Annotated in this window: 211 protein-coding genes, 1 rRNA gene, 3 pseudogenes and 1 riboswitch (1 of these 216 cut by a window edge); of the genes and pseudogenes, 101 read left to right on the top strand and 114 right to left on the bottom strand. The window is 73.9% G+C overall.

Annotated features, from left to right (window positions below; genetic code table 11):
* The 5 genes from AB1207_RS10515 to AB1207_RS10495 all read left to right on the top strand — a co-directional run.
* On the top strand, positions 1-396 hold the end of the coding sequence (locus AB1207_RS10515) for an MDR family MFS transporter (protein ID WP_367638128.1). The gene continues 1617 nt to the left of window position 1, outside the view; the window shows 396 of its 2013 coding nt (coding positions 1618-2013); the start codon falls outside the window, past its left edge; the stop codon is at positions 394-396.
* A 155-nt stretch (positions 397-551) separates the two neighbouring features.
* On the top strand, positions 552-1028 hold the full coding sequence (locus AB1207_RS10510; protein WP_367638127.1) for a Fur family transcriptional regulator: 477 nt from the start codon (positions 552-554) through the stop codon (positions 1026-1028).
* Positions 1013-1540: a Dps family protein gene (locus AB1207_RS10505; RefSeq protein WP_367638125.1), complete on the top strand. Its 528-nt coding sequence runs from the start codon at positions 1013-1015 to the stop codon at positions 1538-1540. The genes AB1207_RS10510 and AB1207_RS10505 overlap by 16 nt, the downstream gene beginning before the upstream one ends.
* 43 nt (positions 1541-1583) lie before the next feature.
* Positions 1584-2939, top strand: coding sequence for an 8-oxoguanine deaminase (locus AB1207_RS10500; protein WP_367638123.1), 1356 nt, complete (start codon positions 1584-1586; stop codon positions 2937-2939).
* 80 nt (positions 2940-3019) lie between these two features.
* Positions 3020-3871: an HpcH/HpaI aldolase/citrate lyase family protein gene (locus AB1207_RS10495; RefSeq protein WP_367638121.1), complete on the top strand. Its 852-nt coding sequence runs from the start codon at positions 3020-3022 to the stop codon at positions 3869-3871.
* Positions 3872-3915: 44 nt separating this feature from the next.
* Here AB1207_RS10495 and AB1207_RS10490 read toward each other — a convergent pair whose 3' ends face one another.
* The 4 genes from AB1207_RS10490 to pdhA all read right to left on the bottom strand — a co-directional run bounded on the left by AB1207_RS10490 (position 3916) and on the right by pdhA (position 8618).
* Complete coding sequence (locus AB1207_RS10490) at positions 3916-5004, bottom strand: ScyD/ScyE family protein (protein ID WP_367638119.1); 1089 nt, start codon at positions 5002-5004, stop codon at positions 3916-3918.
* 118 nt (positions 5005-5122) lie between these two features.
* Entirely contained in the window at positions 5123-6388 is a 1266-nt protein-coding gene (locus AB1207_RS10485) for a dihydrolipoamide acetyltransferase family protein (RefSeq protein ID WP_367638118.1), read from the bottom strand.
* 50 nt (positions 6389-6438) lie between these two features.
* Entirely contained in the window at positions 6439-7422 is a 984-nt protein-coding gene (locus AB1207_RS10480; RefSeq protein ID WP_367638117.1) for an alpha-ketoacid dehydrogenase subunit beta, read from the bottom strand.
* A complete protein-coding gene (gene pdhA / locus AB1207_RS10475) occupies positions 7422-8618 on the bottom strand; it encodes a pyruvate dehydrogenase (acetyl-transferring) E1 component subunit alpha (RefSeq protein ID WP_437178908.1) in 1197 nt (398 codons plus the stop codon). The genes AB1207_RS10480 and pdhA overlap by 1 nt, the downstream gene beginning before the upstream one ends.
* A gap of 260 nt (positions 8619-8878) precedes the next feature.
* On the opposite strand from pdhA, the gene AB1207_RS10470 reads away from it, so the two are divergent.
* Together AB1207_RS10470 and AB1207_RS10465 are read left to right on the top strand one after the other, a co-directional pair.
* Positions 8879-9715 carry an NmrA family NAD(P)-binding protein gene (locus AB1207_RS10470; RefSeq protein WP_367638116.1) on the top strand — a complete coding sequence of 279 codons (837 nt, stop codon included), beginning with the start codon at positions 8879-8881 and terminating at the stop codon, positions 9713-9715.
* 4 nt (positions 9716-9719) lie between these two features.
* Positions 9720-10700: a helix-turn-helix transcriptional regulator gene (locus AB1207_RS10465; protein WP_367638114.1), complete on the top strand. Its 981-nt coding sequence runs from the start codon at positions 9720-9722 to the stop codon at positions 10698-10700.
* Here AB1207_RS10465 and hisC read toward each other — a convergent pair.
* Complete coding sequence (hisC, locus tag AB1207_RS10460; protein WP_367638113.1) at positions 10627-11730, bottom strand: histidinol-phosphate transaminase; 1104 nt, start codon at positions 11728-11730, stop codon at positions 10627-10629. The two genes, AB1207_RS10465 and hisC, sit on opposite strands and share 74 nt — an antisense overlap.
* Positions 11731-11893: 163 nt before the next feature.
* Here hisC and AB1207_RS10455 point away from each other — a divergent pair, with 163 nt between their 5' ends.
* Both AB1207_RS10455 and AB1207_RS10450 read left to right on the top strand, forming a co-directional pair.
* Positions 11894-12382 (top strand): flavin reductase family protein, encoded by a 489-nt coding sequence (locus AB1207_RS10455; protein ID WP_367638258.1) that lies wholly within the window; start codon positions 11894-11896, stop codon positions 12380-12382.
* Between the two features lie 5 nt (positions 12383-12387).
* The gene (locus AB1207_RS10450; protein ID WP_367638256.1) at positions 12388-12915 is read left to right on the top strand and encodes an NADPH-dependent FMN reductase; all 528 of its coding nucleotides are present in this window, start codon (positions 12388-12390) and stop codon (positions 12913-12915) included.
* Here AB1207_RS10450 and AB1207_RS10445 read toward each other — a convergent pair.
* From AB1207_RS10445 to AB1207_RS10430, 4 genes are read right to left on the bottom strand one after another with little or no spacing between them, the layout of a single operon-like run.
* A complete protein-coding gene (locus AB1207_RS10445; protein WP_367638111.1) occupies positions 12912-13286 on the bottom strand; it encodes a type II toxin-antitoxin system VapC family toxin in 375 nt (124 codons plus the stop codon). The two genes, AB1207_RS10450 and AB1207_RS10445, sit on opposite strands and share 4 nt — an antisense overlap.
* Positions 13283-13528 carry a type II toxin-antitoxin system Phd/YefM family antitoxin gene (locus AB1207_RS10440; protein ID WP_367638110.1) on the bottom strand — a complete coding sequence of 82 codons (246 nt, stop codon included), beginning with the start codon at positions 13526-13528 and terminating at the stop codon, positions 13283-13285. The genes AB1207_RS10445 and AB1207_RS10440 overlap by 4 nt, the downstream gene beginning before the upstream one ends.
* Positions 13529-13572: 44 nt before the next feature.
* On the bottom strand, positions 13573-15108 hold the full coding sequence (locus AB1207_RS10435; RefSeq protein WP_367638109.1) for a hypothetical protein: 1536 nt from the start codon (positions 15106-15108) through the stop codon (positions 13573-13575).
* Complete coding sequence (locus AB1207_RS10430; RefSeq protein WP_367638107.1) at positions 15105-15350, bottom strand: WXG100 family type VII secretion target; 246 nt, start codon at positions 15348-15350, stop codon at positions 15105-15107. The genes AB1207_RS10435 and AB1207_RS10430 overlap by 4 nt, the downstream gene beginning before the upstream one ends.
* A gap of 173 nt (positions 15351-15523) precedes the next feature.
* Between AB1207_RS10430 and AB1207_RS10425 the strand changes: the two genes are divergently transcribed.
* The 8 genes from AB1207_RS10425 to AB1207_RS10390 all read left to right on the top strand — a co-directional run bounded on the left by AB1207_RS10425 (position 15524) and on the right by AB1207_RS10390 (position 23717).
* A complete protein-coding gene (locus tag AB1207_RS10425; RefSeq protein WP_367638105.1) occupies positions 15524-16285 on the top strand; it encodes a fructosamine kinase family protein in 762 nt (253 codons plus the stop codon).
* Positions 16282-16848: a molybdenum cofactor biosysynthesis protein gene (locus AB1207_RS10420; protein WP_367638104.1), complete on the top strand. Its 567-nt coding sequence runs from the start codon at positions 16282-16284 to the stop codon at positions 16846-16848. The genes AB1207_RS10425 and AB1207_RS10420 overlap by 4 nt, the downstream gene beginning before the upstream one ends.
* Before the next feature lie 49 nt (positions 16849-16897).
* On the top strand, positions 16898-17098 hold the full coding sequence (locus AB1207_RS10415; RefSeq protein ID WP_367638102.1) for a hypervirulence associated TUDOR domain-containing protein: 201 nt from the start codon (positions 16898-16900) through the stop codon (positions 17096-17098).
* 118 nt (positions 17099-17216) lie between these two features.
* Positions 17217-18581 (top strand): adenylosuccinate lyase, encoded by a 1365-nt coding sequence (purB, locus tag AB1207_RS10410; RefSeq protein ID WP_367638254.1) that lies wholly within the window; start codon positions 17217-17219, stop codon positions 18579-18581.
* A gap of 3 nt (positions 18582-18584) precedes the next feature.
* Positions 18585-19613, top strand: coding sequence for a zinc-binding dehydrogenase (locus tag AB1207_RS10405; protein WP_367638101.1), 1029 nt, complete (start codon positions 18585-18587; stop codon positions 19611-19613).
* Positions 19614-19656: 43 nt separating this feature from the next.
* The gene (locus AB1207_RS10400) at positions 19657-21120 is read left to right on the top strand and encodes an aldehyde dehydrogenase family protein (RefSeq protein ID WP_367638100.1); all 1464 of its coding nucleotides are present in this window, start codon (positions 19657-19659) and stop codon (positions 21118-21120) included.
* 67 nt (positions 21121-21187) lie between these two features.
* On the top strand, positions 21188-23071 hold the full coding sequence (locus tag AB1207_RS10395; RefSeq protein ID WP_367638099.1) for a cation:proton antiporter domain-containing protein: 1884 nt from the start codon (positions 21188-21190) through the stop codon (positions 23069-23071).
* Positions 23072-23099: 28 nt separating this feature from the next.
* Positions 23100-23717, top strand: a complete 618-nt coding sequence (locus AB1207_RS10390) for a hypothetical protein (protein ID WP_367638097.1) — start codon at positions 23100-23102, stop codon at positions 23715-23717.
* Here the strand turns inward: AB1207_RS10390 and cls are convergent.
* From cls to AB1207_RS10365, 5 genes are read right to left on the bottom strand one after another with little or no spacing between them, the layout of a single operon-like run.
* Positions 23698-25170 (bottom strand): cardiolipin synthase, encoded by a 1473-nt coding sequence (cls, locus tag AB1207_RS10385; protein WP_367638095.1) that lies wholly within the window; start codon positions 25168-25170, stop codon positions 23698-23700. The two genes, AB1207_RS10390 and cls, sit on opposite strands and share 20 nt — an antisense overlap.
* Before the next feature lie 12 nt (positions 25171-25182).
* Positions 25183-25833 carry a VOC family protein gene (locus tag AB1207_RS10380; protein WP_367638094.1) on the bottom strand — a complete coding sequence of 217 codons (651 nt, stop codon included), beginning with the start codon at positions 25831-25833 and terminating at the stop codon, positions 25183-25185.
* 13 nt (positions 25834-25846) lie between these two features.
* The gene (locus tag AB1207_RS10375) at positions 25847-26908 is read right to left on the bottom strand and encodes a ketopantoate reductase family protein (protein WP_367638093.1); all 1062 of its coding nucleotides are present in this window, start codon (positions 26906-26908) and stop codon (positions 25847-25849) included.
* 8 nt (positions 26909-26916) lie between these two features.
* Entirely contained in the window at positions 26917-28278 is a 1362-nt protein-coding gene (locus AB1207_RS10370) for a hypothetical protein (protein WP_367638092.1), read from the bottom strand.
* A 50-nt stretch (positions 28279-28328) separates the two neighbouring features.
* Entirely contained in the window at positions 28329-28712 is a 384-nt protein-coding gene (locus tag AB1207_RS10365) for a pyridoxamine 5'-phosphate oxidase family protein (RefSeq protein WP_367638091.1), read from the bottom strand.
* A gap of 54 nt (positions 28713-28766) precedes the next feature.
* Here AB1207_RS10365 and AB1207_RS10360 point away from each other — a divergent pair, with 54 nt between their 5' ends.
* Positions 28767-30914 carry a RecQ family ATP-dependent DNA helicase gene (locus tag AB1207_RS10360; protein ID WP_437178907.1) on the top strand — a complete coding sequence of 716 codons (2148 nt, stop codon included), beginning with the start codon at positions 28767-28769 and terminating at the stop codon, positions 30912-30914.
* Between the two features lie 13 nt (positions 30915-30927).
* Here the strand turns inward: AB1207_RS10360 and AB1207_RS10355 are convergent, their stop codons facing one another.
* The 3 genes from AB1207_RS10355 to AB1207_RS10345 are packed head-to-tail and all read right to left on the bottom strand — an operon-like array spanning position 30928 to position 33396.
* Complete coding sequence (locus AB1207_RS10355) at positions 30928-32091, bottom strand: alpha/beta fold hydrolase (protein WP_367638087.1); 1164 nt, start codon at positions 32089-32091, stop codon at positions 30928-30930.
* Positions 32092-32131: 40 nt separating this feature from the next.
* Positions 32132-32494 (bottom strand): DUF2382 domain-containing protein, encoded by a 363-nt coding sequence (locus AB1207_RS10350; RefSeq protein WP_367638085.1) that lies wholly within the window; start codon positions 32492-32494, stop codon positions 32132-32134.
* Between the two features lie 44 nt (positions 32495-32538).
* Positions 32539-33396: a DUF2382 domain-containing protein gene (locus tag AB1207_RS10345; RefSeq protein WP_367638084.1), complete on the bottom strand. Its 858-nt coding sequence runs from the start codon at positions 33394-33396 to the stop codon at positions 32539-32541.
* A 194-nt stretch (positions 33397-33590) separates the two neighbouring features.
* Between AB1207_RS10345 and AB1207_RS10340 the strand changes: the two genes are divergently transcribed.
* Positions 33591-34139 (top strand): hypothetical protein, encoded by a 549-nt coding sequence (locus AB1207_RS10340; RefSeq protein ID WP_367638082.1) that lies wholly within the window; start codon positions 33591-33593, stop codon positions 34137-34139.
* Between the two features lie 64 nt (positions 34140-34203).
* Here the strand turns inward: AB1207_RS10340 and AB1207_RS10335 are convergent, their stop codons facing one another.
* Together AB1207_RS10335 and AB1207_RS10330 are read right to left on the bottom strand one after the other, a co-directional pair.
* Positions 34204-34668, bottom strand: coding sequence for a hypothetical protein (locus AB1207_RS10335; protein WP_367638081.1), 465 nt, complete (start codon positions 34666-34668; stop codon positions 34204-34206).
* Positions 34665-35234, bottom strand: coding sequence for an RNA polymerase sigma factor (locus AB1207_RS10330; protein ID WP_367638080.1), 570 nt, complete (start codon positions 35232-35234; stop codon positions 34665-34667). Before AB1207_RS10330 ends, AB1207_RS10335 begins: the two co-directional genes overlap by 4 nt.
* A 290-nt stretch (positions 35235-35524) precedes the next feature.
* Here AB1207_RS10330 and AB1207_RS10325 point away from each other — a divergent pair, with 290 nt between their 5' ends.
* The 4 genes from AB1207_RS10325 (at position 35525) to AB1207_RS10310 (ending at position 37264) form a co-directional block, all read left to right on the top strand.
* Complete coding sequence (locus tag AB1207_RS10325; RefSeq protein ID WP_437178906.1) at positions 35525-35998, top strand: Asp23/Gls24 family envelope stress response protein; 474 nt, start codon at positions 35525-35527, stop codon at positions 35996-35998.
* 104 nt (positions 35999-36102) lie between these two features.
* Complete coding sequence (locus AB1207_RS10320; RefSeq protein WP_367638078.1) at positions 36103-36351, top strand: hypothetical protein; 249 nt, start codon at positions 36103-36105, stop codon at positions 36349-36351.
* Between the two features lie 4 nt (positions 36352-36355).
* A complete protein-coding gene (locus AB1207_RS10315; protein ID WP_367638077.1) occupies positions 36356-36877 on the top strand; it encodes an ATP-binding protein in 522 nt (173 codons plus the stop codon).
* Positions 36878-36919: 42 nt separating this feature from the next.
* Positions 36920-37264 carry an STAS domain-containing protein gene (locus tag AB1207_RS10310; RefSeq protein WP_367638075.1) on the top strand — a complete coding sequence of 115 codons (345 nt, stop codon included), beginning with the start codon at positions 36920-36922 and terminating at the stop codon, positions 37262-37264.
* A 14-nt stretch (positions 37265-37278) separates the two neighbouring features.
* On the opposite strand, the gene AB1207_RS10305 is transcribed toward AB1207_RS10310, so the two are convergent.
* The 5 genes from AB1207_RS10305 to AB1207_RS10285 form a co-directional block, all read right to left on the bottom strand.
* Positions 37279-38073 (bottom strand): TIM barrel protein, encoded by a 795-nt coding sequence (locus AB1207_RS10305; protein ID WP_367638073.1) that lies wholly within the window; start codon positions 38071-38073, stop codon positions 37279-37281.
* Between the two features lie 43 nt (positions 38074-38116).
* Positions 38117-38509, bottom strand: coding sequence for a C-glycoside deglycosidase beta subunit domain-containing protein (locus AB1207_RS10300; RefSeq protein WP_367638072.1), 393 nt, complete (start codon positions 38507-38509; stop codon positions 38117-38119).
* Between the two features lie 6 nt (positions 38510-38515).
* Positions 38516-39541: a sugar phosphate isomerase/epimerase family protein gene (locus tag AB1207_RS10295; RefSeq protein ID WP_367638070.1), complete on the bottom strand. Its 1026-nt coding sequence runs from the start codon at positions 39539-39541 to the stop codon at positions 38516-38518.
* The gene (locus tag AB1207_RS10290) at positions 39538-40938 is read right to left on the bottom strand and encodes an MFS transporter (protein ID WP_367638068.1); all 1401 of its coding nucleotides are present in this window, start codon (positions 40936-40938) and stop codon (positions 39538-39540) included. Before AB1207_RS10290 ends, AB1207_RS10295 begins: the two co-directional genes overlap by 4 nt.
* A 110-nt stretch (positions 40939-41048) precedes the next feature.
* Positions 41049-41735 carry a TetR/AcrR family transcriptional regulator gene (locus tag AB1207_RS10285; protein WP_367638066.1) on the bottom strand — a complete coding sequence of 229 codons (687 nt, stop codon included), beginning with the start codon at positions 41733-41735 and terminating at the stop codon, positions 41049-41051.
* Between the two features lie 128 nt (positions 41736-41863).
* On the opposite strand from AB1207_RS10285, the gene AB1207_RS10280 reads away from it, so the two are divergent.
* The 18 genes from AB1207_RS10280 (at position 41864) to AB1207_RS10195 (ending at position 60981) form a co-directional block, all read left to right on the top strand.
* Positions 41864-42394 (top strand): flavin reductase family protein, encoded by a 531-nt coding sequence (locus AB1207_RS10280; protein ID WP_367638065.1) that lies wholly within the window; start codon positions 41864-41866, stop codon positions 42392-42394.
* Between the two features lie 14 nt (positions 42395-42408).
* Entirely contained in the window at positions 42409-43515 is a 1107-nt protein-coding gene (locus AB1207_RS10275) for an LLM class flavin-dependent oxidoreductase (protein ID WP_367638064.1), read from the top strand.
* Positions 43512-45917 (top strand): glycoside hydrolase family 3 protein, encoded by a 2406-nt coding sequence (locus tag AB1207_RS10270; protein WP_367638062.1) that lies wholly within the window; start codon positions 43512-43514, stop codon positions 45915-45917. The genes AB1207_RS10275 and AB1207_RS10270 overlap by 4 nt, the downstream gene beginning before the upstream one ends.
* Entirely contained in the window at positions 45914-47458 is a 1545-nt protein-coding gene (locus AB1207_RS10265; protein ID WP_367638060.1) for a GMC oxidoreductase, read from the top strand. Before AB1207_RS10270 ends, AB1207_RS10265 begins: the two co-directional genes overlap by 4 nt.
* On the top strand, positions 47455-48390 hold the full coding sequence (locus AB1207_RS10260) for a sugar phosphate isomerase/epimerase family protein (RefSeq protein WP_367638059.1): 936 nt from the start codon (positions 47455-47457) through the stop codon (positions 48388-48390). Before AB1207_RS10265 ends, AB1207_RS10260 begins: the two co-directional genes overlap by 4 nt.
* On the top strand, positions 48387-49343 hold the full coding sequence (locus AB1207_RS10255) for a sugar phosphate isomerase/epimerase family protein (RefSeq protein WP_367638058.1): 957 nt from the start codon (positions 48387-48389) through the stop codon (positions 49341-49343). The genes AB1207_RS10260 and AB1207_RS10255 overlap by 4 nt, the downstream gene beginning before the upstream one ends.
* Positions 49344-49484: 141 nt before the next feature.
* Positions 49485-50306: an amidohydrolase family protein gene (locus tag AB1207_RS10250; RefSeq protein ID WP_367638057.1), complete on the top strand. Its 822-nt coding sequence runs from the start codon at positions 49485-49487 to the stop codon at positions 50304-50306.
* Positions 50307-50322: 16 nt separating this feature from the next.
* The gene (locus tag AB1207_RS10245) at positions 50323-50886 is read left to right on the top strand and encodes an MSMEG_0572/Sll0783 family nitrogen starvation response protein (protein ID WP_367638056.1); all 564 of its coding nucleotides are present in this window, start codon (positions 50323-50325) and stop codon (positions 50884-50886) included.
* A gap of 7 nt (positions 50887-50893) precedes the next feature.
* Positions 50894-51985: an MSMEG_0568 family radical SAM protein gene (locus tag AB1207_RS10240; protein ID WP_367638054.1), complete on the top strand. Its 1092-nt coding sequence runs from the start codon at positions 50894-50896 to the stop codon at positions 51983-51985.
* Positions 51982-53406, top strand: coding sequence for an MSMEG_0567/sll0787 family protein (locus tag AB1207_RS10235; RefSeq protein WP_437178911.1), 1425 nt, complete (start codon positions 51982-51984; stop codon positions 53404-53406). The genes AB1207_RS10240 and AB1207_RS10235 overlap by 4 nt, the downstream gene beginning before the upstream one ends.
* On the top strand, positions 53403-54302 hold the full coding sequence (locus AB1207_RS10230) for a carbon-nitrogen hydrolase family protein (RefSeq protein WP_367638053.1): 900 nt from the start codon (positions 53403-53405) through the stop codon (positions 54300-54302). The genes AB1207_RS10235 and AB1207_RS10230 overlap by 4 nt, the downstream gene beginning before the upstream one ends.
* Complete coding sequence (locus AB1207_RS10225) at positions 54295-54606, top strand: MSMEG_0570 family nitrogen starvation response protein (RefSeq protein ID WP_367638052.1); 312 nt, start codon at positions 54295-54297, stop codon at positions 54604-54606. Before AB1207_RS10230 ends, AB1207_RS10225 begins: the two co-directional genes overlap by 8 nt.
* On the top strand, positions 54603-55940 hold the full coding sequence (locus AB1207_RS10220) for an MSMEG_0569 family flavin-dependent oxidoreductase (RefSeq protein ID WP_367638051.1): 1338 nt from the start codon (positions 54603-54605) through the stop codon (positions 55938-55940). Before AB1207_RS10225 ends, AB1207_RS10220 begins: the two co-directional genes overlap by 4 nt.
* A 1-nt stretch (position 55941) precedes the next feature.
* Positions 55942-57054 (top strand): MSMEG_0565 family glycosyltransferase, encoded by a 1113-nt coding sequence (locus tag AB1207_RS10215; protein WP_367638050.1) that lies wholly within the window; start codon positions 55942-55944, stop codon positions 57052-57054.
* Complete coding sequence (locus tag AB1207_RS10210; RefSeq protein WP_367638048.1) at positions 57051-58502, top strand: AMP-binding protein; 1452 nt, start codon at positions 57051-57053, stop codon at positions 58500-58502. Before AB1207_RS10215 ends, AB1207_RS10210 begins: the two co-directional genes overlap by 4 nt.
* Entirely contained in the window at positions 58486-59352 is an 867-nt protein-coding gene (locus tag AB1207_RS10205) for a carbon-nitrogen hydrolase family protein (protein ID WP_367638046.1), read from the top strand. The genes AB1207_RS10210 and AB1207_RS10205 overlap by 17 nt, the downstream gene beginning before the upstream one ends.
* A 65-nt stretch (positions 59353-59417) precedes the next feature.
* A complete protein-coding gene (locus AB1207_RS10200) occupies positions 59418-60083 on the top strand; it encodes a SigE family RNA polymerase sigma factor (RefSeq protein WP_367638044.1) in 666 nt (221 codons plus the stop codon).
* Positions 60076-60981 (top strand): hypothetical protein, encoded by a 906-nt coding sequence (locus AB1207_RS10195; RefSeq protein WP_367638042.1) that lies wholly within the window; start codon positions 60076-60078, stop codon positions 60979-60981. The genes AB1207_RS10200 and AB1207_RS10195 overlap by 8 nt, the downstream gene beginning before the upstream one ends.
* A gap of 49 nt (positions 60982-61030) precedes the next feature.
* Here the strand turns inward: AB1207_RS10195 and AB1207_RS10190 are convergent, their stop codons facing one another.
* The 5 genes from AB1207_RS10190 to AB1207_RS10170 form a co-directional block, all read right to left on the bottom strand.
* Positions 61031-62326 carry an ABC transporter substrate-binding protein gene (locus tag AB1207_RS10190; protein WP_367638040.1) on the bottom strand — a complete coding sequence of 432 codons (1296 nt, stop codon included), beginning with the start codon at positions 62324-62326 and terminating at the stop codon, positions 61031-61033.
* 163 nt (positions 62327-62489) lie between these two features.
* Positions 62490-63455, bottom strand: a complete 966-nt coding sequence (locus AB1207_RS10185) for a LysR family transcriptional regulator (RefSeq protein WP_367638038.1) — start codon at positions 63453-63455, stop codon at positions 62490-62492.
* Positions 63456-63523: 68 nt separating this feature from the next.
* Complete coding sequence (locus AB1207_RS10180) at positions 63524-64195, bottom strand: VOC family protein (RefSeq protein ID WP_367638037.1); 672 nt, start codon at positions 64193-64195, stop codon at positions 63524-63526.
* The gene (locus AB1207_RS10175) at positions 64192-65028 is read right to left on the bottom strand and encodes a carbohydrate ABC transporter permease (RefSeq protein WP_367638036.1); all 837 of its coding nucleotides are present in this window, start codon (positions 65026-65028) and stop codon (positions 64192-64194) included. The genes AB1207_RS10180 and AB1207_RS10175 overlap by 4 nt, the downstream gene beginning before the upstream one ends.
* Before the next feature lie 3 nt (positions 65029-65031).
* The gene (locus tag AB1207_RS10170; RefSeq protein WP_367638035.1) at positions 65032-65979 is read right to left on the bottom strand and encodes a carbohydrate ABC transporter permease; all 948 of its coding nucleotides are present in this window, start codon (positions 65977-65979) and stop codon (positions 65032-65034) included.
* A gap of 259 nt (positions 65980-66238) precedes the next feature.
* Between AB1207_RS10170 and AB1207_RS10165 the strand changes: the two genes are divergently transcribed.
* Complete coding sequence (locus tag AB1207_RS10165) at positions 66239-67636, top strand: MFS transporter (RefSeq protein WP_367638033.1); 1398 nt, start codon at positions 66239-66241, stop codon at positions 67634-67636.
* A 5-nt stretch (positions 67637-67641) separates the two neighbouring features.
* Here the strand turns inward: AB1207_RS10165 and AB1207_RS10160 are convergent, their stop codons facing one another.
* The 3 genes from AB1207_RS10160 to AB1207_RS10150 all read right to left on the bottom strand — a co-directional run bounded on the left by AB1207_RS10160 (position 67642) and on the right by AB1207_RS10150 (position 69450).
* Complete coding sequence (locus AB1207_RS10160) at positions 67642-68334, bottom strand: YoaK family protein (RefSeq protein WP_367638032.1); 693 nt, start codon at positions 68332-68334, stop codon at positions 67642-67644.
* A gap of 156 nt (positions 68335-68490) precedes the next feature.
* Positions 68491-68649, bottom strand: coding sequence for a YqaE/Pmp3 family membrane protein (locus tag AB1207_RS10155; RefSeq protein WP_367638031.1), 159 nt, complete (start codon positions 68647-68649; stop codon positions 68491-68493).
* Between the two features lie 78 nt (positions 68650-68727).
* The gene (locus AB1207_RS10150) at positions 68728-69450 is read right to left on the bottom strand and encodes a TetR/AcrR family transcriptional regulator C-terminal domain-containing protein (protein WP_367638250.1); all 723 of its coding nucleotides are present in this window, start codon (positions 69448-69450) and stop codon (positions 68728-68730) included.
* A 227-nt stretch (positions 69451-69677) separates the two neighbouring features.
* Here AB1207_RS10150 and AB1207_RS10145 point away from each other — a divergent pair, with 227 nt between their 5' ends.
* Positions 69678-70013, top strand: a complete 336-nt coding sequence (locus AB1207_RS10145; protein ID WP_367638030.1) for an Asp23/Gls24 family envelope stress response protein — start codon at positions 69678-69680, stop codon at positions 70011-70013.
* A 17-nt stretch (positions 70014-70030) separates the two neighbouring features.
* Here the strand turns inward: AB1207_RS10145 and AB1207_RS10140 are convergent, their stop codons facing one another.
* Positions 70031-70714 (bottom strand): GAF and ANTAR domain-containing protein, encoded by a 684-nt coding sequence (locus AB1207_RS10140; RefSeq protein WP_367638029.1) that lies wholly within the window; start codon positions 70712-70714, stop codon positions 70031-70033.
* A 113-nt stretch (positions 70715-70827) separates the two neighbouring features.
* Here AB1207_RS10140 and AB1207_RS10135 point away from each other — a divergent pair, with 113 nt between their 5' ends.
* Positions 70828-71376 (top strand): TetR/AcrR family transcriptional regulator, encoded by a 549-nt coding sequence (locus AB1207_RS10135; protein ID WP_367638027.1) that lies wholly within the window; start codon positions 70828-70830, stop codon positions 71374-71376.
* A 68-nt stretch (positions 71377-71444) separates the two neighbouring features.
* Positions 71445-72463, top strand: a pseudogene (locus AB1207_RS10130) (medium chain dehydrogenase/reductase family protein).
* 9 nt (positions 72464-72472) lie between these two features.
* Here the strand turns inward: AB1207_RS10130 and AB1207_RS10125 are convergent.
* The 3 genes from AB1207_RS10125 to AB1207_RS10115 are packed head-to-tail and all read right to left on the bottom strand — an operon-like array spanning position 72473 to position 74613.
* A complete protein-coding gene (locus tag AB1207_RS10125; RefSeq protein WP_367638025.1) occupies positions 72473-73294 on the bottom strand; it encodes an alpha/beta hydrolase fold domain-containing protein in 822 nt (273 codons plus the stop codon).
* Between the two features lie 10 nt (positions 73295-73304).
* On the bottom strand, positions 73305-74117 hold the full coding sequence (locus tag AB1207_RS10120) for a MerR family transcriptional regulator (RefSeq protein ID WP_367638023.1): 813 nt from the start codon (positions 74115-74117) through the stop codon (positions 73305-73307).
* A 13-nt stretch (positions 74118-74130) separates the two neighbouring features.
* Positions 74131-74613: a VOC family protein gene (locus AB1207_RS10115; RefSeq protein WP_367638248.1), complete on the bottom strand. Its 483-nt coding sequence runs from the start codon at positions 74611-74613 to the stop codon at positions 74131-74133.
* A 73-nt stretch (positions 74614-74686) separates the two neighbouring features.
* On the opposite strand from AB1207_RS10115, the gene AB1207_RS10110 reads away from it, so the two are divergent.
* The 4 genes from AB1207_RS10110 (at position 74687) to AB1207_RS10095 (ending at position 77191) form a co-directional block, all read left to right on the top strand.
* Positions 74687-75034: an ArsR/SmtB family transcription factor gene (locus tag AB1207_RS10110; protein WP_437178905.1), complete on the top strand. Its 348-nt coding sequence runs from the start codon at positions 74687-74689 to the stop codon at positions 75032-75034.
* Complete coding sequence (locus tag AB1207_RS10105; RefSeq protein WP_367638022.1) at positions 75031-75960, top strand: cation diffusion facilitator family transporter; 930 nt, start codon at positions 75031-75033, stop codon at positions 75958-75960. Before AB1207_RS10110 ends, AB1207_RS10105 begins: the two co-directional genes overlap by 4 nt.
* Positions 75961-75969: 9 nt before the next feature.
* Positions 75970-76839 (top strand): TolB family protein, encoded by an 870-nt coding sequence (locus AB1207_RS10100; protein WP_367638021.1) that lies wholly within the window; start codon positions 75970-75972, stop codon positions 76837-76839.
* Between the two features lie 163 nt (positions 76840-77002).
* On the top strand, positions 77003-77191 hold the full coding sequence (locus AB1207_RS10095) for a hypothetical protein (RefSeq protein ID WP_367638020.1): 189 nt from the start codon (positions 77003-77005) through the stop codon (positions 77189-77191).
* A 39-nt stretch (positions 77192-77230) separates the two neighbouring features.
* Here the strand turns inward: AB1207_RS10095 and AB1207_RS10090 are convergent, their stop codons facing one another.
* Positions 77231-78085, bottom strand: coding sequence for an LLM class F420-dependent oxidoreductase (locus AB1207_RS10090; protein WP_367638019.1), 855 nt, complete (start codon positions 78083-78085; stop codon positions 77231-77233).
* Positions 78086-78227: 142 nt separating this feature from the next.
* Between AB1207_RS10090 and AB1207_RS10085 the strand changes: the two genes are divergently transcribed.
* Entirely contained in the window at positions 78228-80450 is a 2223-nt protein-coding gene (locus tag AB1207_RS10085) for a putative bifunctional diguanylate cyclase/phosphodiesterase (RefSeq protein ID WP_367638017.1), read from the top strand.
* A 122-nt stretch (positions 80451-80572) separates the two neighbouring features.
* Positions 80573-80929, top strand: coding sequence for a DUF3817 domain-containing protein (locus tag AB1207_RS10080; RefSeq protein ID WP_367638015.1), 357 nt, complete (start codon positions 80573-80575; stop codon positions 80927-80929).
* On the opposite strand, the gene AB1207_RS10075 is transcribed toward AB1207_RS10080, so the two are convergent.
* Entirely contained in the window at positions 80874-82208 is a 1335-nt protein-coding gene (locus AB1207_RS10075) for a reverse transcriptase family protein (protein ID WP_367638013.1), read from the bottom strand. The two genes, AB1207_RS10080 and AB1207_RS10075, sit on opposite strands and share 56 nt — an antisense overlap.
* A gap of 213 nt (positions 82209-82421) precedes the next feature.
* Here AB1207_RS10075 and AB1207_RS10070 point away from each other — a divergent pair, with 213 nt between their 5' ends.
* Positions 82422-83975: an ATP-dependent DNA ligase gene (locus AB1207_RS10070; RefSeq protein WP_367638012.1), complete on the top strand. Its 1554-nt coding sequence runs from the start codon at positions 82422-82424 to the stop codon at positions 83973-83975.
* On the opposite strand, the gene AB1207_RS10065 is transcribed toward AB1207_RS10070, so the two are convergent.
* Complete coding sequence (locus AB1207_RS10065; protein ID WP_367638011.1) at positions 83935-84504, bottom strand: nuclease; 570 nt, start codon at positions 84502-84504, stop codon at positions 83935-83937. The genes AB1207_RS10070 and AB1207_RS10065 overlap by 41 nt on opposite strands.
* A 63-nt stretch (positions 84505-84567) precedes the next feature.
* Here AB1207_RS10065 and AB1207_RS10060 point away from each other — a divergent pair, with 63 nt between their 5' ends.
* Genes AB1207_RS10060 through AB1207_RS10050 form a run of 3 tightly spaced genes read left to right on the top strand, consistent with a single transcriptional unit; the run spans position 84568 to position 88784 of the window.
* Complete coding sequence (locus AB1207_RS10060) at positions 84568-86631, top strand: PAS domain S-box protein (RefSeq protein ID WP_367638010.1); 2064 nt, start codon at positions 84568-84570, stop codon at positions 86629-86631.
* Between the two features lie 7 nt (positions 86632-86638).
* A complete protein-coding gene (locus tag AB1207_RS10055; RefSeq protein WP_367638009.1) occupies positions 86639-88153 on the top strand; it encodes a chemotaxis protein CheW in 1515 nt (504 codons plus the stop codon).
* Complete coding sequence (locus tag AB1207_RS10050; RefSeq protein WP_367638007.1) at positions 88146-88784, top strand: acyl-CoA-like ligand-binding transcription factor; 639 nt, start codon at positions 88146-88148, stop codon at positions 88782-88784. The genes AB1207_RS10055 and AB1207_RS10050 overlap by 8 nt, the downstream gene beginning before the upstream one ends.
* A gap of 158 nt (positions 88785-88942) precedes the next feature.
* On the opposite strand, the gene rlmC is transcribed toward AB1207_RS10050, so the two are convergent.
* The gene (gene rlmC / locus AB1207_RS10045) at positions 88943-90058 is read right to left on the bottom strand and encodes a 23S rRNA (uracil(747)-C(5))-methyltransferase RlmC (RefSeq protein WP_367638005.1); all 1116 of its coding nucleotides are present in this window, start codon (positions 90056-90058) and stop codon (positions 88943-88945) included.
* Positions 90059-90073: 15 nt separating this feature from the next.
* Entirely contained in the window at positions 90074-90538 is a 465-nt protein-coding gene (locus AB1207_RS10040) for a GNAT family N-acetyltransferase (protein ID WP_367638004.1), read from the bottom strand.
* Positions 90539-90585: 47 nt separating this feature from the next.
* Here AB1207_RS10040 and AB1207_RS10035 point away from each other — a divergent pair, with 47 nt between their 5' ends.
* The gene (locus AB1207_RS10035) at positions 90586-91179 is read left to right on the top strand and encodes a TetR/AcrR family transcriptional regulator (RefSeq protein ID WP_367638003.1); all 594 of its coding nucleotides are present in this window, start codon (positions 90586-90588) and stop codon (positions 91177-91179) included.
* A gap of 10 nt (positions 91180-91189) precedes the next feature.
* Here the strand turns inward: AB1207_RS10035 and AB1207_RS10030 are convergent, their stop codons facing one another.
* The 4 genes from AB1207_RS10030 to AB1207_RS10015 all read right to left on the bottom strand — a co-directional run bounded on the left by AB1207_RS10030 (position 91190) and on the right by AB1207_RS10015 (position 95894).
* The gene (locus tag AB1207_RS10030; protein WP_367638002.1) at positions 91190-91492 is read right to left on the bottom strand and encodes a nucleoside triphosphate pyrophosphohydrolase; all 303 of its coding nucleotides are present in this window, start codon (positions 91490-91492) and stop codon (positions 91190-91192) included.
* A 37-nt stretch (positions 91493-91529) separates the two neighbouring features.
* Complete coding sequence (locus AB1207_RS10025; protein ID WP_367638001.1) at positions 91530-93326, bottom strand: putative bifunctional diguanylate cyclase/phosphodiesterase; 1797 nt, start codon at positions 93324-93326, stop codon at positions 91530-91532.
* Positions 93323-94114 (bottom strand): alpha/beta fold hydrolase, encoded by a 792-nt coding sequence (locus AB1207_RS10020; RefSeq protein WP_367638000.1) that lies wholly within the window; start codon positions 94112-94114, stop codon positions 93323-93325. The genes AB1207_RS10025 and AB1207_RS10020 overlap by 4 nt, the downstream gene beginning before the upstream one ends.
* Positions 94115-94328: 214 nt before the next feature.
* Positions 94329-95894 (bottom strand): GAF domain-containing protein, encoded by a 1566-nt coding sequence (locus AB1207_RS10015; RefSeq protein ID WP_367637999.1) that lies wholly within the window; start codon positions 95892-95894, stop codon positions 94329-94331.
* Positions 95895-96133: 239 nt separating this feature from the next.
* Between AB1207_RS10015 and AB1207_RS10010 the strand changes: the two are divergent.
* Both AB1207_RS10010 and AB1207_RS10005 read left to right on the top strand, forming a co-directional pair.
* A pseudogene (locus AB1207_RS10010) lies at positions 96134-96448 on the top strand (carbonic anhydrase); the annotation flags it as partial.
* A gap of 37 nt (positions 96449-96485) precedes the next feature.
* Positions 96486-96818, top strand: coding sequence for a hypothetical protein (locus tag AB1207_RS10005; protein ID WP_367638270.1), 333 nt, complete (start codon positions 96486-96488; stop codon positions 96816-96818).
* Here the strand turns inward: AB1207_RS10005 and AB1207_RS10000 are convergent.
* A complete protein-coding gene (locus AB1207_RS10000; RefSeq protein WP_367637998.1) occupies positions 96784-98445 on the bottom strand; it encodes a GGDEF domain-containing protein in 1662 nt (553 codons plus the stop codon). The genes AB1207_RS10005 and AB1207_RS10000 overlap by 35 nt on opposite strands.
* A 105-nt stretch (positions 98446-98550) precedes the next feature.
* On the opposite strand from AB1207_RS10000, the gene AB1207_RS09995 reads away from it, so the two are divergent.
* Complete coding sequence (locus AB1207_RS09995) at positions 98551-100347, top strand: glycoside hydrolase family 15 protein (protein ID WP_367638246.1); 1797 nt, start codon at positions 98551-98553, stop codon at positions 100345-100347.
* Positions 100348-100368: 21 nt separating this feature from the next.
* Here the strand turns inward: AB1207_RS09995 and AB1207_RS09990 are convergent, their stop codons facing one another.
* From AB1207_RS09990 to AB1207_RS09980, 3 genes are all read right to left on the bottom strand, one after another.
* Entirely contained in the window at positions 100369-101736 is a 1368-nt protein-coding gene (locus AB1207_RS09990; RefSeq protein WP_367637996.1) for an NtaA/DmoA family FMN-dependent monooxygenase, read from the bottom strand.
* Complete coding sequence (locus AB1207_RS09985) at positions 101733-103160, bottom strand: amino acid permease (RefSeq protein WP_367637995.1); 1428 nt, start codon at positions 103158-103160, stop codon at positions 101733-101735. Before AB1207_RS09985 ends, AB1207_RS09990 begins: the two co-directional genes overlap by 4 nt.
* A 13-nt stretch (positions 103161-103173) precedes the next feature.
* Positions 103174-103282: riboswitch (SAM riboswitch) on the bottom strand.
* A gap of 60 nt (positions 103283-103342) precedes the next feature.
* The gene (locus AB1207_RS09980; RefSeq protein ID WP_367637994.1) at positions 103343-104566 is read right to left on the bottom strand and encodes a hypothetical protein; all 1224 of its coding nucleotides are present in this window, start codon (positions 104564-104566) and stop codon (positions 103343-103345) included.
* Positions 104567-104795: 229 nt separating this feature from the next.
* Here AB1207_RS09980 and AB1207_RS09975 point away from each other — a divergent pair, with 229 nt between their 5' ends.
* Genes AB1207_RS09975 through AB1207_RS09960 form a run of 4 tightly spaced genes read left to right on the top strand, consistent with a single transcriptional unit; the run spans position 104796 to position 108817 of the window.
* Complete coding sequence (locus AB1207_RS09975; protein WP_367637993.1) at positions 104796-105578, top strand: DeoR/GlpR family DNA-binding transcription regulator; 783 nt, start codon at positions 104796-104798, stop codon at positions 105576-105578.
* The gene (locus AB1207_RS09970) at positions 105575-107074 is read left to right on the top strand and encodes a xylulokinase (RefSeq protein ID WP_367637992.1); all 1500 of its coding nucleotides are present in this window, start codon (positions 105575-105577) and stop codon (positions 107072-107074) included. Before AB1207_RS09975 ends, AB1207_RS09970 begins: the two co-directional genes overlap by 4 nt.
* 28 nt (positions 107075-107102) lie before the next feature.
* Entirely contained in the window at positions 107103-108152 is a 1050-nt protein-coding gene (locus tag AB1207_RS09965; protein WP_367637990.1) for a zinc-dependent alcohol dehydrogenase, read from the top strand.
* A complete protein-coding gene (locus AB1207_RS09960; RefSeq protein WP_367637988.1) occupies positions 108149-108817 on the top strand; it encodes a class II aldolase/adducin family protein in 669 nt (222 codons plus the stop codon). The genes AB1207_RS09965 and AB1207_RS09960 overlap by 4 nt, the downstream gene beginning before the upstream one ends.
* Here the strand turns inward: AB1207_RS09960 and AB1207_RS09955 are convergent.
* Together AB1207_RS09955 and AB1207_RS09950 are read right to left on the bottom strand one after the other, a co-directional pair.
* Positions 108784-109626: a Sir2 family NAD-dependent protein deacetylase gene (locus tag AB1207_RS09955; protein WP_367637986.1), complete on the bottom strand. Its 843-nt coding sequence runs from the start codon at positions 109624-109626 to the stop codon at positions 108784-108786. The two genes, AB1207_RS09960 and AB1207_RS09955, sit on opposite strands and share 34 nt — an antisense overlap.
* The gene (locus tag AB1207_RS09950) at positions 109623-110861 is read right to left on the bottom strand and encodes an MFS transporter (protein ID WP_367637984.1); all 1239 of its coding nucleotides are present in this window, start codon (positions 110859-110861) and stop codon (positions 109623-109625) included. Before AB1207_RS09950 ends, AB1207_RS09955 begins: the two co-directional genes overlap by 4 nt.
* A 72-nt stretch (positions 110862-110933) precedes the next feature.
* On the opposite strand from AB1207_RS09950, the gene AB1207_RS09945 reads away from it, so the two are divergent.
* On the top strand, positions 110934-111842 hold the full coding sequence (locus AB1207_RS09945) for a LysR substrate-binding domain-containing protein (RefSeq protein ID WP_367637982.1): 909 nt from the start codon (positions 110934-110936) through the stop codon (positions 111840-111842).
* 282 nt (positions 111843-112124) lie between these two features.
* Here the strand turns inward: AB1207_RS09945 and AB1207_RS09940 are convergent, their stop codons facing one another.
* The 5 genes and pseudogenes from AB1207_RS09940 to AB1207_RS09920 all read right to left on the bottom strand — a co-directional run bounded on the left by AB1207_RS09940 (position 112125) and on the right by AB1207_RS09920 (position 116068).
* A complete protein-coding gene (locus AB1207_RS09940; RefSeq protein WP_367638244.1) occupies positions 112125-112487 on the bottom strand; it encodes an arsenate-mycothiol transferase ArsC in 363 nt (120 codons plus the stop codon).
* Between the two features lie 51 nt (positions 112488-112538).
* A pseudogene (locus AB1207_RS09935) lies at positions 112539-113093 on the bottom strand (GrpB family protein); the annotation flags it as partial.
* Between the two features lie 25 nt (positions 113094-113118).
* Complete coding sequence (locus AB1207_RS09930; protein WP_367637981.1) at positions 113119-113853, bottom strand: SDR family oxidoreductase; 735 nt, start codon at positions 113851-113853, stop codon at positions 113119-113121.
* Positions 113854-113873: 20 nt separating this feature from the next.
* Positions 113874-114716, bottom strand: a complete 843-nt coding sequence (locus tag AB1207_RS09925; RefSeq protein WP_367637979.1) for an AlkA N-terminal domain-containing protein — start codon at positions 114714-114716, stop codon at positions 113874-113876.
* Positions 114713-116068: a DNA polymerase IV gene (locus AB1207_RS09920; protein WP_367637977.1), complete on the bottom strand. Its 1356-nt coding sequence runs from the start codon at positions 116066-116068 to the stop codon at positions 114713-114715. Before AB1207_RS09920 ends, AB1207_RS09925 begins: the two co-directional genes overlap by 4 nt.
* A gap of 32 nt (positions 116069-116100) precedes the next feature.
* Between AB1207_RS09920 and AB1207_RS09915 the strand changes: the two genes are divergently transcribed.
* From AB1207_RS09915 to AB1207_RS09905, 3 genes are all read left to right on the top strand, one after another.
* The gene (locus tag AB1207_RS09915) at positions 116101-116856 is read left to right on the top strand and encodes a sulfite exporter TauE/SafE family protein (RefSeq protein WP_367637976.1); all 756 of its coding nucleotides are present in this window, start codon (positions 116101-116103) and stop codon (positions 116854-116856) included.
* A 54-nt stretch (positions 116857-116910) separates the two neighbouring features.
* A complete protein-coding gene (locus AB1207_RS09910) occupies positions 116911-117990 on the top strand; it encodes a DNA glycosylase AlkZ-like family protein (RefSeq protein WP_367637975.1) in 1080 nt (359 codons plus the stop codon).
* 140 nt (positions 117991-118130) lie between these two features.
* Positions 118131-120131: a cell wall-binding repeat-containing protein gene (locus AB1207_RS09905; RefSeq protein ID WP_367637974.1), complete on the top strand. Its 2001-nt coding sequence runs from the start codon at positions 118131-118133 to the stop codon at positions 120129-120131.
* A gap of 9 nt (positions 120132-120140) precedes the next feature.
* On the opposite strand, the gene AB1207_RS09900 is transcribed toward AB1207_RS09905, so the two are convergent.
* The 5 genes from AB1207_RS09900 to AB1207_RS09880 all read right to left on the bottom strand — a co-directional run bounded on the left by AB1207_RS09900 (position 120141) and on the right by AB1207_RS09880 (position 126465).
* Complete coding sequence (locus AB1207_RS09900) at positions 120141-120419, bottom strand: TfoX/Sxy family protein (protein WP_437178910.1); 279 nt, start codon at positions 120417-120419, stop codon at positions 120141-120143.
* A gap of 39 nt (positions 120420-120458) precedes the next feature.
* Positions 120459-121430 (bottom strand): class II fructose-bisphosphatase, encoded by a 972-nt coding sequence (gene glpX, locus AB1207_RS09895; RefSeq protein WP_367637971.1) that lies wholly within the window; start codon positions 121428-121430, stop codon positions 120459-120461.
* Between the two features lie 54 nt (positions 121431-121484).
* On the bottom strand, positions 121485-123038 hold the full coding sequence (locus AB1207_RS09890) for a methyl-accepting chemotaxis protein (protein ID WP_367637969.1): 1554 nt from the start codon (positions 123036-123038) through the stop codon (positions 121485-121487).
* 175 nt (positions 123039-123213) lie between these two features.
* Positions 123214-125310 (bottom strand): cell wall-binding repeat-containing protein, encoded by a 2097-nt coding sequence (locus tag AB1207_RS09885; RefSeq protein WP_367637968.1) that lies wholly within the window; start codon positions 125308-125310, stop codon positions 123214-123216.
* A 30-nt stretch (positions 125311-125340) separates the two neighbouring features.
* Positions 125341-126465 carry a GGDEF domain-containing protein gene (locus AB1207_RS09880; RefSeq protein WP_367637967.1) on the bottom strand — a complete coding sequence of 375 codons (1125 nt, stop codon included), beginning with the start codon at positions 126463-126465 and terminating at the stop codon, positions 125341-125343.
* A 182-nt stretch (positions 126466-126647) separates the two neighbouring features.
* Here AB1207_RS09880 and AB1207_RS09875 point away from each other — a divergent pair, with 182 nt between their 5' ends.
* From AB1207_RS09875 to AB1207_RS09865, 3 genes are read left to right on the top strand one after another with little or no spacing between them, the layout of a single operon-like run.
* Positions 126648-128171 (top strand): APC family permease, encoded by a 1524-nt coding sequence (locus tag AB1207_RS09875; RefSeq protein ID WP_367637965.1) that lies wholly within the window; start codon positions 126648-126650, stop codon positions 128169-128171.
* On the top strand, positions 128168-130153 hold the full coding sequence (locus AB1207_RS09870) for a primary-amine oxidase (protein ID WP_367637964.1): 1986 nt from the start codon (positions 128168-128170) through the stop codon (positions 130151-130153). The genes AB1207_RS09875 and AB1207_RS09870 overlap by 4 nt, the downstream gene beginning before the upstream one ends.
* Entirely contained in the window at positions 130150-130605 is a 456-nt protein-coding gene (locus AB1207_RS09865; protein WP_367637963.1) for a hypothetical protein, read from the top strand. The genes AB1207_RS09870 and AB1207_RS09865 overlap by 4 nt, the downstream gene beginning before the upstream one ends.
* Here AB1207_RS09865 and AB1207_RS09860 read toward each other — a convergent pair.
* From AB1207_RS09860 to AB1207_RS09850, 3 genes are read right to left on the bottom strand one after another with little or no spacing between them, the layout of a single operon-like run.
* A complete protein-coding gene (locus AB1207_RS09860) occupies positions 130587-131717 on the bottom strand; it encodes a hypothetical protein (RefSeq protein WP_367637962.1) in 1131 nt (376 codons plus the stop codon). The genes AB1207_RS09865 and AB1207_RS09860 overlap by 19 nt on opposite strands.
* 59 nt (positions 131718-131776) lie before the next feature.
* A complete protein-coding gene (locus AB1207_RS09855; protein WP_367637961.1) occupies positions 131777-132619 on the bottom strand; it encodes an undecaprenyl-diphosphate phosphatase in 843 nt (280 codons plus the stop codon).
* A gap of 29 nt (positions 132620-132648) precedes the next feature.
* Positions 132649-133278: a DedA family protein gene (locus AB1207_RS09850; protein WP_367637960.1), complete on the bottom strand. Its 630-nt coding sequence runs from the start codon at positions 133276-133278 to the stop codon at positions 132649-132651.
* 77 nt (positions 133279-133355) lie between these two features.
* Between AB1207_RS09850 and AB1207_RS09845 the strand changes: the two genes are divergently transcribed.
* Positions 133356-134786: a sensor histidine kinase gene (locus tag AB1207_RS09845; protein ID WP_367637959.1), complete on the top strand. Its 1431-nt coding sequence runs from the start codon at positions 133356-133358 to the stop codon at positions 134784-134786.
* A 3-nt stretch (positions 134787-134789) separates the two neighbouring features.
* Here AB1207_RS09845 and AB1207_RS09840 read toward each other — a convergent pair whose 3' ends face one another.
* From AB1207_RS09840 to AB1207_RS09830, 3 genes are read right to left on the bottom strand one after another with little or no spacing between them, the layout of a single operon-like run.
* A complete protein-coding gene (locus AB1207_RS09840) occupies positions 134790-135809 on the bottom strand; it encodes a hydroxyacid dehydrogenase (protein ID WP_367637958.1) in 1020 nt (339 codons plus the stop codon).
* Positions 135806-136468 (bottom strand): HAD-IA family hydrolase, encoded by a 663-nt coding sequence (locus AB1207_RS09835; protein ID WP_367637956.1) that lies wholly within the window; start codon positions 136466-136468, stop codon positions 135806-135808. Before AB1207_RS09835 ends, AB1207_RS09840 begins: the two co-directional genes overlap by 4 nt.
* Positions 136469-136525: 57 nt before the next feature.
* Positions 136526-137194: a response regulator transcription factor gene (locus tag AB1207_RS09830; RefSeq protein WP_367637955.1), complete on the bottom strand. Its 669-nt coding sequence runs from the start codon at positions 137192-137194 to the stop codon at positions 136526-136528.
* Between the two features lie 85 nt (positions 137195-137279).
* On the opposite strand from AB1207_RS09830, the gene AB1207_RS09825 reads away from it, so the two are divergent.
* Positions 137280-138260, top strand: a complete 981-nt coding sequence (locus tag AB1207_RS09825; protein WP_367637954.1) for an aldo/keto reductase — start codon at positions 137280-137282, stop codon at positions 138258-138260.
* A gap of 7 nt (positions 138261-138267) precedes the next feature.
* On the opposite strand, the gene AB1207_RS09820 is transcribed toward AB1207_RS09825, so the two are convergent.
* Genes AB1207_RS09820 through AB1207_RS09810 form a run of 3 tightly spaced genes read right to left on the bottom strand, consistent with a single transcriptional unit; the run spans position 138268 to position 141210 of the window.
* The gene (locus AB1207_RS09820) at positions 138268-139407 is read right to left on the bottom strand and encodes a pyridoxal phosphate-dependent aminotransferase (protein ID WP_367637953.1); all 1140 of its coding nucleotides are present in this window, start codon (positions 139405-139407) and stop codon (positions 138268-138270) included.
* A gap of 10 nt (positions 139408-139417) precedes the next feature.
* The gene (locus tag AB1207_RS09815; protein WP_367637952.1) at positions 139418-140086 is read right to left on the bottom strand and encodes an HAD family hydrolase; all 669 of its coding nucleotides are present in this window, start codon (positions 140084-140086) and stop codon (positions 139418-139420) included.
* Positions 140083-141210 (bottom strand): TIGR03364 family FAD-dependent oxidoreductase, encoded by a 1128-nt coding sequence (locus tag AB1207_RS09810; RefSeq protein ID WP_367637951.1) that lies wholly within the window; start codon positions 141208-141210, stop codon positions 140083-140085. Before AB1207_RS09810 ends, AB1207_RS09815 begins: the two co-directional genes overlap by 4 nt.
* Before the next feature lie 79 nt (positions 141211-141289).
* Between AB1207_RS09810 and AB1207_RS09805 the strand changes: the two genes are divergently transcribed.
* The gene (locus AB1207_RS09805; protein WP_367637949.1) at positions 141290-142036 is read left to right on the top strand and encodes a GntR family transcriptional regulator; all 747 of its coding nucleotides are present in this window, start codon (positions 141290-141292) and stop codon (positions 142034-142036) included.
* A 4-nt stretch (positions 142037-142040) separates the two neighbouring features.
* Here AB1207_RS09805 and AB1207_RS09800 read toward each other — a convergent pair whose 3' ends face one another.
* On the bottom strand, positions 142041-142445 hold the full coding sequence (locus AB1207_RS09800) for a VOC family protein (protein ID WP_437178904.1): 405 nt from the start codon (positions 142443-142445) through the stop codon (positions 142041-142043).
* A 104-nt stretch (positions 142446-142549) separates the two neighbouring features.
* On the opposite strand from AB1207_RS09800, the gene AB1207_RS09795 reads away from it, so the two are divergent.
* The gene (locus tag AB1207_RS09795; protein WP_367637948.1) at positions 142550-143590 is read left to right on the top strand and encodes a helix-turn-helix transcriptional regulator; all 1041 of its coding nucleotides are present in this window, start codon (positions 142550-142552) and stop codon (positions 143588-143590) included.
* Positions 143587-144144: an HD domain-containing protein gene (locus AB1207_RS09790; RefSeq protein WP_367637947.1), complete on the top strand. Its 558-nt coding sequence runs from the start codon at positions 143587-143589 to the stop codon at positions 144142-144144. The genes AB1207_RS09795 and AB1207_RS09790 overlap by 4 nt, the downstream gene beginning before the upstream one ends.
* 4 nt (positions 144145-144148) lie before the next feature.
* Here the strand turns inward: AB1207_RS09790 and AB1207_RS09785 are convergent, their stop codons facing one another.
* Positions 144149-145138 (bottom strand): LLM class flavin-dependent oxidoreductase, encoded by a 990-nt coding sequence (locus AB1207_RS09785; RefSeq protein ID WP_367637946.1) that lies wholly within the window; start codon positions 145136-145138, stop codon positions 144149-144151.
* 99 nt (positions 145139-145237) lie between these two features.
* On the opposite strand from AB1207_RS09785, the gene AB1207_RS09780 reads away from it, so the two are divergent.
* Positions 145238-146026 (top strand): methyltransferase, encoded by a 789-nt coding sequence (locus AB1207_RS09780; protein ID WP_367637944.1) that lies wholly within the window; start codon positions 145238-145240, stop codon positions 146024-146026.
* On the opposite strand, the gene dnaB is transcribed toward AB1207_RS09780, so the two are convergent.
* Positions 145996-149682 carry a replicative DNA helicase gene (dnaB, locus tag AB1207_RS09775; protein ID WP_367637942.1) on the bottom strand — a complete coding sequence of 1229 codons (3687 nt, stop codon included), beginning with the start codon at positions 149680-149682 and terminating at the stop codon, positions 145996-145998. The two genes, AB1207_RS09780 and dnaB, sit on opposite strands and share 31 nt — an antisense overlap.
* Before the next feature lie 511 nt (positions 149683-150193).
* On the opposite strand from dnaB, the gene AB1207_RS09770 reads away from it, so the two are divergent.
* From AB1207_RS09770 to AB1207_RS09760, 3 genes are all read left to right on the top strand, one after another.
* The gene (locus tag AB1207_RS09770; protein WP_367637941.1) at positions 150194-151519 is read left to right on the top strand and encodes an MATE family efflux transporter; all 1326 of its coding nucleotides are present in this window, start codon (positions 150194-150196) and stop codon (positions 151517-151519) included.
* A 303-nt stretch (positions 151520-151822) separates the two neighbouring features.
* Complete coding sequence (locus AB1207_RS09765) at positions 151823-152416, top strand: carbonic anhydrase (RefSeq protein ID WP_367637939.1); 594 nt, start codon at positions 151823-151825, stop codon at positions 152414-152416.
* Entirely contained in the window at positions 152413-153963 is a 1551-nt protein-coding gene (locus tag AB1207_RS09760; RefSeq protein WP_367637938.1) for a SulP family inorganic anion transporter, read from the top strand. The genes AB1207_RS09765 and AB1207_RS09760 overlap by 4 nt, the downstream gene beginning before the upstream one ends.
* Positions 153964-154037: 74 nt before the next feature.
* Here the strand turns inward: AB1207_RS09760 and rplI are convergent, their stop codons facing one another.
* From rplI to AB1207_RS09730, 6 genes are all read right to left on the bottom strand, one after another.
* Positions 154038-154490: a 50S ribosomal protein L9 gene (rplI, locus tag AB1207_RS09755; RefSeq protein WP_367637937.1), complete on the bottom strand. Its 453-nt coding sequence runs from the start codon at positions 154488-154490 to the stop codon at positions 154038-154040.
* 14 nt (positions 154491-154504) lie between these two features.
* On the bottom strand, positions 154505-154741 hold the full coding sequence (rpsR, locus tag AB1207_RS09750; protein ID WP_012085900.1) for a 30S ribosomal protein S18: 237 nt from the start codon (positions 154739-154741) through the stop codon (positions 154505-154507).
* Positions 154742-154805: 64 nt separating this feature from the next.
* The gene (locus tag AB1207_RS09745) at positions 154806-155381 is read right to left on the bottom strand and encodes a single-stranded DNA-binding protein (protein ID WP_367637935.1); all 576 of its coding nucleotides are present in this window, start codon (positions 155379-155381) and stop codon (positions 154806-154808) included.
* Positions 155381-155677 carry a 30S ribosomal protein S6 gene (gene rpsF / locus AB1207_RS09740; RefSeq protein ID WP_367637934.1) on the bottom strand — a complete coding sequence of 99 codons (297 nt, stop codon included), beginning with the start codon at positions 155675-155677 and terminating at the stop codon, positions 155381-155383. Before rpsF ends, AB1207_RS09745 begins: the two co-directional genes overlap by 1 nt.
* Positions 155678-155895: 218 nt before the next feature.
* Positions 155896-157320, bottom strand: a complete 1425-nt coding sequence (locus tag AB1207_RS09735; protein ID WP_367637932.1) for a glycosyltransferase 87 family protein — start codon at positions 157318-157320, stop codon at positions 155896-155898.
* Positions 157321-157334: 14 nt separating this feature from the next.
* Positions 157335-159635, bottom strand: a complete 2301-nt coding sequence (locus AB1207_RS09730) for a transglycosylase domain-containing protein (RefSeq protein ID WP_367637931.1) — start codon at positions 159633-159635, stop codon at positions 157335-157337.
* Between the two features lie 182 nt (positions 159636-159817).
* On the opposite strand from AB1207_RS09730, the gene AB1207_RS09725 reads away from it, so the two are divergent.
* Entirely contained in the window at positions 159818-161095 is a 1278-nt protein-coding gene (locus AB1207_RS09725; RefSeq protein ID WP_367637929.1) for an MFS transporter, read from the top strand.
* Positions 161096-161101: 6 nt separating this feature from the next.
* On the opposite strand, the gene AB1207_RS09720 is transcribed toward AB1207_RS09725, so the two are convergent.
* From AB1207_RS09720 to AB1207_RS09710, 3 genes are all read right to left on the bottom strand, one after another.
* A complete protein-coding gene (locus tag AB1207_RS09720; RefSeq protein WP_367637928.1) occupies positions 161102-162880 on the bottom strand; it encodes a serine/threonine-protein kinase in 1779 nt (592 codons plus the stop codon).
* A gap of 147 nt (positions 162881-163027) precedes the next feature.
* The gene (locus AB1207_RS09715) at positions 163028-163681 is read right to left on the bottom strand and encodes a GNAT family N-acetyltransferase (protein WP_367637927.1); all 654 of its coding nucleotides are present in this window, start codon (positions 163679-163681) and stop codon (positions 163028-163030) included.
* Between the two features lie 54 nt (positions 163682-163735).
* On the bottom strand, positions 163736-165991 hold the full coding sequence (locus AB1207_RS09710; RefSeq protein ID WP_367637925.1) for a molybdopterin-dependent oxidoreductase: 2256 nt from the start codon (positions 165989-165991) through the stop codon (positions 163736-163738).
* A gap of 123 nt (positions 165992-166114) precedes the next feature.
* Between AB1207_RS09710 and AB1207_RS09705 the strand changes: the two genes are divergently transcribed.
* Positions 166115-166615 carry a PAS domain-containing protein gene (locus AB1207_RS09705; protein WP_367637923.1) on the top strand — a complete coding sequence of 167 codons (501 nt, stop codon included), beginning with the start codon at positions 166115-166117 and terminating at the stop codon, positions 166613-166615.
* On the opposite strand, the gene AB1207_RS09700 is transcribed toward AB1207_RS09705, so the two are convergent.
* Positions 166585-167724 (bottom strand): SDR family oxidoreductase, encoded by a 1140-nt coding sequence (locus AB1207_RS09700; protein WP_367637921.1) that lies wholly within the window; start codon positions 167722-167724, stop codon positions 166585-166587. The genes AB1207_RS09705 and AB1207_RS09700 overlap by 31 nt on opposite strands.
* A gap of 45 nt (positions 167725-167769) precedes the next feature.
* Between AB1207_RS09700 and AB1207_RS09695 the strand changes: the two genes are divergently transcribed.
* Both AB1207_RS09695 and AB1207_RS09690 read left to right on the top strand, forming a co-directional pair.
* Entirely contained in the window at positions 167770-168357 is a 588-nt protein-coding gene (locus AB1207_RS09695) for a helix-turn-helix domain-containing protein (RefSeq protein WP_367637919.1), read from the top strand.
* A 108-nt stretch (positions 168358-168465) separates the two neighbouring features.
* Positions 168466-170325: a diguanylate cyclase domain-containing protein gene (locus AB1207_RS09690; protein WP_367637918.1), complete on the top strand. Its 1860-nt coding sequence runs from the start codon at positions 168466-168468 to the stop codon at positions 170323-170325.
* Between the two features lie 3 nt (positions 170326-170328).
* On the opposite strand, the gene AB1207_RS09685 is transcribed toward AB1207_RS09690, so the two are convergent.
* The gene (locus AB1207_RS09685) at positions 170329-171240 is read right to left on the bottom strand and encodes a P1 family peptidase (protein WP_367637916.1); all 912 of its coding nucleotides are present in this window, start codon (positions 171238-171240) and stop codon (positions 170329-170331) included.
* A 61-nt stretch (positions 171241-171301) separates the two neighbouring features.
* Here AB1207_RS09685 and AB1207_RS09680 point away from each other — a divergent pair, with 61 nt between their 5' ends.
* Positions 171302-171745, top strand: coding sequence for a VOC family protein (locus AB1207_RS09680; RefSeq protein ID WP_367637915.1), 444 nt, complete (start codon positions 171302-171304; stop codon positions 171743-171745).
* A 15-nt stretch (positions 171746-171760) separates the two neighbouring features.
* Here the strand turns inward: AB1207_RS09680 and AB1207_RS09675 are convergent, their stop codons facing one another.
* Entirely contained in the window at positions 171761-173494 is a 1734-nt protein-coding gene (locus AB1207_RS09675) for a GAF domain-containing SpoIIE family protein phosphatase (protein ID WP_367637914.1), read from the bottom strand.
* A 122-nt stretch (positions 173495-173616) separates the two neighbouring features.
* On the opposite strand from AB1207_RS09675, the gene AB1207_RS09670 reads away from it, so the two are divergent.
* Complete coding sequence (locus AB1207_RS09670; protein ID WP_367637912.1) at positions 173617-173985, top strand: ATP-binding protein; 369 nt, start codon at positions 173617-173619, stop codon at positions 173983-173985.
* 27 nt (positions 173986-174012) lie between these two features.
* On the opposite strand, the gene AB1207_RS09665 is transcribed toward AB1207_RS09670, so the two are convergent.
* From AB1207_RS09665 to AB1207_RS09655, 3 genes are read right to left on the bottom strand one after another with little or no spacing between them, the layout of a single operon-like run.
* Positions 174013-174834 carry an aldo/keto reductase gene (locus AB1207_RS09665; RefSeq protein WP_367637910.1) on the bottom strand — a complete coding sequence of 274 codons (822 nt, stop codon included), beginning with the start codon at positions 174832-174834 and terminating at the stop codon, positions 174013-174015.
* A 10-nt stretch (positions 174835-174844) separates the two neighbouring features.
* Entirely contained in the window at positions 174845-177175 is a 2331-nt protein-coding gene (locus AB1207_RS09660; protein WP_367637908.1) for a putative bifunctional diguanylate cyclase/phosphodiesterase, read from the bottom strand.
* Positions 177176-177193: 18 nt separating this feature from the next.
* The gene (locus tag AB1207_RS09655; RefSeq protein WP_367637907.1) at positions 177194-178186 is read right to left on the bottom strand and encodes an alpha/beta hydrolase fold domain-containing protein; all 993 of its coding nucleotides are present in this window, start codon (positions 178184-178186) and stop codon (positions 177194-177196) included.
* A gap of 153 nt (positions 178187-178339) precedes the next feature.
* On the opposite strand from AB1207_RS09655, the gene add reads away from it, so the two are divergent.
* Positions 178340-179362, top strand: a complete 1023-nt coding sequence (gene add, locus AB1207_RS09650) for an adenosine deaminase (protein WP_367637906.1) — start codon at positions 178340-178342, stop codon at positions 179360-179362.
* A gap of 10 nt (positions 179363-179372) precedes the next feature.
* Here add and AB1207_RS09645 read toward each other — a convergent pair whose 3' ends face one another.
* Both AB1207_RS09645 and AB1207_RS09640 read right to left on the bottom strand, forming a co-directional pair.
* The gene (locus AB1207_RS09645) at positions 179373-180119 is read right to left on the bottom strand and encodes an SDR family NAD(P)-dependent oxidoreductase (RefSeq protein ID WP_367637904.1); all 747 of its coding nucleotides are present in this window, start codon (positions 180117-180119) and stop codon (positions 179373-179375) included.
* Positions 180116-181324: an MFS transporter gene (locus AB1207_RS09640; protein ID WP_367637903.1), complete on the bottom strand. Its 1209-nt coding sequence runs from the start codon at positions 181322-181324 to the stop codon at positions 180116-180118. The genes AB1207_RS09645 and AB1207_RS09640 overlap by 4 nt, the downstream gene beginning before the upstream one ends.
* A gap of 112 nt (positions 181325-181436) precedes the next feature.
* Here AB1207_RS09640 and AB1207_RS09635 point away from each other — a divergent pair, with 112 nt between their 5' ends.
* The gene (locus tag AB1207_RS09635) at positions 181437-182576 is read left to right on the top strand and encodes a 5-methyltetrahydropteroyltriglutamate--homocysteine S-methyltransferase (protein WP_367637902.1); all 1140 of its coding nucleotides are present in this window, start codon (positions 181437-181439) and stop codon (positions 182574-182576) included.
* A 128-nt stretch (positions 182577-182704) separates the two neighbouring features.
* On the top strand, positions 182705-184138 hold the full coding sequence (locus AB1207_RS09630; RefSeq protein ID WP_367637901.1) for an HNH endonuclease signature motif containing protein: 1434 nt from the start codon (positions 182705-182707) through the stop codon (positions 184136-184138).
* Here AB1207_RS09630 and AB1207_RS09625 read toward each other — a convergent pair.
* Genes AB1207_RS09625 through AB1207_RS09615 form a run of 3 tightly spaced genes read right to left on the bottom strand, consistent with a single transcriptional unit; the run spans position 184101 to position 186716 of the window.
* On the bottom strand, positions 184101-184523 hold the full coding sequence (locus AB1207_RS09625; protein WP_367637900.1) for a very short patch repair endonuclease: 423 nt from the start codon (positions 184521-184523) through the stop codon (positions 184101-184103). The two genes, AB1207_RS09630 and AB1207_RS09625, sit on opposite strands and share 38 nt — an antisense overlap.
* Before the next feature lie 55 nt (positions 184524-184578).
* Positions 184579-185457 carry a hypothetical protein gene (locus AB1207_RS09620; RefSeq protein WP_367637899.1) on the bottom strand — a complete coding sequence of 293 codons (879 nt, stop codon included), beginning with the start codon at positions 185455-185457 and terminating at the stop codon, positions 184579-184581.
* Entirely contained in the window at positions 185454-186716 is a 1263-nt protein-coding gene (locus tag AB1207_RS09615) for an RNase A-like domain-containing protein (protein ID WP_367637898.1), read from the bottom strand. Before AB1207_RS09615 ends, AB1207_RS09620 begins: the two co-directional genes overlap by 4 nt.
* 195 nt (positions 186717-186911) lie before the next feature.
* Between AB1207_RS09615 and AB1207_RS09610 the strand changes: the two genes are divergently transcribed.
* Both AB1207_RS09610 and thrS read left to right on the top strand, forming a co-directional pair.
* Positions 186912-187907, top strand: a complete 996-nt coding sequence (locus AB1207_RS09610; protein ID WP_367637896.1) for an alpha/beta hydrolase — start codon at positions 186912-186914, stop codon at positions 187905-187907.
* Positions 187908-188047: 140 nt separating this feature from the next.
* Positions 188048-189283 (top strand): threonine--tRNA ligase, encoded by a 1236-nt coding sequence (thrS, locus tag AB1207_RS09605; RefSeq protein ID WP_367637895.1) that lies wholly within the window; start codon positions 188048-188050, stop codon positions 189281-189283.
* A gap of 2 nt (positions 189284-189285) precedes the next feature.
* On the opposite strand, the gene AB1207_RS09600 is transcribed toward thrS, so the two are convergent.
* Positions 189286-190587 carry an MFS transporter gene (locus AB1207_RS09600; RefSeq protein ID WP_367637893.1) on the bottom strand — a complete coding sequence of 434 codons (1302 nt, stop codon included), beginning with the start codon at positions 190585-190587 and terminating at the stop codon, positions 189286-189288.
* Positions 190588-190769: 182 nt separating this feature from the next.
* Here AB1207_RS09600 and AB1207_RS09595 point away from each other — a divergent pair, with 182 nt between their 5' ends.
* Together AB1207_RS09595 and AB1207_RS09590 are read left to right on the top strand one after the other, a co-directional pair.
* A complete protein-coding gene (locus tag AB1207_RS09595; protein WP_367637892.1) occupies positions 190770-191663 on the top strand; it encodes a LysR family transcriptional regulator in 894 nt (297 codons plus the stop codon).
* Positions 191664-191699: 36 nt separating this feature from the next.
* Positions 191700-193805 (top strand): ATP-binding SpoIIE family protein phosphatase, encoded by a 2106-nt coding sequence (locus tag AB1207_RS09590; protein ID WP_367637890.1) that lies wholly within the window; start codon positions 191700-191702, stop codon positions 193803-193805.
* Positions 193806-193829: 24 nt separating this feature from the next.
* Here AB1207_RS09590 and AB1207_RS09585 read toward each other — a convergent pair whose 3' ends face one another.
* The 3 genes from AB1207_RS09585 to AB1207_RS09575 all read right to left on the bottom strand — a co-directional run bounded on the left by AB1207_RS09585 (position 193830) and on the right by AB1207_RS09575 (position 196326).
* A complete protein-coding gene (locus AB1207_RS09585) occupies positions 193830-195041 on the bottom strand; it encodes a hypothetical protein (RefSeq protein ID WP_367637889.1) in 1212 nt (403 codons plus the stop codon).
* 75 nt (positions 195042-195116) lie between these two features.
* Positions 195117-196055, bottom strand: coding sequence for a hypothetical protein (locus AB1207_RS09580; protein ID WP_367637888.1), 939 nt, complete (start codon positions 196053-196055; stop codon positions 195117-195119).
* A 124-nt stretch (positions 196056-196179) separates the two neighbouring features.
* Positions 196180-196326: an antitoxin gene (locus AB1207_RS09575; protein WP_367637886.1), complete on the bottom strand. Its 147-nt coding sequence runs from the start codon at positions 196324-196326 to the stop codon at positions 196180-196182.
* A 168-nt stretch (positions 196327-196494) separates the two neighbouring features.
* Here AB1207_RS09575 and AB1207_RS09570 point away from each other — a divergent pair, with 168 nt between their 5' ends.
* Both AB1207_RS09570 and AB1207_RS09565 read left to right on the top strand, forming a co-directional pair.
* The gene (locus AB1207_RS09570; RefSeq protein WP_367637885.1) at positions 196495-197022 is read left to right on the top strand and encodes a hypothetical protein; all 528 of its coding nucleotides are present in this window, start codon (positions 196495-196497) and stop codon (positions 197020-197022) included.
* Entirely contained in the window at positions 197022-198194 is a 1173-nt protein-coding gene (locus tag AB1207_RS09565) for a zinc-dependent alcohol dehydrogenase (protein WP_367637884.1), read from the top strand. Before AB1207_RS09570 ends, AB1207_RS09565 begins: the two co-directional genes overlap by 1 nt.
* Before the next feature lie 10 nt (positions 198195-198204).
* Here the strand turns inward: AB1207_RS09565 and AB1207_RS09560 are convergent, their stop codons facing one another.
* Genes AB1207_RS09560 through AB1207_RS09535 form a run of 6 tightly spaced genes read right to left on the bottom strand, consistent with a single transcriptional unit; the run spans position 198205 to position 204883 of the window.
* On the bottom strand, positions 198205-199644 hold the full coding sequence (locus AB1207_RS09560) for an ABC transporter substrate-binding protein (protein WP_367637883.1): 1440 nt from the start codon (positions 199642-199644) through the stop codon (positions 198205-198207).
* Positions 199645-199690: 46 nt separating this feature from the next.
* Positions 199691-200581: a carbohydrate ABC transporter permease gene (locus AB1207_RS09555; RefSeq protein WP_367637881.1), complete on the bottom strand. Its 891-nt coding sequence runs from the start codon at positions 200579-200581 to the stop codon at positions 199691-199693.
* A complete protein-coding gene (locus tag AB1207_RS09550; RefSeq protein ID WP_367637880.1) occupies positions 200578-201522 on the bottom strand; it encodes a carbohydrate ABC transporter permease in 945 nt (314 codons plus the stop codon). Before AB1207_RS09550 ends, AB1207_RS09555 begins: the two co-directional genes overlap by 4 nt.
* Before the next feature lie 44 nt (positions 201523-201566).
* Positions 201567-202400, bottom strand: coding sequence for an aldo/keto reductase (locus AB1207_RS09545; protein ID WP_367637879.1), 834 nt, complete (start codon positions 202398-202400; stop codon positions 201567-201569).
* Entirely contained in the window at positions 202397-204121 is a 1725-nt protein-coding gene (locus tag AB1207_RS09540) for a GH39 family glycosyl hydrolase (protein WP_367637878.1), read from the bottom strand. Before AB1207_RS09540 ends, AB1207_RS09545 begins: the two co-directional genes overlap by 4 nt.
* 60 nt (positions 204122-204181) lie before the next feature.
* Entirely contained in the window at positions 204182-204883 is a 702-nt protein-coding gene (locus AB1207_RS09535; RefSeq protein ID WP_380172387.1) for a GntR family transcriptional regulator, read from the bottom strand.
* Between the two features lie 275 nt (positions 204884-205158).
* Here AB1207_RS09535 and AB1207_RS09530 point away from each other — a divergent pair, with 275 nt between their 5' ends.
* The 4 genes from AB1207_RS09530 to AB1207_RS09515 all read left to right on the top strand — a co-directional run bounded on the left by AB1207_RS09530 (position 205159) and on the right by AB1207_RS09515 (position 210588).
* Positions 205159-206139 (top strand): type IV toxin-antitoxin system AbiEi family antitoxin, encoded by a 981-nt coding sequence (locus AB1207_RS09530; protein ID WP_367637877.1) that lies wholly within the window; start codon positions 205159-205161, stop codon positions 206137-206139.
* 303 nt (positions 206140-206442) lie between these two features.
* Positions 206443-206907 carry a hypothetical protein gene (locus AB1207_RS09525; protein WP_367637876.1) on the top strand — a complete coding sequence of 155 codons (465 nt, stop codon included), beginning with the start codon at positions 206443-206445 and terminating at the stop codon, positions 206905-206907.
* A gap of 79 nt (positions 206908-206986) precedes the next feature.
* The gene (locus AB1207_RS09520; RefSeq protein WP_367637874.1) at positions 206987-208825 is read left to right on the top strand and encodes an ABC transporter ATP-binding protein; all 1839 of its coding nucleotides are present in this window, start codon (positions 206987-206989) and stop codon (positions 208823-208825) included.
* Positions 208822-210588 (top strand): ABC transporter ATP-binding protein, encoded by a 1767-nt coding sequence (locus tag AB1207_RS09515; protein WP_367637873.1) that lies wholly within the window; start codon positions 208822-208824, stop codon positions 210586-210588. Before AB1207_RS09520 ends, AB1207_RS09515 begins: the two co-directional genes overlap by 4 nt.
* 126 nt (positions 210589-210714) lie before the next feature.
* Here the strand turns inward: AB1207_RS09515 and AB1207_RS09510 are convergent, their stop codons facing one another.
* From AB1207_RS09510 to AB1207_RS09485, 6 genes are all read right to left on the bottom strand, one after another.
* Positions 210715-211656 carry a TIM barrel protein gene (locus AB1207_RS09510; protein ID WP_367637872.1) on the bottom strand — a complete coding sequence of 314 codons (942 nt, stop codon included), beginning with the start codon at positions 211654-211656 and terminating at the stop codon, positions 210715-210717.
* The gene (locus AB1207_RS09505) at positions 211653-212726 is read right to left on the bottom strand and encodes a Gfo/Idh/MocA family protein (protein ID WP_367637871.1); all 1074 of its coding nucleotides are present in this window, start codon (positions 212724-212726) and stop codon (positions 211653-211655) included. Before AB1207_RS09505 ends, AB1207_RS09510 begins: the two co-directional genes overlap by 4 nt.
* Before the next feature lie 26 nt (positions 212727-212752).
* On the bottom strand, positions 212753-213919 hold the full coding sequence (locus AB1207_RS09500) for a GNAT family N-acetyltransferase (RefSeq protein ID WP_367637870.1): 1167 nt from the start codon (positions 213917-213919) through the stop codon (positions 212753-212755).
* The gene (locus tag AB1207_RS09495; RefSeq protein WP_437178903.1) at positions 213919-214809 is read right to left on the bottom strand and encodes a carbohydrate ABC transporter permease; all 891 of its coding nucleotides are present in this window, start codon (positions 214807-214809) and stop codon (positions 213919-213921) included. The genes AB1207_RS09500 and AB1207_RS09495 overlap by 1 nt, the downstream gene beginning before the upstream one ends.
* 5 nt (positions 214810-214814) lie before the next feature.
* The gene (locus AB1207_RS09490; RefSeq protein ID WP_367637869.1) at positions 214815-215720 is read right to left on the bottom strand and encodes a carbohydrate ABC transporter permease; all 906 of its coding nucleotides are present in this window, start codon (positions 215718-215720) and stop codon (positions 214815-214817) included.
* 65 nt (positions 215721-215785) lie between these two features.
* Complete coding sequence (locus AB1207_RS09485; protein ID WP_367637868.1) at positions 215786-217069, bottom strand: type 2 periplasmic-binding domain-containing protein; 1284 nt, start codon at positions 217067-217069, stop codon at positions 215786-215788.
* Between the two features lie 122 nt (positions 217070-217191).
* On the opposite strand from AB1207_RS09485, the gene AB1207_RS09480 reads away from it, so the two are divergent.
* Positions 217192-217962 carry a DeoR/GlpR family DNA-binding transcription regulator gene (locus tag AB1207_RS09480; protein WP_367637867.1) on the top strand — a complete coding sequence of 257 codons (771 nt, stop codon included), beginning with the start codon at positions 217192-217194 and terminating at the stop codon, positions 217960-217962.
* Positions 217963-217972: 10 nt separating this feature from the next.
* Here AB1207_RS09480 and AB1207_RS09475 read toward each other — a convergent pair whose 3' ends face one another.
* Genes AB1207_RS09475 through AB1207_RS09460 form a run of 4 tightly spaced genes read right to left on the bottom strand, consistent with a single transcriptional unit; the run spans position 217973 to position 226357 of the window.
* Positions 217973-218977, bottom strand: a complete 1005-nt coding sequence (locus AB1207_RS09475; RefSeq protein WP_367637866.1) for an alkaline phosphatase family protein — start codon at positions 218975-218977, stop codon at positions 217973-217975.
* Positions 218974-221862 (bottom strand): glycoside hydrolase family 2 TIM barrel-domain containing protein, encoded by a 2889-nt coding sequence (locus AB1207_RS09470; protein WP_367637864.1) that lies wholly within the window; start codon positions 221860-221862, stop codon positions 218974-218976. The genes AB1207_RS09475 and AB1207_RS09470 overlap by 4 nt, the downstream gene beginning before the upstream one ends.
* Positions 221859-224945, bottom strand: a complete 3087-nt coding sequence (locus AB1207_RS09465; RefSeq protein ID WP_367637863.1) for an alpha-mannosidase — start codon at positions 224943-224945, stop codon at positions 221859-221861. The genes AB1207_RS09470 and AB1207_RS09465 overlap by 4 nt, the downstream gene beginning before the upstream one ends.
* Before the next feature lie 50 nt (positions 224946-224995).
* Positions 224996-226357, bottom strand: coding sequence for a 6-phospho-beta-glucosidase (locus AB1207_RS09460; protein WP_367637862.1), 1362 nt, complete (start codon positions 226355-226357; stop codon positions 224996-224998).
* A 116-nt stretch (positions 226358-226473) separates the two neighbouring features.
* Between AB1207_RS09460 and AB1207_RS09455 the strand changes: the two genes are divergently transcribed.
* Positions 226474-227436, top strand: coding sequence for a carbohydrate kinase family protein (locus tag AB1207_RS09455; protein ID WP_367637860.1), 963 nt, complete (start codon positions 226474-226476; stop codon positions 227434-227436).
* Between the two features lie 33 nt (positions 227437-227469).
* The gene (locus tag AB1207_RS09450) at positions 227470-230490 is read left to right on the top strand and encodes a DEAD/DEAH box helicase (protein WP_367637858.1); all 3021 of its coding nucleotides are present in this window, start codon (positions 227470-227472) and stop codon (positions 230488-230490) included.
* 75 nt (positions 230491-230565) lie between these two features.
* Here AB1207_RS09450 and rrf read toward each other — a convergent pair.
* A 5S ribosomal RNA gene (gene rrf / locus AB1207_RS09445) occupies positions 230566-230682 on the bottom strand.
* Between the last annotated feature and the right edge of the window lie 4 nt (positions 230683-230686).

Raw genomic sequence — 230686 nt, 5'->3', positions numbered from 1 at the left:
GAGGGCCAGACCCCCGAGGCCACGGCCGCCGCGGCCGCCGCGGCCCCCGTCGAGGCGGCCGGTGCACCGGTCGCCACCAGCGGTGGCGGGACCGGCACCGGCGTGGCTACCGTCGACCCCGTGAACGGATCGATGGCGCCCGGGGAGCTGGCCGAACGCCTCCGCAGCGGGGTGCAGCAGGCCAAGGCCGCGCAGCAGGCCATGGCCGAGCTCGCACTGGAGGCCGAGCGCCGCGAGGCCGCGTTCGACGCGGCCGTGGAGAACCTGCGCGACCTCGGCCTGGACGAGGCGTCCATCGAGGCCGCGCTCGGCGAGGACGCGGCGGCCCCGCGCGGCCGTCACGCCGGCGCGGGCGACGAGGCTCCCGTGCGCGAGGAGCTCGGCGCGCAGAACTGACGAACAGCACTCGACCCGCAGGGCCCCGGAACAGCCGTTCCGGGGCCCTGCGGCGTTCTGGCACGTTGCAGGACAGCCGATGTGGTGAGGCTTGCCGTACGAAAGCGAGGCTCACCTTCTTTTGACAGAGTCCAAAGAAGGTGTACTCTCGAACCATGACCTCGACCGACCACACCTCCCCGGAGGAGGTGCTGCGCGACGCCGGACTGCGCAGCACGGCCCCGCGGCGGACGGTCCTGGAGGTCGTGGCCGACCACCCGCACGTGACCGCCGCGGGCCTGGCAGAACTGCTGGGGACAGCGGGTCACCGCATGTCCCGGCAGAGCCTCTACAACGTGCTCGAGGACCTGACCCGGACGGGCCTCCTGCGCAGCATCCAGCCGACGGGCTCCGCCCCGCGCTACGAGACGGCGGTGGCGGGCGAGCACCACCACCTCGTCTGCCGCGGCTGCGGAACCGTCGTCGACGTCCCGTGCGCCGTCGGGACGAGCCCCTGCCTGACCCCCGCGCAGGCACCGGGTTTCCCGGTGCTCGACCGCGCCGAGGTCACCTGGTGGGGGTTGTGCACCGCCTGCAGCGCCGACTCCGGAACCAGCCCAGACCCAGCATCCGACTCATGGAGGACACCGTGACCACGATCGACGACATCACCACCGCCGGCCTGACCCAGACCGCCGTCGCCGGCTTCGACGCCAGCTCGCGGCTGAACTCCGGTCTGCAGGAGGTCCTCGTCGACCTCACCGCGCTGCACCTGCAGGGCAAGCAAGCCCACTGGAACATCGTCGGGGCGAACTTCCGCGACCTGCACCTGCAGCTCGACGCGCTCATCGACGACGCCCGCACGTACGCCGACGACGCGGCCGAGCGCATGCGCGCCGTGGGCGGCGTCCCCGACGCCCGCCCCGCCACCGTCGCGGGCACCACGACCATCGGCGACTTCGGCGCCGACGAGATCGACACCAAGGCCGCCGTCGAGGCGATCGTCGCGATGACGCGCCGCACCGTGGACACCATCCGCCGCGTGCACGACCCGATCGACGCCGAGGACCCCTCGACCGCCGACCTGCTGCACGGCTTCATCCTCGGCCTGGAGAAGCACGCCTGGCTCATCGGCGCGGAGAACCGCGCGCCCCGTCGTCGCTGACGAACCCCGCGACACCCGCGGCCCGGTCGGGCAGGATCGGCCCATGCCGAGCCTGCTGATCACCGGGGCCGCCGTGGCCACCGTCGACCCCTCCGGTACGGAACACCGGAGGGGTTTCGTCGTCGTGGCCGACGGTGTCGTGGCAGCCGTCGGGGCCGGCGACCCGCCCGCGGGCACCACCGCGGACCGCGTCGTCGACGGCCGCGGGCACCTGCTGACGCCGGGGTTCGTCAACACCCACCACCACCTCTACCAGTGGGCGACGCGCGGTTTCGCCGTCGACGCGGGCCTGTTCGAGTGGCTGACGACGCTGTACCCGGTGTGGGCGCGGCTCGACGCCACGGACGTCGAGGCCGCCGCCCGGGCGGGTCTGGCCCGGCTCGCGCTCACCGGCTGCACGACGACGACCGACCACCACTACCTCCACCCGCGCGACGGCGGCGACCAGCTCGCCGCGACCGTCGAGGCCGCACGCGCCGTCGGCCTGCGCTTCTCCCCCACCCGCGGCTCGATGGACCTCGGGGCGTCCGCGGGCGGGCTGCCGCCGGACTCGGTCGTCGAGACGGTCGACGCGGTCCTGGCCGCGACCGCCGACGCCGTCGCGCGGTTCCACGACACCGCGCCCGGGTCGATGGTCCGCGTCGGCGCCGCCCCCTGCTCGCCGTTCTCCGTCTCCCCGGACCTGCTGCGGCAGACCGCCGCGCAGGCCGCCGACCTCGGCATCCGCCGGCACACCCACCTCGCCGAGACCGCCGACGAGGAGGAGTTCTGCGCGCGCACCTTCGGCCGCCGGCCCGTCGAGGTGCTCGAGGACCTCGGCTGGCTCGGCCCCGACGTGTGGCTCGCGCACTGCGTCCACCTGTCCGACGCCGACATCGCCACCCTCGCCCGCACCGGCACCTCGGTCGCGCACTGCCCCAGCTCCAACGCCCGGCTCGGCGCCGGCATCGCCCGGACCCGCGACCTGCTCGCCGCCGGCGTCCCCGTCGGCCTCGGCGTCGACGGGGCCGCCTCCAGCGAACAGGGCAGCCTGGCCGACGAGCTGCGGCAGATGCTCTACGTCGCGCGGGCGGTCGGCGGACCGGACGCCGTCTCGGCCCGCGACGCCCTGCGCGCCGCGACGGTCGGTGGGGCGACGTGCCTGGGCCGGGCCGACGAGATCGGCTCGATCGAGGTCGGCAAGCGCGCCGACCTCGCTCTGTGGGACCTCACCGGTCTGGGCCACGCCGACCTCGACGACCCCGTCGTCGCCCTCGTCGTCGGTCCGACGCCACCGCTGGCCCTGTCGACCGTCGAGGGGCGCGTCGTCGTGGAGGACGGGCGGCTGCGCACGACCGACGTGGACCGGGCGGTGGCCGACCTCGTCGCCGCCCGCGGGCGGGTGCTGGCCCGGGGCTGACGCAGCCGGGACGTGAGACTCCCCACTCGGCGCGCCGCCGGGACGGAACCGGTTGCCCGGCGGCGCTACGGTCGGGTCCCATGACCGCAGAACCCGCCGAACGCCAGGTGCACATCGTCGAGCCCACGTACGCGCGGACGTGGCTGCTCGTGAACGCGACCCGCACGGACCTCTTCGACGTGGCCGCGCGCTCGCGGGCCGACCAGGTCGTGCTGGACATCGAGGACGCCGTCGACCCCAGCCGCAAGGACTCCGCGCGCGCCGACTCGATCGAGTGGCTCGCCGCCGGCGGCCAGGCCTTCGTCCGCATCAACGACGTGACGACCCCGCACTGGCGCGACGACGTCGACGCGCTCAAGGGCGTCCCGAACCTGCTCGGCGTCATGCTCGCCAAGACCGAGGCCGGTGAGCAGGTCGAGGCGACGTGGCACGCCCTCGGCGGGTCCGTCCCCGTCGTCGCGCTGTGCGAGTCCGCGCTCGGCATCGAGGCCGCCCGCGAGATCGCCTGCGCCAAGGGGACGTTCCGCCTCGCCTTCGGCTCCGGGGACTACCGCCGCGACACCGGCGCCAGCGCCGAGGACATGGCGATGGCCTACCCGCGCACCAAGCTCGTCGTGGCCAGCGCGATCGGCAAGCTCCCCGGCCCGATCGACGGTCCGACCACCGGCGGCGGCCACCCCGAGCTGCGCGAGGCCTCCGGCGTCGGCGTCGCGATGGGGATGATGGGCAAGCTCTGCCTCGACGCCGAGCAGGCGTACGTCATCAACGAGGTCATGAGCCCGAACGTCTCCGACGCCACGTGGGCGCGCGACTTCATCGCCGACTTCGAGCGCAGCGGCGGTGTCGTGCGCGACGGGTCCGACCTGCCGCGCCTGGGCCGCGCCCGCCGCATCCAGGAACTCGCGGACGCGTACGGCATCCGTCCGCTGTGACGTGAGGGAGGGTGGGTCCGGTCGGGCCCACCCTCCTCCCGTGCTCAGTCCAGCGGCTCGAAGGCCCCGTCGTCGACGCGGACGACCTGGCCGAGCCCGGGCTGACCGAGGAACAGGCCCGCCACGCTGAACGCCGTCGAGTACAGGTGCCCGCCCGTGAACCGCAGACCCAGCGGCATCGTCACCTGGGCCGCGGAGCGCTCCCCGTCCGGGGCGACGGCCACGATCCGGCCGACGGTCGTCGGGTCGAAGTCCGCCGGCGGGGGCCCCTCCCCCGCCGGGGCGCCCTCGAGCAGTTCCGAGACGTAGAGGGTGCCGTCGTCGCCGACGGCGACTCCCGTCGGTGCCGTGAACCCGCTGGTCTCGCCGACGACCGTGCCGTCGCGCGGGTCGAGTTCGTACACGCGACCCTCCAGCGGCGCCTCGCCCGACAACGTCGAGACGAACAGGTGCCCGTCGGGTCCCCAGGCCAGGCCGGTCGGCACGGGGTCGCACCCCCCGTCCGCGACGCCGTTGTTCTCCAGGCCCTCGCACAGCCCGGTGGTGACGGCCGGCGGGACGAAGAACGCACGGACCGTCCCGTCCGGGTCCACCGCGAGGACGTCGTTGGCTCCGGCGTCGGCGACGAACACCCGCCGGTCCGACCCCTGGCCGGAGAGCACGGCGAAGGGGTTGCTCAGCGCGTCGAGCGGGGCGCCGTCGGGCCCGAACTGCGGTTGACCGTCGGGGTTGTTCGCGAGTTCGAAGGCCATGAGGTCGGCCAGGACGCGACGCGGTTCCCCGCGCCGGGACGACCAGAGGGTCGAACCACCCGTCGCCGCGGGGTCCTGCGCCTCGCCGGTGACGACGTACAACGTTCCCGCGCGGCGGTCGACGCCGGCCGGCGCGGCGAAGTCGGCGAGCCGGACGGTCGGCCGGCCGCCCGGGACGAACCCGCTGACCTCGCCGGCCGAACTCTCGGCGACGTAGAACTTCCCGCCCTCGGACGCGAGGCCGAAGGGGTCGTCGAGGCCCTGGGCGACGACGGTGACGGGGCCGCCCGGCGGCGCTCCGGCATGGGCGGGGGCCGCCACCACGGCGGTGGTCGTGGTGACGGCGAGGACGAGTGCTGCGGTGCGGAGCCGGTGCGCCATGGCGTTCTCCTCCGGACAGGGAATCCTCAGCGATCCCCGAGGCGCCGCACAGTAGTCCTGCGTCGCCCCGGGCGGGAGTCCCCCGTTCGGTGGTCGCGCTCCCCGGCCCGGCCGGGGTTCAGCTCCAGGTGAGGGCGCGCGCCGGGTCCTCCAGGACGGCGGCGATGTCGGCCAGCGCACGCGACCCGCTCTCGCCGTCCAGCATGCGGTGGTCGAACGACAGGCTGAGCTGCGCGAGGTACCGGGGCTTGATCCTGCCCTTGTGCACCCACGGCCGCTGGGAGATCTTGCCGACCGCGAGGATCGCGGCCTCACCGGGGTTGAGGATCGGCGTGCCGGTGTCGATGCCGAACGTCCCGACGTTGGTGATGGTGATGGTGCCCTCGGCCAGGTCGCGGGGTTTCGCCTTGCCCTCGCGGGCCGTCGCCGCGAGTTCACCGAGGTGCACCGCGAGTTCCTTGAGCGACATGTCGTCCGCGTCCTTGACGTTGGGGACGAGGAGCCCGCGCGGGGTCGCGACCGCGATGCCGAGGTTGACGTAGTTCTTCACGACGATGACCTGGTTGGCCTCGTCCCACGTCGCGTTGATGTCCGGGTTGCGCTTGGCGGCGACGAGCAGCGCCTTGGCCACCAGCAGCAGCGGGGAGACGCGGATCCCCGCGTACTCGGGGTCGGTCTTGAGCCGCTGCACCAGTTTCATGGTGCGGGTGGCGTCGACGGTCGTGAACACCGTCACGTGCGGGGCGGAGAACGCGCTCTCGACCATGGCCGCGGCCGTGGCCTTGCGGACGCCGCGGATGGGGACGTGCCGCTCGCGTTCGTGGTCGACGAACCGCCGTTCGGGTTCGGCCGGCGGGGCGGGGACGAGGGCGAGGACGTCGGCGCGGCTGACGGTGCCGCCCGGGCCCGTGGGCGTCGCCGCCGCGAGGTCGACCCCGAGGTCGCGCGCGAGCTTGCGCACGGGGGGTTTGGCCAGGACGTGCGCCTCGGCGGGAACCGCCGGCGCGCTGGCTGCGGGCGCAGGCGCGGGAGTGCCACGACGGCGCCGGGGCGCGCTCTCCTTCGTGCCGTACCCGACGAGCGTCGCACCGGAACCGTTCTCCGCCGCGGGTCCGGGTTCGGGAGCGGGCTCCGCCGGGACGGACGAACCGTCGCGGACGACGACGATGTCCGCGCCGACCTCGACGGTGTCGCCCTCGGCCGCGAGCAGTTCGGCGATCGTGCCGGCCCACGGGCTCGGCAGCTCGACGAGCGACTTCGCCGTCTCGATCTCGACGAGGACGTCGTTCACGGCGACGGTGTCACCGGGTTTGACCTTCCAGGAGACGATCTCGGCCTCGGTGAGACCTTCGCCGACGTCGGGGAGGGCGAACCGCTGGTTCAACGGAGTCCTTCGGGTTGCGGTGCGGGCTTCGGCGGGTGTGCGGGAGGAGGCTACGCGGCCAGCGTCTGCTCGACGGCGTCGAGGACGCGGTCGACCGAGGGCAGGTAGTGCTCCTCGACCCGGGCGGCCGGGTAGGGCAGGTGCCACCCGCCGACGCGCTTGACCGGGGCCTCCAGGGAGTAGAAGCACGACTCCTGGATGCGCGCGGCGAGCTCGGCCATCGGCCCGTGGAACGTCGGCGCCTCGGAGACGGTGACGAGGCGGCCGGTGCGGCGCACCGACTCCGCGACGGTGTCGACGTCGAGCGGGGAGATGGAGCGCAGGTCGACGACCTCGAGCTCGGTGCCGTCCTGCGCGGCGGCGGCCGCGGCGTCGAGGGCGAGCTTGGTCGTGGGGCCGTACGCGACGAGGGTCGCGTCCGTGCCCGGCCGCAGGACGCGGGCCTTGTGCAGCGGCGTCACCTGGCCGGGGCCGAGGTCGGTGTCGACCTCGCCCTTCTGCCAGTAGCGGCGCTCGGGTTCCAGGAACAGCACCGGGTCGGCCGACGCGATGGCCTGCTGGACCATCCAGTAGGCGTCGTGCGGCGTGCTGGGGGCCACGACCCGCAGCCCGGCGGTGTGGGCGAAGAGGACCTCGGGGCTCTCGGAGTGGTGCTCGACCGAGCCGATGCCACCGCCGCTGGGGATGCGCAGCACGACGGGCACCGACAGGCGGCCGCGCGACCGTGCGCGCAGCTTCGCCAGCTGCGTCGTGATCTGGTTGAACGCCGGGTAGACGAACCCGTTGAACTGGATCTCGCAGACGGGGCGGTACCCGCGCAGCGCCATCCCGATCGCGGTGCCGACGATGCCGGCCTCGGCGAGGGGGGTGTCGATGACGCGGTCCTCGCCGAAGTCCTTCTGCAGGCCGTCGGTGACGCGGAAGACCCCGCCGAGGGCGCCGATGTCCTCGCCCATGAGCAGGACCCGCGGGTCGCGGTCCATCGCCGCGCGCAGGCCGGCGTTGATCGCGCGGCCGATCGCCATGGTCTCCATCAGCGCGTCCCTCCGTGAGCTGCGGCGTGCGAGTCGGCGTCCTGCTGCTCCCACGCGGCGAGGAACTCGTCGCGCTCGGCCAGGACCTGCGGGTGCGGTTCGGCGTAGGCGTGCTCGAACATCGAGACCGGGTCGGGGTCGACCATCGCCGACACCCCGGCGCGCAGCCGTTCGGCGAGCGTCTCGCTGTCGGCGGCGAGCTGCGACGCGAACTCCTCGTCCAGCACGCCCTCGGCGGTCAGGTGCGTGCGCAGCCGGTCGATCGGGTCCTTCTCCCGCCAGGCGTCGACCTCGGCGGCGAGGCGGTAGCGCGTCGGGTCGTCCGACGTCGTGTGCGCGCCCATCCGGAACGTGTACGACTCCACGAAGGTGGGGCCACCACCGGCGCGGGCACGGTCCAGGGCGCTGCGCACGACCGCGAGGACGGCGAGGACGTCGTTGCCGTCGACGAGCACCCCGGGCATCCCGGCGCCCTCGGCCCGGCGGTGCAGCGGCACCGGGGACTGGCGCGAGACCGGCTCGGAGATGGCCCACTGGTTGTTCTGGCAGAAGAAGACGACCGGGGCGTTGAAGACCGCGGCCCAGTTGAGGGCCTCTGCGGCCTCGCCCTGGGAGGTGGCGCCGTCACCGAAGAAGGCGATGACGGCGGTGTCGCGGTCCGGGTCGCCCGTCCCGACGGCCCCGTCGCGCTGCACGCCCATGCCGTACCCGACGGCGGGCAGCATCTGCGCGGCGATGACGAGGGTGTACGGGTGGACGCCCATCTCGACCGGGTCCCAGCCGCCGTGGTCGATGCCGCGGAAGATGCTGAGGATGTGCAGCGGGTCCACCCCGCGCGACAGCAGCGCGCCGTGATCGCGGTAGCTGGGGAAGAGCTGGTCCTGGCGGCGGGCCGCACGGCCGGCGCCGATCTGGGAGGCCTCCTGACCGCGGCTGCCGGCCCACAGGCCGAGCTGCCCCTTGCGCTGCAGCGCCTCGGCCTCGCTGTCGAAGCGGCGCATGAGGACCATGTCGCGGTAGAGCCCGAGGAGCTCGGCCGGCGTCAGGTCGAGGTCGTGCTCGGGGTGCCGGTGACGCACCCCGTGCTCGTCGAGGAGCTGGACCATCTCCTGCCGCCGGGGGGCGGGGTGCTGCTCGTGGGCCCGTACCGGGCCACCCTCATGGGCCCGTACCGGGCCCGCCGCCGTGTCGGTCACGTGCGTTCCTCCGTGGGTCGTCGGGTGCGAGCACTCGGACGATCGTCACCAACCTACGGTTCCGTAGGTGACGCGAGCGTACGTTACGGAACCGTAGGTTGGGAACCGCCACGCGGGTGGGACGTCACGCGGGCGCCGGGTCCTGGCCGGATGCGCATGCCGACGGGTCTGCGGCACATGGTCACCGCGGGAGTGGGCGGGTGGACTGGCGTCACGCCCGATGGGCGGACACTCCCACCGCAGACCACTCGGAGGACATCGTGATCGTCGTCATCGGAGGAACGGGCAAGACCGGCCGGCGCGTGGCCGAGCGCCTCACCGGGCGCGGGGAGCGGGTGCGGGCCGTGTCGCGGTCCACCTCCCCCCGCTTCGACTGGGACGACGCGAGCACCTGGCAGGCCGCCCTCGCCGGTGCCCACGCCGCGTACGTCACCTACTACCCCGACCTCGCCCTCCCCGGCGTCCCCGAGCTGATCGCGCGGTTCTCGGCCACCGCCCGCGCCGCCGGCGTGCACAAGGCCGTCCTGCTCTCCGGCCGCGGGGAGGAGGGCGCGCTGGCCAGCGAGCGCGCACTGCAGGCGTCCGGGCTCGCCTGGACGATCGTGCGCTGCAACTGGTTCGACCAGAACTTCTCCGAGAGCTTCTTCCTCGAGCCCGTCCTGTCCGGCGTCCTGTCGATCCCCGCCGGGGAGGCCCGGGAACCCTTCGTGGACGCCGACGACATCGCCGACGTGGCGACGGCGGCGCTGCTGGACCCCCGCCACGACGGCGAGGTGTACGAGCTGTCCGGCCCGCGCCTGCTGACCTTCACCGAGGTGGCGCGCGAGCTGTCCGCCGCGACCGGTCGCGAGGTCCGCTACGAACCCGTCAGCCACGAGGAGTACGTCGCCGAGCTCGAGCGTGAAGGGCTACCGGCCGACTTCGCCGACCTCTTCGCGATGGTCCTCGACGGTCGCAACGCCTCGGTCACCGACGGCGTCCAGCGGGCCCTGGGCCGCCCACCCCGCGACTTCGCCGACTTCGCCCGCCGGACGGCCGCCACCGGCGTGTGGGTGCCGTCGACCTCCGAGCGGGCGGCCGTGCCCTCGCTACGGTGAGCGGGTGGACGCGTGGCTGGGCGCCTTCGACGGCCCTCGGGCCCGGGACGCCTTCCTGCTCCAGGTGGTCATGTCAGCCCCGTGGTCCGTGCAGGTCGACGACGAGGCCCCGCTGACCCTGATCGCAGTCCTCGACGGCGGGGCCTGCGCCCTGACGGCCGTGGGGGTCCACGCGCTGGCCCGCGGCGATGTGCTGCTCGTCCGCGACACGGCCCCCTACATCCTGGCGGACGCTCCGGAGACGCTCACCGGCGCCGTCATCGGCCCCGGTCAGCGGTGTTCAGGCCCGGACGGTCGGGACCTGGCGCAGCCGTGGGACGCGGGGGTCCGGACGTGGGGCAACGACCCGTCCGGGCCGGACCGCCTGCTCGTGGGGACGTACGCGGGCCGCGGGCAGGTCGGACGGCTGCTGCTGGAGGCGCTCCCCCCGGCGCTCGTCGCGCGCGACCCCGACCCCGCTCTCCTGGGCCTGCTCAACCGCGAGGTGGCCGTCGACGCCCCCGCTCAGCCGCTCGTCCTCGACCGGCTGCTCGACCTCCTGCTCCTGGCGTCCCTGAGGGCGTGGACGACGGACGGCCCCGGGCAGGCCCCCGCCCCCGACGGCGTGGTGCAGGAGGCGCTCGGGCTCCTGCGGGCGTCGCCGGAGGCGCCGTGGACCCTCGACGCGCTCGCCCGCCGGACGGGGACCTCGCGGTCGGCGTTGACGAAGCGTTTCGCGGCGGTGACGGGCACGTCACCGATGGCCTACCTGACGGACTGGCGGCTGGCCGTGGCCGCGGACCTCCTCACCGACCGGGGCCTCACCCTGGCGGCCGTCGCCGGGCGCGTCGGGTACGCGTCCCCGTTCAGCCTGTCGGCGGCCTTCAAGCGCCGGTACGGCGTCAGCCCGGCCCGCTACCGGGAGGGGACCGTCACGGACGTCCGGCTCGCAGGCGCGCCGCCACCTCGAGGAGGCGCTCACCGCCCGCGTCCTCGGCCACGGTGATCCGCACCCCCGCCCCGGCGAACGCCCGCACGACGAGCCCTTCGGCCGCGAAGGCCTCGGCGAGCGGGACGGCGTCCTCGCCCACCGGCAGCCAGAGGAAGTTGCCCTGCACGTCCGGGACGTCCCAGCCCTGGGCGCGCAGACCGTCCAGGAGGACGCGGCGCTGGGCGACGAGCGCGCGCACGCGGCTCATCAGCTCGGCCTCGGCGGCCGTCTGCAGGGAGGCCACGACGGCGGCCTGCGCGATGGCCGAGACGCCGAAGGGCGTGGCCGCCTTGCGCAGCGTGCCGGCGACCTCGGGGTGGGCCACCGCGACACCGACGCGCAGGCCCGCGAGGCCGTAGGCCTTGGAGAAGGTCCGCAGGACGACGACGTTCGGGTGCGCGCGGAAGACGTCGACGCCGTCCGGGACGTCCGGGTCGTCCACGAACTCGCGGTAGGCCTCGTCGAGGACGACGAGGACGTCGCCGGGCACCTGCGCCAGAAACTCCTCGAGCTCCCCGCGACGCAGCGCGGGGCCCGTCGGGTTGTTCGGCGAGCACAGGACGACCAGCCGCGTCCGCTCGGTGATCGCGGCGAGCATCGCGGGCAGGTCGTGGCGGGCGTCGGCCGTCAGGGGCACCTCGACGGGCACGGCGTCGGAGATGGCGACGGTGATGGGGTACGCCTCGAAGGACCGCCAGGCGTAGACGACCTCGTCGCCGGGGGCGCACGTGATCTCGGCGAGCTGGGCCAGCAGCCGCACGCTGCCCGTCGCGGCCGCCAGGTTCTCCGGCTCGACGCCCCACTTCTGCGCGATGGTCGCCACCATCTGCGTCGCCATCGGGTCGGGGTAGCGGTTCACGGTGGCGGCGGCCCGCGTGATCGCCGTCAGGACGCTCGGCAGCGGCGGGTACGGGTTCTCGTTCGAGGACAGCTTGAAGACCTCCAGACCCTCCCGGGCCACGGCCGGCTTCCCCGCGACGTACGCCGGGACCTTGGCCATGTTGGCCCGCAGCCGCGGGGCCAGAGGGGTGCTGGGAGTCGTCATGCGCGCCAGCGTACGGACCGCTCGCCTGCGACATCCGTCACGTCCGTGGAAGGCGTGGCGGGGCCGTGCGGTTGACTCTGACGCCACGACCCCACCGGCTGGAGGCCCGACCGTGACCGACACCCCCACCCCGCCCGAGCTCGTCGCCGTGGACGCCGATCCGATGGCGCTGCGCACGACGTTCGCCCTCTTCCCCACCGGCGTCGCCGCCCTCTCGGCCGTCGTCGACTCCGGCGAGGGGCCCGAACCGGTCGTCCTGGTCGCCTCCTCCTTCCAGGTCGGCATCTCCCTGGACCCCCCGCTGGTCCTGTTCGCCGTCCAGCACACCTCCACCAGCTGGCCCAAGCTCAAGACCGCCGCGCGCATCGGCGTCTCCGTGCTGGGCGAGGCCCACGACCTGGCCGCCCGCCAGCTCGCCTCCAAGGCCGCCGACCGGTTCGCCGGCATCCAGACGACGACCACCGACAGCGGCGCGCACTTCATCCACGGCGCCCCCGTGTGGATCGAGGCCTCCATCCACTCGCAGTTCCCCGCCGGCGACCACGACGTCGTCCTCCTGCAGGTCCACGCCGCCGGCACCGCCCCTGACACCGAACCCCTCGTCTGGCACTCCTCGGGGTTCCGCACCCTCACGCCGCGGCCCGCCGGGTGAGCGCACTGCGGACGGTCGTCGTCTGCGGCAACCCCAAGGCGGGCTCCCGCACCCTGACGGCGGCCGTGACCACCGCCGAACTGCTCGCGCAGGCCCCCGTCGACCAGGTCGTCGACGTCACGACGCTCGGCCCGGGGCTGCTCGGTTGGGGCGACCCGACCGTGCAGCAGGCCGTCGCCGACGTCGCCTCCGCGGACCTGCTCGTCGTGGCCTCCCCCACGTTCAAGGCCACCTACACCGGTCTGCTCAAGCTGTTCCTCGACCAGTTCGCCGGTGGCGAGGGACTGCGCGGCGTGACGGCCGTCCCGCTCATGCTCGGCGCCGCCCCCGGCCACGCCCTGGCCGCCGACCTGCTGCTCAAGCCCGTGCTCTCCGAACTGGGCGCGGCCGTGCCCGCCCCCGGGCTCTACCTCATCGACCGCGAGGCGGAGGCGCAGGGCGCGGACACCCCGGCGCTCGCCGCGTACGTCGAGCGCTGGGGCGCGACCCTGCGCGCGACCGCGAGCGCCGGCCAGGACACCCGGTCGTCCTAGGCGAGCAGCCGGACGTCGTAGGCGCTGAACCGGCGGTCGACAGTGAGCAGGGTGAGGTCGCGCCGGACGGCCTGGGCGATGAGCATCCGGTCGAAGGGGTCGGCGTGGTGGCGTGGGAGGGCTCCCGCGACAAGCCCGTCCTCCGCGGTGACGGGGAGCTCGGTCAGCCGTTGCTCCCGGACGTGCTCCCACCACCCGTCGGGCAGGGTCAGCTTGCCCACGGCGCTCTTGACGGTCGCCTCCCACGCGGAGGCCGCCGAGACATGCACCTCTGCGTCCCCGTTCGCCACCGCGGCACGCAGGCGATCCGGGAGCCGCTCGTCATCGGTGAGCCACCACAGCAGGACGTGGGTGTCGAGCAGGAGGCTCACGACGGCTCCAGGTCGTCGTAGAACGAGGCGACCACGTCCACCGGGGTCTCGTCGAAGTCGTCGGCGATGACCACCTGCCCCTTCAACGTCCCAGGCACCCGCGCCACCCGCGCGGGGACGGGCACCAGGCGGGCGACCGGCTTGCCCGCCCGGGCGATGACGACGTCCTCGCCCTGTTCGACCGCCTCGAGGAGGCGCGACAGGTGCGTCTTGGCCTCGTGCACGTTCACCGTCCGGGTCACCCGCCAAGGGTATGAACTAAGTCTGACTAAGTCCATGGCGTTGCTCACGGGACCCGCTCCGCGGTGTAGTCGAAGACGTCGACCCGCGCGCCGGGGGCGTCGAAGAACGCGCTGCCGCTCTCGCGGAAGGCGCGCAGCGCCGGGTCCTGCGAGGCGTCGGCGAGCGCCGCCGTCCGCAGGTAGCCCGACCAGCCGTGCGCGGCCAGCGTGTCCTCGCGCACCCCTTCCTCGTCGGACACGTCCCGCCGCACGACCGTCCGGTCCTCCGAGCCCGCGGCGTCCGTGCCGTCGAGGGCGGGGACGAGGTCGCCGGTGTGCTCCAGGGAGACCGTGCGGACGCCCGCAGCGGCGGGCAGGCCGTCGGTCGGGGACCCGGCCGTGAGCACGTGGGTGACGTGGAACTCCGCGACGACGGCCGGATCGGCCGCGAGCGAAGCGGCCGTCAGCCCGCCCTGGCTGTGCCCGGCGAGCAGCACCGGCTCGCCGGGCCGGACCCCGGCCTGCCGCAGGGCGTCCACGACGGCTGCGCCCGTGGCGGTGGATTCGCCGGCGACGGCGCGCAGGTTCGTCGTGAGGTCCATGGGAGTGCTCGTGCTGCCCGGCAGGGGCGTCCAGTCCTGCGTCCCGGGCACCTCGACGATCCACGCGACCGTCCCGTCGGCGTGGGTCACGCGTTCGAGGCGGAGGCCGCCGGGCGCGGGTTCGCCGGCCGCGGAGAGGCGGCCACCCACGGTGCCCGACGCGGCCGTGTACCCCGTCGACTGGTGGGCGACCCCGTCGAGGACCTCGGCGAGCCCGCGCGGCGGCCGGGACGGGACGGCGCGGGGGACGGTCTGCGGCGTGACGCGCACCGGCGTCTCGCGGAAGAGCGGGGACACGGCACCGGCCGAGGTCAGCAGCCCGGCGACGTCGGCGACGTCCTCCACCCCGGTGAGACCGGCGGCCCGGGCGAGGTCGGGCGTCAGCGCGGCCAGCTCACGGACGACGTCGGGGTGGGCCGCGAGCAGGGTGCCCGCCCCGCGCAGGTCGGCGAGCACGCGGTCGTCGACCTTCCCCACCTCCTCGGCCGCCGTCGCCGCGAGCGCACCGAGGTCGACGTCGCCCTCGACGGCCTGCGCGACGGCCGCGACGACGACGCGGTGCTCGACCTCCTGCAGCCGGAACAGCACGTCGGCGGCGACGAGCGCCCCGGCCGCCCCGGCCAGCTCGGGGGCGGCGTCGACGACGGCCTGCGCGACCACCCCCCGCGCGAGGGCCACGACCGCGTCGGCGGTCTCGTCACCCACCCGGTAGCGCAGCGAGGCGACCTCGAGACGAGCCGCGAGGGCGAGCACCTGGGCCGCGACCGCGGGCGCCGAGGCCCCACCACCGACGATCCGGGCGAGGTCGCCGGCCACGCGCCCGGCCGTCACCGGGGCGAGCGGGGCGCTCAGCGGCAGCACCGGGTCGGTGGCTGTCAGCACGGCGACGGCGCCGACCCCGGCCACCGTGGCCGCCACCCCCGCGAGCTGGGCCGCCACCGCGTCGAGCTGGTCGGGGTCGACGGCGAGGCCGGCATCGACGGTCAGCCCGCCGCTCACACCGGACCCGCCATCGCCGCAGCATGCGCACGCAGGCTGCCGGCCGCGTCCTCGACCGTGCGGGCCAGGCGGTCGACCCGCTCCCCCGTCCTCCCCAGCTCGGCCCGGAAGCGGGTCGCGGCCAGGCCGGTCCACTCCACGTCCGCGGACGCGCGCAGGTGCCGCCCCACGGAGCGGACGTCCTCGGCCTCGGCGGCGAGGCGGCGGGCCAGGGTGTCGACGTGGGCCTGACCGGGATCCATGCTCTGCTCCTGCCGTGGGGGGTGCGTCGTGATCGACGCCGGGCGACCGTAGGTCGCGGGGGGCGGGTCAGGCCGGGACGACGGTCCGAGCTGTGGACGGGCGGTCGTCGGGCAGCCCTGTGGAGACCGCGACGTCGTCTGCGCGCCGTCGTCCCCAGGGTGAGGATGGGCGCGTGAGCGAGACGTTCCTCAAGCGCCACGACCGTCCAGGACCCCGGGACGCCGAGGCGGCGGGGTTGCGCTGGCTGGCCGCGGCGGACGGTGTCGCGGTGTGCCCGGTGCTCGCCGTGCAGGACGACGGGCTGCTGCTCCGGCGCGTCGTGGGGGTTGCGCCGACGGCCGCCGCCGCGGAGGCGTTCGGCCGCGACCTCGCCCGCACGCACGCCGCCGGGGCGGACCGCTTCGGCGCGCCGCCGCCGGACCTCGACGGAGACGGCTGGATCGCGGCGCTGCCCCTGCCGATGACGACCGGGCCGACCGGCTGGAGCGCGTTCTACGCCGAACAGCGGCTGCGGCCGTACCTGCGCGCGGCCCGGGACGCCGGGCACCTGACGGCGGCCGACGCCGAGGTGGTCGAGGCGGTCTGCGAACGCCTCCTCGCCGCAGACCTCCCGGGCGGACCGTCCGCACCGGCCCGGCTCCACGGGGACCTGTGGTCCGGCAACGTGCTGTGGTCGTCCGAGGGAGCGGTGCTCGTCGACCCCGCCGCCCACGGTGGCCACCCCGAGACGGACCTGGCGATGCTGGCGCTCTTCGGGCTCCCGCACCTGGACCGCGTCCTCGCCGCCTACGCCGAGGCCGCCACCCTCCAGGCCGGGTGGCGTCGCCGGGTCCCGCTGCACCAGCTGCACCCGCTGCTCGTCCACACCGTGCTGTTCGGCGCCGGGTACGCCGGGCAGGCGGTCCGGGCCGCGCGCGAGACGCTGGCCCTGTGACCCACGAGTACCCGGTCGAGGTGGTGCACCTCCTCGTCTCCCCCGAGCACGCCTACTTCGGCCGCCCGCGCGACGGCGCCGCGGACGTCCCCACGCACACCCCGGACGTCGTCGAGGTCGTGGCCGGCAAGGGGATCCGCGGGGACCGGTTCTTCGGCAAGGCCGCGCACATGGACGCCGCGGTGACGTTCCTCGCCCTGGAGGCGTGGAAGGCCGTCGCCCGCGACCTGGAACTGCCCGCCGTCCCGGACCCGTTGCTGGCCCGGCGCAACGTCGTCGTGCGCGGCGTGGAGCTGGACCCGTTGCGCGGGCACGACTTCGACGTCGTCACGGCGGCCGGGTCCGTCACCCTGCACGGTGGCCGGCCGGCCAACCCCTGCGCCTGGATGGACCGCGTCGCCGCGCCGGGGGCCCACCGGGCGCTGCGCGGGCGCGGCGGTCTGCGCTGCACGCCGGTGACCGACGGCCGCATCGCCCTGGGCGCCGGGGTGCTCCGCTCTCCCGTCCCGCTCGACCCCGCCCGCGCGGGCGAGCCCGTCCTGCGCCGGCACCCGCTGCCCTGAGGTCGGGTTCCGGGGTGCGGGGCCCCCGAACTCCCGTGACGCTGGACGCATGGTGAAGAAGGGCGATCACGTCGAGTGGAACACCCCGCAGGGCACGACCGAGGGGAAGGTCACGGACAAGAAGACCGACGACTTCGAGCTGTACGGGCAGAAGCGGAAGGCGTCCGAGGACGACCCGCAGGTCGTCGTGGAGAGCGACAAGTCCGGCAAGAAGGCCGCGCACAAGGAGTCCTCGGTCGACAAGGCCTGAGCGCCGCGACGACCCGGGACCGCGGGAGCGGTGGTGACGGCGTGGGACCATGTGGCCCGTGACCGACGAGCTGGACGCCGCCACCACCCCCCTCACCGCCACCCCGGACGCCGCAGACCTGGGCGACCCCGCGCTCGGCCCCCTCGACGGGCGCTACCGCCGCTCCGTCGCGCCGCTGGCCGCGCACCTGTCCGAGGCGGCGCTGAACCGCCGACGCATCCACGTCGAGGTCGAGTGGCTCGTCTTCCTCGGCACCCACGACGTCGTCCCCGGCGTGCGCCGCATCACGCAGGACGAGACCGCGTTCCTGCGTGAGCTCCCGTTGCGGTTCGACGCGGCGGCCGTCGCCGAACTCGGCGAGATCGAGCGCGTCACCGTCCACGACGTCAAGGCCGTCGAGTACTGGATCAAGCGCCGCCTCGAGGGCACGTCGCTCGCGGACGTCGCCGAACTCACCCACCTGTTCTGCACGAGCGAGGACATCAACAACCTGTCCTACGCGCTCATGGTCCGCGACGCCGTGCAGCAGGTGTGGCTGCCCGCCGCGACGAGCCTGGTCGACGACGTCGTCCGCATGGCCCACGACCTGCGCGACGTGCCGATGCTGTCCCGCACCCACGGCCAGCCCGCGACGCCGACGACGCTCGGCAAGGAACTCGCCGTCCTCGCCCACCGCATGCGCCGCCAGCTGCGGAACGTCCAGGGTGCGGAGTTCCTGGGGAAGTTCAACGGCGCCACCGGGACGTACGCCGCGCACCGCGCCGCGGTCCCGACGACGGACTGGCCGGCGGTCTCCCGCGAGTTCGTCACCGGTCTCGGTCTCACCTGGAACCCGCTGACCACGCAGATCGAGTCGCACGACTGGCAGGCCGAGCTGTACGCCGACGTCTCCCGCTACGGCCGGGTGCTGCACAACCTCTGCACCGACGTCTGGACGTACATCTCCTACGGGTTCTTCGCCCAGGTCCGCGGTCAGGGAACCGTCGGCTCCTCCACCATGCCGCACAAGGTGAACCCCATCCGCTTCGAGAACGCCGAGGCGAACCTCGAGGTCTCCGGCGGGCTGTTCCGGGTGCTGGAGGAGACGCTCACGACGTCGCGGATGCAGCGCGACCTCACCGACTCCTCCATGCAGCGCAACATCGGTGTCGCGTTCGGCCACTCGCTGCTCGCGATCGAGAACGCCCAGCGCGGGCTCGCCGGCCTCGACGCCGTCCCCGTGGCGCTCGCGGCCGACCTGGACCAGAACTGGGAGGTCCTCGGCGAGGCCGTGCAGTCCGTCATGCGCGTGCACGGGCTGCCGGAACCCTACGAGCGCCTCAAGGAACTGACCCGCGGTCGCAAGGTCGACCAGGCCAAGCTGCAGGAGTTCGTCGCCGGCCTCGGACTGCCCGACGGGGAGGCGGCCCGGTTGTCGCTTCTGACGCCGGCCGACTACACGGGTGACGCCGCCGCGCTGGTGTCCGTCCTCGACGAGGACTGAACCGTGCGCGCCGTCCTGGTCACCGAGTTCGACGCGCCCGCGCACCTGGCCGACGTCGAGGACCCCACGCCGGCCCCGCACGGGGTCGTCGTGGCCGTCGAGGCGACGGGGGTGTGCCGCAGCGACTGGCACGCGTGGCAGGGGCACGACGACGACGTCGTGCTGCCGCACGTGCCGGGGCACGAACTCGCCGGGACGGTGGCCGCGGTCGGCGCCGACGTGCGGAACTGGCGCGTCGGCGACCGCGTCACGACCCCGTTCGTCACGGCCTGCGGGACGTGCCCGGAGTGCGCCGCCGGCGCGCAGCAGGTGTGCCGGTCGCAGACCCAGCCGGGGTTCACCGGGTGGGGTTCGTTCGCCGACCTCGTCGCCCTCGACCACGCCGACGTGAACCTCGTCGCGCTGCCGGAAGGTTTCTCCGCCTCCTCCGCGGCCGCGCTGGGGTGCCGGGTCGCGACGGCGTTCCGCGCCGTCACCGACGTCGGGGCCGTGCGCGCCGGGGAGTTCGTCGCCGTCCACGGCGCGGGCGGGGTCGGGCTGTCGGCCGTGGCCGTCGCGGCCGCCGCCGGGGCGCGCGTCGTGGCCGTCGACCCCTCCCCGGCCGCGCGCGAGCTCGCGCTGGCGTTCGGCGCCGAGCACGCCGTGCCGGCGGACGGCGCGGTCGAGGCGGTCCGCGACCTCACCGGCGGTGGCGCCCACCTGTCCCTCGACGCCGTCGGGCTGCCGGCGACGTGCGAGGGGTCCGTCCGCTCGCTGCGCCGACGCGGACGGCACGTGCAGGTCGGCCTGCTGCCGGCCGCCGCGGGGACACCGTCGGTGCCGATGGACCTCGTCATCGCCGGGGAGCTGCAGGTGCTCGGCAGCCACGGCATGGCGGCCCACGACTACCCGCGCCTCCTGGCGCTCGTCGCCTCCGGGCGCTTCCCGCTGGACGACCTCGTGACGCGGGAACTGCCGCTGGAGGCCGGGCCCCGCGCCCTCGCCGAGGTGGGCGCCGCGACAACTGCGGGGATCACCGTCCTGCGTCCCTGAGTCCTCGTGCACGATGGGGGTCCACACCTGTCGAGGAGGACTCGTGACACTTCTGGACCCGCAGGACTTCGCCGGCCGCATCCACGTCGACGGGGCCTGGGTGCCCGGGGGCGGCGGCAGCACCCCCAGCGTCGAACCCGCCACGGGCGAGACCCTCGTCGAGGTCGGGATGGCGGACGCCGCCGACGTCGCCCGTGCCGCGGAGGGCGCCGCGAAGGCCCAGCGCGACTGGGCCGCCCTGCCGCACTCCGCCCGCGCCGCCGTCCTGCGCCGCGCGGGAGCGCTGTGGGAGGAGCACGCCGAAGAGATCTCCGGCTGGAACGTGCGCGAGGTCGGTGCCGTCCCGCCGCTGGCCGGGTTCGCCCTGCACGTGACGGCGGCCGAGTGCTACGAGGCGGCTGCGCTGCCGTCGGCGGCGTCGGGGTCGGTCCTGACGAGCGAGGAACCGCGGTTGTCCCTGGCCCAGCGCGTGCCGGTCGGGGTCGTGGGCGTCATCTCGCCGTTCAACGTGCCGCTCATCCTGGGCATCCGCGCCGTCGCACCCGCGCTGGCCCTCGGCAACGCCGTGCTGCTCAAGCCCGACCCCCGCACGGTCGTCACGGGCGGTGTGACGATGGTCCGGATCTTCGAGGAGGCCGGGTTGCCGCCGGGGCTGCTGCAGCTCGTCCCGGGTGGCGGGGACGTCGGGCAGGCACTGGTCACCGAACCGCGCGTCCGCGTCATCGCGTTCACGGGCTCGACCCGCGCCGGCCGCAGCGTCGGCGAACTGGCCGGCAAGCACCTCAAGCGGGCCCACCTCGAACTGGGCGGCAACTCCGCGTTCCTCGTCCGGCACGACGCCGACGTCGACGAGGCCGTGAACCTCGCGACGTGGGGTGCGTTCCTGCACCAGGGACAGATCTGCATGACCGTGGGCCGGCACCTCGTGCACGAGTCGCTCTACGCGTCCTACGTCGAGAAGCTCGCGGCCAAGGCCGAGTCGATGCACGTCGGCGACCCCGCGGCCGGCCAGGTCCACCTCGGGCCCCTCATCGACGAGACGCAGCGCGACCGCGTCCACGGCCTCGTCGAGGACGCCGTCGCCAAGGGCGCCGAACTGCGCGCCGGCGGGACGTACGAGGGCCTGTTCTACCGGCCGACCGTGCTCGCGAACCCGCCGCGCGACGCCGCCGCCTACTGCGACGAGGTGTTCGGCCCCGTGGCCTCCGTCGTCCCCTTCCGCGACGACGACGAGGCCGTCCAGCTCGCCGCCGACACCGAGTACGGCCTGTCGCTGGGGATCGTGACCGCCGACGCGATGGCCGGGTACGAACTGGCGCAGCGCATCCCGACCGGCATCGTGCACATCAACGACCAGACGGTGAACGACGAGGCGAACGCCCCGTTCGGCGGCGTCGGGTCGTCCGGGACGGGATCGCGGCACGGCGGCGTGGAGGCGAACGTCGAGGCGTTCACCGAGACGCGCTGGGTCACGATGCGCCGCCGCCCGGGGTCCTACCCCTTCTGACCGTCGGGGCAGCCGCGGGACCGGTACCCGGTCCCGCGGCCCCGCTCCGCGCCGTAGTCTCCCCGCCGTGGAGATCGCGATCGCGCTCGTGGCGCTGACGGTCGGGGTGTGTGCGGTGGCGGCGGCCTGCGACCGGTTCGGCTGGCCGACCCCGCTGGTCCTCGTGGTCGTGGGCGCGCTCGCCGCGCTCGTCCCCGGCGTCCCGTCCTTCAGCCTCGGCCCCGAACTCGTCCTCAACGGCCTGCTCCCCCCGCTGCTCTACGCCACCACCGCGTCGACCTCGCTCGTGGACTTCCGCCGCAACAAGACCGCGACGGTCCTGCTCTCCGTCGTCCTCGTGGTCTTCACGACGCTCGTCGTGGGCTGGACGACGTCGTGGCTGCTGCCGGGGGTCGCGCTCGCGGCGTGCATGGCGCTCGGCGCGGTCGTCGCGCCGCCGGACGCCGTGGCCGCCACGGCCATCGGTCGCCGGCTCGGACTGCCGCGCCGCGTCGCGACGATGCTCGAGGAGGAGAGCCTCCTCAACGACGCCTCGGCCCTCATCGCCCTGGCCGCGGCCACGTCCGCCCTCACCACCCAGCTGTCCCCCTGGCACATCGGCGGTGAGTTCGTCCTCGCCGTCGTGGGCGCCGTGGTCATCGGCGGGGTCGTCGCCGCGGTCCTGGCCCTCGTCCGCCGCCGCATCGAGAACCCCGTCCTCGACACCGCGCTGTCGTTCGTCGCCCCCTACCTCGCGTTCCTGCCGGCCGAGGCGGTCCACGTGTCCGGGGTGCTGGCCGTGGTCGTCACCGGCCTGGCGATGGCGCACGTCTCGCCGAAGGTGCAGACGGCGGCGTCCCGGGTCGCGGAGACGCTGAACTGGCGCACGGTCGCGTTCCTCCTCGAGAACGCGGTGTTCCTCCTCATCGGCCTGCAGTTCCCGCTGCTGCTGGCCGGCGCGGCCGAGAGCGGGTACTCCGGTGCCCGCGTCGTCGCCGTCTGCGCCGGCGTGCTCGTCGCCACGATCGCGGCGCGGTTCGTCTTCGTCTTCGCCGCCTCGGGGTTCTTCCACGCCGTGCCGAGGTTGCGCGCCCGGGCCTGGTCCCCGGGCGTCTCCCTGCTGCTGTCCTGGGCGGGGATGCGCGGGGTGGTCACCCTCGCTGCCGCGCAGCTCATCCCGGAGGACGTGCCCGGGCGGGACGTGCTGCTCCTCGCGGCGTTCACGACCGTGGTCGGCACCCTGCTCGTGCAGGGGCTGACGCTGCCGACGGTCGTGCGGCGGCTCGCGATCCCCGGCCCCGACCCCGCGCAGGACGCGCTCGCGGCCGCCGCCCTGGGGGACGCCGCGGCCGCGGCGGGGTTGCGCCGCCTGGACGAACTCCTCACCGGCGATGAACCGAAGCACCTCGTCATGCAGCTGCGCGGCCGGTCGAAGTCGCGCTCGCACGCCGCCTGGGAACGGCTGGGCCGGCCCCTGTCGGACGTCATGACGCCCTCGGTCGTGTACTCCACGCTGCGGCTGGAGATGCTGGCCGCCGAACGTGCCGTCGTCGTGCAGGCCCGCGACCGCGGCGCCGCGAGCCCGGAGGTCCTGCAGCGCGCCCTGGCCGACGTCGACTTCGAGGAGGCCCTGCTCGACCGGCTGGAAGACCTCGAACCGCTGGCGCCCGACCGCGCCCTGGCCCCCCGCACGGCCGGTGACGGCTGCGACCACCTGCGGGTCTCGGTCGGGCGGGACGAGGCGACGCAGCGCTGGGGCGCACCGCCCCTGGAGTGCGCCGAGTGCGTCGCCGCAGGCACGGCGTGGGTGCACCTGCGGACCTGCCTGCACTGCGGCTACACCGGCTGCTGCGACTCCTCCGAACTGCGGCACTCCCGCGCCCACTTCACCGCGACGGCGCACCCGACGATGGTGAGCGCCGAACCCGGCGAGGCGTGGCGCTGGTGCTGGGTGGACTCCCAGCTGGGCTGAACCGCACCCGCGGAACGAGACTGGACCGGTGCCCCTCTACGCCGACCTCCCCGCGCGCCGGACCCGGCAGGTCGTCGGCGACGCCGGGTGCCTGCTCGTCGTCGTCGCCTCGGTGCTGGCCGGCAGGGCCGTGCACGCCGCCGTCGCGGGTGTTGCCGACCCGGCGCGCCGGTTCGCGGACGGCTCCACGGCGCTGGCCGACGGGCTGCGCTCGACGGGCGGTTCGCTGGGTCGCGCCCCGCTCGTGGGCGACGACGTGGCGGGGTTGCTGGACCGGTCGGCCGACAGCGCCGCGTCCCTGGCCCGGGCCGCCGGGGAGCAGCGCGACGCCGTGCTGCACTTGGCGACCGTCCTCGGGCTGCTGACGGCGCTGCTGCCGGTCCTGCTCGTCGTGGGGGTCCGGGTCGTGCAGCGCCTGCGCTGGGCGGCGCGGGCCCGGGACGCGCGCCGGCTGGCGGGCACCGCGGCCGGGGACCGCGTGCTCGCGCTGCGGGCGTTGCAGCGCAGGCCGGGACGGGTCCTGCTCGCCGTCGACCCCGATCCGGCCGGGGGCTGGCTGACGGGGGACGCACGCGTCGTTGCGGACCTGGCGGACCTCGAACTCGCGGCGCTGGGGGTCCGGCGCGTCACTGCAGCGCGGACGTGAGCCGCGCGACGTTCTCCTTGATGACCTGCATGCGCGAGCGCGCCAGCCACTGCTCCAGGGTGAGCTCGCTGCACTTGGCGCGGTACTCGTCCTCGACGCGGCGCAGGTCGTCGGAGAACTCCCGGCCGCACACCATGAGCGTGAGTTCGAGGTCGAGCAGGAACGAGCGCATGTCCATGTTGGAGGAACCGATGACGGCGACCTCCTCGTCGACCGTCATGTGCTTGGCGTGCAGCACGTACGGCGCGGGGTAGCGGAAGATCCGCACACCGGCGCGGAGCAGGTTCTCGTAGTAGGAGCACTCGGCGTAGTGCACGAGCGCCTGGTCGCCGAGCTCGGAGACGAACAGCTCGACGTCGACGCCGCGCTCGGCGGCCGTGGTGATCGCCGACAGCATCGACTCGTCCGGCACGAAGTACGGGCTCGTGATGGAGATGCGGCGCTGGGCCGAGTACAGCAGCGCGTTGAACAGCTTGAGGTTGTTCTCCCCGTCGAACCCCGGGCCGCTCGGCACCACCTGGCACTCCAGCCGGCCGGGGGAACCCACCGGGGACACCTCCGGGCGCTCGGACTCCAGGAGCTCGTCCGTCTCGGAGTACCAGTCGGTGATGAACATCGCCTCGACCCCGGAGACGACCGGACCCTCGAGCCGGACCATGAGGTCCTGCCACTGCAGACCGCGCTTGAGGTTCCCGCGCTTGTTGTAGCTGCGGTCCAGCACGTTCTGCGACCCCAGCCACGCCACGTCGCCGTCGACGACGAGGAGCTTGCGGTGGTTGCGCAGGTCCGGGCGCTGGTACTTCAGCTTGTGCAGCTGCACCGGCAGCATCGGGTGCCACTCGACCCCGATGTCGTCGAGGTAGCGGATCGTCCGCCGGTACCCCGGGTAGCGCAGGGAGCCCACGTGGTCCAGCAGGAGCCGGACCTTGACGCCCCGCTCGACGGCGCGCTCCAGGGCGGTGAAGAACGGTTCGCTCGTCGGGTCCTTGGTCATGATGTAGAACTCGACGTGGACGTACTCGCGGGCACCGTCGATGCTGCGGGCCATCGCGCGGATCGCCTCGTCGTACTCCCCGCACAGCACGGCGGAGTTCCCGCCGACGAGCGGCATGGACCCGAGGTTGCGGTTCAGCTCGACGATCCCGGTCAGCCACGGCGGCCACGGGTGGTCGGTCGAGACGAGGTCGATCCCCTTCGTGGAGTCGAGGATCAGCCGGTTGATCTCCCGTTGCTTGCGCCGCCGGGCGCGCGGCAGCTTGGGGTTGCCGATGAGCAGGAACGCGGCGACCCCCACGTAGGGGATGAAGAAGATGGTCAGCAGCCACGCCAGGGCCGAGCTCGGCCGCCGGTTCACCGGGACGACGGCCACAGCCGTGACGCGCACGACGAGGTCGACGACGAGCAGGGCGATGGCCGACGCCGTCAGCGAGGGCAGCCAGTCGGGCCAGTCCATCCGGGTCCGCGCTCAGATCTCGACGGTGCCGCGCGTGGTCTCGAACGTCACCGAGCGCAGACCCGTCGCGCGCGGGCTGCCCACGACGTCGAGCCAGGTGAACTCGACACGGTCCGAGGAGAAGTCCGGCGACAGCCCCAGCCACTGGCGCACGCGAGAGCGCTGCCCGGCGATGGTGAGACCGGCCAGTCTCGTCCCCCCGGCCAGCGACAGCGCCGACGGGTGCTGGGTCTGCGGGCCGTCCCACTCGATGAGCAGGGGCAGCTGGGGTTCGGTGTTGAGGGCGGGAGCGCCGATCTGCCGCCAGCGCAGCTCGACCCCGTCGGGACGGCGGCGCACGCCCTCCTCGATGTCCTCGCCGAGCCGGTCGCGGTAGCTCTCGATGTCGTCCACGAGGACGCTCCACGCGAACCAGCCACCGCCGGCCTCCGTGCGCTCGCGCACGGCCCGCCCGAACAGCGCCTTGTCGGCGACGGGGTGGTCGAGCACCTCGACGACCTCGACGTAGGTGCCCTCGGACAGCGGGAGGACCGCGTTGCGGGTCCCGAACCGGGGGTGGGGGCCCCCCTCGACGACCCGCACCCCGAGCCGCGCCGCCAGGGACCGGGCGGTCTCGGCCAGGCCCTCCGGCCCGGCGGCGAAGCCGACGTGGTCCACGCGCATGCCGGTCAGCCTCTCAGGCCCGTTCCGCGCCGACCGCCGCGGGCTCCCCCGCGCGCGTCCCGGTGTGCGCGACCGGGTGCCCGTCCGCCAGCGCCAGCACGTCCGCCACGTCGAAGGCCCGCGGTCCCAGGCCCTCGCGCACCGACGTCGCCGCGAGCAGCTGCAGGGCCTCGTTGACGGGGGTGGGGACGTCGTGCCGGCGGCCGAGGTGGACGATCTCGCCGTTCAGCCAGTCGGTCTCGATGGAGCCGCCGCGGTGCAGGCTCTGCCAGCTCGAGGAGCCCAGGCGCTCCGTCCCGGCGACCTCGGCCGTCGCGAACCCGAGCTCGGCCAGCTGCGGGAGCGCCCGCTCGCGGGTCAGCGCGGGGGCACCGGCCGCGGCGAGGACCGCCTCGCCCTCCGTGCGGGCCCGCGACCGCAGCTCCTCCCAGCCCGGCCCGGGCCGGCACACGGCGTCGAGGGCGTTGCCGCTGTTGTCGAGCAGCTTGCCCCGCTTGGCGGCCATGACGTCGTCGCTGACGGCGGTCGCGAAGCCCGAGGCGGCCAGGTCGGCCGCGATGGCCTCGACCAGCTCGTCCCGGCCGTGGGGGTAGCGCCCGAGGACGAGGCCGCCGGAGACGGGCGTGCCCTCGGAGATGACGACACCGGGTTCGAGGTGGCTGGCCGGCAGGAACACGCAGGCCCCGACGACACGGCGGAACCACCGCAGGGCCAGCCGCTCGCCCTCGACCCCGTTCTGCGCGCAGACGACGGGCAGGGTCTGTCCGGCCGTGGAGTCCCCGACGGGGGCGGCGGCCCAGTCGGCGAGCAACCCCGCCGCGTCCTGGACCTTCACGGCGAGGACGAGCACGTCGTCGGGGGTGAGCTCGACGTCGGCCGGCGAGTTCGCGACCGGGGCGTGCAGCTCGACGGGCCCGGTCGGCGTCAGCAGCCGCAACCCCTTGGCGCGCAGACGGTCGGCGTGCGCACCACGGGCGACGAGGACGACCTCGTGACCGTGCTGCCCCAGGCGGCCCCCGAGGGTTCCGCCGATGGCTCCTGCTCCGATGACGACGTAGCGCACCGTGGCAGTCAAGCACCACCTCAGAGGTAGAACCCGGTGGGGACGGACTGACCGGGGACCTCCTCGGCGGGCGCACCCGCCGCCACCGCACCCCGCAGCAGCAGCTCGCGGCCGGGTGCCCGGGCGGGGACGAGCCACAGGAAGCCCGTCGTCGGGCACACCGCGAGGTCGGCGGCCGACACCAGGCGCGCGGTGACGAAGGACAGGGCGGACGACCCCGGCCCCACGCGCCGCAGGTGGCCCTGCAGGAGGTCCGCGACGTGGGCGCCGGCGACCACGGGCGTCTCGACGCACGCGCAGCGCGTGAACAGCCGGGCGCGGGCGCGGTGCGCGACGGCGGCCTCGCGGCGGCGTCGGCTCCGCGCACCCCGGGAGCGCACCGTCTGGGCCAGGACCGGCCCGGCGACGAGGGCGGCCACCGCGAGGACCACGCCGGCCAGCACGGCCTCCGTCGCGAGGCCGCCGGCGAGCTGCCCGCCGAGGGCCCAGGCGGCGATCCCGGTCGCGACCGTGACGGCGAGCGCCGCGGGACGGTGCTCCCCCGCCCCGTCGCCGTCCCGCAGCGACCGGTCGAGGGCCCGCGCGACGGCGCCTGCCGCGCGGTCGAACCGGGCCCGGTCGGCCGCCAGCTCGGCGGCGACGAGCGGGTGCGACGCGGTCGCCCGGGCCACGGCCAGCAGCAGGAGCCGGGCCCCCTCCCCGTCCCCGCGGGCGCGCAGCGCGGCCACGGCCTCCAGGACGGGTCCGGGGTCGGCGCTCACGCCGTGCGGGACCTCGTCGAGGAGGGAGGCGGCGTCCCGGAGGTCGGCGCAGGCCGTCGCGGGGTCCTCGCGGTCGCGGCGGGCCACGGCGGCGACCGCGGCGTGCAGGAGCGAGCGGCGGGTGCGGATGCCGTGGACGACGACGGTGCGCGTCCACATCTCGTCGGCGGTGTCGTGGTCGGCGCGGGCGGCGGCCGCCGCGGCGACGACGTAGGCGGCCGGCCAGGAGGCGGCCCACTCGGGGTTGCGCAGGCCGGCGAGCAGCCAGCGGTAGGCCCGGCCGTCCCCGGCGGCGGCGCGGCAGGCCGCCAGCAGCGCGGACCGGGGGTCCTCGGCGGGGGCGGCCGCGAGGTCGGTCAGACCCGCCCGGGCCAGCGCCTCCAGCGACCGGTCGGGCCGGCCGGCGAGCAGGTGCAGTCGTGCCTCGTCGGCCGCGAGGGCCTGCGGGTCGTCACCGGTGTCCGGCGGCCGGGCCGCGAGGAGCTGCAGCGCGACGTCCGGTTCGTCGGCCAGGTCGGCGCCGGCGGCCCACTCGACCCAGGAGCCCTCCACGTCGTGCCGGTCGAGGTCGTCCTCGTGCACGAGCCCGGTCCCGGGCGGCTCGTGGGCGACGTAGGTCACGTCCGGTCATCGACCCGCGCGCCGCACCGCTTGAGCCGCGGGGACGGTCCTCAGTGCGCGGTGCCCGCCATGAGCCAGCGCCGCACGCCGACCTCGAGCAGCGCCCCCCCGGTCCCGTCGCCCAGGGGGTCGCGGACGTCCCAGCCGTACTTGGCGTCGAACGCGGCGACGACCTCGTCGGGGTACCCGCTCGTGCGCACGGCCGCGTCCCCCTCGGCCACGACCGGGGCGTCCCCGTCGGGCAGGGCGAGGCTGACGCGCGGGTCGGCGCGCACGTTGCGCACCTTGACGCTGTGGGCCGCCGTCCCGATCCAGAAGGCACCGGCGAGGTGCACGAACCAGACGGGGGTCTGGTGCGGGGACCCGTCGGGACGCAGGGTGCAGCACCAGAGGGTGCGCTCGGTGGTCAGGCGGGCCGCGACGGTGTCGTCCACAGCCCCGAGTCTGCCGTGCCCGGTCTGTCGGAGGACGGTGGCAGCATCCGGGGCATGTCCGCTGGAGCAGTCCCTCAGCCCGTGAGCGCCGACGCGCGCGCCGACCTGCGCGCCGAGGCCGAGGAGGTCCTGCGCCGCCTCGTCGGCGACCCGGCCGCGGCCCTGCGCGAGGACCAGTGGACGGCGATCGAGGCGCTCGTGGCCGACCGGCGCCGGGCCCTGGTCGTCCAGCGGACGGGGTGGGGCAAGTCGGCGGTGTACTTCGTGGCGACGGCCCTGCTGCGCGCCCGCGGGTCCGGCCCGACGGTCATCGTCTCCCCCCTGCTCGCGTTGATGCGCAACCAGATCGCGGCCGCCGAACGGGCCGGCGTGCGGGCCGTGACGGTGAACTCGACCAACGGCGACGACTGGGGCCGGGTGTACGAGGAGGTCCGCGCGGGCGCCGTCGACGTCCTCCTCGTCTCCCCCGAACGCCTCAACAACCCGGGGTTCCGCGACGAGGTGCTGCCCCCGCTGGCGGCCACGACGGGGTTGCTCGTGGTCGACGAGGCGCACTGCGTCTCCGACTGGGGTCACGACTTCCGGCCGGACTACCGCCGGATCCGGACGCTGCTGGCCGACCTGCCCGACGGGATCCCGGTCCTGGCCACGACGGCGACGGCGAACGCGCGCGTGACGGCCGACGTCGCCGAGCAGTTGTCGGTGACGGGCACCCGCACGCTCGAGGACGTGCTGGTCCTGCGGGGTTCCCTGGACCGGGAGTCGTTGCGGCTGGCCGTCGTCCGGATGCCCACGCACGCCCACCGGCTCGCGTGGCTGGTGCAGCACCTGCCCGAACTCCCCGGGTCGGGGATCATCTACGTGCTGACGGTGTCGGCGGCCACCGACGTCGCCGCGCACCTGCGCTCGCACGGCATCGAGGCCGTCCCCTACACCGGGCAGACGGAGTCCGCGGAGCGGCTGCAGGCCGAGGACGACCTCGTCAACGACAGGGTGAAGGTGCTCGTCGCGACGAGCGCGCTCGGCATGGGTTTCGACAAGCCCGACCTGGGGTTCGTCGTGCACCTGGGGGCACCGAGTTCCCCCATCGCCTACTACCAGCAGGTCGGGCGTGCGGGCCGCGGCATCGACAACGCCGAGGTGGTGCTGCTGCCGGGCGCCGAGGACCGCGACATCTGGCGGTACTTCGCCTCGATCGGGTTCCCGGCCGAGGAGGACGTGCGCCTCGCGCTCAGCGTCCTGGCCGACGCCGGGGAACCCCTGTCCACGCAGGCCCTGGAGACGCGGGTCACGTTGCGGCGCAACCGCCTCGAACTCATGCTCAAGGTGCTCGACGTCGACGGCGCCGTCCGGCGGGTGAAGGGCGGCTGGCAGGCCACGGGCCAGGAGTGGGCCTACGACGCCGAGCGCTACGCGCGGGTCAGCGCGACCCGCGAGGTCGAGCAGCAGGCGATGGTCGACTACGTCACGACGACGGGGTGCCGGCTGGAGTTCCTGCGCCGGGCCCTCGACGACCCGGACGCAGCGCCGTGCGGGCGCTGCGACAACTGCGGGGGTTTCGACGTCCCGCTCACCGTCGACGAGGCGGCCGTGGCGCAGGCCGGGGCGGACCTGGACCGGCCCGGCGTCCCGCTGGAACCGAAGAAGGTCTGGCCCACCGGCATGAAGGGCCTGGACGTCGCGCTCTCGGGGCGGATCGCGCCGGCCGAGCAGCCCGGCGTCGGCCGCGCCGTGGCCCGGACGACCGACCTCGGCTGGGGTGGGGCGGTGCGCGAACTCTTCGCCCCCGGTTCCCCGGACCAGGAGACGCCGGTCCCTCTGCGGCACGCCGCGGCCGCCGTGCTCGACGACTGGGCGCGCGAGCTCGGGCTCGACGGGATCGTGGCCATGTGCTCGGCCTCACGCCCCCAGCTCGTCTCCCACCTGGCGGACGGTCTCGCGCGGTACACGGGGCTCCCGCTGGTGACGACGTTCCGTCTGCTCGACGACTCCCCGACGCGGACGGACGTGAACTCCGCGCACCGGCTGGCCCAGGTGGCGCGCCGGTTCGAACTCCCCGACCCCGACCTCGTCCGGGGCCGGAACCTGCTGCTCGTGGACGACCGGACCCGCAGCGGCTGGACGCTGACCGTGGCCTCCCGGCTCGTGCGGCGGGCGGGCGCGGACTCGGTGTGGCCGTTCGTGCTCGCCGACGGCGAGTGAGGGGGGCTGCGGGTCAGCCGCCGAGCCGGACGGCGGCGCGCACGGCCGTGCCGAGCAGCCGCGACGCCCCGCGGCGGGGCAGGGCCGCGATCCGGTCCGCGAGCGCCGGCAACCGGTGTGCCGTGCCGGCCTGGACGGCCGCGGCGACGAGGACGGCCGCACGCTGGTGGGTGTCCATCGCGCTGTGCCCGAGACCGGGCAGTTCGAGCAGGACCCCGTCCGGCAGGAGGTCCACCAACCGCTCGGCGACGGGCCGCGGCGTCCGCAGGTCGAGGTCGCCGGACACGACGACGGTGGGCCACGTGAAACCCGGGACGAGTGAGGGCAGGTCGTACGGTTCGCCCCGGTACGGCGGACGCGAGGCGGCCACACGGGCGAAGGCGACCTGCGGGTCCAACGGCCCGCCGTCCGGCGGCAGCCCGTACCCGAGCTGGCCGAAGCCGATGCCGGCCACGAGGTCGGGTTCGGTGACGTGGCGCACGCCCCGGCCGTCGAGCTCACCCTCGGAGAGCCGGGCGACCTGCCGCCACAGCCCCTCGAGCTTCCCCTCCGCACGCGCGCGCAGCAGCCGCAGCAGTGCCTCGGGCCCCGCGAACTCGTAGACGGTGGGGACCACGGAGGCGGCCTCGTCCGGGTCGGCGTCCACCGACCGCACCGCCGCAGCCAGCGCGGTGCCGGCGTCCCACAGCAGGCGGCGCCGGTGCGCCCGGACGGCCACGAGGTCGTCGGCCACGGACAGCAGTGGCGAGTCCAGGACCATCGCCGCGACGCGGTGCGGGTGCCGGACCCCGAACACCTGCGCCAGGTAGGTCCCGTAGGAACTGCCGTCGACGACGGCGCGCTCGATCCGGAGGTGGTCCAGGACGGCGGCCAGGTCGTCCGCCGCGGCCTCGACCGTCACCTCGGCCACCGGCAGGTCACGACCCGCGCCGTCCGTGCGGGACAACCCGATCCCCCGGTGCTCGACCATCACCGAGCCGACGCCGTGGGCGGCGGCCGTGGCGCGCAACCGCTCGTACGGCAGGACGGACGCCATGCCGGGGCCCCCGGGGACGAACAGGACCGGGACGTCCTGCACGGGACCGGAGCGGACCCACGTCAGGGGGAACGAGCGGCCCCCGGCGAGGGGGCGGGCCAGCGTCCCCCCGGTCCTGTCGCGCAGCACCCGCGCGGGCACCCCGAGTACGTCCACTCCTCCTGAACGCTCCCGGGACGCCTCAGTTCCCCCGGGCGGGCCGCTCGTCGACCTCGACCTCCTCGGAACGGACGTCGGCCTCGACCACCACCTCGCCGGGCACCGTGTCGATCCCGATGCGCACGAGCTCGACGGGGTGCACGCGCAGCGTGACCTCGGGAACCTCCTCGTGGAGCACCACGACCAGTTCCTCCACGGGCGCGGTGGGGTCCACGTCCGGGACGGGGTCATCCGGTCCGAGGGGTTCGTGGACGACGACGAGCTGCTCGACCCGCACGGGGACCTCGACGGTGCGCGTCGTCTCGACGATCCGCTTGCTGATCCGGACGCGTTCCCGGGCCACCCGCACGGTCCCGGTGCGCAACGCCTCCGCCGACAGGACCACCTCGGAGGTGGTCCTGTCGGCCGGGACGTCGTCGGGACGCTGGTTCAGGAGCGGTCCGACCCGCGCGTGGTGCGCTCGCCCGCGTCGAGGTCGATCTGCTCCTCGCGCAGCTCGGCCTGCACGGTCTCCTCGCCCTGGACGGTCTCGGTGTCGAGGCGGACCCGCTCCACCGGGACGGTCTCCTTGTCGGCGACGGCGCGCTCCTCGGTGAGGACCACCTCGTGCTCCTCCTCCGTCAGGTCTCCCCCGGACAGGGCGGCGCCCCGGTTCTCCTGCGTGATCGGTTCGCGGGTGACGCGGACCTCCTCGTGCGAGACGGGCACCGTGCGCGACACGTTCTCGGTGGTGATGTGCTTGCGCAGGCGGGCGCGGCCGCGTTCCACCGTCTCGGTGCCGACGCGCAGCTCCTCCTTGGAGCGCGTCATGGCGTCGTCGGTCGTGGGGCCCGACGTGTCGTGGCCGACGGTCTCGTGACCCACGGTGCTCCGCTCACGGGCGTCGTCCGCCAGGTCGTACCCGGCGCCGCCGGTCGCCGCGGTGCCCGTCGCGTCACCGGTCGCGGTGCCCGTGTCGCGGGCCGCCTGCCCCGTCCCGAGGCCGTAGCACCGGTAGAGCTCGTCCTCGTCGGACTCGCTGAGCTCGCGGCCCGGATCGTGGGGCGGGGCGTCCTTGACCTTCGCCTTGCCGAACGGGACGGTCAGCGTCCCGGCGTCCGCCTGCGCCTCGGCGAGCGGGATGAGGGACAGGTTGGAACCGAAGAGCCCGGTCTTGACCGACACCCACTCGGGCTGGCCGGTGCCGTTGTCGAGGTAGACGTCCTCGACCTTGCCGATCTTGTCGCCGTCGTCGGCGACGACGGTCGCCTCGTAGAGGTCCTCGGGCGTGAAGCTGTTGCGGGCCATGGTCTCCCTCTCGTCCTGCGGTCTCGGTCGCCGTGGTCGCGGCGACCTCCGCGCCCCTCCCGCCCGTTCACGGCGCGTCCAACCGTGGGGTTGTCGGCGGTTCCACGGGGTAGGGGCAGGCTGCCGGTCACCGCACCGGCGCCGTCCGTGGAGGGATTCCGCGGCGGCGACGCACCGAGGAGGAGCAGGACACCGTGGGAGAACGTCAGACCGTCATCCGTTCGCTGCACGACATCGGGCTGGCAGCCTGGTTCGGCGGTTCGCTGTTCGGGGCGGTCGGCCTCAACGGTGCCTCCGCGGCCGTGGGCGACCCGTCCGACCGCACGCACGTCGCCGCCGCCGGCTGGGCCCGCTGGGCACCCGTCAACGCGGCCGCGCTCGCCGCGCACTCCATCGGCGCCATCGGCCTGGTCAGCGCGAACCGCGGGCGCGTCGTGGCGCAGTCCGGCACCCGTGGGAACAGCGCCGTGAAGACCGTGGTGACCCTGGCCGCGATGGGCGTGACCGCCTGGTCCGGTCTGGAGGGGGCCCGCCTCGGCAAGGACTCCAAGGCGCCGGCGAACTCGGGGGTCGACCCGAACCAGGACACCCCGCCGGACGTCGCGGCGTCGATGAAGAAGCTCAAGGTGCTGCAGTGGACGATCCCGGCCCTGACGGGCGTCCTGCTCGTCCTGACGTCCCAGCAGGGTGAGCAGCAGAAGGCGTCGCAGGTCGTGAAGGGCCTGCTGCCGTCCCGTCGCTGACGCAGTGCGCCCCTCCCCGGTCCGGGGAGGGGCGCAGTCGCGTCACGGGTCGGTCGAGGGCCGGTCAGGGGAAGACGTCGCCCACGTGGACGTGGACGCGGACGCCGTCGACCTCGCCGAGCAGTTCCCGGATGGTCGCGACGACCGCTCGGCGCACCTCCTCGGCCGCGGTGGGGACGTGCGCTCCGTAGCGGACGCCGGTCTCGACGGTGAGGAGTTCGAGGTGGTCCTCCTCGTCGGTGACGCACCGGACCGCGGTGACCTCGGCCTGCGGGAGCCGGTCGACGGCCTCGCGCACGTCGGCGGTCAGGACGTCGCAGGAGACGACGAACTCCCCGCGTTCGTGCCGGCCGCGGATGGGGGCCGACGGGCGGTAGGCACGGCGGACCGTCTCGAGGAGGTTCACCCGGAAGACCTGCCACCCCGACGGGGTGTGCAACCGGAGGGCCTCGGCGGCCTGGGCCAGCAGCTGGTCCCCGGACGCCGGGGTGCCGGTGGTCGCGGGGTTCTGGTCGGGAGTCGTGGTCACCGCCATTCCTCCAGGGTCGTGGCCAGGGTGGTCCGGGAACGTTCCAGGAGACCGCGCACGGCGGTCGACGTGGTGCCGAGCACGGAGGCGACCTCCTCGTAGCTCAGTCCCTCCACCTCGCGCAGCAACCACGCGGTGCGTTGTCGCGGTGGCAGCAGCTGCAGGGCGAGTTCGAGGGCCTCGCGCAGGGCGCTCTCCACGCTGGACCGCTCGGGGTCCTCCCGCAAGTCGCGCAGCCGGTCCTGCACCTCCTCGACCGGGATGAACGGACGGCTGCCGGCGTTGGGCCAGCGGCGCAGGCGGGCGAAGGCCGCGTGCCGGGCGAGGGTGAAGAGCCAGGTGCGCAACGTGGAGTCCCCGCGGAAGGTGGGCAACCCGCGCCAGGCGGCGAGGAAGGCGTCCTGGACGCAGTCCTCGGCCTGGTCGCTGCGGTGCAGCAGGTTGCCGGCGTAGCGCAGGAGGGCGGGGCCGTGGCGGTCGACGATGAGTGCGAAGGCGTCACGGTCCCCGAGACCTGCTCGCCGGGCGAGCACGTCGTCGGGAACCTCAGCGCGTTCTGCATCCACGAGGTCTTCTCCACAGGTCTTCCCGGACGGTGGTGCGGTTGGTGCGGTTGAAGCGCACCACGTCGCCCGACACGCCGCGAGTCGAAGGAATCGGCGTGTGATACCGCAAAATCGTTGTCTAGAAGGACGTTTCGGGGTTCCCCAAACACGTGGGTAGCACCCGGATGGCCAGAACCTGTGACGCAGCTCACACGTCTCGCAGCGTGACGATTCGTCGCTCCGGCGCTCGAACCCCCTGAACCGGCTGCAGCCGAGCGGCCGGACCCCGACCGGAGAGACCAGGAGGAATCGTGTCCGACACGACCGCCACCACCCGCCCGAACGTGACCGGCACCGCCCCGGCGAACGGCAGCAGCCAGCGCTCCGGGCTGAGCAGCGACCACGGCGCCACCACCATCGCCGACACCGTCGTCTCCAAGATCGCCGGCATCGCCGCACGCGACATCTCCGGCGTCCACGCCCTCGGCGGCGGCGCCGCCCGCGCCGTCGGCGCCCTGCGCGAGCGCATCCCCGGCGGCCGCACCAACCACTCCCAGGGCGTCTCCGTCGAGGTCGGCGAGCGCCAGGCCGCCGTCGACATCGAACTCATCGCCGAGTACGGCGTCCCCATCGCCGACCTCGCCTCCGCCGTGCGCCGCAACGTCATCGCCTCGGTCGAGCGCATGACCGGCCTGGAAGTCACCGAGGTCAACCTCGAGGTCTCCGACGTCCACCTGCCCGAGGACGACCGGGACGAGGAGGAGAGCGCGCCCCGCGTCCAGTGACGCCCTGAGGCAGCTCACCTGCCGCGCCCGGGCCCGGTCGAGCAGACGGCCGCGCCCGGGCGCCACCCGTTCCACCACCACCCCATCCAGCAGAGGAGATCGTCGTGCCGAACAAGTTCTCCCAGGGCGCGAAGCGCTGGTTCGTCGGGGGTGTGGCCGTCCCGTTGAGCGCCAAGGCCCTCGACCACTTGGCCACCCGGTTGGAGCGCGCCGAGGGCAAGACGGTCCTGTCCCGGGGCCTGCGGGCGTCCGCCAAGGTCGTCGGCAAGCGCGGCTCGCGGCGGTCCGGCTCCACGGCGGGTGCTGCGGCGGACCGGTCGACGAGCGCACCGGGCTCCCGCGCCCCACGATGACCTCGTGTGCGCGCCCACCCCGGCCTCGACCCTGGTCGTCCCCGTCGACCTGACGTCGGGGCGGTTGGCGCGGCACTTCCTGGAGGAGCACTGGTGCCACCAGCACTCCAGCGCCCACCTGGACCAGGCCAAGCTCCTCTTCACCGAGCTCGTGACCAACGCCGTGCGCCACGCGGGTCCACCGATCCTGCTGGGCGTGGAGTGCGTCGAGTCCGACGGGGTCGTCCTGTCCGTCAGCGACGGGGACCCCTCGCTCCCGGTCACGACCGTCGCGGACCCGGTGGACCTCGGGGGCCGCGGCGTGCACCTCGTGGAGCTCCTCAGCCGCGACTGGGGAGTCCGGCACCACGCCCCCGCCCGAGACGACCCGCCGCACGACGGGCCGTCACCGGTCAAGACCGTCTGGTGCCGCCTCGTCCGGCAGGACCTCGTACGGTCGGACCGCGCCCACGACGGCACCGCGACGCACCGGCGCGCCACGCCGACCCCTGTGACGGCGAGCCGACGTGACCTACTCTCCCCGTGAGACCGTTCCGGACCGGGACGGACGACGAAGCGAAGGACCAGCGTGATCAACTCCGAGTCCGGCCAGGGCCCCGACGAGGCGACCGACGGCGGTCACCTCGAGGTCGACCACGAGGCCGGGCTCACCACGATCACCCTCCACGGTGAGGTGGACGCCGCCCTGGGGTCCGTCCTCGACGACCTCTGCGCCCGGGCCGGCGCCGCCGGGTTGCCCGTCCGGGTCGACCTGTCGGCGGTGACGTTCCTGGAGTCCACGGGAGCCTCGTTCCTCGTCCGGCTCACGCGGGCCGTCACCCCGCACCGCGTGACCCTCGTCAAGCCCGCGCCGCAGGTGCTCTACCTGCTCCAGGTCACCAAGCTCGTGACGATCTTCGACATCGTCGACTGAGGGCACGCAGCAGGTCAGCGCGAGGCGATCTCGCGCACGAGCTTCGTGGACGTGGCGGAGTCCGTCGTCGGCGCGTACTCCAGACCCACCGGGCCGTCGTAGCCGGCGGACGTCAGCGTCGCAAAGACCGCCGGCCAGTCCACCGACCCGGAGCCCGGTTCCCCGCGGCCGGGGGCGTCGGCCACCTGGACGTAGCGGACGAGGTCACCGGCGCGGTCCAGCTCCTCGGCCAGGTCCTCCCCCATGACGCGGGAGTGGTAGACGTCCAGCAGGATCCCGAACTGCGGTGAGTCGACCTGCCGGGCGACGTCCACGGCGTCCGCCGTGCGGTCCAGCAGGGTCCCCGGGTGGTCGACGCGGGTGTTGACCGGTTCGAGCACGAGGACGACACCGGAGCCCTCGACGAGTTCCAGCGCACGACGGTAGATCCCGGCCAGTTCCTCGTGCTGGTCGGCGCGCTTGCGGCCGCCGAAACCCGTCCCGCCCTGCACGACGATCCGCGGGCACCCGAGGTCTGCGGCGATGCGGGCCCCTTCCTCGATGCCGCGGTAGAAGTCGCCGTGGTCCTTCGGCGGGATCATGAACTGGGTACGGGGTTCGGCGAGCTGCGCCTCCAGCCGCAGCCCGGTCTCCTGCAACGCCTCCTCGAGGGCACGCAGGTCCTTCGGCTTCGCGGGGGCGTCGCGGCCGGTCGGGCCCCACATCTCCACGGACGTGAAACCCGCGGCGGCGGCGGCACGCACGCGGTCGGGGTAGTCGCCGGCCTCGGTGAAGAGGAGTTCGACGTTCGGGGCCAGGGTGTGCGGCACGGTGGTTCCTTCCAGCGTGGGGGCGGTTCGGCGGCGGAGTCGGTCAGGCGGACAGTTCGACCTCGGCGCGGGCGCGGCCACCCCCGGGAACGGGCATGTAGGAGATCCTCAGCCGTTGGCTGACCTCGACGTCGTGGACGCCGGCCGCGAGTCCGCCGGGGTGCTCCACCCGGACGGTCGCCACCTCCCCCAGTTCCCAGCGGTCGTCCACGACCTCACCCATCGCGGTCAGCGGGTAGCTGTTGCCGTGCACGGTGAACGTCGTGGCGGCGGGCTCGGCCCGCACCCCGTCGACGGTCACCGACACGTCCTCGACCATCGAGAGCCCCAGCCCGCGGTAGTACGGCATCCGCACCCCCAGTTCGTAGGCCGTGGCCCGACCGGACTCCACGACGTTGCGCAACGTCCCCGGCACGATCACGTACTTCTCGAACACGGCGGATCAGCCCTCCTGCTCTGTCGTCGGCCCGGTGGTCGGCACGCTCTCGTGACGGCTCAGCAGCCGCTCGAACATCGCGTGCTGGCGGGTGACCTGCTCGACGGAGTCCACCGGGAAGGCGTCCTGGACGTGCCGGTTCCCCTCGTACTCGCTCGACAGGCACCCCTGGTACCCGCCCTCGACGAGGACGTCGACGATGCGGTCGTAGGGGATGGAGTACTCCACGCCGTCGTCGGTCATCTCGTAGAACTTGGCCTGCACGTGGTGGGTGCGGTGCATCTGCTCGAGCAGCATCCGCGGGTCGCGCCACGTGTAGTGGGTGGCCTGGCGGGCGAGGCCGACCTCGACCGGTCCCCCGCCGCTGTAGCCGACGGTGTCCATGAGCCCGTGCACGTCCCCGTGGTCGTCGTACGTCTTCACGACCAGGTCGACGAGGTCCTTGCGGGCGCCCTCGCGCAGGGCGCGTTCGGAAGCCACGCGCGGGAAGCGTTCGACGAAGCACCCCATGTCGGGCATGAACCCCAGCGCGGGCGAGTCGAGGGCGTCCATGACCTCGAGGTGCTGCAGCACCCACGGGTGCCGGTAGTGGAACGGCGCGTGCACCTCCAGCAGGAGCCTCACGCCGGCCTCCTCGGCGTAGGGGGCGGCGTCGCGCAGCACCTCGGCGGGCGTGCTGATGATGGCCCGCAGCATCGTCGTGCCGAGGCGGACCGCCAGGTCGACGTCGCGGCGCACCGAGGCGACCTGCTCCTCGTGGGTGAGCCGGCGGCCCGGGTGGCGCAGGGTGTCGAGGAAGAAGTCGTAGGCGAGGGGACGGGTCCCGAACTCGGCCATGGTCGCGTGCCACTGCTCGACCCACGCATCGGTGACGTGCGGGAACCCCGGGATCGACTGCTCGGGGATGATCTCGATGTCGCGGGCGCCGATGCGGGCGGCCACGGCGACGGCGTCGCGGATCGTCATCGTGCGCAGGAAGAACTCCTCCTGGAACGAGTAGAGGCTGACGCCCCGGGTGATGCGGTGGGTCATCGGACGGTCTCCTGGGTTCGAGCAGGGGTTCGAGCAGGGGTTCGAGCAGGGGTTCGGTCGGCGCCCGGCAGCGTGGTCGGCCAGAGGAGGACGACGACGGCCTGCAGGGCGATGAGCACGAGCGGGACGTGCAGGTAGAGGGAACTCACGGTGCCGGTCGCCGACCCCGGCGAGGAGGGGTCGTACCCGGCCCACGCCAGCGCGTAGGCGACGGCGGCGGCACCGACGGCCGATCCGGCCTTGACCGCGAAGCTGACCCCGGCGGACAGCAGGCCCTCCTGGCGTGCGCCGGTCCGGGCTTCCTGGTGCTCGACGGCTTCGGCGACCATCGTGAACATCGACGTCATGGACAGGCCGACCGCCAGGCTGGCGACGGCGTAGACGGCGACGAACGCGCCGAAGTGCCCGACGACCGGACCGAGCCCGGCCCACGCGAGTCCGCCGACGGCCAGGGCCACCAGGTTCCCCCGGCGCAGCCCAAGGCGCCGGTAGTACCGCGGGGCGAGCAGCCCTCCGACGAGCATCGCCCCGGAGACCAGGGGCAGCAGGACCGAGACGGCCGCCGGCCGCCGCAGGACGTCGAGGGCGAAGTAGATGGTGACGGCGAGCACGAGCCCGAGGCGGACGAAGTTGAGGACTCCGTAGGCGACCGTGACGGTCCAGGCCCGGTTGCGCGGCAGGCCGCGGACGGTGGCGCGCAGGTCGTGCGTGCGCGGGTCCACGGGGAGGGTGTGCCGTTCGCGGCAGCCGGCAAAGGTCCAGGCGAAGAAGCCGACGCTGAGCACGCTGTAGAGGACCGTCGCCGTCGTCCACCCGTGCTGACCACCGCCGAGCGCGGCGACGAGGGGGGTGGTGCCGGCCGTCACGACGATCGTGCCCACAGAGGACCCCACGGCCCGCAAGGACCCGAGCCGCATCCGCTCGTCGCGGTCGCGCGTCATCATGGGCAGCAGCGCGCTGTACGGGACGTTGACCAGCGAGAAGAGGATCCCCAGCGTCAGGTACGTGACGAAGGCGTAGACGAGCTTGGCGGAGTCCCCGACGTCGGGGACGGTGAACGTCAGCACCCCCAGCGCGCCGAACGGGACGGCGGCGAAGAGCAGGTAGGGCCGGGCCCGGCCGAACCGCGAGGAGGTGCGGTCGACGAGGACGCCGATGAAGGGGTCCACGACGGCGTCGAGCAGCCGGGCGACGAGGAAGAGCGTGCCCAGCACCGCGATCGGGACTCCGGCGACGTTCGTGTAGTAGAAGAGCAGGAACGAGCCGACGAAGTTCCACGACAGGTTCGAGGCCAGGTCGCCGGCGCCGTAAGCGAACTCCTCCCGCCGCCGCAAGGGCAGCGCTGCCGGGGCCGGTGGGGCCGGAGCTGCGACGCTCCGCACCAGGGGGTGGGTCATGCTCTCCGCTCCTTCGCGCAGTACCTGACGACACTGTGCTGGCAGGAGCGGGGGAAGGGAAACAACCGTTCCCCATCCGTCCCATCCACACGGCGGATGGGACGGTCGGGTCAGTGCGGGTCCGGGCTCGTGAGGTACGAGGTCACCATCGACGCGAGCCGCTCGACCATGACGCCGAGGTCCGTGGGGTCGGCCCCCTCGGCGGTGCTGCCGAGGCCCAACCGGCGGGCCAGGACGCTGTAGACGACGGTGTGGCACCACTCCACGGCCGCCTGCGGGTCGTCGCGGCGGATCTGGTCCCGGTAGCGCAACAGGCCGCCGCAGAACGCTTCGATGGCGCGGTCCGAGGACCGCTTGCCGGCCCGGGCGACCTCGGCGTCGTGCACGGCGCGCAGCATGAAGGGCCGCAGCACCCCCGCCTCGGCGCGCAGGAGCTCGGCGAGGGCGCTCACGAGGGCGCGCACGCCGTCCTCGACCGAGGAGTGGCCCTCCAGGGCCGCTGCCAGGACGGCCTCGGTGTCGGCATCGATGCGTTCGAGTTCGCGGACGTGGACGAGGCGCAGCAGCGCGTCCTTGCCCTTGACCCGCCCGTAGATGCTGCCGGTGGAGACCCCCGAGCGCTCGCTCACCTCGGCCAGGGTGAACGAGTCGTCCCCCTTCTCCCGCAACAGGTTCAGCGCCGCGTCCTGGACGCGCGCGAAGGACTCGCGGCTGCGGGCCTGCAGGGGTTCGCGGATCGCCGGGCCCTCCTGCACGGCGAGCGCGGGGGCGTGGGCCGGGTCGGGTCGGTCGGACACGGTTCCCGAACCTAGCCCAGCGGGCGGTGGTTGACGGGGCGGACGGGCCCACCTACTGTTCAGAACACGGATTCTGATTCGAGTCCGTTCGGTCCTGGCACCGCCGCCTCCACCGGAAGGTCCCGCAGATGCCCGAGCTCGCGACAGCGACCCCCCTGACCCCCGTCCCGGCCGGGGACGCCCGCGCGTTCCGCTCGGTCCTCGGCCACGTGCCGACCGGCGTCACCCTCGTCACGGCCGGCGGTCCTGCCGACGACCGCCCCTCGGCGGCGATGGTCGTCGGCACGTTCGGGTCGGTCTCCCTCGACCCGCCGCTCGTCTGCTTCCTGCCCGACCGGGCCTCGACGACCTGGCCGCTGGTCCGCGCCGCGGGGGCGTTCACCGCGAGCGTCCTGGCCGGGCACCAGGTCGACGTCTGCCGGGCGTTCGCCCGCAAGGAGGACGACCGGTTCGAGCGCTTCGGCTGGGACCGGACGCCCGGCGGTGGTCACGTCGTGCACGGCGCCGCAGCGTGGGTCGAGTGCGTCGTCGAGGACGTCCTCGAGACCGGCGACCACGACCTCGTCCTCGGCCGCGTCGTCGCCCTGGGGGCCGACCCGGACGTGCCCCACTCCCTCGTCTTCTCCCGTGGCGCCTACGGCGTCCCCACCCTCGTCTGAGACCGGAGCCCACCGTGCACTTCTCCCTCTTCCTCACCACCCGCTCGACGGCTCCGTCCGAGGACCGCGCCGTCATGGACGCCCTCGTCGAGCACGTCGACCGCGGCGCCGAGCTGGGTTTCGACGCCGTCTTCCAGCCCGACCACCACTTCACCGGCTACGCCCCGCAGGCCAGCGACCCGTTCATGTTCGCGGCCTACCTCGCGGCCCGGCACCCCGAGCTCTGGTACGGGTTCTCGGTCCAGACCGTCCCGCTGCACCACCCCGTGCGGTTCGCCGAGCGGCTGGCCCTGCTCGACCAGCTCACCGACGGCAAGCTGCTCGTGGGCGTGGGATCGGGCACCACGCCGGAGGAGTCCATCGGGTTCGGCGTCAACTTCCAGGACACCTCGCGGCTGTCCCAGGAGAACCTGGAGGTCGTCGGCCGGTTGTTCGCGAAGCAGCCGGACGACGAACCCGTGCAGTTCTCGAACTCGCACTACTCCGGCGCCGTCGTCAGCCGCATCAGCCCGACGCCCTACGGTGGCCGGACACCCACGATGATGCCGGTCGCCGCCCGCCCCTCCAGCACCGAACGCGCTGCAGCCCTGGGCCAGCCGGCGTTCATCCTCAACTTCCTCCCGCCGCACGACATGGTGCCGGAGGACCCGTTCACCGTGTTCGCGGCGTCCTACCAGCGCTACCGCACCGCGCTCGAGGCCGCAGGCCACGCGCAGCCCGTCCTCGACCACGCGCTGGAGTGGACGACGCACAGCTACCAGTACGTCCACCTCGCCGAGACCGACGAGCAGGCCGAGGCCGAGCTCGACGTCCTGCTCGGGCAGTACCAGCGCACCGTCGAGCGCGAGTTCGTCGCGAACAAGAAGGCCGAGGCCATCAGCGGCGTCGACCTGAGGGAACCCACCGACGGCACCACCCCGGAGTGGAAGCGCGTGTGGTGCCTGCACGGCTCCCCCGAGACTGTGACCGCCAAGCTGAAGCAGTACGCCGACCTCGGCGTCGGGAACCTCCTCGGGGGCTTCATGGGCGGTCCCCTGACCCCCGAACGCCGTCGCGCGACGGACCAGTCGATGCGCCTGTTCGCCGAGCGCGTCATGCCGAACTTCCGGACGATGGCGTGACCGAGCTCCAGGAGGCCACCGGATCCGCGGTCGGGGACCTGCCCCTCGACGAGCTGCCCCTCGACGAGCTGCCGCTCGACGAACTGGCCGCCGCGACGGCCGGGGTGAACGGCTGGACGGCCCACGGGCTGCCGGTGGCCGGGGTCGCGGAACTCACGCTCCTCGACGGGCCCCTCGGGCTCGTCAGCCGCACGATGGACGAACGCGACACCGCGACCCTGCTGCCCTCGGGCACGTCCCTCGCGGCGAGCTGGGACCCCGACCTCGTCCGGCGCGTCGCCGGCCTGCTCGGAGAGGACGCGCGCCGCGACGGCGTCGACGTCGTGCTGGGCCCCAACCTCAACCTGCCGCGCACCCCGTTCTCGGGCCGGGCCTTCGAGATGTTCTCCGAGGACCCGCACCTGACCTCCGTCCTGGGGGCGGCCTGGATCCGGGGCCTGCAGGAGCACGGGGTCGCCGCGTGCGCCAAGCACTTCGTCGCCAACGACACCGAGACGCGCCGCCAGGCGATGGACGTCGCGGTCGACGAGCGGGAACTGCGCGAGGTGTACCTGGCCCCGTTCGAAGCCGCCGTCGAGGCCGGCGTCTGGACGGTCCTCACCGCTTACAACCGCGTCCGCGGCGAGCACTGCTGCGAGAACTCCGCCCTGCTGCGCGTCCTGCGCGAGGAGTGGGGTTTCGACGGGGTGACGATGTCCGACTGGTTCGCCACGCGCGACACGGTCGCCTCCGCGCTCGCCGGTCTCGACCTCGAGATGCCGGGCGCGCCGCGGTGCTTCGGGCCGGCGTTGGCCGACGCCGTCCGCGCCGGCGCCGTCCCGGCGGACCGGGTGCGCGACGCCGCCGACCGCGTCGTCCGGCTCGGCCGCCGGGTGGCCCGGACCGGCACCGTCGCCCCGGGCGACGCGGCGGAGCGGGTGGAACTGCTGCGCACCGCGGCCGCCGCCGGCACCGTCCTGCTGCACGACGACGGTGGGATCCTCCCGCTGCGGACGGTCGCCGGCCGCACGCTGGCGGTCCTGGGCCCGAACGCCGTCGTCCCCTGCCTGCAGGGCGGCACGTTCGCCAAGGTGACCCCCGCGGTCCGGCCCACCACACCCGCCGAGGCACTCGTCGCGGCGTTCCCCGACGCCGAGGTCCTCGTCGCCCCCGGCAGCGCCCCGACAGGGTTGCAGCCCTTCGCCGAGGTCGTGCTGGAGGGTTTCGCCCCCGGTGCCGCGGAACCCGGCGCGACGCAGGTGCGACCCACCTCGACGTTCGTGTGGTTCGGCGAGATCCCCGGCATCGGCGGGCCTGGCGTCGGCGGTCGGGTGCGGTTGACCACCCGCTTCACGGCGTCCCAGGACGGCCGGCACGAACTGCTCGTCGGCGGCACGGGCGACGCGGTGCTCACCGTCGACGGGGAACCCGTCGCGTCCTGGCCCGCACCCGACCCCGCGGACGTCATGGGGGTCGTCGCACGCGCCGACACCGTGGCCGCGGACGTCGACCTCGTCGCCGGGCGGACGGTCACGGTCGTCGCCGAGTTCGACCTCGTTCCCGGCCGCGTGCAGTCGGTGACGCTCGGGCACCGGCCCCCCGCTCCTCCCGGCCTGCTCGACGAGGCCGTCGCCCTCGCCGGCCGGGCCGACGACGTGGGGCTCGTCCTCGGCGACGACCGCAACGCCTCGCGGGAGAGCGCGGACCGCACGACCACCCACCTGCCCGCGGGCCAGCTCGAGCTGCTGCGCGCGGTGGCGGCCGTCAACCCCCGCACCGTCGTCGTCCTCGACGCGGGCCACCAGGTCGACACGTCCTGGGCCGACACGGTCGGCGCCGTCCTCGTCCCCTGGTACGCCGGGGAGGAGTTCGCGACCGCGCTGGCAGAGGTCCTGCGCGGAGACCGCGAACCCGGTGGCCGCCTGCCGCTGACGTTCGCCCGCTCCGACGAGGACTACCCCGGCGCCGGGGTCGGGCTGGACGAGGACCTCGTCCTGGACTACCGCCGCGTCGAACCCGCCGGCCACGCGCACTTCGCCACCACCGGTCGCACGCCGGCGTACCCGTTCGGGCACGGCCTGGGCTACACGACCTGGCGCCTGGGCCGGGCCTCGACGAGCCGGGTCGGCGGCGAGGTGGTCGTGCACGTCCCGGTGAGGAACACCGGTCACCGGACGGGGTCGGACGTCGTGCAGGTCTACGGCCGAGCCCCCGGGGAACCCGTCGGTCGCCTCGTCGGGTCCGCCCGCGTGCAGGCCCCGGGCGGCTCGGTCACCACGGCCGTGGTCCGGCTGGGCCGCACCGCCTTCCGCCGCTGGGACACCGGCGCGGGCGCCTGGTCGGTCCCGTCCGGCCCGCACGTGCTGACCGTCGCCCGGTCGGCGGCGGACCCCGACGCGCAGGAACTGGAGGTAACCCCGTGAACGGTCGGTACCCCGCCGCCGTCGACGTCGCGGTCGTGGGCAGCGGCCCCGCGGGCGCCGCGTGGGCGCGCACGCTGCACGACCTGCGCCCGGACCTGCGCATCGCGGTGTTCGAGGTCGGGCCGGTCCTGTCCGATCCGCCCGGGGACCACGTCAAGAACATCGCCGACCCCGAGGCCAGGCGACGCGCCCAGCGCGCGTCGGAGGGCCCTGAGGCCGACCTCGGCGCCGCCGACCCGGCGGCCACGGTGGACGGACGGCGCGGCCGGGCCGGCACCTTCCTCGTGGGCGAGGGGTTCGCCGCCGGCGGTACCGGCCTGCCCGTGGGGGCCATGTCGAGCAACGTCGGCGGGATGGGCGCGCACTGGACCTGCGCCTGCCCGCGTCCGGGCGGCAGCGAACGGATCGGCTTCGTCGACGACCTCGACGCGCTGCTCGACGAGGGTGAACGCCTCCTCGGGGTCAGCGCGCAGGCCCTGGCGAACGCCCCCCTGGCCGGCGACGTCCGCCGCGTCCTGGGCTCCGCCCTCGACGGCGACCGACCGGCCGACCGACGCGTGCAGCCGATGCCGCTCGCGGTTCGGCGCGACTCCAACGGGGGTCTGCACTGGTCGGGCCCGTCCGTCGTGTTCGGCGACGTGCTGCGCACCGGGGTCGCGCTCCTGCCCGAGACGCTCGTCACCCGCGTCCGGCGCTCGCCGTCGGGTGCGGTGCAGGGGGTCAGCGTGCGCGACCTGCGGGACGACACGGTCGCCGACGTCGGCGCCCGGGTGGTCGTCGCCGCCGCCGACGCACTCCGCACTCCGCAACTGCTGTTCGCCTCGGGGATCCGCCCCACGGCCCTCGGCCGGTACCTCAACGACCAGCCGCAGGTCCTCCTCGCGGTCCGGCTGGCCGACGACCTGCTCGCGGGGGTCCCCGTCCCCGCGGCGGACGACCCGACCGTCGTCAGCAGGGGCAGCGGCGTGAGCTGGGTCCCCTTCGACGACGACCGTCACCCGTTCCACGGCCAGGTCATGCAGATGGACGCCTCCCCCGTGCCGCGCCCGGACCTGCCCGCCGACCGGCCCGGCGCCTACGTCGGGCTCGGGTGGTTCACCGCCAAGGACGTCCGGCCGCAGGACCGGGTGGAGTTCTCCGAGACCGCGGTCGACGGCTACGGGATGCCCGCACCGAGCGTGCACCACACGCTCACCGCGCTGGACGAGCAGCGGATCGCCGCGGCCGAGGAGGCCATCACGACCGCGGGCCGGGCGCTCGGAACCGTCATCGACGAACGGCCGATCCGCCTGCCCGCGGGCAGTTCCCTGCACTACCAGGGCACCACGCGGATGGGCCGGGAGGACGACGGCACGAGCGTGTGCGACGTCCACGGCGAGGTCTGGGACGTCCCGGGCCTGTTCGTCGCCGGGAACGGTGTCATCCCCACCGAGACCGCCTGCAACCCCACCCTCACCGCCGTGGCCCTGGCCGTCGGCGGAGCCCGCCACGTCGCGAAGACGCTCGCGACGTCCACCCCCGATGGGAAGGACACCCCGTGACGTACCGCTGGGCCTACATGGACCACTGGCGCGTGGACACCCCACGCGGTCCGCAGACGCAGTACGCCAACCGGCGGCTCATGGACGACTTCGTGAAGCAGATCTCGGCCGTCGGCTTCGAGGGCCTGGACATGTTCGACTTCCAGGTCTTCGGCCTGAGCGGGATGTTCGGGTCCATCGCGAAGTACCAGGAGTACCTGCAGGACCACGGCATCGCGAAGATCGTCAACCTGTTCCGGGGCATCATGTACGACCCCCGCGTCGCCGACGCGCACGTGCGGGAGACGCACGACGAGATCGTCGAGAGCACCCGCCGGATGCTCGGGATGTGGTCGGACCTGCAGATCGAGAACCTCATCGTCATGCCGGCGAGCCTGTGGACCACCACCGCGCCCGTCACCGACGACAAGATCAAGGCCGCCGCGGAGTGCTGGACGCGCGTCGGGGAGATGTCCCTCACCGAGTTCGGGGTGAGGACCACGGGACACCACGAGTTCTTCTGCGCCATCCGGACGTTCGACGACATCGTCCGGTTCTACGACCTCACCGACCCGCGGTACGTCAGCTTCTTCTGCGACACCGCGCAGCACTGCATCGCGGGGGTCGACCCCGTCGAGCTGTACGAACGGCTGCACGACCGTGTCAGCGGGTTCCACTTCAAGGACACCGTGCAGCAGGACACGACCAGCGCCTACCAGCACCGTCCCGACGCCGAACTCATGGCACCGCAGACCGACCGCTGGTTCCACGAGATGGGCGTCGAGGGCGGTCTGGTCGACTTCCAGCGCCTCGTGCGGGCGATGGACGCCCACGGCTACGACGGCTGGGTCACCGTCGAGCACGACAAGGCGAACATCGGCGGCGACTACGCCGAGAGCACGGCCCTGTCCATGTGGTACGCGCAGCAGGTCCTGGGGAAGGTGGCGTCGTGAGCATCCGCCGTGCCTACGCGGTGAACCAGTGGAAGCCGAACTTCGACGACTTCTGCCGTCCCGACGCGCACCTGCGCGCCTTCAAGACGGTGCGGGCCGCCGGGTTCCGCGCCGTCGAACTGCGCGGGGGCACGGGCCGCTGGGACCCCCTCGGGCGCCCCGCGTCCATCGAGGCCACCTACGGTTCCCTGTCCACCTTCGCCAAGGTGCTCGCCGACGTCGGCCTGGACGGCGTCAGCAGCTGGTCCGTCGACCCCGGGGAACCCGTCGACGAGGAGCTCTCGCACGGGCGGTCCGTCCTCGACCGCGGGCAGCACGCCGCGATCGTGGAGTGGGCCAGGCCCTTCGCCGCCGCCCTCGCCGAACTCGGCGGTTCCCGGCTCGTCGTGCGCGCCCTGCCCCCCGCCTGGCAGGTCGGAACGGTGGACGACGACGCCGTCGACACGGCCGCGGCCTGCTTCGACGCGCTCGGCGCCGCGACCGCCGAGCACGGGGTCCGCACCACCCTGCACGCCGACGTGCTGTCCGCCGCGGCCGACGCCGACGTCCTGGCGCGGCTGCTGGCCGCCACGGACCCGGCGCTCGTCGGGCTCACGGTGGACACCGGGGAGCTGACCCTGGCCGGCCTCGACGCCGCGGACGTCGTGCGCCGCCACGTCGACCGCGTCGACCACCTGCAGCTCAAGGACACCCGGTTCGTCGACACCGCCGGGGAACGGCTGCGCCCGCACGCCGAGCACGCCTTCCTCACCGCCGGCGGGGACCGCGAGGTCGAGCGCTGGTTCCACGAGGTCGGCACCCGGGACGGGCTCGTCGACGCCCCCGCTGTGCTGGACGTGCTGCGCGGGAACGGCTACGACGGCTGGGTCGTCTTCGAGAGCGAGCAGACCCCCAACCCGGCCTCGACCGTCATGCTCAACGGCTGGTACGCGAAGCACCGCCTAGGGCTCTGAGCAGACCTGGCTCCACCCCACCGACCGGCCCCGGACGACGACGTCCGGGGCCGGTTCCACGACGGGTGGTGTGCGGAACACGAAACACAGAGATGTTCTCGGCGTAACCACCTCGAAACAGTTCGCGCATCAACTAGTCCTGTGAACCGGACCCACGACGCGCACCGCCACCTCGGGCGGCTGCCGGCGTACCCCTTCTACGGCGGTCCCCCCGTCAACCCCGACACGACGGCCCGCGAGCAGATCTCCGACCTCCTCGCCGACCTCGACCGCGAGGGCACCGAACGCGCCCTCCTGCTGCCGAACTACGGCGTTCCCGTCGCCGCGGCGTCCTTCGCCCTCAACGACCTCGTGCTGGAGACGACGACGAAGGACGACCGCTTCGTCTGCGGGTTGTGGACCTCCCCGCGCGTCGAGGACGCCGCCCTCACGGACGCGGCCCTCGCCCTGGCCGGCGAACCCGGCGTCGTCGCGCTCAAGACGAGCTTCCTGCTCGGCGGCGGGGTCGACGACCCGTCGTCCCAGCCGCAGATCGAGAAGATCTTCGGCACCGCTCGGGAGTTCGGGCTCGTCGTCCACGTCCACACCTCCCCCGGCGCCGCCTCCGACATCGACGAGGTGGGCGAGCTCGTCGAGCGGTACGGCGACGACGTCCGCATCCACCTCGTGCACCTCGGCGGAGGGATGAGCGCGCACATCAAGCTCATCGGCGGTCGGTTCTTCGACTGGATCGAGGCCGGCAAGCGGGTCTACACCGACACCAGCTGGGCCATCGGTTTCGCGCCCCGCTGGCTCGCAGCCGAGATCGAACGCCGCGGAGTCGGCGGGGACCGCGTCCTCTTCGCCTCCGACGAACCGTGGGGCGACCACGCCGGAGAACTCGCCCGGATGCGGGCGGCCTCCGGCGACGGGGACCTCACCCGGATGTTCCTGCAGGACAACTTCACCGCCCTCTACGGCTGACCCTCGAGGAGAAACCATGACCACGACGACCACGACCACCACCGGCACCGACACCGACACCGCGTTGGAGGAGCAGATCAAGGCGAACATCGCGAAGTCCCTCACCGAGATCCCCCACCCCAGCAAGCCCAAGGGGGAGAACCTCTACGGTTCGACCAAGGTGTTCCCCGACTACCAGGCCGAGGGCGGGGAGACCTACTTCACGCTCGTCCACGGCATCGCCCACGAGTCCTCGGTGAGCTTCGTCGCCGTCCTGCAGGCCACCCGCGCCCTGCGCAAGGGTTTCGAGTCCGCCATCTACTTCTACGGACCCGGGGCGATGAACTGCATCGCCACCCGCGGTTTCCCCACGGTCGGCGACTCGGGCTTCCCCGGCGAGCAGAACATCAACGGGGCCCTGGAGACCTTCATCAAGGAGGGCGGGACGGTCTACTGCTGCCGGTTCGGCCTGGCCCTGCACGGCAACCGCGAGGAGGACCTCATCGAGGGCGTCGTCCCGTGCCACCCGCTCGACGTGCAGGACGCGGTCATCCACTACGCCCGCAAGGGCGCCATCATCAACTCGACCTACATGGTGTGAGGACGCCGTGACCTGCGAAGCGCGTCCCGCGGGGGCGGTGGCGACCCGGGTCGACGTCGCGATCCGCGGGGTGCGGCTGGCCGCTCCGGTGCAGCGCCGGGGCGGGGCCGGACCCACCGACGACGGGCACGTCGTCCTCGACGGCCTCGCCACGGCCGTCCCGTTGCGACAGGACAGCCCCTACCTGGTGCGGGACGGCCGGCTGCTGCTGGAGCAGACCGGGGCGGTCACCGACCTCGGGGTCGACGTCGAGGCGGTGCGACGGCCCCGGTTCTACGACCTCAGCACCGCGGACGGAACCCCTTACGAGAAGGTCGCGCGGTTGCACGGCCGGGACGTCCTGGCCACCACGGTGGTCCAGACCTGCTCGCGGTACTCGCCGGAGGACCGCTGCCGGTTCTGCGCGATCGAGGAGTCCTTGAACTCCGGCGCCACGATCGCGGTCAAGACGCCGGCCGTCCTCGCCGAGGTCACGCGGGCAGCGGTCGACCTCGACGGGATCCGGCACGTCGTGCTCACGACGGGGACGTCGACGGCCCCCGACCGCGGAGCCCGCCACCTGGCCCGCTGCGTGCGGGCCATCCGGGACGCCGTTCCCGGGCTGCCGGTGCAGGTCCAGTGCGAACCCCCGGCCGACCTCGCCACCCTCACCGAACTCCAGGAGGCCGGGGCGAGTTCGGTCGGCCTCCACGTCGAGTCCCTCGACGACGCCGTCCGCCGGCGCTGGATGCCGGGGAAGTCGACGGTCCCGCTGGCCGACTACTGGGCCGCCTGGACCGAGGCCGTCCGCGTGTTCGGGCGCAACCAGGTCTCGACGTACCTCCTCGTCGGTCTCGGCGAGGACCCCGACGACCTCGTCGAGGGGGCCCGCCGCCTCGCCGAGCTGGGCGTGTACCCGTTCGTCGTGCCGTTCCGCCCGCTGGCGGGAACCCTCGCGGTGGACGTCGACCACGCCACGGCCCCGGACCCCGCCGTCCTCGAGGACGTCTCCCGACGCGTCGCGGAGGCGTTGCGCGAGGCCGGGATGCGCGGCGCGGACCAGATGGCGGGGTGCGCCGCGTGCGGGGCGTGCTCGGTCCTGCAGAACCTCGGGGCCTGACCGTGGACGCGGACCTGACCGTCCCGCACAGCCTGCTCGCGCCGCTGGACGTGCCCGTCCTGGCCGGGGTGCCCCGTCCCCGCTCGGCGTTCCACGTCGAGGTCGCCGACACCGCCGCCGAACAGGCCTACCGCGAGCTCCGTCGGGACGTCTTCGTCGCCGAGCAGGGGTTGTTCACCGGCGACGACAGGGACGCGGCGGACGACGACCCCCGCCGTCGGGTCCTCGTCGCCCGGACCGCGGACGGTTCCGTCGTCGGCGGGGTGCGCCTGGCCCCGTGCCACGAACCCGACGTCGGCTGGTGGCGGGGCAGCAGGCTCGCCGTCACCCCCGGGGCGCGGACCCTGGGCGGCGTCGGATCGGCGCTGGTGCGAGCCGCCTGCGCCCACGCCGAGGACCTCGGGGCGCTGCGGTTCGACGCCACGGTCCAGCGGCGCAGCGCGGTCCTGTTCCGCCGTCTCGGCTGGGAGCACGTGCGCGACGTGGTGGTGCAGGGCACGCCGCACGCCCTCGTGCGCTACCCGGTGGACCGCGTGGAACGGCTGGCCCGGGCCACGAAGTCCGCACTCGCCGGCGTCCTCGACGGCCTCGTGAGCACCCCCGCGGGGTTCCTCGGGGACGACGGGTCGCCCGTGCCGGGCACGGACGTCGTCGCCGCCTGCGACGCGGTCCTGCCCTCCCTCGTCGACCGCGACCCGCGGTGGGCCGGGTGGTGCGCGGTGCTCGTCAACCTCAACGACCTCGCCGCCATGGGAGCGGCCCCCGTCGGGTTGCTCGACGCCGTCGGCGCGCCGACGACCGAGCACGTCCGGGCGGTGGTCGAAGGGCTCAGGGAGGCCTCCCGGGCCTGGGGCGTCCCCGTCCTCGGCGGGCACACCCAGTTCGGGGTGCCGGCGGCCCTGTCGGTGACCGCCCTGGGCCGCACGGCCGACCCCGTCCCCGCGGGCGGCGGGCGGGCCGGGCACGCGCTCTCGCTGACCGTCGACCTCCAGGGGGGTTGGCGGCCCGGGTACACCGGCACCCAGTGGGACTCCACGTCCTGGCGGCGTGCGGAGGACCTGCGGGTCATGGGGTCCGTCGTGACCCGGACCCGCCCGGCGGCGGCCAAGGACGTCAGCATGGCCGGCCTGCTCGGCACCGTCGGGATGCTCGCCGAGGCCAGCGGGGTCGGCGCGGAGGTCGACGTCACCGCCGTCCCCCGGCCGGCGGGCACCACCGTCGGCGACTGGTTCACCTGCTTCCCGGGGTTCGGCATGGTGACCGCCGACGCCCCGGACCGGCCCCCCGCACCCGCGGGGCCCGCCACCACGACCACGATCGGCCGGTTGCACGCAGGAACCCGCGGGGTGTCGCTGCGCTGGCCCGACGGAGACGTGACCACGGCCCTTCCGGGCCCCGTCACGGGGATGGGAACCGCATGACCACCACCAGACTCGCCGCGGTCGCGGAGAACTTCGGCCGCGACCTCGAGCACGCCTACGCGACCATCGAACGCGTGCTGCGGCAGGCGGACGGAGCCGACCTCGTCGCGTTCCCCGAGGCCTGCCTCGGCGGGTACCTGTCGTCCCTGGGGTCGGCGCAGGACCGCGGCACCGCCGCCTCGCGCCGCGACCGCTCCGGACCACCGCCGCTGCGGCTCGACGGTCCTGAACTGCGCCGGGTGCAGCAGCTCGCCGGCGACACCGTCGTCGTCCTGGGCTTCTGCGAGGACGGCGGCGCGGACCTCTACAACACCGCCGTCGCCCTCACCGGCGACGGCGTCCTCGGCCACCACCGCAAGGTCCACCAACCCCTGGGCGAGAACCTCTCGTACGCCGCCGGGTCGACGTTCGACGCCTTCGACACCCCGGTCGGCCGGATCGGTCTCCAGATCTGCTACGACAAGGCGTTCCCCGAGGCTGCCCGCGCGGCAGCCCTCGACGGGGCGGAGGTGGTCGTCAGCATCTCCGCGTGGCCCGGTGCGCGCACCGCCGCGTCCGGTGACCTCGCACAGGACCGCTGGAAGAAGCGGTTCGACCTCTACGACCAGGCCCGGGCCCTGGAGAACCAGGTCGTCTGGGTGGCCGCGAACCAGGCCGGGACGTTCGGCTCGCTGCGCTACGTCGGCAGCGCCAAGGTCGTCGGCCCCGGTGGGGAGGTGCTGGCCGACACGGGGGTGGAGGCGGGCGTCGCGATCGCCGACGTGGACGTGGACGCCGAACTCGCGGCCGCCCGGCGCGCGATGTTCGCCCTGCGCGACCGTCGGCCCGACGCCTACGGCGCGGTCGTCGCCCCCAACACCCACGCGCTCCGGCAGGAGGTGCCCGCTCTTGCCTGAGATGACCTTCACCGTCCGCTGGCCCGACGACACCGTCCAGCAGTGCTACTCCCCCTCCCTCGTCGTCCACGACCACCTCAGCGCGGGTGAGAGCTACTCCGTGGAGGAGTTCACGACCCGCTGCCGCACAGCCCTCACCGAGGCGAGCGACCGCGTCCGCGCCCGCTACGGGATGGGCTGCAGCGCAGCCGTCGCGCAGCTCCAGGACCTCACCGTGCGCGCCGCCGGGTTCGCACCGACGGCCCCCGTCCACGTCCTGGACCTCACCCCGCCCCTGCCACCCACCCCCGGAGCCACCCCGTGAACGCCACCGGAACCACCCCCGAGCACCACGCGGTCGTCGTCGTGGGCGCCGGGCAGGCCGGTCTGTCCCTGAGCTGGCACCTCAGGGCCCGCGGCGTCGACCACGTCCTGCTCGAACGCGACCGCACAGCCCACGAGTGGCGGGACGGACGGTGGGACGCGTTCACGCTCGTCACCCCGAACTTCCAGTGCCGCCTGCCGGGGTGGTCCTACTCGGGCGAGTTCGGCGGGACCGACCCCGACGGTTTCATGCCCCGCGACGAGGTGCACCGGTTCGTCACGGAGTACGCCCGGTCCTTCGGTGCCCCGGTGCGCGAGGGGGTGGCGGTCACGTCGCTGCGGCAGGAGGGTGAGCACCGGTTCTCGCTCGACACGACCGCCGGACGCTTCACCGCCGACCACGTCGTCGTCGCGACGGGCGGGTACCACACGCCCGTCGTCCCCGCGGCCGCCGAGCGGCTCCCCGCGGACGTCACGCAACTGCACTCCTCCGCCTACCGCGGTCCCGACCAGCTGCCCGCCGGGGCGGTCCTCGTGGTCGGGTCGGGGCAGTCGGGGGCGCAGATCGCCGAGGACCTGCACCTGGCCGGCCGTCGGGTCCACCTGGCCGTCGGCAACGCACCGCGCTGCGCCCGTCGCTACCGCGGCCGGGACTGCATCGCCTGGCTCGAGGACATGGGCACCTACGACGTCACCGCGGCCGAGGTCCCCGGAGGGGCTGCCGCGCAGGAGAAGACGAACCACTACATGACGGGCCGCGACGGCGGGCGCGACATCGACCTGCGCGCCTTCGCCCGCGAGGGCATGGGCCTGCACGGCCGCCTCGTGGACGTCCGCGACGGCGTGGCCCGGTTCACCCCGACGCTGGGCGCGGCGCTCGACCACGCCGACGCGGTCGCCGAGTCCATCAAGGACGGCATCGACCGGTGGATCGCGGCGCGGGGGATCGATGCGCCCGCCGAGGAGCGCTACACCCCCGTGTGGCGCCCGGAGGGGGAGGCGACGGAACTCGACCTGGCAGCGGCCGGCGTCACGTCGGTCGTGTGGAGCGTCGGCTACCGCGCCGACCACCGCTGGATCGAGGTCGGCGTGTTCGACGGCCGGGGCCGCCCGCGCCAGACGCGCGGGGTCACGGGCACCCCCGGCCTGTTCTTCCTCGGTCTGCCCTGGATGCACACGTGGGGTTCGGGACGCTTCGCCGGGGTGGCGCGGGACGCGGAGTTCCTGGCCGACCGCATCACCGGTGCACCGCCCGTCGCGGAACTCCCGCTCCAGCACGACCACCACCACGACCAGGACCAGGACCACGAGCACCGGACCGTCGGCGTCGGCTGACATGCGCATCGCCCTCACCACGTACTCCACCAAACCCCGCGGCGGGGTCGTCCACACCCTCGCCCTCGCCGAGGCGCTCGTCGAGGCCGGGGCGCAGGTGTCGGTGTGGACGCTGGGCCGCGGCGGCGACCAGACGTTCTTCCGGCCCGTGGACCCCCGCGTCGACGTCCGCGTCGTGGAGTTCGCCGCGCAGGAGGGCGAGACGGTGGGTGCGCGGATCCTGCGGTCGATCGACGTGCTGCGACGGGGTTTCGACGCGGCCGGCTACGACGTCGTGCACGCCCAGGACTGCATCAGCGCCAACGCCGTCGGCCGGTGCGTGCGCACCGTCCACCACCTCGACACGTTCACGACGCCGGAACTGGCGGCCTGCCACGAGCGGGCGATCGTCGAACCGTTCGCCCACGTCTGCGTGTCGCAGGCCGTGGCCGCCGAGGTGCGCGCCGGCTGGGGCCTCGACCCCGTCGTCATCCCGAACGGGGTCGACGCCGCACCGTTCACCGCAGCGGGTTCCGACGCACCCTCCGCGCGGGCGCGGCGCGTGCGGTGGCGGGAACGGTTCGGGCGGTACGTCCTGGCCGTCGGCGGCATCGAACCGCGCAAGGGCAGCACCGACCTCCTGCGTGCCGTCGCGCTGCTGCGCCGCGACCTGCCCGACGTCTCCCTCGTCGTCGCCGGTGGGGAGACGTTGTTCGACTACCGCGACTACCGGACGGAGTTCGACCGGCTGGCCCGCGACCTGCGCGTCGCCCCGGTCGTCCTGGGGCCCGTCGCGCAGGACGACCTGCCTTCGCTCGTCGCCGGCGCGTCCGCCATGGGGTTCGTGTCCACCAAGGAGGGTTTCGGCCTCGCGGCCATGGAGGCCCTGGCCGCGGGCGTCCCGCTCGTGACCCGGGACCTGCCGGTGCTGCGCGAGGTCTTCGCCGGCGCGGCCGCCTTCGCCGACGACATCCCCGCGATCGCCTCGGCGCTGCACGCGGCGGTGACCGACCCCGACGGTCCCGGGCAGCGCGAACGCCGACGGGTGGGGACCGACCTGGCGGCCGCCCACACCTGGGACGCCGCGGCGCAGGCGCACCTGCGGCTCTACCGGCGGCTGGTGCCGGCCCTGTGACCGGCCCCGTGGAGACGACGCCGACGATCGGCGCCGCACTGCGCTGGTGGGCGCGGCGCGATCCCGACGCCGGCGCCGTCCGCTGCGCCGGACGCGTCCTGACCCGCCGTGGGCTGGACGAGTGGAGCGACGACCTCGCCCGCCGCTGGCTCGCGCAGGGCGTCCAGGTCGACGACCTCGTCGCGGTCGCGCTGCCGAACAGCTGCGAGACCGTCGTCGCGTTCGCCGCGGCGTGGAAGGCGGGTGCGACCCCGCAACCGCTGTCCCCGCGGATGGACGCCGCCGATCGCGCCACGGTGCTCGCCGCCGGTCGACCCGCCGTCGTGCTCGACCGGGTCGCGGACGTTCCCGGCCCCCCGGACGGACCGCCGGCGACACCCCTGCCGGACCTGGCCGCGAGCTGCTGGAAGGCCCCCACGTCCTCGGGCAGCACGGGCCGACCGAAGGTCGTCCGGGCAGCCGCTCCCGCCCGCTTCGACCCCCGGGGAAGCGTCGCCCCCTTCGTCCCGCGGTCGGCCGTGCAGCTAGTAGCGGGCCCGCTGACCCACGCCGCCCCCTTCGTCTACGCGGCGCGGGGCCTCATGACCGGCCACGAGCTCGTCGTCCTGCCCCGGTTCGACGCCGGCGAGTGGTTGCGGACGGTGACGCAGCACAGCGTCACCTGGGGGGTCCTCGTCCCGTCGATGATGCACGCCGTGTGGCGGCACCCGGACCGGGCGCGCACCGACGTCTCCTCGCTCACGGCCGTCCTGCACCTGGGGGCGAGGTGCGCACCGTGGCTGAAACGGGCGTGGATCGACTGGCTCGGCCCGGACCGGGTCCACGAGCTCTACGCGGGCACCGAGTCCCAGGGACTCGCCTTCACCGACGGGCACGACTGGACGGCCCGGCCGGGAACCGTGGGCCGGGCCCTGCCGGGGTCGAGCTTCCGCGTCGTGCGCCCGGACCTCAGCGAGTGCGCGCCCGGAGAGGTCGGCGAGGTCCTCATGCGCCGTGACCACCCCACCTACAGCTACGTCGGCGCACGGAAGTCGGTCCGCGACGGGTGGGACACCCTGGGCGACAGCGGATGGCTCGACGCCGACGGGTACCTCTTCATCGGTGACCGCCTCGCCGACCTCGTCACCGTCGGCACCTCCCGCATCGCTCCCGCCGACGTCGAGACCGTGCTGGAGGAACACCCGCACGTGCGGTCGGCGGTGGCCGTGGCGGGCCCCGTCCCCGGGGTGCACGCCGTCGTCGACCTGCACGGCGGAACGCCGGTCGAGGGCGCTCGGGACGCGCTGGCCGGCTGGTGCGCCGAGCGGTTGGACCCGCCGGCCAGACCGGTGGCGTGGAGGTTCGTGGACGAGCCGCTGCGCGACGAGGCCGGCAAGGTCCAGCGCAGCCGCTGGCGTCCCCAGCCGTCCCCGTCCGGGAGGATCACCTGCGATGACCACGACCTCTGAGGACTCCCGCTCCGTCCGCGTCGCGGCGGCGGCCGCGCACTTCGGGCGCGACGTGGGACGCGGGGTCGAGAAGGCGCTGGCCGTCGTCTCCGGAGCGCGGCGCAGCGGGGTCGACCTGCTGGTCCTGCCCCACGGGACGCTGGGCGGGTACCTGTCCGACCTCGACGACCCGCACACCGGCGGCACCCCCCCGGCCGTGGAGGAGGGCTGCGAGGAGATCGCCGCGGTCGCCCGCGCGGCGGGGCCGGTGACGGTGTGCCTGGGGTACACCGAGGTGGCGGTCGTGCACGGTCGGCAGTGCTGGTTTAGCGCGGCGGTCTGCGTCACCGGTGACGGGGTGCTGGGGCGGCACCGCAAGGTCCACCAGCCGGCCGGCGAAGCCGAGGTGCTGTCGGCCGGTGACTCCTTCACCGCCTTCGACACCCCTGTCGGGCGCCTGGGCCTGCTCATCGACTACGACAAGACGTTCCCCGAGGCGAGCCGCTCCCTCGCCCTGGACGGGGCGAGGACCATCGCCTGCCTCTCCGCGTGGCCCGCCAGCGTCACCGACCGGGCCGCCCGGCTGCCCAACGACCGGCAGTCCCGGTTGTTCGACCTCTACGACTCCGCCCGCGCGGCGGAGAACCAGGTGCTCTGGGTGTCCTCGAACCAGACCGGCATCCAGGGGAACCTGCGGTTCCTCGGGCAGGCGAAGGTCGTCGGCCCCGGCGGTGACGTCCTGGCGCGCACCGGGTCCAAGGGTGGTCTGGCCGAGGCGACCGTCGACGTCGACCACGTCGTCGACCGGGCGCGCCGCAAGCTGCACCACCTGGCCGAGCGCCGTCCCGACACCTACCGGACCGAGCCGTGAACCGCGTCGAGACCAGATCCAGCGCACGGTGCAACGAACGGCAGAGGTGATCGCGTCGTAGGTCCGTGACACCTCCCAGCGAGGGCGCCGAGCGCGGCGCCGCACCTGCCTCCTCCTCGGGGTGGTCCACGGGCTGGTGGGGCGAGGTGGCGGGTGCTGCGACGGGCGGTGCGGCCGGAGGGGACCGCACCGCCCGCGCACGCGCCGCGGGGCGGGGTCCCGCCGGGGCGGACGTCCCGCTGGACCTGGAGTCGCTGGTCGCCTGGAAGGGGCCGCAGCTGGTGCGGCTGGCCCGGGTCCTCCTGCGCGACGAGCACCAGGCCGAGGACGTGGTGCAGGACGTCCTGGCGACCTGCGTGGACAAGTGGAGCCGCATCCGGACCGTCGACGACCCCTCGGCCTACCTCAACCGGATGGTCGTCAACGCCGTCACGACCCTGCGCCGGCGGCCGTGGCGCCGCGAGCACACCGCGGACCCGGCAGACCTCCCCGACCCGGGGACCGACGACGGCTCGGGTCCCTTCGCCGAACGCCAGCGGTGCCTCGCCCTGCTGCGCCGACTGCCGGACAAGCAGCGCATCGCCATCGTCCTGCGGCTCTACGAGGGGTTGCCGGACAGCGAGATCGCCGACCTCATGGACTGCTCCACGGCCACCGTGCGCAGCAACGCGCACCGCGGCCTGGCGACCTTGCGCCGACTGCTCACGGAGGAGGGGGTCACCCGTGCCTGACCACGACGACCGGAGCAGGGCCCCGGAGCCCCCCGGCGACGAGGTCACCGACCTCCTCCTCGCAGCGTTCGAGAGTGAGGTGCGTACGGGCCCGGTGGACGAGCGGTCGCTGGCCACGGGCGCGCTGACGCGCGTGCGCCGCCGCCGATCCCGACGCCGCGTCCGCACGGCGGTCGCCGCGGTCGTGCTCGTCGCCGCCGTACCCCTCACCCTGCAGGTGTGGCCGGGCGGGAGCGTGTCGACCACCCCCGTCGGGACCCCCACGGGTTCGGAGAGCCGGCTCCCGGAACGTCCGGCCTCGCCCTCGACGCCCCCGACGACCCCGACGTCGAGCGGCCCCGCCGATCCCGCCGCGCAGGAGCCCCCGCCCCCGCTGCCCCGGACCCTGGCGACCGTGCCGACGGGGGTCGAGCTGATCTCGGACAGCGGCCCCTACCAGCGGGAGAACTCGCCGCTGGCGGGTCTCGGCGTCACCTGCGACCTGACGACGGTCCACCCGAGCACCGTCTCGGCGCGGAAGTGGCAGTGGAACGCGGTCGACGCCCCGGCGGACGCCCAGGAGGGCGTCACCCTGCTGGTGACGCGGTGGCCGACGGGCACTGCGCAAGCCGCGTTCGACGGCCTCGGGTCCGACGGGGCGGCCTGCCGGTTCGGCTGGGCGGTCACCCCGTTCCCCGTGAGTGTCCAGGGCGCGGACCAGACGTGGGCCGCGACGACCGACTTCACGGGCGACTACCAGGGCGGTCCGGTGCACCAGGTCTCCGCAGCCGCCCGGGTGGGTGACCTCGCCGTGGGCGTGTCGGTCGAGAGTTCCCGACCGGCCCGCGAGGAGGAACTCACCTCCCTCCTGTCGGCCGCGGTGGCGGACCTGCGGGCGGACCAGGGGTCCGGCGGGTGAACGCGCGCGAGGCCGGCACCCCTCGGGTACCGGCCTCGCGCAGCGCCGCTCAGCCCTGGTCGTAGGCGGCGTCCATGGCCTTGAGGACGTCGTCGACGCTCGTCTGGTCGGTGAGCAGACCCTGCACACCCTTGCCGACGGCGTCGGTCACACCGCCGTTGCTCCAGGTGATGTAGCCGAGCGGGACCTGCTTGCTCTGGTCGGCCAGCTGGGTCGACAGACCGGACAACTGGGCCGGGACCTGCGACCCCTCGTTCGCCAGCGACGTGAGGGACAGGTTCCCCGAGACCTTCGCGAAGGCGTCCTGCTGCGCCGGCTGGGTCGCGAACTCGACGAACTTCTTCGCCGCGTCGAGGTGCTTGCTCTGGGCCGAGACAGCGATGGCGTTCGAGAGGGTGACCGTCAGCCGCGTGTCCTCCGCGGTCTTCCCCGGGGGGACCGCGACACCGAACTCGGTCCCTGGCGTCGAGGCGGCGATCTCGCTCACGGCCCCTGCCGGCGCGAAGATCCCCAACGAGGACCCGCTCGTCAGTGCCTGCGTGATCTCGGCGAACCCGGCGCCGGCGACGCCTTCCTGGAAGCAGCCGGCCTCCTTCATGGCCACGACGTCCCCGAGGGCCTGCTTCCACTCCGCACTTGCGGCGAAGGTGACCTTCCCCTCCTTGCGCTGCTCGTTCCAGTCCGGCTGCGCGGAGTAGACGGTGCTGGACGCGAACTGCATCGCCATGAGGGACAGGTTGCCCGGCACCGACCCGGCGACGGCGAACATCGACTTGCCGGCGGCCTTGAGCGTCGCACACTGCCCGAGCAGTTCGGCCGTCGTCGTGGCCGGCTTGATCCCAGCTGCCGCGTAGGCGGTCTGGTTGACGATCTCGGTGCTCGGCGACACGTCGAGCGGGACGGCGTACGTCTTCCCGTCCACCTCGAAGAGGTTCTTCGAGCTCGCGGGCACGGCCTTGGTCACCCAGTCCGCGTCGCCGAGGTCCTCGACCAGCCCCGCGTCGGCGAGGGTGAGCAGCGCGTTGCTGTTGCCGGTGCCGGGAGCGCCGTAGAAGACGTCGGGGGCGTTGCCGCCGCGCAACTGCGTGCGCAGCACGTTGGCGTAGGAGTCGAGGGGGGTTTCGACGACCTCGACCTTGATGTCGGGGTTCGCGGCCTCGAAGGCCTTGGCCAGCGCGCGGTAGGGGCCCTCACCGTCGGTCGGTGTCTCGGTCGCGAACTTGATGGTGACGGGTCCGTCGCCCGCCGCGGTGTCACCGCCGGAGGAACACGCCGCGGTGGTCGCCACCACGGCACCGGCGATGAAACCCGCGAGGATCCGGGAACGTGTTGTGGAGCGTCGCATGCAGATCTCCTGACAGCGTTGTCGGGGTTTTCGCCAAGTCCCTGGCGCCTGCACCGATCCTCCCCCGCCCGTGACGTCCGGCGGAAACAACTACTCGGGATGGTGCGCATCGCGCGGCGTGATGCCGCACCCCGGAACTCCGGTGGGAACCCAGGGCGGGAACTCAGGCGGTGGCCACCAGGTCCGCCGTCGCCACCGGGTCGGCGAGCGGGTCGGCGAACGGGTCGGCCGGCAGTCCGCGCGCCGCCTCGCGCACGAGCCGGCGGAACCACCGGTGACCGGCGTCGTCCTGCCACGACGGGTGCCACCAGGCCGCCTCGCGCAGAAAGGTGCGCGGCAGGGGGACGTCGATGCGGTGCACCGTCGTGAGGGCCTCGGCGTGCCGGAGCATCCGGTGCGGGACGAGGGCCAGCAGGTCGGTGCCGCCGATGGCGGTCGGGAGCAGGGCGAGGCTGTCGACGACGAGGTCGACGCGCGCTCCGACGACGAGTTCGTCGACGCGGCGGTCGGCCGCCGTGCCCCCGTGGTCGGCGAAGGCCCGGGCCCAGCGGGACCGGCGCAGACCGTCCTCGTCGAGCCGGCCTCCGAGGCGGGGCGTTCCGCTGACGCACACCCAGTGGTCGGTGAACAGGTCCGTGCTGGCGATGCCGGACGTCTGGCCCCGGGGCGTGAACAGGAGGTCGGCGGAGCGCAGGACGGTCTGCGGCGACTCGATCGCGGTGGCGTCGACGCTGACGACCCGCACCTTGACGTCCGGCGCCTCGGCGCGCAGCCGCGCCATGACCAGCGGGAACAGGACCGCGACCGCGTAGTCGGAGGAGATGACCGTGAACTCCCGTGTCGAGCTCGCGGGATCGAAGCCCGGCGTGGGGTGGAGGGTCTCCTCGGCCAGGCGCAGCACGTCGCGCACCCGGCTGCCGAGCTCCTCGGCCAGGGGGGTCAGCTCGTAGCGGGAGCCGACGCGGACGAGCAGCTCGTCCCCGAACTGCCGTCGCAGGCGTCCGAGGGCGGCGGACATGGCGGGTTGGCTGACCCCGATGCGCGCACCGGCCCGCGTCACGTTGCGCTCGGTGAGCAGCGCGTCGAGCGGGACCAGCAGGTTCAGATCGGTGTTGAGCAGGTTGACCACGGAGCGGCTCCCGACGTCGTCGTCCGGCTCGGACCCCCGCGGGCCCGCCGAGTTCGTCGGGGACGTTATCAGAAGGCGTGTTCTGATTCTAGGGTGGCGACCACCTCGTCCGGCGCGAGGCGGAGCGTCAACCCGCCCGGGGTCGTGCTCACCTCCGCCGAGCGCACGAGGCCGGAGCGCAGCAGCAGCCCCGGGCCGTCGGCGAGGACCACCGCCGTCGTGACGGTCCGCCCGAGGGCGGCCTCCGCCCAGCGGACGAGGTCCCCGACGGCCGCGGGGACCGCGACGGCCTGCACGAGCGGCGGCGCCACGTCGCACAGCCGCGTGCTGCCGTCGGGGTGCAACGGACAGCTCAGGGCCGGGCCCGCGACCCACTCCCGGTCCTGCTGCCAGTGCAGGACGCTCGAGGACCCGTCCGGGTGCTCGATGCGGAAGCCGTCCCCCACCCAGCCGGCGTCGGACACGAGACCGGCGACGGTGCGTCCCGCCCGGACCGCCCGCACGGCCGCGTCGAGCCGGTCGGCGTCGGGCAGCCGCCAGGTGAGCTGCCGCAGCGCGGCCCGCGGGCCCGCCCGCACGACGACCCGGCAGCCGTAGGGGTCGGCACAGGTCCGCAGCTCGACGCCCGGCCCGCCGCCGGCCGCCCGGACGACGAACCCGAGGCCGGAGAGGCGCTCGGCGTCCCCGGCGGGCACCGACGAGGCGAACTCGACCGCTGTGAGGAGGGCGACGGCGCTCACCCCTTGACCCCGCCGGCGAACCCCTGGATGAACTTCTTCTGGGCCAGCAGGTAGAGGACGAGCACCGGGACCATCGACAGCAGGACCGCGGCGAAGACGACGTTCCAGCGGGAGACCAGGGTCCCGACGAAGCTGTAGACGACCACCGGCAGCGTGACGGCGTCGGACCCGTTGAGGAACACCAGGGAGGTGAAGAAGTCGTTCCAGACGATGAGGCCCGTGAGGATCGCGACGGTGCCCGTCGCCGGGGCCAGCAGCGGGAACACGATCCGGGTGAAGATGGCGAACCGACCCGCTCCCTCCATCTGCGCCGCCTCCTCGTACTCGGTCGGCAACGAGCGGGTGAAGCCGGAGTAGAGGAACACCGCCAGCGGCATGAGCATCCCGGAGTAGGCGAGGACCATCCCCGTCCGCGTCCCCAGCAGGCCGAGTTCACGCATGGCGCTGTACAGCGGGACCTGACCGAGCTGGGCAGGCAGGACGATGGCGACGAGGAAGCTGCCGAACGCGACCTTGCTCCAGCCGCTCGTGATGCGGGTCAGGGTGAAGGCCGTGATCGACCCGAGCAGCACGAGGACGAGGACACTGCCGCCCGTGATGATCGCGCTGTTCAACGCACCGGTGACGAGGCTGTTCTGTCCGTCGGCGGCCAGGGCTTCGCGGAAACCGTCGAGCGAGACGGGGTTCGCGAGGCTGAACGCCGACGTCGAGACGGAGTTCTGCGACGTCTTGAGCGAGACGTTCAGCAGGATGAGCATCGGGGAGAACACGACCAGGGCGGCGAGGACGACGAGGACCTCGCGCGCTGCGGTGCGGCGGGTGTAGCGGAACACGGGTCACTTCTCCTTGCGGTCGCGGAGGAGGAACATCTGCAGGCCCGCGCACAGCAGCACGATGCCGGTCATGACGAGGGCCAGGGCCGAGCCGTAGCCGAACCTGCCGTTGACGAACGTCTGCTGGTAGACGCTGGTGGCCAGGGTGTCCGACGCTCCGAAGGGGCCGCCGCCGGTGAGGGCCTGCACCTGGTCGAAGACGCGCAGACCCTGCACGAGGATCATGGTGCTGGCGATGAGGACCGTCGGTCGCAGCGCGGGCAGGACGACGTGGCGGAACCGCGCCCAGGCGCCCGCGCCGTCGATGGCGGCGGCCTCCTCGCTCTCCGGCGGGACGCCGGCCAGCCCGGCGAGGTAGATGACCATCGTCAGACCGATGTGCTGCCAGACCATCACGGTGGTGATCGCTGGGACGACCGTCCACGGGTCGCCCAACCACGTGCGCTGCAGCGACTCCAGACCCACGGCCCCGAGGACCTGGTTGAGGGGGCCGTCCTGCTGGAACAGGAACTTCCAGACGTAGGAGACGGCCAGCGGGCTGAGGACGACCGGCGCGAAGAGGACCGTCCGCAGGACGAACCGGCTCTTGAGCTGCCGGTTCAGGGCCACGGCGAAGGCCATGCCGAGGACGTTGGTCAGGACGAGGAACGCCACGGCGATGACGATCGTGTTCAGCAGCGCCCGCAGCGGGGCCTCGCCGGTGAAGATCTCCCGGAAGTTCTCCAGGCCGACGAACTCCGGGGTGCGGAACCCGTTGAAGTCGGTGAACGCGTAGGCCGACCCGGCGAGGGTGGCGGCGTAGTGGACGGCTGCGATGAGGGCCAGCGCCGGCAGCGACCACCACCAGGCGGCCACGCGCGAGGCGGCACGGCGGCGGCCGCCCCGTGGGGACCGGGCCGGTGGGACGTCCGGGCCGGGTGTTCCCGGGCGGACCTTCAGCGTCTCGTGCACTCGAACTCCCGGGACCTCGTCGTCAGGGTGGTGTCGTTCTGGTGGAGCGTCTGGTCGCCGAGTCTCCGGGCGCGGACGGGCCGGGCGGAAACAACGAGTCGCTATACCGGGCATCGCGGACGGCGATGCCGCGGACGGCCCCGTCCGTCCGCGGTGTCGGCCACGATGGGCGGACGACGGTGGGGTCGGCACGCGCCGGCCCGTCGCCGGGCCGTCCGGTCCGAGTGCGCGCACGCCCCGTCGGACGACGGAGGCTCCCGTGCTCCACCCCGGTCCCACGCTCGAGGGGACGGTTCCCCGCTCCCGGTTGCGGCCGCTCATGACCTGCCTGGTCCTCACGACGTCGTTGGGCGCCCTGGACCAGACCGTCGTCGCCACGGCGCTGCCGACGATCGCGACCCACTTCGACGCCGTCGGTTCGGTCGCCTGGGTCCTGACCGCCTACCTCCTCTCGATGTCGGTGGCCATGCCCGTCGTCGGGACCCTCGCCGACCGGCACGGCACGGTGCGGGTGCTGCGCGCGAGCGTCGTGCTGTTCGTCCTGGCCTCCCTGGTCTGCGCGGCCGCCCCCTCGATCGAGGTCCTAGCCGCCGCGCGCGCCCTCCAGGGCGTCGGCGGCGCGGGCATGCTCGTCATGCCGCAGGCCCTCGTCGCCGAGGTCGTCCCGGCGCGGGACCGGGCCGCCGTCCTCGGTCCGCTCGGCGCGGTCTTCGCCGTCGCGACGGTCGCCGGTCCCCTCCTGGGCGGCTGGCTGACGGACGTCGGGTCGTGGCACTGGGTCTTCTGGATCAACGTGCCCGTCGGCGGCGTCGCGCTCGTGCTGGCCTGCACGCTCCTGCGAGCGGGGCCGCGCCGCCGCACCGCGGAACGCTTCGACGTCGCGGGCACCGCCTTGCTGGCCCTCGGCACGTCGGCACTCGCGTGGTCGGCAGCCGTCCTGCCGCGCGACGGCTGGGCGCCCGTCACGGCGGGGGCCCTCGTGCTGACGGTCGTGGCCGTCGCCGCCCTCGTCGTGCACCAGCTGCGCAGCAGCGCCCCGCTGCTGCCGGTGGCGGTCCTGCGCACGCGGGGCGTCGTGCTGTCCGCGTTCCTGGCGGCGGTCGTGGGGTTCGGGATGTTCGGCGTCATCGCCTACGTGCCGAGCTGGGTGCAGGGAGTCCACGGCACCTCGGCGACGACGTCGGGCGTGCTGCTGCTGCCGGTGACGGCGGGCCTGGTCCTCGGCGTCAACACCAGCGGTCAGCTCGTCCGGCGCACGGGCCGCTGGCGCCGGTTCCCCGTCGGCGGCTGCGCCCTGGCCGGAACGGCCGCGGTGGTCCTCGCGACGGCGGGGTCGCACCTGGGCCTCGTCGCCACTGCCGGTGTCCTCGTGGCCTTCGGACTGGGGGCCGGGTCGTTCATGGCCCTGCTCGTCGTGCTGGCGCAGGACGCCGCACCGCCGCAGGCCGTGGCCGGGACGACCGGGACGATCGCCTACGTCCGCGAGACGGGCGCCACCCTGGGCACGGCGCTGCTGGGCGGCGTGGTCGCGGCGGGGCTGGCCGCGGGCGCCTCCTACGGGACGGCGTTCTCCGCGGTGTTCCTCACCGTCGCCGGCGCGTTCGCCCTGGGACTCGTGGCCGCACTGGCGTTGCCGCGCACCACGTTGGGGCCCTGACCCGGTCAGCCACGCTCGATGTGCCGGGTCTCGCGCACGACGAGGACGAGGACCGTGAGCAGCAGCACGACGCTGCCCCAGATCCCCCGCGCTCCCCAGGCGTCGGTGGCCAGGGCTCCCGCGAACGCGCCGGCGGCGAAGGACACGAGGACCGCGGCGATGTCCCGCGCCTGCCGCGCCGTGCTCTCGGGGTCCCCCCGGTGGCGCACGACCGCGTAGGTCTTCTCGACGAGGCTGCGCAGGTTCCCCGACGCGAACGTCGTCGCGTAGGTCATGCCTCGGACGGACCGGAAGACGTTGAGCTGCAACGCGGCCGCGAAGGCCACCCCCGCGGAGGCGAGGGACGTGGCCGTGGTCCCCGCCGGGGCGCCGGGGACGAACCCCACCCCCACGAGCACCGCGACCTGCAGCAGCAGCACCGCCCGGACGGGTCGCCGCAGCAGGCGGCGCCAGCGCGGCCCGCCGACGACCTCCGTGAGCAGGACCCCGGCGAGGAAGGCGAGGAGGCTCGGCACGTGGCCGAGCGCCTTGCCGACGTCCCCGCCGGCCGCCGCGACGGCGAGCAGGACGACGTTGCCCGTCTGGGCCGCGGCGAGCACACCACCGCGCGCCAGGTAGGTGCTGGCGTCGAGGAAACCTCCCGTCGCGGCGAGCAGGCAGGCCACCGCGACGGATTCCGGCCGGCTGCGCAGTCCCACGCCGGGACGCTACCGCGCCACCCGCTCGACCGGCGGGCCACCCGGCGGACCGGCCACCGGGCGCAGAGGGGCTGCGCGGCAACCTGTCACGGCTCGCGGGCGGTTCGGGAATCCCACTCCCCCAGCCGCCACAGCGGGAACGCCGGCGTCCGCACGTCAGTCGCGCGTCACCACGAGCAGGCCGTAGACCACCCCCGGGACGTGCCCGAGCAGCTGCAGCAGGAAGGCGATGAGCACCCTCCGGGACGGCCCCTCCTTGATGAGGACCGCGAGGAACGGGAAGAAGAAGCACAGGACGACGAGGGCGATCTTCACCCGCGGAGCATCGCGCCTCGGGCTGGGCGGCGCCTGCGGAACGGCGGCGGACGGCCCGGCAGTCCCGCCCCGGACCGTTCAGGCCCCGCTGGTCCCGAGGACCAGCACGGAGATGCGGTCGATGAGGCTCTCGAGGGACTCCTCGAACTCCTGCAGGGCCCGGTCCTCGGCCAGCCGGGGCGCGAGGCGCCGGACGTGGGGTGCGTCGTCGAGACCACCCGGGGGCACCTCCTCGTCCACGAGGTCCAGGGGACCGACGGCACCGCCGCGCTGGGAGACCTCGAGGAGCAGGTTGCCCAGCAGGAAGCTGGTGAATGCGCGGTAGGCGGCGACGGCCTGGTCGTCCGAGAACCCGTCGGCCACCAGACCGGACAGGAACGTCTCGACCCACTCGACGCTGCGCAGCGGCGGGCGCAACCACGGCGCCTGCGGGGGCGTCGAGGCGACGAGCGGGAACGCGCGGGGGTGGGCGATGGCCACGCGCCGCACCCCGTGCGCGAGGCGCTGGAGGAAGTCCTGCCACCCGTGGGTGGGTCGGCGCAGCACCTCCGGGTCGTGACCCAGTTCCCCGACCATCGCGTCGACGACCCCGTCGAGCAGTTCCTCCCGGCCCGGGACGTAGCGGTAGAGCGACATCGCCTCGACACCGAGACGGGCACCGAGCCGCCGCATCGTCAGGGCACCGAGCCCGTCCTCGTCGATGAACTCCAGGGCGGAGGCGAGGATGCGCTCGCGGCTGAGGGGCACGCGGTCCGACGGACGCTCCTGCCCCGCGACGACGAGTTCGTCGACGTCCGGCAGCACGGACGGGTCCGGCTGCGGCGACGGTCCGCCGGCTCCGGCGGCGGGGGTCCCTGGCACCCGCCGATCCTGGCACCCGCGCCGGACCCCCGCCCGCCGTCGGCTCCCGGCCCGGCGCAGACGCACGACGGGAGGGGTTGGCGTTCAGCGCACTTACGGTGTAAGCCTCTCCATGACCGGTCGAACCGTCCGGTCAACACCCGAGGACGGAACGAGGGGGTCGACCGGTGTCGGAGACGAGTGCCGACGGCTGCCCCACCCCGGGCGGCGCGACGACGATGAGCGAGAGCGTCGTCGCCGGCATCGCCGCGCTGGCGGCCCGCACGGTGACCGGCGTCCTCTCCCCCGAGGACCACCCCACCGGCGAGCGCCACGGTCCACCGCGCGCCGTCGTCCACCTCGGACCGACCGACGCCGTCGTCGACGTCAGCCTCGTCGCGTCCCACGGCGTGGACCTCGCACAGCTCGCGACCCAGGTGCGACGCACCGTCGCCACCTCCGTGCGGGAGATGACGGACCTGCGGGTGACGGCGGTGAACGTCACCGTCGTCGACGTCCGCTGAGTCCGGCAGCGGCCCGGTCACAGGGTGCGGGTAGTCACCAGGCGCTCGGCGAGCACGTGCAGCTTGACGTTCTCGTCCTGGCTCAAGCGGGCCAGGAGGGCGAAGGCCTGCTGGGGCCCCATCTGGTAGCGCTCCATCAGCATGCCCTTGGCCTGGCCGATGACGTCCCGGCTGACCAGGGCCTGCTTGATCTGGTCCAGTTCCTGCGCGGCGGCCAGCGCCGACGCGGCGTGCGCGGCGAACACCGACCCGAGCTCGGGCGCCTCCTCGTCGAAGGCGTCGGGACGGGTCGCGAGGAGGTTCAGGCCACCGAGGGTGTTCTCCTCGTGCACGAACAGCTGGAAGCACAGGACGCTGCGGATACCGAGCGTGTCCGGCGCGGTCTTGGACAACCGCGGCCACCGGCTCTCGGCCGTCAGGTCGGGACCGTGGACGACGGGTTCGCTGAACATCGCCTCCAGGCAGGGCCCCTCGCCGAGTTCCTCCTGCAGGCTGTCGAAGTCGCGCGCGACCTGGCTGCTGGCGGAGGCGGAGAACACCCCGCGTCGGCCCGTGACGAGGCTGATCGAGCCGTGCTCGGCCCCGGGCACGAGCGAGACCGCGGCCTCCACGACGGCGTCCATCACCTCCTGCGGGCTCGACCTGCGCTGCAGGGAACGGGCCAGGTCGGCGAGGTCGGCCGAGCGCTGCGGGTCCGTCACGGTCACTCCTCCGATCTGCTCGGCAACGAGCGGGGCTGGGTCGCAGCGATCCTAGGGCGGTCCCGACCCGGGGGTCTTGACGAGTCCCACGTTGTGAGTGTTCACTCACACACATGGCCGTCCGATCCACCGCCGAGGCGCAACGCGCGCTCGTCGTCGCGAGCGCGACCCGGGTCTTCGCCCGGGCGGGCTACCACGCGACCCCGGTGACGGCCGTCGCCGCGGACGCCGGCATCTCCCCGGCGTACGTCTTCCGGCTCTTCAACGGCAAGCTCGGCCTGTTCCTGGCCGCCGTGGAGCACTGCTACGCCCGCGTCGTCGACGCCCTCACGGCCGGGGCCCAGGAAGCGACCGACCGCTCCCCGCAGGGTCTGCTCGACGCGATGGGCCTGGCCTACGCCCACCTCATCGCCGACCGCGACCTGCTGATGCTGCAGGTGCACGCCCAGTCGGCCAGCGACGTGCCCGAGGTGCGGGACTGCCTGCGCCGCGGACTGGCCTCGGTCGTGGGCACGGTCGGGGGCCTGTCGGGCGCCGGTCCGGAGTTCGTCCAGCGGTTCATGGCGTGGGGGCAGCTGTGCCACCTCGTCGTCATGGCCGACCTCGACGAGGTGCCCGGGTCCTGGGCTCGCACGCTCACGCACGGCATCCGCCACTTCTGACCCGCTCCCCCGCAGCCGCTTCCGCACGCCCGCAGTTGTGACTGTCCGATCACTCACCAGGAGTTCCCGTGACCACCACCCGTGTCGTCCTCCCCGGCGTCGTCGAGCCCGAGGGCCTGCGCGTCGAACGCACCGACGTGCCCGTCCCCGGTCCCGGCCAGGCCCTCGTCGCGGTCGAGGCCAGCGGCGTCTCGTTCGCCGAGCAGCAGATGCGCCGGGGCCGCTACTACGACCAGCCGCGGTTCCCCTTCGTCCCCGGCTACGACCTCGTCGGCACCGTCCACGCCGTGGGGCCCGCCACCTCCTCCGCACCGGTCGGCACCGGGTCGCGGCGCTCCTCGGCACGGGCGGGTGGACGACGCACGCCGTCGTCGACGTCGACGCCCTCGTGCCCGTGCCGGCGGGCCTGGACCCGGCGGCGGCCTCGACGCTCGTCGTCAACGGCCTGACGGCCTGGCGCATGCTGCACCGCGCCGCCCGCGTGCGGGCCGGGCAGACGGTCCTCGTGCACGGGGTGAACGGTGGTGTCGGCACGGTCCTGGCCGAACTCGCCGCGATCGCCGGTGCCCGCGTCCTGGGGACCGCCGCGCCCCGCCACCGCGACGCCCTGCGCTCGCTCGGCGTCGAACCCGTGGACTACGCCCTCGACGGGCTGGAGGACCGGGTGCGGGCGCTGGCCCCCGACGGCGTCGACGCCGTCTTCGACCACGTCGGCGGCGACGTGCTGACGGTGTCGCACCGCCTGCTGCGCCGCGGCGGCACGCTCGTCTCCTACGGCAGCGCGGACACCCGCGACGCCCACGGGAACGCCACCTGGACCATCCTGCGGCTCATGGCACGCCTGCAGGGGTGGAACCTGCGCCCGGGCGGGCACCGGGCGACGTTCTTCAACGTCTGGGCCGGCAAGCGGAACCCCGCCCGGTTCCGGGCCGGGGTGCGCGAGGACCTGGGCCAGGTGTTCGCCCTGGCCGCCGCTGGGCGCCTGCGCACGCAGGTGGCGGCGACGTTCCCGCTCGACCGCGTCACCGAGGCCGTGCGGCTGGCCGAGTCCCGGACGGTCGTCGGCAAGGTGGTCCTGGTCCCCTGACCCGACGGCCTACCCGGCGAACTCGTCGGCGGACAGCAGCCAGCGCGTGATGCGCCGCAGGCTCGCGTCGAACCGCGGGTCCGGGGTGTTGAGGTGCCCGTGCACCGTGCCCGGCTCGCACACCGACAGGACGGGCGAACCCGCCAGCACCAGGCGGCGGGCGAACTCGTCGGCCGAACCCCGCAACCCGTCGACCTCGCTCGTGAGGACGAACGTGGGCGGGAAACCCTCGAGGTCGGCCGTCCCCGGGACGGCGGGGGCCGGGGCGGTGCCCGACGGTCCCCCGAGGTACGCCTCGTACATCGCGGCGACGTCGGCCGCCGACCACCGCTCGGCCTCGGGCAACGTCTCGACGGCGGCCTGGGCGGCCGGCGACGCGACGGGCGGCACGGCGTGCAGCGTGGGGTAGGCGAGGAACACCGCGGCGGGGACGTCGCCCTCACCCGCGAGCAGGCGCAACACCGCGCCCGCGACGAGGTTCCCGCCGGCACTGGCCCCACCCAGCTGGATCCGTGCGACGGGAACCCCCGCCGTGCGGCTGAACTCCCGCCCCCACCGCCACGCCGTCAGCACGTCGTCGGAGGGGACGGGGTACGTCGTCCCCGGGCCGGCGAGCCGGTAGTCGACCGCGACGACGAGGATCCCGTTCTCCTGCAACCTCCGCGCGACGGCGTCGGACTCGGGCATGTCGAGGTCGCCGGCGACGAAACCCCCGCCGTGGGCCCAGACGAGGGCGGCCCGGGGTTCGGGGTGGAGGTCGACGTCGGGCCGGTAGACGCGGACCGGCACGCCGTCCGCGCGGTCGTCGTGGATGCCCTCGTGGATCGTCACGCGCGGAACGCTACTCCCACACCGCGGTCTCGGGGTCGACGCCCCGTGCCCGCGCGTTCTCCTCCACGACGGCCCGCAGCCACGGGGCGAGGCCGGGTTCTCGCCGGTCGTAGTGCTCGCGGAACCGGGGGTCGTCGACGTAGCTGCGGGCCAGGCACACGTGCATCGAGTACGTGCAGTCGAAGTGCTCGGCCACCGACGCACGGTGCCGCTCCGCGAGTTCCGCGGCCTGCACCGAACCCGGCGCGGTGCCGGCGCGGAACGCCGCCGCGAGGTCGGCCTCGAGGGTCTCGATCCGTTCCGCGAGCGCGGCCCAGTCCGCGGTCGACCGGTCGGCCGCGCGTTCGGCGTGCTGTCGCCACTGGGGCGAGTCCCCCCACCGCTCGCGCGCCTGCCCGGGCCAGGACGGGTCCCAGTCGGCGCCGAAGAGGGCGGCCTGCTCCTGCGCGGTGAGCGTCGTCCCGCGTTCGGTGGCGTCGATGAGCCGGTCCACCGCGTCGAGGGTGTCGCGGGTCCGGTCCAGCCGGTCGACGAGTTCCGCCCGCTGCCGGCGCAGGGCGTCCAGGCCGTCGGAGGGCGAACCCCCGTCGAGGAGTTCCGCGACCGCCGCCAACGGAACCCCGAGTTCGCGGTAGCGCACGACCCGCTGCAGGCGCGCGACCTCCTCGGGGCCGTAGGTGCGGTACCCGCCGTTCGTCCGGGCGGCCGTGACCAGGCCCAGCGACTCCCAGTGGTGCAACGTCCGCACACTGACGCCGAGGAGTTCCGCCACCCGGCCCACCGTCAGCTCCCCGTCCGGTCCCTCACCCTGCGCCTCCTCCACGGGGCAGAGCCTGTCACCGTGGCGCACCGATGCCCACCTCCTGCAGGTCGCGCGCCGCGGCGTCGTCCAGGGGCAGCGCCGCGGTGAGCACGACCCGCGCCCGTTCCGGCGTCACGACCTGCAGTTCCACGCTGTTCCAGGGCCGGCGCTCCGGTCCGCTCGTGCTGCCCGGCCGCAGGGTCTCGCAGGCTGCGGCGACCTCGGCGAGCTGACGCAGCACGCACGCCACGCTCAGGGTGCCCGGCGGCGGGGTGGCCGGGGGTTCGCCCGGGACGAGCAGGACGTCCTGGAACCGCCAGCGGCGGAGGTGGACCAGGCGACCGGGGATCGCGAACAGCTCGACGAACCCCAGCCCGCGGGTCCAGAACTCGACCGACGCGGCCAGGTCCGCGGTCGGCAGCGTGGGGAACATCGGCATCCCGTAGACCCGCTCCTCGACGGGCGGGGGTTCGGCGTCCAGGGCCGGCACGGGGACGGTGCTGTGGGACGTGTCCATGACGTAGCGCACGAGGAGCACGCTCGTGCCTGACGTCGCGTCAGGGTCAAGCCACCCGACCATCCAGTTCTCGATGTACCGTCGTTCCGTGATCGCACCGCACGCAGTCGGCCACGCAGAGGTCCTCGCCCGCTTCGGGCACGCCCTGTCCGACCCGACACGGACCCGGCTGCTGCTCGCGCTCCGCGAGGCCCCCGGGTACCCCGCGGAACTGGCCGACCTGCTCGGCGTCTCGCGCCAGTCGCTGTCGAACCACCTCGCGTGCCTGCGCGGCTGCGGTCTCGTCGTCTCGGTGCCGCAGGGCCGGCGCGTGCGCTACGAGATCGCCGACGCCCGGCTCAGCCACGCCCTCGGGGACCTCCTCGGCGTGGTGCTGGCGGTCGGTGACGACCACTGCGCGCCCGAGGAGGTGGCGCGGTGAGCCACGGCCACGGCCACGGACACGGCGGCGCGGACCTCGCGCAGAACCGCCGCCGGCTGACGGCGGCGCTCGCCGTCACCGCCACCGTCCTCGTCGCCGAGGCCGTCGGCGCGTTCGTCTCCGGCTCCCTGGCCCTGCTGGCCGACGCCGGTCACATGCTCACCGACGTCGCCGGGCTGACCATCGCGCTCATCGCGGCCAACCTCGCCGCCCGCCCGGCATCGGCGCAGCGGACGTGGGGGTACCGGCGCGCCGAGGTGCTGGCCGCCACCCTGCAGGCCGCGGCACTGCTGGCGGTCGGCGTCTTCGTGCTCGTCGAGGGCGTCCGGCGGCTGCTCGCACCGCCCGAGGTGAGTTCCGGCGCGATGCTGGTCTTCGGCGTGATCGGCCTGCTCGGCAACGTCGTCGCGCTGTGGCTCCTGCTGCGCGGCAACGCCGACGCGAACGTCAACGTCCGCGCCGCTGTCCTCGAGGTGGTGAACGACGGACTCGGGTCGATCGCCGTCCTCGTGGCGGCCGGCGTCATCGCCCTCACGGGGTGGACGCGTGCCGACGCCGTCGTCTCCCTGCTCATCGGCGTCCTCATCGTCCCGCGGACGGTGAAGCTGCTGCGGGAGACGACGTCGGTCCTGCTGGAGTCCACCCCGCCCGGCCTCGACCTGGAGGACGTCCGTCGCCACCTCCTCGAACTCCCCCACGTGCACGCCGTCCACGACCTGCACGCCAGCCAGATCACCTCGGGCCTGCCGGTCCTGTCGGCGCACGTCGTGCTCGACGACTCCTGCTTCCTGGACGGGCACGCCCCCGAGATCCTGGATTCCCTGCAGGCGTGCGTGGCCGAGCACTTCCCCGTCGCCGTGCAGCACGCGACGTTCCAGCTCGAACCCGTCGGCCACGTCGGGCACGAGAGCGGGACGCACGACTAGGTTCTTCCCGTGCCCCGTCACCTCGCCCCGTCGCAGCACTGCCAGGTCCTGCTCGGGGGTCCGGACATCGCGGTTCCCCGGGTCCTGTTCGAGACGTCGGACCTCCTGCTCGAGGCGCCGAACTGGTCGCTCGACGGCACGTCCCTGCTGCTGAACGGCGACGGCCACCTGTGGCGCCTCGCCGTCCACGCACCCGAGGCCGGCGTGCACCGCGTGGAGTTCGTGGGACTGCCCCCGCTCAACAACGACCACGTCCTGCACCCGGACGGCCGGCACGTCCTCATGACGGCGGACGACGGCCACGTGTACCGCGGGGACCTCTCCGGCGGGCCCGTCGAGCGGATCACCGTCGAGGACGGGAACTGGCACTTCCTGCACGGCGTCTCCCCCGACGGCTCGCGGATCGCCTACGTCGAGATCAGCACGTTCGACGAACCCGGGCACCTCGTCGTCCAGCCCGTCGGCGGCGCACCCCGGCGTCTCGACGCGGGCACCGGGCACCTCGACGGACCGGAGTGGAGCCCGGACGGCCGCTGGATCCTGCTCAACACCGAGGCGTTCAGCTCCGTCCCCGGGCACGCCCAGCTGGCCCGCGTCCCCGACGGTGGGGGTCCGCTGGAACGACTCGTCGTCAGCGACACCGTCGACTGGTTCCCGCACCTGTCCCCCGACGGGCGGCACGGCAACTACCTGTCCTTCCCGCCCGGAACCCTCGGCCACCCCGCCGACCTCGACGTCGTCGTCCACGTCGTCGCCGCCGACGACTGGACGGCGTCGGTCCAGCGGTACGCCGTCCCCGGCGGGCAGGGGACGACCAACGTCAACGGCTGGGCGCCGGACGGGTCGCAGTTCGCGTTCATCGCCTACCCGACGGCCTGAGCGGGCCCCTGCGAGCCACGACGGGAGTGCTGCGCGGGACGCGAACGTGCCACACCGCGCAAGTGGTGCGTTGCGACCCGTCCGCGACGCGTGAGCGGGTCGGGACGTACCGCTCCAGCGGGCAGGCCTGGTGAGGAGGGACGACGAGGTCTAGCGTCGTCCTGTGACACTGGTTGCCGTGGGCATCGGGATCGTGGTCGTCGGGCTGTGCGTGCTGGCCTGGCGCTGGGACGTGGACGTCCGGCTGTACCGGGCGGCGCAGGGGCGGACCGGGGAACGGGCGGCCGTGGCCCGCGAGCTCAGCCGACAGATCGACAACGGGCGCGCCGGCGGTCAGGGGTTCATCCCCTGACCGCCGGCGCGACGCCGAGCGGGCGAGCGCACCGTCCACCTACACGATCAGCGCCCCCGCCAGCTCCCGGAACTGCCGGCGCGGGAACTCCCCGTCCCCACCGAGGACCTGCAGGGCCACCTCGTCGGCGCCCGCGTCGACGTGCCGGCGGACCCCGGCGACGACGTCGTCCAGCGACCCCCAGGCGACGAGTTCGTCGACGAGGCGGTCGCTGCCCCCGTGCAGGAGGTCGTCGTCGCCCCAGCCGTAGCGGCGGAGGTTGTTCGTGTAGTTCGGCAGGGCGAGGTAGACCGCCAGGTGCTCGCGCGCGGTCGCACGAGCCGTGACGGGGTCCTCGTCGAGGACGACGGCGGCTTCGGGCGCCAGCCACGAGCCCGCGCCGAGCGCCTCGCGGGCGGCGACGGTGTGCTCGACCGTCACGAAGTAGGGGTGCGCCCCCGCGGTCCGGTCGCGGGCCAGCTCGAGCATCTTCGGGCCCAGCGCGGCGAGGACGAGACGGTCCTCCGGGACCCGGTCGCCGAGGGCGTCGAGGTACTCGACCGTGCGGGTGTACGGCTTGTCGTACCGCTGCCCCCCACCTTCGACGGCCGGGGCGTGCGAGTTGCCCAGGCCCAGCAGGAAGCGGCCGGGGTGCTCGGCCTCGAAGCGCGCGAACGCCTCGGCGGAGTCGTCGGGCGTGGCCGTCCAGATGCTGACGATGCCGCTGGCGACGCCGAGCGTCCGCGTCGCGCCCAGCAGCTCACCGAAAGCGGGCAGGATCCCGGGGTCGAAACCGCCGGAGAACCACAGGCGGTGGTAGCCCAGCTCCTCGACCTCCGCGGCCACCTCCCGGGCCTCGGCGAGCTTCGACGGGTCCTGCCACGGGCCGCCGCCCCACAGACTGATGACGCTCATGCCGTCGCCAACCGTGGCCACGCCACCCGTGTTCCGGGGGGTGGGCACCGCCTGAACGGGCGAATGAGTTCACCACCGGTCGCGTCGAAGCACAGACGGCGGGGGTCTCCCCGTGTGCGGGACCACGAGGAACGGGGGGTTCATGGCCAGGCGCGACGTCACGCTGCTCGGTCTGCTCGCCGTCCTCGGCCTCGTCGTGGCGGTCCCCGCCCTCAGCGGTGGGGCGGGAGAGGTGGTCGCCGCCGTCGTCGACGGCGGTGCACTCGCGCTGGCCGTCGCGGGCGTCCGTCGCCACCGTCCGGTGCTGCCGCAGGCGTGGGTGGCCGTCCTGGTCCTGCTCGCCGTCGGCTTCGCCACGGCGGTGGGCGCCCTGGTCACGGGACCGGACACGCGCTGGAGCGTCGGCGCGGTGCAGGTCGTCGCGCTGTCCCTGGTGCCGTTCGTCGTCCGCACGCTGCGGCACACGGGGGTCCCGCTGCGCCGGACGTGGCCCGACCTGGCGCTGACGGCGTTCGCGGGAGCCCTGGTGGTGGCGCAGGTGCTCGGCATGCTGCGGGAGACGGGCCTGGCCGACGACCCGGCCGTGCTCATCGGCACGGCGGCGGACATCGTGCTGGCCATCGTGCTGCTGCGGATCCTCGGAACCCGGACGGGGATGGCCCCCGGGACGACCCTCGTCCTCCTGGCCGCCGGGGTCCTGCTCGCCATCTCGGCCCTCGTCACCGCGCGCGCCGACGTCGTCAGCGACGGGCGGCACCTCCTGCACGGGGTGCAGAGCCTGGCCATGGTGCTGCTGGCCGCGGCCGCGCTGCACCCGAGCATGCGGCACTTCGGCACGCCCGTCGCGGGCGGCGCGCTGCGGGGTGACGGGCAACGCCTGCTCAGCGTGCTGCCGGTCTTCTGCACCGTGCCGCTGCTGTGGCTGCTCGGCGCCGTCCACGTCCTGCCCGACGTGGCCGTCGAGGTCGTCGCCCCCAGCGGGTACGTCCTGGCCTGCGCCGGCGTCGGCTGGGCCGCGCTGTCGGTGCGGCGGGCCGAACGCAGCGCCGAACGGGACCCGCTCACCGACCTCGTGAACCGGCGCGGGCTGCCCGGCGCCGCCGAGGACCTGCGCCGCCGTCTGCACGGCCAGGACCTGCACCTGTGCCTCGTCGACCTCGACGACTTCAAGCAGATCAACGACACCCGCGGGCACGCCGTCGGCGACGCGCTCCTCGTCGAGGTCTCCGAACGCCTGCGGAGCGCCGTCGGGCAGCACGGCGTGGTCTCCCGCACCGGCGGCGACGAGTTCATCGTCGTGCTGTGGACCCGCGACGACGAGGACGAGGGCCCCGCGGACCTGCTGCTGGAGGCCCTGGACGCCCCCTTCGAGTTCAACCGCCTGCCCTACCGGGTGAGCGCCAGCATCGGCATCGCGCCCCTGCGCGTCGGCATCGCCTTCGAGGAGGCCCTCGTCGACGCGGACGTGGCGATGTACGCGGCGAAGCAGGCCGGCAAGGGACGGGCGCTCGTGTACCGCCCCCAGCTGCGCGAGAAGGTCCTCGGGGGCCTGGCCCTGCAGCAGGAACTGCGGTCGTTGCTGCTGCAGGGCGGTCGCGCCGAGGACGTCGGCGAACTCGTCGTGGTCCACCAGCCGGTCGTGGACCTCGTGGGTGACGTCCCGCGGATCGTCGGCGTCGAGGCGCTCGTCCGCTGGGACCACCCCCGCCGCGGCCTGCTGGCCCCCGACCAGTTCCTCCAGCACGCCGAGACGGCCGGGCTGGGCGCCCGCCTCGACGAGCACGTCGCCACGCGCGCGCTGCGCGACCTGGCCCGCTGGGACGCGGCCGGTGTCGACGGGCTGCACCTCGCCGTGAACCTCGGCATCGGCAGCCTGCACCGTCAGGGCATGGGCCGCTGGATCTCCGACCTGGCCGCCCGCAACGGGATCCACCCCTCCCGCGTGCACCTGGAGATCACCGAGCACGAGGAACTCCCGGACGACCCGTGCATCGCGGCATCTCTGCGCGAGGTCGTCGCGGCGGGTTTCCACCTCGACCTCGACGACTTCGGCATCGGCTACACGTCGCTGTCGTACATGCGCCGGTTCCCGGTCTCGACGGTCAAGCTGGACCGGTCGCTGACGACCCTGGCCACCGGCGGGGACACGTCCCTGCTCGAGGGCATCGCCGCGCTGTGCCGGGCGCTGGACATGGAGATCCTCGCCGAGGGCGTGGAGCGCGCCGACCAGGTCGCCCCCCTGCGCGCCCTCGGCGTGCGCCGGGCGCAGGGCCACCTGTTCGGCGGCGCGATGGCCGCCGCCGACGTTCCGGGGTACGTCCGGCGCCTCGGTCGCGCGGCGGACGACGAACTGCTGGCGGGCTGAGCGCGAGGGCACGTGCCAGCGCTGCCACGGCCACCGGGTGAGCGACGACACACCCTCACCGGTCCCATGACCTACGACGGCCCGTCAGACTTGGGGGACCACCCCGTCACGAGGAGGACCCCATGACCTCCGGGCCGCTCGCCGCCCGCTGGTTCCGCGTCATCGCCACGTTCGAGGCGATCTCGTGGACCGCACTGCTCATCGCGATGTTCCTGAAGTGGATCGTCAAGGCTCCCCACGAGGGCGGGGTGCCGGTCGTCGGGATGATCCACGGCATCGGGTTCGTGGTCTACCTGCTGTCCACCGTGTGGGCCGCCCGGACGATGGGGTGGTCCCTGAAGACGCTCGCCGTGGGGCTGGCCGCCGGGGTACCGCCCTTCGGCACCATCGTCTTCGAGCGCTGGCTGCTGCGCCGAGGCCTGCTCACCACGCGATCGCGTCGAGGCTCGACCGCAACCGCCGCCCCCTCGCGGGGTTGACGGCCTCCACCCGCGCGACCCGGCCCTGCAGGTGGGCCCGGAAGTCCGGGTGGCCCTCCCGGTTCTGACCGTCCGGGCCGTGCTGCACGCAGTTGTGCAGCACGGCCTTGAGCCGGTCGAACTCCTCGCGCGGCACGTTGGGGCGCTCGTTGACGACGAGGCCCGTGACGAGCTGCCGCGCACCGGCCCCGCGCACCCGCGTCTTGGCGGGGTTGAGCCGGAACCCCTCGTCCTCGGCGATCCCCGCCACGGCCCGCTCCAGCCGCCGCGGGTCGATGCCGTCGATCGAGGAGAACGTCAGGTCGTCCGCGTACCGCGTGTAGGTCGCACCGGTGGCCCGCGCCCAGCCGGCCAGCCGCCGGTCCAGCCCGAGCGCGACGAGGTTCGCCAGCGCCGGTGACGTCGGCGCCCCTTGCGGGAGGTGAGCCCGGGACAGGTTGCGGCGCAACCGGTGGCGTTCGTCCGGCGAACCACCCGCGGGCATCGTCCGCAGGACGGTCAACGGCGTGACGTGCGTGACGAGCCCGGTCAGCACGTGGGCGACGGGTTCGGCGTACCCCGTCTGCCGGAACAGCCCGAACACGCGGGCGGCGGGGACGGCCGCGAAGAACCCCTCGAGGTCGAACCGGACGACGGTGCGGGCCTGCACGTGGTCCCACGCCCCCGTCAGCGCCGACCGCCCCGGCACGAACCCGTGCGCGGCGTCGTGCACCGGGAACCGGGCCAGCACCCGGTGCAGCAGCGTGCGCTGCACGGCCTTCAGCCGCGGCAGCGGTGCTTCCAGCAGCCGCGGGGCGCCGCGCTTCGCGGTCCAGCGCGACCGGTAGTGGTGCAGCGGACCCGCGGGTGCGCGGACCTGGAACCGGTGGACGTCGGCGAACCAGTCCAGGTGGGCGTCGTCCAGCTCGAGGAAGGCGGCGAGGTCGGCGACGGTGTCCAGGACCGGCACGCCCCACCGGTTGCGGCCCATGGCCGTGGCCGCCGTGGCCAGGTGCGCCACCCGCAGGGGCTCGCCGGCGCGCGAGGCCCTGGTGCGGGCCTCCTGGTACGGCGTGGACCAGGCGACGACCGCCTGCAGGGACCGGGTCTCGTCCAGCGGTGGCCGGGGGAACCGCTCGAGCACCTGCTCGGCGAGGGTCCGGACCCAGCGTACCCGCGGGCGCCCGACGGCCCGACGCCCGCGCGCAGCGAGGTCGGCCGCCGTCCAGGGGCCGTCGAGGAAGGCGGCCGCGAGCGCCGCGGCGACGGGGTCGGGCGGCTCGCCCCTGCGGTCAGCCACGGGTGCGGTGACGTCGGGCGACCTGTCCTGCTGTGCGGGATCGACCGTGCGCGCAGCGCACAAAGGATCCTGCGACGTGGTGCCGGAGGAGACGTGCTGTCCCCGGGGTGACCCCGGAGCTGCTCGAGAGAGCCCTCTCGTCCCGGCGCCACCGCACGTGATCACCCTGGCACACGGAGGGCGGTCGCGGGCGGGGATGGGCAGGATGGCGGGGTGCTCCTCGCCGACGTCGTCACCACGTCCGCCGCCGTGGCCGCCACCCGGGCGCGCACGCGCAAGGTCGCCGAGATCGCCGAGCTGCTGCGCCGGCTCGACCCCGCCGACCCCACCGGGCTCGAGCTGACGACCGTCGTGGCCAGCTACCTCGGCGGCAGCCTGCCGCAGCGCCGGACCGGTCTGGGGTGGCGGTCCATGGCCTCCGCCCCGCCACCGGCCGACGAGCCGTCGCTGGAGGTCCTCGACGTCCACGCCCGGTTCGACGCGATGGCGGCGCTCGCCGGGCCAGGGTCCCAGGGCCGGCGCTCGGCGGCCCTGTCCGACCTCCTGGGCCGCGCCACCGAGCAGGAGCAGCGGTGGCTGCGCGGTGTCGTCACCGGCGAACTGCGCCAGGGTGCCCTCGACGCGCTCGTGCAGGACGCGGCCGCCGCCGTCGCGGGCGTCCCCGCCGCGGACGTGCGGCGCGCGGCGATGCTCGCGGGCTCGACCGTCGCGGCGGTCGTGGCGGCGCTGCACGGCGGGGCGCAGGAGCTGGCGGGGTTCGGGCTGCAGGTCGGCCGCGCCCTGCTGCCGATGCTCGCCTCGAGCGCGACGACGGTCGCCGAGGCGCTCGCGGGTCTGGGTGGTGGCCCGGTGGCCGTCGACACCAAGCTCGACGGGATCCGCGTGCAGGTGCACCGCCGCGACGGCGAGGTGATCATCGCGACCCGCACGCTGGAGGACATCACGGCCCGGCTGCCCGAGGTCGTCGCGGTCGTCGCGGCGCTGCCGGGCGGGGACGTCGTCCTGGACGGCGAGGCGCTGGCCCTCGACGAGGCCGGCCGGCCAAGGGCGTTCCAGGAGACCGCTTCGCGCACCGCGCAGGCGAGCGGGACGGTCGTGACCCCGTTCTTCTTCGACGTCCTGCACGCCGGCGGCCGTGACCTGCTCGACGTGCCGCTGCGCGAACGCCTCGACGTCCTGGACGCGCTCGTGCCGGAACCGAACCGCGTCGCCCGTCTCGTCACGGCCGACGCCGACGCGGCGACGGAGTTCGCCGCGCAGGCGGTCGCGTCCGGTCACGAGGGCGTCGTGGTCAAGGACCTCGCGTCGCCCTACGCGGCCGGCCGGCGCGGCGGCGCCTGGGTGAAGGTCAAACCGGTCCACACGCTCGACCTCGTCGTGCTGGCCGTCGAACGCGGCTCGGGCCGTCGCTCGGGGTGGCTGTCGAACATCCACCTCGGTGCCCGCGACCCGGAGTCGGGCGGTTTCGTCATGCTGGGCAAGACGTTCAAGGGCATGACGGACGAGGTGCTGGCGTGGCAGACGCAGCGCTTCCGGGAACTGCAGGTGGAGCCGTCCGACGAGGACGGGTACGTCGTCCGCGTCCGCCCCGAGCAGGTCGTGGAGATCGCGTTCGACGGGTTGCAGCGGTCCACCCGCTACCCGGGCGGACTCGCGCTGCGGTTCGCCCGCGTCGTGCGCTACCGCGACGACAAGACCGCCGCGGACGCCGACACCATCGAGACCGTCAGAGGTATCGCGTCGGGTCGAAGTCGGCCAGCGGGATGATCCGCACGCGCGGCAGGACGACGTTGAACGCGCGGACGTCGTCCTCGAGGTCGAACACCTTCAGACCGCGCTCGGCGAGACCGGCGTACTGGGAGTTCATGAACTCGCGGAACCCGACCATGCCGACCAGCCGGTCGCCCGTCAGGAGCCGGTCGACCTGCGGCAGGAAGTCGACGTCGTGGGAGCCCAGCAGGACGTCGCCCTCGCGGTCGACGAGGGCGTCCAGCGTGCGCTGGATGCCGATGTCGACGACCTTCTCCCCCGGCCCGCCGGCCAGCGGGATCGGCTGGTAGCCCAGGGCCAGCAGCGCCTGCACGAACGACATCGGCAGGTGCCCGCTGGAGGCGTTGAGGAAGAACAACCCCTTGGCGGGCTGCTGGAACGTCGTGCGGGCGAAGTTGAGCAGGCGCTCCCAGCGCGGGCGCTGCTCGGGCCCGGGACGACCCTCGAGGATCGAGGCCCCCAGCGTCGCGTCGATGTTCTCGCCGTCGACGACGACGTACGTCGTCCGCTGCCCGTCAGTCACCACACGGGGAGGTTATTCCATCCCGGACACCTCAAGCCGACCCCCCGCGAGGTCGATGGTCCCCGTGTGACCGCACGCCCTCCCGCAGTCCGTCCCGTCGACCTGTCGTCGGCCCCCCTGCAGCAGACGCTCACCGCGCTGATCGCCGAGCGCGAGGCCTTCGTCGTCGTGGACGCGACGAGCGGTGTCCTCCTGCACGCGTGCCCCCGGGCCGTCGAGCTGCTCGGCTCGACGGTGGAGGGCCTCACCGGCCGCACGCTGACGGACGTGCTGTCCGTGCCGCACGGCGTCGACGTCGCCGAACTGCTCGGCGACCGCAGCCAGGGCCTGGAGGCCCTCGTGGCGGGCACCCCCGACGAGCGCTGGGTCCGCTGCACCTCCCGGCGGATCGACGGGACCGCCGCGACGCTGGTGCTGCTGGCCGACGTCACCCTCGCCCGCGCCGAGCTGTGGGACCTGCGCAGCAAGTCCCGCGCCGTCGAGCGCTCCCAGGCCGTGGTCGAGCTGTCGCCCGACGGGATCGTGCTCCGCGCCAACGACCTCGCCCTGGACCTCCTCGGGTACGAGGCGGACGACGTCGTGGGGCAGCACCACCGCATGTTCTGCGACGCCACCTACGCCGCCAGCCCCGACTACGTCGCGTTCTGGCGCCGCCTGCGCGCCGGCAGCACGGAGGCCGGCGAGTTCACGCGGTACGGCGCCAGCGGCCAGGAGATCCGCATCCGCGCGACTTACAACCCCGTCTTCGGGGCGGACGGCAAGGTCGTCAGGGTGATCAAGTACGCCTACGACGTCACCGGCGCCGCCCGCCGCGCCGTCGAGCTGGAGGGCCGCGTCGCCGCGATCGACCGGTCCCAGGCCGTCATCGAGTTCGGCCTGGACGGGACGGTGCTGGCGGCGAACGAGAACTTCCTGGCTCTGCTCGGGTACAGCGAGGCCGAGGTCGTCGGTCAGCACCACCGCCTGTTCGTCGACCCCGTGGACGCGGTGTCGGCGGAGTACCAGCGGTTCTGGGAGAAGCTGGGACGCGGGCACTTCGACGAGGGCACCTACCGCCGGATCACCAAGTCCGGTGAGGACGTGTTCATCCAGGCCACCTACAACCCGATCCTCGACCCCGAGGGGCGGCCGCTGAAGGTCGTCAAGTACGCCGTCGACGTCACGCGGAACACTGTGGAGAACGCCGAGTTCGCCAGCCGCGTGCAGGCCGTCGACCGGGCCCAGGCCGTCATCGAGTTCGACCTCGAGGGCAACGTCCTGACGGCCAACGAGAACTTCCTGCGGACGATGGGGTACTCCCTCAAGGAGCTCCAGGGCCAGCACCACAGCCTGTTCTGCTCCGCCGAGTACCGGGTGTCCGCGGAGTACCGCGACTTCTGGCTGCGCCTGCGCAAGGGCGACTTCATCGCGGGACGGTTCCACCGGGTCGGCAAGTTCGACCGCGACGTGTGGATCCAGGCGACGTACAACCCCGTCTTCGACCTGCGCGGCCGGCCGTTCAAGGTCATCAAGTACGCCTACGACGTGACGGCGCAGGCCCAGCTCGAGCAGCTCATCACCGCCAAGAGCGGGCAGATGAGCGAGACGGTGGCCGAGCTCTCGCACTCGATCGACGCCATCGCCTCGAACGCCGTCCAGGCCCGCGACCTCGCGGCCCGCACCCACGGCGACGCGCAGACGGGGTTCGAGGCGCTCAAGAGCTCGATGGCCGCGATCGAGCTGATCCGGCGCTCGTCGGGTTCCATCGCCGAGATCGTCCGCGTCATCACCGAGATCGCCGCCCAGACGAACCTGCTGGCGTTCAACGCCTCCATCGAGGCGGCGCGGGCCGGCGAGCACGGGGTCGGGTTCTCCGTGGTCGCGGGCGAGGTCCGCAAGCTCGCCGAGCGCTCCTCGACGGCGGCCGGTCAGATCGCCGAGCTCATCGCCGAGTCGGAGTCCCGCGTCAACGAGGGTGCCGAGGTCTCCCGCGCGGCCCAGGAGGCGTTCGAGAACATCGTCTCCAGCGTCGCGCAGACCTCGGAGTCCATCTCGACGATCGCCGGGGCGACGCGGCTGCAGCAGGACACCTCGGCCGTGGTGCGCGCGCTCATCGCCGAACTGGCCGACCGGACCAGCGCCGAGTCGTGAGCCTGCGGTGAAGGTCGGACTCCTGCGCGTGCAGGGGGCGCTCGTCGCCCTGCCCGTCGACGTCCTGCGCGAGGTCGTCCCCCTGCCCGAGCGCTTCGACGCCCTGCCGACGGCGGCGCCGGGGCTGGTCGGGGCGGTGCTGCTGCGCGACACCGTCCTGCCCGTCCTGGACCTCGCCGCGCTCAGCGGGACGACGGACGGCACCGCACCTCCCACGGCGGCGATGGGCGTCGTCGTCCTCGTGCACGACGGCCGCGCCCTCGGGGTGCTCGTCGACAGCGTCCACGACGTCGTCACCCTCGACCCGGCGGCGCTGCAACCGGTGGCCGCCGGGGAGCGGCGCCTGTTCACGGCGGCGTTCGTCCGGCCGGGCACGGGAGAGGTCGGCAGCCTGCTCGACCCGGCCGCCGTCTTCGGGGTCCCCGGGGTGCTCGCGATGACCAGCGCCCCCGACGCCGCCGAGGGCCAACCCCCTGCGGGCACCGGCACGGGCACCGGGCTCGACCCCGCCCACCTCGTGGTGCGCTGCACCTCGGCCGGGGGCGCGGGGGACGTGCTGCTCGCGATCGACGTCGCTGACGTCCAGACGACGCTGCCCTCGTTGTCCCCCCGGCCCTCGCAGCTGTCGTCGGCGTGGTGCCTGGGCGTCACCGACCACGGCGACGTCCGGCTGCCCGTCGTCGACCCGCTGGCGCTGCTCGGGTTGCCTCCGGCCGACCGGTCGACGTCGTGGCAGGCCCTGCTCGTCCGCTCCGAGCGGGGACTCCTCGCGCTCGTCTTCGCCGAGGCACTCGACATCGTGCGGGTGGCGCCGTCGGCGCGCTCGGCGGCACCGCCCTCGCGGGGGCTGGCGGCCGGCGTCGTCCGGGACGTGGCCCGCCTGCCCCAGGGCCCGGCGTTCGTCGTCGACGTGGCCGCCCTGCTCGCCGACGCCGAGGTCAGCGCGCTGACCTCCCTGAACACCGGGCCGGGGGCTGCTGCGCCCGCCGGCGAGGTCACCGGCGAGGTCACGGCCGCCCTCCACCACGACCCCGTCGTGCTCTTCCGGGCCCGCGGCACGGTGACGGCCCCGCTGGACCAGGTGGACGGGGTGGTGCCGTTCCCCGCCGCCCCCGTGCCGTGGATCGGTGGGAGCTCCGACCTCGGCGCCCTCGTCACCGACGCCGACGTGGTGCCCCTGCTGGACCTGTCCGAACTGCTGGGTCGTGGACGGCTCGCCGACCCCACCGCGGGCGTCGTCCTCCTGGTGCGTCCCCCGGCGGACGACCCGGACGGTCCTCCGCGCCGGGTCGGTCTCGTCGTGGAGGAGTTGTCCGACATCGAGCGTCCGGTGTGGCGCGAGGCCCTCGACGAGGCGGCGGCCGAGGAACGGGCGCCCCTCGTGCGGACGGGCTCGGCGACGGGTCCGCTGCTCGCCTGCGTGGACCTGCACGCCCTGGCCGAACCCTTCGTCCGGGTGGGCAGCGCCGCGACGTCCCCCTCCCGGGGGCCGGAGTTGTGGCACGCTGTCACACGTGACTGAGCAGTCGGTGGAAGCCCCCGCCGCCCCCCGTCGTGGACGCCCGCCCGCCTCCTCCCGCGAGGAGATCGAGACCGTCGCCATCGAACTCTTCCTGCGGAAGGGGTTCGAGGAGACGACGCTGGCGGAGATCACCGCCGCGGCCGGCGTCAGCAAGACGAGCTTCTTCCGCTACTTCCCGTCGAAGGGCTCCATCATCTGGTGGCGCTTCGACGAGTTCACCGGCGGTCTCGGCGACGCTCTGGACGCGTCCGCGGACTCCTCCGACGGCACGATGGACCTCGTGCGCGGCAGCGTCGTGACTGCGCTGCAACGGGTCCTGGACGACGAGGGTCTGTGGATGCAGCGCGTCCGCGTCCTGTTCGAGTCGACGGAGCTGCGCTCGGGCGAGTCCGAGCAGTGGGCGGCGTGGCGGGACCAGATCGCCTCGTTCGTGGCCCGGAGACACGGTTTCTCCGCGAGCGACGTGGCGCCGCAGAGCATCGCGGGCGCCGTCCACGGCGGCTACGTCGCGATGCTGCGGCGCTGGCTCGACGTCGAGGAGGTCGGTCGTGACGCGCTGACGCAGCTGGACGAGGAACTTCGGCCGTTGTGCCGGGTGCTGCAGAGCTGGCTCGACGGCTCCTGCGCCTGAGCGACCGCTGAGGGTTTCCTAGATCAGTAGTTTCTAGACCTGGCGTCCCTGCAACGATGGAAGTTCCTGGGAACGTCACCAGAGCACGACGGAGAGTTCTCTGCTAGAAACTCCGACACGCCGAGGTGGCGAGTGTTTCCCGTCACTCCAGGCCGCGCTCAGCGCGAGAGCAGGACCGCGACCTCGACGTGCGGGGTGTGGGGGAACATGTCGAGGACCCGCGCCCGCACCGGCCGCAGCGAGGGCATCTCGCGCAGGTCCGCGGCGAGCGTCTCGGGGTTGCAGCTGGAGTAGACGACGTGCCGGACGCCGGAGCGCTCCAGCCACCCCGCCAGCTCCGGGCCGATGCCCCGGCGGGGCGGGTTGACGACGACGAGGTCCGGCACGTCCGTCGCCGCGAGCGCGAAGGCCGTCGCGTCGCCCGCGGCGAACTCGACACCCGGCAGGTCGCGGGCGGCCAGGCGCGCGCTCTCGACGGCCTCGGCGCTCACCTCGATGCCGACGACGCGCCGCCCGGGGGCGGCGCAGTGCAGGGCGAAACCGCCGACGCCGCAGTAGAGGTCCCACACGGACGCCGGGGCCACCTCGTCCACCCACTGCCGGACCTGGGCGTAGAGGGCCGTCGCGACGTCGGTGTTCGTCTGGAAGAAGCTGCGCGGACGCAGGTCGAGCTCCACCGCGCCCAGCGGCATGGGCAGGGTCGTCCGCTCGGTCAGCGCGACCTCCACCTCGCCCTCGAGGACGGCCTTGTGCTCGGGCAGGAGGTTCGCCGTGACGACCGCGATGCCCGGCGCCTCCCGCAGGAGGCGGGGCAGGTGCTCGCGCAGGCGCGGCAGGGCGCGGTCGGAGCGCAGGACGAACCGCACCATGAGCTCGCCTGCGGGCGATTCGGTGACGAGGACGTGCTTGAGCTCGCCGCGTCGGCGGGGCACGTCGTAGGGGGTGAGGCCGGCCCGCGTCACGAAGCGCGCCACGTGGGGCAGAGCCGCCCGGATGCCCTCGGCCACGACGGGGCACGAGCGCAGGTCGACGCCGCGACCGCCGGCGTCGAGGATGCCCAGGGTGGGGTGCTCGACCGTGCCACCCACGACCATCTTCGCCTTGTTGCGGTAGCCGACCTCACGGCTGCGCACCGTCGGCAGCCACTGCAGCCCGGGACGCTCCCCCAGGAGCTCGGCGCAGCGTTCCTCCTTGCCGCGCACCTGGTCGGCGTAGGGCAGCTCGATCAGGGTGCAGGAGCGGCAGGCGTGGGCGTCGAAGTACGAGCACTGCATGGCTCCCCCATCCTCTCAGAGGTCCCGGGCGCAGCAGATGGACAGCGAGGAGCCGACGTAGGGGCCGAATGCCTCGATCCGCTCGTAGCCCTCGCGCAGGTAGAACCGGAGGGCCTCCGGCTGCGCCGTGCCGGTCTCCAGCAGCATCCGGCGCACCCCGCGGGACCGGGCCGCGTCCTCCAGCGCCCGCAGGACGGCGGTGGCCACGCCGCTGCCGCGCGACCCGGGGTCGACGTACATCCGCTTCACCTCGGCCTCGCCCTCGGCGAGGGGACGCAGCCCGCCGCACGCCACGGCCCGGCCGGGGCCGTCGCGGGCCACGAGGAAGACGGGGACGTCGTCCGCGGTGGGAGCGGTGCCCGGTTCGTGGTCGTCGCTGCCGTAGCGGGCGTCGAGCTCGGCCCGCTGGGCCGCCCGCAGACGGGTGCCGTCCGGCGCGTCCCACGGCTCGGCCTGCACGGTGAACTGCTGTTCCGTCACGTCCGTTACCGTAACGCTCGTCACGAACAGGTCGTCCAGGAGGTCCCGTGCCCCGTCGCCGCGACGTTGACGCCCAGCGCCGCACGCTGTCGACGGCGGTCTGGGCGGTGCTGGCCCGCGAGGGGCTGCCCGGCCTGACCCTGCGCGCCGTCGCGGTCGAGGCGGGGTGCACGACCGGTCTGGTGCTGCACACCTTCACCGACAAGCGCGCCCTGCTGCGCCACGCACGCGACCTGCTGCACGAGCGGACGGGGGTCCGCGCCGACGCCGCGGCGGGCGGCGCCCAGAACCCCACGACGGCGTTGCGGGACGTGCTGCGCCAGGCCCTGTCGCTCACCGACGGCAAGCGCGAGGAGGCTCGGGTGTGGGTGGGTTTCCTCGCCGCCGCCCTCCCCGACGAGGACCTGCGGGCCGTGCACGTCGCCCACAACCGCTCGTTCGTCGAACGCGTCGCGGACCTCGTCGGCGCCTGTCGTCCGGACCTGGCCCCGGCGGCCCGCCGGAACGCGGCCGTGACCCTCGTCGCGCAGGTCGAGGGCCTCAACGCCCTCGCGGCCGCCGACCCGGAGACCTACACGCCGCACCGGCAGCGCACCGCGCTCGACCGGGTCCTCGCGACGCTGCTGCCGCCCGCCGGGTGAGCCGGCCGGCTCACTCCAGCCAGACGCGGCCCTGGAAACCACCGCGCTCGGCGCGCTTGGCCGCCGCGCGCCGGACGACCTCGTCGATCGTCGTGCCGCAGACCCCGGCGACGGCCAGGAGCACCTCGTAGACGTCCGCGGCCTCGGCGAGCCGTTCCTCCACCGTGGTGGCGGCGCGCAGTTCGCCGGCCTCCTCGACGACCTTCTCGAGCACGGCGTCGACGAACTCGTCCCCGCCCAGCACCCGCACGACGGGTTCCTCCCCGTTCGCGCGGATCACGTCCGGTATGCGGTCGCGCACCAGTTTCCCCACGCGGTCTTCCTACCGCAGCCGCCGCACCGGCGGCTGGTCAGGGTCGCGAACCCGCCGGCCGCGGCCTGCTGAACAGGTACCCCTGGGCCAGGTCGCAGCCGAGCGAGAGCAGGACGTCCCGCTGCTCGTCGGTCTCCACGCCCTCGGCCACGCAGACCAGTCCCATCGACCGGGCCAGGTGCACGCAGGCGCCGACGATGGCGCGGTCGGGTGCGCTGTCCACGACACCCGACACGAACGACCGGTCGATCTTCAGCTCGTGCACCGGGAACCGCTGCAGGTACGTCAAGCTCGCGTACCCCGTGCCGAAGTCGTCCACGGCGATCTGCATGCCCAGCCCCGCCAGCACCTGCAGGGTGGACAGCGCGGTCTCCGGGTCGACCATCAACGCGGTCTCGGTGATCTCCAGCACCACCTGCGACGCCGGGACGCCGTGGCGGGCCAGGGCACTGGTCACCAGCAGCACCAGGTCCGGGTCGGCGAGCTGCCGGGTCGAGATGTTGACGCTCACCTGCACGCCGACGCCGGCGGCGTTCCAGGCGGCGGTCTGGGCCACCGCGGAGTCCAGGACCCACGCCCCCAGCTCGCGGATCAGGCCGGACGCCTCGGCGACCTCGATGAACTCGCCCGGTCCCAGCAGACCGCGCTCGGGGTGCTGCCACCGGACCAGGGCCTCCACCCCTGTGGTCGCACCGCCGGCGAGCCGGACCCGGGGTTGGTAGTGCAGCCGGAACTCCCCCTGGGCCAGCGCGGTCCGCAGCTCCTGCAGCAGACGCAGGCGGTCGGCGGCGCCGTCGGCGGCGTGCGGGTCGTGGACGGCCAGCCCACCCCGGCCGCTGTCCTTCACGGAGTACATCGCCGTGTCGGCCCGCCGCAGCAGCGCGTCGGCCACCGCCGCGCAGGCAGGTCCTCCGGCGCCGCCGTCCACGGTGCACGCCCACACGTCGCCCGGGACGTCGGCGAAGGCGATGCCCGCGCTGGCCGAGGGGACGACCTCGATGCCGGCGATGACGACCGGCGCCGCGAGTTCGGCCAGCAGCCTGCGGCCCAACGCCTCGGCCTCGTCCGCTCCGCGGAGGACCTCGGCGACGACGAACTCGTCCCCGGCGAACCGGGCCAGGACCGCGTCCGGGCGCAGGGCGGCCCGCAGTCGTCCGCCCAGGACGCGCAGGAGTTCGTCACCGCCGGCGTGCCCGACGCTGTCGTTGACGGCCTTGAACCCGTCGAGGTCGAGGAAGAGCACGGCCAGCCGGCCCGTCGGGTCCGCGCCGTCCGCCGTCAGGCCCGTGAGGGAGGCGGCGAGGGCGGCGTGCAAGCCCGTGCGGTTGAGCAGACCCGTGACCGGGTCGTGGTGGACGAGGTGCTGCAGGTGCGCCTCCGCGGCGGCGCGCTGCGCCTCCAAGGCCTCCGCGGCCCGCTTCGACGTCAGCAGCTCCTGCTCGTAGCGCCGGCGTTCGCGCGCGCCGAAGAGCGCGACCAGGACCGTCGGACCGTCCGGGCCGGTGACGCTCATGGCGCTGAGGAAGGCCGCGTGCCGGGTGCCACCGGTCCCGACCACCTGGACCGAGATCTCCTCGACGCGACCGGACGTGGAGAGCTTCGGCAACCCGTGCGTCGTCCACACGATGCGGTCTCCGACCGGCAGCAGGCGCGCGAACGGCGTGCCGACGACGTCCTTGCGCGACAGCCCGGTCCACGACGTGAACGTCCGGTTCGCGTCCAGCACGAGGCCCGCGTCGCCGTCGAGGACGAGGTGGGCGCACGGGGAGTCCTGCCACCAGTCCGCCGCGATCGGTCCGGCGACGGCCTCGGCGGGTGGCACGACGACGGTCACGGCCGGGCCAGGTGTCCGGCGAGGTGGGCGCGGACCGCGGTGGCCGTCTGCAGCGGGGCGCTGATGTGGGGGCAGTGGCCGGTCGCGTCCAGCGCCACGAGGTGCCCGTGCGGCAGCGCGGCCGCCACGGCCGCCCCGACCGCCTCCGGGGCCAGCGCGTCGTGCCGGGTCTGCAGCACGAGCGTGGGGAGCTGCACCCGCGGCAGGACGTCCCGGGCGTCGCTGAGGAAGATCGCCCGCGCGAAGGCCGCCGCCGCGTCGGGGTGGGTGCCCAGGAAGCTCTCGGTGAGCTCGGCTCCCAGGTCAGGGTCCTGGGGGTTTCCCATGACGACCGGCGCCATCGCGGCGGACCACGCGTAGTAGTTGCTGTCGAGGGATTCGAGGAGCTCGTGGATGTCCTCCAGCGAGAAACCCCCGGTCCACCCCGTCTCCGGCTCGTCGACGTACCGGGGCGAGGGTGCCACCAGGGAGAGCGACGCGAAGCGGTCGGGCTGGGCGGCCGCGGCCAGCAGCGAGACCACCCCGCTGACCGAGTGCGCCACGACGTTGACGTCCTGCAGGTCCAGCGCCGCGCACACCTCGAGCAGGTCCTGGGCGTACCCCGTCAGCGTGCCGTGGCGCACCGGGTCGAAGTCCGCCATGCGCGTCGAGCCGGACCCGGCGTAGTCGAAGAGGACGACGCGGTGGTCGGCGAAGTGGGGGAGCAACCGCTGCCAGGCGCTCTGCCCGGCGCCGAAACCGTGGGCCAGCAGGAGCACCGGTCCGTCGGGATCACCGGCCTCGGTCACACAGTGCCGGGTGAGCACCGAGGACGGCTCGGGAACGCCGAGGACGGGGGTCGGCAGCCCGCACCGCTGGACCCCGCCCCGACTGGGGCAGGGTGACGCGGCGACGGAACCGGTGGTGGGGTGCATGAGGGTCCTCACGGTGAATGCAGACGGGGTGGTCATCGGCGCGGGCGGCGCCGGCCCTGATCCTCCGGACGGGCGATGTCGCACGAGCTCAGGTGAGGACGGTGCGGGTCGTCGCCTCCTGCTCGGCGAGGACGGTCCCGATGAGCGCCTGGGTGTGGTTGATCTCCTCGACGGCCGCGTGGATCCCGGCGAGCGACGTGACGACGGCCTGGACCCGGTCCTGGATCGTCGCGACCTTGTGGCTCACGTCGTCGGTGGCCCGTTCGGTCTGCGAGGACAGTTCCTTGACCTCGCCCGCGACGACGGCGAAACCCTTCCCCGCCTCCCCCGCCCGCGCGGCCTCGATCGTGGCGTTGAGGGCGAGCAGCTTCGTCTGGGCGGCGATCGACTGGATGGCCCGCACGACGTCGTCGATCTCGTTGCTGGCCTCGCCGAGGGCGGCCACCTGTCCGTTCGCCTCCTGCGCCAGGGCCTCACCCTGCGCGGCGACCCCGGCGGCCGACGTCACGTTCCGCTCGACCTCGGCGATGGAGGACAGCAGTTCTCCGCCCGCCTCCCGCAACCGGGTCCCGGCGGTCAGCCGCTCCATGGCCTGCCCCACGAGGAAGGCGGTGTTGCGCAGCGCACTCTCCCGGCTCGCGGACATGATGAGCGTCCGGGTGGCGAAGAAGTCCATCGTGCCGATCAGCCGGCCCCCGACGACGACGGGCAGGCAGACGCCGGACTTCACCCCCGCCCGCTGCGCCGCAGGCGCCCGGACGCAGTCCGTCATCTCGCCCAGGTCCTCGACGAACACGAGGTCCTGCTTCGCCCACGTGCGCCCGGACAGGCCGACCCCCTTGGCGAAGGACGCCGACAGGGTGACGCGGCGGAACTCCTCGCCCGCGGTCCCCGACTCGAGTTCGAACCGCAGGACCTGCGCCTGCTCGTCGAGACGCCAGAACGACCCGTACTGCCAGTCGAAGTCGCGGCGGACGACGTCGAGCGCGGTGCGCAGGACGAGTTCCTCGTCCGAGGCCGTGGTGAGTTCCCGGATGACGGTCGACACGGCGTCGACGTCCTGAGCGGCCTTCTCCTGGCGCACGACCTCGTGGGCGCGTTCCAGGGCGCTGGAGACGAGCACGCCGACGGCGCGCAACGCGTCCAACCTCCCCTGGGACGGCGCCAGCACCTCCGTCGTGAAGAAGTCCATGGTGCCGACGACCCGGCCGCGGTCGACGATCGGGAAGCACACGCCCGACTTCACCCCGGCCCGCTGGGCCGCGGGTGCCCGGACGCAGTCGGTGACCTCGGCCAGGTCAGGCACGAAGACGAGGTCGCGGGAACGCCACGCCCGGCCGGACAACCCGACCCCCTCGGCGAAGGAGGCTTCCAGGGTCACCTGGCGGAACTCGGCCCCGGCGTCGCCCGACTCCTGGGCGAACCGCAACACCCCGCGGCCACCCTCCGCCGCCGGGTCGAGCGCCCAGAACGACCCGTAGGCCCAGCCGAACCGCTCCCGGACCGTGTCGAGGGCGATCCGCACCGCCTCCTGCGGGGACCGCACCGACGCCAGGGCCCGCACCACCTCGGTCATGGCGGCGACGTCGGCCTCGCTGGCGACGAGCCGTTCGGTCGTGCTGGCGAGGGCCGCGCTCGTGGTCTTGCCGAACATGTCGCTCCTGAGCTGGGGGAACCCGTCCGCGGGCCCCGACGTGGAACTTCGGTGATCTCCTCCGGCGTCATCGACCTCCTCGCCGGAAGGTTGAGACCGGGACGGAACGGTCACCCGATCAGCGGTTGCTTCTAGGTCGATCTAGAGATCTAGACATTCTGGTGGTTGCTTTACGGGCCTCAGGTCCCCCTGCGCCCCAACCGATGTGCTGGCAGAACCCCACCTGAGGAGCCCGAGCCATGGACACCGCACCACCCTTCGCCACGAGTTCCACCGACCGCCGCACCGAGGCCTGGACTCGGCTGCAGACGGGCAACGCCCACTGGGTCGCCGGGACGACGGGAGACCACTCGGGGCGCAGCCCGCAGGGCCGGGCCGACCTCGTGGCGGGGCAGACGCCGTTCGCCGCCGTCCTGTCGTGCGCGGACTCGCGGGTCCCCGCAGAACTCGTCTTCGACCAGGGCCCGGGCGACCTCTTCGTCGTCCGCACCGCGGGTCACGCCCTCGACGACACCGTGCTGGGATCGCTGGAGTACGCGGTGAGCGTCCTCGGCGTCGACCTCGTCCTCGTCATGGGCCACGGGGGGTGCGGTGCCGTCGCCGCCGCGGCGCAGACCCTGGCCGGGGGAACGGCCCCCCGGCGGCCACGTCCGCACCGTCGTCGAGCGTCTCAGCCTGCACGTCTCCGCCGCGCACCACGCCGGGCGGACCGACCCGACCGAGGTCTCGGAGTGGCACGCGGCCGCCACCGCGGACCTCCTGCAGCAGCGCTCGACGCTGCTGCGCGAAGCCGTGTTCGAAGGCTGCGTCGGCGTGCTGTCCACCGTGTACGAACTGGCCACCGGCCGCGTGCAGCCGACGCGGGTCCGCCACGAGCGCGGTCCCGGCGTCAGCGACGTGCAGCAACCCCTGACCCACCGGTGACGACCCGGTTCCGACCTGCGCGCTTGGCCTCGTAGAGCCGGTGGTCGGCCGCCGACAGGAGCGCGCTGAAGGTCGTGTGGCCCTCGCGCACCCCGGCGACTCCGATGCTCACGGTCACGGGTGCCCCCGGGCACAGGTCGGACCAGTCGCGTTCGGCCACCGCGGCACGCAGCGACTCCGCCACCCGCTCGGCCTCCTCCGCCGAGCCCGTGAAGGCGACGACGAACTCCTCGCCCCCCAGCCGGCCGGCGAACGCACCGGCCCGTTTCCCGCTGCGGCGCAGGACGTCCGCGAACTGCTGCAGCACGGCGTCGCCCACCTCGTGGGAGAACGTGTCGTTGATGGCCTTGAAGTGGTCGACGTCGAGCAGGAACACCGACAGGTCGGCGGCGGGACCGTCGGCCAGCAGGCCCTCCAGGTGGACCTGCGCCGCGCGACGGTTCGGCAACCCCGTGAGGACGTCGGTGTGCGCGAGCAGCTTGTAGTGGTCGCGGTCGCGCCGGGCGGCGCGGGCGTCGTACTCCGCCTGGGCCAGGAGCACCCGGGTCGCGTCCTGGACGGCCAGGAGCGCACGGCGTGCCTCGTCGTGGCGCAGCTGAGCGCGGTAGGCCGCCTCCCACTGACCCCGGTCCGCGACGAGCGCGGCCTGCAGCGCCTCGACGTCCGCGAGCAGGCCGGGCAGTTCCCGGGCCGCGGCGAGGTCACGGGCGCGGGCGAGTTCGCGATCGGCGTCGTCGGTCCGCCCGAGGGTGCGCAGCACCGAGCACAGGGTGAGGAGCACGAGGACGAGGTGGTCGGCCTGGGTGGTCGTCCGGTCCGCGGTCCCCACGGCCTCCCGGACGGTGCGCAGGGCGTCGTCGGGACGGCCGTCGGCCAGTTCGACGCAGGCGATGGTGTCGAGGTCGGCCTGCCGCAGCGCGATCCCGTGCCGCGCGGACAGGTGGCGCAACTGCGCCACCAGCGCGAGCGCACCGGGCACGTCCCCGTCCAGCAACAGCCACCAGGCGCGGTTGTTCGCGGTGAACAGCTCCCACCGCTTGTCCTGCTCGGCGCGGGCGAGCCGGTCCAGCTCGACGAAGACGTCGCTGCGGGAGAGCGCCGCGTCGTTCAGGACGACCGTCAGCGCCAGGAGGTGCTCGGCACGCAGCCACCCGGGAGCGGACTCCGGCAGCGTCTCGACGCTCAGCAGGCCGTGGCGTCGGGCCTCGACGACGTTCCCGGCGAGCAGGTGCAGCACGAACTGGAGGAAGTGCACCCGGGCCAGCAGTTCCGCGTCCTGGTGGAGGCGAGCCGTCTCGCCGGCCGAGACCACCAGGTCGAGCGCTTCCCGGCTGCGGCCCGCGGCCTGCAGGACGTCCGCCACGACGAGCTGGGCGCGGGCCCGCAGCACGTCGCAGCCCGCGTCCGCGGCGGCGCGTTCGAGAGCGCGGGCCTCGTGGTCCTGCCCGAACAGGCCGAACCCGCGGTCCCGCTCGAGGGTGTGCAGGCGGGCCAGCAGGTCGGCGTGCTCGTCCGCGTCGTGGTGTGCCGACAACCGCCTGCTCCTCTCCACGCGCGCTGCGTCCCCGTCGCCGGCGTCCGTCGTCGGCACCAGGACATCGACCTCGGCGCTCCCGGTCTTGAGCATGCCCCCTCGGAGGGCGGACCGCCGCCGATCCGCCTAGCGTGGCCCGCACCGCCAGCCACGAGCCGGGAGACGCCCGTGACGACGACGCACCCCACACCCACCACGATGCAGACCGACGACGTCCGCCAGGACCTCGCCGACCGCTACCCGCCCATCGCCGACCACGCCCTCGTCGGGGACGGCGAGACCGCGGCGCTCGTGGGTCTGGACGCCCGCGTCGCCTGGGCCTGCCTGCCGCGCTTCGACTCCCCCGCGGTCTTCGCCTCCCTGCTCGACGCCGACCGCGGTGGGCGCTGGGACCTGCCCGTCCGGGACCTGCGCAGCAGCCGCCAGCACTACCTGCCCGGGTCGGCCGTCCTCGTCACCGAGCTCACGACGGGCACCGGCACCCTGCGCGTCACGGACGCGTTGCTCCTGGACGGCGCGCTGCAGCCGCGGACGTCGTCGGCGACCGGCGCCCTCGGCCGGCTGCTGGAGGTGGTGCACGGGACGGTGGACGTCCGCAGCGAGCTGCGCGGACGCGACGGCGCGACCGTCGAGGGTTCCGCCGTCCCCCTGCCCGGCGGCGGCGACCGCGCCCTGCACCTCTCGTCCTCCCGGGACACGGACCGGGGGCACGTGCTCGGCGCGGGCGACCGGTGGGCGCTCACGCTGTCCTGGACGGACGAACCGCTGGACCTCGACCCCGACACCCTGGCGGAGGCGCTGCAGCGCACCGACACCGCCTGGCGGGACTGGAGCGCGGGCGTCCGGTTCGACGGCGCGCACGCCGACCTCGTCCTGCGCAGCGCCATCACGCTGAAGCTCTGCGACCACCACGCCAGCGGCGCGGTCGTCGCGGCCCCGACGTCGTCCCTGCCCGAGGCCGTCGGGGGTGAACGGAACTGGGACTACCGGTTCACCTGGGTCCGCGACGCCGCCTACACGGTGTACGCGCTGCGGCGCATCGGGATGGTCGAGGAATCGGACGCGTTCCTCGACTGGGTGCTCGACGCCGCCACGCGGGAGGACGCCCGGCCCGACGTGCTCTACACGCTCGACGGGACGTTCCCGCAGGACGAGGTCGAGGACGAGGAGTTCGAGGGGTACCGGGGCTCGGGTCCCGTCCGCTGGGGCAACGGGGCGAGCGGGCAGCTGCAGCACGACGTCTACGGCGAGATCCTCGACTGCGCCTACCAGCACGTCCGCCACGGCGGAACCCTGACCGACGCGCGGTGGGACCGCCTCGAGCACCTCGGCCGGCTCGCCGAACGCCACCACCTCACGCCCGACCAGGGGATCTGGGAGATCCGCGACGCGGGCCGCCCGTTCACCTACTCAGTGGCGATGTGCCAGGTCGCGTTCGACCGGCTCGCGCGGCTGGCCGAACTCAGCGGACGCGCGGACCGTGCAGCGCACTGGCGTGCGCTCGCCGACGACGTGCGGGCCGACCTCGTGGACCGGGCGTGGAGCGAGGAGGACGGCTGCTTCACCGAGCACCTCGACCAGCCGGGAACGCTCGACGCGAGCCTGCTGGCGTTGCCGCTGCGCCGCGTCGTCGACGCGGCCGACCCGCGGATGGTCGCGACCGTGGACGCCGTGGCGCGCAAGCTCTCCCCCGGCGGAGGACTGCTGTACCGCTACCTGCACGCCGACTCCCCCGACGGCCTGGAGGGCAACGAGGGGGCGTTCGTGCTGTGCTCGTTCTGGTGGGTCGACAACCTGGTGCAGAGCGGACGCGTGCAGGAGGCGCGGGAACTGTTCGAGAGCCTGGCGGCGCGCGTCAACCACGTGGGCTTGCTCGCCGAACAGGTGGACCCGACGACGGGTGAGTTCCTCGGGAACTTCCCGCAGGCGTTCAGCCACATCGGGTTGATCTCCTCCGCGGTGCTGCTGGCCCGCGCCGAGGCCGACGGGCTCTGACGAGCCCCGGTCCTGCGGCGGTCAGCCCCGCTGCAGGGCCGGGTACGTCGCGCTCAGCCGGTCCCGCCCGTCGCCCCGCACCCGCGAGCGCAGGGTTCCCGTCTTCACCGAGGGGTCGTACAGGCCCCGGTCGACGAGGGCCGGCACGGCGAGCTCGGCGAAGTCCTCCAACGTCCCGGGGCTGAGCAGCGGGTTGAGGACGTAGCCGTCGAGCCCTGCGGCGGCGGCGTGCTCGCCCATCGCGTCGGCCACCTGGTCGGGAGTTCCGACGAAGAACAAGTCGCCACCGCGGGCGACGGACGTGAACCGCCGCCGCACCTCGCCGGCGGTCAGCGGCGGGGAACCCGGCCCGGCCTTCAGCACGTAGCTGGACAAGCCGTTCGTGACGGTGCTCAGGGGTTCGTCGTCGGCGTAGCGGGAGATGTCGATGCCGGTGTCGCCGGAGTAGGAGACGAGCTGGGCACGCAACCGGTAGGTGCTCTGGAGGTCGTCGTACTTGGCCTGCGCCTCGTCCTCGGTGCGACCCACCACGACACGCGCCAGGGCGAGGGCGCGCAGGTCGTCGTCCGCTCGGCCGAGGGCCGCGGCACGGCTGCGGACGTCGGCCAGGCCGGCGGCGATCTTCGTCGGGTCCGCCTGCGGCAGCAGCAGTACCTCGCCGTGCCGGGCCCCGAACTCCCGGCCGCGCGGCGACCACCCGGCCTGGAACAGCAGCGGGGTGCGCTGCGGGGAGGGGGACGTGAGCGCCGGGCCGTGCACGCGGAAGTGCTCCCCGTCGTGCGCGAGGGGGCGGACCGATCCGGGCCGGGCCCACGTCGCGCCGGCCTTGTCGGCCACCACGGCGTCGTCGGCCCACGAGCTCTCCCACAACTGGTGGGTGACCTCGAGGAACTCGTCCGCGCGGCCGTACCGGTCGGCGTGGGCGAGCTGGCGGTCCAACCCGAAGCTGCGAGCGGCGCTCTCCAGGTAGCTGGTCACCACGTTCCACCCGATGCGGCCACCGGTGAGGTGGTCGAGCGTCGCGAAGCGGCGGGCCAGGGAGAACGGGTGCTCGTAGGTGGTGGACGCCGTGACGACGAACGCGAGGTCGCGCGCGGTCTCGGCCAGTGCGGGGACGTAGGCGAAGGGGTCGTTCGCGGGAACCTCGACCGCCTCGCCGACGGCGGCGTCCAGCGACCCCTCGTAGCTGTCGTACAACCCCAGGACGTCGGCGAGGAACAGGGCGTGCAACCCCGCCTGTTCGGCGGTGGTGGCGACGTGGCGCCACCGGTCGAGGCTGTTGACGCCGACACGGTCGTCCGCGGGGTGGGTCCACAACCCGGGGGCACCACCGCAGCCGACGCTGGCCTGTTCGTAGAGGGCGACGACGAGGGGCCTGTTCGTGCTCACGCCGCAACCCTGCCAGAGGCGCCAGAACCCCGGCGCAACCGGTGCACGAGGTAGCAGGCGGCGGTGAACACGACCCCGATGACCGTGGCCAGCCGCTGGGACCCGTCGAACAGGGACGCCACCACGGAGACCGCGCAGGCCACGAGGACGAACACCGGTGCGAACGGGAAGAAGCGCGAGTGGTAGGGCAACGTGGCCGGATCCGTCCCGGCAGCGCGCAGACGGCGGCGCTGCACGAACTGCGCCAGAGCGATCACCGCCCACACCGCCACGACGGCGAAACCCGCGACCGACACCAGCACCACGTAGACGGTTCCCGCCGCGACGTACGAACTGACGAGCGACACGAGGCCCCCGGCCAGGCTCACCGCCACCGCGAGCACCGGGATGCCCCGACGGTCGGTGCGGGCGAACGCCGGCGGCAGGTCCCCGGTGAGCGCGAGCGACCGCAGCAGGCGGGAACAGGCGTACAGCCCGGAGACCCCGGCGGACATGAGTGCCGTGATGATGACGACGGCGATGACGTCGGCCGCGTACGGGATGCCCGAGGCGGCGAACACCGTGACGAACGGACTGGTCTCCACGGACTCGTCGGCGCTGCCGAGTTGCGCGTACGGGACCAGCGCGGCCATGACGACGATCGCGCCGATGAAGAACACGACCAGCCGCACCATCGTCGTGCGGACGGCCTGCGGCACGACGCGGGCCGGGTCGTCGGTCTCGCCGGCCGCGATGGCGATGAGTTCGGTGCCCGAGAAGGCGTAGAACACCGCGAGCACGGCCACGAGGACCCCGCCGATCCCGGCGGGCAGCAGTCCGTCCGGAGTGACGAAGTTCGACAGCAGGGGTGCCGGGGCGTCCGACCGGCTGATCCCCACGATCGCCAGGGCCCCGACGACGATGAAGACGACGACGGCGGTCACCTTGACGGCGGCGAGCAGGCTCTCGGTGTCCCCGTACAAGCGCACCGGCGCGAGGTTCACCGCCAGCAGCACCGCGGCGAACACCGCGCACCACAACCAGACCGGCACGGCGGGGAACCACCGCTGCATGAGCAGGCCCGACGCCGTCAGTTCCGAACCGATCGCGGCCACCCAGCACAGCCAGTACAGCCAGGCCGTCGTGAAACCCGTCGCCGGACCGAGGATGCGGTGGGCGTAGACGTGGAACCCGCCGGACTCGGGCATCTGCACGGCCAGCTCACCGAGGCACGTCATGAGCTGCCAGGCCACGACCGCGCCGATCGCGTAGGCGATGACGGCTCCCAGTGGCCCGGCCTGGTAGATCGTGTAACCGGAGGAGATGAACAACCCGGAACCGATGACGCCCCCCAGGGCGATCATCACCAGGTGGCGGGACCGCAGGCCCCGTCGCAGCTCGGCGGTCCCCGGCTGCGCCTGCAGGGGGACGGGGGTGTCGGCCATGGTTCTCCTCACGCGTCCGCTCTTGCCGCGCGCTCCGCGCGGCCGGGTCTTCACCTGGAGCACCCCACGCGGAGGAGGGTTGCTGGGCAGCCGGCCAGGGCCCGAGGCTGCCGCTCGTGACCGGCCACGGATCCTAGGGAGAGCGCGACGGGAGCGTCAAAGGGGCTCGTTGCCGGAACGGGTCACACCAGGTTCTCCCCCTGCAGCAGCAGTTCCACCGCCGCCGGGGGCAGGCGCGGGACGTGCAGGCGGAGGAACTGGTGGTCCGCCCCGCCCCGGCGGAACCAGCCGAGGCCGGACTCCGCGTGCCCCCAGCGCTGCACACCGACCCGGCGACCTCGGACCCGGACGGTCGTGTGCCCGCCGGCGGGGTCCATGAGGCTCGTCCGGTCCTCCGGTGCGCCGCTGGGTGCGGCGCCGGGTCCCGGCCGAGCCCAGACGTGCAGGACCGTCGCGTCCCGTTCGGCGGAACGGGGCAGGACGACCTCGTGGATGCTCGTCCCGGCCGGCACCCAGCAGAGCACCACCTCGAACCCCTCGTCCCCCTCCTCCCCGCGGCTGAAGCACCAGCACCGCTGCCCCGCCGCGACGAGGGGCGGGAGTTCGGGCAGCGGCCCGCCGAGCCACGCCTCGACCTCGGCCGGGGTCCGGGCCCGCAGTTCCACGGAGATCGGAGTCCTGGACCACATCCCGAGACCCCCACCGCGCATCGCGCCCGGAGCCCGCAACCGCGACAGCAGGTCCGCCACCGGACCGGTCAACGGCAGGCCCACCGCGGGTGCCGGGTGCGCGGCGGCCCAGGCGACCGCCTCCTCCTCGGCGACCCGCTCCGGCCAGAGGGCCAGTTCCGGCTGCTCCCAGTCCGTGTCGAGGTCCACCTCGGGCCAGGGGACGATCGCCGGCACGGAGAGGAAGCCCGACCTCCCCGAGTCCCGTCCGTCGGGCAGTCGCCACTCGTGCTCGACGTGGTGCGCCGCGGTGGCGGCCTCGACCGCCGACAGGACGAACCGCGTCCGCTCGCGGTCGAGACTGTCCAGCAGCGCGCGGAGCGCGACGGCAGGACCGTCCGCGAGCGACGCCGCGATCCGCAGGACGCGGTCGTCCAGGGCCGGTCGGTGGTGGTCCCACCCGGCGTCCAGCGCCCCGCCGTGCTCCAGGGCCGCGACGGCGTCCGCCCACCGCACCACGGCGCGCGGACGCAGCTCGGGGTCCCGGCCGGACGGCGGACCGACCGCGATGAAACCCGCCGCGTCGAGCACGGGCAGCCAGCCGCCGCACCGGGCCAGCAGGTCCACGGCCGCCTGGTGGCCTCCCCCGCGTTCGCTCGTCGCCAGCCGGAGGGTCGCCGCCAACTCCTCCGGCGCCAGGCCCGTGGGGGATGCGAACTCGTGCTCGTCCTCGTCCACGTCCCCATCGTCCTCCAGCAGGCCCACGCGGTTCCGTCGAACCGGCGGCGAGGATCATCCGGGGCACCAGAGGGGCCGCACCCTGCTGCTCGTGGGACGACGACATCCTGTCATCACGCATGTCCGTGTGAACTTCACGTTGCGGCCTGTTGCCAATGGGGCGGAGGGCTGGTTGACTCCCCCTCACCCGGTCGCACGGACGCGACCACCGGTCCCGGAGCGGAGCCACGTGAGCAGTCTCGACCGTCGCCACGTGATCGCCGAACGCGTCCGCGCGCAGGGGTCCGTGCGCATCGACGCGCTCGCCGAGGAGTTCGGCGTGAGCGCCATGACCATCCACCGCGACCTGGACCACCTCCACAGCCGCGGGGTGCTGCGCAAGGTGCGCTCGGGGGCCGAGGCCCGGCCGAGCGAGGCGTTCGAGCACCACCACGCCTACCGCGCCGACCTCAACGTGCCGCAGAAGCGAGCCATCGCCGCCGCGGCCCTGCGGTGGGCGGCGGACCGCGGAGCGCTGCAGGCCGTGGCCCTGGACGACAGCACGACGGCGCTGCACCTCGTCCCCGCCCTCAAGGAGCGCGGGCCCCTCACGGTGGTGTCGAACTTCCTGCCCGTCCTCACCGCCTTCGCCACCGAACCGGAGGTCCGGCTCACGGCGGTGGGCGGGGAGTTCGTCCCCGAGTTCGCCTCCTTCGGCGGTTCCAGCGCCGTCGCCGCGCTGGCCGACCTGCACTACGACGTCGTGTTCATGTCCGTCACGGCCGTGTCCGACGGCGCCTGCTTCCACCCGTCCCGCGCCACGGCGGACCTCAAGCGCGCCTTCCTGCGCAGCGCGGAACTGCGGGTCCTGCTGGCCGACCACACGAAGTTCACGCGCCGCGCCGTGCACCGCATCGGGAACCTCGCGGAGTTCGACGTCGTCGTCGTCGACGCCGAGACCGATCCCGCCGACGTCGACGCCGTGCGCGCTGCGGGCGTCGAACTCGTCGTCGCCGAGGAGGCGCACCCGTGAACACCTCCCCCGTCGTCGCCGTCATCGCCGTCGACTGCTCGACGACCGCCGTCAAGGCCCTCGTCACCGCCTCCGACGGCGCTGTGCTGGCCTCGGCCTCCTCCCCGCTCCAGACGCGTTCGCCCGCCCCCGGCCGCGCCGAGCAGGACGCGCGGTCGTGGTGGACGGCACTGGACGAGGCCGTCCGCGCTGCGCTGCAGTCGCTCCCGGACCGCGGTGTCGTCCGCGCGCTGTGCATCAGCCACCAGCGGGAGTCGTTCGTGTGCCTCGACGAGGCCGGCGAACCACTCGCCCCGGCCATGCTCTGGCTCGACGGGCGAGCGGCCGAGCAGGTGGCGCGCGACGGCAGCGAGCACGTCGAACGGCTCTGCGGGAAACCCGCCGACATCACCCCCGGCCTGTACAAGCTGGCCTGGTTGCGCGACCACGCCCCCGACGTCCTCGACCGGGCGCACCACGTCGTCGACGTCCAGGGCTACCTCGTGCAGCGGCTCACGGGTCGCTGGGTGACGAGCACGGCGTCGATGGACCCGCTCGCGCTGCTGGACGTGGAGACGAAGGACTACCACCCCGACCTCCTGCGCATCGCCGGGGTGCGCCGCGACCAGCTGCCGGACCTCGCTCCCGTCGGCGCGGACCTCGGGGAACTCCTGCCCGTCGTGCGGCAGGCGTGGGGCCTCGCCGCGGGGACCGTGGTCGTCGCGGGCCTCGGCGACGGCCAGGCCGCCGGCCTCGGTGTCGGTGTCACGGAACCCGGTGACGCCTACCTCGTCATGGGCACGGCCGTCGTCATCGGCGCCCAGCACGAGGAGTACCGGCCCTCCCGCGCCTACCGGACGATGGTGTCCGCGTTCGCGGGGCAGCGGACGCTGGAGACGTTCTCCTCCTCGGGGACGTTCCTGTCCACCTGGTTCCGCAGGGAGTTCGGCGAGGCCGGAGCGGACGGCCGCCCGGACCCCGAACTGGAGGCCGCGGCCGCCGCCGTCCCGGTGGGTTCGGAGGGTCTGCTGACGCTGCCGCACTGGAACGCGACGCAGACCCCGCACTGGGACGCCCTGTCCTCCGGCGCCGTCCTCGGCTGGCGCGGGTTCCACACGCGCGCGCACATGTACCGGTCGCTGCTGGAGGGCATCGCGTTCGAGCTGCGCACGCAGCTCGACGGTCTGGAGGAGGCGACGGGTCGCCCCGTGCGGTCGATCCGCGCGATCGGCGGCGGCATGCGCAGCCCCCTGTGGGGCCAAATCCTCGCCGACGTCCTCGGCCGGCGCCTGCACAAGCGGGCCGACGGCGAGATCAGCGCCCTCGGCGCGGCCGTCGTCGCCCTCACCACCCTCGGCGAGCACCCGGACCTCGCGACCGCCTCGCACGCCCTCACCAGCTTCGAGGACGTCGTGGAACCCCTGCCGGAGAACGTGCAGCGCTACGAAGCCCTCCTGCCGCTCTACAAGTCCCTGTACCCGACGCTGCGCGACGTCCTGCACGCGCTGCACGTCTGACCCTCACCGTCCACCCAGAGGAGACCCAGTGCGAGCCGCCATCTTCCACGGCCCCGGCGACCTGCGGATGGAGGACGTCCCCGACCCCGAACCCGGCCCGGGCGAGGTGCTCGTCGACGTCCGCGCCGCCGCCACCTGCGGCACGGACCTGAAGTCCTACCGGCGCGGTCACCCCAAGCTGTTCCCCGTCCTGCCCTCGCGGTTCGGCCACGAGTTCGCGGGCGTCGTGCGCGCCGTCGGCGACGGTGTCACCGGGTTCTCCCCCGGCCAGCGCGTCGTCGCGGCGAACACCGCCCCGTGCGGGCACTGCTGGGCCTGCACGCGCGGACGGCTCAGCCTCTGCGAGAACCTGGAGTTCCTCAACGGCGCCTTCGCCGAGCAGGTCGTGATCCCCGCGGCCATCGTGGCGCGCAACACCTACGTCATGCCCGACAGCCTGTCCTTCGAGGCGGCGGCCCCGCTGGAACCCCTCGCGACCGTCGTCCACGGCATCGACGAGTCCGGGATCTCCCTCGGGGACACCGTCGTCGTCCACGGCGCGGGGCCCATCGGGTTGATGTTCACCCGCCTCGCCACGTTGCGCGGGGCGAGCGTCGTCTCCGTCGACCAGACGCCGTGGCGGCTGGAACAGGCCCGGGCCGCCGGCGCCGTCGAGACGATCGACCTCAGCGACCTGCCGGATCCGGACTCCCGCGTCGCGGCGATCAAGGCTCGCACTCCCGGCGGGCGCGGCGCGGACGTCTCGATCGAGGCGGTCGGGCTGCCCGCCGTGTGGGAGCAGGCCGTCCGCACCCTGCGCCCGGGCGGGACCGCGGTGCTCTTCGGCGGAACCCCCAAGGGAGCGCCGTTCTCGGTGGACTCCTCGGCGATGCACTACGAGGAGTACACGCTCAAGGGCGTGTTCCACCACACCCCCGACTACGTCCGCACGGCCGTGGAACTCCTCAGCACCGGCAAGGTCGACGGCACCATGCTCGTGACCGAGGTGCGGCCGCTGGAGGCGCTCGTGGACAGCCTCGAGGACATGGCCGCGGGCCGCGGCTCCAAGTTCATCCTGCAGCCGGGGATGCAGCCGTGAACCGGCCCCTGGACGACCTCGCGCCCGTGCGGCAGCAGGTCGCGGACACCTGCAAGGCGCTCGCCCGCGACGGCCTCGTCGTCGGTACGGCCGGGAACGTGTCGGTGCGCGTCGGCGACCTCGTCGTGATCTCCCCCAGCGGGCTGGACTACGAGGCCATGACGGGGGCCGACGTCGGCGTGCACCGCATGGACGGCGAACCCGTCGACGCCCCGCTGAAACCCTCCAGCGAACTCCCCCTGCACCTGGCCGTGTACGAGAGTTCCGCCCACACGGCCGTGGTGCACACGCACGCCCCGGCGTCGACCGCTCTCTCCACCCTGGTCGACGAGGTGCCCGCGTCGCACTACTACACGGCCCTGTTCGGCGGCGGGATCCGCGTCGCCCCGTACGCCACGTTCGGTTCCGACGACCTCGCCACGGGTGTCGCCGATGCCCTGCGGGACAGGACCGCGGCGCTCATGGGGAACCACGGGGCGGTCGTCGTCGGGAACGACCTGGCGAAGACGCTGAGCCTGGTGGCCTACCTGGAGTACGTGTGCGACGTGCAGCTGCGGGCCATGGCCACCGGGCTGCCGGTCCGGACGCTGGCCGCGGACGAGATCGCCCGCGTCGCCGAGGGACTGGCGGGCTACGGCCAGTCGCGTCGGAGCCCGAGCCGCTGACGCAGGTCGGGCAGGACGTCCTGGAGGGACGCGTCGAGGCGGACAGCCGCCTTCTCGTCCCCCCGGGTCGGACCGGCCGTCACGATCGCCACGGGCTGGTCGTGCTTGGCCGCGTGCAGCACGAACCGGTAGCCCGACATGACCGCGAGGGAGGACCCCAGCACGAGCAGGGACCGAGAGGCGTCGAGCAGGTCGAAGCACCGCTCGACGCGGTCCTTCGGCACCGTCTCACCGAAGAACACGACGTCGGCCTTGAGCGCGTCCTGGCCGCACCGGCGGCAGGGCACCGTCGCGAAACCCTCGAGCTGGGCGTCGGTGAGGTCGGCGTCGCCGTCGGGGTTGAGCGCCTGGAACTCCTCGACCCGGGCGGTGAACCCCGGGTTGGCGGCGGTCAGGCGGTCGGCGAGCTCGGCCCGGTCGGTGACCTCGCCGCAGTGCAGGCAGACGACGCGGTCGAGGTTGCCGTGCAGTTCGACGACCTCGCGCGTGCCGGCCGCGAGGTCGAGTCCGTCGACGTTCTGGGTGATGACCCCCGTCACCAGGCCGGCCCGCTCCAGCGCGGCCACGGTCCGGTGCGCGTCGTTCGGCAGCGCCCGGCGGAAGTGCTCCCACCCGACGTGGCTGCGACCCCAGTAGCGGCGGCGGTTCTCGGCCGACCCGGTGAACTGCTGGTAGGTCATGGGCGTGTGCCGCTGCAGGGAGCCGTTCGGGCCGCGGTAGTCGGGGATCCCCGATCCGGTCGACATGCCCGCGCCCTCGAGCACGCAGACTCCGCCCGCACCGACCAGGTCGGCGAGTTCCTCGATCACGCCCCCATGCTGCCCGCCGGGGTCCGACCCCGCAGGCCCAGGGCCGCCAGGACCGCGGCCACGGCGGCGAGGGCCGTGACGACGCCGACCACGACGACCCAGCCGCCGCCGGAGAAGGCGAAGCCCGCGAGCCAGCCGACGACGCTGGAGCCCGCGTAGTAGGCGAACGTGTAGAGCGCCGAGGCCTGCGCCCGCACGCCCGGCTCGGCGCGTGCCCCGACCCATCCGCTGGCGACGGCGTGCGCGGCGAAGAAACCGGCCGTGAGCAGCACCAGCCCGACCACGACGAGCGCGAGCTGCGCCGACACCGTCAACAGGCAGCCCGCCGCGAACACCGCCACGGACCCCAGCAGCACCCGCAGCCGGCCGTGCGCAGCCAGGCGCCCGGCGACCGAGGAGCTCAGCGTGCCGGCGAGGTAGACGACGAACAGCAGCCCGACGACGGTCTGGGACAGGGAGAACGGCGCCTGCAGGAGCCGGAACCCGAGGTAGTTGTAGACCGTGACGAACCCGCCCATGAGGAGCAGCGCCTGCGCGTAGAGGACGAGCAGCGCGGGGTCGGACAGCGCGCGTCGCAACCGGTCCCGCAGCGGCGGGCCGGTCACGCGGCGGTGCCGGACGAAACCCCGCGACCGCGGGACGAGGAGGCAGAACACGGCCGTCGCGGAGATCCCGACGAGGGCGACGGCGGCCACGCCCCACCGCCAGCCGAACAGGTCCGCGACGCCGGAGGACACGATCCGGCCGGTGAGCCCGCCGACGGAGTTCCCCGAGACGTAGGCCCCGGCGGCGAGCGCGACCTCGCGGGCGTGGACCTCCTCGGCGAGGTAGGCCATGGCGACGGCGGGCAGCCCGCCGAGCGCGGCGCCCTGCAGGGCCCGCAGGACGAGCAGCGGGCCGAGCGAGGCGGCCAGCGGGACGGCGAGGCCGAGCAGGCTGGCCAGGACGACCGAGGCGACCATCGCGGGGACCCGCCCGACGCGGTCGGCGACGGCGCTCCAGCCGACGACCGAGACGGCGAGCGCCCCGGTCGCGACGGACACTCCGAGGGCGGCCTCGGAGGCGCCGAGGTGCAGACCGTCCGCGAGCGCCGGCAGCACGGACTGCACCGAGTAGAGCTGGGCGAAGGTGGCGACCCCGGCGGCGAACAGCGCGACGACGATCCGTCGGTAGCCGGGGGTGCCGCGTTCGTGCCCCAGCCAGGGCGGGGTGCCGGTGCGGGCGTCGAGACTCACCCCTCGACGGTAGGAACGGTCGACCCATGCGTCCAATGCCTCGATCGGGCCTGAATCATGCACACTTCACGGGTGGACCAGGTGGAGGCTCTGGCGGGGCCGTGGCGGGTGCTCGCGGCCGTCGGCGAGACCCGGCACGTCACCCGGGCGGCGGAGGTGCTGGGGTTGCAGCAGCCGACGGTGAGTCGCGCGCTGGCCCGGGTGCAGCGGGCGGTCGGGGTGCCCCTCGTGGTGCCGGACGGCCGGGGCATCCGCCTGACGGCCGCGGGGCGGGCGCTGGCGGACGTGGCCGGGCGGGCGCTGGCCGAGCTGGACCGCGGGGTGCGGACCGTCCGCGACGACGACGCCGTCGACACCGGCCGCGTCTCGCTCGGGTTCCTGCACACGCTGGGCGCGGCCGCCGTCCCCGGGCTCGTCCGGGCGTTCCGGCAGGAGCACCCCGGCGTGCGGTTCCAGCTCCACCAGGGGGCGGCGGGCGGCGTCCTGGACCAGCTGACCGCCGGGGAGGTCGACCTCGTCCTCACCTCCCCCGTCCCGGACCGCCCGGGCCTGCGCAGCGATCCGCTCGTCGAGCAGCCCCTGGTCGTGGGGTTCCCGGAGGACCACCCGCTCGCCGTCGCGGGTCCCGTCGACCTCGCGGCCGTCGCGGACGAGGAGTTCGTGCTGTTCGAACCCGGGTACGGGCTGCGCGAGGCCGCCGAGGTGCTCTTCGCCCACCACGGCGTCGTCCCCCGCGTGGCGTTCGAGGGGCAGGACAGCCACACCCTGCGCGGCCTGGTGGCCGCGGGTCTCGGCGTGGCCCTGCTGCCGGCGGCGCAGCGCGGCACGTCCGAGGCGTTCGCCGGGGTCGTGGAACGACCGCTCACCGGCCCGGCCTCCACCCGCGTGCTGGGACTGGTCCGGCGCGACGAGGAGCTCCCGCGGGTGGCGGCGGCGTTCCGCGAGGTGGTCCTGGCGCGGCGGGACCTGTTGCTTCCCTGACCCGGGCCGGGTCTCACCGAAACGCTCCCTGACCGAACGGGCAGCCGTATGCTCGTTCGTGCAGGGCGGCGGCGCGTCGTACCTCCCCCCGTGGCGACGCGCCACCGCCCCCTCAGTCCGCACGAGTGAGCACCCCCTGGAACCGGGGGGACGGGGAAGACCGTCGAGGTGCCTCCGGAGGTCACCGTCGGGAGCGCGCCGTCCGGGTCCCGCGGACCGGTCGTGGTCCCGTTCCGCCGGGCGCGCTGACGGCCGGCTGCGTGTCGGGCGGCGTCGGGACCCTCAGCGCCGCAACCGCTCGACCAGTCCGGTGATCCGGGCGGCGATGTCGTCGCGGACGAGTCGCATCCGTTCGAGGCCCTCGACGCCGCGCGCGGACGGTTCGTCGGTCTCCCAGACCTCGACGGGGGTGTCACCGAGGGGTTCCACGTGGGCCTCCGCACCGAGCACGACGACGAGGTCGGCGGACCGGACGTCGTCCTCGGTGAGCTGGCGCGGCACCTCCGCCGTGACGTCGACGCCGACCTCGAGCAGCGATTCCACCGACTGCGCGTTCAGCGTGGTGCCGGCCGCGGTTCCGGCCGAGGACACGGCGACGTCGAGTCCGGCCTCGGCGAACGCCCGCCGCGCCAGTCCGGCCGCCATCTGCGACTTGCCCCCGTTCCGGACGCAGACGAAGAGGACGTGGCGGACCCCGCGCGCGGCTCGCGCCCGCTCCTTGATCGCCGTGATCACCTCCGTCTTGGCGTCCGCGTAGTCGTTCGTGTCCTCCCACCGGCGTGCGACGAGGTCGCGCTTGACCGACTCGTAGAGCCTCCGGTCGGACTCGTCGCGCCGCAGGTGGTCGCGCAGCAGCAGGTACTCCTCGACCGCCCGGTCGCCGCGGCCGTAGACGTGCACGTGGACGTCCCGCTCCGGGGTGCGGACCAGCCGGTGCCCGGGTTCGCGCACGCGCAGCACGTACCCGGCGGCCAGGAGCGGGTCGAGGTAGTCCTCCTCGGCCGTGACGTCGTCGACGACCACGACGAGGTCGACGACGGGTTTCGCGGCGAGGCCGGGCACCGACGTCGACCCGATGTGCTCGACGTCCACGTCCTGCCCCGCCAGGGCGGCCAGGATGCGCGCGCGGTGCTCGCGGAACGCCTCCGCCCAGCGGGGGTCGTGCTCGGCGAGGGTGACGGTCAGCGGTTCGGGACCACCGACGAGGTCCAGCCCGGTGACGTCCGGACGGCGAGGGGGACGGGTGCTCACGGCTCCAGGGTCCCGCGGGCCGGCGTCAGCGGCCGCCGGAGACGTCGAGCGTGGTGCCCGTGACGTAGGAGGCGGCGTCCGACAGCAACCAGACGACGGCCTCGGCCACCTCGTCGGCCTCGCCGCCGCGCCCCATCGGGACGGTCTTCTGCAGTCGCTCGACGCGTCCGGGCTCACCCGAGGAGGCGTGGATGTCGGTGCGGATCAACCCCGGCCGGACGCCGACGACGCGGATCCCGTCGGCCGCGACCTCCTGCGCGAGCCCGACCGTGAGGGTGTCGACCGCGGCCTTGGAGGCGGCGTAGTCGACGTACTCCCCCGGGCTGCCGAGGACCGCGGCGCGGCTGGAGACGTTGACGATCGTCCCGCCGCCGGCCTCCGTCAGGTGCTTGACGGCCTCACGGGCGCAGAGGAACGCCCCCACGACGTTGACGTCGAGCAGCCGGCGGATCCGGTCGACGTCCAGGTCGACGACCCTCGACTGCGGTGCGGTGATCCCCGCGTTGTTCACCAGTCCCGTCACCGGGCCCAGGCCCTGCGCGGCGGAGAACAGGCGCTTGACGTCGGACTCGACGGACACGTCCGCCTGGACGGCGATCGAGGGCGAGCCCAGGTCAGCCGCCGTCGCCGCGACGACGTCCGCGGCCTCCTGGTGGGTGGAGTAGCTGAAGCAGGTCGGCACGCCCCGCGCGGCGAGCGCGAGGACCACCGCCGCCCCGATGCCGCGACTACCACCGGTGACGACGACGGTTCCCTTCACAGACGCACCGTAGCGAACGCTCAGTCCACGAAGACCTCGGCGGTCCACAGGTGCAGCAGCGCGTACCCGCGCCAGGGGCGCCACGTCTCGGCCCGGGCCAGCGCCTCGCGCGCGGTGGTCCGGCCGAGGGCGCGGCGCAGCACGAGGTCGGAGGGCAGGAACGCGTCGTCGTCGCCGAGGACGCGCAGCGCCACGTAGTCCGCGGTCCACGGGCCGATGCCCGGCAGGGCGAGGAGTTCGGCGTGCGCGGTCACCGGGTCCACGGCGGCGACGTTGTCCAGGTCCAGACCGTCCGCGAGGGTCTGCGCCAGGACGTGCAGCGTGCGGGCCCGCGCCCCCGTCACCCCGGTGACGGCGCGGATCGCGTCCGGTCCGGCCGCGGCGAGGACGTCCGGGCGGGGGAAGGCCCGCAGGGCGTCCACGGACTCGCCGTAGGCGGCGACGAGCCGACCGGCGAACGTGCGCGCGGCGGCGAGGGAGACCTGCTGGCCCAGGACCGTGAGGAGCGCCGTCTCCGCCCCCGACACCGCGCGGGGCACGCGCAGCCCGGGGTTGGCCGCGACGAGCGGCGCCAGCAGCGGGTCCTGCGCCAGGTGCCGTTCGGCCTCCTCCTGGTGGCCGTCGAGGTCGAGCCAGCGCCGCACCACCGGCGCCACCTCCTCCGCGTGCGGCCCGTCGAGCACCACGACGTCGCACCGCTCCTGCGTCCCGAGGTCGACGGACGCCTCGACGGGACCGTGGCTGGTCCAGAACACCCGCCGGTGCACCCCGTCGACGTGGGTCTCGGCGCCCGGCAGGGCGTGCGCGAGGAGGAACCGCCGCAGCGGCTCGGCGGCCAGGCCACCGGGGACGGGGAGTTTCACGGGTGCTCCGGGTCGAAGACGGGCGGATCGGCAGGGGCCAGCGCGGAGTCGTCGTCGCGGAACGTGCGGATCCGTCCGACGGGGGTGTGCGGGCCCTCGAACCGTACGGTGACGCGCCCCGCCCCCGATCCCTGGACCCAGCCGGGCCCGAACTCCTCGTGCCGCACGTCCTGTCCCGGTCGCCACCCCGGAGCCGCGGGCGGGCCGTAGGGCTGCGGCGACTCCAGCGGTTCCTCCTCCGCCGGGGCCCCGTCGGCCTCCGGTTCCACCGCGTCCTCCAGGTCCGCCAGCAGGTCGGCCTGGCTGAACTCGCTCAACCCCGACACCCCCACCCCGAGGAGCCGGACGCCGTCCGCGACGTCGACGGTGTCCAGGAGTTCGGTGGCGTTCTGGACGATCTCGCGCGCCGAACTCGTCGCGTGCGCCAGGGTGCGCGAGCGGTTCAGCGTCGAGAAGTCGTACCGGCGCACCTTGACCGTCACCGTCCGACCCGACAACCCGGCCGCGGCGAGCCGCGCCGCCACGCGGTCGGCCATGCGCCGCAGTCGTTCCGCGAGGTCCCGCCGGTCGGTGAGGTCGACGGCGAACGTCTCCTCCGCCGAGACGGACTTCGCCTCGCGCTCGGCCACCACCGGCCGCGGGTCGATCCCGCGCGCGAAGGCCAGCAGGGCCGTGCCGTGCGCCTTGCCCAGCATCCGGACGAGTTCCCCCTCGTCCGCGGCCGCCAGTGCACCGATCGTCTTCAACCCCGCCCGGACCAGCCGGTCCCCCGTGACGGCGCCGACACCCGGGATCGTCCGCACGCTCATCGGCGCCAGCAGGTCCTCCTGCTCCGCGGGCGGCACGACCACGAGCGCATCGGGTTTGCGCAGGTCCGAGGCGATCTTGGCCACGAGCTTGCTGGCTCCGGCACCCACCGACACGGTCAGCCCGGTCCTGGCCCGCACGGCCGCCCGGAAGTCCTCGGCGATGGCGGTGACCGCGGCGACGTCGAGGTCGGGGTGCGCCGCGGAGAGGTCGACGAACGCCTCGTCCAGCGACAGCGGCTCCACGAGCGGCGACAGCTCGTGGGCCAGTTCCATGACCTGGCGGGAGACCTCCCGGTAGGCCTCGAACCGGCCCCCGAGGTAGGCGGCGTTCGGGCACAACCGCCGGGCCCGGGCCGTCGGCATCGCCGAGCCGATCCCGAACGCGCGGGCCTCGTAGCTCGCCGTGGACACCACACCGCGCCCACCGGTCCCGCCGACGACGACCGGTTTCCCCCGCAGCGACGGCTTGTCCCGCTGCTCGACGGCGGCGAAGAACGCGTCGAGGTCGAGGTGCACGACCCCGGGCACGGACGGGTCGGTCACGACCGGCACCCCTGCACGGTTACGCTCCCCCGGTGCTGGACCTGGCGACGACGGACCTCATCCCCCTGTACCTGGCGGCCCTCGTCATCGGGTTCTCCAAGACGTCGATCGGCGGCGCCGGCACGATCGCCGTCGCGATCTTCGCCGCCGTCCTGCCCGCCAAGGAGTCCACGGGGATCATCCTGCCCCTGCTCATCCTCGGCGACCTCTTCGCCATCTCCATCTACCGCCGGCACGCCGACTGGGGCCTGCTGGTCCGGCTCTTCCCCTACGTCGCGGTCGGCGTCGTCGCGGGCGCGGGTTTCGTCCGGGTCGTGGACGACACGTTCATGCGCCGGTCCATCGGCGTCCTGCTCGTGCTCCTCGTCGCGATCCACGTGTGGCGCCAGCGCCGGTTGCGCAAGAACACCGACGTCGTGCCGATGTCGCCGAGCCGGCGCCGGTGGGCGTCGCTGGGGTTCGGGTTCCTCGCGGGGTTCACGACGATGGTCGCCAACGCCGGCGGCGCCCCCATGTCGATCTACCTGTTCACGATGGGCCTGGGCGTCATGTCGTTCCTCGGCACCGGCGCCTGGTTCTTCTTCATCGTCAACTGCTTCAAGGTGCCGTTCAGCGTCGGGCTCGGCCTCATCAGCGTGGACTCGCTCTGGCTGGACCTGCGGCTCGCCCCGGCCGTCGTCCTGGGTGCGCTCATCGGGTGGTGGGTCGCCAAGCGGATGGACATCAAGACGTTCGAGAAGTGGGTGCTGGGCTTGTCCGTCGTCTCGGGGTTGAACCTGCTGCGCTGAACCCGCCGCGCCGAACCCTCTGCACTGGGGCGCTCGATCCGGCAGGCTGGGCCGGTGATCCGGCTGCGGCGGCAGGACGTGGGGACGTGGCGGCTCGTGGCCCAGCGGGTCGTGCCGGTCCTGCCGGACGCGACCGCCGTCGTCACGCACCTCGCCGCCCTGCAGGCGCAGGACCTGCGCGCCGCGGCGACGGCCGTGGCCCTGCGCACGCGGGCCGGCGCAGGGGCCGGTGAGAACACGAGCCTCGCCGACGCCCTGGACGCCGGGACCGTGGTCCGCTCCTGGCCGATGCGCGGAACCCTGCACCTGCTGCGCGCGAGCGACCTGCGCTGGGTGCTCGCGCTGTGCGCGACCCGGACGATCACCGCCACCCGCCGCCGGCGCGAGCAACTGGCCATCACCGACGCCGACCTCGACGTCGCCCGCGCGACCGTCCGCACGCACTGCCCGCCGACGGGCTCGACCCGCGCCGACCTGCTGGCCGCCTTCGAGGCCGCGGGGCAGGGCACCGGCGGGGGACGCGGCTACCACCTGCTGCACCACCTGGCCCTCACGGCCGACCTCTGCCTCGGCCCGCTCGCCGGTCGCGAGCAACTGTTCGTGCCCCTGGACCCGTGGGTCCCACCGGGCGACGTCCCGCCGGACCCGCTGGCGGAGTGGACGCGACGGCACCTGCGCTCGCACGGGCCGACGACGGCGACCGACGTCGCGTTCTGGACCGGTCTGCCGCTGGGCACCGTCCGCCGCGGGTTCGAGGCGGTCCGCGCCGAGTTCGAGGCCGTCGAGGTCGAAGGGGTCGAGCACCTCGTCGACCCCGCGCTGCCCGACCTCGTCGCGGCCCACCGCGGCGCCGCCCGGGGCGTCCACCTGCTGCCCGGGTTCGACGAGTTCCTGCTCGGCTACGCCGACCGGTCCGCGGTGCTGGCCCTCGATCACGCCAGCCGCGTCGCCCCCGGCGGGAACGGGGTGTTCCGCGGAACGGTCGTCGTCGGCGGCCGGGTGGTCGGAACGTGGACGCGTGCCGGCGACGGGGTCGCCGTCGAGGAGTTCGAGGAGTTCTCCGCCGCCCGCCGCACCGCGCTCGCACGGCGCTCCCGGACGTTGCCGTCGGGGTGGCTGGACCAGCGGGGCTGAGCCGGGGACGGAGCGTCGACCGGCCGGGGGCGTGGTCGAGATCGCCGTCCGGCCGTTCTCCTCCGCCGGGACACGGGTGCGACCTACCCTGGGAGTCCGGGTCCGGTCCGTGTCCCGTGCACACCCCGAGAAGGACTCCCGTGCCCGTTCCGTTCCCCCGTCACGCCCGCTCCGTCGCCGCGACGGCCGCTCTGGTCCTCCTCCTCGGGGCCTCCCCCGGCACGGCGGAGGCCGCACCCGGTTTCGTGCCGGACGCCGCCGGGTCCCGCCTCGGCGGCGCCGACCGCTTCGAGACCGCCGCCCTGACGGCGCTGGACGCCTTCCCCGAAGGAGCCCGGACCGTCGTCCTGGCCAACGGGTGGCGCAACGTCGACGCGCTCACGGGGACCTACCTCGCCGGGCTCGTGGACGGTCCCGTCCTGCTCACCGACCGCGACGTCGTGCCCACTGCCACGCTCGCCGCGCTGCACGCCCTCGGCACCGAGGACGTCGTCGTCCTCGGCGACGAGAACTCCGTCGGACCCCGCGCCCTGGACCAGCTCTCCGGGGAAGGGTTCGACGTCGGCGACGTCCTCGCCGGCGAGGACCGCTACGACACCGCCGCCCAGGTCTACGAGTCGGGCCCGGACGACGGCGAGACCGTCTACCTCGCCCGCGGCGACTTCCCCGCCGGTCAGGTCGCGGCCGACGCCCTCGCGGCCGGACCCTTCGCCTACCAGGGCCGGGCAGTGCTGCTCACCGCCGCCGACGCCCTGCCCGACGTCGTGGCCGAGGCCCTCCTGGACGGTCAGCCGCGCAGCGTGGTGTTCCTCGGACGCGGCATCTCCCAGGACGTCCGGGACGAAGTCCGCGACCTGCTGCCGAACAGCTACCAGGAGACGGTCGGCGGTCGCGACCGCACCGAGACGGCCGCGCTCCTGGCCCGGTCCGGGACCACGTTCACCATGGGCGCGACAAGCAACGTGGCCCTGGCCAACGGGTACACCGTCGACGCCCTCGGCGCCGGCGTGTGGGCCGGGCGGCGCAAGGCCCCCCTGCTGCTCACCGCCGGAACCGGCGCCCTGGGCATCGGGACGGAGAGCTACCTCCGGGACTGGGGCTCGGCGATGACCTCCGGGACGGTCTTCGGCTCGGTGGCGAGCGTGCCGGACGCGCTCGCGGTCCGCGCTCGCGAGCTCGCCCGGGGCACCGCACCGGAGCTGCGCCCGGTCACGGCCGTCGACGTGGCCACCGGGCACCTCGCCCTCGGGCGCTACTCGCCCGTGGGGGACGACCGGGACGCCTACTGGGTCGTCGACGGCGAGCACGTGCCGTACGCGCGGTTCCTCGCCGCCGCCCGGGTCGGTGACGCCGTCCTGGTCCGGTCGAACACCCCCCGGTGGGAGGGGTACACCCTCACCCTCGTCCACCGGACGCCGCAGGACTGGACGTCGGGCCCCGTCACCCCCACCGCCTCCGGGTTCGCCGTGCTCGACCCCGAGACGGCGGTCGCCCTCCGCGACGTCCCGGCGGCCGACCTGGTCCCGACCGCCATCTACACCGTCGACGGCGTCGCCGCGACACGGGCCGACTTCCTCGCCGACCTCAGCACCGGCGACACCGTCGTCCTGGGCCCCGGCGCGGTGCCCTCGTCCTACGCCCTCACCAACGGGTCCCTCGAGGGCCAGGTCCTCGACGTCACGGCCGACTCCGTGCTCCTCGACACCCGCGGCGGAAGGTTCCACCTCCCCCGCCCCACCGCGCAGACGCAGGTGTCGGTCGACGGAGCACGGTCGACGCTCTCGGCCTTCGACCGCGACCTGTCCGTGGAGGACTGGATCGTCGACGCCGCCACCCGCCAGGGCCGCACCACGGTGCTGCGGAACATCCCGCCGAAGGAGGTCTACGGCGACTTCCACTCCGGGACCCTCCTGACGCAGGCACCGGGTCCCGGCGAACCGTCGAGCGCGTTCTTGCAGGTGGACCTGCGCGACGGCGGACCCCCGGCCGTGCTCGAGGTCCCCTGGGACTGCGACGTCCAGGTCAACGGCCGGCCGAGCACCGCGGCCGCGGCGAACACGCGGCTGGGCTACGGCGTGTTCGTCCGTCTGCAGAGGGCCGACGCCGCCACCGGCACGCGTTGCGGGTTCGCGGTTTCGTGACCGCCCGGGTCACCGGAGTGCGGCAGCGTGGTGCTCCAGCGCGAGCCCGAGCCAGAACTCCACCCGGTCGTCCGAGGCGGGGACGCTGAGCCAGGACGGGCCCGTGTCCCGGCCCGCGCCCATCTCGGCGCGGACCGCTCCCTCTCGCGCCACGAGGTCCGCCGACCGCTCCGGGTCGACCTTCACCAGCAGGCTGCCGTCGCCGCGGACGCTGACGACCATCCGGTCGTCCACCATGACCGAGGTCCCGCCGAACATGCGGCGCTCGCGGACGTCCCTGCCCGCCAGCAGTCCCGCACCCGCTCCAGCGCCGTCACGACCGGATCCTCAGAGCCACTTCTCGACGAGGTGGTCGGCGCGGATGTGCCGGATGGTGCCGGAGCGGGCCCGCAGCGCGATCGACTCCGTGCGGATGACCGGGCCGAGCCGGCGCACGCCGCCCACGAGGTTCCCGTCCGTCACGCCCGTCGCGACGAAGAAGGTGTTGTCGCCCTTGACGAGTTCGTCGGCGGTGTAGACGTGGTCGAACTTCAACCCGGCGTCGGTTCCGTGCTGGCGCTCGTCGTCGGTCTTGGGGGCGAGGCGGGCCTGGATGAGCCCACCCAGGGCCTTGATGGCGCACGCCGTGGCGACGCCCTCGGGGCTGCCGCCGACGCCGACGCACATGTCGAGACGACCCTCGTAGGAGGCGGCGTCGATGCCGCCGGCGACGTCGCCGTCGAGGAGGAGCCGGGTCCCGGCCCCGGCCGCGCGGATGTCGGCGATGAGCTGCTCGTGGCGCGGACGGTCGAGGACACCGACGGAGATCTCCGCGACGTCCTTGCCCTTGGCCTTGGCCAGCGCACGGATGTTCTCGCCGATCGGCTGGCGCAGGTCGACGACGCCGACGCCCTCGGGGCCGGTGACGATCTTCTCCATGTAGAACACCGTGTGGGCGTCGAGCATGGCGCCGCGGTCCGCCGCGGCGATCATCGAGATGGCGTTCCGCCGCCCGAGCGCGGTGAGGGAGGTCCCGTCGATGGGGTCGACGGCGATGTCGCAGGCCGGGCCGTTCCCGGTGCCGACCTCCTCGCCGTTGAACAGCATGGGCGCCTCGTCCTTCTCGCCCTCGCCGATGACCACGACGCCGGCGAAGTCGACGGTGCCGAGGAACTCACGCATCGCGTCGACGGCGGCGCCGTCCGCACCGTTCTTGTCACCGCGGCCGATGAACGGCGTCGCGCGGATCGCCGCGGCCTCCGTCGCCCGGACGAGTTCGAGGGCCAGGTTCCGGTCGGGCGTGGTGCGCAGGCTGCTCATGGCAGCCATCATGCCCGTCCCGGCCCCCGGCCCGAACCGGTGACGCAGGACGACTCAGAAGCGGAAGCCCGCCACGAGGTCGCTGAGCCGGCCCGCCGCCCGGGAGACCTCGTCCGCCGTCGCGGCGGTCTGCGCTGCGCTGTCGGTGGTCTGGCCCGCCGCGTGGGCGATGCCGCTGATGTTGGCGGCGATCTCCTGCGACCCGGTCGAGACTTCCGTCACGTTGCGGACCATCTCGCTGGTCGTGGCCGACTGCTGCTCCACGGCGGCGGCGATGGTGGCCTGCAGGCCGTCGATCTGGGCGATGACGTCGGCGATCTGCGCGATGACCCCGGTCGCGGCACCGGCGTCGGCCTGCGTGGCGTTGACCTTGGCGACGATCTCCTCCGTCGCGCGGGCGGTCTGCTGCGCGAGTTCCTTGACCTCACCGGCGACGACGGCGAACCCCTTGCCGGCGTCCCCGGCGCGGGCGGCCTCGATGGTCGCGTTCAGGGCCAACAGGTTCGTCTGCTCGGCGATGGAGGTGATGAGCTTGACGACGTCGCCGATCTCGCGGCTGGAGGCCCCGAGGCGCTCGATCGTCTCGCCGGCGTCCCGCGCGGCGGCCACGGCGGTCGCCGCCGTCTCCGACGCCTGCGCGGTCGATGTCGCGATCTCGCGGATCGCCGAGGTCATCTCCTCGCCGGCCGCCGCGACGGTGCCGATGTTCGCGCTGATCTCCTCGGTGGCCGCGGAGACGACCTGCGACTGCGAGGCGGATTCCGCAGCGCCGGAGGACAACTGCGAGGCCACGCCGGTGAGCTGCCGGGAGGAGGAGGTGAGGGCGCCGGCGGTGGACGTGACGTCCCGCAGCAGCGTCGTCAAGGTGTCCATCGAGTCGTTCGTGGCCGCGGCCAGCCGCCCGACCTCGTCCCGGCCGGGGTTCGGGACGCGGCGGTCCAGCCGGCCCTGCGCCAGGCCCTCGACCACCTCGAGCGTCTGGGCCAGCGGGCGGGAGATCGACCGCGCGATGGACAGCGCGAGCACGACGGCCAGGGCCACGGCGAAGGCGGCGACGACGAGGAGCGCGACGAGGTTGCGGTGGTAGTCCCGCCCGCCCTGGGCGGCCATGGCGGTCGCGGCGGCGGACTCCGCCGTCGTCAGGTCCACGAGCGCGGCCTTCGTCTGCTGCGCGGCCGGCGCGATCTTCTGCGCACCGAGGGCGGCCGCGGCGGCCTGGCCGGAGGACGTGCCGACCGAGATGAACTCCTGCACGGCAGCGCGGTACGTCGCCAGCCCCGTCGTGTAGGCGGACTGCTGGGCGGCCGTGGCCGAGGGCGCGGTGCCCTGGTAGGTCGTCCACGCCTGGTCGAGCGCGGCCTGGTCGGCGTCGAGTGTGGACAGCGCCGCCGTGACGTCGGCGCCGGGCAGGGAGGCGCGCAGCAGGTCCTCGCGGACGGTGCCGAAGGACGTCTCCAGGTGGCCGGCCGCCGCGACGGAGGCGACCCCCGAGGCGGAGAGGCTGTCGAGGTTGTCCTGCGCGGCCCGCAGCTTGAGCGCGGCGAAGCCGGTGGTGAACACCAGCAGGAGCACGACGACGCCGAACCCGGCGACGAGCTTGGTGGACACGCGCAGATCACGCAGACGAGCCGACATGGACGACCTCGAACCTCCCCAGGGGACCCCGCGCTTCGAGGACCCGCGGTTTCATCGACGCAACGGTCGGAGCCCTGAACGTTTCACCGGTGGAGTGACGCGGGCCACAGGCCTCCACCGGCTGCCGCCGTCACCACTCCGCCACCCCTCACCGCCGCACGAACGCGGCCGCCTCCCGCTGCGCGCTGTCGGAAACGCGATCAGCACCTCCGAACACCGCCAGCGTGCTGACGCGACCGGGTCCGGTCGTCAGCGATCGCAGTGCTGACGTCGTCGACGGGGCCAGGTGTTCGGTGGGCGTGAGCAGCAGGGGCCCCGCGAGGACACCCATCGCGGCCGCCCCCACGAGTGCGTCGGGCCAGTTCTCCCCTGTGGCCAGTCCGACCGGTGTTTCCGTGACCGGATCGCCCGTCTCCGGGGCGAAGGCGGAGGCGAGAACCGCGGACGTCTCGTAGCGGTCAGCGCCCACGACCGCGTTGCCGATCGCGTTCTCGTACGCCCGGTCCGGGATGTCGTTCTCCACGGCCTCGGCCGCGGCACCGCCCACGGGGACCGTGCGAGAACCCGAGGGATCGTGTTCGGCGAGGAACCGCGCCGTGCGCTCGGGAAGGTGGTCGCCGTCGGTCAGGAGGACCTGTCCCCCGGTGCGTGCAGCCAGGGCGGACACCGCCAGACCGTCCGGGTAGTTCCAGCCGTTGACGAGGAAGACGGGGGTGGTCTCGTCGGCCCCACCCCACCACTCGACCCGATCCGCGATCTGCGCGGCGGTGTCGAACCTGTCGGACCCGGCGAGCCGTTCCGTGTCCCTGAAGGGCCGCAGGCGGTAGACGTCCTCGTCGATGGTGATGGGGACGGCCCGGCTGTCACCGAGCACGTAGACGCGCGGGGACCGGGTCAGGACACGGTCCAGTTCAGCCCGCAGTTCCGGTGTGAGGTGGTCGCCGGACGTCAGGAACAGGGGCGCCGACAACGTGGAGGCGAGGCGTGCGCCGGCGAGGGAGTCGGCGTAGCTGTCGGCCCGGGCGAGCACCACGGACGTCGCCGTGTGGTCGAAGGGCGCCAAGCGCCGGGAGGCCAGCACCGCGGTCTGCACACGGTCGGGCCCTGCCAGCCGGTGGGTGCCCGGGTCGAGGGGAACCCCGTAGGCCGGTTGGTCGGGTGTCACGGTCAGCACCTGCCTCGCCTCCCGGTCGGAGATGGCGAGGGTCCCGTCGCCGCGGACGGCCAACCCGGTCGGCTGCCCCAGCGGGCTGTCGACCGCGTCGCCCGGCACGGGCGTGCCGTGGGTGCGGCCGGCGACGAGGGTCCAGGCGCCGGCCGAGTCCCGCGAGGTCACGGTGTGCCCGTCGGCGACGTAGAGCGTCCCGTCCACGCCGACGGCGATGGCGGTGGGCGCGTCGACCGGGTGGTCGCTGCCGGGCCCGGCCAGCACGGTCTTCGTGCCGTCGGCGGCCAGGCGCACGACGGCGTTCCCGTCGATGACGTGGAGGGCGTCGTCGGGTCCGACGGCGACCGCCCGGGGGTTCGTGAGGGGAACGGCGGTGCCCGTACCGGCGACCAACCGCAGGAGTCCTGTCGCGGGGTCGATGGCCACCAGGGATCCAGCGCTGGGGTCGGTGGCGTAGACGGTCCCGCGACTGTCGGTCGCGACGGCGTTGGCGTGCAGCGGCGACGCGGACGCGGGCCCCGGCACGGGGATCCCGGGCGCTCGACCGGTCCCGGCGAGGAGGCTGGAACCGTCGTTCCCTCCGAGCAGGTATCCCATGACGGGGTCCGTGGCGTAGACGGTGAAGGCGTCGTTGGTCCGGTGGGTGTGGGACACCGCGACACCCGTGGCGACGAAGTCCGTCGTCCCCTGGGGGAAGACCTGCCACCACGCCCCGAAACCGACCGAGCCCAGGAGGTCTTGCAGGGCGGTCCCCGGCCGCACCCCGGCGGCGTCCTGCCACACCACGCTGCCGACCCACCGATCGGCGATGGCGAACTCTCCGGTGCCGACGCCGGGAGCCTCCCCGACGGCCACTGCCATCGGCCCGGCCAGGTTCGTCGCCAAACGCCCGAAGCCCGTGCTGGGCACGCTCGGGTCGCCCCCCGTGCCGGCGAGGACCGCGAGCCGGGCCGGCCCCGGCTCCCAGGCTGCGGCGGCGCTGGAGGCACCGACGACCGGGGACAGCAGGGACGTCAGCAGACCGACGAGGGCCAGACGAGGCAGGTGACGGATGTGACCTGTGGGGCGGATGCGCACGAGCACCCATCGGGCGCGACCCGCCGGACGTTACCCGGTGGTCGGCACCCGAACCCTCCGGTCCCCAGGTTCCGCGCACACGCGGTTCCGCCCCTCCCGCTTGGCCCGGTAGAGCAACCGGTCGGCGCGCGCGTACAACTCGTCGACGACGTCCGGTCCGACCCCCTCCGTGGCGGCGCCGTCCGTGGCGGACGCCGACCTGGCCGCCACCCCGGCGCTCACGGTCACGGGTGGCGAACCTCCGTCGGCGGCGACGGCGGCGCGCAGGCGTTCGGCCAGCGCGGCGACCTCGTGCGGGTGCAAGCCGGGCAGGAGCACGAAGAACTCCTCCCCGCCGATGCGGGCGAGCAGGTCCTCCCCTCGCACGGTGGCGGCGAGCACACCGGCGACACGCACCAGCACGTCGTCCCCGGCCCCGTGGCCGAGGGAGTCGTTGACCCGCTTGAAGTGGTCGATGTCCAGCAGGACCGCTCCCAGCGGGCCGGGAGGACGCGCGGCCAGGGCAGCCCGCAGCCCCCGGCGGTTCAGCAGACCCGTCAGCGGGTCCCGGGCGGCCAGCGCGTCGGCCCGGTCCCGGGCGGCGACGGCCCGCGCCACCGCGGCGTCGAGCCTGGCCCGCAACGCGAACAACCCGGCGACCGTGAGGGCCAGGACCATGTCGACGGCCGCCACCCGGGAGGCCCGCACCAGGGCGTCACCCGGCAGGTCGGCCGCCAGACCGGTCGCGACGACGAGGGCCAGGGCGAGGTGCCCGAGCATCGAGCGGGCGCTGCAGAACATCGCGGCGTAGAGCGGCCCGACGACGAGGGCGGTGACGGCCGTCTGGCGGAACGCCTCGTCCGCCACGCTCGCGGTGAGGACGGCGATGAGCCCGGTGGCCCACACCGACCACCAGCCCTGCGGCCGTCCGGTCCGGCGGTGCCGGACGACGGCCAGCAGGGCGACCGGCTGGGCCAGGATCCCCGCCCCGAGGACGACGGGAGCGGCCCCCGGTCGCAGCACCTCCGGGACGACGAACACGACCGCCAGGGCCAGCACGAGCAGCGCCGGGGCGCACAGGACCATGAAGACCTGGCTGGCCCGCAGCGAGGGGACGGGGTCGTCGAGGGCCGCGGCGCCGAGCCCGCGGTCCCCGGCCGTCGATCGTCCCCCCACGGTCTCGTGATCGGCAGCAGATCACGCCGACACGAGGACGGGTGGCCCGGTCGGCCCATCGGGTGCCGCCGGACGAGGGAAACGCTCGTCACACGAGCGCAACACGACGGAAACCGGACGCGAGCAGGATCGCTCCCGGGGCGGCGACGGGCCGCCCGGTCCCCCCTGCACGGAGGAGCGTCATGGCGTCCACCGCGAGCACCACGGAAGCACCGGCGCAGCCGCGCCGCCTGTCCGGCCGTCTCGGCGTCGGCTCGATCGTCTTCATGGTCGTGGCCGCCGCCGCACCCCTGACGGTCGTCGGCGGGAGCGTTCCCCTCGGCATCACGATCGGCAACGGCGCGGGGTTCCCCGCCATGTACGCCGTCGGTTCGGTCGTCCTGTTCTTCTTCGCGGTCGGTTTCGTCGCCATGACGCGCTACGTCCCGAACGCCGGCGCGTTCTACACCTACATCGCGGCCGGGCTCGGCCGCCTGCACGGCCTGGGGGGTTCCTTCCTCGCCCTGCTGACCTACCAGACGATCCAGGCCGCGGTGTACGGCTACCTCGGCGCCGCGCTCGGCGGGGTCGTGTCCGACGACCTCGGTGGGCCGGACCTGCCGTGGTGGGTGTGGACCGGGCTGGCCATCGCCGTCGTCGGGTTCCTCGGGTACCGGCACATCGACCTGTCCAGCAAGGTCCTGGGCGTCCTGCTGATCGCCGAGATCGGCATCGTCCTGGTCGTCGACGCCGGAGTGGTGCTGGCCGGCGGTGGCCCCGAGGGGTTCTCCACGGCCTCGCTGACGCCCTCGGGGATCGCCGCCGGCGCACCCGGCATCGGGCTGATGTTCGCGCTCGCCGGGTTCATCGGGTTCGAGTGCACGGCGGTGTTCCGCGACGAGGCGCGCGACCCGGACCGGACGATCCCGCGCGCGACGTACGCCTCGCTCGCCGTCATCGGCGTCTTCTACACGCTCTCGGCCTGGTCGGTCGTCTCGGCCTGGGGCGACACCGGGGCCGTCACCGAGGCCGCGGCCGACCCCGAGGGCATGGTCGTGCAGACCGCGTCGGACTTCGTCGGCGTCGCGGCCGGGGACGTCGTCCAGGCGTTGCTGCTGACCAGCCTGTTCGCCTGCGTCCTGTCGTTCCACAACGTCGTCAACCGGTACGTGTTCTCGATGGCGAACACCGGGGTGCTGCCGCGGTTCTGGGGTCGTTCGCACGCGCGGCACCACTCGCCGCACACCGCGTCGCTCCTGCAGACCGGCGCCTCGGTCGCGCTCGTGGTCGCCTTCGTCGCCGCCGGGCTCGACCCGGTCCTGCAGGTCTACACCTGGATGTCGGGCATCGCGACGCTCGGGTTCATCCTCCTCATGCTGCTGACCTGCATCGCGGTGCTCGTGTTCTTCGCCCGCACCCGCGTCGACGCCCGGGTCTGGAACACGAAGGTCGCACCCGTCATCGGCGTCGTCGGGCTGCTGGTGGCGGCCTACCTGACGGCCGCGAACTTCGGACTGCTCGTCGGCGGCTGGACCGTCGGCGCGGTCTTCCTCGTCCTCATCGTGGCCTCCTACCTCGTCGGGCCGCTGGTCGGCGTCCTGAAGCCCGGCGCGGACCCGCTGGCCGTGGCCGCCTTCGAAGCGCAGCTCGACGCCGCCGAACCCGCGGTCCCGCACCAGGTCCGCTCCACCCCGCACACCGCACCGGACAGCGAGGACATCGCATGAGCCTGCTCGAGACACCCACCACCGACCTGCTCGTCACCACCGTTCCCACCCACCCGCTCGACCGCCTCACCGCGGCCGAGGTCGACGCGGCGCGCGAACTCCTGGGCCCCACGCTCACGCCCACGACGCGGTTCGCCTACCTCGGGCTGCTGGAACCCCCGAAGGCCGCCGTCCTCGCGTTCACCCCCGGCGACCCGGTCGAGCGGACCGTCCGCGCGCTGCTGCTGGACACCGCCACGGGCGTCGGCCGCGACGTGCGGCTCTCCCTCTCGCAGCGCGGGATCGTCTCCGACCGCACGGTCGACGGGGCCGTCGAGGGACACCTGCCGATCTTGGAGGAGGAGTTCGCCGCGATCGACCCGGTCCTGCGGGCCGACGAGCGGTGGGTGTCCACGCTCGCCTCCCGGGGGCTGGCGCCGGAGGACGTCGTGACGGTCCCGCTGTCCGCCGGCCACTACGACGACATCCCGGCCACCGACCCCGGCGCGGCCCGCATCCTGCGCGTCTTCGCCTTCGCCCAGCCCGACCCGTCGGCGCTGCCGTGGGCGCACCCCGTCGACGGGATCGTCGCCTTCGTGGACCTGTCGGCCGGTCGCGTCCTGCACGTCCTGGACCACCAGCGCTTCGAGATCCCCCGCCAGAGCGGGAACTGGGACGAGGCGCCGCACGCCCAGGCCGAACGCACCGACCTCAAGCCCATCGCCATCACCCAACCGGAAGGGCCCAGCTTCTCCGTCGACGGCGACGTCGTCAGCTGGCAGGGCTGGCGGTTCCGCGTCGGTTTCGACGCCCGCGAGGGGCTGACGCTGCACCAGCTCTCCGTGGCCGACCACACCGGGCCGGACCCGAGCGTCCAGCGCGACGTCGTCTACCGGGCGTCCGTCGCCGAGATGGTCGTCCCCTATGCCGACCCCTCCCCCGTGCGGTTCTGGCAGAACTACTTCGACACCGGTGAGTACCTGTTCGGCCGCTTCGTGAACTCGCTCGCCCTGGGCTGCGACTGCCTCGGCGAGATCCACTACTTCGACGCCGTCCTGGCCGACGAGACCGGTCACCCCAAGACCGTGCAGAACGCGATCTGCCTGCACGAGGAGGACTACGGGGTGCTCTGGAAGCACTCCGACATGTTCAACGGGATGGACGAGACGCGCCGCCAGCGCCGCCTCGTCATCTCGTTCTTCACCACGATCGGGAACTACGACTACGGGTTCTACTGGTACCTCTACCTCGACGGGACGATCGAGCTGGAGGCCAAGGCCACCGGGGTCGTCTTCACGGCGGCCCACCCCGAGGGCGGTCTGGAGTTCTCCACCGAGATCGCCCCGGGCCTGGCGGCGCCCTTCCACCAGCACCTGTTCTCGGCGCGGCTGGACATGATGGTCGACGGGCTGAGCAACGCGGTCGAGGAGGTCGACGCCGTCCGGGTCCCGCGCGGGGAGGGCAACCCGTGGGGCAACGCCTTCGCGCGGAAGGCCACCCGGCTGACGAGCGAAGCCGTGGCCCAGCGGGAGGCGAACGGGGCGACCGGCCGGGTGTGGCACGTCCTGAACACGGAGAAGACCAACTCCCTCGGGCAGCCGACGGGGTACGCGCTGCACCCCGAGCACCAGCCGCTGCTGCTGGCCGACGACACGTCGGTGGTGCACGACCGGGCGACGTTCGGGACGAAGCACCTGTGGGTGACGCAGTACGACAGCGAGGAGCGCTACCCCGCGGGGGACTTCGTCAACCAGAACCCCGGTGGCGCCGGACTGCCCGCGTTCGTCGCCGGGGACCGGGACCTCGACGGCCAGGACCTCGTGCTGTGGCACACGTTCGGGCTGACGCACTTCCCCCGGCCCGAGGACTGGCCGGTCATGCCGGTGGACTACGCGGGGTTCACCCTCAAGCCCGTCGGGTTCTTCGACCGCAACCCCGCGCTGGGAGTTCCGGTGGCCCGCAGCAGCCACGACGCCCCGGCGGGCGGGTGCTGCGGCGCGTGAGCACGGCCCGCACCGCGGCGTCCCGGGAACTGCGCGTCTCCCGGGGCGTCGCGGTGGCCGGCGCGGCGGCCGCCGTCCTGCACGTTCCGCTCGCCGTCGCCCACGCGGGATCGTCGCTGCCGCTGGCCGGCGCGCTGCTCGTGATGTCGCTCGTCTGCCTGCCCTGCGCGGGCCACCTGTGGCGGGCCCCCTCCCCGCGGACCTGGGCGGTCGTGGCCGCCGTGGGCGGTGCGGTGCTCCTGGCCCATGCGGCGCTGCTGGCGACGCCGGCCACCGTGTCGCCGGGTCTGGTGACCCCGGCCGGCCACGCCTCCCACACCACGGCGCTCGGGCTCCCGGGCCCGTCCGGCGGCGTCGCGCTCGCCGCCGTCTCGACCCTCACGGCCGCGCAGGTCCTCGGTTGCCTCGTGCTGCTCCTGCGACGCCGGGACGGTCAGTCGACGGTGAGGTAGAAGAAGTCACGCTGGTCGGGGGCGAGGTACCGGTCCGCCTCCCGCGTCATGTCCGGCAGCAGCTTCGCCGGTTCCACCGGTTCCTTCGATCCCGCCGGCGCGGGGACCCAGCTCGAGAACGACACCATGCCGCTGTGCATGTCGAGTTCCATGCCGCGGACCGCTCCGGCCTCGACGAGGGCGTCGGCGAGGTGCACGAGGTCGAGCCCGTTCCCCGCCACGTAGACGAGGTCACCGGCGGCGTCGACGCCCAGACCCGACCGCCACGTGTACTGGCCCTGGTTGTGGGCCGTCCCCCACCGGCCGGACCCGTTGGCGGCCAGTCCCGCCACGGGCGCGCCGTCGGCGACGACGAGGTGCAGGTTCTGCCGGGCCTGCGTGGTCCCGCCGGCGAGGGAGACGTCCGCCCCCAGCAACCCCACCTGCAGCGCGCCCGAACCGCTGATGGTGGCCGTGGCCAGACCGTCGACGAGGGAACGGCTGGACCGCCCGTCCTCGAAGAACCCGCCCGGGGTGTCGTGGAACGTGAAACCCGCGTTGAAGGTCGCGAGCAGGTTCGGCACGTCGCCGGGCGCGACCCGCGCGTCCCCCGGCCAGGAGCCCGTGTCCGGTTCCTTCGTCCCCGCGACGAGGTGCGCCCGGTAGCTGCCCGCGCGGATCCACGCGGCCGCGGCGACCACACCGGGATCGGAGGCGTCCGGCCGGAACCACGTCGAGTAGAGCGCGGGCAGTCCGTCGGAGCCGAGGCGGCCGGCGGTCCAGTGCCCTTCGGCGGGGGACTCCGTGACGGCCCCCCGGACGACGGGAGGGGCACCCGGCGTCCCGGCAGGCACCTCGGGGCCGCGGACGGCGGGGACCGCTCCGTGGGGGACGTGGCGGGAGAACCACCAGTTCTCGGCGAGGTCGACGAGGTGCGCGCCGCCGTGGTCGCGGACCCACTCCACCGCCCGCACGGAGGCCGGTGCGGCGCCGGGAGCGACCATCGCCCGGCCGAACGAGACCCCCGGGACGGCCAGGACGCACAGGACGCACACGGCGACCCAGCGCCCGCGCCGCCGCCGCCGCGGGGCGGGCGGGGCGTCGAGCACCGGGGGTTCCTGCAGTTGGGTCACGACCCCAGCGCACCAGGTCCGGCTGGGGACGGGCTGGACCGCGGGTGGGTGCCCGCCGGTCAGACGGCGGACAGCGTCCCGGTCCCCAGCAGCGCCAGCAGCACCACGCCCAGACCGACGCGGTACCCGGCGAAGACGCTGATCCGGTGGTGGGCCACGAACCGCAGCAACCAGGCGATCGAGGCGTAGGCCACGACGAGGCTCACGAGGGTGCCGACGGCCGTGGCCCCCCAGCCGACCGTGCGGGAGACGTCGTTCCCGGCCGAGACCCCCTCGTAGAGGCCGGCGGCGGTCAGCGCGGGGATGGACATGAAGAACGACAACCGCGTGGCGGTGACGCGGTCGAGTCCGCGGAACAACCCGGCGCTGATCGTCGCCCCGGAACGGGACACGCCCGGCACGAGCGAGAGGCACTGCACGACACCGATGGTGAGCGCGTCCTTGAGGGTGACGGCACCCTCTCCGCGCTGGTGCGCCCGCCGGGCGGCGTACGCCTCCGCCGCCACCATGACGACGCTCCACCCGATGAGGGCGAACGCCACGACCCACAGCGACCGCAACGGCCCGGCCACGACGTCCTTGGCGAGGAACCCGACCAGGCCCACCGGCACCGACCCGACGACCACGCACCAGGCGAGGCGGTAGTCCGTCCCCCGGTCGGCGGAGTTCCGCAGGCCGCCCACCCACGCCAGGAGGAGCCGGACGATGTCACGCCGGAAGAACCCGATGACGGCGATGATCGCCCCGAACTGGATGATCGCGGTGAACGCGGTGGTGCCGGCGTCGTCGACGCGCAGGCCCAGCAGCTTCTCGACGATGGTGAGGTGCCCGGTGCTGGAGACCGGGAGGAACTCGGTGAGCCCCTCCACGATCCCGAGCACGACGGCCTGCCACAACTGCACGTGCTTCCCCGTTCCTTCCGGTGGACGTCTCAGGAGTTCCGCGGTGACCGGGCGCGCCGGCGACGGACGAGCAGGACCGCGAGCGCCGCACCCACGACGACCGCCACGACGACGGCGCTGCCCTGTCCCAGGGTGTGCGCGGCGCTCGCGTACGACGTCCCCGCGGTCCAGCCGACGAGCACGGCGGCCGCCGACCACACCAGTCCCCCGACGACGTTCCACACCGCGAAACGGCGGTACGGCATCCGGGAGGCACCCGCGAGCGCCGGCGTCACCGCCCGCAGGAACGCGGTGAAGCGGCCGAGGAACACCGCGACGCCGCCACGGTCGCGGACGAGCCGGCGCCCCTTGTCCAGGGCTGCGGCGTGCCGGCGCAGGGGCCGGAGGGACAGGAGGCGGTCGCCGTAGCGGCGGCCCACGAGGTAGCCGACGGAGTCGCCGGCCACGGCCGCGGCGGCCACCACGAGCAGGGTCGTCGTGAGCGGGGCACGTCCGAGGCTGGCGGCCGCGCCGGCGACGACCGCCGCGGTCTCGCCCGGGACGACGAACCCGACGAACAGCGCGTCCTCGACGAAGACGAGCGCGCCCACGACGGCCAGCAACCAGCCGCCCGGCACCCCGAGCAGGGCCGAGAGGAACTCGTGCACAGCGGAACCCACGCGGACACTGTGGCAGTCGTCGGCTGAACGTCAGCTGAACCGGCGTGCCGATCCGGTGGAGGGTCGATGCTGGGCGGGTGCGGAGCGGGAACCTCGAACGGATGCGCGACCGGGTGGTGACCCGGTGGCGCGGTGCGGGCGTCCAGGTGAGGTCGACGGTGGCCGCGGTGCTCGTGCAGGCCCTCGTCGTGCTGGCCGCCGGCGGGCTGCTGCTGCTCCTGCTGCGCGACGACCTGCGCCAGTCGCTGGAGGCGTCGAACCTCGCCACGGCGCAGTCCGTCCAGGCGCTGGCCGGGGTGGACCGCGAGGACCTGCAGGCGGCGATCGACGCGGCGGCCCGCCGACGCGCCGCGGTGCAACTGCTGGACGCCGACGGGAACGTGGTCGCCTCCAGCGCGGACCTGCGGGGGGCCGCACCGCTGCTGGACCCGGCGACCGTGCCGACCGGGACGGGCCACGAGAAGGTCCGGCTGCCGTTCGACGACGACGCATACCTCGTGACGAGCCTGTCGGGGCAGGTCGACGGCCGGCGGTCGACGGTGTTCGTGGCGCAGTCCCTCGGCACCGGGGAGGACACGCTGCACGCCGCGGCCGCCGGGTTGGCCGTGGCGGGTCCGCTGCTGCTGCTCGCGGTGGGGTTCGCGACGTACGTGTTCGTGGGGCGGGCGCTGCGTCCGGTCACGCGCATCCGACGCACGGTGGAGGGCATCAGCCACCGCGACCTGTCCGAGCGGGTGCCGCGCCCGCCGGGGCAGGACGAGGTGGCCCGGCTCGCGACGACGATGAACGCGATGCTCGACCGGTTGGAGGGCGGGGAGGCGGTGCGGCGGCAGTTCGTCTCCGACGCCAGCCACGAGCTGCGCAGTCCCGTCGCGACGCTGCGCGCGGCCGCCGACATCGCACTGACGCAACCGGAACGCACCGACCCGGCCGACCTGGCCCGGCTGGTGCGGGGTGAGGCGCAGCGGCTGGACCGGCTGGTCTCGGACCTCCTGCTGCTGGCCCGGCTCGACGAACGCGGCCGGGCAGGGACCGTCGCCGAACCGGAGCGGGAGGAGGTCGACCTCGACGACCTCGTGACGGACGAGCACCGCAGGTTGCGCGGCACGACGGGTCTGGACGTGGCCCTCCACCGCGAACCGGCGCGGGTCCTCGGCGACGCGTCGGCGCTGGCGCGGGTGCTCCGCAACCTCGTCGACAACGCGGTCCGGCACGCGCACTCGTCGGTCGCGGTCGAGCTGCGCCGCAACGGGTCCCGGGCGGTCCTCGTCGTGACGAACGACGGCGCCCCGGTACCCGTCGCCGACCGGGAGCGGATCTTCGACCGTTTCGTGCGGCTCGACGAGAGCCGGGCGCGGGACGCGGGCGGCAGCGGGCTCGGGCTGGCCGTCGTCCGCGACGTCGTCACCGCGCACGGCGGGTCGGTGCGCGTCGAGGACCCCGAGGGCGGGGCGCCGGGGACGAGCTTCCGGGTGGAACTGCCGCTGGCCCCCCTGCCCCCGGACTGACGGTCAGCCCACGGGCTTGTTGCGGTACCGCGTGACGAGTTCCGGGGCCGCGACCTGCAACCGGACGGGCGGCAGGCCCCGGCTCATCAGCTCGAGGTCGTCGCAGACCATGTCGCCGATCGAGGTGAAGGCCTGCGGGATGCCGCCGGCCCGGTGGGCGGACAGGACGGCGGTCTCCAGGGTCCGGAACGGGTCCTCGGCGGGGATGGGTTCCTCGGGCCAGACGTCGATCGCGGCGAGGAACCGCCCCTGCGCCAGCCGCTCGTGCAGGGCGGCGTAGTCCACCACGTTCGCCCGGCTGACGAGCACGAGCCGCGCGCCGGGGCGCAGGAGGTCCAGGGCGGACCCGTCGAGGAAGTGCGCGTTCTCGGCCGTCGCGGTGGCCAGGACGAACACGAAGTCGCTGTCGGAGAGCGTGTCCTCCAGGCTGGAAGGCACGACGCCCGCGTCCTGCAGGACCGCCGCGGGCAGCCACGGGTCGTAGACCCGCACGGCGGTCTCGAACGGGGCCAGCAGCGGCCGCAGGGCACGGCCGAGGTTCCCGAACCCGACCATCCCGACGCGGGCCCGCCGGAGCAGGACCGCGTCGAGGTTCCCCGCGGCCGTGTACTCCTCGGTGCCCGCGCGCACGGCCCGGTCGCCGCGGGTGATGCCGCGGGCCAGGTCCAGCGCGAGCCCGAGGGCGTACTCGGCGACGGCCTGGGAGTACGCGGTCCCGCAACCCAGGACCCGCACCCCCTGGGCGAAGGCGGTGGCGTAGTCGACGTTGGGGAAGAAGTTGCCTTCGACGTTGACGATCGCCTTCAGGCGCTCGGCTCCGCGCAGGCGCTCGGCCGGCAGGTCGGGCTGACCCACGATCGCGAACGCGTCGGGCAGGGCACGGTCCACGGCCCCCGGCGACGGGTCGTCCTCGAGGTCGACGACGTCGAAGAGGTCGTGCAGCCGCCGCAGGGTGTCCGGAGTGAAGATGCGGTCGCGCCGCTGCGGCGCGGGCCGCAGCAGCACCACGGGCTTGCCGGTCACCGGAGCCTGCTGCCCGCGACCCGGAGGCCGCCGTCCACCACGGTCAGGGCGCGCAGGTCGGTGACGACGACGTCCGCGTCGGTGGCCAGCGCCCGTTCGCCCACACCGATGACGGCGCCCACCCCGGCGGCCCGCGCGGCGAGCACTCCCGCGACGGCGTCCTCGAGGACGACGCAGTCGGCGGGCGGCACGCCCAGGGCGGCGGCGGCCGCGAGGTACCCCTCGGGCGCGGGTTTGCCCGCGCTCACGTCGTCCGCGGTGACCATGACGTCGGGCAGCGGCAGACCGGCGGCCTGCAGCCGGGCGCGGGCCAGCGGACGCGTCCCGGAGGTCACCGCGGCCCACGCGCCCGGAGGCACGGCGGCGACGAGCTCCGGCGCACCCGGCACGGGCGGCACCTCACCGGCCGCTTCGAGCTCCAGGACGTTGATGCGATGCAACGACTCCGCCTGCCGGGCCGCGTCCGGGACGAGGAGGGCGACCGTGTCGGCCGCGCGCCGGCCGTGGACCTGGGCGTAGACGCCGTCGGGCTCGAAGCCGTGCTCGACCGCCCAGCGGCTCCACGCCGCGTGGACGCTGGCGTCGGAGTCGACGAGGACTCCGTCGCAGTCGAAGAGGAACCCCCGTGCCGTGACGTCGACGTCCCCGTCCTGACCCACTGCGACCTCCAGCCCTCGCCCCGGGGCCGTCCCCGGGATCAGTCCGGACCCACGATGTCAGGTCGGGGGCGCCGGGAGGAACCGGTACCCGGCCCCGCGGACGGTCTCGAAGAACTCCCGGCCGAGCTTGCGGCGCAGGTACCCGACGTACACCTCGACGGTGTTGTCGTCGCCCTCGTAGAACTCGTCCCAGACGTTCTGCAGGACGTTCGTCTTCGTCAGCACGTCGCCGGGGTGGCGCATGAAGTGCTGCAGCACCTGGAACTCCCGCGCCGTCAGGCGCACCTCGGCCCCGTCGAGGTGGACGCGCTGCTGCGCCGGGTCCAGCGTCAGCCGCCCCGCGTCGAGCACGGCCGGACGTTCCGGGGCCCCACGGCGGACGAGCGCGCGCAGCCGGGCGACCAGGACCTCGAAGGAGAACGGTTTGCGCAGGTAGTCGTCGGCGCCGAGGTCGAAGGCGTCGGTCTCGTCGTACTCCCCGTCCTTGGCGGTGAGCACGAGCACGGGCGTCCAGACCTGCCGGCTGCGCAGGGTGCGGCAGACCTCGTACCCGTTCAGGCCCGGCAGCATGATGTCGAGCACGAGGACGTCGAACGTCCCCTCCTGCGCCCGCTGCAGGCCCGTGAGCCCGTCGTGGGCGAGCTCCACCGCGAACCCGGCACCGGTCAGGCCCGCGGCGAGCGTCGTCGCCAGGGTCACCTCGTCGTCCACGAGCAGGATGCGCACCCGCCCATCATGCCGAGCGTGCACCCGCCGGGCGGGGCGACAGATCGACCGCGCCGGTCCCCCACCCCGCGCGTAGGGTTCCGGCATGGAGTACCGCCACCTCGGCCGCACAGGTCTGCGCGTCTCGCCGCTGTGCCTCGGCACCATGAACTTCGGCCCCCGCACGAGCGAGGCCGACAGCCACACCGTGATGGACGCCGCGCACGAGCACGGCATCAACTTCTTCGACACCGCGAACGGCTACGGCAGCCACAAGGGCGAGACGGAGGAGATCGTCGGCCGCTGGTTCGCCCAGGGCGGCGGCCGCCGCGAGAAGACCGTCCTGGCCACCAAGCTCTACGGCGACATGACCGACTGGCCCAACGACGGGAAGCTGTCCGCCTACAACATCCGCCAGGCCTGCGACGCGTCGCTGAAGCGCCTGCAGACCGACCACATCGACCTCTACCAGATGCACCACGTCGACCGGGCGACGCCGTGGGAGGAGATCTGGGAGGGCATGTCCGTCCTGCGCCAGCAGGGCAAGATCCTCTACGCCGGTTCCTCGAACTTCGCCGGGTGGCACCTCGCCGCCGCGCAGGCCAGCGCCGCCGAGCGCGGGATCGTCGGCCTCGTCAGCGAGCAGTCGCTCTACAACCTCATGTCGCGCTGGGTGGAACTCGAGGTCCTGCCGGCGGCGGAGCACTACGGGCTCGGCGTCATCCCGTGGTCGCCGCTCGCGGGCGGCCTGCTCGGCGGGGTCCTGGCCAAGCAGGCCAGCGGCGACGAGGGGCGCGGCACGTCGAACACCGACGGGCTCGCGGCGAACCGGGCGGCGATCGAGGCCTACGAGGAGTTCTGCCGGGAACTCGGGGCGGACCCCGCGGACGTCGGCATCGCCTGGCTGCTCACCCGGCCGGCCGTGACGGCACCGATCATCGGGCCTCGCACCGAGCAGCAGCTCACCGGGTCGCTGCGGTCGCTGGAACTGCAGCTCGACCAGGCCGCGCTCGACCGGCTCGACGAGCTGTTCCCCGCGCCGTTCCCCCACGGCAGCAAGCCGGCCCCCGAGGCCTACGCCTGGTGAGAACTCCCTAGGGAGCCGGGATCCGCGACGAACCCCGCAGCACGTCATCGCGGGTCCCGGCCAGGGACAACCGGATCCACCCCTCCCCGCCGGTACCGAACGCCGACCCCGGCGCGACCGCGACGCGACGTTCGACGAGGAACCGCTCGCACCAGCCGGCGACGTCGCCGCCGGACACGTGGGACACGTCGACCCAGAGGTAGAACGATCCCTGCGGTCGCTGGAACCGGATCCCGTTGCCGGACAGCACCTCGCAGACCGCATCGATGTTCGCGCGGTAGTGCTCGCGGGCGTCGGTGACGACCTGCTGGTCGCCGGTCAGAGCGGCGAGGGCGGCGTGCTGGGCGGGGGCGTTGACGCAGCTGACGACGGCCTCCTGCGCGGTGCGCAGCATCGGCGCCCAGTCCAGCGGCGCGACGAACCAGCCGACCCGGGCACCCGTCAGCGCGTACGTCTTGGAGAACGAGAACACCGACAGCACCCGGCCGTCCGGGTCGAGCGACGCGGTCGAGACGTGCGGGACGCCGAACGTGAACCGTTCGTACACCTCGTCCGAGACGACCCACAGGTCGTGCCGCCGAGCGAACTCCACCAGTTCCGCCACGACGGGCGCGGGGTACACCGTCCCCAGCGGGTTCGACGGCGAGTTCACGAGCAGCACCCGCGTCCGGGGTGAGACGGCGGCCTCGAGCGCGGCGAGGTCCGGGCGGAAACCGTCGTCGGGGTCGAGGCGGTACGGGACGGGCACGGCCCCCACGTGCCGGGCCGTCATCGAGAAGTTCACGTACCCCGGGTCCGGGACGAGCACCTCGTCACCGGCCCCCAGCGTCAGGGACAGGACCTGGTGCAGCGCCTGCATCCCGCCCGCGGTGACCCACACCTGCTCGGGGTCGACGTGCAGGTCGTTCTCGCGGGCCAGCTTCGCCGCGATCGCCGCCCGCAGCGCGGGGATCCCCCCGTTCGGGGTGTAGTCGGTGACGTCGTCCTCCCAGGCCCGGGCGCCGGCCGCGAGGACGTGCGGCGCCACGGGCAGGTCGGGTTCCCCGACGTTCAGCAGGACGACGTCGTCGAGGCCCCGGGCCAGGTCGTAGATCCGGCGGATCGGCGAGGCGGGGATCGTCAGGGCGTGGGGAGCGATCGCGGGCACGGTCCGATCCTCACAGGTGCCCGAGCAGAGCGGTGACGTCGGGCAGCACGAGGTGCGCCCCGGCCTCCTCCAGAGCGGGCCGGTCGTGGGCGCCGGTGAGGACGCCGACCACGAGACCCGCCCCTGCGTTCAGCCCTGACCGCACGTCGCTGACGGTGTCGCCGGCGGCCGCGACGGCGGAGATCGCCGACACCTGCGTCCGCAGGGCGGCGGCCAGCACCAGGTCCGGCGCGGGCCGGCCGCGACCGACGTCGGCGGGCGAGAGGGCTCCGTCCACGAGGTCGCGCCAGCCGAGGGCATCGACCAGGACGTCCCGGGTGGCGGGGGCGAAACCCGTCGTCAGCACGACGCGGATCCCCCGCCCGGCGACGTCGCGCAGGAACTGCGTCGCGCCGGAGACCTCCTGCACCCCGTCGGCCGCGACGAGTTCCGCGTACGCGTCCTCGAAGGCGGTGGCCGCCCGGGCCGCGGCCGCGACGTCGCCCCCACCGAGGTGGGTGAACACGTCGAGCTTGGACTGACCCATCGTCGCGCGGACGTGGGCGAGCGCCTGCGGCCACGGCATCCCCCGGGCGATGCCCGTGCGCTCGTGGGCGAGGGCGAAGGCGCGTTCCACGACACCGTCGTCCTGCACGGTGGTGCCGGCCAGGTCGAGGACGAGGAGTTCGGTGCGGGTCACGGGCCTTCTCCCTGGAGAGCGGACTGGACGGCGTGCTCGGCGAAGCCGAGACCGGTGGTCATGCCGATGCCCGTCGTCACCGTCGCGACGACGACACCAGGAGCGGGACGGGCGAGCAGGAACTCCTCGGGACCGCTGGCGTAGACGCCCTGCCAGCGTTCGAGGACGCGCGGACGGGGGACGCCGAACAGGTCGGCGGCGCCGTCGAGCAGCAGCTCGTGCGCCTCCTCGGACAGGAACGGGTCGACCCCGGCCCCCCGCCGGTGGGTGTCCCCGACGAGCAGCGACCCGTCGGGCTGCTGCGTGCACATCTGGTTGACGTCGAACGCCGCCCACCGCGGGTGCTCGGCGTGCAGGCGGTCCCGGACGGCGACGGCCTCCGGCAGGTCCGCGAACGCGCGGTACCGCACGAGGGACCACCCCGTGAGCAGTGGCCCGGGCAACGGCGCCGGCAGAGCGGCGTCGACGCGGAGCATGTCGAGCGCGCAGCGCTGCACGTCCGCCGCCTCCGCCAGTCCGGGCAGCAGGTGGTCGAGGTCGTGGTTCACGGCGACCACGACGAGGCCGGCGGTGAGGGTTCCGCGACCGGTGACGACCCGGCCCTCCTCGACCCCGAGGGCGGGGGTGCGCCAGCGGAACCGGACGCCCCGTCGTTCGAGGTGGGCCGCGAGCGCCGCGGCGGCCCGGCGGGGATCGACCTGGAGGTCGGCGGGCAGGTGCGCGCCGCCGACGGCCCGGGCGACGGGGACACGGGCGGTGAACTCGTCGGCGTCGAGCAGGTGCACGGGGGTTCCGTCCGGGGCCTGGTCCGCGGCTGCGGAGAGCAGCGCGAGTTCGTCGGGGTGGCGCGCGACGACCCACGTGCCGTCCTGGCGGACGCGGAACCCCGCGTCGTGGCCGAGTTGGAGCCACCGTTCGCGGGCGACGCTGCCGTACTCCCAGGCGCGACCCGTCTGAGGGGTGAGGCAGACGTGCCCGAAGTTGCGGACGGTCGCCCCGGCGGCCGCGGGCGAGCGGTCCAGGACCGTCACCGACAGCCCCCGGCGCCGGGCGGCGTCCGCGACGCCGAGCCCCACGATCCCCGCCCCGACCACGACGACGTCGCTGTGGTCCGTCACCAGCACCTCCCCAAGCTGTCTACCCAACTCAAGCAGACGAGGAACCAGATGTACACCTCACCCGGGGCGTCGGTACGGTGCCGCGGTGAGCGTCTACCAGCAGATCGCCGACGACCTGCGGGAGCGCATCGCGTCCGGGGACCTGCGCCCGGGCGACGACGTCCCCACCGAGGGCGAGCTGGCCGCCCGGTGGCGCACGTCGCGGGGGCCGGTCCGCAACGCGCTGGCCGCGCTGCGCGCGGAGGGCCTGGTGGAGTCGACGCGGGGCCGCCCGAGCCGCGTCGTCACGCGCCCCGCGCGTCAGCCCGTCGACACCTCGGTCCCGTTCACGCGCTGGGCCCGGGAGATCGGCGCCCGGCCCGGGGCCCGCACGCAGTCGGTGACGCTGCACCGGGCCGACGCCGACCGTGCCCACCTGCTCGGCGTGGAACCGGGTGACCGCGTCGTCGACGTCCTGCGCCTGCGGACGCTGGACGACCGCCCGACGATGCTCGAACGCCTCACCTACGTCGAGGAGGTCGGACGCCTGCTGCTCGGGGAGGACCTCGACGCGGTCTCGATCACCGAGGTGCTGCAGTCGCACGGGTACGACGTCGGCGACGTGGACCACGAGATCGACGCCGTCGCGGCCGACGAGGACGACGCCCGCCTGCTCGACGTCGACGCGGGAACTCCCGTCCTGCGGCTGCGGCGGTTCTCCTACGGCGCGGACGGCCGGGTGTTCGAGGCCGGCGACGACCGGTACCGCAGCGACGTCGTGCGGTTCACCGTCGCGACGGCGGGACGCCGGCGGCCGACGGGCCCGCACTTCGTCCGCCCCGTCGGTCGCTGACCTCTCAGCCCGCCGAGACGTTGCGCTCTAGAACGTCGAGGTAGTGCACGTTGTGCATCAACCCCAGGAGGTTCCCGAACGGGTCCACGACGCACGCCCCCGTGAACCCCTCACCGAACTCCCGCACCGGCTGGAACAGGACCGCCCCCAGTTCCAGCGTCCGGGCCAGCGCGGCGTCGAGGTCGTCGACGTGCCAGTACAGGACCACCCCGCCGGGGCGGTCGACGGCCGGCACGCCGCCGAGGTCGGCGGCGAACTGCGCGTTGAGGATGCCCAGCTCCTGCTGGTGGTCCCCGACGCGGAACTCGGCGTACCAGGGCTGGTCGAAGTACGGGGCGAACCCCAGCAGATCGGCGTACCAGCGCTTGGCGCCCTCGAAGTCCTCGGCCAGCAGCGCCACGGTCGACATCCCTCGCAACATCACGCGCTCCTCGCTCGTCCGGTGTCCGTCGCGGTCCACGCTCCCGGCAGAAGTGCTCACCTCCTGAGCACTTCTGCTGGCACTCTCGTCCTGTGCGCGCCGACCGCCTCGTGGCCGTCCTCCTGCTGCTGCAGAGCCGGGGGCGGGTGACGGCCGCCGAGGTGGCCACCGAGCTCGAGGTCTCCCTCGCGACGGCCCGCCGCGACCTGGAGGCCCTGTCCACCGCGGGGGTACCCGTCTACCCACAGCCGGGGCGCGGCGGTGGCTGGTCGCTCGTCGGCGGGGCCCGCACCGACCTGTCCGGGCTGACCCGCGACGAGGCGCACGCCCTCCTCCTCGTGGCCGGACCCGCGGCGGGCGACCCGGCGACCCGCACGGCGCTGCGCAAGCTCGTCCGCGCCCTGCCGGGAACCTTCCGCGCCGAGGCGGAGGCCGCGGCCCAGGCCGTCGTCGTGGATCCCGGGGCCTGGGGCGACGTCCCCGAGGACCGCCCGGAGCTCGTGGACCGCCTGCAGCGCAGCGTGGTCACCCGCCACCGGGTCGAGCTCGCGTACGCCTCCCGGCGCGGTCGGAGCCGGCGGGTGGTCGAGCCCCTCGGCCTCGTCGCCAAGGACGAGGTCTGGTACCTGCTGGCCGACGGCCCCACCGGCCGCCGCACGTTCCGCGTCGACCGCGTCGAGGGCCTGCAGGAGCTGACCGAGACCTTCGAGGTCCCCGCGGACTTCGACCTGGCCCGCGAGTGGGACCGCGTCGTGGACGAGGTGGAACGGCGGCGGTCGACCACGTCCGCGACCGTCGTCGTGGCGCAGCGCTTCCTGCCCGTGCTGCGCCGGCAGTTCGGGAGGCACTGCACCGACGTCCGCACTGACGTCGACGGCGCGGGTGACGGCCGGGTCCGGTGCCGGCTCGCGGCTCCCACCGCGCTCGACCTCGCCCGCACGCTCGCGGGCTGGGGCGGTGACCTGGAGGTCCTGGCCCCGGACTCCGTCCGCAGGGAACTGGCCCGCCTGGGCCGGGAACTCACCAGGACCTACGACGTTCAACCGACTGTTGGCAGGAACCTGCGGACGTGCCATCGTGACGGCTCGACCACAGGTGACGACGGAGTCTCCAGCAGCGGGGAGTCGGGATGATGGACGAGACGAGCACCGAGGACGCGCTGGCGCTGGCCCGCGAGCTCCTCGCGGACGTCGACCAGCGGTGGATGCACGTCACCACGGCGGCGCGCACGGCCGCGGAGATCGCCCGCACCGTGCCCGAAGAGGACCGCGACCTGCTCGTCGCCGCCGTCGTCCTGCACGACGTCGGGTACGCCCCCGCGCTGCAGCGCACGGGGTTCCACCCTCTCGACGGCGCCGACCACCTCAAGGGCCTCGGCTGGCCGCTGCGGGTCGTGGGCCTCGTCGCGCACCACAGCGGCGCCCGGTTCCTCGCCCGGGCGCGCGGCCTGGAGGACCTGCTCGACGTCTACCCCGACGAGGGCGGGCCCGTCGCCGACGCGCTGCTGTACTGCGACATGACGACGACCCCGGACGGCCGGCGCGTGCCGTTCGCCGAGCGGTTGCGCGACCTGCACGTCCGCCACCGCGGGGCTCCGGCGGTCGAACTCCGGGCCCGGGCCGAGCGCGAACCCTTCCTGCGCGCCGCGGTGGCGCGGGTGCACGCCCGGCTCGGTCCCGCCCGCTGACCGCTCAGACCGTGGCGCCCTCGAACGCCTCGGCCGTCAGCTGCACCGACCGCAGGCGGGCCGGGGTGGAGAGGGCCTGGTGGGCGACGATGAGCTCGTCGGCCCCCGCCTCGCGGGCGAAGTCCTGCAGGTACTCACGGACCTCCGCCGGGGTGCCGACCGCGGAGTAGTGCTGCATCTGCTGCACGTGCTGGCCCGCGGCGGTCTCCATGAGGATGTCGACCTCGGCCTCGGTGAACGTGCGGCCGCGGCCGAACAGGGACGTCGCGAAACGCCGCTGCACCTGCGCGAACGACTCCCGCGCCTCGGCGGTCGTGTCCGCGGCGACGACGTTCACCCCCGCGATGACGTGGGGTTCGGCCAGCTGGTCCGACGGCTGGAACTCGTTGCGGTAGGAGACGACCGCCGCGCGCAGCTGCTGCGGGGCGAAGTGCGAGGCGAACGCGTACGGCAGGCCGAACCGGGCCGCCAGGTGCGCCCCGAACGTCGAGGACCCGAGCACGTACAGCGGCACCGCCGAACCGCCGCCCGGCGTCGCCTGCACACCCGGGACGCGGGACTTCCCGGCGAGGTAGGCCTGGAGTTCGAGGACGTCCTCGGGGAACTGGGCCGACTGCGACGGGTCGCGGCGCAGCGCGTACGTGGTGGCCTCGTCCGAACCGGGGGCGCGGCCCAGCCCGAGGTCGATCCGGCCCGGGTACATGGCCTCGAGGGTGCCGAACTGCTCGGCGATGGTGAGCGGGGAGTGGTTGGGCAGCATGACGCCGCCCGCACCGAGCCGGATGGTGGACGTGTTCGCCCCGACGTGGGCGATGAGCACGGCCGGCGCCGAGGACGCGATGGTGGGCATGTTGTGGTGCTCGGCGTACCAGACGCGGCGGTAGCCGTGCTCCTCCGCGGCCTGCGCGAGCGCGACGCTCGCCGCGATGCTGTCGCCGGCCGACTGCCCCGGGGCGATGGGGGCCAGGTCGAGGACGGAGAGCGCGAGCGACATGGTGCGACCTTTCGAAGGGTGTGGCTTCCGCAGGTGCCAACCGCGCGGACATCCCGTCGATTCCGGGCCGCGGCCCCGCGTCCTGCCAGACTCCGCAGGGTGGACAGCGAGGTGGTGCGACGGTTGCGGGCGAGCGGGAGCGTCTTCGCCGAGCGCGAGGCCGAGCTCCTGCTCGCCGCCGACGGCGACGTCGAGGCGCTGGTGGCGCGGCGGGTGGCCGGCGAGCGCCTCGAGGACGTCCTGGGCTGGGCCGCGTTCGGCAGCCGGCGCTGGGTCGTCGCGCCGGGGGTCTTCGTCCCGCGGCACCGCAGCGCGGCCCTCGTGGACGCCGCGGCCGCGCACGCCCGTCCGGGCGACACCGTGCTGGACCTGGGCTGCGGGACGGGCGCCCTCGTCGGGACGCTCGCGGACCGGGTGCCCGGCCTCGTCGTCCACGCCACCGACCTGCTGCCGGCGGCGACGGCCTGCGCCCGGGTGAACCTCCCCGGTGCGCACGTGCACACCGGCGACCTGTTCGACGCGGTGCCGCGCGGGCTGCGGTGCGACGTCGTGCTCGCCAACGTCCCCTACGTGCCGAGCGCGGAGATCGCGCACCTGCCGACGGAGATGCGCGAGCACGAGGACCGCCGGACCCTCGACGGCGGCCCGGACGGCCTCGACGTGCTGCGCCGCGTGCTCGCCGCGGCCGGCGACCGGCTGACCGCGCGGGGGCGGTTGTTCACCGAGCTCGACGAGGGGCAGACCGGCCGCGCCCTCGCGTGGGCTCGGGACCACGGGTTGGTCGCGGAGGTCCTCCCCGTCGTGTCGGGTGAGGAGGACGACGGGAGCCGGGTGGTCGGCGTGCGGAGGGAAACCCCTCAGGTCGCCATGTCGACGAACCGCGAGTAGTGCCCCTGGAACGCGACGGTGATCGTGTCCGTGGGGCCGTTGCGGTGCTTGGCGACGATGAAGTCCGCCTCCCCCGCGCGCGGGGACTCCTTCTCGTACATGTCCTCGCGGTGCAGCAGGATGACCATGTCGGCGTCCTGCTCGATCGAGTTGTGGACGGCGATGCCGTTGGCGACGAAGTTGTGGCCACCGACGACGGTGGCGTCGTAGACCTGTTCCTCGCCGTCGGGTTCGATGGCGACGATCTCGTCCCACAGCACGTCGTTGACGGCGTGGACGTCGAGGTCGACACGGTCGAGGACGTCCACGACCGTCGCCAGAGATCCCCCGTCGGGCGCCGCGGCAGCCGCCTGGGCGCTGCTCGCCGTCACGGCAGCCCACAACTCGTCGGCCAGCCGCACCGGCGCGTCCAACTGCTCGCGACGATCGACGACGGCGGCGAGCGTCTGCGCCGATTCGGCGGCGAGGCGACCGTCGATGCCGATCTCCTGCAGGAACCGGCGAACGTCGTCGCGACCGGCCACGTCGAGCGTCCAGCCGTGCGGGAACCCACCGCGCCCCGTTCCCCGACGCACGACGGCGGAGATCCCGAAGCGCAGGAGGAGCAGCGCGACGTCGTCCAAGAGCCGCCGCCCGGGATGGGTCAACCGAACGCCCGACCCGACGTCCACGGTGCCGAATTCCGCCGACAGGTGGGCCAGGAAGAGGGCGATCAGCGACTTGGGCAGGTGGAACACCTCTGCGGGGAGGCCTCGCGGCACAGCGGTCCCCTGCAGTCCCAGCTCGTCGAAGAACTCACGGACCGGGTGCTGTGCACCCGGCTCGGCGCTGAGCACCAAACCCGCGCCGTGCGCTCGGACACTCAGCCCCATCGTGGCGGCAGCCGCGGTGACGGCCGCGACCCCACCTTGACGGCCTCCGCGGTAGCTCACCGGCCGGTGGGCCGACACCCGGCCGCCCCCGAGGAGTCTCGCGAGCAGCACCACCCGAGCGTCGTCCCAGGCCGCGAGTCGCTCGGGTGCCGGCACGTGACGAGGTACGGCGAGGGAATCACCCATGGCGAGCTCCCCCAGCGGCTTCCACCCGTCGTACGTGAGGAACGGGTGGTTCGCCGTCGCCCGCACCTCCTTGCCGGACGCCGTGCGCAGCCGGAACACCGGCTTCACGCCGGTGGGGAAGACGTGGGTGAGGTGCCGCCGCACGTAGCGCAGCGACTCGTCGAGCGCCCACACGGGGACGTCGCGCGCCTGGAGGGCGAACAACTCCTCCATCGTCGTCTCCGCGCCGGTGTCGGCGCGCAGGACCCGGGTGTCCGCCGTCAGGCAACCCGATTCGCGAAGGTCCGAGACCATCGGCCGCTTGTCGGTGCGCTGCTCGGGACCACGGTTCAGCTGCGACAACGCGATGACCGGGACCTCGATCTCCTTCGCGAGGAGCTTCAGGGCACGGGAGAACTCCGAGACCTCCTGCTGGCGCGATTCGACGCGCTTGCCGGACGTCATGAGCTGCAGGTAGTCGACGATGACCAGTTTCAGGTCCGCCCGCTGCTTCAGGCGCCGGCACTTCGACCGGATCTCCATGAGCGACATGTTCGGGGAGTCGTCGATGTAGAGCGGTGCCTCGTTGATGGAACCCATCGTGCGGGCGAACCGCGTCCAGTCCGCGTCGTCCATGCTCCCCTTGCGCATCTTCTGCAGCGGGACACGGGCTTCGGCGGACAGCAGGCGCATCGCGATCTCGTTGCGCCCCATCTCCAGCGAGAAGATGACGGACGCGAGGCCGTGCTTGATCGAGGCGGCTCGGGCGATGTCCAGTCCCAGCGTCGAGTTGTGGGTCGGGATCATCGTCCGACCCGCGAGGTACAAGTGCTCCTCGTTGGAGACCTCCACGCAACGCACGGGAACGGAGGGCACAGACCGCACGTCGGTGATGAACCGAGTGTCCCGACGGTGGAAGGTGCGCACGCGGCGGTCCTTGTGCACCAACCGTTTGCGTTCCAGCCGAAAGACATCGTCGTCGGTGCTGAAGGTGACGGTGTAGGAGATCGAGCTCTCCTTCGACCTGCCCCTGACCGGCTTCTCGCTCCATCCGGACCGGTACCCGAGACTGTGCACGAGCTCCCGGAACCCGCACGCGAGACGCCGTGACGTCACCGCGAACTGCACGACGCCCGAGGGCGCAACGGTGCCGTCCGTGTCGAGCAGCCCCGCCAGGAGGGCACGCCGCTGAGCCTCGGAAGCCCGCAAGTACTCGGTGGGAACGTTCTTGTCCCCGAGGACACCGATGGTCCTCAGCCGTGCCTGCAACGTTCCGGTCCCAGCACGACACGCAGCGCACAGCGCGAAGCCGCTCGACCGACGCCCGCACGAGGGGCAGCTGGGCTGAACGCTCCGGCCTCCCACGAGCTTCGCTCTGCCCCCGCAGCTCCGACCGCAGGTCTTCACCTGGGAGGTGCGCGGAACGAACTCGCCTCCGCACACGACGCACGCGCGCGCCTCAACGACGTTCTTGGGGAGGCACAGGGAGTACGAGAGGTTCCCGAGCGGTTTGACCTCGAGACCCTCGGCCTCGAGGTGCACGACGAGTTCCGGGTCCGCTGTGGTGACGCGCGCCGAGGCGCTGTGTCCGTCACCCAACCACGCCCCGAGGACGTAGGGAGGGATGAGGAGCTCGCGTTCGGCCAGAGCGAGCGGAGCCGTGAGGGGCACGGCGTGGTTGAGCCGGTGATCGGCGCTCGTCACCCGGAGGCTCGCCGCGATCTCTCCGGTCGTTCGCACCGAGCCGGGAGTCTTCGCTGCAGACCTCCTGGAGGCGCGAGTCGTCGTCAGCCACTGGTGCTGCTCGTCCGCGACGATCACGCTGCCGTCGGAGAAGTGCACCTCGTAGCAGGGGCGGTCGACCATGACGTCCGTCGCGGCCACGACGGTCGTGGGACGACCGTCCGCGCCGAGGAGCTCGTCGCCGACGGCGACCTCGCCCATCGTCGTCCAGCCCGTCGGCGTCGGCAGCGGCGTGTCGAGAGCCAGGGCCTTGCCCACCGCCGGCCTCGCCGCGATGACGATCATCTGCCCGGGGTGCAGGCCGTTGGTGAGGTTGTCGAGGTCGGCGAAGCCGGTCGGCACCCCGACCATCCCCTCGCCGCGGTGCGAGCTCGCCTCGATCTCGTCGATGGTGCCCTCGATGACGTCCCCGAGGACCGCGTAGTCCTCCTTGGTCCGCTTCTCGGTGACGGCGTACATCTCGGCCTGCGCGCTGTTGACGACGGCCTCGACGTCCATGCCGTCCGAGCCGTACCCCATCTGCACGATGCGGGTGCCGGCCTCGACGAGGCGGCGCAGGACGGCGCGCTCGGCGACGATCCGGGCGTAGAAGGCGGCGTTGGCGGCCGTGGGGACGGTCGAGATGAGGTCGTGCAGGTACGGCGTCCCGCCGACGCGGGTCAGCTCGCCCTTGTTCGTCAGCTCGGCCGAGACGGTGACGGGGTCGGCCGGCTCACCGCGGGAGTACAGGTCGAGGATCGCGTCGTAGATGAGCTCGTGGGCCGGGCGGTAGAAGTCCTGGCTCTTGATGACCTCGACGACGTCGGCGATGGCGTCCTTGGACAGCATCATCCCGCCGAGCACGCCCTGTTCGGCGGCGATGTCCTGCGGCGGCATCCGGTCGAAGGACTCGCCGCGCGACTCCCGCCCGCGCCCGCTGTCCCGTCCTCCGTCACGACCACCGCGACCGCGGCCACCCCGGGGTCCGTCGTCCTCCGGGGGAGGTCCGAAGTCGACCGGGGGCTCGTCGTACGTGGTCACAGCGGCAGGCCTCTTCCCTCGGACTTCCCTCGGAGACGTCACCGTGACGATCCCTCGTCGCAGGTGTAGCGGACGGCTCCGACACGTCCACGCGGCACAGTGACCGACGACCCGGGGACAGGTCAAACCACCCTGTGCACAGGGCGGTGGACAGGCTGTGGACGGGGTAGGGACCGTTGTGCACAGGGGGTGGACAACGCTGGGGACAACGTGGTGACTTCCCGGGTCGTCCCGGGTCTCGATGGCGTTGACCTGCGACGATGCTGCCCACAGGTTGTCCACCAGGTGTGGAGACGAGTTCGTTCGTCCGGACGAGGGGAAGTGGCTTCGGTTGCGGTTCGGTAACGCTCTGTCAAGAGGGCTCAAGGTGACGGAGCGTGATGCCGAGATCCTCCGTTTGGCCGTCCCCGCGTTGGGTGCACTGGTCGCCGAACCGCTCTTCCTGCTCGCCGACTCCGCCATCGTCGCCCGGTTGGGCACCCTGCCGCTGGCCGGTCTCGGCATCGCCGGGGCGGTGCTGGCCACCGCGGTCAGCGTCTTCGTCTTCCTCGCCTACGGGACGACCGCGGCCGTCGCGCGGCGGCTCGGCGCGGGCGACCTGCGGGGCGCACTCGCCCAGGGCGTGGACGGCCTCTGGCTCGCCCTCGGGCTCGGTGTCGTCGTCGCGGTGGCGCTGCGGCTGGGATCCGGTCCGGTGGTGGACCTCCTCGGCGTCAGCGAGCAGGCACGGCCCTACGCGCTGACCTACCTGCACTGGAGCCTGCCCGGACTGCCGGGGATGCTCGTCGTGCTCGCGGCCACCGGGGTGCTGCGTGGGCTGCAGGACACCCGCACCCCCCTCGTCGTGGCCGCCGCGGGCGCCGTCCTCAACGCCGGCCTCAACCTGCTGCTCGTCCACGGCGTCGGCTGGGGCATCGCCGGCTCGGCCGTCGGGACGGCCACGACGCAGCTGCTCATGGCCGTCGCGCTGGCCGTGGTCGTCGCGCGCGGCGTCCTGCGCACCGGGGCCAGGGTCCGCCCCCACCCGCTCGGGGTCCTGCGCAACGCCCGCGACGGCGTCCCGCTCCTCGTCCGGACCGTCACCCTGCGCGTCGCCGCCCTGCTGACGACCTTCGTCGCGGCCGCCCAGGGGGACGCCGGCATCGCCGCGCACCAGGTCGCGATCACCGTGTGGACCACGACGGCCCTCGCTCTCGACGCGCTCGCCATCGCGGCTCAGGCGCTCGTGGGCCGGTCACTGGGAGCGGGTGACGTCGCGGGAGTGCGGTCGACGATCCGGCGGATGGTCCAGTGGGGCGTCGCGGTGGGCGTCGGCCTGGGACTCCTCGTCGGTCTCACCAGTCCCGTGCTCGCCGGGTTCTTCGCCCCCGAGGGCGAGGTGCGGGAGTTCCTCGTGGCCGCGCTCGTCGTCCTCGCCGTCTGCCTGCCGGCGGCCGGGTGGGTGTTCGTCCTCGACGGCGTCCTCATCGGCGCGGGCGACGGGCGCTACCTCGCCGGGGCCGGCGTCGTGACGCTGCTCTGCTACGCGCCCGCCGCCCTCGCGGTGCTCTGGCTCGCGCCGTCGGGACGGTGGGGACTGGTGTGGTTGTGGATCGCGTTCGCCGGTCTCTACACCCTCGCGCGGCTCGTGACGCTGGTGCGGCGAGAACGTCGCGACGCGTGGATGGTCACGGGAGCGGTCGGCCGTTCCTGAAGCGGATCTGAAGAACCGGGTCGACGCGGACCCACGACCGACGCGACAGGTGACCTGCCGCGGACATTCCCGAACCGTTGTGGCGCAGCGCTTTCAGCATTCCTCTAGAACCACCCGAAACCTCCTCGGCCTGTGACATCACCCACAACCGGTGCAGGTGGACAACCTCGGTGATCGTGGCAGTGTGAATCCTTGTCGCGACGAAGAGTAGTGATTCGTTGCGGGAAGTAATCAACGACCGACAGTCAGAACCTGACCGACGAAACCCGAGACGCCGCCCGTCACGCGCATCGAGGAGCCGCCGTGCACGCCCTGCTGAACGCCGCCCGCCGCTTCCCCCAGACCGTCAGCGCCGACCCCGAGCGCTACGCCAAGCTCGCCGCCCCGCAACACCCCGAGGTCCTCCTCATCACCTGCTCGGACTCCCGGGTGGTCCCCGAGGCCATCCTCGGTTCCGGCCCCGGTGAGGTGTTCGAACTCCGCAACGCCGGTGGCATCGTCCCCAGCTACACCCCCGGCCGGCCGGGCGCGGAGCAGGCCACCGTCGAGTACGCCGTGGAGGTCCTCGGCATCCGCGACGTCGTCGTGGCCGGGCACTCCGGGTGCGGCGCCGTGAGCGCCCTCGTGGGCCGCGAGGTCCCGCCCGTGCCCGTCCCCGAGGTCAGCGGCTGGCTCGCCCCGCTGCGCGTCCCGACCGACGACGACACCCCCGAGCGCCTCGACGGCGCGCCCCCGCTCGCCGTGGCCGTCCAGCAGCACGTGCTGCACCAGGTCGAGGCCCTCACGACGCACCCCTCCGTCGACGAGGACGTGACCGTCCACCCGTGGTTCATCGACCTGACCCGCGGTCAGGTCCTGCGCCACGACGCCGCCGCCGACGCCTTCGTGGCGCTGTGAGCGCCCGCGAGGGCTCCGTGCCCACCCAGCGGCACCACGGGGACGGCACCCCGCCTGCGTCCCGGTGGAGCGCGTGGAAGCCCCACGCCGGCGCCGACCTGCGTGCCTCCATCGTCGTCTTCCTCGTGGCTCTCCCCCTGTGCGCGGGGGTGGCCGTCGCCTCCGGCGTCCCGGTGGAGCTCGGCCTCGTCACCGGGATCGTCGGCGGCATCCTCGTCGGCTCCCTGCCCGGCAGCAGCCTGCAGGTCTCCGGACCCGCCGCCGGCCTGACCGTCCTCGTCGCCGACATCGTCGGCTCGCAGGGACTGAAGGCGCTCGGCGCCGTCGTCCTGCTGGCCGGCCTGATCCAGGTCGGTCTGGGACTCGCGCGCCTCGGCCGCTGGTTCCGCGCCGTCTCCACGGCGGTCGTCCAGGGCATGCTCGCCGGGATCGGGCTCACGCTCGTCCTCGGCCAGGTCTACCTGCTCGCCGACCGGCCTCAGGAGGGCAACCCCGTCGCCAACGTCGCCGGCTACCCGGCGGCGCTCGCGAGCCTGCCCGGCGACCCGCGCGCGCTGACCGCCCTGGGGGTCGGCGTCGGCTCGCTGCTCGTCCTGCGGCTGTGGAAGCACGCCCCCGCCCGGCTGCGCATCGTCCCCGGACCGCTCGTCGCGGTCCTGCTGGCCACCGTCGTGACGGTCGCGGCCGGGCTGGACGTCGACCGCGTGGAGGTCCAGTCGCTGCTGTCGGTCGTGACGCCGCTGACGCCCGCCTCGCTGGAGGGCCTCGCCCCGCTGGCCGTCCTCGGCGCCGCCGTCACCGTCGCGCTCATCGCCAGCGCGGAGAGCATGTTCTCGGCCTCGGCGATCGACCGGATGCACACGGGCCCGCGCACCGAGTACGACAAGGAGCTCGTCGCGCAGGGCGTCGGCAACGGCGTCTGCGGGCTGCTCGGGGCCCTGCCCATGACGGCCGTCATCGTCCGCAGCTCCGCCAACGTGAACTCCGGCGCCAAGACCAAGGCCTCTGGCGTCCTGCACGGCGTCTGGCTCGCCGTCTTCGCGCTCGCCGCCCCGGCGCTCCTCGGCCTCGTGCCGATGGCCGCGCTGGCCGCCGTCCTCGTCCAGGCCGGGTGGAAGCTCGTCGCCGGCATCCCGTTCCGGACCCTGTGGCGGACCTCGCGCAGCGAGGTGGCGATCACCGCCGCGACGATTGTCGCCATCCTCACGCTGAACCTGCTGGAGGGCGTCGCCGTCGGTCTCGTGCTGTCCCTCGTCAAGGCCGCCGTCCAGGCCAGCAGCCTGCGGACGCGGGTCCGCGAGGAGGCCGACGAGGTGCACCTGGAGGTCTCCGGCTCGGCGACCTTCGTCCGGCTGCCGCAGCTGGCCGACACCCTCGAGGCGGTACCGGTGGACCGTCCGCTGACCGTGCACCTGGCCGAGCCCGACAAGCTCGACCGGGCCTGCCGGGAGGCGCTCGACACCTTCGTCGAACAGCGGGAGGCCCGCGGCGCCCAGGTCAGCGTCCGCACCGCCGACCGGGAGCCGGAGCCCGTCCACCAGGCCTGACGCACCGCACGGACGACGGAGGCCGGCCGCACCCAGGGGGTGCGACCGGCCTCCGGTCGTTCAGCAGACCCGACTCAGGCGGTGGCCTCGACGACGTCGATGGTCACCGTCGCGGAGACGTCCGCGTGCAGGCGGACGAGAGCCTTGTGCGTACCGGTCGTCTTGATCGGCTGCAGGATCTCGACCTTGCGCTTGTCGATCGACGGGCCACCGGCGGCCGAGACCGCCTGCGCCACGTCGGCCGGGGTGACGGCGCCGAAGAGGCGACCGCCGCGGCCGGCCCGGGCGGCGAAGGCCACCGTGCGGGCTTCGAGCGACTGCTTGACGGCCTTGGCGTCGTCGAGCGAGGCGATCTCGCGGGCCTTGCGGGCCTTGCGGATCACGTCGATCTGCTTCTCCGCGCCCTTGGTCCACGGGGTGGCCAGGTTGCGGGGCAGCAGGAAGTTGCGGCCGTAGCCGTCCTTGACCTCGACGACGTCGCCGGGGGTCCCGAGGCCGGTGACCTCGTGGGTGAGGATGAGCTTCATCTCGTGACCCCTTCTCAGCGCGCGGAGCTGCTGTAGGGCAGCAGCGCCATCTCACGAGCGTTCTTGATCGCCTTGGCGATCTGACGCTGCTCCTGGACGGACACGCCCGTCACCCGACGCGCACGGATCTTGCCGCGGTCGGAGATGAACTTGCGCAGGAGCGCCGTGTCCTTGTAGTCGACCGCCTCGATCTTGGCGGCCTTCAGCGGGTTCTGCTTCTTCTTGGGCTTGCGCACGGGCACCTTGGCCATCGTGGTGCTCCCCTCTCGTGAGAGCCCAGGCGTCAGACCTGGGATGGAATGGTGTTCAGAGCTGTCAGAAGGGCGGGTCGTCGTTCGACGCGCCGCCCCAACCGCCGCCGCCGCCCTGGCTCCCGCCGGACGGGCCGGTGGCCCAGGGGTCGTCCTGCTGCTGCGGTGCGCCGCCGCCGGAGTTCCCACCCCAACCGCCGCCGCCACCGCCGCCGTTGCCGCCGCCGGAGAACCCGCCGCCGCCACCGAAACCACCGCCGCCGCCGGAACCACCGCGCGAGGTCTTGTTGACCTTCGCCGTGGCGTAGCGGAGCGAGGGGCCGACCTCGTCGACCTGCATCTCGATGACGGTGCGCTTCTCGCCTTCCTTCGTGTCGAAGGTGCGCGACTGCAGCCGACCGGTCACCACGACCCGCGTGCCCCGCGTCAGCGACTCGGCGACGTTCTCCGCCGCCTCCCGCCAGATCGCGCAGCGCATGAACAGCGTCTCGCCGTCCTTCCACTCGTTCGACTGACGGTCGAAGGAGCGGGGCGTGGAGGCGACCGTGAAGTTGGCCACCGCCGCACCGGAGGGGGTGAAGCGCAGTTCGGGGTCGTTCGTGAGGTTCCCGATCAGCGTGATGACGGTTTCACCCGCCATCAGGCAGCCTCGGCTCGCAGCAGCTTGGTCCGCAGAACGCTCTCGTTGAGGTTCAGCTGACGGTCGAGCTCCTGCGCGACGGCGGGCTCGGTGGTGAGCTCGACGACGGCGTAGATGCCCTCGGACTTCTTCTTGATGTCGTAGGAGAGCCGGCGGCGGCCCCAGATGTCGACCTTGCCGACCTCGCCACCACCCTGGCGAACCACGTTGAGGAAGCGGTCGAGCGAGGGACCGACGGTCCGCTCTTCCAGCTCCGCGTCGAGGATCACCATGAGCTCGTACTGACGCGCGCTCATTCCCCACCTCCTTCGGTCTCAGGCGGCCACGGTCTTTCCGTGGCAGGAGGGTCTCGGTGCGTGTCTGCCCCCCGCCCGCGCCCGTGGACGTGCCACGACGAGGAGGGGAACCCGACGAGTCTACCGGCCCCACGGCGTCCACTGTGCCGCCGCAGCGCCACACCCCCGCCCGCCGGTCCACAGCGGCCGGTCACCGGGCCCCTGGGGAGCCCGGGACGTCAGGCCACCCGGACGACGAGCGCGTCGGGCGCCCGGTCGAAGTCACCGCCCGTGGGGTCGTCGAGACCGCGGGTGGCCCGCACGGGGTCGTCCGCCGGGCGCCGCACCTCACGGACGACGCACACCACCAGCCACGCCACCGCGGCCGTCCGGGCGAGCAGGACGGCGGCGTACAGCTCGGGCGGCAGCGCGCGGTCGGTGTTCGTCTGGCCCGCGATGTAGAGCCAGACGGCCCCGAAGTAGGCGACCTCCGCGCCCCACCACAGGAGGTGGTCGCGCCAGCGCGGCACGGCGAGCACGGCCAGCGGCAGCAGCCACAGCGAGGCCTGCGGCGGGAAGGACGCGCCCAGCACGCAGAAGCCCGCGACCAGCAGGAACGCCACCTGGGCCAGCCGGGGCCGGCGCGGTGCCCACAGGACGAAGACCGCGACGAGGAGCACCCACACGACCCAGGCCCCGAGCGTCAGGACGACGACGGCTCCGCCGGGCAGCCCGGAGGCCTCCTCCGCCCCGACGGACTGCTGGACGAGCTGGGGCAGCAACCACAGGGAGCCGTAGCCCGCCCGCTGGTCCAGGAAGGACCGCAGCGGGGCGGCCCACGCGGTCGCGGCGGTCAGCGCGACGGGGAGGTTCACCGCGAGCCACACGCCCACCGCCGTCCCGACCGTCGCCGCCGCCGCGCGCCGGCGACCCGTCCGGATCGCGAGGAGCACCAGTGCCACCAGCAGCAGGACCGGGTACAGCCGGGCCGCCAGCGCCAGCCCGAGCAGGACGCCCGCCGCGACGGGACGCCGCCGGCCCCAGCAGGCCAGGCCGGCCGTGGCGAGGGCGACGGCCGCGAGGTCGAAGGACAGCAGCGAGGTCAGCACGAGGACGGGACTGGCGGCGAGCAGCACGGTGTCCCAGCCGCGGCGCCGACCGGTGACGGCGTGCACGGAGACGACGAGGGCGAGGGCCGCGAGCAGGAGCGGCACCGCGGCGGCGTCGAAGTAGGTGCGCTGGGCGGCGACGGTCACCTCGTGCGGCGCCACGCGCGCGACCAGCCAGGACAGGAACGCCGTCAGCGGCGGCTGGTCGAGGTTCACGCCGGCGGAGAAGGGACCGCCGCCGGAGGCAAGACCGGAGGACGTGTAGACGACCGGCAGGTCGGAGTAGCAGGCGTGGACGAACTGGTCGGGGCTGTTCCAGCCCTGCGCGCGGCAGTGGTGCTTGGTGACGGCCCCCAACGCCACGGCGACCGTGGCGAGCACCAGGGAGACGGGCAGCGCCCGCACCCACCAGGGCCCGTCCCCGCCGAGCCGCCGTCCGGCCGGTCCGCCGAGGAACTCGCTGCCCTGGCGGGCCAGCGGGTCCACCGTGGTGGGCGGCACGGACGGCACCTGCGCCTCCGGGGCCGGGCCGGCGTCGGGGGTCTGCGCGCTCACCCCTGCAGCTTCCCCTACCCGGCGGCGGTCGCGCCCGCTGCTCCGCCCGCGGTCGCGGCGGCCGGGTCCGCTGAGGCGTCACCACGCCCCTGGCCCTGGGCCCCGGTCCCGCCGTCCCCGCCGGTGGCGGTGGCGCTCGGGCGACCGGTCTCGGTGGACCGGCCGGACCCGGACGTCGGCCGGCTGGTCGCCCCGTCGGAGGGCTCGCCGGACGCCGTCGGGTCGCCGGTCGGGCTGTCGGTCGGCGCGTCCGTCGGGGACTGCGTGGCGGTCTGCGTGGGCGTGTCGCTCGGCGTCGGCGCCTGCGTCGAGGTGGACGTCGAGGAGTCCGAGGACGTGGAGTCCGAGGACGAGCCGCGCGAGGTGCCGACGTTCGCCCGGTCCGGGAAGTCGCTCTTCGGGGTGCCCTGGAGGGCGGCGCGCATGAAGGCCGTCCAGATGCGGACGGGGTACGACCCGCCCGTCACCTCACCGCCGCCGAGGTCGAGCGAGACGTTCTTGGTCCCGTCGGCGCTCGTCTGGAACAGGGCGACGCTGGCCGCCATGTCCGGGGTGAATCCGGCGAACCACGCGGCGAGGTTGTCGTTGGTCGTCCCGGTCTTGCCGGCCGCGGGGCGCCCGAGCCTGCTGCCGGCGTACGAACCGGTCCCGGACTTCACGACCTGCTGCAGCGCGTAGGTCGCGTCGGCCGCGACGTCGCTCGGGAACGCCTGCTGCGTCGTGGGCGACGCGGTGTAGGTCCGCGCCCCGGTCGAGTCGTCGATGGTGGCGATGGTGTGCCACGCCGTCCGCTGTCCCTGGGCCGCGAACGTCGCGTAGGCCTGGGTGACGTCGATCGGGTGCGGCGCCGAGGTGCCGAGCACGTTGGAGATGTACTGGTCACCCTCGAGGCCGGGCGTCTCCTGGGGGTAGCCGGCGGCCACCGCGACGTCGCGCGTCTTGGCGGGGGTGACCTCCTCGTTGAGCTGGCCGTACACGGTGTTCACGGAGTGCTCGGTGGCGGTGATGAGGTCGATGCGTCCGAACTGCTCGTTGCCGTAGTTCCGGGCGGGCCAGCCGTCGATGGTCTGCGGGCTGGAGCCGTTGAAGGTGGTCCGCAGCGACATGCCGTCCTCGAGCCCCGCGACGAGCGCGAACGGCTTGAAGGTCGAGCCCGGCTGCGCCCGGGCCTGGGTCACGTCGTTGAACTGGTTGGCGAGGTAGTCGGACCCGCCGTACATGGCGGTCACGCCACCGGTCTTCGGGTCGATCGCCGACAGCGCCACGTGGAACCCCTCGGGCAGCTTCGACGGCAGCTGGTCCTGCACGGCCTGGACGGCGGCCGCCTGGGCCTTGGGGTCGAACGTCGTGACGATCTTCAGACCGCCACGCTCGATGTCCTCCTCCGACAGACCGACCTTGCCGGTCAGCTCGTCCTGCACGGTCTTCAGCAGGTACCCGTTCGTGCCCCGCCACTGGGTGTTCGGCTGCTGCTCGATCGTCTCCGGCAGGCCCGCCTGGGCCCGGTCGGCCGGGGACAGCCAGCCCTCGGAGACCATGCCGTCGAGGACGTAGTCGACGCGGGCCTTCGCGGCCGCGGTCTGCTCCTCCCCCTTGCGGGGGTCGTAGTTGCCGGGACCCTTGAGCAGCGCCGCGAGGAGTGCGCCCTGCGAGACGTTCAGCTGGGAGGCGTCCACGCCGAAGTAGGCCTGCGCCGCAGCCTGGATGCCGTACGCCCCGCGCCCGAAGTACACGGTGTTGAGGTAGTTCTGCAGCGTCTCGTCCTTCGACTGCTGCTGGTCGATCTTCAAGGAGATGAAGAACTCCTCGAACTTGCGCGTGTAGGACTGCTGGTCGGTCAGGTAGTAGTTCTTGACGTACTGCTGGGTCAGCGTCGAGCCGCCCTGCGTCGTCCCGTCGCTGACGTTCGTCCACAGCGCGCGGGCGATGCCCGTCGGGGAGACGCCGCGGTTCTCGTAGAAGGTGCGGTCCTCGGCGGCGAGGACGGCCTTCTGCACGTGGTCGGGGACCTGGTCGAGCGTGACGTTCTCGCGGTTGCGCGCGGCGAACGTGCCCAGCTCGGTCGTGCCGTCGGCGAAGTAGACGGTGCTCGTCTGGGCGTCGGCCAGCTTGTTCGGGTCCGGGACCTTGACCAGCTCGTAGGCCGCCGCGAAGCCCCCGACGGCGAGCGCCACCCCGGCCACGAAGATCCCCAGCACCCAGCCCAGCACGGCCCGGCGACGCGGTCGACGACGGGCCGGCCGGCGACCGGCGCCGGCCCCCTGACGGGCGGCGGGGCGGTGCGGCGGGACGGGAGCTGGGCGTCGCGAAGCCACGGGGGTCTGGTCCTCCAGCGGTGGGGTGGGGCAGCCTTTCCATCGGCAGCTGCCGCTCCAGTATGCGTCGGAGGAGGGGGGCCGCCCGCCGTCCGCGAGGGCCCCGGCCGGTCCGCACGACACCTCCACAGCCCCGCCACGGCGCTCACGACGGGCGCCCACGGGCTCGCTACGGTGTGCCGGTGGCGGTCCTGCGCGAGCTCGGTGGTCTGCTCGGCACCCGTCGCTACCGGCACCTCATGGCGGTCCGGCTGACCGGTCAGGCGGCCGACGGGGCCTTCCAGGCGGGGCTCGCGTCCCTCTTCTTCTTCTCCCCCGAACGCCAGGCGACGCCCGCGGACGTCGCCTTCGCCGCGGCCGTCCTGCTGCTGCCGTTCACCGTCGTCGGCCCGTGGGCGGGGGTCCTGCTGGACCGCCGTCCGCGCCGCTCGGTGCTCGGGTACGGCAACCTGCTGCGCGCTGCGGTCGCGCTCGTCGGTGCGGGGGCGCTGGCCGCGGGGTCCTCCGACGTCGTCGTGGGCGTCCTCGCGCTCGTGGTGCTGTCGGTCAACCGGGCGTTGCTGGCGGGGCTGTCGGCCGCCCTGCCGCACGTCGTGGCGCCCGACCGGTTCGTGCTGGCCAACTCCGTGACCCCGACGGCCGGGACCGTCGCCGCCGCGGCGGGCGCCACGGCCACGGTGGCCGTGACGGCGTCGCTGGGGACGGGGTCGGGCGCCGACGTCGGTGCCCTCGTCGTCGCGGCGCTGGCCTACGCGGCCTCGGGCCTCACCGCCCTCGCCTTCCCCAGGACCCTGCTCGGCCCACCACCGGGCGCGGTCGGCGAGGCGCGCCCGAGCGTGCGGCGCAGCGCGGCCGATGTCGTCGCGGGTGTCCGGCACCTGCGCGAGCGCGTGCCGGCCGCCGCGGCCCTGGGGCTCATCGCCTGGCACCGCTGGTCGTTCGGGCTGACGACGGTGGCCATGGTCGTGCTGTGCCGCCGGGTCCTGGCCGACGCGGACGACCCCTCGGCGGGGCTCGCCGCGCTGGGGGTGCTGCTGGCCGCGGTGGCGGGCGGGTCCGCGCTGGCGGCCGTGCTCGCGCCGTGGGGCGCCGGTGGCGGCCGGGTGCACCGCTGGATCGCCAGGTGCCTGCTGCTGGCCGGCGTCGGGCAGGCCGTGCTCGGGCTCACGACGTCGCAGGTGCTGCTCAGCGTGGCCGCCGCGGTGCTGGGGCTGGGCGGTCAGGGCGCCAAGATCGGCGTCGACACGGTCGTGCAGCGCAGCGTCGACGACGCCTACCGCGGCCGGGTGTTCACGGCCTACGACCTCGTCTTCAACGTCAGCTACTGCCTGGCCTGCGCGGCCGCGGTCGCGCTCGTCCCCGCCGACGGGCGGCTCGGGCTGGTGGCCGTCGTGCTGGGGCTCGGCTACGTCGGGTGCGCGCTGCTGCAGGGACGCGGCCGGAGCCGCGTCACGGTCTGACGCGGCTCAGGGGGTCTGGCCGCCGCGGGGCAGGAACGGGTCGGTCGGGAGGCCCGGCCCGGGGGCCGTCACCGTGGGGTCCACGAGGACCGGGGGCCCGGACGTCGACTGCGTCGTCGTCGGCGTGCCGGGCGGGGTCGACGACGGGAGCGTCGGGGTCGTCGTCGTGGAGCTGGGCGTCGTGGGCGTCGGCTGCGGGACCGGCGGCGTCACCGGCGGCAGCGTCACCGGAGGCAACGTGACCGTGGGGGGCGCGCTGGAGACCGGCGGCGCCGTGCTCACGGGCGGCGCGGGCGTGGGCGGGGGCGGCGTCGTGGTCGGGCCCGTGACCGGGGGGAGCACACCCGTCGTCGGTCCCGGGTTCGTGGCGACGGGCGCGGGCGGCAGGCCCGGCACGCTCGACGGCACGTCCGGCGAGGTCGCCGTCGGGGCGCCGCTCGAGGGTTGCTCCGCCGACGTGCTGCGCCGCGTCGAGGGGGCCTGGCCGCCTCCGCGCGTCTGCTGTCCGGTGCTCGGGGCGGCGCCGCCGGCCGTCGTCGCGGGCTGGGGCACCGAGCTGGTCGGCAGGGTGCTCGACTCCTGCGGGGGCTGGACGATCGCCACGGGGTTCGGGACGTCGCGCAGCTTGCCCTGCTGGACGGCCGTGATGGCCACGGCCGTGCCCGCCGTCGCGAGCAGCAGCGCGCCCACGACGACCACGACCGGCCGCTTCGGCAGCGACCGCGTCGCCTCCGTGGAGGCGACGGGCACGAACTGCGTCGGCGCCGACTGCCCGTCGTAGGGGTCGAGGGAGGCGCGGGGTTCGACGAAGGCCCGCATGCCGTTGACCCACGCCGGCAACCGGTCGGGCCGTTGCGCCGGGTCCGGGGACAGCGCCTGCAGCAGCAGGTCGGCCAGGCCCGGGTGGGGCGCGGTGAGCGGGGCGGCACCGAGCTGCCGGCGGACCAGCGACGGGTCCACCACGCCGTCGGGGGAGGTGGCCGGCGCGGTGCCGGTCAGCACGAACAGGGCCGTGGCCCCGAAGCCGAAGACGTCGCTGGCCGCGGAGGGCAGCGCACCGCCGCGGACCTCCGGCGCCGTGTAGACGGTGTGCGGGGACCGCTGGAGCGGACCATGCCGCAGACCGCCGAGGCTGGCACCGGCCAGACGGACCCCGTCGGCGGGCCAGAAGCCGCCGAGGCGGACCGACCGCGGGGTGATGTCGCCGTGGACGAGCGGCGGGGCGTCCTCGGAGCCGCGGTGCAGCTCGGACAGGACGCTGGCGGCCGTGGCCAGGACGGTGAACCGCTCCTCGACGCCGGCTCCGGGGTCGTCGCGCAGCCAGTCGGCGACGGACCGGCCCGCGGCCTGCTCCAGGACGGCGTAGTTCCAGTCGGCCCCGCCGGCGGGCGCCTGTCCCGGCGCGTGCGGTGCGGGGCCGGAGAACGTGTCGACGACCCCCGCCAGGCGGGCGTGCCGGACGCGGGCCAGGCCCGCGGCGCGTTCGCGCCACAACTCCTCGGGGGAGACCTCCTCCGGGACCGCCGCGTCCTCGTCCCCGTCACGGTCCGGCGCGTGCCGGACCTCGAGGTCCTCGACGGCGCGCGGGCGCAGGGCGGCGAGGGTGAACAGGGCCTCGCCCGCCTGGGCGCGGTGGTCGAGGACGTGCCACGCTTCGTCCGCGCCCTCGGCCTCACCCAGCAGCTCGTAGCGGTCGGGGTCCTCGACCGGCCCGGCGTGGTGACGCACGAGGGACGGGACGTCGGAGGAGGTGAGCCTGTCGTCAGGCCATCCCTCGTTCGTCACCTGCGGCTCCTCCGCACCTCGGCGGCGCTGCGCGCCCTCGCGGGCGGTGCGCCGTGTTCGGAGGCCCATGATGCCCCAACCGGGGCGTCCCGCAGACCCGTTCGGCCCATCCGGCGGCCCGGGGCTTGAGATCCCGGACCCGGCGCGCTACGCGAGCGCGGCCAGGACGGGCTCGAGCCCGTCCACCTGCACGGCGGGCCGCGCACGGTCGTCCCAGTCGGCGGCCTCCAGACGCAGCCGCTGGGTCACGACGGGTGCGTCCCGGCGGACCACCGTGCGCTGCCCGTCGTCGGTGTAGCCGAGCCGGCGCGAGACGCCCAGGGACGCGGGGTTGTCGAGGAAGGCGTCGCTGCGGGCGCGCACCGCCCCCAGGCCCGCGAAGGCCAGGTGCAGGACGGCCGTCCGCATGAGGGTGCCCGTCCCGCGCCCCTGGTGCTCGCGTCCCAGCCACGACCCGGTGGTCACCTCGCGCAGGACGCGGAAGTCGCGGGCCTCCAGCGACTGCGTGCCGACGACGGCCCCCGCGCGCCGGACGACGAAGTCGATCCGCCAGTCCTGCGGCGTCCACGAGGCCCAACCGCCGAGCTGCCAGCGCAGGGTGCGCCGCGCCCGTTCCTCCGGCTCGCAGTCGCTCCACGGGAACGCGAACGGCATGGCGTCCTCGGCGTGCACCCCGCGCGCGGCGACCCGGGACAGCTCGACGACGCCCTCGAGGTCTCCCGTGCGCAGCTCGACGTCCCCGTCGGGGTCGGGGACGGTCAGGCGCAGGGCGGCGAACGGGTGCAGGTCGGCGGGAAGCACCCTCCCGATGCTGGCCCGCGCGACCCGCCGGCCGCCACCGGATTCCCCCACGGGTCAGGACGGCTGGTCGAACACCGTCACCCGCGGCGGGACACCGTCGAACGCGCTCACCTCGACGGTCGCGTGCTGGCCGGTGCAGGCCTGCGCCAGGCGCGACGAGCCGACGTCGCGGGTGAGGACGTTGACGTTCCCGTGCCCGCACGTGACGCCCGCGGCCGCGCCGGCGACGGGGTCGAACCAGGCGCCCGTGGACATCTGCACGACGCCGCGGCGGACGGCGTCGGACAGCACGAGCCCACCGAGGCAACTGCCCCGGCGGCTGCGCAGCACGACGACCTGACCGGCGCCCAACCCGCGGGCGGCGGCGTCGTCGGGGTGCATCCGGACGGGTTCGCGGCCGGCGACCTTCCCCGCCTGCGACGTGGCGCCGTGGTCGAGCTGGCTGTGCAGGCGCGTCGCCGGGTTGTTCGCCACCAGGTGCAGCGGGAACTCCGCGTCGGGGACCTCCTCGGGCTCCAGCCAGACCGGGTGGCCGGGGCAGTCGTCGTAGCCGAACCCCGCGACGGTCTCGGAGTGCAGTTCCACCCGGCCGCTCGGCGTCCGCAGGGGGAACGTCTCCGGGTCGGCGCGGAAGCTCGCGAACATCACCTTCTCGGCGGGTTCGGGCGGCAGCACGAACTCCCCCGCCGCGACGAACTCCGCGTACGACGGGGCGTCGATCCCGGAGCGGGCCGCGGGTCCGGTGCGCCACTCCTCCCACAGGTGCTCGACCCACTCCCCGCCCGTGCGGCCCTCGGTGAACCGTTCCCCGGTGCCGAGGCGCTGCGACAACTCCGCGAGGACGTCGTAGTCGTCGCGGGCCTGGCCGAGGGGTTCGTGGACGCGACCCATGGCGATGAGCCGGTCGTCGTACCGGGCGGCCCCGATGTCGTTGCGCTCCAACGTCGTCGTCGAGGCGAAGACGACGTCGGCGTGCCGGGCGGTGGCCGTCCAGAACGGTTCGTGGACGACGACGGTCTCGGCGGCGCGGAACGCGCGCTGCAACCGGGTGAGGTCCTGGTGGTGGTGGAACGGGTTCCCGCCGGCCCAGTGCACGAGCCGCAGGTGCGGGTAGGTCTCGCGGCGGCCGTCGACGTCGTACTCCCCCCCCGGGTGCAGGAGGGCGTCGGCGATGCGGGCCACCGGGATGCGCACCCGCAGCGGGTCGGCGAACTGCGGGAACGTCGGCAGGGGGTAGGAACCGGCCCGCTTCCCGACCCCGCCGGTGGAGGCGTAGCCGTGGCCGAAACCGCCGCCGGGCAGGCCGATCTGCCCGACCATGGCGGCGAACGCGACGGCCGCCCACAACGGCTGCTCCCCGAACCGGGTGCGGGCCACGGACCAGCTGACGGTGACCATCGTCCGGCCCCGGACGGCCCGGCGGGCGAGGTCCCGCACGGTCTGCGCAGGGATCCCGGTGATCTCCTGCGCCCACTCGGGGGTGAACGGGTCCAGGGTGGCGAGGAACTCCTCCGACCCCGCGGTGCAGCGGCGCAGGAACTCGGTGTCGTGCAGGCCCTCGGCGCGCAGGACGTGGCACATCGCCAGGAGCAGGGCCGCGTCGGTGCCGGGGACGACGTCGAGCCACTGCGCCCCCAGTTCGGCGGCGAGGTCGTCGCGCAGGGGCGAGACGAGGACGAACTCGGCGCCGCGCCGGCGGGCGCCGCGCAACCGGCCGGCCACCTCGTGCCGGCTGATCCCGCCGCTGGCGACCTCGGAGTTCTTCGCGGGCAGCCCCCCGAACGCGATGACGAGGTCGGTGTGCTCCTCGACGCTGGACCAGGACGTGGGTGAGATCAGGGGTTCCTGGTTGCCGACGACGCGGGGCATGAGGACCTCCCCGACGCCGTGGCTGTAGGTCCACGACGAGCGGACCGCGCCGCCGAGGACGTGGGAGAACCGGTGCAGCTGGCTCTGGGCGTGGTGGAACCGGCCGGCGCTGGCCCAGCCGTAGGACCCCGCGTAGACCCCGCGCGGTCCGTGCTCGTCCAGGACCCGGCGGTACTCCCCGGCGACCCGGTCGAGCAGCTCGTCCCACTCCACGGGCAGGAACTCGTCGTGGCCGCGCCGCTCGTCCGGGCCCGGTCCGTCCTCCCACCAGCCGCGGCGCACGTGCGGGCGCAGCACCCGCGCCGTCGGGGTCGCCGCCACGGCGACGTTGGCGAGCAGGGCGGACGGCTCGGGGTCGTCGGGGTGCGGGAGGACCTGGACGCCGCCGTCGGTCGGGACGGCGGAGAAGGCCCCCCAGTGCGAGGAGTGCGGGATGCTCACCACCCCAGTGTCGGGCACCGGCGACTGCACCGGTCGGACGGTTGCGCTGCGCCGATCGGGTGAACGGGGCATCATCGACGGGAGCGGGTGGGACGTTCCATCCGGCGGCCGAGAGAGGTCTCGATGTCCCCACCGAAGGACCGCCCGCCCGCTCTCGACGCCGGCGTCCTGCCCGGTCTCGTCGGCTACGAGCAGGCGGCCCTGGACGCCGCGGGCGTCTCGCTGGTCATCTCCGACGCGCGCACAACCGACCTGCCCATCTGCTGGGTGAGCCCGGCCTTCACGGCGCTGACGGGCTACGCCGCCGACCGGGTGCTCGGCGTGAACTGCCGCTTCCTGCAGACCGACCAGACGAGCGAGAGCTCCCGGGCCCGCATCCGCGAGGCCCTGGAACGGGGCGAGCCGGTCCGCGAGACGCTCCTGAACCGCCGCGCGGACGGCTCGGTCTTCTGGAACGAGCTGTTGCTGGCCCCCATCCGCCAGGGCGGCGGGGACGTCACCCACGTCGCCGGGTACCAGGTCGACGTGACGTCGCGGGTGACGGCGCACGCGGCGCACGACCGCTTCCTCGAGGCCGAGCGCCGCGCGTGGTCTCAGGCCGGCAGGACGCGCGCCTCGCGGTAGCGGTCGACGAGCCCAAGCAGGGCGCGCTCGGTGCTGACGTACCCGGTGAACCCGGCCAGCCGGCTGCGGGTCATGTCGGCCAACACCTCGACGTCGCGGCCGAGGTCGGAGTCGCTGTGCCACCAGGAGGCGACCTTCGTCAGGTCCTCCTCGACCAGGCCGTGCTCGGCCACCAGCCGCGCCCAGACGGGTTCGGCGTCCCGCATCTGCTCGGTGAGGGTGAGGGGTTCGGTGCCCGGGCCCTGCGCTTCGACGCCGAGGTGCCCGGCCAGCCGCGGCCACAGCCGGCGCCAGCGGACGACGTCGCCGTTGACGACGTTGAACGCGGTGTCGGCCGCCTCGGGGGTCGTCGCGGCCCAGAGCTGGTGGTCGGCCAGCTGCCCGGCGTCTGTCAGGTCGACGACGCCGTCCCACTGGGTGCGCGAGCCCGGGAAGACGAAGGGCCGGCCGGTGGCCCGGACGACGGCCGCGTAGGCCCCGAGGGTCGGGACGAGGTTCATGGCGTTGCCGACGGCGAAGCCGGTGACGGTGTGCGCGCGGTGCACCGACCAGCCGAACCCGTGGCGCTCGGCGGCGGCGAACAGCTCGTCCTCCTGGGCGTAGTAGAAGTTCTCCGCGTCCAGCCGCGGGGCGTCCTCCAGGAACGGGGTGTCGGGCAGGTCCCCCTGGCCGTACGCCTCGAAGGGGCCGAGGTAGTGCTTGAGCCCGGTGACGAGCGCGGTGTGCCGGACCGACCCCTGCGCACCGAGGACGGCGAGCAGGTCGCGGACCATGCCGCCGTTGACGCGGACGTTCTCGGCCTCGGTCTCCTGCCGCGCCCAGGCCGTGACGAACACGTGGGTCGGGGCCAGACCGGCGAGCTCGCGCTCGAGGCTGTCGCGGGAGAACAGGTCGGCCCGCACGTGCTCGACCCCGTCGACCGTGGGCGGACGCCGGGACAGGCCCGAGGTGCGCCAGCCGGCGGCGACGAGCTGCTCGGCCAGGGCGGTGCCGGTGATCCCCGTGGCGCCGACGACGAGGGCGTGGGCACCGTCCGGCGGGGTGCGCACGGGGACGGGGGCGCGGTCGGGGCGGGGCGAGGAGGCGGCCATGACCACCACGGTAGGCATATCTGCTCCTCCACCGCTCACTGGAGTGCTCACTACAGTGGAGGGGTGGACGACCGCGGCACCGCCGACACCACCCGAGGGTTCGGTGCACGACTCGCGCACGAGCTGCGGTCCGCCCGGCTGGACCGCCGCCTGAGCACCGCCGCGCTGGCCGAGGCCGCCGGGGTCTCGCGCGGTGCGGTGCTGAAGGTGGAGAGCGGGGCGTCGCAACCCTCAGCGGCCCTGCTCGGCAGGCTCTGCGGACCGCTCGGGTTGACGCTGTCGGAGCTCTTCACGCGCGTCGAGGGACCCACCCGGGAGGACGAGCGGGTCGTGCGCGCCGCCGACGCCCCCGTGTGGACGGACCCCGCCAGCGGGTACCGCCGCCGGTCCCTGTCCCCCGCCGGCGGCCACCTCGAGCTCACGGAGATCGAGCTGCCCGCCGGGGCGGCCGTGACCTACCCGGCCGCCGCGTACGCCCGCATCCACCAGCAGGTGTGGGTCCTCGACGGCACGCTGGAACTCGTCGAGGGCGTCGTGACGCACGTCCTGGCGGCCGGCGACGGCGTTCAGTTCGGCCCCCCGACCGACTGCACCTTCCGCGCTCCGGACGACACGACGGCGCGCTACCTGGTCGTGACCGCGCCCCGTTGACGTCGGAGTGCGACGATCTCTGCACGCTTGGTGACGATTCAGCCACGATGCTGGATTCACCCGGTCGGAGCACTCAAGGAACGCGTCCCACCTGCCGAGGAGGTGGTCATGATCGCGAGACTGCAGCAGGGCCGGACGGGTGAGCCCGACCGGACCGCCCGTCCCGACGCCCCCGTGCGCGGCGGCGGCGTCCGGCTCGCGGTCACCACGGCGCTCCTCGTCACCCTCCTCACCGCGCTCATGCCGGTGCTGGCCGACACCCAGGACCTCTCCGAGGTCGTCTGGTGGCCGGCGGCGGGGGCCGCGCTCGGGCTGGCGGCACGTCGGCCGGCCCGGCGGTGGTGGTGCGTCGCCGGGACGCTCGTCGGCTCGGTCCTCGCCTGCCAGGTGGTGCCGGTCCAGGGCATCGAGACGCCCATCTTCGCGAGTGCGCAGGCGCTGCAGTGCGGGGTCGGCGCGGCGCTGATCTCCGCGCTCGGCCGAGGGGAGTCTGCGCGCTTGCGTCGGGGCCGGGACGCCTGGCGCTTCACCGCGGGGGCCGGCGCGGGGGTCGCCGCGGCGACGCTGCTCGTCCAGACCGCCGACCGCTCCGACGGCGGGCCGTACGCGCTGGCGCAGCTGCTCGGGATCCTGCTCGTCGCCCCGCTGCTCCTGCTGCCGCCGTCCTCCTGGACCCAGCACCCCGCGGACGGGCGGCGCTCGCGGGCCGCGGCGTCGGAGTGGGCCCTGGTCCTGCTGCTGTCCGCGACCGTCTCCGGGACGGTGTTCTGGAACCACTCCCGCGGCCCGTGGGCGTTCCTCGTCATCGTGCCGATCCTCTGGGGTGCAGCACGTCTCGGGGTGGGCCGGGCCCTGTCGTGTCAGCTCGTCGTCGCCGTCGTCGCCACCACCGGGACGGCCCTGGGCCGCGGCCCCTACGGCAGCGGCGTCCAGGGGTCGCTGGCCCTGCAGGCCCTCCTGTTCGTCTCCGGCGCCGTCGCGCTCGTCATGTCCCTCGTCGTGCGCTCCCGCGAACGCGCGACCGTCACCGCCGAGCGCCGCGAGGAGGTGTTCCGCCGCACGTTCGACGACGCCCTGCTCGGGGTCGCGCTGCTGCGGCTGCGCCCGGACGGGTCCGCCGTGGTGGCGCGCGTCAACGAGCGCCTGCAGTCGATGCTCGGCACCGACGTCGCCGTCGGCTCGGACTGGGCCGAGCAGGTCCACCCCGACCACCGCGAGGTCTTCGTGGAGGCCGTGGCGGAGATGGCGCTCGAGGTCGGCGAGGGCCGCCAGGCGCACTGGCACGCCGAGCTCCAGCACGGCGACGGCGAGGTCTGGCTCGAGCTGGCCGCCGCCGCGTGGCCCACCCCCGGCGACGACGGCCGGCCCGGCGAGGTCGGCGCCGTCGTCCAGGTCGCCGACGTCACCCAGCGCAGGCTCGTCCAGCGCCGTCTGCGCGAGGCCGCCCTCCACGACCCGCTGACCGGGCTGCCGAACCGCACGCTGCTGGAGGACCGCCTGCGCCACGCGCTGTCGGCCGCCGCCCGCAGCGGCGACCAGGTCGCGCTCCTGTACTGCGACCTCGACGACTTCAAGCCCGTCAACGACACCGGCGGCCACGCCGCGGGCGACCACGTCCTCATCGACGTCGCCGACCGCCTCACCGCGGCCGTGCGCCCCGGCGACACCGTGGCCCGCCTCGGCGGCGACGAGTTCGCCGTCGTCTGCCCCGGCCTGCCGGACGAGGCCGCCGCCGCCGACGTCGCCGAACGCGTCGTGGCCGCCATGCAGGACCCGTTCCCCGTCGCCGGCTGGGAGTTCCGCGTCGGGATCAGCGTCGGTCTGGCGATGGCCGACGCCTCCCAGGACGCCACCCGCGTGCTGCAGCAGGCCGACCAGGCCATGTACGCCGCCAAGGGCTCCGGCAAGGGCCGGGTCCGGTCCGCGCCCTCCCCCCGCACGATCGACCTGCGGACCGCCGGAGCCTGACGCTCAGCCGGGGAAGCGCGGCCAGTCGCCCACGGGCTCGGCCGACGCGACCCCGTCCAGCACGGCGGCGCGCACGCCGTCGGCCGCCACCCGCTGCAGCTCGACGAGCTGCCCGACCCGCGCGGTCCGGTCACCGGCCAGCGGCACGGCGCCCGTGGCGAGCGCGAAGACGGTGTCGCCGTCGGCGAGCGTGTGCACCGGGTCCAGGGCCCGGGCCAACCCGGCGTGGGCCGCGGTCGCCGTCCGCGACGTCTCCGCGGGGTCCAGCGCGGCGTCGGTGGCGACGACGACGAGCGTCGTGTTGAGCGGGGCCGCCGGACCGCGCTCGGCGGGGCCGCCGGCCGGCACCCCGACCGCGTTGACGACCGCGAGCGCCGCCACCACCGCGCCCCCCGCCGGCAGGGCCACCCGGGCCGAGGCCGTCCCCACCCCGCCCTTCCAGCGGCCGCCCACCACGGCCCCCGTGCCGGCGCCCACGACGCCGCGCGCCACCGGCTCCGACGTCGCGGCCGCGGCCGCCTCGAACCCCATCTCCTCGGTCGGGTGGTGGCCGAAGACGCCGCCGCGGCCGAGGTCGAACACCGCGGCCGCCGGGACGATCGGGACGACCTCCCCGGGCGCCGCGCCCACGCGGAACCCGCGGCCGCGCGCGGCGAGGAACCGCTGCACGCCGTGGGCGGTGACGAGGCCGTAGGCGGACCCGCCGGTGAGGACGACGGCGTCCACCGTCGGGACGAGCGTGCGCGGGTCGAGCGCGTCGGTCTCGTGGGTGCCCGGCCCCCCGCCGCGGACGTCGACACCGCCGACCGTGCCGGGCGGGGGCAGCACCACGGTGACGCCGGTGAGCCAGCCGTCACCGCGGCGGGTGACGTGCCCGACCTGCAGCCCGGCGACGTCGGTGAGGGTTCCGGTCACGCCGAGCACGCTAGCCCGACCCCGGGATGCGGACGGTCGAGCGGCGGAGGAGGTTGAGCGCATGACCACCACCGACACCCCCGCCGTGCGGCCCACCGGCATCCACCACGTCCGGCTGACCGTCACCGACATCGTCCGGTCGAAGGCCTTCTACCAGGACGTCTTCGGCGTCGAGCCGGCCGTCGACTTCAGCGCGCAGGCCGGCGACCCGGGCGTCCGCGAGGACCAGGAGAAGCTCTACGGCGGGTGCGTCTTCGCCGTGGGCGACCAGCTCCTCGGCCTGCGGCCGGTGGCCGAGACGGGGGACCGCTTCGTCTCCACGCGCGTCGGGCTGGACCACGTCAGCCTGCAGGTCGGTTCCCGCGCCGACCTCGACGACGCCGCCGAGCGGCTGTCCGCCCGCGGCGTCGAGCACGGCGAGGTCCTCGAGCTCGACCAGGGCATCGCGGTCCTGTCGCTGCAGGACCCCGACGACATCAACCTGGAGCTGACCGCCCCGCTCTGAACCCCGGCGTGAGGCTCAGGGGAACCGGACGGCGAGGAGGGCGCAGTCGTCCTCGCCCCGGTTCCCGACCAGCTCCTCCAGCAGCGTGTCCAGCAGCACGTCGAGGTCGGTGGAACGGTTGCCGCGCAGAGACTCCCGCACCCGCTCGATGCCGCCGACGAGGCTGCGGCCGCGCTGCTCGATGAGTCCGTCGGTGTAGAGGACCAGCGTCGACCCCGACGGGACGTCGACGACGTGCTCGTGGCGCGGGGCGTCGGCGACCAGACCGACGAGGAGGTCGGGCGCCCCGGTCAGCAGCTCCGTGCGGCCGTCGGGGTGCAGCAGCACCGGCGGCGGGTGCCCGGCGTTCGTCCACCGCAGGGTGTAGCCCTCCGGCCCCTCCTCCACGCAGGCCACGACGAGCGTCGCGAGCGCGTCCACGCCCAGCCCCGGCAGGGCCCGGTCCAGCCGCTCCACCGGCCCCGTCGGCGACTCCCCGCGGTCCCAGACGAAGGCCCGCAGCAGGCCGCGGACCTGCGCCATCGTCGCGGCCGCCGCCATGTCGTGACCGACGACGTCGCCCAGCACGAGCGTCACCGCACCCTGCGGCCCGACGACCACGTCGTACCAGTCGCCGCCGATCTGCTCCTCGCGCGTCGCCGGCACGTACCGGCCCCGCACCTGCAGGCGCCCCGTCGACTCCGGCAGCCGGGGCAGCAGCGACTGCTGCAGCACCTGCGCGCGCGAGCGCCGCTCGGCGTCGAGCATCGCCCGGTCCAGCGCCTGCGCCGTGAACCGCGCCAGCGCGCTCCACACGTCGGCCTCGGCCTCCAGCGTCTGCCGCTCCGTCGCCCACACCAGGCACAGCACCCCGATGAGCCGGTCCTGCACGAGCAGCGGCAGGTAGGCCGACGCCGCGAAGTCCGGCATGAGCGCCTTCGTCTCCACGAGCGGGAACGCCGCCCGCAGCTCCTCGACCGAGGCGAAGAGGATCGGGCGGCGCTCGCGGGCGGCCGCGGCGGAGGGGACGGGGGCGTCGAGGTCGATGGTCCGCCAGGCGGGCGCGGTGCCCGGGGGCAGGGTCTCGAGCGTCGTGAAGCGCAGGCGCCCGTGCCCGTCGGGCAGCAGCAGCCCGCTCCAGGCCCCGCCGAGCTCAGTGCTCGTCACGCGGGCGACGGTGGTGCTGACCTCCTCGACCGTCCGAGCGCCGACGAGGGCGTCGCCGAGCCGCAGCAGCAGCCGGTTGCGCTCCTCGAGCACGCGCAGCCCGAGCTCGGCGGAGCAGGCGGCGGCGAGGTCCTTCAGGACGCCGAGCTGCTCGTCGGTCCACCGGCGGGGGGCGCCGTCGATGGCGCACAGCACGCCGACGACGGGGGACCCGGCCTCGGCCAGCCCCGTGCCCGGGTCCGGCAGCCGCAGGGGCGCGCCGGCGTAGGCGACGACACCGAGGTCGGGGATGGCGAGGGAGTCCGCGGTGAGGGGGTCGAGCCGGGCGTCCTCGACGGCGAAGACGGCGCCGGAGGTGACCACGTGCTGGCACAGCGAGTGGCTCAGGGGCGTCTCGCGCTCGGTCTGCCACGGTTCGGGCAGTCCGACGGCTCCGGGGAACACCTGGCCGTGGCGGCTGACCATGCTCACCAGGGCCACCGGGACCCCCAGCGCGAGGGTGCCGAGGCGGGCGAAGCGGTCCAGGTCGACGTCGGGGTGCGCGGGGAGCAGGGTGGTCTCGGCCAGCCCCGTCGGGGTCTGGTCGGTCGCGGCCTTCTGCACCGGTGCATCATCCCTGTCGAGGGGCTCGACGGCACCCGCTCCGGTGGGTCCGGGTTGCCCCGGGGCCCGCGGGTGCCAGAGTTGGACCCGGACGAGCACGGATCGGGGACGAACGAGGTGGCATGACGCGTCTGGAGCTGCGGGCTGATCCGTCGGCTGCTCGGCGCACCCGGTCGTGGTTGCGTGAGCAGTTCGCGACCGTCGCTCTGCCCACCCAGGTCCGGCAGACGCTGGAGCTGCTGACCACCGAGCTGGTCACCAACGCCGTCCGTCACGGCGGCGAACCCATCGAGGTCCGGCTGCGCCACCTCGAGGGGTTGGTGCGGGTGTCCGTCAGCGACGGCGGCGCCGGTCGCCCCCTCGTGCGGCACGTCCCCCCGACGGCCACCGGCGGACGGGGTGTCGCGCTCGTCGACACCCTCGCCCACCGTTGGGGTCTGGACCCGGCCGGGGCCGGGAAGACCGTCTGGTTCGAACTGCCCCTGGCGTAAGTCGACGCGCGGGGTTCGACGCTCGCGTCAGCCGAAGACGTCGGGGTCCGGGCCGGTGCGCTCGTCGCGGTTGAGCCCCGTCAGCGCCTCGACCTGCTCGGCCGACAGCTCGAACCCGGTGACGTCGAAGTTCGACACGATGCGCTCGGGCGTCACCGACTTGGGGATGACGATGTTCCCCTGCTGCAGGTGCCAGCGCAGGACGACCTGCGCCGGGGTCCGGCCGGTCTGCTCGGCGATGCCGGTGACGACGGGGTCCTCGACGAGACCGAGGGCCTGGGCCAGCGGGCTCCACGCCTCGGTCGCGATGCCGTGCTCGGCGTTGAAACCGCGCAGGTCCTCCTGCACGAGGTAGGGGTGGACCTCGACCTGGTTCACCGTCGGCACGGTGCCGGTCTCGTCGAGGAGCTTGCGCAGGTGCGTCTTCTGGAAGTTCGAGACGCCGATGGTCCGGACCCGCCCGGACGCCTTGAGCTCCTCGAACGCCTGCCAGGTCTCGACGTAGTCGTCGGCCTGCTGCGGCCAGTGGATGAGGTACAGGTCGAGGTAGTCCAGGCCGAGCTTGGCCAGGGACGCGTCGAACGCCGCGAGGGTCTTCTCCCGGCCGTGCTCGCCGTTCGCGAGCTTGGTGGTGATGAACACCTCTTCGCGCGGGATCCCGCTGGCGCGCAACGCGTCACCGACACCCGCCTCGTTGCCGTACCCGGCGGCCGTGTCGATGTGGCGGTAGCCCGCCTGGAACGCCTGCAGGACGACCTCGGCCGTCTGCTCCGGGGGGACCTGCCACACCCCGAAACCCAGTTGGGGGATGCTGACGCCGTCGTGGAGCTGGATGCTGGGAACAGTCACCTCCGGAACCCTACGGGGCCGCCTCCAGCCCGGCGAGGTGGACCGAGCACCAGTCCCGGAACTCCGCGGCCGGCAGCGCCGGGGAGTGCAGGAAACCCTGGGTCGTGTCGCAGTCGAGGCGCCGCAGGACCTCGAGCGTGTGCTCGGACTCCACCCCCTCCCCCACGATCCGCACCCCGAGCTGGTGTCCCAGCCAGATCGTCGACGCCACGATCGCCGCCGACCGCGGGTCCGCGGCGATGTCGGCGACGAAGCTGCGGTCGAGCTTGACCTCCTCGACGGGCAGTTCCTTGAGGTAGGCCAGGGACGACCAGCCCGTGCCGAAGTCGTCGATGGACAACCCGACGCCCAGCGCGCGCAACCCCTCCAGGACGGACCGGGTGCGCGGGGAGCGGCTCATGAGGACGGTCTCGGTGATCTCCAGGACCAGGACGGCGGGGGCGACCCCGTGCCGGGCGAGCAGGTCGGCGACGCGGGTCGGCAGGTCGACGTCGAGGAGGTTCGTGGCGGACAGGTTCACGGCCAGGCGCAGCGGCCGCCCGGGCAGGTCCACGGCCCAGGTCGCGGCCGCGGCGAGCGCGTCGTCGAGGACGCGGTGCGTCAGGTGCCCCATGAGGCCGTGCCGTTCGGCCTCGTCGAGGAAGGCGGCGGGGCTCAGCGTCCCGAGGTCGGGGTGGTCCCAGCGCACCAGCGCCTCGGCCCCGCACACCGTCCCGGTGGGCACGTCGATCTGCGGCTGGAAGAGCACCGTGAGCCGTCCGCAGTCCGCCGCGGCGAGCGAGTCGTCGGACAGGCCCAGCGCCGTCCGCAGCTGGGTCATGAGGGTCAGGCTGCTGCGCTGGCGGGCCGGGTCGCTCGCGTCACCGGCACCGAAGGCGCACACCGTGCCCCCGAGCGTCTTCGCCTCGTACATCGCGATGTCGGCGCACCGCAGCAGGTCCGACGGCCGCTGCGCGTCCTCGGGGCACGTCGCGACGCCGATGCTCGCGGCCACGTGGACGCGGTGCCCCAGCAGGTCGTAGGAGCGGACCATCGCCCGGTGCACGGCGAGGGCGTGGGTCAGTGCGTCCGCGCCGGCGTCCGGCCCGCTCGTCCCCGGGAGGACGAGCGCCAGCTCGTCGCCGCCCAGCCGGGCGACGAGGACGGGGTCGGGCGCGGCCTGCAGCAGCTGGTGCACGACCTGGCGCAGCAGCTCGTCCCCCGCCGCGTGGCCGAGGCCGTCGTTGACCTCCTTGAACCGGTCGAGGTCGACGATGGCCAGCGCGAACGGCGTGTCGGTCGCGCACCGGCGTTCCAGGTCGGCGAGCAGCGCGCGCCGGTTGGCGATCCCCGTGAGGTCGTCGGTGAAGGCCTCGCGCCGCAGCGTCGCCAGCTCCAGCAGTTCCTGCTGGGACAGGACCAGCCGGACGATGGCCGCGGTCGCGGCGCCCGCGGTGAGCCAGACGGCCGACGGGCTGAGCCGGTGGACGTGGTCCAGGGCCAGGAGCACGAAGCTCAGGGGCAGCACGACGGCGGGGGTGAGCACGATCGAGAACCGGCTGCGGCGCAGTCCGCCGGCCCCCGTGCGGATGCGCAGGGCCCCGACACCGAGGAAGGCCAACCCCGCCACGGCGAGGCCGTCGACACCCCCGCCCGGGGTGTACCGGCCGGCGAGCGAGACCACGGTGAAGGTCGTGTCGCCCAGCGCCAGGAGGCCGAAGCCGACGGCCAGCGACCACCAACGCCCGCGGGACCGCACGGCGGCCACGACCGTCGCCGCGCAGAGCAGGGCGTCGAGGACGACGAGCATGACCCACGTCGTGACCGCGGCCGACGGCATCCCGCTGGCACCGACGAGGGGCCGCACGACGAACTCCTGCGCGAGCGCCGCCGAGAGCAGGAGGATGCCGAGGGCCTCGGCCACGTAGCCCACGCGCCAGCGCCGCGCGCCCACCCACACGAGCCGGACGCCGGCCACCAGGAGCGTCCCGTACCCGACGGCGTAGCCGAGCTCCAGACCCGTGATGCCCCGCACCCCCCGCTCCAGGAGGGCCTCGGCGACGTCGAACGCGACCTCGGAGGCGCAGTAGGCGCCCACCCCGACGGCCATGAGCGTCCAGAACGGGGAGACCCGGTGGCACCGCCGGGCCCGCCAGACGAAGGCCGCGAGGACCCCCGCCTCGACGACGTTGCCGAGGGTCCCGTCCGCGAGACGGCCGACCCGCACCGGCCACAGGCCCAGGGCGCACCCGGCCGCCACGACGGCGTAGGCACCCGCGAGCACGAGCAGCACGACCGCGGCGGCGTCGGTGCGGCGCGCCGTGCGCCCGTCGACGATGAACTGCCCGTCACCCCCGCTCACCCCCCGAGAGTGCCGTACTCAGCGCAGCTGCGGTACGCCCTCGCGCAGGTCCAGCACCCGGCCGGCGGACAGCGTCGCGGTCAGGTGCTCCGCGGCCGTCCGCACCGCCCGTTCCCCGGCCGCCGGGCCGGGTGTCGCGAGCACGTCGTGCGGCACGCCGTCCACGAGCACCTCCCGGGCGTCGACCCCCGCGGCCCGCAGCGCCGCCGCGAAGGCGAGGCCCTCGTCCCGGACCGGGTCGGCGCCCGCGACGACGACCGTGGTGGGGGCGCAACCGGCGAGCTCGCGCGCCCGGGCGGGTGCGACGTCGCTGCGGTGCCGGGTCGCGCGGTCGGGGACGTACATCCGCCAGAACCACGCGAGGTCGTCCACGGACAGCCCGAGACCGTCGCCGTAGCGGCGGTGGGAGTCGCGGTCGAGGGCGTCGTCGAGCAACGGGCAGAACAGCAGCGCGTGGGCCAGCGGCGGCACCCGCCCCGTGCGGGCGCGCAGGGCCAGGACGGCGGCCAGCTGACCGCCCGCGCCGTGCCCGGCCACGACGAGCGGCCCCGTGAGCCCGGGCACCCGGCCCGCCGCGAGCGCCTCGAGCACGGCCGCGGCGTCGTCGAGCGCCGCGGGCCACGGGTGCTCGGGGGCCAGGCGGTAGGCCAGGCTCAGGACGGTGACGCCCGCCGTCCCGGCGAGGCGCCGGCAGAGCAGGTCGTCGGTGTCGAGGTCGCCGAGGGCCCAGCCGCCGCCGTGCAGGAAGAGGACGGTGGCCGACTGCTCCAGCTCGTCGGGGACGTAGAGCCGCGCCGGCCGCGGCCCGGCGGCGCCGCGGACGGCGAGGTCCTGGGTGCGCACCCCGACATCGGGAGTGGACGGGGCGGGGCGGCGGGCGCGGGCGCGGGCGACGGCCAGCCCGGCGAGGTGCCGCGGGGTGAGCGAGGCGTCGACGAGCGCGCGGGCGGCGTGGAGCCGGGCGGCCTCCACGTCGGTGAGACGGGGGTCGAGCACGGGGGACGTCGGCACGTCGGACTCCTCGGTCTCGCAGCGTCGTGCGGTCTCCCAGCGTGCCCCGCGGGCGACCCCGGTGGGTTTCGTCCCGGTGGCCGTCGTGTTGCGGTCGTGTTGCCAGCCGGACCGGTACGACGGCGGGGTCCCGTGAGGGGGCAGGATCGCGGCATGGACCTCGACGCCTTCACCGCCGCCCTGCCCAAGGTCGAGCTGCACCTGCACCTCGAGGGGACCCTCGAACCGGAGCTCAAGCTCGAACTGGCCCGCCGCAACGGCGTCGACATCGGCCAGAGCACGGTCGAGGAGGTGCGGGCCACCTACGTCTTCGACTCCCTGGCGTCCTTCCTGGCCGTCTACTACCCCGCGATGGACGTGCTGGTGACGCGCGCGGACTTCCGCGACCTCGCGATGGCCTACTTCCGCAAGGCCGCCGCGCAGAACGTCCGGCACGCCGAGGTGTTCTTCGACCCGCAGGTCCACGTGGCGCGCGGGGTGGCGTTCGAGGACGTCGTCCTCGGGTACCACGACGCCGTGGAAGAGGCGCAGCGCGAGCTGGGGCTGAGCGCCGGGTTGATCCTCTGCATCGTCCGCGACCTGCCCGTCGAGAGCGCCGAGGACGTCGTGGAGCGGATGCTGGAGTTCCGCGAGCAGGTCGTCGGCATCGGCCTGGACTCCGACGAGCGCGGGAACCCGCCGGCCAAGTTCGCCCACCTGTTCGCCCGCGCCCGCGAGGCCGGGTTCAAGGTGACGGTGCACTGCGACATCGACCAGGAGGACACCGTCGAGCACCTGCGGCAGGCGCTGGAGGACATCGCGGTGGACCGCATCGACCACGGCACGAACGTCGTGGAGGACCCCCGGCTGCTGGCGCTGCTGCAGGAGCGCGGGACCGGCCTGACCTGCTGCCCGGTCTCGAACTCCTTCGTCACCGACGACAGCAAGGCCCCCGTCATCGCCGACCTGCTGCGCCGCGGGGTGAAGGTGACGGTGAACTCCGACGACCCGGCCTACTTCGGCGGGTACGTCACGGAGAACCTCGTCGCCCTGACGCGCGCGGCGTCGCTCGGACCGGACGAACTCATCCAGCTGCAGCGCAACGCCATCGACATCTCCTGGGCCTCCGACGACGTGAAGGAGGGGTTCCTCGCCGAACTCGACGCGTACGAGGCGCTCGTGGCGCCGCCGCTGTGACCCCTCCGGTTCAGCGGACGTTGGCGAGGAACCCGCCGTCGACCGGGAGGGTGTGGCCGCTGATCCAGGCCGCGTCGTCGGAGGCGAGGAACGCCGCGGCGGCCGCGACGTCCTCGGGTTCGCCGACGCGGCCCAGCGGGTACCAGTGGGCCCACGCGTCCGGCATCCCGGGCTGCCCGTCCCAGACGCGGGTGCGGATCGTGCCGGGGGCGACGACGTTCGTCCGGACCCCGTGCGGGGCGTGGGTGCGGGTGAGGTTCAGCGCGAGCGCCCCGAGCCCGGCCTTGGAGGCCGCGTAGGCCTCGCTGCCCAGCCCGGCGAGGGCGTTGATGGAACTCACGAGGACGACGGCGGAGGTCGGGTGCTCCCGCAGCGCCGGCAGGGCGGCACGGGTGCAGCGGACGGCGCCGAGCAGGTTCAGGTCGAGGTTGGCCGTCCACTCCTCGTCGAGCGACTCCTCGAACTCCCCCTGCGCGAGGGCGAGGCCGACGACGTGCACGAGCGCGTGGGCGGCGAGGCCGTCGAAGGCCGCGCGCACCGAGGCGTCGTCGAGGACGTCGACGGCGCGGGCCCGGTGACCGGTGCCCGCGAGTTGGGGAAGGAGCGCCTCGGCGGCCGCCAGGTCGCGGTCCAGGACGGCGACGCGCGCCCCCTCGGCGGCCAGGCGCACCGCGCAGGCGCGGCCGATGCCGTGCGCGGCCCCGGTGACGACGACGTCGCGGTCGGCGAAGCGGCCGGGGCTCTGGGAGGCGTTCACCCGCCGATCCTGCCGGTCCGCTCGCCCCGGCGCGCGCGGCGGGTGCCGGCCAGCGCGCAGAGGACCGGGAGGGCGGCGAGCGGCGCGACGAGCAGGTAGCCGCCCCGGGCCCCCGCGGCGTCCACGACGAACCCGCCGAGGACGGTGCCGAGGGCCGTCCCCGCCGTGCTCACCCAGGCGAGGGACTCGCTGAGCCGGTGGGCCGGGGCGGCGTCCTCGACGAGGCGGTTCACCGCGACACCGAGGGGTGCGTAGGTGGCCCCGGCGAGGAAGCTCAGGACGAGGATCCCGACGACGCCGGGGACGGTGGCCAGGGAGGCGTACCCCGCGCCGAACAGCGCTGCGGCCGCGACCACTCCCCGCCGCGGGTCGGCCACGGGCGGCAGCACCCCCACCACGAGTCCGCCGACGACGGCACCGAGCGCTCCCGCGCCGAGCACCGACCCCGCGAGCTGGGGCACGCTGCGTTCGGTCGTGAGGGCGACGGCGGACAGGTCGGCGAGCCCGAACACGGCCCCCACGGCGACGCCCGCGGCCAGCACACCGAGGACCTCGGGCCGGGTGACGGGCAGGCCCAGCCGGCGGCGCCCCTCCGGGGTTCCCGTCGGGGCACCGTGTCCCTGGACGGACAGGACCAGGCACCCGGCGGCCCCGGCGGCGCAGGCCAGGACGAGGGCGAGCCGCGGGTCGGCAGCCGCCGCGACGAGGGAGGCCAGGGCGGGCCCGGCGACCCAGACGAGCTCGTCGAAGACCCCCTCGAGCGCGAACGCCGTCGCCAGGCGGGGATCGGCGGCCCCCTCGCGTCGCGGGTAGGTGCGGGCCCAGCGGGTGCGGGTGAAGGACCCCACGGGCGCCACCCCCGCCCCGACGACGGCCGCCGCGAGCAGGACCACGGGGGCCGGTGCGTCCCCGGCGGTCACGGCGACGAAGAGGACCGCCCCGAGGACACCCACGACCGCGGCCGCGCGCAGGGCGACCGCCTGGCCGCGGCGGTCGCCCCACCGGCCCAGGGCCGGGCCGACGAACGCCCCCGTGGCCACGACGACGGCCGACACCGTCGCGGCGAGCGCGAACTCCCCCGTCGAACGGCGCACGACGAGCAGCGCGGCGAACCCCACGACGGCCAGCGGGACGCGGGCCAGCAGTCCGCTGACGGCCAGCAGCAGGTGCGCCCGCGGGCTGAGCACCTCGACGTACGACCGCACCGGACCTCCTGCCGCCGACCCTGGCCCGTTGCGGCACCAGGTGTCAACGGACCGCCGTCCGGTGCACGCCGTCCGACGGGTGCACGCGTCCGCGCTCGACCAGACTGGGGCGATGACGTCGAGCAGTGCGGCCGCGGACCGCGCCCCCTTCCACGCTGACCACGTCGGCAGCCTGCTGCGCCCGCCGGCCCTGCGGGAGGCCCGCGCCCGGCGAGCGGCCGGCGAGATCGACGCCGCCCAGCTGCGGGAGGTCGAGGACGCGGCCGTGCGCGACGTCGTCCGCCGCCAGGCCGAGCTGGGGCTCACGGTGGTGACCGACGGCGAGCTGCGACGCCACTACTGGCACGAGGACTTCATCCTCTCCCTCGGCGGGATCGAGGCGAAGGAGTCGTTCACGCGGGAGTTCCGCACCCTCGACGGGCAGCCGATCGAGGTGCCGCTGACCCGCGTCAAGGCCACCGCGCCGGTCCACCTGGAGCACACCGTGTTCGCGGACCACCTGCAGTTCCTGCAGCAGGCCGCGACCGACCAGGGCGCCGGGCAGGTGCCCAAGCTGACGATGCCGTCGCCCAACCAGGTGCACAACTCCTTCATCCCCCTGGACGGCACCGCGGCCTACGGCGAGGGCGGACCGGGCACCGACGCCGACGCCCGGCTCCGCAGCGACATCGCCGCCGCCTACGCCGAGCAGTTGCGCCGTCTGCACGCCCAGGGCCTGCGGTACGCCCAGCTCGACGACGTGACGCTGACGTTCTTCGGGGACCCGAAGAACGAGGGCACCGCGCAGACCCGGTTGCCCGCGTTCATCGACCTGTTCAACGCCGCCATCGCCGACCGGCCGGACGACCTCACCGTGGCGACGCACCTGTGCCGCGGGAACTACCGGTCCTCGTGGGCGCAGACGGGCGGGTACGAGCAGATCGCGGACGCGCTGTTCAACTCCCTGCACGTCGACGGGTACTTCCTGGAGTTCGACGACGAACGCTCCGGTTCCCTCGACGTCCTGCGGTTCCTGCCCCCGGGCAAGCGCGTCGTCCTGGGCCTGGTCACCACCAAGGTGCCGACCCTGGAGGACGAGGACGCCCTCGTGCGGCGCATCGAGGAGGCCGCGACGTTCGCCCCGCTGGAGCAGCTGGCGCTCAGCGGGCAGTGCGGTTTCTCCTCGACCGAGGAGGGGAACGACCTCACCGAGGACGAGCAGTGGCGCAAACTCGATCTCGTCGTGCGCGTGGCCGAGCGCGTCTGGGGCTGAGAGGGCGGGGTGTGGACATCGTCGTCCACACCCCATCCACAGTGCACGACGCGTGAACCATTGCCGCACAGGGAGTTGGGCGTCGCAGGGTCTAGCCCTACAGGGTTTGTTCGACTACCCTGGAACACGTGACCGGCACCGCCCAGCACGCAGCCCAGGACGCCCTCACGCGCCTGAGTTCCGTCCTGGACGACCTCAACGCCCTGCCGTTGGGAACCCTCGACCGCGACGACGTCGACCACCTCACCCGCACCCTCTACGCCCTCGGCAACCGCCTCGACGCCGCCAAACTCCACCTCCTGCGACGCGCCCTGGAGCACGCCCCCGAGAGTTCGGTGGTGGACCTGCTCGCGACCTCACCGGTGAACCTGTCCCGCACCCTGGCCCGCAAGGACGTCGCCGCGGCCCGGCACACCGACCCCGACGCGCACTGGAACGGGAAGATCGGCGGACTCGACGGGGACCGCGGATCCCTCGCGCGGACGGGTGAGGCCCTGGCGTCGGGCGGCACCACCCTGGCCCACGTCCACGGCGCGGTCACCGCGTTGCAGTCCATCCCCACCCCCCTGCGACGCGGGACCGTGGACATCGACGTGCAGATGGACACCGGGGAGCGGGTCTGGACCACCCAACGCCGCGCCGACCTCATCGACGGGCACTTCGCCACCGTCAGCGGCACCCAACCGCTGGGCACCGCGACCCACCTGAGCGAAGAACTCCTCACCCGCCTGGACCCCGAACGCGTCGACCGGCACGTCCGCGACCTCGAACCGGACTCCGCCAGCCGCCGCACCCTCACCTTCACCCGCCGCCACGGGATGCTGCGGATGACCGTCGACCTCGACGAGGCCGACGCCGTCGTCGTCCGCTCCGCCGTCGAAGCCGCCGCCAAACCCCTGCCCACGGCATCAGGTGACGACACCCGCTCGGTCGGTCAACGCCGCCACGACGGGCTCGTCGACCTCGTCACCACCGGCGCCCACCACCCCGCCAGCAGCACCGACCCGGTCGTCGCGCACAAGGCCACCGTCGTCCTGCGCGCCACCCTCGACGACACCGGGCAGCTCCAGACCGGCACCGCCACCGCCGACACCCACGGCCCCGTCAGCGACGCGACCCTGCGTGCCGCCTCCTGCGACGGCGACGTCACCGTCGCCGTCATGGACCGCCTCGGCCGGCCCCGGTCCCTGCACACCCTGGAACGGCACGCCAGCGACAACCAGCGCCTCATCGTCGCCGAACGCGACCGCGGCTGCATCGCCCCCGGCTGCGGAGCCCCGGCCTGGGCCTGCCACCTCCACCACGTGGTCCACTGGGCCGACGGCGGACCGACCAGCGTCGACAACCTCGTCCTGCTCTGCAGCAGGGACCACCGAGCCCTCCACGCCGGCCGCCTCGAAGCCCGGTTCGGCGAGGACGGGTTACCGGAAACCAGACGCCTCCAACGGGACTTGGGCCAGCTCATGACCCCCGGACCCTGGACGCGGAACAACCACCCCGCCCTGCTGCAGCAGGTGGAGGACCTCACCCGCGCCCTCGAACGGGACGACCGGGCCGCGTGAGCCGTTCGGCCCTGCGCTGGTGGTTGAGGTCGACGATCCGATCCGCTGCCACTGCCACGGGTTCGTGCTCCCACACGCGCACCGGCAACCAGCCGTGCGCGCGCAGGTGCTCGTCGGTGTCCCGGTCGCGAGCGGTGACGCTGGCCAGCTTCACCGCCCACCACGCCGCGTTCGCTCGCGGCAGGTGCAGGTGGACGGGGCAGGAGTGCCAGAAGCACCCGTCGACGAAGAGTGCGATCCGCGACCCGCGCAGCACGACGTCGGCCCGGCGGCGACGGTTCGTCCCCGCGGGTGCGGCGTCGACCAGGTAGCGCAGCCCCCGCCGGTGCAGTTCCCGACGCAGCGCCAGCTCGGGCGCCGTGTCCCGCCGCCGGGTCCGCCGCATGACCCCCGCGGCGGCCGGCGACGACGGCGGGGGCGCCGGGCCGGGCTCGGCCCAGTCAGGCAGGACTCTTCCAGTCGAACGTCTCGATGCGCCAGAACATCCACTCGAACCACCAGCGGAGGTGGTCCGGCTGGATGCACGACCCCGTCGACGCGACGAACGCGCGGAGGTCCGCGTCGTCCAGCAGCAGCAGTTCCCGCCCCTCCCGGACGAGCCCGGTCAGCACCTCGTCGCTCTCGGACGCCAGCATCGCGGCCTGCTGGAACCAGGGGTCCCCCTGTCCGAGAGCCGCGTCGCTGAACCATCCCCCGAGGACGGCGGTCAGCAGCGGCCACGAGGAACTCCACCGGGGGAACCGCTCGTCCACCCGCGGGTCGACAGCGTTCACCCGCACGACGCGGAGGCGGTCTGTCCTCTCCAGGACCACCCCCAGGGCGTGGGACACCAATGGTTCCTCCTCCGCGGAGTCCTCAGCCCCGCGAAGAACCGCACCCACCGGTGCACCCGCGTCGACCACCACGAAGTCCCGCATCGTGGAGGTCTCCGGTAGCGCCACTCGCGCCAGTGCACGCTGCACGAGGTCCTGAGCCCCGGGGGCCAGTTCGGAGGCGTAGGAGCGCCATCCCGGGAGGTAGTTCGGGAGGTCGACGGTGGAGGACGGATCGTCGGCGACCTCGCTCAACCGGCTGTCCAACCACTCGGCCCATCGCGCCCAGGAGACTCCTTCCGGCGGCAGGACTGAATGGACACCGCTGCTCTCCGCGATCTCCCACTCGACGTCACCGGCTCGCGCGCGGGACAGGAACTCAGCCCAGACGTCACGCTCCCGCGCGAAGTCCACGCCGTTCGACGCGAGCAGGTGCTCCAGCCGCTCACGGGGACACAGACCCCAGTCCAGATCCGCGTACGCGAGGGGCACCAGGGAGCCGATCACGACCGGTCGTCCGGGTACGCCGTCAGGACGAACCACGATCCGTCGCGCGCCTTGTTCAACACGACCTTCACCGTCGACACCTCAACCTGCTCGAATCCGCCATTGCCGTCCTTCTTCCAGATGACACCTGCGTTCGACGGCGCGGGGGCCGTCACCAGCACCTCACGCGCACCTGACGCCGCGACCGCGTCGATCTCGGACCGCTGACTCCTCAGCGCCTCCCCGATGACCGCTTCCGCCGTCGCCTGGTCCACGAACCGCGAAGCACGCGGCGGAGTTCTCAACCCCTCCACCCCTTCTTCCACCTGCCCCGTCTCCAGGCGCCGTTTCAAGAACGCATCATCCACGTCCACGTGCCGTCCCAGCGTGTGCGCCGGCAGGAACACTTCGCTCCGCCCGAGGTCCACACCGCCGCACAGGTCGTCGAGGCTCTGCGGCCTCGGAACCCCCTTCGCATCGAGGTGCTCCCTTAGCGGATGCTCCTCCGGCAGCGTCTTGCCGAGCGCCGTCCCGAGCGGCTTGCCGCGCAGACCTCGGCCGACGACCGCCATCCCGAGCGTCGCGCCCGCCGCGCCGTAGCGCCCGTCCCGCCAGTCGTCCCAGGCGACGGCGTCGGCCAACGTCCGCACGGGATGACTGACCGCGTCCAACGCCGCAGACGGGATCTGGCCGACCGTGCCCGCCCACCCCGACCGGTCCCACGACCACCCGGCGGCCAGGTACGCGCCCTCGAGCAGCGCGCCACCGACGGTCCGGGCCGCGTCGTCGACGTGTTCCCCGAGGCGTCGAGGACGTCGGGGCACCTGGTCGACCACCGCGAACACCCGGGCGGCGAAGGTCTGCGTGAGGGTGTCGAACTCCTCGAGCACGACCCGGCGGCTCGCCTCCCACCGGTCCAGTTCGGCCCAGTCCGCGTGCCAGGCGACCAGGTCCCCGATCCCGGCGTCGAGACGGGCCTGCACCTGCTCCCGGCCGACGTCGACCCGCGCGAGCTGACCCTGCAGCATCCCGAGCTCGCGGGAGTACTCCTCGACGAGGTCGGCACCGGCGCGCGCCACGTCCTGCAGCGTCCCCAGGTGCCGGTCGAGTTCCAGGACCCGGTCGGCGAAACCGTCGCGGGCGACGCCGTACCAGCCGCCGAGCGACTCCACGGCCCGGGCGACGTCGACGGACACGTCGGCGGTCCCGTCCGCGGCGGCCCGGGCGGCGGAGGCGGCCGCGTCGGCGAGCGCCACCGACAACCCCGACAACTCGTCCACGCACCACCTCCTCTCCGGTGCGCCGGAAACTAGCCGCGGCAGGAGAACCGCGTCGTTCGTCGTCCACAGGCCGCCGCCCGGGGCCACGCTGCGTCGATCGCCCGTCGCGGACGCTGGTCGCGGGGTCCCGCACCTGGTAGGACAGGCTTGCTGTCATCCACCTCTCGTCGTCACCGCCGACTCCCGGAGCGCCCCGTGGACACCACGCACCTCATCGACCCCGACATCGCCGGCGCCCTCGCCCTGCTGCCGCCCTTGGACCTCACCCCGGAAGGGCTCGGTGCGGTGCGCGCGGCGATGGCCGCAGCGCCGACCCCTCCGTTGCCGGACGGGGTGAGCGAGGAGGAGGTCTTCGTCCCCCGGGAGGGGAAGGAGCCGGTGCGGGTCCTCGTGCACCGGCCCGCTTCCCTCGCACCGGACGCCCCCGGGGTGCTGTGGATCCACGGCGGCGGGTACGTCTTCGGCAGCCCGGACGCCGACCGCGCGCTGTCGGGCACCTACGCCCTGGCGCTCGACGCCGTCGTCGTCTCGGTGGACTACGGGCTCTCCCCGGAGAACGTCGCACCGGGCCCCGTCGAGGACTGCTACGCCGCGCTGCGGTGGTTCCACGAGCACGCCGCCGACCTCGGCGTCGACCGGTCGCGGTTGGCGATCGCGGGTGCCAGCGCGGGCGGAGGACTGACAGCAGGCCTCGCACTGCTCGCGCGCGACCGCGGTGAGGTGCCCCTCGTGATGCAGTTCCTCGTCTACCCGATGCTCGACGACCGCACGGTCACCACGGACGACCCGAACCCGGTGACGGGGCAGTTCGTGTGGACGCCGACGTACAACGAGTTCGGCTGGCGCGCCCACCTCGGCACCGACCCCGGGTCGGCCGGCATCTCGCCGTACGCCGCCGCCGCGCGCGCCGAGGACCTCAGCGGCCTGCCGCCCACGTTCCTCGAGGTCGGTGCGCTGGACCTCTTCCTCGAGGAGGACGTCGAGTACGCGCGCCGGCTCGTGCGGGCCGGCGTCCCGACCGAGCTGCACGTCTACCCGGGCGCGTTCCACGGCTACCAGATGGCCGTCGACGCCCCGGTGACGCGGACGTCGTTCCAGCTCGGCGTGAGCGCGTTGCGCCGCGCCCTGCACCCGGCCGCCGCGGAAACTCCTCGACAGGACGGCACCGACGGTGCCACGGTGGACGGGTGAACAGCAGCCCGTCCTGCACGACGACGCCGGTCCACCTCCGGCGTCGCCGTCAGCGCTGAGCTGACGTCAGCAGAGCCCCGGGGGTCACCCCCGGGGCTCTCGTCGTTCCCGGGGACCCCCACGAACCCGGGAGGAACCCTGTGAACGACCCCGCGAACCACCCCGCACCTGCGGACCACTCGTCCGTCGGCCGCCACCTCGGCCTGTTCGACACCTCACCCCTCGTCGGCCCCGGCCTGCCGCTGTGGCTGCCGGCAGGTGGCGTCGTCCGCGGTGAACTCGAACGCCTGGCCGTCGACCTCTCGCTGGCGACCGGTTGTCGACGGGTCAACACCCCCGTCCTCGGCAAGCGCGCCCTGTTCGAGCGGTCCGGTCACTGGCAGAAGTTCTCCGCCGACATGTTCCCGCCCGTGCGCGTCGGGGACGAGGAGTACGTTCTCCGCCCGGCGAACTGCCCGCACCACACCCAGGTGTTCGCCGCCCGGCCGCACAGCTACCGGGACCTGCCCGTCCGCTACGCCGAACTCGGCGCCATGTTCCGCAGCGAACTGTCCGGCGTCCTCACCGGGCTGCGCCGCGTGCGGCAGATCAGCCTCGACGACGCGCACGCGTTCTGCCGCCCGGACCAGGTCGTCGACGAGGTGCGCCTGGCCCTCGAGACCGTCGAACAGGCGTACGCGCTGCTGGGCCTGCCGGTGAGCCGGTTCCGGCTCTCGCTGCGGGGTCCGGGAGAGGGGCACCTCGGCGACGACGACGCCTGGCGCCGGGCGGAGTCGTCGCTGCGGGACGCCCTGGGCGACCGCCCGTTCGACGAGGCACCGGGCGAGGCCGCGTTCTACGGCCCGAAGGTCGACGTCCAGGTGACCGACGCCGCGGGCCGTGAGGAGACCGTCTCCACCGTCCAGGTGGACCACGTGCAGCCGGAACGGTTCGGGCTCGAGTACGTGGGCCGCGACGGCGAGCGCCACCGGCCGGTCGTGGTCCACCGCGGCCTGCTGGGGTCGGCGGAACGACTGGTGGCGATGCTCCTGGAGGTGGACGGCGGCTGGCTGCCGACCTGGTTGTCCCCGGTGCAGCTGCGCGTGCTGCCCGTCAGCGGGGACCGGCACGGCGAGCACGCGGAGCGGCTCGCGCAGCGGTTCCCCGGCCTCCGCGTGGAGGTCGACCACGACGGGTCGTTGCCACGGCGGGTGCGGGCCGCCCGCGAGGAGCGCGTGCCGTGGGTCGCCGTGGTGGGGGACGCCGAGGTCGCCGCGGACGAGGTCGACCTCGCCGAACGCGGGACCCGCGGCCGGCGGGTCCGGGTGGCCGAGGCCGTCGACCGCCTCCGCGCCGACCTCGCGGCCCGGGAGGCGGTCGGCCGCCGGGCGGGCTGACGTCAGCCCGCGAGCACCGCCGCGCCCTGGCGTCGTCGCGCCAGGGCCGGTTGTGCCGCGAGGACCGCGGCGAGGGCCACGGCCGCGACGAGCGGCACGATCCCGCACACCGCCATCCCGGCGCGGACGCCGACGTGCTCGGTGATCCAGCCGATGATCGGGCCGCCGATGGGCGTGCCGCCCATGAACACCAGCACGTAGAGCCCCATGACGCGGCCGCGGTACTCCGGGTCGACCCAGAGCTGGACGGAGCTGTTCGCGATCGCCTGGAACGCGAGGTTCGTCACGCCCATGAGGACGAGGACGACGGTGAACGTCTCGAGGTTCGGTGCGAAGGCGGCGAGGGTCTGCGCCGCACCGAAGGCCGCGCCGAGCAGGAGGATGAGCCTCAGCCGGGAGTGGCTGCGGCCGCCGGCGATGAGGGCCCCCGCGATCGACCCCACCGCGATGACGATGTTGAACGTCCCGTACATGCCGGCGCCGGCGTGGAAGGTCTCGGACGCCATCGCGGTGAGCACGACGGGGAAGTTCAGCCCGAAGGTGCCGAAGACGCCGACGAGGGCGATGGTCCAGCCGACGTGCGGCCGGTCGCGGACGTAGCGCAGGGCCGAACGCAACTGGCCCTTCTCGCGCGGCAGCGGCGTGGTGCGGTGCAGTTCCGCCGTCCGCATCGAGGCGAGGGTGATGGTGGGCCCGACGTACAGCAGCGCGTTCACGGCGAACGCCCACCCGGAGCCGACCGTCCCGATGAGGATGCTCGAGACGGCGGGGCCGACGAGGCGCGTCGTCTGGAACACGGCCGCGTTGAGGGCGATCGCGTTGCGGACGTACTGCGCGGGGACGACCTCGCCGACGAAGGACTGCCGGGTGGGGTTGTCGAGGGCGACGACGAAACCGCCGACGAGGGCCATCGCGTAGATCGCGCCGACCGTGATGTGGCCGGAGATCGTGAGGACGGCGAGCGTCGTGGCGACGGAGGCGCTGCACAACTGCGTGATCAGCAGGATGGTCCGCTTGGGGTAGCGGTCGGCGATCATACCGCCGTGCATGCCGAACAGCAGGATCGGCAGGAACTGCAGCGCCATCGCGATGCCGACGGCCGCCGGGGAGCCGGTGAGTTCGAGGGTCAGCCAGTCGAGGGCGATGTTCTGCACCCAGACACCGGTGTTCGCGAAGGCCTGACCGGTGGCGTAGATGCGGAAGTTGCGGACGCGCAGGGCGGCGAACGTGCTGCCGGTGCGGCGGGGGCTCTCGGGGCTGGCGGGGGTCGACTCGGTGCTGGCTTCGGCGGCTGCCGGTGTCACGAACGGGTGCCTCTCGTGCTGTCCTTCGGGTGCTGACCTGACCTCGGGCGGCGGCCCGACTGGTGCTCCCGGGCCACTGACGCTGCGTGACCATCATCGGCGACGCGAGGGGTAGGCTGCACCGCAGTTGAAGGCTTATCAGTCATCACGGGTCGTGATGAGCGCGCGACGGGGCGGTGGGCGTGAGCGCCGGACAGGGGCCGACGGGAACCTTCGAACCCGTGCAGCTGCGGACGTTCCTCGCTGTGGCGCAGACGCACTCGTTCACCCAGGCCGCCGCCCGGCTCGGCGTCCGGCAGTCCACGGTGAGCCAGCACGTCCGCAAGCTCGAGGACTCCGTGGGCCGCCAGCTGATCCACCGCGACACGCACTCGGTGACGCTGACACCGGACGGCGAGGCCATGATCGGTTTCGCGCGGTCGATCCTGGCCGCCCACGAGCAGGCCGCGGCGTACTTCACCGGGGCCCGGCCCGTCGGCCGGTTGCGCATCGGCATGTCCGACGACCTGGCCCTCACGCGCCTGCCGCAGATCCTGCGCGACTTCCGGTCCGAGAACCCCCGCGTGGACCTCGAGCTGACGGTCGACCAGTCCGGGACGCTGCACCGGCGGCTGGAGAACGACCGCCTCGACATCTTCATCGGCAAGCGCCCCCGGGGGTCCGGGGAGGGCAAGCTCGTCAAGCGCGAACGCCTGGTGTGGGTGGGCAACCCCTCGACGCGCCTGGACCTCACGCAACCGGTGCCGCTGGCCGTCTACCCCTCCCCCTCGCTCAGCGGGACGGCCATGCACCAGGCGCTCGACCGCGTCGGCATCGGGTACCGCTCGGCGTGCGTGTGCCGCGGCGTCAACGGCCTCATCGCTGCGGTGGCCGCGGGGATCGGCATCTCCTGCCTGGCGAGCTCGCTCGTCCCCCCGCAGCTCGTCGCCCTCGGCGCGCAGCACAAGCTGCCCGAGCTGGGGCAGATCGACCTCGTCCTGCTGACGAACCCCAAGACGCGCGACCGGCCCGCCTCACGCGCCCTGGCCGGCGCCGTCCTGGCCAGCGGTCCCTCGGGGTTGTCGCCCAGCGGCTGACGGGAAGCGCACAGCCGATCCGGTTACGGTGCGAGGGTGCTCGACGGCCTCCACCGCCACCTCCGGGCCGTCACGCGCCCCGACGTGGCCGGGGACGTCCCCGCGCTGCTGCGCTCGGCCGGCCGGGCCGCCCGCGCGGCCGTCGGCGCCGACCACAGCGTCGTCTGCGTGCAGGGCGATCCCGCGCACCTGCCGCGCGGCCGGCTGTACCTCGTCGACGGGGAGGGTTTCCTCGACGTCGACGTGCCCCCTCGGCTCGCCGCCCGGGCCGGAGGGGCCCTCGCCGAGCGCGACCTCGACGTCCCCGGCCTGGCCTCCCCCGCCCCGCACGCGCTCGTGGTCCCGCTGGGTGACGGGACGCCGGGCACCCTCGTCCTCACACGCGCCACGGCCTTCTCGGCCGACGAGGAGGAGGCCGCGGGCGTCCTCGGGCTGAGCCTGGGACTGGCCGTGCAGTCCGCCCTGCTGACGGTGTCCGAACGCACAGCGGCCGGGAGGGCGTCGAGAGGCGCACTGCTGGAACGCGTCACGGGTCTGCTGCAGACGAGCGCCACGACCGCGGAGATCACCGAGCGCATCCCGCCGGCCGTCGTGGAGGTGCTGGACTGCCTGTCGTCGTCCCTCTACGTCGTCGACGGCGACGAGCTCGTGGGTCAGGCGCACCCCCCGCTGCCGGAACCCGTCCGCACGCGGCTGCAGCGGGTCGACCGCGCGGCGGACACCCCCATGAGCGAGGCCGTGCGCACCGGACGCCCGGTCGTCCTCACGAGCGCCGAGATCCCCCGGTACCGCGACCTCGCCGGTCTGGACCCCGAGCGGATCGGCGTCGCCCTCGTCGTGCCGCTCGCGGGCCGCGACGAGCTCGTCCTCGGCACCCTCACCGTGAACTGGGCCGAACGCTCCCCGCTGGAGCACACCGACCTCGACCTCTTCGCAGCCGTCGCCGCCCAGCTCGCCGTCGCCCTCGAACGCGCGCAGCTGCTGGACGCCGAACGGTCCTCCCGCGCCGCGCTGTCCCGCTCCCACGAGGCGCTGGGCCGGCTGGCCCGCGACCTGCAGCGGGGCCTGCTGCCGCAGCGGTTGCCGCACCGCGCGGGGTTGGACGTCGCCACCCGGTACGCCCCCGCGCTGGCCGGGTCGGAGATCGGGGGCGACTGGTACGACGCCGTCGGCGACGGGTCGGACGGCTCCGACGTGGCGCTGATCATCGGCGACGTGCAGGGGCACAGCACCCGCGCAGCCGGGCTGATGGGCCAGGTGCGCACCGCGGTCCGGGCGTACGTCAGCGAGGGGCACGACCCGTCCGCGGCCCTGGAACGGACCAACCGGCTGCTCGTCGACCTCGACGCCGGCCGGTTCGCGACGTGCTGCCTCGTCCGGCTCGACACCGCGACCGGGGTGCTCACGGTGGCCTCGGCCGGGCACAACGCCCCGCTCGTCGTCGACGACGCGGGGTTCCGGGAACTCGCCGTCGACCCCGGGCCGCCGCTGGGCGTCGACCACGGCGCCGTCTACCCCGCCACCCGCTACCGCCTGCTCGGCCGCAGCGTCCTCGTCCTGCACACCGACGGGGTCGTGGAGGTGCTGGGCGAGGGGTCCGACGAGGGTGAGCGGGCGCTGCACGACACGTTGCGCACGGTGGCGGGCCGGGCCACGACCGCCGACGAGCTGGCGACGACGGTCATGGCGGCCATCCCGCACGAGCTCACCGACGACGCCGCGCTCCTCGTGGCGACGTTCGCGGGAGCCGACGTCGGGCGCCTCGACGCCTCGCTGTGGTTGCCGCCGGACATCCGGGCCGTCTCGACCGCCCGGGAGTTCCTGCGCGACCGGCTGACGGCCTGGTCGACCGACGAGCTGCTCGACGAGGCCGAGCTCGTGCTGTCGGAACTGGTGACGAACGCGCTCGTGCACACCGACGGGGGCGCCGGTCTGGCGCTGCGCTTCGACGGGGCGGACCGGCGCTTGCGGATCGCGGTCGAGGACTCCTCGACCCGGTCCCCCCACGGCCGCGACGCCCCGCCCGACGCGCTCGGCGGGCGGGGGCTGTCGATCGTCGACGCCGTCGCCGACGCGTGGGGGGTGGACGTCGGCCAGGCCGGCAAGACGGTGTGGGCCGACCTCGCCGTCGAGTCCGACTGACCACCCGCCCCGCGCTCCGTCCCGTCAGCGCCCGCCGAGCAGGCCCCGGATCTGCTGCACCTGGTCGTCGCCGAGCCCGAGCTGCCCCATGACCCCCTCGAGCCAGTGCGGTTCCCCGTCACCGAAGAGGCCGCCGAGCAGGTCGTCCTCCTCCTCGTCCTCGACGGCCGCGGCGATCGCCGGCCAGAACCCGCGGGCGATGGTCCAGGGGGCGGACTCGGACAGGAGGCCGAGTGCCCCGAGGTCGGAGAGCCGCTCCCGCAGTTCCTCGACGGCCACACCGGCCGCCGGCCCGAGCACGGCCGCGTTGTCGACGAGGGCGTCCAGGGCGGCGTCGTCGAAGGGCTTGCCCGTCACCGCCGAGGCCAGGACGGTCGGCAGGACGGCCTCGGCGATGGAGAACCCCTCGTCGAGGGTGGCCGGGTCGTCGAGGACGAAGCGCCCGACGAGCTGACGGCGCAGCTCGCGCGGCTCCGGGGTGGGGTCGAGCCAGCCGTCGGCCTCGGCGCCGGGCACGAGGAGGGTCTCGTCCTCCCCGTCGAGCAGGTCCAGGCCCAGCATGAGCAGGACCACCTGGCGCAGCCACGGCACGTCCTCGAGCTCCTGCGGTTCCCCCTCGGCGTCGGCCGTGATGGGGACCGGGTGCTCGACGGCGGCCAGGATGGCGGTGACGTCGTCGCCGGCGAGCTCGGCGTCGTCCGGCACCTCCAGGCCGTCGCCGACGTGGGCGAGGACGGCCTGCGCGGCCCGCACGGGGAACGAGGCGAGGACCGTCTCGTCCTCCTCGCCCTCGTCGACGTCCTCCGCGGCGGCCGCGAACACCTCGGAGAGCTCCGGCGGTTCCCCGGCCACGAGGGTCAGGTTCGTCTCGAGGTCGCCGGCGGTCCCCTCCCACCGGCCGGTCTCCCCGAGGAACGTCAGGAGTTGCCACCAGACGGCCTGCAGGTCCTCGGCCATCTCGTCCGGTTCGTCGGTGCCGGCGTCCTCGACCATCGCCGGGACGACGCGGGTGACGAGGACGTCGACGTCCTCGGGGGTGAGCCGGGTCAGCCGCGCCTGCGGCCGCAGGGTCAGCAGGCCACCCGCGCCGACGGTGAGCGCCTCGACGACGGCCTCGGGTCCGACCTCCTCGTCGACGTGCACGTTCTCGTCCAGCCACGTGGTGAACGGGGCGCGGAGGTCTGCCATGGCCTGCCGGCCGAGCGCGTAGGAGGCGGGTTCGAGGGTGTCGTCCACCGGGTCAGCCTGTCATCCCCGCGCCGCTCGGCTCCACCGCCGACGGCGCCCCCGGCGTGAGCATCCCGCGAACGTTCACCCCGCGAGCGTCCTGTCGCGGGGACCAGCAGCGCGGGCGTCGAGGGCGTCGAGGTCGAGGGCGCCCTCGTCGGCCAGCCGGGTCAGGGCGACGTGCACCGACAGCTGCAGACCGCGGACGACGCGCCACGGGCCGCGGCCCGGGACCACCCCGGTCGCGACGAGGTCGTCGAGGCGTCCGGTGGCGACGAGGTCCCGCAGACGGCGTCCGCCGGCCGCGACCTCGGCGGGCACGTGCGAGGTCGCCAGGGCGAGCGCGTGGGCCGCGGCCGGGTCGTGCCGCAGGAGGTGGGTCAGCTCGGCGACCACGAGGCGGCGCCGGGCGAAGGCCGCGTCCACGTCGCGTGCGGAGTCCCAGGCCGGCCACTGCTCCCCGCGACGCCCGTCGGGGCGGACCAGGCCCAGGGCGGTCAGCTGCGCCCGCAACCACGGGGTCCCCTCGGCACGGCCACGCAGGACCTCCTCGGCGTCCTGGACGACGCGGGTCCGGCGCAGGGGCGAGAGCTCGACGGGGAGGCTGAGCCGTGCGGTGTGCGCACCCCTGCCGAGCAGACCGTCCCGGGTCGCGGTCCGCAGCACTGCGTCCAGGGCCGCGCAACCGTCGGGCGCGCCCGTCCACGCGTCCCGTCCGCGGAGGAACTCCACGTACCTGGTCCAGAGGTCGGCCACCGCGCCGGCCTCCGCGCGTCGGTCGAGTCCGTCGAGGTCGGCCCGGCGGTACGCGCACCGGACGAGGGTTCCGACGTCGGCGTCGCCGAGCGACGTGACCACCCGGTCCGTCCGCACCTCGCCGCGGGCCTGCAGGAGGTCGCGTCGTGAATCGCGCCAGGTGCGCAGGTGGGCGGCCAGCTCGTCGGTCCCCAGGTGCGGGAACTGCGCGGCGAGCCACTGCGCGAAACTCCCGTCCACCGCGCGCACGGTGCACTGCTCCTCCACGGGACTCCCCTCGATCGGCGGAGCCCCACCGTAGGCGGGCACGACCACCGCCCCGGGGAGTTGTCCACAGGCCCGGCCGGGGGACCGGGCCTGTGGAGCCGGGGACGTCAGGCGTCCCCGAGGGTCACTCGCCGATCTTCTCGTCGGCCGCCTGCTGGGCCTTGTCCACCTGCTCGGCGTGGCCGCCGCCGGTCTTGGCGTCCGCTGCGTCGCCGGCCTTGTCGATGGCCGCGTCGCTGGCCTTCTCGGTGATGTCGCCGAAGTCGGGCACGGGGTTCTCCTCGGTCTCGTCGTGGTCGTTCCGGTCGGTTCCGAGTGTGGGCCGTGGTGCGCGGTCCGCACCTCGGAGGTTCCCGCGCTGCGCCCCGTCCGGGGAGGTCGTAGCGTCGCCCGTGGTGCAGCAGCCGCCGATCCGCCGTCCTCGTCCCTGGAGCGCGCCGTGGCCCTGCCCCGCAACGTCCTCACCGGTGCCCGCGACGCAGCCGCGAAGCTGCTGACGCACGCGAGGGCGAACCCCGGTTCCTCCTCGCAGACCCTCACCGTGGAACGTCCGGCCGAGAGCGTGCTCGCCGCGCTGCGCGACCCCGCCGTCCTGACGCGCCTGCTCGGCGACCTCGGCTCGGCGACCGCGGACGGTTCCCGCTACGCGTGGACCCTGGGTGGGGAGACCGTCGAGACGGTCCTCACCGAGACCGTGGACGTCCTCCGGTTCGCGCGGACGGCCACGGACGGTGTCGCCGAACCCGAGGACGACACCGAGGGCGGGGCCGACCGGGCCGTCGAGGCGTGGGCCGAGTTCACGGTCGTCCCCACCCGCGACGGAACCCGGTCCGAGGTCCGGGCGAGGTCGCAGCTGCCCGGCGGCACGGCGGACTTCACGGTCCTCTACCGGTTGCGCGCCCTGCTGCAGACCGGGGAGATCCCCACCCTCGGACCCCAGCCCACGACCCGGGAGGAGGACCGCTGATGCGCGCCCTCGTGTGGAACGGGGTCAACGACCTCGCCGTCGAGACCGTCCCCGACCCCCACGTCGTGAACCCGCGCGACGTCGTCCTGGAGGTGTCCCTCACGACGACGTGCGGATCGGACCTGCACTTCATCGACGGCTACCTGCCGGGCATGCGCAAGGGCGACGTGTTCGGCCACGAGTTCACGGGCACGATCGTCGAGGTGGGCCCGGAGGTGCGGGACCGCAAGGTCGGCGACCGCGTCGTCGTCCCGTCCTTCATCGCGTGCGGGAACTGCTGGTACTGCGACCGGCAGCTGTACTCGTTGTGCGACACGACGAACCCGAACGCCGCGGCGCAGCAACCCCTGCTCGGCTACCCCTCGGGCGGCATCTACGGGTACACCCACCCCTTCGGCGGGTACGCCGGGTCGCACGCGCAGTTCGTCCGCGTCCCGTTCGGCGACGTGAACTGCTTCCCCGTCCCCGAGGCCGTGGACGACCTGTCGGCGCTCTTCGTCTCCGACGCCGTCCCGACGGGCTTCATGGGCGCGGACTTCTGCGACATCTCCCCCGGCGACACGGTCGCCGTGTTCGGCGCGGGCGCCGTCGGTCTCATGGCGGCGGCCGGGGCGAAGATCCTCGGCGCCGAGCGCGTCATCGTCCTGGACCGCCTCCCCGAGCGCCTCGCCGCGGCGCGCGACCACGTGGGCGCGGAGACGGTCGACTACTCGGACGTCGACAGCGTGCAGGAGGCGTTGCGGGAGGCCACCGGCGGCCGAGGCCCGGACGCCGTCGTCGAGGCCGTCGGGATGGAGGGCCACGGCACCGGCCTGCAGAACGTCGTCGACCGCGCCAAGCAGGCGGTGCGCGCCGAGACCGACCGGGCGACGCCGCTGCGGGAGGCCGTGCTGGCCTGCCGCAAGGGCGGGGTCGTGGCACTGCTCGGCGTCTACGGCCTCACGGACTCCTTCCCCACCGGCGTCGTGCTCAACAAGGGCCTGACGATCCGGGCGGCGCAGCAGCACGGGCAACGGTACGTCCCGCGCCTGCTGCACCACCTGGCCGCCGGCGAACTGCAGACCTCGTTCCTCGCGACGCACCGCATGCCCCTGGAGGACGCGGTGGAGGGCTACCGGATCTTCAAGGAGAAGGAGGACGGCTGCCTGCGCGCCGTCTTCTCCCCCTCCTGAAGAACCCGGCTCAGGCGGGTCGCACCCAGTCCTGACCGGGCTGCCAGTCCGCGAACGCGTAGTCCGCGAGCGAGACCTGGGCCCCGCCGGCCGTGGCCGCGGCGATCGCCTGGTCGCGGTCGGCGCTGGACCGGGCGTTGAGGTCGCGCAGCGCGGCCTTGAGGTCCTTGACGTCGCCCCCGAGGTACCCCTGGACGATGTCGCCGAGGTGGGGGCTGATGGGCTTCTGCGCCGCCTGCACCTTGGCGATCTGCGGGTTGCGGACGATGGGTTCCGGCGCCCGCTTGACGGTGTCGGCGAACCAGCCGCAAAGCTTCTTGTAGGGCGCGATGACGTCGGCCGACTCGACCACCGAGAGGTCGAAGGGCGGCTGGTCCATGCCGGCTGCCAGGCCCTTCTGGTAGTCCGTCGTCGTCATCGACTCGATGACGGCGTTGGCCTGCTCGGGGTTCTTGGTGTTCCCCGCGATGAAGAACTGCGACGGCGGGGTCCCGCGGTAGGTGGTCGGTGCCGCGCCGTCGGGGGTGAGGATCGGCCCGACGCCCATCTTCTCGACGAAGGCGGGCACGACGTTCTTCGCCCCGCCCGCGCACCAGGGGCCGTCCGGGAAGTAGCCGGCGACGCCGGAGGCCCACCGGGTCCGCGCGTCGGCGACGGTCAGGCTGCCGCTGCCGGCGAGGATGAGCCCGGAGTCGTTGAGCTCCTTCCAGAACTCGATGGCGTTGACGTACGTGTCGTCGTCGTACGCGAACTCGCCCGTCGTGTACTTGGTGCCCTGGAACCCGGGGAAACCGGCGGCTTGCGCCAGGTCGTCCATCTGCTCCCGCATGCGGGCCACGCCGCCGAGGGCCAGGACCATGGGGGCGGCGTCCGAACCGCTCGCCTTGATCTTCTCCAGGTTCGCGCGGTACTCGTCGTAGGAGGCGGGCGGGGAGTCCGGGTCCAGGCCCGCGTCGCCGATGACGTCGACGTTGAACCACTGGGCCGCCGCGTACTGCTGGTAGCTGAACAGCGGCAGCCCGTAGAGCTTCCCGTCGATCGTCGTGATGCCCTCGGCGTAGGCGCCCTCGGGCAGGGCCGCCTTGGCCTGGTCGGACAGGGTGATCTCGTGCAGCCAGCCTTCGGCGACGAGCGCGGGCAGCGGCAGGCCGACGACGTTGCTGTAGATGTCCGGCAGCTGCTTGGACTGGTTGGCCAGCTGCAGCGCCTCGGTGGAGCGGCTGACGTCGTTGTAGGTGTACTCGATGGCGACGCCGAGGGCCTGCGACTGGGTCTTCGCCCACTCCTTGTGGAACTTCTGCAGGGCACTGAAGTGGTCCCACCACCGCAGGGAGGCGGAGGCACCGGGGCCGGCGCCGCTGCCGCTGCTGCCTCCGCAGGCGGCGAGCAGGGCCAGGGCGGACAGTCCACCGCTGCCGGCGAGCAGCGAGCGGCGCGAGATCTGGGGCATGACGGTTCTCCTCGTCGAGAGTGGTCGTGCGGAGGTGGGGAGCGAGCTAGGACTTGACGGCTCCGGCGATGCCTTCGACGAAGTACCGCTGGAGGAAGAGGAACAGCGCGACGATGGGCAGGATCGAGATGACGCCGGCGGCGGCCATCCCGGACCAGTCGGTGGCGTTCTCCCCGACGAACGCCTGCATCCCGACCGACAGGGTCCGCAGGTCGGGGTCGCTGAAGGAGAACACCAGCGGCAGGAAGAAGGCGTTCCAGGTCGACAGGAACGTCAGCAGCGCCACGGTGGCGGTGACGGGCATCGACAGCGGCAGCATGATCTGGAAGAACACCCGCCCGAAACCCGCCCCGTCGACGGTCGCGGCCTCCTCCAGCTCCTTGGGCAGCTGCCGGAAGTAGCCGGCGTAGATGAGGATGGCCGACACGTTGGCCGCCCCCGAGAGGGCCAGCACCATCCCCGTCAGGGAGTTCAGCAGCCCCAACTCCATCGACAGCTTGACGATGGGGATGATCGTGTAGCCGGTCGGGACGAACAGCGTGGCGACGAGGACACCGACGATGACCTTCTGCCCCCGGAAGCGGTAGCGGCCGAGCACGTAGCCGGCGAGGGCGCAGCGGACGACGACGATGACGACCGTCGACACCGTGAGGATCACGGTGTTGACCATGTACCGGCCGAAGTTCGCGTCGGTCCACGCCCGGGAGTAGTTCTCCCACGCGAAGTCCTCCGGCACGAGTTTCAGCCCGGCGGTGAACACCTCCAGCGAGCTCTTGAGCGAGGCCGAGACCATCCACACGAAGGGGTAGACCCAGACGAGCGCGAGGACGGCGAGCAGGAGGAGCACACCCCACCAGGGCGCGCGGCGGGCGATGCGGCGCCCGAGGGACTCGGCGGGCGGGGCTGCGGCCCGCGGGGACCGGGTGAGCGTGGTCACGAGAGCTCCTTCCGGCTGCGCCGTGCCACGACGAGCGCCCAGGCCTGCAGCGCACCGACGACCATGACGAACAGCCCGAACAGGACGGCGGCCGCCGAGGCGAAGCCGAGCTGCGGGATGGAGGCGCTGAACGCCCAGCGGTAGATGTAGATCTCGATGATCTCGGTGGAGAAGAACGGCCCGCCACCCGTCATCGTCTGCATGAGGTCGAAGGCGTGGAACGTGTCCTCGACCGTGAGCACGGTGATGATGAGCAGGAACGGCATGAGCAGGGGCAGCGAGACGTACCGGAAGATGTGGAACGACCCGGCGCCGTCGATGCGCGCCGCCTCGTAGAGCTCGTTCGGGATGGTCTGCAGGGCGGCGAGCCAGTAGACCATCGTGATCCCGAAGAACTTCCACACGTACACCGCGGCGGCCGTGACGAGGGCCGTCCCGGAGTCGCCGAGGAAGTCGATCCCGGTGTCGGCCCCCAGCGCCTTGAGGAACGCCGTGAACGGGCCGCTGGCCGGGTCGAAGACGAACTGCATGACGACCCCGACGATGGCGGTCGTCGTGACCACGGGGAGGAAGTAGACCGTCCGGAAGAAGTTCCGCAGGGGGAGCTTGGGCGAGTTGAGCAGCATGGCCAGCAGCAGGCTGAGCAGGATCCGGGCCGGTGCCACCAACAGCATGAAGACGAGGGTGATCTTCACCGACGACCAGAACGCCGGGTCGGCCAGGACGGCCTGGTAGTTGCTGATCCCGACGAAGCGCTGGCTGGAGGAGAACCCGTTCCACTCCACGAGCGAGTACCAGTAGCTCGCCACGATCGGGTACAGCGTGTAGAGGCCGTAGAGGACGATCGTCGGGGTCAGGAACGCCCAGATCCAGATCGTCTGGCGGCGGGTGTCGACGCCGCGCGGGCGGCGTCGGCTGGTCGCGAGCTCCGTCGGAGCCACGGCCGGAGGCGGGCTGATCGTTCTCGCCATCGAGGGTTCCCTCCCTACCGGATCTGGCTGAGCGAGAAGGTGGCCGGGTCGCCGCCGGTCCGGTGGCCCCGGTCCAGCGCGCTCACCGCCGTCAGCTCGTCCTCGGTGAGGACCAGTTCCGCGGCGGCCAGGTTCTCGGCCAGCCGCTCCCGGCGGCTGGACTTGGGGATGACGACGTGCCCGGACTGGAGGTGCCAGGCCAGGACGACCTGGGCGGGGCTCACGCCGTGGCTGTCGGCGATGCCGACGACGACGGGGTCGGCGAGGTCGGCGCCCTGCCCGAGCGGGGAGTACGCCTCCACGACGATGCCGCGCTCCCGGCAGGCCGCGACGAGGTCGCGCTGCTGGTACGTCGGGTGCAGTTCGACCTGGTTGACCGCCGGGACCCCGTCCAGGGCGTCGAGGTGCTCGACGAGGAAGTTCGAGACCCCGACCGCCCGGACCCGTCCGTCGGCGTGCAGCCGCTGCAGGGCGCGCCAGCTGTCGGCGTAGCGGCCGGCCGCCGGGTTGGGCCAGTGCACGAGGTAGAGGTCGAGCTGCTCGAGCCCCAACCGGGTGCACGTGTCGTCGTACGCGCGCAGCGTGGAGTCGTAGCCCTGGTCGCCGTTGCGCAGCTTGGACGTGACGAACACGTCCTCGCGGGGCAGCCCGCTCGCCGCCAGGGCGGCCCCGACGCCGGCCTCGTTGACGTAGGCGGCCGCGGTGTCGACGTGCCGGTACCCCAGGTCCAGGGCGTCCTCGACGACGCGCTGGGCGTCGTCCGGCGGGACCTGGAAGACCCCGACCCCCAGCTGCGGTACCGCGACGCCGTCAACGAGCCGGACGGCGTCCAGTTCGGGGGCGGTCACCGCGGTTCCAGCACGAGGAGGGACACCGACGGCAGCGGGAGCTCGACGGTGGCCGAGAACGTGCCCCCGCTGACGGTGACGTCGCGGGCGGGTTCGAGTTCCTCCAGACCCTGCCGGGCCTTCACCGCGGCGAGCTGCTCGGCCGTCGGGTTCTGCGGGCTGCCCTGCTCCGTCCACGCGGTGTGCGCGTTGCTGTGGGTGGCGTCGATGCGGTGGTGGTGCAGCGAGTACGTGCCGTCGGGCAGGTTCTCCACCCGCAGCGCGACCGGGGTCGACCGGGTGTCCTCGTGGTACTGGTCGTCGGTGTGCCGCCAGACGAGGACGCTGACGCGGCCGGCGGCGTCGGCGGAGGCCAGGGTGTCGACCTCCTCGGCCATGCTGCGGCCGTCCCCGGCGTCGAGGTCCTCGACCGGGCTCATGGCGTCCGACACCGCGGTGAGCCGGCGGCCGCCGAGGCGGGAGACCATGCGGTAGGCGTTCAGCAGCGGCTTCTCGATCCCGCCGGCGGTGAGGAACGCCCGCGTCCCCTCGAAGTACCGCTCGCCCTCGAAGTAGAAGCTCCACGACGTGGCCTGCTCGACCGTGACGGTCTCGGTCTCGTTGAGGTCGAGGATCTTCTTGAACAGCTTGACCTGGAACACCGGGTAGTACTCGGTGTTCTGGAACTGGAAGTTCGCGTTGTCGTAGACGCTGTAGTGCGCGGGGACGCCCGCGTCGCACTCGTCGACGATGGCGGGCAGGCCGTGGTACTGCGGGAACTCGGCGACGACGCGCTGCATGCGGCGGATCTCGTAGAGCATCTTGTGCGTCGAGGGGTTCTGCTTCTCCGGCGCGGGCGCACCCGTCGGGCCGTAGACGCGCCAGGGGGTGAACGCCGATCCCTTGGTGTGGAAGGAGACGAAGTCGAGGGGGACGTCGTGCTCGGAGGTGTACGACAGGAAAGTGCGCAGGAACTCCACCCCACCACCCGTCACCGCGGGCCCGCCGACCTTCGCGTCCGGCAGGACGCTGCGGACGGCCTCGGCCGTGACGCGGTACAGGTCGCAGAACTGCTCCGGGGTGCCCTTCCAGTAGAAGATGTCCGGTTCGTTCCAGAGTTCGAAGAGCCACTCGCGGACCTCGGCGACGCCGTAGCGCTCGACGCAGTGCTGCACGTGGGCCGCGACGAGACCGCGCCACTTCTCGTAGTCCTTGGGCGGGTACGCCCAGGCGCCGGCCTCGTAGTTGCTGTACACGGTCGGGCTGGGGACGACGGTCAGCTCGTCGGCCTCCGGGGGCAGGAGGTCGCGCGGGGTGAACGCGATCTCCATGAGCACGTGGTGGCCCGCCTCGACGATGGCGTCGTAGGTCTGGTCGGCGATGGTGAAGTCGTAGTACGGGTTCCCGTCGGCGTCCTCGTGGTAGACGTTGCCGTTCCCCCAGTGCGGGATGCCGAACCCGGAACCCGAGCAGAAGACGTAGTGGGGACGGATGAGGAACGGCCGCGGCGACAGGTCGCCGAAGGTGTTCAGGAGGGTCCGGCCGGTGGCCGTGTACGTCCAGTTGATCTCGTCGTAGCCGATGCTCTCCCACAACCGGGTGAGCGGGCCGCGGTCGCTGGCCGCGTCGACGACGACGGTGGCGGACTCGACGTGCGGCGCGTTCGGGTCGCTCGGCGCGGAGCGGGGGAAGTGGTTCGTGTCGGTCGACAGACCGGGGTTGTGAGCAGTGCTGGTGCTCATGGTGGGCCCTCCAGGGCAGGGTTCAGCCGGGTGACGACCGGCGAGTCGGGTGCGAGGTGCTCAGGCGGGGGCGTCGTACGCCCCGAGGGCGCGGTCGCGCGCCTCGGTGATGTGGGCGGCCATCGCCGCGTGAGCGGTGGCCGGGTCAGCGGTGCGCAGACCCTCGAGCACGCGGGTGTGCTCGGCGACGCAGTGGTCGGAGTCGGTGACGCCCCCGCCGCCGAAGAGGCGGAAGCGCTGGATCTGGCCGCCGAGGGCCTGGTAGGCCGAGAGCAGGAACTCGTTGCCGGTGGCCTCGGCGATGATGCGGTGGAAGCGTTCGTCGGCTTCCCAGTACTGGCGGAACTCGTGGAACGCGGGCCCCAGCGGGGCGGTGGCGAGGTCGTGCACGGCCTGTTCGAGGTCGGCCAGCACCTGCGGGGTGAGGCGTTCGGCCGCCATCTCGGCGAGCGCGGGTTCCAGGACGAGCCGGGCCTGCATGAGGCGGACGAGTTCCTCGGGGGTCGCCACGGGCGCCACCCGGTACCCCTTGAGCGCGGTGCGCCGCACGAGCCCGGTGGACTCCAGACGCGCGAGGGCCTCGCGGACGGGGGTCTGCGAGACGCCGAACTCGCGGGCGAGCCCGTCGATCCCCAGCGCCGCACCGGCCTTGAGCTCGCCGTCGATGAGGAGGTCCAGCACGGCGTCGTAGACGTGGTCCGCGAGCATCTGGCGGCTGGGCGCCGGTGCACGACGGGTCCTCGTCTGATCCACGAGCGTCATCGTAGACAGCCTCCCGGGGGCTGATCGGTTCGTGTGGCGGGTGGTGTGGCGGGTGGTGCGGCATCGGTGTCACCTCCTCGGCGCCGCCGTCGGCGCCTGCTCCTCGTCGAGCCGTTCGTGATGTCATCGACCGTAGATCGTGCACGATCGACGGTCAAGAGAATCTCTAGACCTTTTTCGTCGCCCTTGCGTGTTCACTGCTGCGAGTTGTTCGATTTTCTTGAACGTTGTCCCTCGATGAACGGACCGGTGCCGTGGACGGTTGGCCTGAGGCGGTGCAGGACCACCTCCGTGAGCTCGGGGTGGTCGTCGTGGAAGACCTCGACGACCCCACCGGACCCGCCTGGTGGGTCGTCCTCCCCACGGGATCACGACACCGGTACGACGTGGTCCTGCGTGAGCGGCTCAGCACAGCCACCGCAGCGACGGTCCCGTTGTTGGACGGTCCGTCCCTCGTCGTGACGCGGCACGTCGCGGACGCCGCAGCGGAGGTCCTGCGCGGTCGAGGCGCGCACTTCGCAGACACCGCAGGCAACGTCCACCTGCGATGGCCGGACGCCGTGGTGGACGTCCGTGGACGTCGCCCGCCCACCTCTGAGGCCCGCCCGGCCGACCGTCCCCTCCGCGCCTACAGCCCGCGCGGGCAACGCGTCACCTTCTCGCTCCTGTGCGATCCCGGGACCGTCGGGGAGAGCTACCGGACCATCGCTGAGCGCAGCAGGACGTCCCTCGGGACGGTCCAGGCCGTGCTCGAGGAGCTGCAGGGGCAGGGACACCTCCTGGTCGACGGTCGCCGACGGACGCTGCACGGGACGCGCCTGCTCTTCGACCGGTGGGTCGAGGCCTACGTCGTCCGCACAGCTCCCCGCCTCACCCGGGCACGCTTCGACTCCTCCGACCACTCGTGGTGGCGGCATGCGGACGAGGACCTCCGTTCGGACGGTGCGGTGTGGGGCGGCGAGACCGGAGCCCACCTCCTGGACGGGTTCCTCTCCCCTGCTGTTGCAACCGTGTACGCCGACGGCCTTCCGCGGCAGACGTTGCTCGCGCACCGCCTGCGGAAGGCGGACGGGGTCGGTGACGTCGTGGTACGTGAGCGCTTCTGGAACTGGCCGACACCGGCAGAGGGCCATCCCCTGGCACCTCCACCTCTGGTCTACGCCGACCTCGTGGCGACCACCGATCCCCGCTGCCTCGAGGCGGCCGAACGTCTCCGGAGTGGTGATGCTGTCCTACGCCGACTCGACCTCTCCTGAGCTGTCCGTCCTGGCCGGTGCGCTCCAGCCCCTCCTGATGCGGGCTCGGACGACGGGCGTCGACCTGATGGTCGTCGGCGCCATGGCCCGCGACCTGCTCGTGCACCACGCGCAGGGGACCAGGCCGGACCGAGCCACCCGGGACATCGACATCGCTCTGGCGGTGGCGCGGTGGTCCGACCTCGACGACGTGATGAGCAGTCATCCACGAGTGGGCGACTCCCCGCACCGCTTCCTGGTCCGCGGCGTCGAGGTCGACGTCGTTCCCTTCCGCGGCGTGGAGACGTCCAGCAGGACGATCCGTTGGCCGAACGACCACTCATGGCGGTGCTGGGTTTTGAGGAAGCTCTGCGCAGCGCCGTGCTCGTCGAACTCCCGGGTGGCGTCGTCGCACCCGTCGCTTCCCTCCCCGCCCAGTCCCTGTTGAAGCTGCTGGCCTGGAGGGACAGGCGACAGGACACCCGCAAGGACGCGGTGGACCTGCGGACGATCCTGGTGGCCAGCGGTCACGAGAACCACCTCGAGCAGCTCTACGACAACCATCCGGACCTGCTCGAGTCGTACGGCTTCGATCCCGGGGAGGCCGCGGCCCACCGGCTAGGTGCCCAGGCCCGCGCGCTGGTGGACCGCGACGCCGCAGCGACCGTCCTGGCACTGCTGGTCGACGACGAGTTCGTGGACCAGTTGACCGCCGCCGGCGGACCCTCCACCGCCCGCGGCCGGCTGCTGCTCCACGCCTACCGTCGCGGATGGGTCGAGGGAGTCTGATCTCACCCACCACCTCCGCGTGACGTCCCGAGGACACCACCACAGGGCGGAAGCGCTTTCCCTGTGAAAGGGTCAGTCGGTGAGTGGAACGTTCCTCGACGGCGTGCGAACACTGGCCCGCGGAGTCCGCGAAGAGCCCCGCCCCTTCCGCATCGCGATCATCGGTTCGGCGATCTACGGCATCGGCAACGCCGCCAGCGGTTTCCTCGTCGGCCGGGTGACCAGCGACGTCGTGGTCCCCGCTGTCACGGGGTCGGGTTCCGTCGGCGTCCGCGACGTGTGGCTCGCCGGGGGGACGCTCATGGCGGTCACCGTCGTGCTCGTCGGTGGCGTCCTGCTGCGCCGGATCTTCGGCGGCGCGTTCACGTTCGCCCTCCAGGCGCGCTACCGGCGCCACCTGGCCCGCCGGTACCTGGACCTTCCGCTGACCTGGCACCACGCCCACCCCGCGGGCCGCCTGCTGGCCACGGCGAGTTCCGACGTCGAGGCGACGTGGCAGGCCACGATGGTCCTGCCGTTCGCGATCGGCACGGCGGTCCTCATCCTCTTCGCGGGCATCGCGATGGTCCTGGCGGACCCCGTGCTCGCCGCCGTGGGGTTGCTCGTGATCCCGGCCCTGCTGGCCTCGAACATCGTCTACCAGCGCCGCATGTCCCCCCTCGTCGTCGCCGTCCAGCGGCTGCGCGGGGAGGTGTCCGCGACAGCCCACGAGAGCTTCGAGGGCGCCCTGGTCGTCAAGACGCTCGGCCTGGCCGACGAGGAGGTCACCCGGTTCCGCGCCGACGCCGAACGCCTGCGCGACGCCAACGTCGCCGCCGGCCGCACCCGCGGGGCGTTCGACCCCGTCATCGAGGCCCTGCCCTCGCTCGGGACGCTCCTCGTCCTCGTCGTCGGGTCGGTGCGCGTGGCGTCGGGGGCCACCGACGTCGGCGACCTCGTCCAGGTCGCCTACCTGCTCAGCCTGCTCGCGTTCCCGGTCCGCTCCTTCGGGTGGCTGCTGGGCGACCTGCCCCGCACCGTGGCCGGCGACGCGCGCGTGCAGGACGTGCTGCGGGAGGAGGCGCGCACCGAGTGGGGCACGGACCCGGCCCCGGCCGGCGGCCCGCTCACCGTCACCACGACGGGGTTGTCCTACCGGCACCCCGCGCCCGCCCCCGACCCGCTGGCCGACCCCGGGGTGACCCACCACGAACCGCCGCCGGTCCTCACCGACGTCACGCTCGACGTCACGGCGGGTACCACCGTCGCGGTCGTCGGTGGCACCGGTGCGGGCAAGTCGACGCTGGCCGGGCTGCTCGTCCGCCTCGTCGACCCCTCCACCGGGGACGTCCTGCTCGACGGCGTCGACGTCCGCGGCCTGGCCGAGGGACAGGTGGCCGGGGCCGCCGCCCTCGTCCCGCAGTCGACGTTCGTCTTCGACGACACCATCCGCGGCAACGTCGCCCTCGGCCTGGAGGTGTCCGACGACGAGGTGTGGCAGGCGCTGCGGCTGGCCCGCGCCGACGGTTTCGTCGCCGCCCTCCCCCACGGCCTCGACGAACTCGTCGGCGAACGGGGCTCCACGCTGTCCGGTGGCCAGCGCCAGCGCCTCGCCCTGGCCCGCGCGCTCGTCCGGCAACCGCGGCTGCTCGTCCTCGACGACGCGACCAGCGCCCTGGACCCGGCCGTGGAACGCGCCGTCCTGGACGGGCTGGAGGAGTCCGGGACCGGGACGACCGTCGTGGTCGTCGCCTACCGGCCCGCGACCATCGCCCTCGCGGACGAGGTCGTCCACCTCGACCACGGCCGGGTCGTCGACCGCGGACCGGCCGCCGAGGTCGCCGCCCGCGACGAGGGCTACCGGGAACTCGTCACCGCCTACGCCCGCGCCGCCGCGGACCGGGCCACTGCCGAGGCCGCCGGGGAGGGTGCCGCGTGAGCGTCCAGGAGAGCACCGTCGACCGCGGGGTGATCGCTCGCGCCCGGGAACTCACCCCCGAGTTCGCCGAGGGTATCGGCGTCACCCTGGCCATCGCCGCCGCGACGACGCTCGGCAAGCTCGCCGTCCCCGTCGCCGTCCAGCAGACGATCGACACGGGCGTGCAGGCGCAGGGCGGCCCGGACGTCGGCCGCATCGTGGTGCTGTGCGTGGTCGCGGCACTCGTCGTCCTCGTGACGGCCGGCACCGCGTGGATCGTCAACGTGCGGTTGTTCCGCGCCACGGAGGCGGGGCTCGCGACGCTGCGCGTGCGCGCGTTCCGGCACGTGCACGACCTCGCCGTCCTGACCCAGAGCGGCGAGCGCCGGGGCTCCCTCGTCAGCCGCGTGACGAGCGACGTCGACACGATCTCGACGTTCCTGCAGACCGGGATGCTCGTCCTGGTGCTGTCCGCCGGGCAGGTGCTGCTGGCGACGGCGGTGATGTTCTTCTACTCCTGGCAGCTCGCCCTCGTGGTCCTCGGCTGCTTCGTCCCGCTCGTGCTGGCGCGGCAACGGTTGCAGCGCCCCGTGACCCGGGCCTACAAGGCGGTCCGGGTGCGGATGGGCGACCTGCTCGCCGCAGTTTCCGAGACCGTCGTCGGCGCCGACGTCATCCGCGCGCACGCCGCGTCGGAGCGGTCCTGGAAGCGGATCGACGCGGCGATCGAGGCGCACCGCAAGCAGGCGGTCAAGGCGCAGACGGCGACGGCCGTGACGTTCTCCTCGGGCGTGTTCGTCTCGGGTCTCGTCGTGGCGCTCGTCATCGTCGTCGGAACCCTGCTCGGTCTCGACGGGGACATCACCCTCGGCAAGCTGCTGGCGTTCCTGTTCCTGGCGCAGTTGTGGGTCGGGCCCGTGCAGGCCGCGACGGAGGTCCTCAACGAACTGCAGAACGCCCTCGCCGGGTGGCGCCGCGTCGTCGACCTCATCGACACCCCCGTCTCGGTGCCCGAACCCCGCGAACCCCGCGAACTGCCGCGCGGGCCGGTCGACGTGCGGGTCCAGGACGTCGCCTACTCCTACCCCGGCTCGGCCACGGTCGTGCTGTCCGGGGTGACGCTGCACTTCCCCGCCGGCTCGCGCACGGCGGTCGTCGGGGAGACGGGGTCGGGCAAGACGACGCTGTCGCGTCTCATCACGCGGCTGGTCGACCCGGTCGAGGGCACGGTCCTGCTCTCCGGCGTAGACGCGCGCGACCTGCCGTCGGCGGAACTGCACCGCCGGGTCGTCGCCGTCCCGCAGGAGGGTTTCCTCTTCGACACGACCGTCGGGGACAACGTCCGCCGCGGGCGACCCGGCGCGACCGACGCCGACGTCCGTGAGGCGTTCGCCGACCTGGGCCTTGCGGCCTGGCTGGACGGGCTGCCCGAGGGTCTCGGAACTCCCGTGGGGCAGCGCGGGGAACGGCTGTCCGCGGGCGAGCGCCAGCTCGTGGCGCTGGCCCGCGCCCACCTCGCCGACCCCGACCTGCTCGTCCTCGACGAGGCGACGTCGTCCGTCGACCCGGCGACGGAGGTCCGGTTGCAGCGCGCCCTCGAGGGCGTCCTGTCCGGCCGCACCTCGGTGGCCATCGCCCACCGGTTGTCGACGGCCGAGGCCGCGGACACGGTCGTCGTCGTGGACTCCGGTCGCGTCGTCGAGGTGGGCCCGGCCACCGAACTGGCCCACGCAGGCGGACCGTACTCGCGGCTGCACGCCGCCTGGACGGCGCAGCACGCCTGACGTCAGTCGAGGTCGGGCGCGAGCTCGAACAGCGCGTCCTGGTCCACGCCTTCGGCGCTGCCGAGCGCGGCCCGGCCGAACGCGCCGCCGGACAGGTCGGGGAACGCCTCGCTCACGGCCCCGACGCTAGTCGTCGCCGAGCAGCCCGCGCAGCACCCGGAGGTTGTGCTCCTGGTCGGCCGCGAACTGCGCCAGCTGCGGCCCGCCGTGCGGCGCGGCGTCCTGCTCGACGACGAGCCAGCCCGTGTACCCGGTGCGGCGCAGCGCGTCGACGACCCCGGCGAGGTCCACGTCCCCGCGACCCAGGGGGACGTTCGCGTCCGCCCACCAGTCCCGCAGCGACGCCGGCCCGGCCGCGCGCGCCTCCTGCAGGGGCGCGAGCCGCACGTCCTTGACGTGCACGTGGTCGATCCGGTCGGCCCAGCGCTCGGCCGCCTCGACGGGGTCGGTGCCGGCCAGCAGGGCGTGCCCGGTGTCGAGCGTCACCCCGAGGGGCGTCGTGGCGAGGAGCCGGTCGACCTCCCACGTCGACTCCACGAAGGTGCCGAGGTGGGGGTGGAACGTCCGCTGCAGCCCGTGGTCGCAAGCGATGGCGACGGCCTCGGCGAGCAGGTCGACGGCGCGGGCCCAGGCCCGGTCGTCCAGACCCGACGACCGGTCGTGCGGGTCGCGCGCGGCCTCCAGGCCCGGGGCGCCGTCGTCCGCGAGGACGATCCGCGCCGGCGGGGCCCCCGCCGCGGCCGTGCCGAGGGCGTGCCGGTCGACCGTGGCGCGCAGCGTCCGGCACGTGAGTTCGAAACCCGCCCGCCCCTCGGCGGTCCACTCCCCCTGCGCCAGCGGCAGGCCGACGTAGACCCCGGCGGGCGCCAGGCCGTGCGCGGCGAACACCCCCGCGGTCTGGTCGGGGTCGCCCAGGAACCCGGTGTCGCCGAGTTCGCTGCCGGTGTACCCCTGCGTCGCGAGGGTGCGCAGGATCGCGTCCCCGTCGCCGTCGGGAGCACCGGCGTGCGGACCCCAGACCCCGAAGCTGACGGGCGCCCCGGCGATCCAGTCCCCGAGTCCGCTCATCGGACGAGCTCCACGATCCGCTGCAGCGCAGCCAGGTCGTGCAGGGCACCCTCGGGCGCGGAGTCGGGGTGCGGGGTGGACCCGGTGACGGCGGACGCGAACGCCTCGAGCTGGCGCTGGAAGGCGCCGTCGGCACCGGCGGGCGGACGATGCGTGCCGTCCGGACCCGTGACGGTCACCTGGCTCGTCGCGTCGAGGCGGTAGGGCGGGGCCACGTCGACGACGACCTCGCCGGCCGTCGTCGTGATGCGCACGGTCTCGGTGTAGTCGGGACGGTCCGGCGTCCACGCCCAGTCCAGGACGAACCGCGCACCGCCGGTGAGGCGGCCGGTGGCGAACACCGTGGGCGGCGCTCCCCCGTCCCAGGCCAGCAGGTCGACGTGGTCGAACTCCGGGGTGCCGAACCCCAGACCGCGCAGCAGCGACAGCTCGTGGACGACGGACCCGCACAGCACCGAGCGGAACAACCGGCGCAGTTCCGGGGAGGTGTCCGCGCCGACGGACGCGTCGAGCGCCCGGTTCTCGGCGTCGTCGTCGGCCGCGATGAGCGGACCGGCGGACGCGGGCAGCGGGGCGGGCGGCGCCATCCGCAGGTGCTCGACCTGCGGGGCGTCGACGGGGTGCCGCACGCTGATCTGCACGAGGCGGGTCTCGCCGAGGTCGGCGAGAGCCGCCTTGACGACGTCGACCGACCGGTCGTGCACCTTCATGTACCCGACCTGCAGGTGCAACCCGGTCTGCCGCGCGACGGCGATGGCCTCGCGCACCTCCTCGGCGGACAGCGCGAACGGCTTCTCGGCCAGGACGTGCTTGCCCGCCCGCAGCGCGGTGACGGCGTGCGCGGCGTGCCGGCCCGGCGTCGCGACGAGGACCGCGTCGACGTCGTCGGCGGCGAACAGCTCCTCCGGCGTCAGCGCCCGGGCGCCGTAGGCGGCGGCCAGCTCGGCGCACCGCTCGGGGTCGAGGTCGGCGACGGCCGCGAGCTCGTGACCGGGGAGCCGGGCGATGAGCGGCAGGTGGATCGCGCGGCTGATGGTGCCGAGTCCGAGGACTCCCCAGCGCAGGGTCACGGGCGTTCTCTCTTCGTGGAGGTGGTTCAGAACGGACGGTCGAGGACCGCGGGCGGTCCGGCGAAGAACGTGCGCAGGAGGCCGACGGCCTCGTCGTCGCCCTGCAGCAGACCGGCGTACCGGGCGGTGGCCGGGTCGAGGTGCCCGGCGTAGAGGGAGGCGAGGTCGGCGAGGCCGACCCGCACGGACGGCGTTCCGCCCTCGGTCACGGTCCCGACGCCGTCGGCGACGTCCAGCGTGAGGACACCGTGGTCCGCCACGTCCAGGACGACCCGGCCCGTGGCGCCGCGAGGGTACCCGCGACCGGCCAGGGCCGCCGGGACGTCGAGCAGACCGAGCATCCAGGTGGAGTCCTCGACGGCCTCCGTCTGCCGCGGCAGGTGCGCCTCGAGCAGACCGCCGGGCCGGACGAGCGCGTGCACCTCGCGGGCGCTGGGTTCGTCGGCGGCGAGGTCGCGCCACAGGCCGAACTCCGCGGCGGGGTCGGCCCCGACGAGGTCGAGGACGGTGACGGCGTAGTTGCCGCCGTGGCCGGGGCGGACGGGGCGACGCCCGAGGGCGCACCACCCCACGACGGTTCCGTCCCGTTCGGCGACGTACTGCCGCGCCGACCCGGTGTCGGTGTCGTGGTCGAGGACGCCGTTCGTGCGCGCCCCGTGGGCGGCGACGAGTTCGGCGACCCGGGCAGCGTCCTGCGGCGTGGCCTCGCGGTGCGTCAGCGAGCGGTCGCGGGGCAGGTCGCGCAGGTCGTGGGTGCCGATCGCGTAGACCGACCGGCGACCGGCTATGCCGCAGCCGGCCTTGCGGTAGAAGGCGTGGGTGGAGGGGATGAGCGCGACGACCTGCGCTCCGGCCTCCCGGGCGGCGGCGAAGGTGTCGGCGATGAGCGCACGACCGACGCCGCGGCCCCGGGCCGTGACGTCGACGGCCACGCCGGCGAGGGCGGCCGCGGGAACCCGGCGACCGCCCCACCACTGCCCGCCGAGGCGGACGACGGCGGTGGCCAGGACGCGCCCGGTCCCCTCGTCGACCGCGACGCGGTGCAGGTACTGCTCGTGCTGCTCCTGGTGCGCGGTGTCCGGACCGTCCGACGTCCGCCGCCCGGGAGGGTCGGCGGAGAACGCGGCCCCCACGAGGGCCCCGGCCTCCTCCTGCTCCTCCGGGCGGGCGGCGCGCAGGACGGTCCGCGGCATCAGCGGACCGCGCCCTTGACCGAGTCGGCGACGAACTGCTTCGAGAAGGCGAGGAACACGACGATGAGCGGGATGATCGCCAGCACGGCGCCCGCCATGACGACCGCGTAGTCGGTGCCGCGGCTGACGTTCAGCTGCGACAGCGCCACCTGCAGGGTCAGCATGTCCGGGTTGATGAGGACGATCAGCGGCCACACGTAGTCGTTCCAGGCCTGGACGAACGTGTAGATGCCGAGGAAGGCCAGGCCCGGCCGGATGACCGGCAGGACGACGAGGAAGTACTGGCGGAAGAACCCGCACCCGTCCATGACCGCGGCGTCCAGGATCTCGTCCGGGATGGACGTCGAGATGTACTGGCGCATCCAGAAGATGCCGAAGGCGTTGGCCGCCGCGGGCACGATGAGCGCCTGCAGCGTCCCGACCCACCCGATGTTGATCATGGTGATGAACTGCGGGACGGTCGACAGCTGGGCCGGGACCATGAAGAAGGCCAGCATGAGGCCGAAGAGGAACTTCTTGGCCGGGAAGTCGTACTTCGCGAACGCGAAGGCCGCCAGGGAGTCGAAGAACAGCACGAGCACCGTGACCGACACGGCGACGATGGCCGTGTTGGCCATCGAGCCGAAGAAGTTGATGCTCGTCAGCACCGAGGCGATGTTCTCCAGCAGGTGCGTGCCCGGGACGACCTTGGGCGGCGTCGCGTAGTAGTCCGCGTTCGTGTTCGTGGCCATGACCACGGTCCAGTAGAACGGGAAGAGCAGCAGCAGCGAGGCGACGACCATCGGCAGGTGCGCCCACTTGGCCGCGTTGCGGACGCTCTTGCCCTTCTGGACCGGGGCCGGCCGCGACGGACCCTTGCGGTCGACCGTCGCCGTGTCGTGAGCAGCCATCTCCGTCACTTCTCCGCACGGGCGGTGATCCGCCAGTTGATGAGGGTGAACACGGCGACGATGGCGAAGACCCCGTAGGCGATGGCCGCACCGTAGCCGTAGTTGTTGTTGTTGAAGGCCTGTTGGTAGAAGTACAGGACCATCGTGAGGCCGGCCTGCCCGGGTCCGCCGCTGTTCGGGTTGATCGAGGCGTTGGAGCCGAAGAGGACCTGCGGTTCGGCGAAGGTCTGCATCCCGCCGATCGTCGAGACGACGACGGTGAAGATGATGACCGGCCGCAGCAGCGGGACGGTGATCGACCAGAAGGTGCGCAGCGGCCCCGCGCCGTCGAGCTTCGCCGCCTCGTAGACCTCGCCCGAGATGGCCTGCAGACCCGCGTAGTAGATGATCGCGTTGTAGCCGACCCACTGCCAGGTCATGATGACGGCCAGGACGATCTTGATCGTCCAGTACCCGTTGAGCCACTGGACCCCGGACAGGCCGATCGCCTCGAGCACCTGGTTCACGACGCCGACCTGGTTGTCGAAGATCGCCTTGAAGAAGATGACGACCGCGACGATCGAGGTGACGCTCGGCAGGAACAGGATGACCTGGTAGAGGGTCCTGAACCGCTTGACCGAGTTCAGCATCGACGCCAGGCCCAGCGACATGAAGAGCATGGGCACGGTGGCCATGATCCAGATGATGATGGTGTTGACGACGGCCTTGCGGAACGTCGCGTCCGCCACCAGGAACCGGAACTGGTCGAAGCCGGCGAACGTGACCGGGCTGATCCCGTCCCACCGGTGGAAGGCCAGCCACGCCGAGAACGCCAGGGGGAACAGCCCGAACGCCGCGAACAGCAGGAAGAACGGGCTGACGGCCACGTACTGCGGCCAGAACCGCAGGGGGTTCCTCCTGGCTCCGGTCACAGCCGGTTTCTGACCCGGGGGTCGCGACCGGCTGCGACGGAACCCTCGGTCGAGGCTGGCCGAGCTCACTTCACGCCCTGGCGCTGGGCGATGTCCTTGGCGGCGGCGACGGCGTCGGTCCAGGCCTGGTCCGGGTTCTTGCCGTTGGCCTCGACGTTGGTCAGCTCGTTGTAGTAAGCGGCCGACACGGCGGAGTCGGAGGCCGCGACGTACTGCTCGGGGACCTTCTCGCCGGCGGGGCCGAAGATGTCGATCGTCTTCTGGCCGCCGAAGAACTCGTCGCCACCGGTGAGGGCGGGCAGCTTCCAGGCGGCGGGGTCGGCCGGGAAGATGGTGGCGTCGGTGAAGGCCTGGCCCTGGTTGTCGGTGCTCAGGATCCACTTGATGACGTCGAAGGCGGCCTGCTTGTCCTCCGTCGCCGACGGGATCGTCAGGAAGGACCCACCGAAGTTGGTGGGCTTCACCGGGTTGTTGGCGATGCGCCACTTGCCGCTGGTGTCGGGCGCGGCGTCGGAGATGTCGAGGGCGTGCCAGGCGGCGCCGAGGTCCATCGCGATGGTGCCGGCGGCCAGGGCGGGCCCGAGGTTCTGGCCCGCGTTGGCGTTGATGCCCAGCGCCTGCGCCTTGACCGTGGTGTCCCAGGCCTGCTTCATCTCGTCGCTGCCGCCGGTGAAGGTGTTGTCCTTGCCGACGAAGCGGTTGGTCAGCTGGCCGACGATGATCTGGAAGACCGTGGCGAGCGAGGGGACCGGGAAGCTGGCCGGGACCTTGCCGTGCAGCTCCTGGCCGAAGGCGTAGAAGTCGTCCCACGTGGACGTGGCGGCGGCGACGGCCGTGGGGTCGGAGGTCAGGCCGGCCTGCTCGAGGATGTCGGCGCGGTAGAACGTCGCGGTGGGGCCGATGTCGATCGGGAACCCGAGCTGCTTGCCGTCCTCGGTCTGCGCCTCGGCCCACTTCCAGGCGAGCTGCGTCGCGGCGATGTCCTTGGCGCCGAACTCGTTGAGGTCGGTGAACTTGTCGGCCACGGAGCGGAAGAAGGGCATGTCCTCGCCCTTGACGCCCGTGATCTGGGGGATGAAGGAGCCGCCCGTGAGGGTGGTCTGCAGCTTCTGCTTGAAGTCGCCGCCGACCTTGTTCGGCTTGATGTCGTCCTTGGGGAACTGCGTCTTGGACGCCTCGACGACCTTGTCGCTCAGGCCGCCGTTCCAGTACCAGAGCGCGAGGCCGCTCGTGGAGCCGCCTCCGCTCCCACCGGAGCCGCCGGCGCTCGTGGAGCAGGCGGAGAGGGCCCCGGCTCCCAGGGCAGCCAGCCCCGAACCGAGGAGGAGGTTGCGACGGGACAGGTTCATGGCGAGACCTTTCTCGACATCCGGGCGCCGTGATCGAACAGTCATCCTCGGCAGCCAGCACTGGCGTTGTTGCGCGAACGCTACTTGGCAGATGCGCGAACGCGCAAGGTATTCTGTCGATCGTGCAAGCAAAGGAGCGGCGCGAGGCCATCGTCGAGGTCGTCCGCCTGAAGGGTCCCGTGGCGGTCGCCGAGCTCGTCGAGCGCCTGGGACTGTCCGAGGCGACCATCCGCCGGGACCTGGTCAAGCTGGACGACGCGGGTCTGCTGAAGCGCGTGCACGGCGGGGCGCGCCCCGTCGACGTGCGCGACGACGTCTACGCCGACCTCGTGGACCGGCAGGCCGAGCCCAAGGAGGCCATCGCCCGGGCGGCGGCCGCCCGCGTGCGGGACGGGCAGTCGGTGCTGCTGGACATCGGCACGACCGTCGGCAGGGTGGCCAAGTACCTGCACGGCCGGCCCATCACCGTCGTCACCCGCAACCTCGCCGTCTACGCCGAGCTGTGCGAGGACCCCGTCGTGGACCTCGTGCTCCTCGGCGGCCAGGTGCGCCCCGCCCACCGCTCCCTCGTGGGGTACCTGACGGAGGAGAGCCTGCGCCAGCTGCGCGCCGACCTCCTGCTGCTCGGCACGAGCGGGATCCGCCGCAGCGGGCACTCGGTCGACACGGTGACCGAGGAGGTCCCCGTCAAGCGGGCGATGATCTCCGCCGCCGACGAGGTCGTGCTCCTGGCCGACGCCTCCAAGTTCCCCGGCAGCGGGACGGCGACGGTGTGCGACGTCAGCGCCTACCGGCACCTGCTGACCGACCGCCTGCCCGACGGCGAGACGAGCTCGGTCCTGCACCACGCAGGCGTCGCGGTCGAGCTCGTGGACACCGCGCCGGTCTCCTGACCGGCGCGGGTCACCACTCGAAGCGGAGGTCCCGGGTCGGGCCGACGGACGGGACGTCCCGCACCTCACCGACGGGGTGGTCCGCCGCGTAGGACGCCGGCCGGACGCCCGCCGCCGCGAGCAGCGTCGGCGTGACCTCGTGGCTGCGCAGCGTCCCGAGGTCGAGCAGCTCCTGCGGCAGCGGCCCGCCGATGCGGTGCAGCAGCAGGAACGAGCGCCGCACGACGACCTCGTCCTCGCCGTGCCCGCCCTCCGGCTTGTGCCCGTGGTCGGTCGTGACGGCGATGAGCCAGTCCTCGCCGAGCTGCTCGTAGCGCTCGGCGACGGCCTTGACGAGGTACCGCACGTGCTCGTCAGCGGCCGCGAGCGCCTCGAGGTACTCCGGCCCGGCCGAGCCGTGCCGGTGCGCCGACTCGTCGGGCCCCTCGAGGTGCACGAACGCGGCGTCCGGTCCCTCGTGGTTGAGGGTCCACGCCGCGCGCGTGCGCACCTGCCGGTCCGCCGAGCGGCACCCGTCGCTGAAGTCGGTGGCCCCGAAGACCTGGTGCTGTCCGCCGACCTGCTGGTCCGGGCGGCTGTGGACGACGGGCCCGGGGCCGCTGGGGTCGACGAGGGCCGGCCACGTGCACGCGGCGAACGTCCGGGCCCGGGGGTCGGCGAAGAAGACCTGGGAGAGCAGGTCGGGGCAGCGCGCGAGGCGGTGGCCCACGAACTCGTTCCACCAGACGTTGTTCTGCTCGTGCGTCGTCCCCGTGAGCAGCGACGACCACCCCGGACCGGAGTCCGTCGGCGGGGTCATCCAGACCGGGACGACGCGGCCGCCGGCCGCGAGCCGCGCCAGGGTGGGCGCGACCCGTTCGGTCGTGCCCTCCACGACGGGGGTCTGCCGGGGCGCGGCCCCGAACTTCGGGTCCGCCGGGTGGTCGGGAGCGGCGAACGCCGGGTCCCCGGCGACGACGTCGGGCAGGGCGAGGTCCAGGCGGACCCCGTCCAGCCCGACGAGGAGCAGCTTCACGACGGGGCGTCCGTCCGGTCCTCGTGCTCCACCGACCAGGACCACGTGTGCGTCCCGGTGGTGATGCGGTACGGCGGCAGCGCGTTCGGGCCGCAGGACGCCGATCCCAGCCCCCGGTGGGCCACGTCGACGACGACCGCGTCGGCGTGGACCGTCACCGTGACCGGCTGGTCGAAGGAGAAGCGCAGGACCCCGGCCGTCGTGGTGACGGCGAGCTCGCGGACGTGGGTGCGGGCACCGTTCTCCTGCGGCCGCACGTACGGTACGGCGAGGTCCGCGACGGGCAGCTCGTGCCAGCCGACGGGGGCGGCGCAGCGGTCCGGGTACGTCTCCCACGGGCCGGTGCCGAACCAGCGCGCACCGATCGCCGCGCCGGCCAGCGGCACCCGGACGCCGACGCGCGGGACGTCGTCGAGCCCGTCGGGCAGCACGACCGTGTCCACGCAGTGCAGACCGCGCTCGTCCCACCGGAGGGCCTGGGTGTGGCGGACCTCCCCCGCCGTGGTCTTGAGCACCGACACGACCGCGGAACCCTCGACGGCGACGACGGCGGGCTGGGCGTCGCGCAGCCCCGCGGCGACCCAGCGCGCCCCGTCACCGGCGATGTCGTCGTTGTCGGTCGGGTCGCGCCACAGCGTGAGCTCGGGCCGGGCGAGGCCCGGGAACTCCAGGGCACCCGTGGCGTCGACGACGACGGGCGACCGCGTCCCCTCCGCCACGTCGCGGGCCCGGTCGGGCAACCGCACGCACGGCCGGCTGACCTCGGCCCCCGCGGGGTTCCACGCCGTGCCCTCGGCCTGGGTCACGACGAGCTGGAGCCACCGTTCACCGGCCCCGGCCTCGGCGAGTTCTGCGGGCACCTCGACCACGGCGGTGCAGCCCGCGGCGAGGTCGGGCAGGTCGGCGGGTGCCGACAGGGACGTGCCGTCGCTGGACTCGAGGACCCACTGCCCGCGCAGGTGGCCCAGACCGGAGAAGTCGAGGGCGTTGCGCACGCGCAGCACCCCGTCCTCCAGGCTCAGCCGCACGGGCGAAGCGAGTTCACGGTGCTCGTACATGGCGGGTTTGGGTGTGCCGTCGGGCAGCACCACTCCGTCGAGGCAGAACGCGCCGTCGTTCGGGGTGTCCCCGAAGTCGCCGCCGTGAGCCCAGCGGAATCCCGCGGCCGGGACGCCGTCGGCGAACTGCCCCGCACCGGCGCGGCCCGCGGGGAGGCGGTCGTCCTCGCGCTGCAGGATGCCGTGGTCGGCGAACTCCCAGATGAACCCGCCCTGCAGACCGGGCAGCGACTCGATCGCCGCCCAGTAGTCCGACAGGGACCCGTTGGAGTTGCCCATCGCGTGGGAGTACTCGCACTGGATGACGGGCCGCAGCGGCGGGTGCTGCGTGACGTGCTCGACCATCTGGTCGAGGTGGGCGTACATCGGGCAGACGATGTCGCTGGCCGCGAAGCCCGCGCTCCAGTCGTCCTTGATGGCGCCCTCGTACTGGACGGGACGGGTCGGGTCGTCGCGCCGGATCCAGGCCGCGACGGCGTCGTGGTTCGCGCCGTAGTCGCTCTCGTTGCCGAGCGACCACACGATGACGCTCGGGTGGTTGCGGTCGCGGCGCACCATGCGCGCCACGCGCTGCGTGAACGCCGGCAGGTAGGCCGGGTCGTCGCAGATCTCGTGCGCCCACGCGTGCGACTCGATGTTCGCCTCGTCGACGACGTAGAACCCCAGCTCGTCGGTGAGGTCGTAGAACGTGGGGTCGTTCGGGTAGTGCGACGTGCGCACGGCGTTGAAGCCGAAGCGCTTGAGGGTCAGCAGTTCCTCGCGCACCTGCGCCGTCGTCACGACGCGGCCCGTGAGCGGGTCCCGGTCGTGCCGGTTCATGCCCCGGACGAAGATCCGCCGCCCGTTGACGAGCAGGTCCGGGCCCACGACCTCCACCGTGCGGAACCCGACGCGCTGGACCTCGGAGTCCACCAGCGTCCCGTCGGCGTCCCGGAGTTCCACGGTGACGTCGTGCAGGACGGGGTTCTCCGCGGTCCACGTCGCGATCCCGGGGAACTCGCCGCGGAACCGGGCCCGGCCGCGGTACAGGGAGATGCGCTCGTCGTCGAGGTCGCGCTGGTGCGCGGCCGCGTCGAACGCCAGCGCCGTCTCTCCGAGGCGGACGTCGATGCGCCATCCCGCGGGTAGGTACCCGCGGCGGGCGCCCTCGCCGCCGTCGCAGCCGACGCGGACGTCGACGGACAGGCGTCCGTCGGCGTCGGCGACGGTCCGGACGTCGGACAGGTGCAGCGACGGCCGCGTGAAGAGGCGGACGGAACGGGTGATCCCGCCGTGCCACCACTGGTCCTGGTCCTCGACGAAAGTGGACGCGGACCACTTCACGACGGTGAGCTCGACCTGCACGGTCGCCCCGGGCGCCGCCCAGGGGGTGATGTCGAACTCGGCCGCGAGGTGGGAGTCCGTGCTGGACCCGACGGGTTCCCCGTCGACGCGGACCAGCAGCGTCGACTCGGCCGCACCGACGTGCAGCAGCACGCGCTGCCCGGCCCAGTCCGCCGGGACGGTGACGTCCCGGCGGTACACGCCGGTCGGGTTGTGCGCGGTCGGCGGGGTCGGCGGCAGGTCCGGCCACGGCATCTGGTCGTTCGTGTACCAGGGCGGATCGGCGACCTCCCCCCACAGCGAGGGTTCGGTCGTCCAGCACCCGGGCACCTGAGCGGTGCGCCAGGTGGTGAGTTCCGCGGCCTCGGGGTGCGCCCGGAGCTGGAACTCCCAGTCGCCGTCGAGGTCGATACAGGTGAACCCGTCGTCGGGGACGGCCCGCCGGAGGGTTCCGACGGGTTCACGACGGCGCCCGACGTGCTCGGGCTCGAGCCACTCCCTCACGCGCGGGCCAGCCGCAGGCTGAGGACCTCGAAGGGGCGCAGCGCGAAGCCGACGGTGCCGTCCTCGAGCAGCGAGGCGACGCCGCGGGCGGCCGCGGTCCCGTCCTGCGCCGGGTCCTCGAGGAGGTCGACGACGGTCGCCTCGGCGATCGGGAACGACGTCCGCAGGACGCCCTTCGCCCGGGCCCCGCGGGACTCGTAGATGCGGACGACGACGTCGCCGGAACCGTCCTGGGCGAGCTTGACGGTCTCCAGGGTCGAACCGTCGCCGGTCACCGTCACCGGCGCCTCGGGCAGTTCGGCCGGGCCGTCGACCTCGCGCAGCGGCAGGTTGACGTCGTACCCGGTGCGGACGGCGTCGGCGATCTGCGCGCCCGGCACGAGGGAGTACGACAGGACGTGCCGGCCCTGGTCGGCCTGCGGGTCCGGCATCTTCGGGCCGCGGACGAGCGAGAGGCGCACGGTCGTGGTGGACCCGCCGTCCTCGCGGGCGGCGCGGGTCGTGTCGTGGCCGTAGGTCGAGTCGTTGGCCACGGCGACGCCGTAGCCCGGTTCGGCGACGTGCACCCAGCGGTGCATGGCCGTCTCGAAGCGGGCGTGGTCCCAGCTGGTGTTCGTGTGCGTCGAGCGCTGCACGTGGCCGAACTGGATCTCCGAGGAGCTCACCGCGGCGTGCAGGTCGAGCGGGAACGCCGCCTTGAGGAACTTCTCCTGCTCGTGCCAGTCGATCTCGGTGCGCACGTCGATGCGGTCGGACCCGGCCGCGAGCACGTACTCCTGCTCGATGCGGGACTTCCTCACGGTGCGCACGACGCGCACGCGGGCCCGCAGCGGACCCTCCTCGACGACCGTGACCTCGTCGGCGTCCACGAGGTCGACGACCCGGTGCTTGTAGTGCAGGTCGACGTCCCAGGCGTCCCAGTTGTTCGGGAAGTCGCTGTGCAGCTGCAGCAGGTTCCCGCGCGTCCCGGGGGCGAGGACCTCGCGGTCGTTCACCTCGTCGACGACGGAGGCCAGCAGCCCGTCGGCGTCGACGACGACCGTGAGGACGCCGTTGGCCAGGACGAGGGTGCCGTCGGCCCGCGTCACGGTCACCGGGGTGGTGTTCTCGCGAGTCGCGTCGGCGAGCACGGCCGCACCGGACGCCGGCACGTGGACGAGCTGGTCGCCGACGACCTCGCTGCGGTCGTGCGGGGCGGTGTTGAGCAGGACGCGCGAACCACTGCCGAGCGCGTGGACGGCCTCGGTGACGAGCGCCTCGAGGTCGGCGCGGACCTGGCCGTAGGTCTGCTCGGCCTCGCGGTGCACCCAGGCGATCGAGGAGCCCGGGAGGATGTCGTGGAACTGGTGCAGCAGCACGATCTTCCACAACCGGTCGAGCTCGGCGTGCGGGTAGGAGTACGAGGGGACGTTCAGCGCGGCCGTCGTCGCCCACAGCTCGGCCTCGCGCAGCAGGTGCTCGCTGCGGCGGTTGCCGGCCTTGGTGCGCGCCTGGCTCGTGTACGTCGCGCGGTGCAGTTCGAGGTACAGCTCCCCGGCCCAGACGGGCGGCGCGGGGTACTCGGCGCGGGCGTCGGCGAAGAACTGGTTCGGGTCCTCGACCTTCACCTTCGGCGAGCCCTCGAGGTCGGCGAACCGGCGGGCGCGCTCGAGCATCTCGCGGGTGGGGCCGCCACCGCCGTCGCCGTGACCGAAGGGGGCGAGCGAACGGGTGCCGCGACCCTTCTCGGAGTAGTTCTCGACGGCGTGCGTGAGCTCCTCGGCGGAGAAGATCGCGTTGTAGGTGTCGACGGGCGGGAAGTGGGTGAAGATCTGCGTCCCGTCGATGCCCTCCCAGCGGAAGGTGTGGTGCGGGAACTTGTTCGTCTGGTTCCACGAGATCTTCTGGGTGAGGAACCAGTCCATGCCGGCCAGCCGCGCGATCTGCGGGTAGGCGCCGGAGTAGCCGAAGGAGTCGGGCAGCCAGACGCCCTTGCAGTCGACGTCGAACTCGTCGCGGAAGAACGACTTGCCGGTGACGAACTGCCGGACGAGGGCCTCACCACCGGGCAGGTTCCCGTCGGCCTCGACCCACATGCCGCCGACGGGGACCCACTGGCCGGCCTTGGCGGCGGCCTGCATCCGGGCGTAGACCTCCGGCGAGCGCTCCTTGACCCACGCGTACTGCTGCGCCTGGGAGCAGGCGAAGACGAACTCGGGGTACTCCTGCGCGAGCGCCGTCACGTTGGCGAACGTGCGGGACGTCTTGCGCTGCGTCTCGCGCAGCGGCCACAGCCACGCCGAGTCGATGTGCGCGTGCCCGACGGAGGACAACGTGTGCGCGCTGCCGACGGCCGGGGAGGCCAGGACGGCGGCTAGTTCGGCGCGCGCCGCGGTGGCGGTGCCGGAGATGTCGTCGAGGTCGAGGGCGTCCAGGGCGCGGTCGAGCGCGCGGGCGATCTCGTACCGTCGGGGTTCGGACTCCGGCAGGTGCCGCATGAGGTCGTCGAGGCACTCGACGTCCACCGCGAGCATCCACACCTCCTCGTCGAGGACGACGAGGTCGGCGACCTTCATCGTGTAGAGGTGCTGCTCCCCCGCGGTCGACTTGTCGCCCAGGGGGGTGGGCTTCATGTCGTCGGCCATGATGTCGGGGTTGGCCGCCATCTCCAGCAGCCAGTCGACGGTCTCCCCGCCCTGCGCGTCGCGGACGACGGGGACGATCTTGTTGTCCGGCGCGACACCCTTGATCGGCACCCCGTCGAGGGAGTGCACGAGCGCCTCGGCCTGGTTCCCCGGCCAGTCGCCGATGAACCCGAGGTCGAACTGCGCCTCGACCCGCTTGCCCGCCCACTCCGCGGGGACCTGCGCCTGCGCGCGGACCCACGTCGTCGACCACGGCCGGCCCCACGTGGTGCCGGTCGAGAACTCGCCGAACTCCCCGACCTCCAGCGCGGCGACGGCGTCGCGTGCAGGCACCGGTTCGTCCGGGACGAGCCACGCCGACAGGGTCATGGGGACGCGCTGCGGGTGGACCGCCGGGCGGATGCGGTGGTTCAGGACGCGCTGGACGCGGCCCTCGACCAGGGAACGGTCGTCGTGCACGGGGGCTCCTCGTTGAGGGGTTCTACGTTCGGGGGGGGCGAGCAGGTGGGTCAGGACCGGCCGAAGACGGCGGCGACCTCGGGGATCCGGTCGATGTACCCGGCGAGCAGCTTCTCGGCGATGTCCACCGAGCGCACGAGGGGGTGCGTCGCGAAGGCCATGAGCGCCTCGGACTCGTCGCCGTGCAGGGCCGCGGCGATGACGTGCCGCTCGACGGCCTTCACCTGCTGCATGAGCCCCAGCTGGTGCAGGTCGGGCGCGGTCGTCGCGAACGGACGGACGCCGGACCCGTCGACGGCCACGGGGACCTCGACGACGGCGTCGGACGGCAGCCCGGCGATCGTGGCGCCGTTGCGGACGTTGAGGATCGCGGTCGACGGCTCGTTGCGGCTGATCGCGGCCATGACGGCGAGCGCCACGCCCGCGTAGCCCTGCTGCGAGGGGTCGGTCTCCGGCGGCTCCGGGTTCTCCGGCGCACCCTGCTCGCCACCCTTGGCCTCGGCCATGTAGCTGGCGCTGCGGTCCAGGACCGTCTCGCGCCACAGCTGCGCGGCGCGGGACCCGGAGCGGGGGAGCTGGTCGAAGAAGTCGCCCTGCGTCTTGAGCAGGAACTCCCCGCGGGTGAGGGAGGACTCGCGGATACGGGCGACGGCCTCGGCGTTGCGGTACCAGTAGTAGAGGTACTCGTTGGGGATCGCGCCGAGCGTCTTGAGCCACGGGGCGCCGAAGACGTGCTGCTCCTCGAGGTGGGCCAGCAGGCCGTCGTCGCCGAGCAGGTCGGGCAGGACGTCGCGGCCGTGGACCTCGACGCGGCGCAGCCAGCCGAGGTGGTTCAGGCCGACGTAGTCCAGGCGCGCGTGGTCGGGGTCGTACCCGAGGAGCATGGCGACGCGGCGGCCGAGACCGGAGGGGGTGTCGCAGATGCCGAGGACCTTGTCGCCCAGCACACCCTGCATGGCCTCGGTGATGATGCCCGCGGGGTTGGTGAAGTTCAGGACGTACGCGCTCGGCGCGAGGCGCTTGACGCGCTCGGCGACGTCGACCATGAACGGCACGGTGCGCAGCGCGTACGCGAGGCCGCCGGGGCCGGTCGTCTCCTGGCCCAGGACGCCGAGGTCCAGGGCGACGCGCTCGTCGGCGCAGCGGCCGGCGAGGCCGCCGATGCGGACGGCGGAGAACACGAAGTCGCTGCCCTCGAGCGCGACGTCGAGGTTCGTCGTCGTCTCCAGCGCCGGGGGTTCGGTGAACCCCTCGGCCAGCTGCTCGAGCACGGCGCGCATGCCCGCGAGGCGGGATTCGTCGGAGTCCTGCAGGGTCACCGTGGTGATCCGCGGGTCGCCCTGGTCGCGCAACAGCGCCTGCCACACGAAGGGGGTGCGGAAACCGCCACCCCCGAGGATCGCCAGCTTCACGCGCCCACCCCTCGCTGCTCGTTCACGCACGCAGACTATGACCGAACGCGCATCCTTGACTAGTCTGTTGCGCAATCCACTGCACGATCGATCACCCGTCCGCGAGGAGCCCGCCCGTGTCCGACCTCGACCTCGTCTTCGGCGGGCGCGTCTTCTGCGACCTCGTGATGTCCGGCGTCGCCGCCCCCACGATCGGCGCCGAGGTCTTCGCCGACGGGTTCACGGTGACGGCCGGCGGGACGGCCACCCGCGCCGTGGCGGGCGCCCGGCTCGGGTTCCGCACCGCGCTCGTCGGCGCGACGGGGACGGACATGTTCGGTGGGGCCGTCCGCTCCGAGCTCGCCGCCGAGGAGCGCCTCGACCTGCGCTGGCTCGCCGAGCTCCCCGACGCCCACACCGCCGTGACCGTCGCGCTGACGAACGCCGCCGACCGCAGCTTCGTCACCTACGAGGAGCGCGCGACGTGGCTGTCCGACGCGCTACCCGTTCCGCTGCCGTCGGTCGGCGCGTGCCACGTCGGGATCGCCGAGGGCATCCCCGCCTGGGTCGCCGAGCTGCGCGCCGCCGGGACGCTCGTCGTCGGTGGCGTCGGGTGGGACGAGACCGAGCAGTGGGACACCGCCGTGCTCGACCGCCTCGCCGAGCTCGACGCCTTCGTGCCCAACGAGGACGAGGCCCTCGCCTACACCCGCACCTCCGACGCGTCCACCGCTCTCGACGCCCTCGCCGCCCGCACGGGTCTGGTCGTCGTGACGCGCGGGTCCGCCGGGGCGATCGCCGTCGACGCCGCGACCGGGGAGCGCTGCGAGGTCGCTGCGCCCCGCGTGACCGCTGTCGACCCCACCGGGGCCGGCGACTGCTTCGTCGCGGCGTTCTGCGGCGGCCGGACCGCGGGCTGGTCGTTGGAGACGTCGGTGGGTTTCGCCGTGTTGGCGGCGTCCCTGTCGGTGCAGCGGCTCGGTGGCTCCGCAGGCGTGCCGACGCGCGCCGAGCTCGCGACGGCGATCGCCTGGCACCGGGAGCACGACAGCCTGCCCGCCGGCGACTGGGGCCGGGTCCTGGAGCACCTGCAGGGCTGACGCTCTGTCGGGGGTGTCTGCCAGGGTCGTCGCGTGATCCCTTCCGCGGCCACCTCGACGCCCCCGCTCCGGCGGGTGGACGACGCCGCGCGACGGGCACTGCTCGCGTGGGCCGACCTCGACCGCTTCGAGATGCCCGAGGTGCCGAAGGACTCGCGGTACCGGGCCTCCGGCCGGCTGCGGGCGGAGATCCTCGACGGGGTCTGGCCGCCACGGCCGACGCAACCGGCCCGGGCCGGGGAGGTGCTCGTCTGCTCGGTGCTCGTGGGCTGCGTCCCCCGCCGCCAGGTCGAGGACGGCCTCCTCGCTGCGTACGCCGACGACCTGCGCCTGACGGAGTCCGTGCGCCCCGCCCGCACCGACGGCCCCCTCACCTACCGCGCGGAGTTCCTCGTCGACGCGGCCGGTGCTCCGGTCGAGGGGTCGCTGCAGTACCACCCGCTCGTGGACTTCACGGCCGCCGTCCGCGGCTCCCTCGGAACCACCGAGGCCCTGCGCCATGTGCAGCGTCGTGAGCAGGCGCTGGCGGAGGCCTTCTCCGAGGTCCTGCACGGCGGGGACCGGCAGCCAGCCGACCACGTCCGCGCTGTCCTCGACCTCGTCGACGACGGCACCGGTCACGTGCGGTTCGACGCCCGCTGGGTGCCGGAGGACCAGGCGGGTTCCCCGCCGCCACGCAGCTTCTACCGCGCCGACCTGCTGCACGTCGCCGCCCACCCGACGTCCCCGGCCGCCGCCACGTTCCTCACCGGCCGTCCCGGCGCGACCCCGGTGGGTGCGGTCGACGTGCTGCGCCGCGACGTCCGCGAGCAGCTCCTCGACCCCCTCGCCCTGCCACGGTCCACCTGGCCGGGGGAGAACAAGCCTCGCCTCTCGCAGCAGGTCGCCGTCCAGTCCGTGCTGACGGGTGACGACCCGGTCTGCGCGGTGAACGGTCCGCCGGGGACGGGCAAGACGACGCTGCTCCGCGAGTTCTACGCCGCCGTCGTCACCGACCGGGCCCGGGTGATGGCCACGTTCGACGAACCGCGGTCCGCCTTCGGTTCGGCGCAGACCGTCCCGCTCACGCAGGGTGGGACAAGGCGGTTCCACCGCGTCGACGAGCGGCTCACCGGCTTCGAGGTCGTCGTCGCGTCCTCCAACAACGCGGCCGTCGCCAACGTGAGCCAGGAAGTCCCGGGACTCGGCGAGATCGCCGGCGTCTGGCAAGACCGGGTCGCGCACTTCCGCGACGCCACGGCACCGGACCCGTCCTCCGGTCGCGGTCGGCCCGGACTGCTCACCGACGACTCCCCCGCCTGGGGACTCGCCGCCGCCACCTTGGGGCGCCGCAGCCTGGGCGCCCGCTTCGGCTCGGTGGTCGGGCGGTACCTCAAGGCCGACGACCCGGGCGAGCACCTCCTCGCGTCATTGCGGCAGGGCGGGTCCCTGGAGGACTGGAAGGCGGCGCAGCACCGGTTCACGAGGGCACTCGCCGCGGTCGACACCCATCTCGCCGGGCTGGCGAGGGCGCGGGACGAGGTGCGCGCCGCTCGAGCGGACGCCGACGACGCCACCGCCCGCTGGACGACCGCACGGGACGCCATCGCGGCGGCCACCGAGCTCTCCACCGCCGCACGCCGCGACGTCCCCGCCGCGGAGGACCGCGCCCGCCTCGCCGCCGAGGCCGTGGTCCGACTCCGCGCCGCCCGGCCCGGGTTCTGGGCCCGCCTCGGGAAGTCGACGGCCGCCCGGCAGGCCGAGGCCGCCTTCCAGCGCGCGGTGACCGACTCCGCGGCCGCCGAGGACCGACTCCGGTCGCTCGTGGACGCAGCCGCTGAAGCGCACACCGCCCACGTCCGGCTCGAAGCGGAGTTCCTGGCCGCCGGGACCGCCCGTGACGACGGCGAGCGGAGGGTCCAGGAGGCTTCCGCCGGTCTGGGGCCTGCCGCGGTCGACGAGGGCTGGTGGTCCCGGTCCCGCGACGAGCAGGAGACGGGCCAGGCGTGGGTGGACGACGACCTGCACGCCTTGCAGGCCGAGGTGTTCGGCGCCGCGATGGCCGTGCACGAGCAGTTCGCCCGCCGCGCCGGCCAGCAGGTGGCGACGAACCTCCGGGCGTGGATGCACCTGCAGTCCGGCGAGGTACGTCAACCCGACGCGACCCGGCTCGCCACCGACGTGTGGCGCTCGTTCTTCCTGCTCGTCCCGATGGTGTCGACGACCTTCGCCTCCATGGCCCGCCTGTTCTCGGGTGTCTCGGCCGGCGCCCTCGGGTGGCTCGTCGTCGACGAAGCGGGACAAGCGACGCCCGCGCAGGCCGTCGGCGGTCTGCACCGTTGCCGCCGGGCCCTGGTCGTCGGTGACCCGCAGCAGCTCGAACCCGTCGTCGCGCTGCCCGACGTCCTCGTCGACCGGCTTCTGGCCCACCACGACGCTCCCCCGGAGCTGTCGCCCACCCGGGGCTCGGTGCAGAGGTCCGCCGACGCGGTGTCCCGCTGCGGCACAGCGCGTCCCGGTGGGTGGGTCGGATCCCCCCTCCTCGTCCACAACCGCTGTCTCGACCCGATGTTCACCATCGCCAACGAGATGGCCTACGACGGCGAGATGGTGTTCGGCCGGACACGTCCCGCCACCGACGGGGTGCTCACGGTCGGCGAGAGTCGCTGGATCGACGTCCCCCACCCGGGAGGGAGCCACTTCTCCCCTGCGGACGGTCTCGTCGTCGACGCTGTCCTGCGAAGCGTTCGTCAGTCGGGCGGCAACGTCCCAGTCGCCGTCATCGCCCCGTTCCGTGACGTGGTCGAGGGTCTCAAGAAGGTGGTGGAGGGTCACGAGAACGTGCAGCTGGGGACGGTGCACACGTTCCAAGGCCAGGAGCGGCCGCTCGTCGTGCTCGTCCTCGGCGGGAAGTCCGTCGGCGCCCGTCAGTGGGTAGCCGGCACGCCGAACCTGCTGAACGTCGCGGTGACCCGCGCTCAGGACCGGTTGATCGTCGTCGGCGACTGGCAGCACTGGCACGACGTCGGCTGCGCCGCCGACCTGTCTCGACACCTGCCGCGCACGTCAAAGTAGCCCCGGAACGCAGAAGAGGGGAGCAGCACCACCCGCAGGCGGTGCCACTCCCCTCAACCTCTCACAAGTGTGAGTGGCCGGCGGTGACCTACTCTCCCACCCAGTCTCCCGAGCAGTACCATCGGCGCTGGTGGGCTTAGCTTCCGGGTTCGGAATGAGACCGGGCGTTTCCCCACCGCTATGACCACCGGACCAC

The sequence above is a fragment of the Kineococcus endophyticus genome (assembly GCF_040796495.1).
Classification (GTDB): Bacteria; Actinomycetota; Actinomycetes; order Actinomycetales; family Kineococcaceae; genus Kineococcus; species Kineococcus endophyticus.
This window is presented reverse-complemented; position numbering and strand designations above follow the sequence as displayed.

Bases quoted from the DNA above. Each gene is read 5' to 3' on its own strand.
- AB1207_RS10510 (WP_367638127.1), top strand. From the start codon at position 552: ATGACCTCGACCGACCACACCTCCCCGGAGGAGGTGCTGCGCGACGCC.
- AB1207_RS10505 (WP_367638125.1), top strand. From the start codon at position 1,013: ATGGAGGACACCGTGACCACGATCGACGACATCACCACCGCCGGCCTG.
- AB1207_RS10500 (WP_367638123.1), top strand. From the start codon at position 1,584: ATGCCGAGCCTGCTGATCACCGGGGCCGCCGTGGCCACCGTCGACCCC.
- AB1207_RS10495 (WP_367638121.1), top strand. From the start codon at position 3,020: ATGACCGCAGAACCCGCCGAACGCCAGGTGCACATCGTCGAGCCCACG.
- AB1207_RS10490 (WP_367638119.1), bottom strand. From the start codon at position 5,004: ATGGCGCACCGGCTCCGCACCGCAGCACTCGTCCTCGCCGTCACCACG.
- AB1207_RS10480 (WP_367638117.1), bottom strand. From the start codon at position 7,422: ATGGAGACCATGGCGATCGGCCGCGCGATCAACGCCGGCCTGCGCGCG.
- hisC (WP_367638113.1), bottom strand. From the start codon at position 11,730: ATGACGACTCCCAGCACCCCTCTGGCCCCGCGGCTGCGGGCCAACATG.
- AB1207_RS10455 (WP_367638258.1), top strand. From the start codon at position 11,894: ATGGCGCTGCGCACGACGTTCGCCCTCTTCCCCACCGGCGTCGCCGCC.
- AB1207_RS10430 (WP_367638107.1), bottom strand. From the start codon at position 15,350: ATGGATCCCGGTCAGGCCCACGTCGACACCCTGGCCCGCCGCCTCGCC.
- AB1207_RS10415 (WP_367638102.1), top strand. From the start codon at position 16,898: ATGGTGAAGAAGGGCGATCACGTCGAGTGGAACACCCCGCAGGGCACG.
- cls (WP_367638095.1), bottom strand. From the start codon at position 25,170: ATGGACTGGCCCGACTGGCTGCCCTCGCTGACGGCGTCGGCCATCGCC.
- AB1207_RS10380 (WP_367638094.1), bottom strand. From the start codon at position 25,833: ATGCGCGTGGACCACGTCGGCTTCGCCGCCGGGCCGGAGGGCCTGGCC.
- AB1207_RS10360 (WP_437178907.1), top strand. From the start codon at position 28,767: ATGTCCGCTGGAGCAGTCCCTCAGCCCGTGAGCGCCGACGCGCGCGCC.
- AB1207_RS10345 (WP_367638084.1), bottom strand. From the start codon at position 33,396: ATGGCCCGCAACAGCTTCACGCCCGAGGACCTCTACGAGGCGACCGTC.
- AB1207_RS10295 (WP_367638070.1), bottom strand. From the start codon at position 39,541: ATGACCCACCGCATCACCCGGGGCGTCAGCCTCTACTCGTTCCAGGAG.
- AB1207_RS10290 (WP_367638068.1), bottom strand. From the start codon at position 40,938: ATGACCCACCCCCTGGTGCGGAGCGTCGCAGCTCCGGCCCCACCGGCC.
- AB1207_RS10280 (WP_367638065.1), top strand. From the start codon at position 41,864: ATGCCCGAGCTCGCGACAGCGACCCCCCTGACCCCCGTCCCGGCCGGG.
- AB1207_RS10245 (WP_367638056.1), top strand. From the start codon at position 50,323: ATGACCACGACGACCACGACCACCACCGGCACCGACACCGACACCGCG.
- AB1207_RS10230 (WP_367638053.1), top strand. From the start codon at position 53,403: ATGACCACCACCAGACTCGCCGCGGTCGCGGAGAACTTCGGCCGCGAC.
- AB1207_RS10215 (WP_367638050.1), top strand. From the start codon at position 55,942: ATGCGCATCGCCCTCACCACGTACTCCACCAAACCCCGCGGCGGGGTC.
- AB1207_RS10205 (WP_367638046.1), top strand. From the start codon at position 58,486: ATGACCACGACCTCTGAGGACTCCCGCTCCGTCCGCGTCGCGGCGGCG.
- AB1207_RS10190 (WP_367638040.1), bottom strand. From the start codon at position 62,326: ATGCGACGCTCCACAACACGTTCCCGGATCCTCGCGGGTTTCATCGCC.
- AB1207_RS10135 (WP_367638027.1), top strand. From the start codon at position 70,828: ATGGCCGTCCGATCCACCGCCGAGGCGCAACGCGCGCTCGTCGTCGCG.
- AB1207_RS10115 (WP_367638248.1), bottom strand. From the start codon at position 74,613: ATGGACACGTCCCACAGCACCGTCCCCGTGCCGGCCCTGGACGCCGAA.
- AB1207_RS10110 (WP_437178905.1), top strand. From the start codon at position 74,687: ATGTACCGTCGTTCCGTGATCGCACCGCACGCAGTCGGCCACGCAGAG.
- AB1207_RS10090 (WP_367638019.1), bottom strand. From the start codon at position 78,085: ATGAGCGTCATCAGTCTGTGGGGCGGCGGCCCGTGGCAGGACCCGTCG.
- AB1207_RS10085 (WP_367638017.1), top strand. From the start codon at position 78,228: ATGGCCAGGCGCGACGTCACGCTGCTCGGTCTGCTCGCCGTCCTCGGC.
- AB1207_RS10080 (WP_367638015.1), top strand. From the start codon at position 80,573: ATGACCTCCGGGCCGCTCGCCGCCCGCTGGTTCCGCGTCATCGCCACG.
- rlmC (WP_367638005.1), bottom strand. From the start codon at position 90,058: ATGCAGTGCTCGTACTTCGACGCCCACGCCTGCCGCTCCTGCACCCTG.
- AB1207_RS10015 (WP_367637999.1), bottom strand. From the start codon at position 95,894: ATGTTCGGCAAGACCACGAGCGCGGCCCTCGCCAGCACGACCGAACGG.
- AB1207_RS10000 (WP_367637998.1), bottom strand. From the start codon at position 98,445: ATGCTCAAGACCGGGAGCGCCGAGGTCGATGTCCTGGTGCCGACGACG.
- AB1207_RS09995 (WP_367638246.1), top strand. From the start codon at position 98,551: ATGCAGACCGACGACGTCCGCCAGGACCTCGCCGACCGCTACCCGCCC.
- AB1207_RS09985 (WP_367637995.1), bottom strand. From the start codon at position 103,160: ATGGCCGACACCCCCGTCCCCCTGCAGGCGCAGCCGGGGACCGCCGAG.
- AB1207_RS09940 (WP_367638244.1), bottom strand. From the start codon at position 112,487: ATGGCGGCCGGACTGGCGCGGCGGGCGTTCGCCGAGGCCGGACTCGAC.
- glpX (WP_367637971.1), bottom strand. From the start codon at position 121,430: ATGAGCAGCCTGCGCACCACGCCCGACCGGAACCTGGCCCTCGAACTC.
- AB1207_RS09875 (WP_367637965.1), top strand. From the start codon at position 126,648: ATGGCGTCCACCGCGAGCACCACGGAAGCACCGGCGCAGCCGCGCCGC.
- AB1207_RS09870 (WP_367637964.1), top strand. From the start codon at position 128,168: ATGAGCCTGCTCGAGACACCCACCACCGACCTGCTCGTCACCACCGTT.
- AB1207_RS09825 (WP_367637954.1), top strand. From the start codon at position 137,280: ATGGAGTACCGCCACCTCGGCCGCACAGGTCTGCGCGTCTCGCCGCTG.
- AB1207_RS09800 (WP_437178904.1), bottom strand. From the start codon at position 142,445: ATGTCGACCGTGGCGCTGCTGGCCGAGGACTTCGAGGGCGCCAAGCGC.
- AB1207_RS09790 (WP_367637947.1), top strand. From the start codon at position 143,587: ATGATGGACGAGACGAGCACCGAGGACGCGCTGGCGCTGGCCCGCGAG.
- AB1207_RS09785 (WP_367637946.1), bottom strand. From the start codon at position 145,138: ATGTCGCTCGCGCTCTCCGTCCTCGACCTGGCCCCCATCGCCCCGGGG.
- dnaB (WP_367637942.1), bottom strand. From the start codon at position 149,682: ATGCCGCCGCAGGACATCGCCGCCGAACAGGGCGTGCTCGGCGGGATG.
- rplI (WP_367637937.1), bottom strand. From the start codon at position 154,490: ATGAAGCTCATCCTCACCCACGAGGTCACCGGCCTCGGGACCCCCGGC.
- rpsR (WP_012085900.1), bottom strand. From the start codon at position 154,741: ATGGCCAAGGTGCCCGTGCGCAAGCCCAAGAAGAAGCAGAACCCGCTG.
- AB1207_RS09745 (WP_367637935.1), bottom strand. From the start codon at position 155,381: ATGGCGGGTGAAACCGTCATCACGCTGATCGGGAACCTCACGAACGAC.
- rpsF (WP_367637934.1), bottom strand. From the start codon at position 155,677: ATGAGCGCGCGTCAGTACGAGCTCATGGTGATCCTCGACGCGGAGCTG.
- AB1207_RS09705 (WP_367637923.1), top strand. From the start codon at position 166,115: ATGTCCCCACCGAAGGACCGCCCGCCCGCTCTCGACGCCGGCGTCCTG.
- AB1207_RS09700 (WP_367637921.1), bottom strand. From the start codon at position 167,724: ATGCCTACCGTGGTGGTCATGGCCGCCTCCTCGCCCCGCCCCGACCGC.
- AB1207_RS09690 (WP_367637918.1), top strand. From the start codon at position 168,466: ATGATCGCGAGACTGCAGCAGGGCCGGACGGGTGAGCCCGACCGGACC.
- AB1207_RS09680 (WP_367637915.1), top strand. From the start codon at position 171,302: ATGACCACCACCGACACCCCCGCCGTGCGGCCCACCGGCATCCACCAC.
- AB1207_RS09670 (WP_367637912.1), top strand. From the start codon at position 173,617: ATGACGCGTCTGGAGCTGCGGGCTGATCCGTCGGCTGCTCGGCGCACC.
- add (WP_367637906.1), top strand. From the start codon at position 178,340: ATGGACCTCGACGCCTTCACCGCCGCCCTGCCCAAGGTCGAGCTGCAC.
- AB1207_RS09635 (WP_367637902.1), top strand. From the start codon at position 181,437: ATGACGTCGAGCAGTGCGGCCGCGGACCGCGCCCCCTTCCACGCTGAC.
- AB1207_RS09625 (WP_367637900.1), bottom strand. From the start codon at position 184,523: ATGCGGCGGACCCGGCGGCGGGACACGGCGCCCGAGCTGGCGCTGCGT.
- AB1207_RS09565 (WP_367637884.1), top strand. From the start codon at position 197,022: ATGCGCGCCCTCGTGTGGAACGGGGTCAACGACCTCGCCGTCGAGACC.
- AB1207_RS09560 (WP_367637883.1), bottom strand. From the start codon at position 199,644: ATGCCCCAGATCTCGCGCCGCTCGCTGCTCGCCGGCAGCGGTGGACTG.
- AB1207_RS09540 (WP_367637878.1), bottom strand. From the start codon at position 204,121: ATGAGCACCAGCACTGCTCACAACCCCGGTCTGTCGACCGACACGAAC.
- AB1207_RS09535 (WP_380172387.1), bottom strand. From the start codon at position 204,883: ATGACGCTCGTGGATCAGACGAGGACCCGTCGTGCACCGGCGCCCAGC.
- AB1207_RS09510 (WP_367637872.1), bottom strand. From the start codon at position 211,656: ATGAGCGGACTCGGGGACTGGATCGCCGGGGCGCCCGTCAGCTTCGGG.
- AB1207_RS09500 (WP_367637870.1), bottom strand. From the start codon at position 213,919: ATGCCGCGGACCGTCCTGCGCGCCGCCCGCCCGGAGGAGCAGGAGGAG.
- AB1207_RS09495 (WP_437178903.1), bottom strand. From the start codon at position 214,809: ATGGCTGCTCACGACACGGCGACGGTCGACCGCAAGGGTCCGTCGCGG.
- AB1207_RS09485 (WP_367637868.1), bottom strand. From the start codon at position 217,069: ATGAACCTGTCCCGTCGCAACCTCCTCCTCGGTTCGGGGCTGGCTGCC.